At 53.5% G+C, this 230,686-nt stretch carries 178 protein-coding genes, 1 pseudogene and 3 riboswitches (2 of these 182 cut by a window edge); of the genes and pseudogenes, 87 read left to right on the top strand and 92 right to left on the bottom strand.

All coding sequences use genetic code 11. The annotated features are described in order from the left end of the window. Positions 1 to 1,585, bottom strand: partial view of a bacteriohemerythrin gene (locus tag ACR02O_RS13240; RefSeq protein WP_494521792.1) — the beginning only. Its footprint begins 2,954 nt before the window's first position; the window shows 1,585 of its 4,539 coding nt (coding positions 1-1,585); it begins with the start codon at positions 1,583 to 1,585; the stop codon falls past the left edge of the window. A 188-nt stretch (positions 1,586 to 1,773) separates the two neighbouring features. On the opposite strand from ACR02O_RS13240, the gene ACR02O_RS13235 reads away from it, so the two are divergent. Continuing rightward, a complete protein-coding gene (locus ACR02O_RS13235; protein WP_494521791.1) occupies positions 1,774 to 2,565 on the top strand; it encodes a LuxR C-terminal-related transcriptional regulator in 792 nt (263 codons plus the stop codon). A gap of 591 nt (positions 2,566 to 3,156) precedes the next feature. On the opposite strand, the gene ACR02O_RS13230 is transcribed toward ACR02O_RS13235, so the two are convergent. The 4 genes from ACR02O_RS13230 to metE all read right to left on the bottom strand — a co-directional run bounded on the left by ACR02O_RS13230 (position 3,157) and on the right by metE (position 9,469). After that, positions 3,157 to 4,599 carry a DUF6513 domain-containing protein gene (locus ACR02O_RS13230; RefSeq protein ID WP_494521790.1) on the bottom strand — a complete coding sequence of 481 codons (1,443 nt, stop codon included), beginning with the start codon at positions 4,597 to 4,599 and terminating at the stop codon, positions 3,157 to 3,159. Between the two features lie 82 nt (positions 4,600 to 4,681). Next, a complete protein-coding gene (locus tag ACR02O_RS13225) occupies positions 4,682 to 5,410 on the bottom strand; it encodes a methylenetetrahydrofolate reductase (protein WP_494521789.1) in 729 nt (242 codons plus the stop codon). Continuing rightward, on the bottom strand, positions 5,410 to 7,083 hold the full coding sequence (locus ACR02O_RS13220) for a formate--tetrahydrofolate ligase (protein ID WP_494521788.1): 1,674 nt from the start codon (positions 7,081 to 7,083) through the stop codon (positions 5,410 to 5,412). The genes ACR02O_RS13225 and ACR02O_RS13220 overlap by 1 nt, the downstream gene beginning before the upstream one ends. 94 nt (positions 7,084 to 7,177) lie before the next feature. Continuing rightward, positions 7,178 to 9,469: a 5-methyltetrahydropteroyltriglutamate--homocysteine S-methyltransferase gene (gene metE / locus ACR02O_RS13215; RefSeq protein ID WP_494521787.1), complete on the bottom strand. Its 2,292-nt coding sequence runs from the start codon at positions 9,467 to 9,469 to the stop codon at positions 7,178 to 7,180. A 107-nt stretch (positions 9,470 to 9,576) separates the two neighbouring features. Between metE and ACR02O_RS13210 the strand changes: the two genes are divergently transcribed. From ACR02O_RS13210 to ACR02O_RS13195, 4 genes are all read left to right on the top strand, one after another. Further along, entirely contained in the window at positions 9,577 to 10,461 is an 885-nt protein-coding gene (locus ACR02O_RS13210) for a LysR family transcriptional regulator (RefSeq protein WP_494521786.1), read from the top strand. A gap of 152 nt (positions 10,462 to 10,613) precedes the next feature. Continuing rightward, a riboswitch (cobalamin riboswitch) is annotated at positions 10,614 to 10,832 on the top strand. A 110-nt stretch (positions 10,833 to 10,942) separates the two neighbouring features. Next, the gene (locus tag ACR02O_RS13205; protein ID WP_494521785.1) at positions 10,943 to 13,735 is read left to right on the top strand and encodes a ribonucleoside-diphosphate reductase subunit alpha; all 2,793 of its coding nucleotides are present in this window, start codon (positions 10,943 to 10,945) and stop codon (positions 13,733 to 13,735) included. Continuing rightward, complete coding sequence (locus ACR02O_RS13200; protein ID WP_494521784.1) at positions 13,732 to 14,895, top strand: ribonucleotide-diphosphate reductase subunit beta; 1,164 nt, start codon at positions 13,732 to 13,734, stop codon at positions 14,893 to 14,895. Before ACR02O_RS13205 ends, ACR02O_RS13200 begins: the two co-directional genes overlap by 4 nt. Positions 14,896 to 14,939: 44 nt before the next feature. Then, entirely contained in the window at positions 14,940 to 15,233 is a 294-nt protein-coding gene (locus ACR02O_RS13195) for a cysteine-rich CWC family protein (RefSeq protein ID WP_494521783.1), read from the top strand. 138 nt (positions 15,234 to 15,371) lie between these two features. Here ACR02O_RS13195 and ACR02O_RS13190 read toward each other — a convergent pair whose 3' ends face one another. The 4 genes from ACR02O_RS13190 to ACR02O_RS13175 all read right to left on the bottom strand — a co-directional run bounded on the left by ACR02O_RS13190 (position 15,372) and on the right by ACR02O_RS13175 (position 17,369). Next, positions 15,372 to 15,944 carry a M15 family metallopeptidase gene (locus ACR02O_RS13190; RefSeq protein ID WP_494521782.1) on the bottom strand — a complete coding sequence of 191 codons (573 nt, stop codon included), beginning with the start codon at positions 15,942 to 15,944 and terminating at the stop codon, positions 15,372 to 15,374. Between the two features lie 3 nt (positions 15,945 to 15,947). Further along, positions 15,948 to 16,538, bottom strand: coding sequence for a nucleotidyltransferase family protein (locus ACR02O_RS13185; RefSeq protein ID WP_458137407.1), 591 nt, complete (start codon positions 16,536 to 16,538; stop codon positions 15,948 to 15,950). After that, positions 16,531 to 16,794 (bottom strand): XdhC family protein, encoded by a 264-nt coding sequence (locus ACR02O_RS13180; RefSeq protein WP_458137406.1) that lies wholly within the window; start codon positions 16,792 to 16,794, stop codon positions 16,531 to 16,533. The genes ACR02O_RS13185 and ACR02O_RS13180 overlap by 8 nt, the downstream gene beginning before the upstream one ends. 191 nt (positions 16,795 to 16,985) lie before the next feature. Then, complete coding sequence (locus ACR02O_RS13175) at positions 16,986 to 17,369, bottom strand: hypothetical protein (protein WP_101052259.1); 384 nt, start codon at positions 17,367 to 17,369, stop codon at positions 16,986 to 16,988. Between the two features lie 713 nt (positions 17,370 to 18,082). Next, positions 18,083 to 18,157, top strand: a riboswitch (cyclic di-GMP riboswitch). Positions 18,158 to 18,584: 427 nt separating this feature from the next. Here ACR02O_RS13175 and ACR02O_RS13170 point away from each other — a divergent pair. The 3 genes from ACR02O_RS13170 to ACR02O_RS13160 all read left to right on the top strand — a co-directional run bounded on the left by ACR02O_RS13170 (position 18,585) and on the right by ACR02O_RS13160 (position 22,760). After that, on the top strand, positions 18,585 to 19,334 hold the full coding sequence (locus ACR02O_RS13170; protein WP_171695518.1) for a hypothetical protein: 750 nt from the start codon (positions 18,585 to 18,587) through the stop codon (positions 19,332 to 19,334). A 197-nt stretch (positions 19,335 to 19,531) separates the two neighbouring features. Continuing rightward, positions 19,532 to 20,365: a hypothetical protein gene (locus tag ACR02O_RS13165; protein WP_494521781.1), complete on the top strand. Its 834-nt coding sequence runs from the start codon at positions 19,532 to 19,534 to the stop codon at positions 20,363 to 20,365. A 193-nt stretch (positions 20,366 to 20,558) separates the two neighbouring features. Further along, positions 20,559 to 22,760 (top strand): cytochrome-c peroxidase, encoded by a 2,202-nt coding sequence (locus ACR02O_RS13160; protein ID WP_494521780.1) that lies wholly within the window; start codon positions 20,559 to 20,561, stop codon positions 22,758 to 22,760. 254 nt (positions 22,761 to 23,014) lie between these two features. On the opposite strand, the gene ACR02O_RS13155 is transcribed toward ACR02O_RS13160, so the two are convergent. The 8 genes from ACR02O_RS13155 to ACR02O_RS13120 all read right to left on the bottom strand — a co-directional run bounded on the left by ACR02O_RS13155 (position 23,015) and on the right by ACR02O_RS13120 (position 32,124). After that, on the bottom strand, positions 23,015 to 24,136 hold the full coding sequence (locus tag ACR02O_RS13155) for an XdhC family protein (protein ID WP_494521779.1): 1,122 nt from the start codon (positions 24,134 to 24,136) through the stop codon (positions 23,015 to 23,017). A gap of 294 nt (positions 24,137 to 24,430) precedes the next feature. Next, complete coding sequence (locus ACR02O_RS13150; RefSeq protein ID WP_051669890.1) at positions 24,431 to 25,231, bottom strand: 2,3-dihydro-2,3-dihydroxybenzoate dehydrogenase; 801 nt, start codon at positions 25,229 to 25,231, stop codon at positions 24,431 to 24,433. Continuing rightward, on the bottom strand, positions 25,228 to 27,291 hold the full coding sequence (locus tag ACR02O_RS13145) for an MFS transporter (RefSeq protein ID WP_201799033.1): 2,064 nt from the start codon (positions 27,289 to 27,291) through the stop codon (positions 25,228 to 25,230). Before ACR02O_RS13145 ends, ACR02O_RS13150 begins: the two co-directional genes overlap by 4 nt. Then, a complete protein-coding gene (locus ACR02O_RS13140; protein WP_051669892.1) occupies positions 27,291 to 28,274 on the bottom strand; it encodes a FecCD family ABC transporter permease in 984 nt (327 codons plus the stop codon). The genes ACR02O_RS13145 and ACR02O_RS13140 overlap by 1 nt, the downstream gene beginning before the upstream one ends. Further along, positions 28,271 to 29,293, bottom strand: coding sequence for a FecCD family ABC transporter permease (locus tag ACR02O_RS13135; RefSeq protein ID WP_201799032.1), 1,023 nt, complete (start codon positions 29,291 to 29,293; stop codon positions 28,271 to 28,273). Before ACR02O_RS13135 ends, ACR02O_RS13140 begins: the two co-directional genes overlap by 4 nt. Then, positions 29,290 to 30,228 (bottom strand): ABC transporter substrate-binding protein, encoded by a 939-nt coding sequence (locus ACR02O_RS13130; protein WP_494521778.1) that lies wholly within the window; start codon positions 30,226 to 30,228, stop codon positions 29,290 to 29,292. The genes ACR02O_RS13135 and ACR02O_RS13130 overlap by 4 nt, the downstream gene beginning before the upstream one ends. Then, positions 30,225 to 31,025, bottom strand: a complete 801-nt coding sequence (locus ACR02O_RS13125; RefSeq protein ID WP_033156347.1) for a siderophore-interacting protein — start codon at positions 31,023 to 31,025, stop codon at positions 30,225 to 30,227. The genes ACR02O_RS13130 and ACR02O_RS13125 overlap by 4 nt, the downstream gene beginning before the upstream one ends. Positions 31,026 to 31,143: 118 nt before the next feature. Beyond that, positions 31,144 to 32,124, bottom strand: a complete 981-nt coding sequence (locus ACR02O_RS13120; RefSeq protein ID WP_165385951.1) for a helix-turn-helix domain-containing protein — start codon at positions 32,122 to 32,124, stop codon at positions 31,144 to 31,146. Between the two features lie 157 nt (positions 32,125 to 32,281). Between ACR02O_RS13120 and ACR02O_RS13115 the strand changes: the two genes are divergently transcribed. From ACR02O_RS13115 to ACR02O_RS13095, 5 genes are read left to right on the top strand one after another with little or no spacing between them, the layout of a single operon-like run. Then, complete coding sequence (locus tag ACR02O_RS13115; protein ID WP_494521777.1) at positions 32,282 to 34,255, top strand: TonB-dependent receptor domain-containing protein; 1,974 nt, start codon at positions 32,282 to 32,284, stop codon at positions 34,253 to 34,255. A 6-nt stretch (positions 34,256 to 34,261) separates the two neighbouring features. Next, the gene (locus ACR02O_RS13110; protein WP_205450304.1) at positions 34,262 to 35,485 is read left to right on the top strand and encodes an isochorismate synthase; all 1,224 of its coding nucleotides are present in this window, start codon (positions 34,262 to 34,264) and stop codon (positions 35,483 to 35,485) included. Beyond that, positions 35,482 to 37,119 carry a (2,3-dihydroxybenzoyl)adenylate synthase gene (locus tag ACR02O_RS13105; RefSeq protein ID WP_101053345.1) on the top strand — a complete coding sequence of 546 codons (1,638 nt, stop codon included), beginning with the start codon at positions 35,482 to 35,484 and terminating at the stop codon, positions 37,117 to 37,119. Before ACR02O_RS13110 ends, ACR02O_RS13105 begins: the two co-directional genes overlap by 4 nt. Continuing rightward, the gene (locus ACR02O_RS13100; protein ID WP_494521776.1) at positions 37,116 to 37,994 is read left to right on the top strand and encodes an isochorismatase family protein; all 879 of its coding nucleotides are present in this window, start codon (positions 37,116 to 37,118) and stop codon (positions 37,992 to 37,994) included. Before ACR02O_RS13105 ends, ACR02O_RS13100 begins: the two co-directional genes overlap by 4 nt. Beyond that, entirely contained in the window at positions 37,991 to 39,253 is a 1,263-nt protein-coding gene (locus tag ACR02O_RS13095; RefSeq protein ID WP_494521775.1) for a condensation domain-containing protein, read from the top strand. The genes ACR02O_RS13100 and ACR02O_RS13095 overlap by 4 nt, the downstream gene beginning before the upstream one ends. A gap of 48 nt (positions 39,254 to 39,301) precedes the next feature. On the opposite strand, the gene ACR02O_RS13090 is transcribed toward ACR02O_RS13095, so the two are convergent. The 3 genes from ACR02O_RS13090 to ACR02O_RS13080 are packed head-to-tail and all read right to left on the bottom strand — an operon-like array spanning position 39,302 to position 43,207. Then, the gene (locus ACR02O_RS13090; protein WP_494521774.1) at positions 39,302 to 40,441 is read right to left on the bottom strand and encodes an XdhC family protein; all 1,140 of its coding nucleotides are present in this window, start codon (positions 40,439 to 40,441) and stop codon (positions 39,302 to 39,304) included. A gap of 43 nt (positions 40,442 to 40,484) precedes the next feature. Beyond that, on the bottom strand, positions 40,485 to 42,737 hold the full coding sequence (locus ACR02O_RS13085) for a xanthine dehydrogenase family protein molybdopterin-binding subunit (protein WP_494521773.1): 2,253 nt from the start codon (positions 42,735 to 42,737) through the stop codon (positions 40,485 to 40,487). Then, a complete protein-coding gene (locus ACR02O_RS13080) occupies positions 42,734 to 43,207 on the bottom strand; it encodes a (2Fe-2S)-binding protein (protein WP_494521772.1) in 474 nt (157 codons plus the stop codon). The genes ACR02O_RS13085 and ACR02O_RS13080 overlap by 4 nt, the downstream gene beginning before the upstream one ends. Positions 43,208 to 43,693: 486 nt before the next feature. Between ACR02O_RS13080 and smbP the strand changes: the two genes are divergently transcribed. The 5 genes from smbP to ACR02O_RS13055 all read left to right on the top strand — a co-directional run bounded on the left by smbP (position 43,694) and on the right by ACR02O_RS13055 (position 48,501). Continuing rightward, positions 43,694 to 44,029 carry a small metal-binding protein SmbP gene (gene smbP / locus ACR02O_RS13075; protein WP_033156354.1) on the top strand — a complete coding sequence of 112 codons (336 nt, stop codon included), beginning with the start codon at positions 43,694 to 43,696 and terminating at the stop codon, positions 44,027 to 44,029. 135 nt (positions 44,030 to 44,164) lie between these two features. Continuing rightward, entirely contained in the window at positions 44,165 to 44,290 is a 126-nt protein-coding gene (locus ACR02O_RS13070) for a hypothetical protein (protein ID WP_494521771.1), read from the top strand. A 122-nt stretch (positions 44,291 to 44,412) separates the two neighbouring features. After that, the gene (locus ACR02O_RS13065) at positions 44,413 to 46,524 is read left to right on the top strand and encodes a protein-disulfide reductase DsbD family protein (RefSeq protein WP_494521770.1); all 2,112 of its coding nucleotides are present in this window, start codon (positions 44,413 to 44,415) and stop codon (positions 46,522 to 46,524) included. A 20-nt stretch (positions 46,525 to 46,544) separates the two neighbouring features. After that, positions 46,545 to 47,162: a redoxin domain-containing protein gene (locus ACR02O_RS13060; RefSeq protein WP_494521769.1), complete on the top strand. Its 618-nt coding sequence runs from the start codon at positions 46,545 to 46,547 to the stop codon at positions 47,160 to 47,162. A 79-nt stretch (positions 47,163 to 47,241) separates the two neighbouring features. Beyond that, on the top strand, positions 47,242 to 48,501 hold the full coding sequence (locus ACR02O_RS13055) for an alpha/beta fold hydrolase (protein WP_458137387.1): 1,260 nt from the start codon (positions 47,242 to 47,244) through the stop codon (positions 48,499 to 48,501). Between the two features lie 117 nt (positions 48,502 to 48,618). Here ACR02O_RS13055 and ACR02O_RS13050 read toward each other — a convergent pair whose 3' ends face one another. The 13 genes from ACR02O_RS13050 to ACR02O_RS12990 all read right to left on the bottom strand — a co-directional run bounded on the left by ACR02O_RS13050 (position 48,619) and on the right by ACR02O_RS12990 (position 61,017). After that, complete coding sequence (locus tag ACR02O_RS13050; RefSeq protein ID WP_494521768.1) at positions 48,619 to 49,419, bottom strand: phytanoyl-CoA dioxygenase family protein; 801 nt, start codon at positions 49,417 to 49,419, stop codon at positions 48,619 to 48,621. Positions 49,420 to 49,488: 69 nt separating this feature from the next. Next, a complete protein-coding gene (locus ACR02O_RS13045) occupies positions 49,489 to 50,064 on the bottom strand; it encodes a cytochrome c (protein WP_051669900.1) in 576 nt (191 codons plus the stop codon). A gap of 77 nt (positions 50,065 to 50,141) precedes the next feature. Beyond that, positions 50,142 to 50,618: a DUF6644 family protein gene (locus ACR02O_RS13040; RefSeq protein WP_101052252.1), complete on the bottom strand. Its 477-nt coding sequence runs from the start codon at positions 50,616 to 50,618 to the stop codon at positions 50,142 to 50,144. 4 nt (positions 50,619 to 50,622) lie between these two features. Continuing rightward, on the bottom strand, positions 50,623 to 51,120 hold the full coding sequence (locus tag ACR02O_RS13035) for a DUF6644 family protein (RefSeq protein WP_101052251.1): 498 nt from the start codon (positions 51,118 to 51,120) through the stop codon (positions 50,623 to 50,625). Positions 51,121 to 51,127: 7 nt separating this feature from the next. Beyond that, positions 51,128 to 52,168, bottom strand: coding sequence for a hypothetical protein (locus ACR02O_RS13030; protein WP_051669902.1), 1,041 nt, complete (start codon positions 52,166 to 52,168; stop codon positions 51,128 to 51,130). 24 nt (positions 52,169 to 52,192) lie between these two features. Further along, a complete protein-coding gene (locus tag ACR02O_RS13025) occupies positions 52,193 to 52,990 on the bottom strand; it encodes a hypothetical protein (RefSeq protein WP_033156363.1) in 798 nt (265 codons plus the stop codon). Between the two features lie 47 nt (positions 52,991 to 53,037). Next, positions 53,038 to 53,469, bottom strand: coding sequence for a DUF6152 family protein (locus ACR02O_RS13020; protein ID WP_494521767.1), 432 nt, complete (start codon positions 53,467 to 53,469; stop codon positions 53,038 to 53,040). 906 nt (positions 53,470 to 54,375) lie between these two features. Continuing rightward, complete coding sequence (locus ACR02O_RS13015; RefSeq protein ID WP_171695575.1) at positions 54,376 to 54,723, bottom strand: hypothetical protein; 348 nt, start codon at positions 54,721 to 54,723, stop codon at positions 54,376 to 54,378. Between the two features lie 19 nt (positions 54,724 to 54,742). Continuing rightward, positions 54,743 to 55,699 (bottom strand): hypothetical protein, encoded by a 957-nt coding sequence (locus ACR02O_RS13010; RefSeq protein WP_171695576.1) that lies wholly within the window; start codon positions 55,697 to 55,699, stop codon positions 54,743 to 54,745. A gap of 40 nt (positions 55,700 to 55,739) precedes the next feature. After that, the gene (locus ACR02O_RS13005) at positions 55,740 to 57,908 is read right to left on the bottom strand and encodes a hypothetical protein (protein WP_494521766.1); all 2,169 of its coding nucleotides are present in this window, start codon (positions 57,906 to 57,908) and stop codon (positions 55,740 to 55,742) included. A gap of 114 nt (positions 57,909 to 58,022) precedes the next feature. Continuing rightward, positions 58,023 to 58,901 (bottom strand): SUMF1/EgtB/PvdO family nonheme iron enzyme, encoded by an 879-nt coding sequence (locus ACR02O_RS13000; protein WP_494521765.1) that lies wholly within the window; start codon positions 58,899 to 58,901, stop codon positions 58,023 to 58,025. A gap of 49 nt (positions 58,902 to 58,950) precedes the next feature. Then, positions 58,951 to 59,799 carry a hypothetical protein gene (locus ACR02O_RS12995; protein ID WP_171695579.1) on the bottom strand — a complete coding sequence of 283 codons (849 nt, stop codon included), beginning with the start codon at positions 59,797 to 59,799 and terminating at the stop codon, positions 58,951 to 58,953. Positions 59,800 to 59,841: 42 nt separating this feature from the next. Beyond that, positions 59,842 to 61,017 (bottom strand): hypothetical protein, encoded by a 1,176-nt coding sequence (locus tag ACR02O_RS12990; protein WP_171695580.1) that lies wholly within the window; start codon positions 61,015 to 61,017, stop codon positions 59,842 to 59,844. Between the two features lie 201 nt (positions 61,018 to 61,218). Between ACR02O_RS12990 and ACR02O_RS12985 the strand changes: the two genes are divergently transcribed. Continuing rightward, entirely contained in the window at positions 61,219 to 62,949 is a 1,731-nt protein-coding gene (locus ACR02O_RS12985) for a lipase family protein (RefSeq protein ID WP_458137376.1), read from the top strand. 769 nt (positions 62,950 to 63,718) lie between these two features. On the opposite strand, the gene ACR02O_RS12980 is transcribed toward ACR02O_RS12985, so the two are convergent. After that, the gene (locus ACR02O_RS12980; RefSeq protein WP_494521764.1) at positions 63,719 to 65,335 is read right to left on the bottom strand and encodes a sulfatase-like hydrolase/transferase; all 1,617 of its coding nucleotides are present in this window, start codon (positions 65,333 to 65,335) and stop codon (positions 63,719 to 63,721) included. Between the two features lie 200 nt (positions 65,336 to 65,535). Between ACR02O_RS12980 and ACR02O_RS12975 the strand changes: the two genes are divergently transcribed. The 3 genes from ACR02O_RS12975 (at position 65,536) to ACR02O_RS12965 (ending at position 68,501) form a co-directional block, all read left to right on the top strand. Continuing rightward, entirely contained in the window at positions 65,536 to 66,642 is a 1,107-nt protein-coding gene (locus ACR02O_RS12975) for a CDP-alcohol phosphatidyltransferase family protein (RefSeq protein WP_458137374.1), read from the top strand. After that, a complete protein-coding gene (locus ACR02O_RS12970) occupies positions 66,642 to 67,625 on the top strand; it encodes a lysylphosphatidylglycerol synthase transmembrane domain-containing protein (protein ID WP_458137373.1) in 984 nt (327 codons plus the stop codon). Before ACR02O_RS12975 ends, ACR02O_RS12970 begins: the two co-directional genes overlap by 1 nt. A gap of 186 nt (positions 67,626 to 67,811) precedes the next feature. Continuing rightward, complete coding sequence (locus ACR02O_RS12965; RefSeq protein ID WP_033156368.1) at positions 67,812 to 68,501, top strand: hypothetical protein; 690 nt, start codon at positions 67,812 to 67,814, stop codon at positions 68,499 to 68,501. A 360-nt stretch (positions 68,502 to 68,861) separates the two neighbouring features. Here ACR02O_RS12965 and ACR02O_RS12960 read toward each other — a convergent pair whose 3' ends face one another. The 4 genes from ACR02O_RS12960 to ACR02O_RS12945 form a co-directional block, all read right to left on the bottom strand. Next, on the bottom strand, positions 68,862 to 69,245 hold the full coding sequence (locus tag ACR02O_RS12960) for a hypothetical protein (RefSeq protein ID WP_494521763.1): 384 nt from the start codon (positions 69,243 to 69,245) through the stop codon (positions 68,862 to 68,864). Between the two features lie 124 nt (positions 69,246 to 69,369). Beyond that, positions 69,370 to 70,467: an IS5 family transposase gene (locus tag ACR02O_RS12955; protein ID WP_415878136.1), complete on the bottom strand. Its 1,098-nt coding sequence runs from the start codon at positions 70,465 to 70,467 to the stop codon at positions 69,370 to 69,372. Positions 70,468 to 70,522: 55 nt separating this feature from the next. After that, positions 70,523 to 70,750, bottom strand: a complete 228-nt coding sequence (locus ACR02O_RS12950; RefSeq protein WP_494521762.1) for a hypothetical protein — start codon at positions 70,748 to 70,750, stop codon at positions 70,523 to 70,525. 161 nt (positions 70,751 to 70,911) lie between these two features. Continuing rightward, positions 70,912 to 71,436, bottom strand: coding sequence for an REP-associated tyrosine transposase (locus ACR02O_RS12945; protein WP_458139238.1), 525 nt, complete (start codon positions 71,434 to 71,436; stop codon positions 70,912 to 70,914). A 35-nt stretch (positions 71,437 to 71,471) separates the two neighbouring features. Between ACR02O_RS12945 and ACR02O_RS12940 the strand changes: the two genes are divergently transcribed. Next, the gene (locus tag ACR02O_RS12940; protein ID WP_129871393.1) at positions 71,472 to 72,221 is read left to right on the top strand and encodes an IS5 family transposase; all 750 of its coding nucleotides are present in this window, start codon (positions 71,472 to 71,474) and stop codon (positions 72,219 to 72,221) included. 347 nt (positions 72,222 to 72,568) lie between these two features. After that, positions 72,569 to 72,766, top strand: coding sequence for a DUF6316 family protein (locus ACR02O_RS12935; RefSeq protein WP_415880688.1), 198 nt, complete (start codon positions 72,569 to 72,571; stop codon positions 72,764 to 72,766). A 4-nt stretch (positions 72,767 to 72,770) separates the two neighbouring features. Here ACR02O_RS12935 and ACR02O_RS12930 read toward each other — a convergent pair whose 3' ends face one another. From ACR02O_RS12930 to ACR02O_RS12895, 8 genes are all read right to left on the bottom strand, one after another. After that, a complete protein-coding gene (locus ACR02O_RS12930) occupies positions 72,771 to 73,868 on the bottom strand; it encodes a glycosyltransferase family 4 protein (RefSeq protein WP_458137370.1) in 1,098 nt (365 codons plus the stop codon). A 13-nt stretch (positions 73,869 to 73,881) separates the two neighbouring features. Further along, the gene (locus ACR02O_RS12925) at positions 73,882 to 74,259 is read right to left on the bottom strand and encodes a 6-pyruvoyl trahydropterin synthase family protein (RefSeq protein WP_458137369.1); all 378 of its coding nucleotides are present in this window, start codon (positions 74,257 to 74,259) and stop codon (positions 73,882 to 73,884) included. Between the two features lie 173 nt (positions 74,260 to 74,432). Continuing rightward, complete coding sequence (locus ACR02O_RS12920; protein WP_494521761.1) at positions 74,433 to 75,473, bottom strand: zinc-dependent alcohol dehydrogenase; 1,041 nt, start codon at positions 75,471 to 75,473, stop codon at positions 74,433 to 74,435. Beyond that, positions 75,470 to 76,186 carry a RibD family protein gene (locus ACR02O_RS12915; RefSeq protein ID WP_494521760.1) on the bottom strand — a complete coding sequence of 239 codons (717 nt, stop codon included), beginning with the start codon at positions 76,184 to 76,186 and terminating at the stop codon, positions 75,470 to 75,472. The genes ACR02O_RS12920 and ACR02O_RS12915 overlap by 4 nt, the downstream gene beginning before the upstream one ends. Beyond that, positions 76,164 to 76,820, bottom strand: coding sequence for a GTP cyclohydrolase II (gene ribA / locus ACR02O_RS12910; protein ID WP_494521759.1), 657 nt, complete (start codon positions 76,818 to 76,820; stop codon positions 76,164 to 76,166). Before ribA ends, ACR02O_RS12915 begins: the two co-directional genes overlap by 23 nt. A 301-nt stretch (positions 76,821 to 77,121) precedes the next feature. Then, on the bottom strand, positions 77,122 to 77,307 hold the full coding sequence (locus ACR02O_RS12905; protein WP_494521758.1) for a hypothetical protein: 186 nt from the start codon (positions 77,305 to 77,307) through the stop codon (positions 77,122 to 77,124). Positions 77,308 to 77,430: 123 nt separating this feature from the next. Further along, positions 77,431 to 77,862 (bottom strand): IS200/IS605 family transposase, encoded by a 432-nt coding sequence (gene tnpA / locus ACR02O_RS12900; protein ID WP_494523469.1) that lies wholly within the window; start codon positions 77,860 to 77,862, stop codon positions 77,431 to 77,433. 107 nt (positions 77,863 to 77,969) lie between these two features. Further along, positions 77,970 to 79,049 (bottom strand): OmpP1/FadL family transporter, encoded by a 1,080-nt coding sequence (locus ACR02O_RS12895; protein ID WP_494521757.1) that lies wholly within the window; start codon positions 79,047 to 79,049, stop codon positions 77,970 to 77,972. A gap of 429 nt (positions 79,050 to 79,478) precedes the next feature. On the opposite strand from ACR02O_RS12895, the gene ACR02O_RS12890 reads away from it, so the two are divergent. From ACR02O_RS12890 to ACR02O_RS12865, 6 genes are all read left to right on the top strand, one after another. Then, complete coding sequence (locus ACR02O_RS12890) at positions 79,479 to 80,951, top strand: MBL fold metallo-hydrolase (protein WP_494521756.1); 1,473 nt, start codon at positions 79,479 to 79,481, stop codon at positions 80,949 to 80,951. A gap of 311 nt (positions 80,952 to 81,262) precedes the next feature. After that, positions 81,263 to 81,922 (top strand): TetR/AcrR family transcriptional regulator, encoded by a 660-nt coding sequence (locus ACR02O_RS12885; protein ID WP_494521755.1) that lies wholly within the window; start codon positions 81,263 to 81,265, stop codon positions 81,920 to 81,922. Continuing rightward, positions 81,919 to 83,190, top strand: a complete 1,272-nt coding sequence (locus ACR02O_RS12880) for an MdtA/MuxA family multidrug efflux RND transporter periplasmic adaptor subunit (RefSeq protein WP_494521754.1) — start codon at positions 81,919 to 81,921, stop codon at positions 83,188 to 83,190. The genes ACR02O_RS12885 and ACR02O_RS12880 overlap by 4 nt, the downstream gene beginning before the upstream one ends. Positions 83,191 to 83,193: 3 nt before the next feature. Next, positions 83,194 to 86,334, top strand: a complete 3,141-nt coding sequence (locus ACR02O_RS12875) for an MdtB/MuxB family multidrug efflux RND transporter permease subunit (protein WP_494521753.1) — start codon at positions 83,194 to 83,196, stop codon at positions 86,332 to 86,334. Beyond that, a complete protein-coding gene (locus ACR02O_RS12870; RefSeq protein ID WP_494521752.1) occupies positions 86,331 to 89,456 on the top strand; it encodes an efflux RND transporter permease subunit in 3,126 nt (1,041 codons plus the stop codon). The genes ACR02O_RS12875 and ACR02O_RS12870 overlap by 4 nt, the downstream gene beginning before the upstream one ends. Before the next feature lie 10 nt (positions 89,457 to 89,466). Then, entirely contained in the window at positions 89,467 to 90,948 is a 1,482-nt protein-coding gene (locus tag ACR02O_RS12865; RefSeq protein ID WP_494521751.1) for an efflux transporter outer membrane subunit, read from the top strand. A 181-nt stretch (positions 90,949 to 91,129) separates the two neighbouring features. Here the strand turns inward: ACR02O_RS12865 and ACR02O_RS12860 are convergent, their stop codons facing one another. The 12 genes from ACR02O_RS12860 to ACR02O_RS12805 form a co-directional block, all read right to left on the bottom strand. Then, the gene (locus tag ACR02O_RS12860) at positions 91,130 to 92,431 is read right to left on the bottom strand and encodes a porin (protein WP_494521750.1); all 1,302 of its coding nucleotides are present in this window, start codon (positions 92,429 to 92,431) and stop codon (positions 91,130 to 91,132) included. A gap of 120 nt (positions 92,432 to 92,551) precedes the next feature. Then, entirely contained in the window at positions 92,552 to 94,360 is a 1,809-nt protein-coding gene (gene atzF / locus ACR02O_RS12855) for an allophanate hydrolase (protein ID WP_494521749.1), read from the bottom strand. Next, complete coding sequence (gene uca, locus ACR02O_RS12850; RefSeq protein WP_494521748.1) at positions 94,357 to 97,965, bottom strand: urea carboxylase; 3,609 nt, start codon at positions 97,963 to 97,965, stop codon at positions 94,357 to 94,359. Before uca ends, atzF begins: the two co-directional genes overlap by 4 nt. A 69-nt stretch (positions 97,966 to 98,034) precedes the next feature. Beyond that, on the bottom strand, positions 98,035 to 98,673 hold the full coding sequence (locus ACR02O_RS12845; protein WP_033156386.1) for an urea amidolyase associated protein UAAP2: 639 nt from the start codon (positions 98,671 to 98,673) through the stop codon (positions 98,035 to 98,037). Positions 98,674 to 98,698: 25 nt separating this feature from the next. After that, a complete protein-coding gene (locus tag ACR02O_RS12840; protein ID WP_494521747.1) occupies positions 98,699 to 99,430 on the bottom strand; it encodes an urea amidolyase associated protein UAAP1 in 732 nt (243 codons plus the stop codon). 18 nt (positions 99,431 to 99,448) lie between these two features. Further along, on the bottom strand, positions 99,449 to 100,288 hold the full coding sequence (locus ACR02O_RS12835) for an ABC transporter ATP-binding protein (protein ID WP_494521746.1): 840 nt from the start codon (positions 100,286 to 100,288) through the stop codon (positions 99,449 to 99,451). 5 nt (positions 100,289 to 100,293) lie between these two features. Next, positions 100,294 to 101,103, bottom strand: a complete 810-nt coding sequence (locus ACR02O_RS12830) for an ABC transporter permease (protein ID WP_033156389.1) — start codon at positions 101,101 to 101,103, stop codon at positions 100,294 to 100,296. Positions 101,104 to 101,118: 15 nt separating this feature from the next. Continuing rightward, positions 101,119 to 102,114: an ABC transporter substrate-binding protein gene (locus ACR02O_RS12825; protein WP_033156390.1), complete on the bottom strand. Its 996-nt coding sequence runs from the start codon at positions 102,112 to 102,114 to the stop codon at positions 101,119 to 101,121. A gap of 62 nt (positions 102,115 to 102,176) precedes the next feature. Beyond that, positions 102,177 to 102,277: riboswitch (guanidine-I (ykkC/yxkD leader) on the bottom strand. A 306-nt stretch (positions 102,278 to 102,583) separates the two neighbouring features. After that, on the bottom strand, positions 102,584 to 106,855 hold the full coding sequence (locus ACR02O_RS12820) for a response regulator (RefSeq protein ID WP_458137355.1): 4,272 nt from the start codon (positions 106,853 to 106,855) through the stop codon (positions 102,584 to 102,586). Between the two features lies 1 nt (position 106,856). Then, the gene (locus tag ACR02O_RS12815) at positions 106,857 to 111,944 is read right to left on the bottom strand and encodes a PAS domain S-box protein (RefSeq protein WP_494521745.1); all 5,088 of its coding nucleotides are present in this window, start codon (positions 111,942 to 111,944) and stop codon (positions 106,857 to 106,859) included. Positions 111,945 to 112,059: 115 nt separating this feature from the next. Continuing rightward, positions 112,060 to 113,568: an alginate export family protein gene (locus tag ACR02O_RS12810; protein WP_494521744.1), complete on the bottom strand. Its 1,509-nt coding sequence runs from the start codon at positions 113,566 to 113,568 to the stop codon at positions 112,060 to 112,062. A gap of 134 nt (positions 113,569 to 113,702) precedes the next feature. Further along, a complete protein-coding gene (locus ACR02O_RS12805) occupies positions 113,703 to 113,888 on the bottom strand; it encodes a YezD family protein (RefSeq protein WP_494521743.1) in 186 nt (61 codons plus the stop codon). A 310-nt stretch (positions 113,889 to 114,198) separates the two neighbouring features. Between ACR02O_RS12805 and cysT the strand changes: the two genes are divergently transcribed. The 8 genes from cysT to ACR02O_RS12765 all read left to right on the top strand — a co-directional run bounded on the left by cysT (position 114,199) and on the right by ACR02O_RS12765 (position 122,900). Continuing rightward, on the top strand, positions 114,199 to 115,026 hold the full coding sequence (gene cysT, locus ACR02O_RS12800) for a sulfate ABC transporter permease subunit CysT (protein ID WP_101052230.1): 828 nt from the start codon (positions 114,199 to 114,201) through the stop codon (positions 115,024 to 115,026). Positions 115,027 to 115,034: 8 nt separating this feature from the next. After that, a complete protein-coding gene (cysW, locus tag ACR02O_RS12795) occupies positions 115,035 to 115,898 on the top strand; it encodes a sulfate ABC transporter permease subunit CysW (protein ID WP_033156393.1) in 864 nt (287 codons plus the stop codon). Positions 115,899 to 115,954: 56 nt separating this feature from the next. Beyond that, positions 115,955 to 116,998 carry a sulfate/molybdate ABC transporter ATP-binding protein gene (locus ACR02O_RS12790; RefSeq protein WP_033156394.1) on the top strand — a complete coding sequence of 348 codons (1,044 nt, stop codon included), beginning with the start codon at positions 115,955 to 115,957 and terminating at the stop codon, positions 116,996 to 116,998. 107 nt (positions 116,999 to 117,105) lie between these two features. Next, positions 117,106 to 118,008 carry a LysR substrate-binding domain-containing protein gene (locus ACR02O_RS12785; protein ID WP_171695617.1) on the top strand — a complete coding sequence of 301 codons (903 nt, stop codon included), beginning with the start codon at positions 117,106 to 117,108 and terminating at the stop codon, positions 118,006 to 118,008. A gap of 342 nt (positions 118,009 to 118,350) precedes the next feature. After that, entirely contained in the window at positions 118,351 to 119,328 is a 978-nt protein-coding gene (cysK, locus tag ACR02O_RS12780; RefSeq protein ID WP_458137353.1) for a cysteine synthase A, read from the top strand. Then, positions 119,325 to 120,254 carry a serine O-acetyltransferase EpsC gene (gene epsC, locus ACR02O_RS12775; RefSeq protein ID WP_458137352.1) on the top strand — a complete coding sequence of 310 codons (930 nt, stop codon included), beginning with the start codon at positions 119,325 to 119,327 and terminating at the stop codon, positions 120,252 to 120,254. The genes cysK and epsC overlap by 4 nt, the downstream gene beginning before the upstream one ends. Before the next feature lie 98 nt (positions 120,255 to 120,352). Next, positions 120,353 to 121,270 (top strand): family 2A encapsulin nanocompartment shell protein, encoded by a 918-nt coding sequence (locus ACR02O_RS12770; protein WP_020481377.1) that lies wholly within the window; start codon positions 120,353 to 120,355, stop codon positions 121,268 to 121,270. Beyond that, positions 121,257 to 122,900 carry a family 2A encapsulin nanocompartment cargo protein cysteine desulfurase gene (locus ACR02O_RS12765; RefSeq protein ID WP_494521742.1) on the top strand — a complete coding sequence of 548 codons (1,644 nt, stop codon included), beginning with the start codon at positions 121,257 to 121,259 and terminating at the stop codon, positions 122,898 to 122,900. The genes ACR02O_RS12770 and ACR02O_RS12765 overlap by 14 nt, the downstream gene beginning before the upstream one ends. A 199-nt stretch (positions 122,901 to 123,099) precedes the next feature. Here ACR02O_RS12765 and ACR02O_RS12760 read toward each other — a convergent pair whose 3' ends face one another. The 11 genes from ACR02O_RS12760 to ACR02O_RS12710 form a co-directional block, all read right to left on the bottom strand. Then, complete coding sequence (locus tag ACR02O_RS12760; protein WP_494521741.1) at positions 123,100 to 124,740, bottom strand: PepSY domain-containing protein; 1,641 nt, start codon at positions 124,738 to 124,740, stop codon at positions 123,100 to 123,102. 88 nt (positions 124,741 to 124,828) lie between these two features. After that, positions 124,829 to 125,419: a peroxiredoxin gene (locus tag ACR02O_RS12755; protein WP_458137349.1), complete on the bottom strand. Its 591-nt coding sequence runs from the start codon at positions 125,417 to 125,419 to the stop codon at positions 124,829 to 124,831. 52 nt (positions 125,420 to 125,471) lie between these two features. After that, positions 125,472 to 126,167: a c-type cytochrome gene (locus tag ACR02O_RS12750; protein WP_494521740.1), complete on the bottom strand. Its 696-nt coding sequence runs from the start codon at positions 126,165 to 126,167 to the stop codon at positions 125,472 to 125,474. Positions 126,168 to 126,196: 29 nt separating this feature from the next. After that, on the bottom strand, positions 126,197 to 126,787 hold the full coding sequence (locus tag ACR02O_RS12745) for a peroxiredoxin (protein ID WP_494521739.1): 591 nt from the start codon (positions 126,785 to 126,787) through the stop codon (positions 126,197 to 126,199). Between the two features lie 10 nt (positions 126,788 to 126,797). Continuing rightward, the gene (locus tag ACR02O_RS12740) at positions 126,798 to 127,184 is read right to left on the bottom strand and encodes a hypothetical protein (RefSeq protein WP_033156401.1); all 387 of its coding nucleotides are present in this window, start codon (positions 127,182 to 127,184) and stop codon (positions 126,798 to 126,800) included. 352 nt (positions 127,185 to 127,536) lie between these two features. Next, on the bottom strand, positions 127,537 to 129,000 hold the full coding sequence (locus tag ACR02O_RS12735) for a DUF1501 domain-containing protein (RefSeq protein WP_205450332.1): 1,464 nt from the start codon (positions 128,998 to 129,000) through the stop codon (positions 127,537 to 127,539). Between the two features lie 104 nt (positions 129,001 to 129,104). Next, the gene (locus ACR02O_RS12730) at positions 129,105 to 131,441 is read right to left on the bottom strand and encodes a DUF1549 and DUF1553 domain-containing protein (protein ID WP_494521738.1); all 2,337 of its coding nucleotides are present in this window, start codon (positions 131,439 to 131,441) and stop codon (positions 129,105 to 129,107) included. 65 nt (positions 131,442 to 131,506) lie between these two features. Next, a complete protein-coding gene (locus ACR02O_RS12725) occupies positions 131,507 to 132,013 on the bottom strand; it encodes a rhodanese-like domain-containing protein (RefSeq protein WP_494521737.1) in 507 nt (168 codons plus the stop codon). Positions 132,014 to 132,638: 625 nt separating this feature from the next. Beyond that, complete coding sequence (locus ACR02O_RS12720; protein WP_494521736.1) at positions 132,639 to 133,598, bottom strand: SMP-30/gluconolactonase/LRE family protein; 960 nt, start codon at positions 133,596 to 133,598, stop codon at positions 132,639 to 132,641. Positions 133,599 to 133,672: 74 nt separating this feature from the next. Next, positions 133,673 to 136,492 carry a TonB-dependent receptor gene (locus ACR02O_RS12715; RefSeq protein WP_494521735.1) on the bottom strand — a complete coding sequence of 940 codons (2,820 nt, stop codon included), beginning with the start codon at positions 136,490 to 136,492 and terminating at the stop codon, positions 133,673 to 133,675. 267 nt (positions 136,493 to 136,759) lie between these two features. Further along, positions 136,760 to 139,780: a TonB-dependent receptor gene (locus ACR02O_RS12710; protein WP_494523468.1), complete on the bottom strand. Its 3,021-nt coding sequence runs from the start codon at positions 139,778 to 139,780 to the stop codon at positions 136,760 to 136,762. Between the two features lie 719 nt (positions 139,781 to 140,499). Here ACR02O_RS12710 and ACR02O_RS12705 point away from each other — a divergent pair. Continuing rightward, positions 140,500 to 141,939: an aryl-sulfate sulfotransferase gene (locus tag ACR02O_RS12705; RefSeq protein ID WP_458137343.1), complete on the top strand. Its 1,440-nt coding sequence runs from the start codon at positions 140,500 to 140,502 to the stop codon at positions 141,937 to 141,939. Positions 141,940 to 142,115: 176 nt separating this feature from the next. Next, positions 142,116 to 142,583: a cupin domain-containing protein gene (locus ACR02O_RS12700; protein WP_445369441.1), complete on the top strand. Its 468-nt coding sequence runs from the start codon at positions 142,116 to 142,118 to the stop codon at positions 142,581 to 142,583. Between the two features lie 32 nt (positions 142,584 to 142,615). Here the strand turns inward: ACR02O_RS12700 and ACR02O_RS12695 are convergent, their stop codons facing one another. Beyond that, the gene (locus ACR02O_RS12695) at positions 142,616 to 143,692 is read right to left on the bottom strand and encodes a sigma-54 interaction domain-containing protein (RefSeq protein ID WP_171695630.1); all 1,077 of its coding nucleotides are present in this window, start codon (positions 143,690 to 143,692) and stop codon (positions 142,616 to 142,618) included. Between the two features lie 821 nt (positions 143,693 to 144,513). Here ACR02O_RS12695 and tatA point away from each other — a divergent pair. From tatA to ACR02O_RS12680, 3 genes are all read left to right on the top strand, one after another. Next, on the top strand, positions 144,514 to 144,741 hold the full coding sequence (gene tatA, locus ACR02O_RS12690; RefSeq protein ID WP_458137341.1) for a twin-arginine translocase TatA/TatE family subunit: 228 nt from the start codon (positions 144,514 to 144,516) through the stop codon (positions 144,739 to 144,741). A 298-nt stretch (positions 144,742 to 145,039) separates the two neighbouring features. Continuing rightward, positions 145,040 to 148,216, top strand: a complete 3,177-nt coding sequence (locus ACR02O_RS12685) for an efflux RND transporter permease subunit (RefSeq protein WP_458137340.1) — start codon at positions 145,040 to 145,042, stop codon at positions 148,214 to 148,216. 6 nt (positions 148,217 to 148,222) lie between these two features. Next, positions 148,223 to 149,440, top strand: a complete 1,218-nt coding sequence (locus ACR02O_RS12680) for an efflux RND transporter periplasmic adaptor subunit (protein ID WP_458137339.1) — start codon at positions 148,223 to 148,225, stop codon at positions 149,438 to 149,440. A gap of 51 nt (positions 149,441 to 149,491) precedes the next feature. Here ACR02O_RS12680 and ACR02O_RS12675 read toward each other — a convergent pair whose 3' ends face one another. Together ACR02O_RS12675 and ACR02O_RS12670 are read right to left on the bottom strand one after the other, a co-directional pair. Continuing rightward, positions 149,492 to 149,992: a GNAT family N-acetyltransferase gene (locus ACR02O_RS12675; RefSeq protein ID WP_458137338.1), complete on the bottom strand. Its 501-nt coding sequence runs from the start codon at positions 149,990 to 149,992 to the stop codon at positions 149,492 to 149,494. Next, positions 149,989 to 151,044, bottom strand: coding sequence for an NAD(P)H-dependent oxidoreductase (locus ACR02O_RS12670; RefSeq protein ID WP_494521734.1), 1,056 nt, complete (start codon positions 151,042 to 151,044; stop codon positions 149,989 to 149,991). The genes ACR02O_RS12675 and ACR02O_RS12670 overlap by 4 nt, the downstream gene beginning before the upstream one ends. 10 nt (positions 151,045 to 151,054) lie before the next feature. Between ACR02O_RS12670 and ACR02O_RS12665 the strand changes: the two genes are divergently transcribed. After that, positions 151,055 to 151,273 carry a hypothetical protein gene (locus ACR02O_RS12665; protein WP_494521733.1) on the top strand — a complete coding sequence of 73 codons (219 nt, stop codon included), beginning with the start codon at positions 151,055 to 151,057 and terminating at the stop codon, positions 151,271 to 151,273. Positions 151,274 to 151,375: 102 nt separating this feature from the next. Here the strand turns inward: ACR02O_RS12665 and ACR02O_RS12660 are convergent, their stop codons facing one another. Together ACR02O_RS12660 and ACR02O_RS12655 are read right to left on the bottom strand one after the other, a co-directional pair. Then, on the bottom strand, positions 151,376 to 152,299 hold the full coding sequence (locus ACR02O_RS12660) for an EamA family transporter (RefSeq protein ID WP_494521732.1): 924 nt from the start codon (positions 152,297 to 152,299) through the stop codon (positions 151,376 to 151,378). Between the two features lie 322 nt (positions 152,300 to 152,621). Next, the gene (locus ACR02O_RS12655) at positions 152,622 to 153,113 is read right to left on the bottom strand and encodes an Lrp/AsnC family transcriptional regulator (protein ID WP_494521731.1); all 492 of its coding nucleotides are present in this window, start codon (positions 153,111 to 153,113) and stop codon (positions 152,622 to 152,624) included. 142 nt (positions 153,114 to 153,255) lie between these two features. Between ACR02O_RS12655 and leuA the strand changes: the two genes are divergently transcribed. The 8 genes from leuA to ACR02O_RS12615 all read left to right on the top strand — a co-directional run bounded on the left by leuA (position 153,256) and on the right by ACR02O_RS12615 (position 168,902). Beyond that, a complete protein-coding gene (gene leuA / locus ACR02O_RS12650; protein ID WP_458137335.1) occupies positions 153,256 to 154,977 on the top strand; it encodes a 2-isopropylmalate synthase in 1,722 nt (573 codons plus the stop codon). A gap of 729 nt (positions 154,978 to 155,706) precedes the next feature. Further along, positions 155,707 to 155,967 (top strand): DUF2024 family protein, encoded by a 261-nt coding sequence (locus ACR02O_RS12645; protein WP_033156411.1) that lies wholly within the window; start codon positions 155,707 to 155,709, stop codon positions 155,965 to 155,967. 456 nt (positions 155,968 to 156,423) lie between these two features. Then, positions 156,424 to 158,391 (top strand): TonB-dependent receptor plug domain-containing protein, encoded by a 1,968-nt coding sequence (locus ACR02O_RS12640; RefSeq protein WP_458137334.1) that lies wholly within the window; start codon positions 156,424 to 156,426, stop codon positions 158,389 to 158,391. Positions 158,392 to 158,406: 15 nt separating this feature from the next. Further along, complete coding sequence (locus ACR02O_RS12635; protein WP_171695636.1) at positions 158,407 to 160,476, top strand: TonB-dependent receptor plug domain-containing protein; 2,070 nt, start codon at positions 158,407 to 158,409, stop codon at positions 160,474 to 160,476. Positions 160,477 to 160,518: 42 nt separating this feature from the next. Further along, the gene (locus tag ACR02O_RS12630) at positions 160,519 to 161,139 is read left to right on the top strand and encodes a YfiR family protein (RefSeq protein ID WP_445369009.1); all 621 of its coding nucleotides are present in this window, start codon (positions 160,519 to 160,521) and stop codon (positions 161,137 to 161,139) included. Positions 161,140 to 161,171: 32 nt separating this feature from the next. Then, positions 161,172 to 163,916 (top strand): response regulator, encoded by a 2,745-nt coding sequence (locus ACR02O_RS12625; RefSeq protein ID WP_494521730.1) that lies wholly within the window; start codon positions 161,172 to 161,174, stop codon positions 163,914 to 163,916. After that, positions 163,916 to 166,060 carry a two-component system response regulator gene (locus ACR02O_RS12620; protein ID WP_494521729.1) on the top strand — a complete coding sequence of 715 codons (2,145 nt, stop codon included), beginning with the start codon at positions 163,916 to 163,918 and terminating at the stop codon, positions 166,058 to 166,060. Before ACR02O_RS12625 ends, ACR02O_RS12620 begins: the two co-directional genes overlap by 1 nt. Position 166,061: 1 nt before the next feature. Then, positions 166,062 to 168,902 (top strand): EAL domain-containing protein, encoded by a 2,841-nt coding sequence (locus ACR02O_RS12615; RefSeq protein ID WP_494521728.1) that lies wholly within the window; start codon positions 166,062 to 166,064, stop codon positions 168,900 to 168,902. Here the strand turns inward: ACR02O_RS12615 and ACR02O_RS12610 are convergent. Further along, on the bottom strand, positions 168,899 to 169,729 hold the full coding sequence (locus tag ACR02O_RS12610) for a PHP domain-containing protein (protein ID WP_458137330.1): 831 nt from the start codon (positions 169,727 to 169,729) through the stop codon (positions 168,899 to 168,901). The genes ACR02O_RS12615 and ACR02O_RS12610 overlap by 4 nt on opposite strands. Next, the gene (locus ACR02O_RS12605; RefSeq protein WP_205450354.1) at positions 169,729 to 171,525 is read right to left on the bottom strand and encodes an ABC transporter ATP-binding protein; all 1,797 of its coding nucleotides are present in this window, start codon (positions 171,523 to 171,525) and stop codon (positions 169,729 to 169,731) included. Before ACR02O_RS12605 ends, ACR02O_RS12610 begins: the two co-directional genes overlap by 1 nt. A 103-nt stretch (positions 171,526 to 171,628) precedes the next feature. Between ACR02O_RS12605 and ACR02O_RS12600 the strand changes: the two genes are divergently transcribed. From ACR02O_RS12600 to galE, 5 genes are all read left to right on the top strand, one after another. Beyond that, complete coding sequence (locus ACR02O_RS12600; protein WP_494521727.1) at positions 171,629 to 173,545, top strand: transglycosylase SLT domain-containing protein; 1,917 nt, start codon at positions 171,629 to 171,631, stop codon at positions 173,543 to 173,545. 76 nt (positions 173,546 to 173,621) lie between these two features. After that, positions 173,622 to 174,137: a 3-hydroxyacyl-[acyl-carrier-protein] dehydratase FabA gene (fabA, locus tag ACR02O_RS12595; RefSeq protein WP_033156420.1), complete on the top strand. Its 516-nt coding sequence runs from the start codon at positions 173,622 to 173,624 to the stop codon at positions 174,135 to 174,137. 10 nt (positions 174,138 to 174,147) lie between these two features. Continuing rightward, positions 174,148 to 175,368, top strand: a complete 1,221-nt coding sequence (gene fabB / locus ACR02O_RS12590; RefSeq protein ID WP_171695641.1) for a beta-ketoacyl-ACP synthase I — start codon at positions 174,148 to 174,150, stop codon at positions 175,366 to 175,368. Between the two features lie 45 nt (positions 175,369 to 175,413). Next, positions 175,414 to 176,271: a tRNA 2-thiocytidine(32) synthetase TtcA gene (ttcA, locus tag ACR02O_RS12585; protein ID WP_458137328.1), complete on the top strand. Its 858-nt coding sequence runs from the start codon at positions 175,414 to 175,416 to the stop codon at positions 176,269 to 176,271. 14 nt (positions 176,272 to 176,285) lie between these two features. Continuing rightward, positions 176,286 to 177,332: a UDP-glucose 4-epimerase GalE gene (galE, locus tag ACR02O_RS12580; protein ID WP_458137327.1), complete on the top strand. Its 1,047-nt coding sequence runs from the start codon at positions 176,286 to 176,288 to the stop codon at positions 177,330 to 177,332. On the opposite strand, the gene ACR02O_RS12575 is transcribed toward galE, so the two are convergent. Beyond that, a complete protein-coding gene (locus ACR02O_RS12575) occupies positions 177,329 to 178,450 on the bottom strand; it encodes a DUF484 family protein (protein WP_494521726.1) in 1,122 nt (373 codons plus the stop codon). The genes galE and ACR02O_RS12575 overlap by 4 nt on opposite strands. Before the next feature lie 267 nt (positions 178,451 to 178,717). On the opposite strand from ACR02O_RS12575, the gene ACR02O_RS12570 reads away from it, so the two are divergent. The 5 genes and pseudogenes from ACR02O_RS12570 (at position 178,718) to ACR02O_RS12550 (ending at position 185,386) form a co-directional block, all read left to right on the top strand. Continuing rightward, positions 178,718 to 179,245, top strand: a complete 528-nt coding sequence (locus tag ACR02O_RS12570; protein WP_319960713.1) for an RNA polymerase sigma factor — start codon at positions 178,718 to 178,720, stop codon at positions 179,243 to 179,245. An 84-nt stretch (positions 179,246 to 179,329) separates the two neighbouring features. Then, positions 179,330 to 180,292: a FecR family protein gene (locus tag ACR02O_RS12565; protein WP_494521725.1), complete on the top strand. Its 963-nt coding sequence runs from the start codon at positions 179,330 to 179,332 to the stop codon at positions 180,290 to 180,292. Between the two features lie 187 nt (positions 180,293 to 180,479). Continuing rightward, complete coding sequence (locus ACR02O_RS12560) at positions 180,480 to 182,906, top strand: TonB-dependent siderophore receptor (RefSeq protein WP_494521724.1); 2,427 nt, start codon at positions 180,480 to 180,482, stop codon at positions 182,904 to 182,906. Positions 182,907 to 182,979: 73 nt separating this feature from the next. Then, a complete protein-coding gene (locus ACR02O_RS12555; RefSeq protein ID WP_494521723.1) occupies positions 182,980 to 184,179 on the top strand; it encodes a PepSY-associated TM helix domain-containing protein in 1,200 nt (399 codons plus the stop codon). A gap of 92 nt (positions 184,180 to 184,271) precedes the next feature. Then, positions 184,272 to 185,386 (top strand): annotated as a pseudogene (locus ACR02O_RS12550) (IS5 family transposase). Here the strand turns inward: ACR02O_RS12550 and ACR02O_RS12545 are convergent. Beyond that, positions 185,352 to 185,726 carry a hypothetical protein gene (locus ACR02O_RS12545; RefSeq protein ID WP_494521722.1) on the bottom strand — a complete coding sequence of 125 codons (375 nt, stop codon included), beginning with the start codon at positions 185,724 to 185,726 and terminating at the stop codon, positions 185,352 to 185,354. The pseudogene ACR02O_RS12550 and the gene ACR02O_RS12545 sit on opposite strands and share 35 nt — an antisense overlap. Positions 185,727 to 185,788: 62 nt before the next feature. Here ACR02O_RS12545 and ACR02O_RS12540 point away from each other — a divergent pair, with 62 nt between their 5' ends. The 5 genes from ACR02O_RS12540 to ACR02O_RS12520 all read left to right on the top strand — a co-directional run bounded on the left by ACR02O_RS12540 (position 185,789) and on the right by ACR02O_RS12520 (position 192,747). Then, complete coding sequence (locus tag ACR02O_RS12540) at positions 185,789 to 186,301, top strand: RNA polymerase sigma factor (protein ID WP_458137321.1); 513 nt, start codon at positions 185,789 to 185,791, stop codon at positions 186,299 to 186,301. A gap of 58 nt (positions 186,302 to 186,359) precedes the next feature. After that, entirely contained in the window at positions 186,360 to 187,337 is a 978-nt protein-coding gene (locus ACR02O_RS12535; RefSeq protein ID WP_494521721.1) for a FecR family protein, read from the top strand. A gap of 291 nt (positions 187,338 to 187,628) precedes the next feature. Further along, complete coding sequence (locus ACR02O_RS12530) at positions 187,629 to 190,022, top strand: TonB-dependent siderophore receptor (RefSeq protein WP_051669939.1); 2,394 nt, start codon at positions 187,629 to 187,631, stop codon at positions 190,020 to 190,022. A gap of 194 nt (positions 190,023 to 190,216) precedes the next feature. After that, the gene (locus tag ACR02O_RS12525) at positions 190,217 to 191,530 is read left to right on the top strand and encodes a PepSY-associated TM helix domain-containing protein (RefSeq protein WP_205800376.1); all 1,314 of its coding nucleotides are present in this window, start codon (positions 190,217 to 190,219) and stop codon (positions 191,528 to 191,530) included. 266 nt (positions 191,531 to 191,796) lie between these two features. Beyond that, positions 191,797 to 192,747 carry a YiaD family glycine zipper/OmpA-like lipoprotein gene (locus ACR02O_RS12520; protein WP_033156497.1) on the top strand — a complete coding sequence of 317 codons (951 nt, stop codon included), beginning with the start codon at positions 191,797 to 191,799 and terminating at the stop codon, positions 192,745 to 192,747. A gap of 115 nt (positions 192,748 to 192,862) precedes the next feature. Here ACR02O_RS12520 and ACR02O_RS12515 read toward each other — a convergent pair whose 3' ends face one another. From ACR02O_RS12515 to ACR02O_RS12500, 4 genes are all read right to left on the bottom strand, one after another. Then, positions 192,863 to 194,698, bottom strand: coding sequence for an Hsp70 family protein (locus tag ACR02O_RS12515; protein WP_494521720.1), 1,836 nt, complete (start codon positions 194,696 to 194,698; stop codon positions 192,863 to 192,865). After that, positions 194,695 to 195,345, bottom strand: a complete 651-nt coding sequence (locus ACR02O_RS12510; RefSeq protein ID WP_101053031.1) for a DUF2760 domain-containing protein — start codon at positions 195,343 to 195,345, stop codon at positions 194,695 to 194,697. Before ACR02O_RS12510 ends, ACR02O_RS12515 begins: the two co-directional genes overlap by 4 nt. A gap of 113 nt (positions 195,346 to 195,458) precedes the next feature. Continuing rightward, positions 195,459 to 195,845, bottom strand: coding sequence for a hypothetical protein (locus ACR02O_RS12505; RefSeq protein ID WP_033156500.1), 387 nt, complete (start codon positions 195,843 to 195,845; stop codon positions 195,459 to 195,461). 308 nt (positions 195,846 to 196,153) lie between these two features. Next, positions 196,154 to 196,552: a hypothetical protein gene (locus ACR02O_RS12500; protein WP_101053029.1), complete on the bottom strand. Its 399-nt coding sequence runs from the start codon at positions 196,550 to 196,552 to the stop codon at positions 196,154 to 196,156. A 255-nt stretch (positions 196,553 to 196,807) separates the two neighbouring features. Here ACR02O_RS12500 and ACR02O_RS12495 point away from each other — a divergent pair, with 255 nt between their 5' ends. From ACR02O_RS12495 to ACR02O_RS12435, 13 genes are all read left to right on the top strand, one after another. Continuing rightward, positions 196,808 to 197,743 (top strand): hypothetical protein, encoded by a 936-nt coding sequence (locus tag ACR02O_RS12495; protein ID WP_101053047.1) that lies wholly within the window; start codon positions 196,808 to 196,810, stop codon positions 197,741 to 197,743. Continuing rightward, the gene (locus tag ACR02O_RS12490; RefSeq protein ID WP_240618039.1) at positions 197,719 to 198,831 is read left to right on the top strand and encodes a flavin monoamine oxidase family protein; all 1,113 of its coding nucleotides are present in this window, start codon (positions 197,719 to 197,721) and stop codon (positions 198,829 to 198,831) included. Before ACR02O_RS12495 ends, ACR02O_RS12490 begins: the two co-directional genes overlap by 25 nt. A 15-nt stretch (positions 198,832 to 198,846) precedes the next feature. After that, complete coding sequence (locus ACR02O_RS12485) at positions 198,847 to 199,308, top strand: amine oxidase (protein WP_101053027.1); 462 nt, start codon at positions 198,847 to 198,849, stop codon at positions 199,306 to 199,308. 26 nt (positions 199,309 to 199,334) lie between these two features. Continuing rightward, the gene (locus ACR02O_RS12480; protein ID WP_101053025.1) at positions 199,335 to 199,955 is read left to right on the top strand and encodes a glutathione S-transferase family protein; all 621 of its coding nucleotides are present in this window, start codon (positions 199,335 to 199,337) and stop codon (positions 199,953 to 199,955) included. Positions 199,956 to 200,164: 209 nt separating this feature from the next. Continuing rightward, a complete protein-coding gene (locus ACR02O_RS12475; protein WP_101053023.1) occupies positions 200,165 to 200,968 on the top strand; it encodes a spermine/spermidine synthase domain-containing protein in 804 nt (267 codons plus the stop codon). After that, entirely contained in the window at positions 200,965 to 203,097 is a 2,133-nt protein-coding gene (locus ACR02O_RS12470; protein WP_494521719.1) for a YgiQ family radical SAM protein, read from the top strand. Before ACR02O_RS12475 ends, ACR02O_RS12470 begins: the two co-directional genes overlap by 4 nt. Positions 203,098 to 203,234: 137 nt before the next feature. Next, entirely contained in the window at positions 203,235 to 204,056 is an 822-nt protein-coding gene (locus ACR02O_RS12465) for an ABC transporter permease (RefSeq protein WP_458137309.1), read from the top strand. A 34-nt stretch (positions 204,057 to 204,090) separates the two neighbouring features. Then, entirely contained in the window at positions 204,091 to 205,356 is a 1,266-nt protein-coding gene (locus tag ACR02O_RS12460) for an ABC transporter ATP-binding protein (RefSeq protein ID WP_458137308.1), read from the top strand. A 177-nt stretch (positions 205,357 to 205,533) separates the two neighbouring features. After that, positions 205,534 to 206,580 (top strand): class I SAM-dependent methyltransferase, encoded by a 1,047-nt coding sequence (locus tag ACR02O_RS12455; RefSeq protein WP_458137307.1) that lies wholly within the window; start codon positions 205,534 to 205,536, stop codon positions 206,578 to 206,580. A gap of 359 nt (positions 206,581 to 206,939) precedes the next feature. Beyond that, positions 206,940 to 208,277, top strand: coding sequence for a glycosyltransferase family 4 protein (locus ACR02O_RS12450; RefSeq protein WP_494521718.1), 1,338 nt, complete (start codon positions 206,940 to 206,942; stop codon positions 208,275 to 208,277). A 41-nt stretch (positions 208,278 to 208,318) separates the two neighbouring features. Further along, positions 208,319 to 209,431, top strand: a complete 1,113-nt coding sequence (locus tag ACR02O_RS12445) for a glycosyltransferase family 4 protein (protein ID WP_458137305.1) — start codon at positions 208,319 to 208,321, stop codon at positions 209,429 to 209,431. Positions 209,432 to 209,433: 2 nt separating this feature from the next. After that, positions 209,434 to 210,405 carry a GDP-mannose 4,6-dehydratase gene (locus ACR02O_RS12440; protein ID WP_458137304.1) on the top strand — a complete coding sequence of 324 codons (972 nt, stop codon included), beginning with the start codon at positions 209,434 to 209,436 and terminating at the stop codon, positions 210,403 to 210,405. A 33-nt stretch (positions 210,406 to 210,438) separates the two neighbouring features. Continuing rightward, positions 210,439 to 211,530: a glycosyltransferase family 4 protein gene (locus ACR02O_RS12435; protein ID WP_494521717.1), complete on the top strand. Its 1,092-nt coding sequence runs from the start codon at positions 210,439 to 210,441 to the stop codon at positions 211,528 to 211,530. On the opposite strand, the gene ACR02O_RS12430 is transcribed toward ACR02O_RS12435, so the two are convergent. From ACR02O_RS12430 to pgaB, 9 genes are all read right to left on the bottom strand, one after another. Further along, positions 211,506 to 212,756 carry a glycosyltransferase gene (locus ACR02O_RS12430; RefSeq protein WP_458137302.1) on the bottom strand — a complete coding sequence of 417 codons (1,251 nt, stop codon included), beginning with the start codon at positions 212,754 to 212,756 and terminating at the stop codon, positions 211,506 to 211,508. The two genes, ACR02O_RS12435 and ACR02O_RS12430, sit on opposite strands and share 25 nt — an antisense overlap. 113 nt (positions 212,757 to 212,869) lie before the next feature. Next, the gene (locus ACR02O_RS12425) at positions 212,870 to 213,997 is read right to left on the bottom strand and encodes a sodium ion-translocating decarboxylase subunit beta (RefSeq protein ID WP_033156515.1); all 1,128 of its coding nucleotides are present in this window, start codon (positions 213,995 to 213,997) and stop codon (positions 212,870 to 212,872) included. Positions 213,998 to 214,139: 142 nt separating this feature from the next. Then, entirely contained in the window at positions 214,140 to 215,945 is a 1,806-nt protein-coding gene (gene oadA, locus ACR02O_RS12420) for a sodium-extruding oxaloacetate decarboxylase subunit alpha (protein ID WP_033156516.1), read from the bottom strand. 53 nt (positions 215,946 to 215,998) lie between these two features. Continuing rightward, positions 215,999 to 216,238 (bottom strand): OadG family protein, encoded by a 240-nt coding sequence (locus ACR02O_RS12415; protein WP_036274151.1) that lies wholly within the window; start codon positions 216,236 to 216,238, stop codon positions 215,999 to 216,001. Positions 216,239 to 216,426: 188 nt separating this feature from the next. Continuing rightward, entirely contained in the window at positions 216,427 to 216,900 is a 474-nt protein-coding gene (locus tag ACR02O_RS12410) for a peroxiredoxin (protein WP_494521716.1), read from the bottom strand. A gap of 4 nt (positions 216,901 to 216,904) precedes the next feature. Further along, the gene (locus ACR02O_RS12405) at positions 216,905 to 217,429 is read right to left on the bottom strand and encodes a glycine cleavage system transcriptional repressor (protein ID WP_033156519.1); all 525 of its coding nucleotides are present in this window, start codon (positions 217,427 to 217,429) and stop codon (positions 216,905 to 216,907) included. Between the two features lie 81 nt (positions 217,430 to 217,510). Next, on the bottom strand, positions 217,511 to 217,945 hold the full coding sequence (gene pgaD / locus ACR02O_RS12400; protein WP_171695670.1) for a poly-beta-1,6-N-acetyl-D-glucosamine biosynthesis protein PgaD: 435 nt from the start codon (positions 217,943 to 217,945) through the stop codon (positions 217,511 to 217,513). Then, on the bottom strand, positions 217,942 to 219,288 hold the full coding sequence (gene pgaC, locus ACR02O_RS12395; RefSeq protein WP_205450394.1) for a poly-beta-1,6-N-acetyl-D-glucosamine synthase: 1,347 nt from the start codon (positions 219,286 to 219,288) through the stop codon (positions 217,942 to 217,944). The genes pgaD and pgaC overlap by 4 nt, the downstream gene beginning before the upstream one ends. A gap of 7 nt (positions 219,289 to 219,295) precedes the next feature. Continuing rightward, positions 219,296 to 221,209 (bottom strand): poly-beta-1,6-N-acetyl-D-glucosamine N-deacetylase PgaB, encoded by a 1,914-nt coding sequence (pgaB, locus tag ACR02O_RS12390; RefSeq protein ID WP_494521715.1) that lies wholly within the window; start codon positions 221,207 to 221,209, stop codon positions 219,296 to 219,298. Positions 221,210 to 221,552: 343 nt separating this feature from the next. Between pgaB and ACR02O_RS12385 the strand changes: the two genes are divergently transcribed. From ACR02O_RS12385 to ACR02O_RS12355, 7 genes are all read left to right on the top strand, one after another. Further along, entirely contained in the window at positions 221,553 to 223,145 is a 1,593-nt protein-coding gene (locus tag ACR02O_RS12385) for a SulP family inorganic anion transporter (RefSeq protein WP_033156522.1), read from the top strand. A 127-nt stretch (positions 223,146 to 223,272) separates the two neighbouring features. Next, positions 223,273 to 224,556, top strand: a complete 1,284-nt coding sequence (locus ACR02O_RS12380; protein ID WP_033156523.1) for a DUF2130 domain-containing protein — start codon at positions 223,273 to 223,275, stop codon at positions 224,554 to 224,556. A gap of 229 nt (positions 224,557 to 224,785) precedes the next feature. Beyond that, on the top strand, positions 224,786 to 225,040 hold the full coding sequence (locus ACR02O_RS12375) for an AbrB/MazE/SpoVT family DNA-binding domain-containing protein (protein ID WP_033156524.1): 255 nt from the start codon (positions 224,786 to 224,788) through the stop codon (positions 225,038 to 225,040). Beyond that, positions 225,034 to 225,423: a type II toxin-antitoxin system PemK/MazF family toxin gene (locus ACR02O_RS12370; RefSeq protein WP_033156525.1), complete on the top strand. Its 390-nt coding sequence runs from the start codon at positions 225,034 to 225,036 to the stop codon at positions 225,421 to 225,423. The genes ACR02O_RS12375 and ACR02O_RS12370 overlap by 7 nt, the downstream gene beginning before the upstream one ends. Positions 225,424 to 225,628: 205 nt before the next feature. Beyond that, positions 225,629 to 227,254, top strand: coding sequence for a P-loop ATPase, Sll1717 family (locus tag ACR02O_RS12365; protein WP_101051971.1), 1,626 nt, complete (start codon positions 225,629 to 225,631; stop codon positions 227,252 to 227,254). Between the two features lie 108 nt (positions 227,255 to 227,362). Then, positions 227,363 to 227,896 (top strand): REP-associated tyrosine transposase, encoded by a 534-nt coding sequence (locus tag ACR02O_RS12360; RefSeq protein WP_033156527.1) that lies wholly within the window; start codon positions 227,363 to 227,365, stop codon positions 227,894 to 227,896. Between the two features lie 266 nt (positions 227,897 to 228,162). Then, positions 228,163 to 229,716: a phytoene desaturase family protein gene (locus tag ACR02O_RS12355; protein WP_494521714.1), complete on the top strand. Its 1,554-nt coding sequence runs from the start codon at positions 228,163 to 228,165 to the stop codon at positions 229,714 to 229,716. A 13-nt stretch (positions 229,717 to 229,729) separates the two neighbouring features. Here ACR02O_RS12355 and ACR02O_RS12350 read toward each other — a convergent pair whose 3' ends face one another. After that, a protein-coding gene (locus tag ACR02O_RS12350) for a cation:proton antiporter (RefSeq protein ID WP_033156529.1) crosses the window boundary here: on the bottom strand, positions 229,730 to 230,686 show its 3' portion. It continues 243 nt past the right edge of the window; 957 of the gene's 1,200 nt are visible here — the last part of the coding sequence; the start codon falls outside the window, past its right edge — the gene reads right to left on this strand; the stop codon is at positions 229,730 to 229,732.

Here is a 230,686-nt window from a genome sequence, read left to right as displayed (position 1 = left end):
CCTGATTGTGGCGATAAGCGGCATACATACGGCATTCTATAGCCGGGTAGGCACTGCCATCGGGACGTGAATGATGAATTAATTCATGGGTATGTTTGCCGATGATTTCGTTGGCATCGTCATAGCCTAAAATGCGCAAAAACGACTGATTGACAAACGTGCATTGCCCGTCGATGTCTACGCCATAAGCGCCTTCCGCCATCGAGTTAAGCAGCGTGCGTAATTCATCGTAAGATTCTTTTAAAGCGGTTTCGGCATGCTTACGCTCAGTTATATCATTCATCACCGCCAATACATGGACGTCTTTGGCATCCTGTGTGCACTGCGTCGTATAGATTTGGACTATCCGCTGTGTGCCATCTTTACGGGTGATAATCCATTCCTCACCACGAAGATGCTCACCGTAGCGCATCCGCTGCATGCGGGCCTTGGCCCGTTCTTGCACATCCGGGTCGATATAGATCGTTTGGTACCAACCCAAACGGTTGATCTCCTCGATATCGTATCCGGTCAGTATTTCCATACTCTTGTTCCATACCGTGAATCGGACGTAAGGCGCTTCGTCTATCGCATGAGAAACAGAAACACCATTGATCTCAGCATCAATGATCGATTGCGTAAACGCCAACTGATCCGATAGTTTTCGCTCCAGCTGTTTGCGTTCTGTAATGTCTTCTTTCACCGCCAAGTAGTTCGTGATTTGTCCGTCGGCTTGGTGGATCGGAGAAATTAGCGCCAGTTCGATAAACTCGCTGCCATCCTTACGCTTATTAACAAATTCCCCTTTCCAAGCTGCCCCTGAAGTTAATGTCGCCCAGAGATTTGCGTATGTTTGCTGCGGCGTTTTACCGGATTGCAATAATTTTGGATTTTGACCAATCACTTCGGAGCCGCTGTAGCCCGTTGCTCTAATGAATGCCTCATTAACAAATTCTATATTGCCGTTAGGATCGGTAATGACAATGGCGCTGGCGCTTTGCTCTACGGCTTGTAACAACATTCTCAAATGGGCTTCATCGCGTCTGTGCTCTACCAACTCCCGCATTAAATGCAAGGTGTTAGCTGACAGGCTTTCGTAGATGGACAAAATGATGTTGATCAGGACTTTTGTCGACCCACTCATTTGCTCACTGGCACTTAACTTGGCTTGTTCTAATGGCATGCCCGCTTGCATGGCTATGACGACCATAGCCAGATAACGGTCGTTTTCCAGGATATGGGATACCAACCAGCGTGTTAGAAATGACAAAATCTCATTAATAACAGCTTCTACCGACTTAGCGGAGCAGTCATCTCGCAAGCAAGTGACCGCCTCTATAAAGCCGGAGTGCGTTTCACAATGTTTAGATTCGAGCGTGTCGCCCGGAAAATAGTCGTGCCAAATTGATTCCTCGGTTTTGAAGTGGTAGACAGCGTAATCAGTCAACTCATCAAAGATCACATTCAATGCAGGAATGTCTGCCTGAAAAGCAATATGACTGGCCAGGGCATTTAACAATTTCACCAGTTTCTGATGTTGTTCATCGATCCTGGCGACGCCTGTATTAAAATTTTCATTCCACGGAAATATATCGATCGATTTCACTGGACACATACCGCCTGAACGTTTGCTCTTGTATTCTTTTAGCGTTGGCCAGTGCTGGCTGCCAAAATGATGAATGCTACTGCTCTAATTCTAATATCAGTTTCGAGCAATGTAATTTTAATCTCTTGTCCGACAGACAATGATTACATTTTTTTATATAGATTATAACGAGCCGAACACTTAAAAAGATGGGAAAGAAGACACAAATTAGCCATCAAGCCGCCGAAGGCGGATTAAGGGCGGCAAGAATTTTGGATGAACTGGACATCAATATCGCGGTTCTCGATCAAACCGGGGTCATCATTGCAACCAACCGGTCCTGGCGAAAGTTCGCTGTCGACAATTGCCCTGCTGATACCCCATTGCCTCATAACCTTGGAGAAGGCACCCATTACTTGGATATCTGCAAAAACGCACTGGGTCCGTCTTCAGAAGGTGCCTTGATTGCCTACCAAGGTATCCGAGCAGTGCTTGATGGTAAATCAAAATCCTTTTACCACGAATATCCGTGCCATAGTCCCGAGAAGAACCGTTGGTTTTCCATGAAGGCAAAGCCCATTCGCGGCATAAAACCCAGGGAGATCATGGTCATGCATGAGGATATTACCGATAGAATAGTTGCTGAGATTGAATCGCGATCAAGGCAACAGGCATTGTCCGGTGCGCTGATTCAACTTCAGACATTGGCCGGTGATATCAATAATTACCTTAGTGTGCCCCGATCGTCGCTACCCAGCTCTGATGCAATAAGTAGTTTCAATGACGCGATGCCAGACAAAGAACTGTTACGAATTCTGTCTGTACGAGAAATAGAAGTTTTGAATGGACTTATTCGTGGCGAACGAAACGGTAGTATCGCTCAGCGGCTCGGACTGAGTGTTAAAAGCGTATCCACTTACCGTTCTAGAATTCTGAAAAAGCTAAAACTCGATACTAATGCGGATTTAGTGGCGTTTTCTTCAAAGGTAGGTTTCTTGTAATCGATTCGATGCGATCAGAACGAGTGGGTACCGAAAAATTGAACAACTGATCAAGTCAAAGACTTGTTAATTTATTAGAATTCACAAAATCAGCAATGGGAATGGCTTGGATGTGTGCTCCAAGCTCTCATGTTTATGATGAAAAAATCAAGCCGCAAAGTCAGCTTCTTAGCACAAACCTGCCGTTCATAATCCCGGTTTTTTCTGCTTGAATGTCGCAAATTGGCCGCTTGGTTGAGTTCGCCAACGACTAGTTTATAGTTCGCCAGTGTTCAGAACCTAGCTATGGCCGACTGACCGGTTTGGAGAGTCTCGATAGGCGGGTTTGGGTCGGTTTAACTCAGCAAAACGACTTATTGGCCTAACATCTTGAAGTCACGCGCCCAATGATGCGCGCCACCGCAAGTGTCAATGTCAGAATACGACTGCACTACTTTAATATGGTGTATTGGTTAGAAATATCTTGAGGGGAGATTGCGAATGCGGCATTTCAACCCCTTTCTGCCGTTCATCCTCGGCAATAAGTTATGACTGATGTACTTCAATTAGCAGTCATTCCCTACATTTTGCCGTCAATGCTAAAGATTAGGATCAGGCTGATTTGGAGTTGTTACTCATTGAAGGAAAGGGACAAGGCGACGACCGCGAGGCTTTCAACGTAGTCCCTTGCGGAGTGTTGCAATTGGGATCGGCGGGCGCGTCTTCAGCAATCCGTCCATGGATGCCCCAGGTCAGCGGTTGATCCTGAGCGTAGCGCTTGCCGAGTTCCTGCGCTATTTGGGCTCTTGCCAATTCGACGCCCAGATAAAAAGCATGCCCGCCATCTTTCTCGACGCCCAAATGCGGATATAAGGCAAAGGGATCGTTGTCGGACCATAATCCGTCACGATTGAAGATATGAATTCCTTCGGCTGTAATCATGATGCGAAAACTGGGGTCACGGATAGCAGCCTGTAATTCCTGTATTTCCGCCAGCGACAACGGAAACGGTGCCAGTTCATGTAGTGCCATCAAGCCATCATCAATATGCTTCGGCAATCGGTTGCTTTCCCGTGCAGCCAGCATGATACGACGGGCCAGATCGGCTTCCTTGATGGCCTTGCAGGCATGCTTACTCACTTGCGTCGCCAGAATTTGGCTGACGTGCAGCTCAGAACAAATACCCAACAACATGGCGTTCATCCCGGCGGTATCGGCATGGGTCAGTTCGGTGAGATTACCCACACCCATCATGATTTCCACGTCCGGATGCCGCCGCCGTACTTCGTGGTAGCGGACTATGGAATCGGTGAAGCCAAAATGGATGGGGTCGAGAATGGGGTCGACGATGAACGGCCGCCCCTTGGCCTGCATTTTGGCGATAACGCGGTCGAGCGAATCCAGATCGGCGTGCGGTGTGGAAATCAGCACCGGGGTCGAAGCCACCTCATCGGCAATCCACAGCGTTTCTTCATTCAGGCTCAACAGAAAATCAGCACCCGCGCGTCCCGCCAACAATAAATCCTCAGGGTCAAGCGAATCCACGCTGACCAAAAAGCCTTCGCTCTTCAACGCCTTGATGGCGTCGGCCAAATGGGGAAATGGCGTCGCCGGCAAACACCCCAGATCAATGACATCCGCACCGTCACGCCGGTAATCTTCGGCGCGGCGAAGGATGGCCGGGACATCCATGTGAGGCGCTTCGACAACCTCACCAAAGATAAGCAGTTCATAACGGCTCAGGTCCGGACGTTTTCGCGCTTTGCCAAAGAATTCCGGCAAATCGTTCAGCTCCTCCGGTCCTCGTTCAACGGGTATGCCAAGTTCTTGAGATAAAGCGTCTAAATCACCTCGGCAGCGGCCGGGAACCAGAATCCGGTGGGCACCAAAGGTGTCGGTCAAACGGCGTTTAATCATATCGGCGGTCATTAATGCAGCCACCGTAATGCCCAGGACATGAACGGTGTATTCAAATTCCGGCGCCATGTCTTCAATAGTGCGCCGCAATTGCTTTTCGGCCAATTTGCCGGTAAGGAACAGAATATGTTCAGCCATCTGTTACGCATGCTCAAAGACGATACCACAGGCAATACTCAACCTGTTACAGATAGGGTGGTAGGACGCGGACTGGCCAAATTTATGCGTTCGAAGTATTTTTTAACTCCACCTTGATCGGCATGAAATACACATGCCAACCGTTCTCCGCCGCCGAGCCGATCAGCCGGTTGGCGAACTCGACATTCCAATCGTAATCTGGCCGGAAATGCTTGGGAAATTTGACATGATTCTTCACTTCCCAATAATTCTGCGAGGCCGGCGTCACCACAGGGCTGATACCGATATAGGTTTCCAGGCCGTCCATGTGTTCGGCAAACAGTTCCACCAGCCGATGATCGTAGAACGGTTGCGAAAAAAAACCGTTGGCGCCGGCATCAGCCTTGCGCTGGATATAATGGCATTCGTGTTGCAAGCCTTGTCGATGCGGATCAAACCCTGCATAGATGTTCAGTTTCGGAAAGCGCTGGCGTACCGCCCGGATAAGGTCTACCACGTCGGTATTGCAATAGCTGCGTTTCAAACCTTCCGGCGGGTCGCCAGTGACCAGCAACACGTCATCGAGTTCATATTGCTCGATGATGCGATACAACTCGCCGCTTTCGATTTTGAAATCAATGGCCCGGAAATGCGGAATAAACCGGTATTGGTGCCGATCGACATGCCTCGCCAGTTCCCAACTGCGCATATCGAAGCGCTGGATATCCGGTACGTTGATGATATTAATGCAGTCATTCAGACTCTGCACAAATGCATATTGTTTTTCAAAGGCGTCCAAGGTTCTGGGGACGATTTCAAACGAAATGTTCATTAAAACAACCCGCTGATCACGCCGTCGTCGCTGATGTCGATACGTTCGGCAGCCGGGATTTTGGGTAGACCTGGCATGGTCATCATGTCGCCGGCGATGGCGACGATGAAACCGGCACCGTTGGCGAGGCGCACTTCGCTGATTTCGACGGTGTGGCCGCTTGGAGCGCCCTTGTTGTTGGGATTGGTCGAAAACGACATCTGGGTTTTCGCCATGCAGATCGGGAAATGACCGTAGTTGGTCTGCAAGGCTTTAATCTCGCCAATGACCTTCGGGCTTGCGCTGACGCTGCCGGCACCGTATAGCTTGGTGGCGATGGTTTCGATCTTGTTCCACAGCGGCAGGTCATCGTCGTAAACGTAATTGAAGGCCGGCTCGCGGCTGTCGACGATGTTCAATATTTCGCGTGCCAGTTCTTCCGCACCCGCCCCGCCGTGCGCCCAGTGTTTGGCGACCACGCATTTCGTGCCCAAGGCCTCGCATTGAGTTTTGAGCCATTCGATTTCGGCGTCGGTGTCGAAGGTGAAATGATTAATGCTGACCACGCAAGGCAGGCCGTAGTGGCTTTGGATATTGTGTAAATGACGTTCCAGGTTGGCGAAGCCTTTTTCCAAAGCCGCCAGATTTTCCCGGTTCAATTCATCCTTGCCGACGCCGCCATGGAATTTCAGCGCCCGTACCGTAGCGACCAATACCACCGCCGACGGCTTCAGGCCGGACATCCGGCATTTGATGTCCAGAAACTTCTCGGCCCCCAGATCGGCACCGAAGCCGGCTTCGGTGACTGCGTAATCGGCCAGTTTCAAGGCGGTCTTGGTCGCGGTGACGGTGTTGCAGCCGTGGGCGATGTTGGCGAACGGGCCGCCGTGAATAATCGCCAGATTGTTTTCCAGGGTTTGGACCAGATTGGGTTTGATGGCATCTTTCAGCACCGCCGCCATCGCGCCGTGGGCATTTAAATCTTTGGCGTAAACCGGCGTGACCTTATCGGATTTGTAACCGATGACGATACGGCCCAGTCGTTCTTTTAAATCGGCGAGGCTGGTGGCCAGGCACAGAATCGCCATCACTTCCGAAGCCACGACGATATCGAAACCGTCCTCGCGCAAATAGCCGTTAGCCGCGCCGCCCATACCGACCAAGATCTTGCGCAGAGCCCGGTCGTTCATGTCGATGACGCGCTTCCATTGAATGCGGCGTGGATCGATGTCCAGTTTGTTGCCGTGGTTGATGTGGCTATCGATCAACGCCGATAACAAATTATGCGCAACGCCGATGGCATGAAAGTCACCGGTAAAATGCAGATTGATGTCTTCCATCGGCACCACTTGCGCATAACCGCCGCCGGCCGCACCGCCTTTCACGCCGAAGCAAGGGCCTAACGAGGGTTCGCGCAGGCAAATGATGGTTTTCTTACCGATACGGTTCAGCGCGTCGCCGAGGCCAACCGTAGTGGTGGTTTTGCCTTCGCCAGCTGGCGTCGGCGAAATTGCCGTGACCAGAATCAGCTTGCCATCAGGTTTATCGGCCAGACTGTTCACATATTCCAATGAAATTTTGGCTTTGTAATGGCCGTAAGGATCGAGATGTTCGGCGGGAATGCCAAATTTTTCGTCGGCCAAATCGATGATGAGGCGCATTTGGGCTTGTTGGGCGATTGCAATGTCTGACATGGAGGCTTTCCAAAGGAAAAAGTTAAATCTGATTTTAAATCGGTGTTTGTGAAACCCCGGCAGTCAGCCGGGGTGATTGATACCGGTATGAGCGTTAGCTTAATGAAGCACGCAAGGTTTTAGCGGCGGCCACCATGTTGGTCAACGCTGGTATCACCTCAGCCCACTGGCGGGTTTTCAGGCCGCAATCCGGATTGACCCACAGTTGTTCAGTCGGAACGCGCTCGGCGGCCTTGTGCATCAGAGCCACGATATGCTGTTCGCTCGAGATATTGGGCGAATGGATGTCGTACACGCCGGGGCCAATGCCGTTCGGGTAGTTGAAATGCTCGAAAGCATCCAGCAACTCCATATCGGAACGCGAGGTCTCGATGGTGATGGCGTCGGCATCCATATTGGCGATGGCGGCGATAATGTCGTTGAACTCGGAATAGCACATGTGGGTGTGAATCTGCGTCTCATCCGCCACGCCGTTAGCCGTGATGCGGAACGATGCCACCGCCCAATCCAGATACGCCTGCCATTGCGATTGGCGTAGCGGCAAGCCTTCGCGCAAGGCCGCTTCGTCGATTTGTATCACACCAATCCCGGCCTTCTCCAGATCCAGCACCTCCTCGCGGATAGCCAGCGCCAGTTGCTTGCAGGTGACCGAGCGCGGTTGATCGTCGCGAACGAACGACCAATTCAGGATGGTCACCGGCCCGGTCAGCATGCCTTTCATTGGCTTGTCGGTCAGCGATTGGGCGTAACTGATCCATTCGACGGTCATCGGCTGCGGACGGCTGATGTCGCCGAACAGGATGGGCGGTTTGACGCAGCGCGAGCCGTAAGACTGCACCCAGCCAGACTGGCTGAAGGCGTAGCCGTCAAGTTGCTCGCCGAAGTATTCCACCATGTCGTTACGCTCGGCTTCGCCATGCACGAACACGTCCAGGCCCAGCGCCTCCTGTTCGCGCACGCAACGGGCGATTTCGGCCCGCATGGCGGCTTTATAACCGGCTGCATCAAGTTTTCCGGACTTGAATTGGCTACGTGCCAGGCGAATTTCCGAAGTCTGTGGAAACGAACCGATGGTCGTTGTCGGAAACTTGGGTAGTTTTAACAACGCGGCCTGCTTGAGCGCGCGTTGCGCATAAGGGCTCTGGCGCTGGCCGAGTTTTGCGTCGATCTTGCCTAAAGCGGCCTTGACCGCTGGATTGTTGACCCGCGATGAGTTGCGGCGCGCCTCGATGGCGGCGCGATTGGCGTCCAGTTCGGCTTTGACCGCATCGCGCCCCCGGTTCAGAGCCGTGGCCAGCACTTGCAGTTCGCCGAGTTTCTGCTTGGCAAAGGCCAGCCAGGATTTGATTTCAGCGTCGAGTTTCTGCTCGCTGTCCAGATCGACCGGCACGTGCAGCAGGGAGCACGACGGCGCAAGCCACAGGCGTTCGCCCAGTTGTTGAGCGATCGGTTCAAGCCAATCCAGCACGGCGTTGAGATCGGTCTTCCAGATATTGCGGCCGTTGATCACGCCCAGCGACAACACCTTGTCCGCTGATAAACGAATAATCAGCGGCTCGATGTCGTCGCGGCCGTTGACGGCATCGACATGCAGGCCGGCCACCGGTAAATTGGCGGCGAGATTGCGGTTTTCCGCCAGTTGGCCGAAATAGGTCGCCAGCAACAATTTGACACGGCTATCTTGCAAGTATTGGTAGGCGGTGTTGAAAGCATTTTGCCACTCGGCATCCAGTTCGGTGACCAGAATCGGTTCGTCGATCTGCACCCAATCGACACCTTGCGCGGCGAGTGTTTCCAGCAATTCGGCGTATACCGGCAGCAACTTGGGCAACAGCGCGAGCTTGTTGGAATCGTCCTTGGCCTTGCCCAGCCACAAGTAGGTTACGGGTCCGATCAAAACCGGCTTGGCGGTGACGCCCTGGGTCTTAGCTTCCGTCAGTTGTTCCAGCAAGCGGGACGCATCAAGCTTGAATTCGGTGGCAGCGGTGAACTCGGGCACAATGTAGTGGTAGTTGGTATCGAACCATTTGGTCATTTCGCCGGCGGCTACGCCCCCGCAGCACCGATCATCGCTGGCAGATTGCGCTGAACGGCCACGAGCGACGCGAAAGTAATTGTCCAGGGCATCGCCGTGGAAATCTTGCACCCGTCCGGGCAAGTTGCCCAAGGTAAAGCTCATGTCCAGCACTTGGTCGTAAAAGGCAAAATCGCCGACCGGCACCCAATCCAGTCCGGATTGCAGTTGCCAATGGCTCTGGCGTAACTGTCGGCCAAGCGTTTTCAGATCGTCTCGCGAGGACTCGCCTTTCCAGTAAGATTCCAAAGCAAACTTCAGCTCGCGCTTGGCACCGATCCGGGGGAAACCTAAATTGTGAATTTTTGTCATAAATAAGTCCTTTCTATTGAATGTTTGACACATAAAACATTGTAAACAGACAATAGAATGAAGATAATCGATGATTATTCATTGATTCATGAGATATATTCATCAATATGGAATTGATCCACCTTCGTATCCTACTGGCGTTAAAACGCCAGCGCACGCTGAGCGCCGCCGCCGAAACTCTGAATCTGACCCAATCGGCATTGTCGCATCAAATCAAAAACCTGGAGCAACGCCTGGGCGTGACGCTGTGGTACAAACAGGGCCGCTCGCTGGTGTTGAGCCAGGCCGGGCGCTATTTATCCGAGGTGGCCGAGTCGGTGATCGCCACCGTCGATTCAGCGGAAAACCACTTGGCGCAACTGGCCAAAGGCAAAACCGGTAAATTGACCATCGGCATCGAATGCCACGCCTGTTACGAATGGTTCCGCAACATTCTGCAACCCTATCTGCGCGCCTGGCCGGATTTGACGATCGAAGTCACCTCGCGTTACCGCTTCGAATCGTTCGAAGCCATCCGCCAATACAAACTGGATGCAGTGCTGACCTCGGACCCGGTCGACAACGGCCTGCTGAGTTACCAGCCGCTGTTCGATTTTGAGTTGGTGTTGATCGTTGCCGATAACCACCCTTTGGCAAGTCGCACTGAGATCACGCCCGGAGATTTGCGCGGCGAAACCGTATTGACCTACCCCGTGGCCCGTGAACGACTGGACATGTTCCGCAAGGTGCTGCAACCGGCCGGCATCGAGCCCGCCGCACATCTCCAGGTCGAGGAAACCGACATCATGCTGCAATTGGCCGCCGCCGGCCGCGGCGTCTGCTTGCTGCCGGAATGGCTACTCGCCGACAAATCCGCCAAACTGGATTTGACCGGGCTGCGCTTTGCCGATCTGCCCATCGGCAAGACCATGTATCTGGCCTGCCGGCACGAGGACGCCGAGCTGGAATATTTACGCTGGTTGGTGGAGCATGCTGGCAGCGTGGTAGTGTGAGCGCAACTGGTGGTCGCACATAGCTATATCTGTTTGCTCAAGAAAGCAGCTTGTCTCGATAAAAACACACAAAACACAACATATAGTTGCCAATAATAAAATGAATCACTGTATATAGTTTATATAGCTTGACAGCCATCTTTTTGCCGCCTAAACTTTTTCACCAAGATGGTTCCCCCCCGAAGGGGATTAAAAGGGAATCCGGTCGGCAATTTTGCGTTTTTCGCATAATCGCCGGAAAACCGGAGCTGCCCCCGCAACTGTAATCGGCGAGTTGAGGTTCAATCCGTGCCACTGGACGCGAGTCCGGGAAGGCCGAACCGAAACGGCGACCCGAAAGCCAGGAGACCTGCCCTCGAAACCTTTATCAACCAGGAGCGGGGTGTCTCCGAGGACGATGGCAAGTATTGCGGTTAGGGTTTCGCTGCCGTTACGTCTGCCGTTGCGACTTCAACTCCCCGCTCCCCTTGTGGAGAAACACATGGATAGCGCCGCTCAACCCGCCAGTTTTTATCCCGACCCTGCCGAATCCGTTAAACACGCCCCCTCGTATCCAACGGATAGCGGCTTGGAAGTGATTCGCCGCAACCGTGCCGTGGTTGCGTTTAAGCCGGAAAAAATCGCCATCGCCATCACCAAAGCCTTCTTGGCCGTGGAAGGCCAGCACAGCGTCAATTCGGCGCGCACCCGCGAACAGGTGGCGCAACTGACTGCCAGCGTGGTCGAGGCCTTGACTCGGCGTTTGCCCGGCGGCGGCACGGTGCATATTGAAGATATTCAGGACCAGGTGGAACTGGCATTGATGCGTTCCGGCGCCCACGACGTGGCCCGCGCTTATGTGCTATATCGGGAAAAGCACGCGGCTCAGCGCGCGGCGCAACAACCCACCGAGCATGCCGTACCCGTTTTGCACGTAGACGACCAAGGCCAACGCCGGCCGCTGGACAGTGAGGCCTTCAGCGCGCTATGCCGCGAGGCTTGCGCAGATTTGATGGGCGTCGATGCCGAACGGGTGTGGGCCGAGACGCTGAACAATCTGTACGACGGCATGCCGCTGGCGGGGGTGCGCCAAGCCTTGGTGTTGGCGGCGCGCACCTTGATCGAAATCGAACCGGACTACGGTAAAGTCGCCGCGCGCTTGCTGTTGAGCCAGTTGCGTCTGGAAGCCACCGGCTCGGCCTTGACCCAAGCCGACATGGCCGAACGCTATGTCGACTGCTTTGCCGAGTTCATCGCCGCCGGCGTCGCTGCCGAACTGATTGATCCACGCCTGGCCGAATTCGACCTGGAACGACTGGGCCAGGCCCTACTGGCCGAGCGCGATCTGCAATTCGATTATCTGGGCCTGCAAACCCTGTACGACCGCTATTTCCTGCACATCGACGGCCGCCGCATCGAATTGCCGCAGTGCTTTTTCATGCGGGTGGCTATGGGTTTGGCCTTGAACGAAATCGACCGCGAAACGCGAGCCATCGAGTTTTACCGTCTACTATCGAGCTTCGACTTTATGTGTTCGACGCCAACCTTGTTCAACAGCGGCACCCGCCATCCGCAATTGTCGTCGTGCTACCTGACCACGGTCTCCGACGATCTGGACGGGATATACCAAAGCATCAAGGAAAACGCGCTGCTGCAAAAATATGCCGGCGGCCTGGGCAACGACTGGACGTCGGTGCGGGCGCTGGGCAGCAGGATCAAGGGTACCAATGGCCACAGCCAGGGGGTCATTCCATTTTTAAAGGTGGTCAACGACACAGCCGTCGCGGTCAACCAGGGCGGCAAGCGCAAGGGCGCGGTCTGCGCCTATCTGGAAAACTGGCATCTGGATTTTGAAGAATTTCTGGAACTGCGCAAGAACACCGGCGACGAGCGCCGCCGCTGCCACGACATGAACTCCGCCGCCTGGGTGTCGGATTTGTTCATGCAACGAGTGCGGGATAATGCCGAGTGGACCTTGTTTTCGCCGGTGGATACGCCAGACTTGCACGACTTATACGGCGCGGCCTTCGCCGAGGCTTACCACGCTTACGAAGCCAAGGCCGAACGCGGCGAGATCAAATTGTATAAGCGCATCGGTGCGGTGCAGCTTTGGCGCAAAATGCTGACCATGCTATTCGAAACCGGCCATCCGTGGATCACGTTCAAGGACGCCTGCAATCTGCGTTCGCCGCAACAGCATGCCGGGGTGATTCACAGTTCCAACCTGTGTACCGAAATCACGCTGAATACTTCGGTCGACGAAACGGCGGTTTGCAATCTGGGCTCGGTGAATCTGGCCGCACACTTGGTCGAGCATGACGGCGCATGGCAACTTGACGCCGGCAAATTGCAGCGCACTGTCGCCACCGCGATGCGGATGTTGGACAACGTCGTCGACATCAATTTTTACTCCACCGTCAAAGCGCGCAATGCCAATCTGCGCCATCGTCCGGTCGGGCTGGGCATGATGGGTTTCTCCGATTGCTTGTACCGACTGGGGCTCGCTTACGCCAGCCAGGACGCAGTGGAATTCGCCGATCATTCGACCGAACTGCTTTGTTACTACGCCTATCAGGCATCAGCCGATTTGGCCGAACAACGTGGCCGCTATAGCAGTTTTGCCGGCAGTCTGTGGCAGCAAGGCTTGCTGCCGCCGGATACGCTGGAGAGCTTAACCACTGCGCGCGGCGATCTGGGCGTGGTCACTGACGGGCGACTGGATTGGGATACGCTCCGCCAACGCATTGCTCAGGTGGGTATGCGCAACTCCAATTGCGTGGCGATTGCGCCGACCGCGACGATTGCCAACATCGTCGGCGTATCGGCGTCTATCGAACCGGTGTATCAAAACCTGTACGTCAAATCCAACCTGTCCGGCGAGTTTACCGTGGTCAATGCCGCTTTGGTGCGCGAATTGAAAGCGCTGGGATTATGGGATGCAGTGATGGTCGCCGACCTGAAATACTTCGACGGCTCGCTGACCGCCATCGAGCGGGTGCCGTACGAGATCAAGGCACGTTATGCCACCGCGTTTGAAATCGAACCGGAATGGCTGATCGAAGCCGCCGCCCGCCGGCAAAAATGGATAGATCAATCGCAATCGTTGAATCTATACGTCGCCGCCCCGACCGGCAGCAAGCTAGATCAGATGTACCGGCTGGCCTGGCAACGCGGCTTAAAGACTACGTATTATCTGCGCACCTTGGGTGCCACCGCGATGGAAAAAACCGGTGCCGACGAGACGGCGCCTAAGGCGTGTTCGATTGCCGATCCTAACTGTGAGGCCTGCCAATGAAGCCGACGCTGAAATTTGACGATTGGGATCAGCCGGCGCTGCCGGCTTCGAGCGGCAATCGGTTTGGGAATACGAATGAACCGCGAACGGTGGATCGATCCGGTCCGATTTCCGACACGAAAAATTCGATCAATACAGTTGGGACGAACTCGAGTTTGCCGCCCATCGATGCCGAGCAAAAACGAGTGGTCAACGGCCAGGCCGACATTAACCAATTGGCGCCGTTCAAATACCCCTGGGCCTGGTCGTTTTTCCTGAACGCCAATCGCAACCACTGGACACCGCTGGAAATCTCGATGGCGCAGGATGTGCACGATTACCAGCATAAACTGACGCCGGCCGAACGCCACGTGTTCGAGAATGTGCTGGCCTATCTGACCACCTCCGACATCTTGGCGATGCGCAACATCGGCCTGGCGGTAATGGAAAAAATGAGCGCGCCGGAATTGCAAATCTATCAGGCTCGCCAAGTCTACGAGGAAGCGCTGCACACCTGGACTTACCAGCATTGCATCGAAACCCTGGGGATAGACCAGCGCGAAATCTACAACCGCTACCGGGTGGTGCCGGAAATCCATGGCAAAATCGCGCTCGCCAATCGCCGTCTGCACGGCGTGTTGCAATCCGGGCGGCCGTTGACCGACCGCGACGCGCTGCACGAATTTGCCATGGCTTATTTGTTCTTCGCCGCCGTGTTCGAGGGCTGCTGGTTTTATAACGGCTTCAGCCCGGTGTTTGCGTTGCAGCGGGGCGGCTTGATGAAGGGCACTGCCGAGCAATTGCAATACATCATGCGCGATGAAGTGCTGCATTGCGCGTTTGGTATCCGCGTGGTGCGGCAATTATTGGAAGAAGAAAACCTAACCCTCGATCCGCAAGCACTAAAACAAATGTGGGACGAAGCCGAAGCCACCGAGACGGCTTACGCCGGCTACATTCTGCGCGAGCCAATCTTGGGCTACAACGCCGACTTGCACGTCGAGCAATTCCGCTACGTCGCCAATCGCCGCGCCCGCCAAGTCGGCATCACTGAACCCTTTCCAGGCGCCGAAAACGTATTGCCGTGGTTGGACGAACAGGCCAATCTGCGCAAGGAGAAAAACTTCTTCGAAACCCGAGTGACGGAATATCAGACCGGTGGAGCGTTGGTTTGGGAATAGAGGGCGAGAGCAGCCAAAAGCCGACAAAACGGAGGCAGTCAGTCATGGCGGCTACCCTGAATCCGCTATTTCAAGTAGCGAATAATGCGCTTTTGCTTGCTGTTTTCCACTGGAGAGCCCTCTTGTCCAGCAAACATCCCGATAGCAAACATGAAGCAAAACATTGTCCGCGTTGTCAGGATCAATTCATTTGTAAGGCTAATCGCATTCATCGCTGCGATTGCTCGAACGTTTGTTTGTCTTCTGAAACGATTGAGTATATTCAACAGCGTTACGATGAATGTCTTTGCCTGGCTTGCTTGAAAAAGTTGGAGTCCGACATAACGTCCCGGAAATAGCTTAGATTTGGCTGTTCCCGGAGCTTTATAACTTGCTGTGAAGGCGGAGACATGAGTCCAAGCGATGTATTTACAAAATGAATATTGGCATTAAAGTCAGCTTAGGTGCCAACACCGGCCGCACACAAACAACGCTTTTCATCTGTCTGAATGTCGCAAAGTGGCCGACAGCCGTCCCCGATAACACCAATGCCAAGGCTCGTAAACATAACCGAAGCGGTTATCGCGCGGGAATGACAGAAAAAATTGAAAGCGTTTTGCGTTGCTTGATAGCCACTGAAAAGCAGCCGTTTGTTCGAACCGCTCGCCCAGTTCCGGGCAATCGTCGCTGCCTATATCGATGGCACGCCCGGTGTGGTGTTCGCTGTAACCGGGCGGGGCCAAGACACGCAGAATCTCCTCGATAGTTTGCCCCATCCCGAGCTTGCGCCGAATAATGTCGGCTTGATAATCCGCACTGCGAAAGGCCGACACCATCAGCAGGGTAATGCCCTCCTCGGCGGCGGCCTGTTTCAATGTGTGCCAGGCAACGGCCGCTTCCGCCGTGAGATAATACGCCCTGCCCTGCGGCGTGGTGTCAGCGACGATCAATTCGGCGGGCTCGCGGCAAAATGCCAAACCCCTGGCTGCCGGCAGCTCGTCCGGAATACCCAGTTCGATAAATAGCTCATGAATACGCTGTAAGTAGGCGTCAAGCGGTTGGTCAATCATGAGCTACATCTCATTGAGTGCATGCAAGCGCTGGTAATCGCTCGTGGTGTCGACATCCAGTTCCGCTTCCAGCAACGGCACTTTTACCAGTGAGTCTTCGAAGCGTAGTAACAAGGGCTTAGCTCCCCGGTCGCCGGTCAAGCTGGCTAGCTGGTCAAAATAAGCAGCCGGAAGCACGGCCGGCACGCCAAACGATTCCGCATACTGACTGACGACGATGCGCTCCGGCGCGTTTTGCCAAGCGCTAAGCAAACTTTGCAGATGCGCGGCGTTGATCAAGGGTTGGTCGCACAGCATCAACAATACCGCGTTAGCCGTGTCCGGCACAGCCTGGATACCAGCCCGAATCGAACCGGCCATACCGTCCGCCCAATCCAGATTCAATACCACCTCACTACCGCTCAAATCGACCGCGGCTTTTATCGCCTCAGCATTTGCGCCCAATACCACCACCGTCCGCTCCGCCAACACGACTTGCGCATTGGCAAGCGCATGCGCCAGTAATGGACGCTCCTGCCAAATCAGTAATTGCTTGGGGCTGCCCATCCGGCTGGAGGCACCGGCCGCCAGTATGACGGCATGCACATTATCCATGGCTGCATGCATGTTTGAGCGCAACCGGCTCTATCCCCTGTTGCCAGCCGCTACGGCCGTTGAACTGGGCCTGAATGCCGGCCACGATGGACAAGGCAATCTCTTCCGGAGGTTGCGCGCCGATGTCCAAACCGAACGGGCGGAACACCCGTTCGACTATCAGTGCCGTGTTGTCGCCCAGACTTTGCAGTAACCGTTGTTTGCGATGCGCCGGACCCAGCAAACCGACCAACTCGCCGGTTTGGGTAATCAACATGCGCGCGCCGGTCTTTTGGTAGGTCGAGCCAAAGGTTTGTTGCCAAAAATTGGCGTGCGTTTTTTAGTGGATGATTCCTGCACTGACTATTCCTATAAAGAGATTGCCGCTCGAGCAGTTAAAAACTGACTAGGGTTTTGTCCGCGACTTATTGACGGCCTCCAAGCACAAAAGGCATAAGGTGTGGAAACTCAAGCCTTGGCTTTTTTATCCTTGCGGATGCCCCGAACCGCATACGTCCTGGCTTTATCTTTGGCGGTTTCCGCAAAGAAGGTCTTCCATGTCTCGCCGCCTCTATCGGCAATTGCCGTCGAAATATCCTTAAATAAACTGATACCTTCCAACACCATTGTCGGGGTAAAACCATAATCGTGGGTGAGATAGTAACTGATGCTCATCAGATAGGTTTTTTCTCTACTCATGAGCTTGATCAGACGCTGCTTTTGTTTATCGTAGACATAGTAAGAGGTCAGCGCCAGCAGGCTCAGGCCAAAAAATTTCGTCCACAACAAAATGTAGGCATCGTCTTCATAGAGCTTCTGACCCTTGTTCAAAATGGCATCGGTTTTATTCATATGTATCCTCGGTGAAAGTGTCGGGCATCTTAATTTAAGTTTGAAAATTTTGTGTTGGAAATATTGGATAGTGTCGTCATAACACAGCCGCCCAAAGCGCAATACCGCGTAACTACAAGGCTGCCAAGAACCAAGCGGTGTTTTTAGCTTAACCCGTAGCTATGCCATGCCATCGCCTTAAATGCAAAAAACGTCTTCTCCACCTGATGGCAAAGGCGATTAGAGGAATCAACCTTTTCTGGGACTGAGTGATTTTCGTCAGCAATTGGCAGATGACTAAAGCTCCGGCGAGGCTGGTCGTCGATTGCCGACGAAGTCATGATACGCATGAGAACGCTGGATTTTTATTTCGGAATTCGTTCCCAACCTTCGTTCCAGCACCCTGATTTTTAAGCACCCAGCTTGGTATATCACTACCCAAACTGATGACTTTTACCCTTACGGCGCAAACTCAAAGCTGCCGCCCAAAATCTCTTAAATAAAATAAGGGATATAACCCAAAATACGCGAAATAACACACCCTGCATAGCGTAATAGCCATCTAAAACCCCAAAAAACCGCCACACTTATTACTACTCCACCCTATCAAACAAAACAGCTTATCCCATTGTTTTATATGAACATAACCATAAAAAAACACTAGCAACCCACGCTCAAATATATTTTGGCAGATGTTTTGCTTTATAAATAGTGCTGCACCCTCCTGGGCGCAGCCACCAAGTCGCCACACTCGTCGCAAGGCGGGGCCGGAAAGCTGCGGATCTGATTCAGATAGTCGAGCTGCCTCTTATGAGCGGGTAAGAGAAGGGTCTAGCCGGTCGAGATTCATACACCGACAACTACCCATAGCGCTCGCTCACTGGTCAGGAATAGTTTGTTGTATCTCCTGATTAGCTAAACCCGTTGTTTAACTCACTACGCAAGCAAGCCCGGTATTTAAAACTCTTTTGGACTGTCTCTCTCGCAACCATAGCGTAGCGTGATCAATCCAGGAATATTGAAATACATAGCGGTTTTAAGGCTGTTCAAATTGCGCGGGAATCCATTGGCCCAGCACTTACCGTACGCAAAGGACCGGAAAGTAAGAGCCTGGCATCGCGGCATCCGGCGCATGTGCGTTAGGCAACGACTCGCAAAGGGAATTGCGAAACATTGAATGTCGCCGGTAAAACCTACCGGTAAAAATCTTCGTCTTACTATGAAAGGAATTGAAATATGTCTGTTAACACGAAACATGCGCCTGCCTTGAAAAAGGTGGCTGCAACACTTGCTATTTCACTTTTAGGCCTCGGCAATGTACAAGCCGAGACCGTAAACGGCACCATCTATAAAACCGTCGACCCGGTTCACGGCGCCGGCACCACAATCGATTTCTACTCGTTCTCCTTGTCGTCAGCTGCCAATGTGATAATCGATGTCCTGGCGAATGAAGGCTACGCAGCGGGCTGGGGCGCGCATCCCGGCGCGTATGTCGATATAAACGGCGACGGCGAACTAACACTGGCAGATAGCCAATTCCGCATTTTTCAGGACACAGTCTCACTGACTACCGAAATCGTCAGCGGCGACGACAGTCCAGCCTACACCATACCCGGCAATACCGGCGGATGGGCCGATGGCAGCTTGTTGAGCCGAGACTCCTACCTGGCGACTGCATTGGACGTGGGCAATTACATTATTGCTTTTGGCGATTACTCTCTGACCATCGAAGAAGCCGTACTGGGCTTCAACAAGGGCGACACCATCACCGGTGCGACCGGCGTCAACCCGATAACGGGCGCCACCGGTCAGGATCATTTCGACTATCAAATTACCCTGACCGCCACCGACTACGTCACCGGAGCCAGCCTGCCTTTGACCATCACCGGCGAGGGTGTTAGCGCAGTGCCGGTGCCAGGGGCCGTTTGGTTATTCGGTTCTGCACTAATGGGATTCGGTGTATTCGGCAAACGCCGCACCGCGTAAACCCCGGCAAACAAGAGCGAAAAGGTCAGCCGACATCAGCTGTCGACTCACCCCTCGCAATGCATGTCTAAACCCTTTGGAGATGTCTATCTTTTGGCTGCCAGGCCCGAAATACTCAGACAAATCCAAATTAAACAGCAACTTAAATCTACCACAATCGTAAGCAACGATGTGGTAGATATTGGAGACACTCAAAAATGAACATCGATTTACAAACTATTTTTAAAATCACCCTATCCTCCGCCGCGCTAACCCTTGCCGTTGCTCAACCTGCTGCGGCGGCTTGGTCAGGTGCCGATAACACTCTCGAGCTGGGCACCAGCATCTCAAACCCCAGTTTTAATTCCAGCAATTTGGGCTTCGCGGGCAATCCGTCTCTGTCCAATGATGGTTGGGGCATGCAAGGTGCATTTACCAACTTCTATTTGAGCTCATCAGCCCAATCCGTGACTGTCGACGCGCGTTCGTCCGCCGCAAACTTTCCGGCCTTTTCAATTTTCAGAACCAATGTGGCTTATTCGGGTGAAACGGTCGGCGTCGATACACCGGCTGAGCTAACCGGCCAAATTCACAAATTTAACTCGGTGGGCCAAGCCGGCGATCCAGGCATTATGTGGGCAACCGGCGCGGACGGCATTGTCGAAACCCTGGGCTACGTCAGCTCCTCAAGCAAAAACTACGTTAACTCTTTCGGCGGCGTCATCGACTCCGGCGCCCACGATGTCAGTATCGACAATCTGTATGAAACCGGCGTATCCGGCACTATAGGGGTCACCGGCAACCCTGCTTTTGCCAACACCAAAAGATTCGCGACCTTGACGCTGAACGACTTGCAAGCTGGCTGGTATGCCGTGTTCGTCGGCGGTGCAGACATCCTCGGAAGCAGTGCCGGCATCTCTTTGAACATTTCCGCGTCGGCCGCCCCTTCTACCTACACACCAGCGGCGGTGCCAGTACCCTCCGCTGTCTGGCTGTTCGGTACGGCACTGGCCGGCTTTATAGGCAGAGGCAAACGCAACGCTAAAGCGTAAGCCAACACCCAGCAGATAAGCCGATGTTCCTATAAAAAAAGGAAGCTTGGCGAGGGACTTCGCCAAAGGAATAAAGGATGGCCGATAAATTACGCTTTGTGATTTATCGGCCTTTTTTATAGTTTGAGCCCGCTGATGCGGGCGTTTTGGCCGTATTTGTTGCCAACCAACCATTTCTCAGTGGAGTTTCACCATGACATTGTTTCGTCATAGCCAATTAGCGATTGTTTTAGCCGGAGGTGTACTGCTCAGTTTCAGCGCCGCCGCGGTCGAATTGGCACTAGGGCCCATGCCGATAAGCCTGAAGCATTTGCCCGTTCCGCCTGTTCCCGGCCTACTGGACGGCCCGGACCCTATTGTCGTCAACAAGAATGCCGCGATTGCCTTGGGCAAAGCGCTGTTCTGGGATACTAACGTGGGTAGCGACGGCATGGCCTGTGCGTCCTGCCACTTTCACGCCGGCGCCGACGGCAGAGTAAAAAATCAGCTTGCTCCGGGCGGCCAATCCAGCCCCTTAAGCGATCAAACATTCAGCAATGCCATGACGGGTGGGTCTTTGGGACCCAATCATACCCTCAGCATTGGCGACTTTCCGTTACATCAAAGGGAAGATCCATTCCAAGAACATTCTGCGGTCCTCTACGACACCGACAATGTAGTCGGTTCGTCCGGTACTTTCGGTGGTGAATTCAGAGCCGTGGACCGCTACACAGCGCCTAACGACACCTGCAGCCGCAGCGTCGACAGCCTGTTTCATGCCGGCGCGGTCGGCACCCGCAAAGTCACGCCGCGCAATGCGCCCAGCGTGATCAATGCGGTGTTTAATCATCGCAATTTTTGGGATGGCCGTGCCAACAATGTGTTTAACGGCAGCAGTCCTTGGGGCGACCGAGATCCCGACGCCGGCGTCTGGGTAAAACAGAACGCCACGACGCTCATTAAGCAGCGCCTGCATTTAATCAATTCCTCGCTGGCGTCATTAGCAGTGGCTCCACCGCAAAACACCACCGAGATGGCCTGCCGCAACCGGACTTTGATGGAACTCGGTAGAAAGTTGCTGTTACGCCGCCCGTTGCAAAACCAAAAAGTACATCCCGAAGACAGTGTACTGGGACCTTACAGCCTCAATACCAAACCCGGCACGAACACTCTGTATAAGCTGCTGATCATGCAGGCATTCAATCCCAAATACTGGTCGTATAGCGGTAACCCGCCAATTCCGGCCCCCAAAGGGTTTGCGCCCTATAATCAAACCGAAGCCAACTTTGGCATGTTCTTTGGCCTGGCCATCCAACTCTATGAAAGCACATTGATTTCGGACGAATCGCCCTTCGACAACAGCGCCCGCGACACTGGCAATCAACCCATAGAACTCAGCGCTTCGGAATTGAACGGCTTAAAACAATTCCGAAAAAATCAGTGCGCGCTTTGCCATTTAGGACCCAACTTCAGCGCGGCGTCGATTAACGCCAATGCGGCCATTGCCAAAACTCATCCGGAAGCCTTCGGTGAACCGACTTTCTTCATCAGCGCATCCACCAATGTGGTCAATCGCATACCATTGCTTATCAAAAACGCTCCGGTTACCGCATTTTTCGATACCGGCTTTTCTTCCACAGGCGTCACCGAAGAAACGGCCGATATTGGCGCAGGCGGCGTCGACGACTTTGGCAACCCGCTATCGTTCAGCCGGCAATATTTACAGCATTTGGCGGGCAATAATGCCGCTGTACTGGATGAAGATGTCACTAAAGTGAGAGCGTGCGATTTTCAGGAAGCCCTTGCTCTAAATATCAAACTGCCTTATTCGCTGCCGAGCTTGTTTACCATCACCGACGGCATAAGACCCCAGCCACAAAGCACGGAGAACTGTTTCCTGCCCGCAAACAATGCCTTTTTGCCCACGACCGCTGCCGCCTTAGCGGAGTTGAACAAGCCCAATACCCGGAAAATGGTAGCGTCTGTCGACTCGACATTTAAAATCCCCTCGCTACGCAATATCGAGTTAACCGGACCATACATGCACAACGGCAGCATGGCCACCCTGGAACAAGCGATCGAATTTTATTCGCGAGGCGGAAATTTTGCCTACGACAGCAAACAAGTTACTCGGGTATTTCCGCAGCCCAATCTACAACTGGATGCGCAAAACCGCGCCGACCTGATCGCCTTCCTGAAAACCTTGACCGATGACAGAGTCCGCTACGAAAAAGCCCCCTTTGATCACCCCGAAATCAAAATACCCCACGGCCACGTTGGCGTGGAGCAGACAGTAAGCGGCGGTAATCCGCTGGGAGCCGTTCTGGGTAAAGATGAATTTCTGACCATTGACGCGGTTGGCGCCCAAGGCAATTCATCACCGATACAGCCTTTCGAAGCGTATTTGGCACCCTAACGCGGTTTAAATTTCAGCCCACAGTCACCGGCTAAAGCCGGTGACTTCCAATCCATGCAAGGCTAAAAAAGGTAATAACAGCGCCTTACCTAAGCCACACCGTTATGCATGGCAAGAAAACTAGCCAACACCGGCTTCTGAAAAGGGGGATTCTTAGAAAATAGCCCCTATTTATCGGCAAAAAGCCGCAATAAATCATTCCCGTAATTTGTACACGCTCAGCGCTGAGGCATTCTCAGTCGCCGGCATGCACATTATCCAGGGCTGCAAGCATGTTTGATCGCAACCGGCTCTTTCCCCAGTTGCAAGCCGCTACGGCCGTTAAGCAGGGCCTGAATGCCGGCCACGATGGACAAGGCAATCTCTTCCGGGGTTTGCGCGCCGATGTCCAAACCGACCGGGCCGAATACCCGTTCGGCTATCAGCGCGGCATCGTCGCCCAGGCTTTGCAGTAATCGTTGTTTGCGATGCGCCGGACCCAGCAGACCGATAAACGCCGCCCGACACTGGACGATGGCTTGCAAGTAGCGTTGGTCGTATTCGACGTTATGGGTCATCAGCATAATGGCATTGAAGCGATTTAAATCCAGTTGGGACGCGACCTGATCCGGTATCAGATGCAATAATTGATCGGCTAAAGGAAAACGCTCTGGTTTGATATGCGCGGGCCGGTGATCGACTAAGGTCACGCGCCACCCCAGGGATTTGGCGCAATTCACCAGCGGTATCGCGTCGGCACCGGCACCGAATATCAGCAACTGCCAAGGCGGTTGCACCGGATCGTAAAAGACTTTGATGTCCAGGCCGTCAAGCGGATGAGTTTCGATGCGCGGTTTTTGCTGCAAAGCCGTTTGCAGCGCCGCCGTGGCAAAGGGAAACGGCGCGCTAGGTAAAATTGGCTGCTCGCCGACGATGGCCGCAGGCAAAAACTGGCTGCGCCCTGCCGGGAAATCCGCATGCTCGGACTCGAACACCGTAACCAATACCCCATGCGCTTGAGCTTCGGCGGCTTCCAGCAACTGACTCAATGGACTGAAACCCTGCTCGGCTTTTAATAATTGCAGCAACACCCTAACCGCGCCGTTACAACCCAGGCCCAAACCCCAAATCGCGTCTTCCCCGGAACGCATATCGTAAAACAAGGTTTTGGCATGGCCGGTTTCGAACACCGATCCGGCCTGCTCCACCAAATCCCGTTCGAAACAACCGCCGCCCAGCAAACCGACCAACTCCCCGGTTTGGGTAATCAACATCCGCGCCCCGGCCTTTTGGTAAGTCGAGCCAAAGGTTTCGATGATGGTCGCCAGCACGCTGTCGGCGCCGTCGTGTTGCAATTGCCGGTAGGCTTCGAGCAGATGATTGATGTTATTGGCCATGATTTACTCGCTTGCAGGTGTGCCGGCGATTGTACTAGCCATATCAACTCCAGCTCAAATCGGTACGCAACAGCGGCAATTGCCTGACCCGCACACCGGTAGCGGCGAATATTGCATTGCACACCACCGGCGTCATTTTCTCGTTTTACATTTAGGTTAAACAGCTTCGCTCATATCGGACATTCGTAGCCATCAGCGTCGGGACCGCCATACCACTTTATGAGCAGACGAACCGCTCGAGTTCCAAACTTCTTACGGGCAATTCATCGTGGCCACACGCGGGCTATTTTGCCGTTAACCTAATGTCGCTCCACCGTCAACCACTAAATCCTGAAGGGTGATATGTCCGGCCCGATCCGACAACAGAAACGCCACGGCGTGAGCTATATCGTCCGGTTGGGCCAGTTTGCCGAGCGGAATGCCCAGCCGATGTTGCGCCAAGGAGCCCTTGATGACTTGCGCGGCGCTACCGGCACCGGCGCGCCAGAAGCGGCGCTGCATGTCGGTTTCGGTCGAGCCCGGCGACACCAGATTGCAACGAATGCCGTATTCCGCCAGTTCCAAGCCTAAACAGCGGGTGAATTGCGCCGCGGCGGCCTTGGATGCAGCGTAGGCCGCCATACCGGTCCGCGGCGTCGATGCTGCATTGGAACCAACCGTCACGATAGCCCCGCGCCGCCGCTCGCGCATCCGACGAGCTACCGCGCGGCTTAGCGCAAATACACCATGACAGTTTACGGCAAAGCTTTCCAGCCAGTCCTCGTCACTGGCATCCACTACATGACCGGGAAGCAGCACACCGGCGACATTCACCAGATAGTCGATTTCGCCGATTTTGGCCTCGACTCCAGCGACTGCGGATTCCAGGCCGGCACGATCGCGTAAATCCAGCGCCAGCGGATATAGCCCGGGCATTGACTGGCAAACTTCACGCAAAGCGTCGCTATCGATGTCTGCCGCAACCACGGTCAAGCCTTCGCCGGCCAACACGGCGGCTACCGCCTGGCCGATGCCTCGCGCGGCACCACTTACCAGTGCAACGCCGGGGCGCGAACCGAATCCGGCGCTAGGTGACGACTGTCTTGCCAGTTTCATGATTCGGCCGTGGCAACCGGCGTAAGACGATCCGCCGTCGTTGTCGATGCCCCCTGCGACGCGCCGAAACGGTGTAAGCCGGCCAGCAAGCACAAGCTCACGCAGGTGACACCTGCCGCCAGCCAGCCGACGCGATCAAAATGCTGCAATACGGCGCCATCCCCGCCAGTCATCCAGCCCGCGCACCCGGCTGCTAAACCGGATGCGGCCTCGGTGCTCGCGGTATTCACCGCCATGTAGCGGCCCCGCAACGGTGGCGGCACTCTGCCAATCAGCCAAACCGAGGCCGGAATAGACCGAGTGGAGGTTAAAGCCATAAACAACACAAACACCGCCGTCGTTTGCCATAATGGCCCTGGTTGTAACTGAGTCAACCACAGATGCGGAATGATGCTGGCGACCATCAATACAGCCAGAATCCCGGCGGCACCGAAACGATCCACCGCACGGCCAATACCGCGCGCCACTACGAAAGTCGCCAATCCGGCGCAAAGATAAATCCAGGACAAATCACGTAAATCAACACCCAATGTGCCGTTCAAGTGTGCGCCCAGATAAGGCACGATCAGAAAACCGGCAAAAACGATGCAAAAGCTCAACACCCAACCCAAGGCCAGTGCCGGCGAACGCAAACTCCCGCGCCCGGCGCCGACGCTAACGGGTGATCGGGGTAAGGCCCGGTACAATCTTAGCCACCACAATGCAGACAGTGCCGCAACCGCTAAAAAAGGAAGCCGCCAGCCGCCCAACGCCGCCAATCCCAGGCCCGAAGGCACACCGATCACGGCACACACGCCGAAGGCCGACATAATGGCACCGATGGCCTGGCCGCGGCGCTCGGGCTCGATGCGGTCGGCTATCATCGCCATCATGGTTGCGTTCATCAACCCTGCGCAAGCACCCGCCAACGCCCGCGCGACCAGCAATTCGCCGAATTGCCCCGCAAGACCACAAGCCAGCGTGGCGACCACAAATCCGGCGTACAAGGCCAACAAGGTGCGCTTGCGGTCGCCGCGATCAATCCATCGACCACCGAGCAGACTGGTCAGCGCCGAGGCCAGCGTATAGACACCAACCAGGGATCCGAAGCGCGCCGGACCCATGTCGAAATCGCGCATCAGCGCCGCGCCCAGCGGCATCAGCACCATATAATCAAGTAAAAGGGTGAATTGAAGTACCGCAAACAACAGCACTAAACGACGCTCCGCCACGCTAGCCGACACTTCGGCGAACGGACCGACCGAAGCCATGCTCACAGGCAAAGGCTGCGCTTGCGGCAACGGCAAATCGGCTTGTCTTACCGGCACGACGACAGGTGTACCGTCGGGTGCGGTCAGGATATGGCTATCGATGCCGTAAAGCTGCCGCAATAAAACCGGATTCAATACATCCACCGGGGAACCGCAGGCCGCTAGTCGGCCGTTATCCAGGGCCACCAACCAATCCGCATGGCGCGCGGCAACCAGGTCGTGCATCACCACGACCACGGTGCGACCGGCATCCGCCAACGCCCGCAACAAGGCGATCAATTCCAGCTGGTGCCCAGGATCAAGCATGCTGCCGGGTTCGTCCAGCAGCAGGACCGGCGTGGACTGGGTCAGCATCATCGCTATCCACGCGCGTTGCCGCTGCCCGCCGGAAAGCTTGTCCAACGGTTGTCCAGCCAATTCCGTCAGGTCGGTAAGACGCAAGGCCTCGCATCGGGCGGCCTCGTCTTCTGCTGACCAGCTCACCATCCAATGCCGATGGGGGTGGCGTGCCAGCGCCAGCAAATCGTTTACCCTCAGTCCGACCGGCGCTTGCGGAAACTGCGGTAAAAAACCCACGCTACGTGCCAAGTCGGCGGTCGAGAATAGTCGCAAATCGTCTTCGCCCAGCTGGATACATCCTGAATCGGCTTGATGCAGACGAGCCAGGCAACGCAGCAAGGTGCTCTTGCCGCAGCCGTTGGCGCCGACAATGGCAGTCACCCGTCCGGCCGGAATTTGCAGGCTGAGGTCGCGCAATACGGGTTCCGCACCATAGCCGGCGATTACTTGGTCAACCCGAAACGCCAACATTACCCGGCTCCGTAAGCTTTTGGCCGCATCAGCAACCACAATAAAAAAGGACCACCCAAAAAACCGGATACGACGCCGACGGGCACTTCGACCGGCGCGGCCGCTATGCGCCCGAGCAAGTCTGCACCCGTGACCAGTACCGCGCCGATACTGGCGGAACACCATACCGGTATGCCGCCGTCCGGCGACAATCGCTGTGCCAGGATCGGCGCGGCGAGCGCGACGAAACCAATCGGCCCGCCGACGCCCACCGCGACGCCCGCCAGCGCAGCGGCCAGCATCAGCACGGTAAAGCGCAGCTGACCTAAATTGACCCCCAAACCGCGAATACTGTCGTCGTGCAGACATAACAGCACCAAAGCGCGGGAGATGACCCAACAGGCAGTCAGCAAGATGCCGAGCAGCGCCGCAGCCACCTTGACCACAGGCCAGGCGCGCCCGGCTAAACTTCCGACACTAAACGCATACAGACCGGTGGCATGGAAGATGGACAATGTCGCCAAGGCAATGTCAAAGCCGGCGCGCAGTAAACTGGCAATGCCCAGCCCGACCACGAGGACCCGGTAACCGCGCGTACCCACGCCGCCAGCGGCCAGCAAGGTGAATACAGCGGTGATCAGCGCACCCGCCACCGCACACCACCACGGGCCCAACAAACCGGACGGGTTTAGCATCAAACTCAGGGCCAACGCCAGTAACGCACCATCGTTGATTCCCAAAACATCGGGACTGGCCAAGCGATTGCGCGTCAAGTTTTGCAATAGGGCGCCGGCGGCGCCGAGCCCGATGCCAACCACGAGTGCCGCACATAAACGCGGCAAGCGAAATTGCGTCACCAGCGTGGACAGCCAGTCGGACCCAGGGCCAAACAAGCCGGCATACACTTGCGATGCCGACAAGCGTGGCGTGCCGGCAACCAGCGCGGCATACGCCAGCACCAGCAATAGCGGTATGGGCGCTAGGCGGCGAGCAGCCTTGGTCATCGCTCACTTCCTGCCGGCATTAAAGCCAGTGTGGCGTCGCGATTTACCATCCAGATCAGTAAGGGCGCGCCGATGCCGGCCAATACGGCGCTAACTGGCGCTTCGAACGGGGCAAGCAACAAGCGCGAGCTTAAATCAGCCGACAGCATCAGCGCGGACCCCAGCAAAATAGAATAGGGAAGTTGGGAGGCGATCGTCACTCCGGCCAGCGTCCTGGCGCAATACGGAGCGATTAATCCCAAAAACGGAATAGGGCCAGCGAGTGCTACGCTGGTGCCGGTCAACAGTGCCACGACCGCAACCGCCCCCACCCTAGCCGGAGCGGGTCTCTGCCCAAGCGCGCGCGCCAGATCATCGCCCAAGGCCAGCGCCGATAACGGGCGCACCAGCGCCATGGCCGCAGTCAGACCGACGCCTATCAGCACCAAGCCGGGCCAAAGTAAGCCGGCATGCGGATGGGCTAAGGAACCCAGCAACCAAAACCGATAACGATCTAGATTGGCGGTGCTGACCAAGGCCAGCCACGCCGTCAGACTATGGCAGGTGGCGGTGAGCGCCAATCCGGCCAACACGAGCCGTAAAGGCGATGACTGGCCGCCGCCGGCACGCGCCAACAGCAAGACCAAAAGACTGCCCAAGCTTGCCCCACCCAGTGCCCAGCCGATCTGCGCACCAGGACTTTGCCCGGCAAACCAAGCGATACCGAGTGCCACCCCAAGTGCGGCGCCACTGTTGACACCCAACAACCCGGTTTCAGCGAGTGGATTGCGCGTGACGGTCTGCAACAAAACCCCGGCTGCGCCCAATGCCGCACCCAGGGCCAAGGCCTTAAGTAGGCGGGGCAGCCGCAATTCGCCCAGTACCAGATCGACATGGGCATCGCCGGACGCCCCTAGCAGCCAATGCAGACTGTCTTGCCAGCCGACACCACCTGCGCCAAAGCTTAACGACGCGAAGGCCAACAACAGCACGGAAAGTGGCAACAGAACACCTAAAAGAGCGGATTTAGGCGCCTTCACGATCCGCTCTCCACCCCGTCAAATGCCGATACCACATCTTCAAGGAGCGTTTTGGCAGCCAGCGGACCACCGATAACAGTCCATAAAGCCGCATCCACTTCGCGCACTCGATGCAGCCACGCTGCCCGCAATTCCGCAAAAGCCGGTTCGTCTCGCAAGGCGGCGACGCCGTGCGGATCGGGTGCAAAATTACCTATGAACAACCAATCGCCGTCGATGTCGGCCAACACTTCCCGGCTTAACGGCGCTCCATGTCCGGCACCGGGTTGACGTTGGGCAGGAGGCCGAGTCAAACCCAAATCTGTCAGAACCCGCCCGGCAAACGCATCGCCCAGCATATACATGGGTCCGTTAGGCGTAAGCCGAACAATGCTCACCGATTCACCCCAGTGCGCTTTCAGCTGCTCTCGCAGGCGGGCAGCCAGCGTACGATACTCTTCGAGTACTTGCGAGCCGGCCTGCTGCCGACCCACCGCATCCGCAATACGCCTCACGCTGTCTTGCCAGTGTTCACCAGGATAAAAGCTGACTACGGTCGGCGCAATCGCGCGTAGTTGCTCCAGGAATGCGGGATCGCTCTGACCGCCGGCCAAGATTAAATCCGGGCGTAGCGCGACGATGCGGTCCAAAGACGGCTGGGCGAAATCGCCTACGCTGTCTATCCCATTCACCCGTCCCCCCAAATAGCGCGGCGGGTGCTGGCTGCCGCGACCGTTGCTGGCACCGACGGGCCGCAGACCAAGCGCCAGCGCGGCGTCCAAATCCAACTCGCTCAATGCCACCACACGTTGCGCCGCTTGTGGCACGCTTACCGGTCGGCCGATGGCATCGATTAACTCACGAGCCCCCTGTTCCGGCACAGCAGGCGGCGGGCCATCGCATGCTGCTAATAGTAATATCAGCAAAATCCTTGCCCTGAACATAGGTCTTTTCATGTATTCCCATCCATGCAGCGGTGCCGCTCGTCGTGGTAATCCTCTTCACTCCACCCCCGACACCAATAGGGCACTGCGTACAGGGACGCGGGGGGCAAACCTCGTTCGCGCAGCAGGTAGTGGCGAATGGCGAGCACAGATGCACTCTCGCCGGCTATCGTCGCGAATACCCGTGCCTCCACCGGCCAACGGATTTGGCGGACGGCGCCCGTCAGTGGGCTCGGAGCGTGCGAATACAGCCACTGCAACTGCACGCCCGGCGGATGCTGCAACACCAGTTGATCCGCCGCGTCAGTCACTTCGATCAAGGCCGCTCCGCTTGCAGTGGCCGGTAGGGCTTCCAGTACCGCCGCGATAGCCGGCAGGGCGGTTAAATCGCCGGCCAACAAATGAAAATCGGCCGCGGCACTCGACAACGGGGGACCGCCCACGCTCGCAAGACCGATAATGTCGCCGATTGCGGCACGGATGGCCCAGCGCGAACCGGGACCGTCGTCGCCGTGCAGCACGAAATCGACATCGAGCAAATTCTCGGCAAAATCGACGCGGCGCAGGCTATAGGCACGCGCTACGGACCGGAAGCCGTCCGGCCACTGCGCGTCGCCGGTCGAGTTCGCGCCTGAAACAGGTAGCAGCAATTTGAGATGCGCGCCTGGCCCCGCATGCGCGATGTCTTGCAAGGCCTCGCCGTAAAAACGGATTCGGCGTAAACGCGGACCCAAACTGAGTGTTTCCAGTACAGTTAAGCGCTGAGGGATGCGGGTAGACCGGCTACGATGCGTACTAAGGGTCGTCATGCAAAAAATCGAGTGGTTAAGCTGACGTGGGATTATACGGTCGGCCACGGGCTAACTGGGACGCGGGGCCGTGGATTGAACGGCTGGCAAAACAGCATGCATTTTTTGCAAAGATAGCTTAACAACGAGCGCGCAAGCTGCCAGGGGGAGTGCCAAATTGGCGCCGGAAAGCCGTTGCGAAGTTGCCGGCGTTGGTGTAACCGGCCAAATGCGCCGCTTCGCTGACGCAGACACCGTCGCATTCCAATGCGTGGCGCGCATGATCCAGCAGCCGGCGACGCTGATACGCGAACACACTACTGCCGGTGTATTGGCGAAAGTAGCGCTGCAGGGTACTGGGACTCATGCCGATGTGCTCGGCCAAGGCCTGCATCGACCAGCCGTCGCCCTCTCCGCTATCGAGAAAGGCGCAAAATTCGGCCAATCGCCGCCGTTCGCGCGGCCTAAGCACGCACTCCGGCTCCCGGCGGCCGTCCGTCAGCGCCCCCAAGGACTCGGCGGCAATATCCAAGCAGCGACTTTCCAAGCATAGGCTCATCAGCGGCGTGCCGGAGGCGCACAATTCGAACACGCTAGCCGCCAAAGTCCGCAAGCGCGCAGACAATCGCCACTGTTGTGCCGCCAGATGGGTAGCGCGCAAGTGGTTCAGCCCCGGGTGTGCGGATAGTACGTGTTCGTGCTCGGCCAGCCAGCGGGTACCGAATGCCAAACTCACCACCTTCCGCCGGGCGCCGCGCCGCAACTGACGGGAAAAGCACTCGCGCCGACTTAAAGCGACGACCAGTCCGCGATGATCGCCGCCTGCGCCTAGCAGAAAACGTTGATCGCCGTAGCTTACATCCGCTTCGCCAGCCAGCGGCAACACGATCAACAACCCCGGCTGCAACATTCCCGTCACTTCCATATCGAGTTCGTCCCGCACATCTGACGCGTACAGCGACAAATCGGGCTGCAGCTGAAACTCCCGCAGCCGACCACTGACTATCGGGGAGCCACTGGGAGCCAAGGATACAGCCGCACCTCCAGGGGTGCTTAGACCCGGTCGCGACAGGGCCGAGCAATCGATCTTGGATGAGGTGATAGTTGATAGCCGATTCATAGGATTTTGCCCGAGTGATTCATAAATGATGTTCCAAGCCGTCATCTGCGCGGCCCGCAAAGGAATTCGGTTCCCCCGCAAACGCACGTATTTGCTTTGAGTCGGATAATAGCAGCCACTAATGTTAATGTAAATCATTCTTATTTGAAGACCAATCATGAAAACCAGCTCCCCTGTCGGTTCGAAACTTACCCTCCCCTTAACTTTCTTTTTACTCGCGGCAACCGAATACTCGGTGGCCGGCTCAAATGAAACGGACACGGATAAGACTGTCGTCATGGACACGATTAACGTGACCGGTAAAGCGGTCAAAACTGATACAGACACCGAAACGGTGGAAGACACACCCTCGACGTCGATCAAGGACGTATTCGAAAAAAATATCTCGGTCGGCGTCGGCGGCCCTACCGCGACATCTCAAAAGGTGTTTGTCAACGGCATCGAGGAAACCAATCTCAACGTACAGATCGACGGTGCCCGGCAGGTAAACAGTATATGGCATCACAACGCAAACCTACTGATCGACCCCGGCGTGCTAAAAGCGGTCAGCGTGGATGCCGGCGTAGCAGCGGCGGACGCCGGCCCCGGCGCGCTAGGTGGCTCTTTGCGCTACGAAACCAAAGACGTCGATGACATGTTGCAGCCCGGACGGGATTACGGTGCGTTTTTAAGCGGCGGCTTCGCCAGCAACCTAGACACCTTTACCAAATCCGGCGCTGCCTACGGGCGGTATCGCAATGTCGAAGCCATGGGCTATGCCTCGCACGCCGAAGGCGGCAACTACGACGCCGGCAATGGTGATCCAGTCCAGGGCACCGGCACCAACCTGTTGAGCGCTTTAGGAAAACTAGCCTACACCGCGGAGGGCGGACACCGTTTCGAGGCCTCGGCTCAGCATCTTTCAGACGACGAAATTCGACCGTTCCGCGCCAATTTCGCCGCAGTGCGTGGTCAGACCTTATTGTCGGAAAATATCTTCAACCGCAATACCGCGAACTTCAAGTACAGCACCCGGCAGCCGAGCAAGTTTTACGATCCGGAGGTTCGCTTTTACTATAACGATACGTCGCTTTCCCGACCGAATCCGAACGGCGGATTTCGTCCCGGCTATTTCGATTCCACCATCGAAAGCTTCGGGGCGACGGCGTTGAACCGCATTAAAACGCCGTTGGGCGAACTCAGCGCCGGCATGGATTTTTATCAGGATCGGGCGCTAACCGATAACTTTCGCGATGCTTCGATGACCGAAACAGCCCGAAATTTAGGCGGATTCGCGCAATTACGCGGTGAGCCCGCCGACTGGCTTAAATTTTCCGGCGGCGTCCGTCTTGATTCTCAAGAATTCGAATCGGTAGACCGGAAACTGTTCGACAATACCGGCGCCAGCCCCAACGTGTCTATCGGCATCACGCCCTTGCCAGACTTGACGCTGAACGGCAGTTATTCCTATGTCTTCGGCGGCATCCAACTGGCCGAAGCAGCACTCTTCCACACCATGCCGTATTCGGCTTATTCCGCCGATCTTGCGGCGCAACGCTCCACCAACGCCAAGGCCGGGCTCAGTTACCGCTTGGCAAGCGTCAAGTTTGAGGGCGAAGTGTTTTCGACCCGAATCCAAAATACGCCGGCATATCAAGAGGGCGACGACAGTTTCGTCCGGGTTAACGGCCCGGCAGTCAAAACCGAAGGCTTGAATCTAGGCGTAGGCTATCAACGCGCAAATGCCGATTTCGGCGCGCATTACACCAACACCGAAGTCAGCTACGATCATTCTCAACTCGGCACACTGGCGTTCTACTTAGGCTCGCCCGTCGGCGAAATCATCAAGCTGCACGCCGCCTATGCGTGGTCGGAACTAGGGATAAAAACCGGGGTAAGTTCGGAAATCGCCCTGAAGTACCGCTTCGCACAGGATTCGGGCAATCGCGATCTCAACGGCTATCACACCTACAACGTATTTGCCCAATGGCAGCCGAATTTTTACCGCGGCCTGACGCTGCGCGCCGAAGTCAACAATCTCACCGATGAAGACTATACGGATCGCTACACCGCCGGTACCGCAGTCGGATTCATTACGCCGCTGCAAAATCCCGGCCGTAGCGTACTAGTTTCAACCAGACTGGAGTTCTGAACCCCTATGTATACCGACACAAGTCAGTTGTTTTCCGTAAACGCCGCCACGACCGAGCGAATGGGCGACCAACAGCCCACGGCAATTGAGCTGCTGCATCGCTATGGCGCCGGCTCCAGTTTTTTCTTGGGCTCTCCCGAGCGTACCCTGCTTGGTAGCGGCATCCGGGCTAGGTTAACCCGCCATCCCGGAGAGCCGACAGCCGCCGCTCTGCAACGTTTGTTCGCCGATGTCAGGCAAAAAGACGATACGCCGGCTATTGCGGTGGGCGCGCTGCCGTTTGCTCCCGAAGCCGATCCGGTATTGTTTATTCCCCAGCAAATGGCAACGGCGGGCCGCCTCACGCGCCACGCAATAGCCAGGACGAAAGCGACCATACGCAGTTCTGTAACTCAAGAGCGGCCAACACCGGCGGTCTATGCCCAACAGGTGCAACAAGCGTTGGACTTGATACGGCAATCAGCCTTAAAAAAAGTCGTGCTGTCCCGAATGCTGGAAGTGGTGGGCGAGAGCGATGTCGATCAGGCCGGCGTGTTACGCAATCTGGCGGCGCGCAATGCAGCCGGTTACACCTTTGCCGTCGATTTGCCCACTGTATCGGGAGGTGTCCGCCGCTTGATAGGTGCCAGTCCTGAACTATTGTTGCGGCGCAAAGGCACACAGGTATTGGCCAATCCAATTGCCGGTACCGAACCGCGCAGCATCGACCCTGGCGAGGATCTGGCGCGATCCCGCCGCTTGTTGCACTCTGCCAAGGACCGCCACGAACACGCGCTAGTGGTGGCTGCCGTAGCGGACACCTTGCGGCCCTATTGCCGCACCCTAGAGGTGCCGCCGGTTCCGGAGTTGATTGCGACGCCCCGCGTCTGGCATCTTTCCACTCGGATCTGCGGACAATTAAGCCACTATGCCCCCAGCTCCTTTGACTTGGCCATAGCCTTGCACCCGACACCGGCCGTATGCGGCGAACCACGCGATCTGGCTCGCCAAGCCATTGAGCAATTGGAAGACTTTGATCGCGGCCTGTTCACCGGCCTGGTGGGCTGGTGCGACGCCAACGGCGACGGTGAATGGGCAGTGACGATACGTTGCGCGGAAATCGAAGCCAATCGCGCCAAGCTATTCGCCGGCGCCGGCATCGTCGCGGATTCCGAACCTTGGCGGGAAGTGGCCGAAACCTCGGCCAAATTTCGCACCTTGCTGGACGCACTGCAGGGGGATGGCGTATGACGGCATCCGATTTCACGCCGTGGCCGGACGAGTTGGTCAGGTCCTATCGCGAACAGGGTTGGTGGCAAAACCAAACCTTGGGCGCTTTGTTACGCGAATCGGCGCAGCGCTACGGTGAACGTATCGCATTGGTCTGCGGCGCGCGGCGCTGGTCGTACCGCGAGCTCGACGAACGGGCCGATCAGTTGGCGACCGGGTTTGCGCAATTGGGTTTGCGCACCGGCGAACGTGTAGTGGTGCAATTACCCAACATCGCCGAGTTTTTTGCGGTGTGTTTTGGCTGTTTTCGCCTCGGTCTGATCCCGGTGCTGGCGCTGCCTGGGCATCGTCGCGCCGAAATCGCCGCGTTCTGCCAGCTGGCCGAAGCCGCCGCCTACGTGATACCGGATCGCCACGACGGATACGATTACCGCTTGCTAGCGCGGGAAACACTGGCATTGGCACCGTGTTTGCGCCACGTGATCGTGGCCGGCGCGGCGGAGGAATTCGTACCTTTGCAAAGCCTTTATGTGAAGCCGTTGGCGCTGCCGGACCAGGACCCAGCAGCGGTAGCGCTGTTACAACTTTCCGGCGGCAGTACCGGAACGCCCAAGCTGATTCCGCGCACGCACGACGATTATCTTTACAGTGTCAGGACCAGTGTGGATATTTGCGGTTTCGACGCCGCTACCGTGTATCTGGCGGCCTTGCCAGTCGCACACAACTTTCCGTTAAGTTCGCCCGGCACGCTGGGCACCTTATATTCCGGTGGCCGCATCGTGTTGTTGACTCGACCAGAGCCGGACGCAGCTTTTATGCTGATCGCCGCCGAAGCGGTCAGCCATGTAGCATTGGTGCCGTCGCTGCTTTTGGCGTGGCTGGAGCGCGCTACAAGTCTGCGTCCTCCGCTTGGCAGTCTGCGCCTGGTCCAGGTGGGCGGCGCCAGTCTGGCAGCGGAAGTCGCCGCCCGCATTAAACCGGTGTTCGGTTGCGCACTGCAGCAGGTATTTGGCATGGCCGAGGGTTTGGTCACTTACACTCGGCTGGACGACGATCCCGATGTCATTCTGGAAACCCAGGGCCGGCCTATGTCGCCCGGCGACGAGATCCGCATAGTCGACGACGAGGACCGAGTGCTGGCCGACGGCGAGACCGGCCATCTGCTGACCCGCGGTCCCTATACCATTCGAGGCTATTGGCGCGCCGACGAGCATAACCGCAAGGCATTTACCGTGGACGGTTTTTATCGTACCGGCGATTTGGTCAGGCGCCGCGCCGATGGCAGTTTACAGGTGATGGGCCGGAGCAAAGATCAAATCAACCGTGCGGGCGAAAAGATTGCCGCCGCAGAAGTGGAGCAGCATTTGCTCAGCCATCCGCGCGTACGCAACGCGGCGCTGGTGGCTATACCGGACGCACGCCTGGGCGAACGCAGTTACGCCTTCGTCGAATTGGCCGAGCCGGACTCGGAGGAAGCGCCGGCGCGAATCGCTCTAGGGCTGAAATTGCACTTACGCGATCACTGCGGACTGGCCGCACATAAAATTCCCGACCGAATCGAATTCATTGACCGCTTACCGCTTACCGCGCCAGGCAAAATTGCGAAACCGCAGCTGCGGGCGCTGGCGCTTAACCTGACACGAACACCGACATGAGCATACCCCGCATCCCGCCATACGACCTTCCAGAACAACTACCCACCGGAAAAGCGAACTGGCGCTTGGACCCAAGCCGTGCCGTATTACTCGTGCACGACATGCAACAGTATTTTCTGAATTTTTTCGAACCATCCCAGCCGCCGATCCCGGCGCTGCTGCGCAATTGCACCGACCTGATCGCCGCCTGCCGCTCTGCCGGCATGCCGGTTATGTACACGGCGCAACGCGGCGGACAGGCGCCGACCGAGCGCGGGCTGCTCAACGATTTTTGGGGGCCCGGCTTAGCGAACGATCCGGCGCTGGAACGTATTGTCGATGCTGTTGCACCCAACCCGGAAGACACGGTGTTCCCGAAAGCGCGCTACAGCGCTTTCAAGCGCAGCGACCTGGAGACGCACCTGCGCGCGCTGGGGCGCGATCAGCTGGTGATTTGCGGCGTCTATGCCCATATTGGCTGTCTGATGACGGCTGCGGAAGCCTTCATGCTGGATATCCAAGCCTTTTTGGTTGGCGATGCGCTGGCCGATTTTTCACGCGAAGAGCACGAACAAGCCTTGCGCTATGCCGCCGGGCGTTGCGCATGCGTTCTCAGCAGCCGCGATGCAATGGTCGCTTTGGAATCGCTTAGTCCCAGCCTGGACGCATTACGTCGCGAAATTGCGGAAGCGATGGCAATCAACCCGGCTCTATTGGGCGATGACGACGATCTATTGCTGATGGGCTTGGATTCGCTGGCGCTGATGACATTGATGCAGCGTTGGCGCCAACGCGGATTCGCTGCCGAGTTCGCAGAGTTGGCGCCGTTGCCGACACTGAGAGCCTGGCACGCTTTGTGGCAGGAAGCCGCTGCCGCGAAGGCAGAAAGACCATGATACGCGATCAACCCGGCCTGCCCTTAACCCAAGCACAGACAGGTGTCCTGCTTGGCCAACAACTCGCCGGCGAAGCCAGCGTCTTTTACGCCGCCGAATACACCGAACTAGACGGCCCCCTCGATTACGAATTGTTTACACAAGCCCTACAGGCTACGTTGCGCGAAGCTGACGCGCTACAGGTCCGCATCGTCGAGATGGACGGGGCCTATCGGCAGCAGCGCGTGGAGCATAGCCCGCCGACTTTGGCGGTAGCGCCCGCCGAACAGCTTAGCCAGACGGCATTCATGGCCGAATTGTTCGGGCAACTACAACAAGCCTTCAATCCCGCCGCTGGCTATCTTTATGAGCATAAGCTCTATCGCCGGGGGGCTGAGCGCCACGTCTGGCTACATCGCGCGCACCACCTACTGCTGGACGGCTACGGCTTCCAGCTAATTGCACGGCGAGTTGCCGTTTACTACGAGGCGCGGCTATCCGGCAAGCCTTTGGCAGCGGCAGCTTTTGGCACCCTGGACGCCATTTTGGAAGTCGATCAGGCCTATCAGAATTCGTTTGATCGTGAGGACGACCGCCGATATTGGCTCGCCGAACTAGCCGGCTTGCAACCCAAATCCCTGTCACCCCATCCCACGCCCGGAATCGGCCGCGGCCGGCGATTCAGCGGGGCCTTGCCGGATGCGGTGTGCCTGAGCCTTAAGCGCCGTGCGCGGGAGCTGGAATTGAGTTGGCCGGAGTTATTGATTGCCGCTTTTGCCGGCTATTTGGCGCGATACGGTTACGGTCGCGACACGGTACTGGGCCTGACTACGATGCTGCGCGCGTCGGGGGCGGTTGCCCGCACTCCGTGCAGCGCCATGAACGTCATGCCCTTGCCACTCCGGCAGGTCGAAGAACTGGATCTAGCCAAGGCGGCTCGCCTCCTGCGCCGGGATTTAGCCCGACATAGACCGCATCAACGTTACCGTTTCGAGCATTTGGAATTCGATCTGGAAGATGCCGGTTATCCGCGCGGCCTGCTTGGCACCGAGATCAATGTCATGCCATTCGAGCCACCGTCTCGTTTCGGACCCTGCCGAGCCCTCACTCATACCTTGGCGGCAGGGCCGGTGGAAGATCTGGCTGCGGTGTTCATGGCCCGAGGCGATGCTATTGTCCTTGATCTGGATGGGCGCGAGGAAAATTACGACGAGCCAACGTTGCGCAAACATTGGCTCGGCATAACCGATTATCTGGCGCAAGCGTTGGAGTCGTCTTAGTCGTCAGGCCCCGCTCGCATAACCCAAATTTAACCATATACTCCGGCCTCACCGAATTGACTGGGCTTGGCTATGGCTGCATTCATGCTTGATAGCGACTACGTCATAGCCTAATTGCAAGCCGCTACGGCCGTTAAGCTGGGCCTGAATGCCCGCCACGATAGACAAGGCAATCTCTTCCGGGGTTTGCGCGCCTATATCCAGTCCTACAGGGCCGAATACCCGTTCGGCTATCAACGCGGCATCGTCGCCCAAGCTGTGCAACAGCCGCTGTTTGCGATGCGCCGGACCCAGCAAACCGATAAATGGCACCCGGCAATGGACGATGGCTTGCAGAAAGCGCTGATCGTATTCGACATTGTGGGTCATCAGCATGATGGCATTGAAGCGATTTAAATCCAACTGCGCCACCACCTGTTCCGGAGTCAGATGCAATAACTGATCGGCTAAAGGAAAACGCTCTGGCTTAATGTGAGCGGGCCGGTGATCGACCAAGGTCACGTGCCACCCCAGGGATTTGGCGCAATTCACCAGCGGTATCGCGTCGGCACCAGCGCCGAATATCAGCAACTGCCAAGGCGGTTGCACCGGGTCGTAAAAGGCTTTGATGTCCAGGCCGTCAAGCGGATGAGTTTCGATGCGCGGTTTTTGTTGCAAGGCCGTTTGCAGCGCCGCTGTGGCGAAGGGGAACGGCGCGCTGGATAATATCGGCTGTTCCCCGACAATGGCGGCCGACAAAAACTGGCTGCGCCCGGCCGGAAAATCCGCATGCGCGGACTCAAACACCGTGACCAAGACCCCATGCGCTTGCGCTTCGGCGGCTTCGACCAGCTGCTTCAACGGACTGAAATCTTGCTCGGCTTCTAATAACTGCAAGAAAACCCGAACAGCGCCATTGCAACCCAAGCCCAAACCCCAAATCGCATCTTCTCCGGAACGCATATCGTAAAACAGGGTTTTGGCATGGCCGGTTGCGAACACCGAAGCGGCCTGCTCCACCAAGTCCCGCTCAAAGCATCCACCGCCCAGCAAACCGATCAATTCTCCGGTCGTGGTGATCAGCATGCGTGCGCCGGCTTTTTGGTACGTCGAGCCAAAGGTTTCGATAATGGTCGCCAGCACGCTGTCCTGCTGGTCGCGTTGCAATTGCCGGTAAGCTTCTAGCAGGTGGTTGATGTTATTGGCCATGATTTACTCGCTTGCAGGTGTCTGGGCGATTGTACTAGCCATATCAACTCCAGCTCAAATCGGTACGCAACAGCGGCAATTGCCGGACCCGCACGCCGGTGGCGGCGAAGATCGCGTTACACACCGCCGGCGCCAACGGCGGCAGCGCCGGCTCACCCAGACCGGTGACCGGATAATCGGTTTTCAGAAAATGCACATCCACCCGGGTAGGCGCATCGGCGATGCGGATCATCGGATAATCGCCAAAATTGCTTTGTACGATCCGACCTTTTTCGATATTCAATTCCTGGAACATCAATGCGCCCAGTCCATCGATGACCGAGCCTTGCACCTGATTTTCCGCGCCGCTGAGATTGACGATCTGCGCGCCGATGTCGGTAGCCACCACTACTCTATCGACCTTAAGCTTGCCGTCTTTGGATACCGTGACTTCCGCGACCTGAGCGATGTAACCCAGATGGCTGAAATGAAAAGCAATGCCCTGCCCTTGGCCGCGCGGGAAAGTTTTTCTGCCCCAGTCGGCTTTTTCCGCGACGTGTTGCAATACATGCTTCATCCGATTCACATCGTACGGGATGCCTTGCTGGCCGGTACCGGGAAGAAAGCCCTTATCGCCCAAGATCTCCAAACGAAACTGCAAGGGATCGCGGCCGGCGGCATGCGCCAGTTCGTCGATAAAGCTATGAAACACCCAGGCCAGCACGTTGCTGCGCGGCGCCCGCCATGGCCCCATGGGAATATTGCACTCCAGCGGGGTTTGCTCCAGCAAGCAGTTTTCCACCCACCGACCGGGAAATTCGTCGCCGGACAGGTTGGCGCCGCTGCCCAATTCCAGGGTTTCCTTGCCGTCCTTGAGCACTTTATGCGCAAAGGTGACGAAATGGTTATGCCAGGCGATCAGCTTGCCTTTGTCGTCCAGGCCGCCTTTTAAAAAGTGAAAGCCGCCGGCACGGAATTGATCGTGTTGCAAATCGTCTTCGCGGGTCCAGGTTAGTTTGACCGGCACACCGATTTGCTTGGCGATTGCCGCCGATTCAATGATGTAATCGGGAATCAAACGCCGGCCGAAGCCGCCGCCGCTGCGGGTGATATGCAGCGTGATTTTCTCTTTAGGAATGCCCAAGGTTTCCGTGACGATCTTTTGCCCGGCTTCCGGGTTTTGCGTCGGCGCCCAAATCTCGATGCCGCCGTCCTTGAACCAGGCCGTGCAATTTTGCGGCTCGATGCTAGCGTGCGAAATAAACGGATAGCTGTAGGCCGCTTCCACGGTTTTGTCCGCGTCTTCCAATGCTTGCTTGGCGTTGCCGTCGTTACGCAGCACTTCGCTGCCGGCTTGTTCGGACAGTTCCTTGGCCTTGGCGCTAAAGCCGGCCCAGCTTTGCGCGGCGGCAGGGCCTTCGTCCCACACCACTTCCAGTCGCTTGCGGGCCGTGAACGCCGCCCAGGTGGAATCGGCGACTATCGCCACCCCCGGCAATAAGCCTTTCAAGCTGGTGCCGCCCTCAACGATAAACGCATGTTTTACGCCGGGCAGCGTCTTGATTTTATCCAGATTGGCGCTGACTACCTTGCCGCCGAAGGCCGGACATTTTTGATACGTCGCATATAACATTCCCGGCAATTGCACGTCGATGCCAAACAAAGGCTTGCCGGTGACGACGCTAGGGTTGTCTACGCCGCCGATCCGCGTACCCAGTAATTTATAGTCCTTGGGGTCTTTCAGTTTCACCGATTCCGGCGCGGGCACAGGGATCGACACCGCTTTTTCCACCAGCTGACCATAGCTAAGCTGTTTACCGCTGGCCGGATGATGCACGGCGCTATCTTTGGCAAGCAGTTCGGCGGCGGGCACCCGCAATATTTCCGCAGCCGCCAGAATCAGCATGGTTCTGGCCGTGGCGCCCAGTCTATGAAACTCCTGGTAATTGGTCGGCGTGGAGCGCGAACCGCCGGCGCTTTGGCTACCGTAAATCGGGTCCAGGTCGCCCTGCACAATCTGTACATCCAGCCAGTTCACTTCCAACTCCTCGGCGATCACCATCGGCAGCGAGGTCTTGATGCCCTGGCCGATCTCCGGCTGCTTGCTGATCAAGGTCACCTTGCCGGTGGGGGCAATATGAATAAAGGCGTTGGGTTTAAACACGCTGCTTTCAGAAATAGTGGCCGGCTTGGCAACCCGCTTGGCTGCACTATCGGCCACATTCAGATAAAAACCCAGCACCAAACCGCCGCCGGCCAGCGTGGACTTGCGCAAAAAGTCGCGGCGGCTGGCATTTTCCAATTCATATTCGTTCATATCGACTCCTTGACAGCCAGTTCAGCAGCGCGGTGTATGCCCGCGCGTATCCTTAAATAAGTCCCGCACCGGCACAGATTACCGGCCAATTCGGCATCGATCTCGGCGTCGGTCGGGCGGGGATTTTTTTTCAGCAGCGCGGCGGCGGTCATGATCTGCCCGGCCTGGCAATACCCGCATTGCGGCACATCCAGCTCTTGCCAGACTTTTTGCAAGGGGTGTTCGCCAGTCGGATGCAAACCTTCTATGGTGGTGACCCGGCTTTGGCCGATTTTTGAAATCGGAGTCAGACAAGCCCGAGTCGGCTGGCCGTCGATATGCACGGTACAGGCGCCACACTGGCCTATCCCGCAACCAAATTTGGTACCGACTAGATTGAGATGATCGCGCAGCACCCACAACAAGGGCGTGTCGGGATTAACATCCACGGTGTTTTGCGTACCGTTGACGTTGACTGTGTATTTGCTCATAAGTATCGATTAATTGATGGTTGTAATTATCTGGAGCGCACTCGTAGCACCCCATAGTTAAGCAAAATTCGCACCTATATAGGATTGGTATACACCTTACACACAAAGGCCATGTAAACACTTGAATCCCAAGCCATTTATTAGCAAATTCGAGTCTTGCGAAAAACACAAGCCACTTATCGCAATCAGGCTAACCCCCTCACCAGTCAGAAAATAGCTGATATATCAACACCAAGTCAGCAACTTTTGCTGACAGGCAAACACATAAACCACCTATAAATCAGCATTTTTTCTTTGCAAACAACAAGTTGAAAACTGGCATATAAATTGAGTGAGTAATTAGGCGATACAACAGATATTGGACTATCTAGTATTGTTAAAACCGCTAAATATCTAAGTTTATTCAGACTTAAAACCCTCAATAAACCATTAAGTATTATTAGGTTTTAAATAGTAAATTAACTAACCATTTCTCAGGGGGATATTATGAAAACGACTGTAGCGTTGATTACCAGCGCCTTATTAATTGCCAGCAGCGGCGTATTTGCCGAAGAACATGCTGCCGAATCGTTAAAACATGCCGAGCATGCGGTAACCCACGGCAAAGCCGGCCATGCGGATCAATTGGTGGAGCATGCGGAAAAAGCCCTGGCTCACGTCGATAAAGCGGAAAGCGCCGCCACCGGAGAAGCCAAAGCACACATCAGCGCAGGTAAAAAATCACTGGAAGAAACCATTGCGCATGGCAAACAAAACCATGCCGAAGTCGCCACCAAACATGCTGAAGAAGCCGTAGGCCACTTCAAGGCAGGTAATGTTTAAACTACCGTAACGCAATATATAACAGACAAAACGCAACTAATCGGCTATTGCGGATAAATACCGAAATAGCCGATTATAGATATTCAATATTTCAAAAATATTACTTACATTTGTTTGTAAAAATGACTACTTAAAATGGCAAAAATTACCAATTTGCGGGTTGGCGAAGGCAATAAAGCTGTCGACGGACTTCCAAGTGCTCATGAAGTGATTGCCGCGAAGAAAAACGCCAAACATCCTTTTGCGACCAATAATGTATAAGGCTGGTAATGACAGCAATCAGCGACTTTCTGGTGTTAGCAATACCCAGGCTCCGGCTATGCATAGCCAAGTTGCCAGCGAACTTTAACATGCCTGTATTTGAACCAAGATAGGAAGCAAGCGTGCTTAATATTTATCGCGTCATCCTCGGCATCATTCTGGTTTTAGGGATGCCATGCACACAAGCCAGCCCCGGACCGGAAGCGGCCACGGGTCAGGTAAGAGCCAGCCTGATTGCTTCGCATACTGCCGTGCATCCTGGCGATGAGATCTTGATTGGCGTGCACCAGCAGATTATTCCGCACTGGCACACTTATTGGAAAAACCCTGGCGACTCCGGCCTGCCAACCAAAATTCAATACCAACTGCCAGCCGGCTGGTCGGTGGGCGAGATCCAATGGCCTGCGCCCAGCAAAATTGTGCTGGGGCCGGTCGTCAATTACGGCTATCACGATGCGGTCACCCTACTCTCTCCGCTGCGGGTAGCCGAAGACGCGAAACCTGGTACAGAATGGCCCATCTCAGCGAAGGTGAAATGGTTAGTTTGCGAGGAGGCCTGCATTCCCCAGGAGGTGGAATTAGCAATCCAGTTGCCGGTGGTCGCCAAGGAAGTAGCGGTCGGCCCAACCCATCCTTTGATCACAGCCGCCCAAAATTCATTGCCTGCGGTATTACCCTGGCAAGCCAGCTTGCTTGAGGGTCCGGCCGGCACGCTCCGGTTACACCTGACTGGCGAAAAACTACCTGCGCCAGACCAGCACGCGCTGGCCTTCTACCCCGACCAATGGGGACCGATTTCCCATGCTGGCGAGCAAATAACAAGCTTAGCCGACGATGGCCTGGACATCCGCTTGCCATCCGGCGACCAGCCATTATCCCCCGAACAAACACTGACCGGCGTGCTGACTGTCGCTAGCGGCGACGCTTTGCGCGCTTATCAGATCAGCGCGGTGTGGCCTGGCACGGCAAATCCCATCCAGGCCGAGCCGGCCAGCGCGTTGGCCGAGCAAACCTTGCCAACCGCCCTGTTACTGGCCTTGGCCGGTGGTTTGATATTGAATCTCATGCCCTGCGTATTTCCGGTATTGTCGTTAAAAGCCTTGGCATTGATAGAACAAGCCGCTCACGATCCCGGTAAAACTCGCAAACACGGTTGGGCTTACCTGGCCGGGATATTGATTAGTTTCACCGCATTGGCCGCTGTGTTGGTCGCGCTGAAGGCCGGTGGCGCCGGCATCGGCTGGGGATTCCAATTTCAGTCACCGTGGTTCGTGACGATACTGGCCTACTTGATATTTGCAGTGGGCTTGAGCTTATCGGGAGTATTCAATATCGGCTCCGGCATCACCGGCTTGGGCCATAAGCTGGCCACTCGGGATGGTTATGCCGGCAGCTTTTTCACTGGCGTGTTGGCCGCAGTCGTGGCCACCCCCTGCACCGCGCCCTTCATGGGCGCAGCCATTGGCTTTGCCATCACCCAAGCACCGGCGGCGATGATCGCCGTGTTCCTGAGTTTAGGTACCGGATTGGCCCTACCCTACTGGCTGCTTTGTCAATGGCCGATACTCCAGCGCTGGCTACCCAAACCCGGGGCATGGATGGAAACCCTGAAACAAGGGCTAGCCTTTCCGATGTACGCTACCGCCGCTTGGCTGATTTGGGTGCTTGCCCGTCAAGCCGGCCCGGAAGCCGTTGCCGGTGCTCTGGGCGGCTGTGTGTTGGTTGCCCTCGCTGTCTGGTTATTGCAAATTAGCCGAAACGCCACCCAAATAAAGCGCCGCGTCATCCACACCAGCGCCGGCGTAACTTTACTGCTGGCCTTGCTGGCGGGCGAACTAGGCATCCAAACCTTGTCGCAAGCAAGCTATGCAACGGACAGCAACAATCAACACTGGCAAGCCTACAGCGCTGAAAAACTGGCCCAATTACGCAGTGCAGGCAAACCGGTATTCGTCAATTTCACCGCCGACTGGTGCATCACCTGTTTAGTCAATGAACGTATTGCCTTGAGTAGCGAAGCGGTTCGCGGCGCGTTTCTCAACGCCGAGGTGACTTACCTGAAAGGCGACTGGACCAACCGTGATGCGGGTATCGCCAAGGTATTGAGCCAATTTGGTCGCAGCGGCGTGCCCTTGTATTTGTATTTCGGACCGGGAGCGCAGGAGGCGACGGTATTACCGCAAATTCTGACCCCTGATCTCGTTATCGGCGCCATTCAAGGCGCTCGTCTTTAACCATCAGCAATGGAGTATTTATGATTTCTCAGCGTTTGTTCGGATTGATGACCCTTAGCTTAAATCTGTTAATGCCGGCCCTTGCCAAAGCAGAGCCGGTGGTCGGCCAGCCGGCACCGGCATTTTCGGCGGCGGCCGCAGAAGGCGGCACCTTGAGTTTGGCGGCGCTGCGCGGCAAAACCGTGATTCTGGAATGGACCAATGCCGACTGCCCGTTTGTGCAAAAACATTACCAATCCGGCAATATTCCCAATTTACAAAAACAGGCCCAAAACCAAAACATCGTCTGGTTGCAAGTCATTTCTTCCGCGCCCGGCAACCAAGGCTTTGTCGACGCGGCAACCGCAAAAAAACTCAATCAAGAGCGCAACGCCACACCCGCCAACACCTTGTTCGATGCGGATGGTGCCGTCGGCAAATTGTACGGCGCCACTAATACCCCACAATTGTTCATCATCGATCTCAAAGGGGTTCTGCTGTATAAGGGCGGCATAGACAGCATTGCCTCGGCAGACCAAGCCGACATCGCGACCGCTGAAAATTATATTTCTTCAGCACTAAAAGAACTGGCGGCAGGTAAACCCATCAGCAAAGCCGTGACCAAACCTTACGGCTGCACCGTCAAATATGCCGGTTAATGCCTGCAGTAGCTGAAATTACCTTTGATGAGTGGGACAGTGACGCAAAACCTTGTGTCTCTGTCCTAGTCATCGCCTTATGAGCAGATTACTGTTCGCCATGCTGATACTGCTATCAGCTTGCGCTCCCCAAGACTATTTCCGTACCAATATCAGTGTAAAACCTTGTCTAGCCAATGCCGGTGCGGATTGCAGCGCCGCCAATTTAGTCGTCAACCCGCAAGATGGTTACACCTTGGGTTTCGTGGAATTCGACGACGACGGCCGTTTCTACGATCAACGCCAAGCCGACGCATTGCTGAATAGCTTACAAGCCAGTCAACAGCCGCAATATGTGGTGCTGTATACCCACGGTTGGCACCATAACGCCAAGGACAGCGATAACAATGTCCGCCGTTTCAAGGAAAGTTTGCGCGACATCAAGCTGCGCAATCCGCACTATCGGGTGATTGGCGTGTACCTCGGCTGGCGCGGCGAAACCGTGGAAACGCCCTGGTTGTGCGCCTTGACCTTTTGGAGTCGGCGGTCGGTCAGCGAACGCCTGGGCCAAAAGCAATTTCCAGATTTTTTATTAAATGTCGAGGCCATCGTCAAACACGATGCCGATCCGGATAACCGTTTGCTCACAATAGGCCACAGTCTGGGCGCGTCGGTGATGTTAAACGCCTTGCAACCGGTCTGGTTGCAACGTTTGCACCAGGGACGCGGCGATCAAGCCCGCTTCGGCGATCTGGTGTTGCTGGTCAATCCGGCAGTAGAAGCCCGCCGCTTTGCCGATCTGCGCGCGGCAGTTCGGCGAATTGCGGCAACGAATCGCCTTGAGCATGCCAACCCGCTGGTAGTGGTTGCCAGTTCGGAAGCAGATACCATCACCAAAAACATGTTTACCTATAGCCGGGCCGTGCCGGCCTGGTTCGAGTCGCTATTGGACCCGGTTGCGCAGGTGAACATACCGGGCGCTTCGCAATGGGATTTGGCCGCCACCGCCGTCGGGCATTTTCGCGGTTTTATTACCCATCGTTTGGAGGCGACAGCTACCGCATCGACAAATCAAGCCTGTACAGTCAATGCCGCTAGCGGCATTAACGCATCGCCCACTGCCTTAACCCTGGACAGACCGACGGGGATTATGACCGATGCCGGAGTTTGGCGAGTCGCGGACGGCTTACAACTGCGTCCGATGGCAGAATTGCCGATGGCCGATCCGTTATGGGTGGTGCAGACCGATAAGTATGTGCTGCCGAATCATGGTTTCATGGCGCAAAAGCCTTTCTGGTGTTTTATCGAAGCTGCTTTGAGTCTTGCCGTTAGCCATGGACCGGCGTTGGCGCGAAACTGACTGGCGTAAAGGAAGTCAGCCAAAAATATCTCGTCAAGGATATACGTATTGCCCAACGCATATCGCCACGAACTCGAAAGCAAGAAGCCAAGTGGACTCTAGCAGACCGAATCTATTTCAACCAAAGCCCTCGGCGATTTGCCAAGCCCGTCGATACCAGTCGTGATTTGCCAATTGCGCCATCTCTGCCTGATCAGGCAAGACGGCTTTGTTTAGAAACGCTGCCGTAAACGGGTGGTAGTTGCCGACACAAATATCAAAGGCCAGTCGCGCCGAATTGCTTTGGTAATGGCCGCGATGCAACATTTGCGCATCGAACAATAACGCATCGCCCGGCTGCAAATCGATCAGCACGCTTCCCGGCAAATCTTCGTGTTTTCCATGACCATTCAATTCAAAGCGCACCTCGCGTTCCAGATGGTTGTCCCAGCGGCGATGGCTGCCGGGTATTAAGGCCATGCCGCGCTCGGGTAACAGCGGCACCCGCAGATGCAGTGCCAACAATTGGCCTTGCTCGCTTTGCTGTGCCTCGTCTGTGACCGTGCTGTATTGCAGGTCCCGGTGCCAGTAAGGCAATTGCTCGCGGTCCAACGGATTGAAAAACAATTGGCTATTATGAAAATACAGTTCGTCACCGAATAACCCCGTCAGCCAACCAGTAACCGCTGGCTGGGTGATCCAGGCAAACAAAGTCAGACGTTCCGCAGCCTGTTCCTTGAAATACCGGCTATCGGTCAGGCTGTGCATGTTCAACAGACGATTGGCGCGGATTAAATCGCCAATTTCCGCCGCCCATTGCCAGTGTATCCGTTCGACCATGGACTGTAATTCCGCCATGGCTTCCAGGCAAAATAACTGCCTGGCGATTAGATAGCCTTGAGTTTGGTAGGTATCGAGATCGGGTAAATTGTGGGTCATGCGCGGCAATAGCCCAGGTCAAAAGGCCTACAGTATGCAGCTTAGGCCGGCTATGTGCCAACGCCCCTACTATTTTGGTCTGGCATCGCCCGGATACCAAAATTGGCTATGACACTGCTCGCAGGCTTGTTCGACTTCGCCGCCGGCTTTTTCCAGTTCCTCGACGTTTTTGGCGTCTATCGCCACCAGTAAACCTTGTGCGGCGTTTTGCAGGTTTTGCGCGCGTTTTACAAATTCCAGACGATGCTCGGTGATCAAGGTTTTGATCGCAGCCGGCGTCAGTTCCGCACCGCCGCTAGAAGTGACGGCATTAGCAGCCGCGATGGGCCGGTCTTCAATGAACAACAGATTCGCCGCTTCAGTCACGGCCAGGGCGTGTTGCCTTAGCAGTCGCCAATCTTCGTCGGTTTGCGGCTGGCGTTCTTCGGTACCGGTGGCCGTGCTGACCGAGGATACCGAGTTCCAGATAAAATCGATATTCGGATCGATAATCGAGGTCATGATCTCTTGCAACGTCGCGACCGGTTTGAAGGGAATGGGCGGCGCAGCAGGTTCGGTAGTAGCAGGGTTGCAGGCCATCAATAGACTGGCAGATGCCACGCTGCCGGCAAGTATTTTTAAACGTGAATTAAATCGTTTGAACATGGGCAATCCCGTTGCGAATAAAGAAGACGTCGGCTCTATGCCGGGGCGTCCTTAAACTGAAAATGGATGAGTCGGCGTTAAGCAAAAAAGCCGATAAAACGCCCGGCGAACGCCACGCCCAGCCACAGGCTCAATGCCAGGCCGCCGGTGGCTTTTGCCAGCCAAGTATGGTGTGAGTCTGACCTAGCAACCCACCGGTAGAGCGTGAAATACACCAGCAAGGCAAGGCCCAGCAGAATGAATTTGGCCCAAAAGAAATCGTTGGGATAGTAGCTGGTGGCGGCCGGAATGAAGATCAGCAAGCCGGATACCACCAATAGCGTCAAACCGGTCCAGAACAACTTGCCGGTGCTGCGCTGGATTTGCGCCAACGGTACGCTGCTTAGGCCCAAACCCAGCAAATTCAGGCTGGTTAATATCACCGACGCCAGCAACAAAATCATGCCGGCGATATGGCCCAGTTCCAACAAGGCGCAGAACAGATGATCCAGGCTGCCGACGAAGCGGCCAAACCCGCTGGATTGCAAAGCTTTGAAGAGTTCGAGGACAGACATAAGGTTATTGGTAACTCAAGTAAGGGATCAAACGCCCGGCGATGACCACCAGGCTCCACAAAGTCAGCGACGTGAAGCCGGCAAAACGCACCGCTGCTGGTAAGGTAGACTCGTTGCCCCAGTGCCCGACCTCGCGGCCCCATTTCAACTCAAACCACAAGGCATTGATGCCGGCCAAGGCGATGAAACCCAGTTTGTAAAAAAATACCGGCAGCGTGATGATTTTTGCCGCCGTCGCCACGAACAGCAAAATCCCGGTCGCGAAGATAATTAAAAATCCGCCCAACAACCAGGGCCGAAGCGGATGCAAAACTTGCCCAACCGGCAACTGCGGTAGAAACAGGCCGAGCAGGCGCAGGTCGACAAAAAACAGTAATCCCAATGCCAAAGCCAGGCCGATCAAATGCAAGCCTTCGATCAAGGGAAACATATACACCGACTCGCGCAGCGCGGTACCGAACTCGGAGTCGTTAAGCAGTTGGGCAAATTCGACTAATGACATGATGAGCCTATTTTTTCGGTTCTTCAGCGGCGACCAGTCCGAAGCCGCCATTGTTCTCGGCGCAGACACGTTCGTATTGATCCAGGATAGGCTCTTTTAGGGCCACCTTGCCGGTGTAATTGGCTGGCTCAACCTCGAAGTGCCAGCCGTTAGGCTGATCTTTGGCGGTCCATTTCCGGGCTGGCACCGTCACGGTAAACGGCCGGGTATAGACGGTCGGGTCTGTTAGCACAGCTTCGTAGGTGTAACGGTCGCCGTCGTTGCTAAAGATGTAGCGCTCCTGGATATGGCCGTTTTCGCTAATAAACTCGCCGGAGCGGCCGAATAAGGCTTTGCCGTTTTGATTGGTGACGTCCACCACCAGCGTGTTGCCTTCCCAATGGCCGCGCGAGTCGCCGTTCCACAGTTTAATGTTGTCCGGCAAATGCGGTTTGCCGTCCAGGTGAATGATGCGGGTGCCCGAGTTGAATTGAAACAACACATAACCCGGATACTGGCTGATTTCGTAACCGTGCCAAAACAAGGATTTGGGAATGCCGCCTGGTGCGCAACGCGCCAAGGGTTCGATGTATTCCGGTTTGACCGGGTCGTGGAAATGCGCCTGAAAATCCTTGACCTTCTCCAGCGCCCAAGGCTGAAACGGCACCTGGCCGTCGGCGGGGTCGCTGACCCGGCTGGGTGCGCGTTCCTCGCGTGGACCTTTGGCTACTCGGTTGGGATTGGGGTCGTTTAGGATGCCGCCTTGCGGATCGGTAAAGTTGTTATGGTTGGCGATGGTATTGGACCAGTGGCCTTGCACGTCCGGTTGGCCGTCGGCGGTTTTCGGACCGGTCCATTTTCCGGAAACGATCTTGGGAAAGCTTCTTTCCTGTTCTATGCCGGGGCCGCCCAGTTTCAGCGGTTTGGTGGCCGGCTGAGCCGATTTCGCAGCCGGTGCGTCCGGTTTCTTTGTGTCGTCCGCAGCGTATAGGCTGGGCGCGGCGGTAAGCATCATACTGATGGCCAGCCCGGAAAATAGCGCCGAGCGACCTGGGTTAATTTGTGTCATAACGTCCTCGTCTGGTATCCGGCTTTAAGGTTTATTCGGCTTGGGCGGATAAGCGTCGTCGTAGTCCAGCGTAAAGCGGTAGTCCTCGATCAACTGAAAATCCTTCTCCCGGTGCCGGTGCAAAATCACCGATAGATTCCAGGGCTTGCTAAATACCTTGGGGTCTTCCACGGTGGCTTTATATTCGACGGTGTTGGGGTCGATAAACGCCCATTTTTCGACGACATGTAGCGCGTCGCTGTGATAATTGCCGGCCCGGTCGAACCAGGTTTTGTCGTTGAAATGCTTGACGTCGACCACCAGCGTATCGCCCTCCCAATGCGCGCGGGAGTCGCCCAGCCACCAATCGTAAGGGTCTTTCGGATGATCGGTTTCGTCGGTATGTATGGTCCGTACCGAATGACCGAACTGGTGTACCAAGGTCAGGTCTTGTTTGCGTTGGAAGATTTGAAACGGCTCCGGGTAATAAATGCCGCGCGGTACACCCAAGGTGTAGCCTTTAAGCGCCGGGTCCAGGGTGTCGCGAGCGGCGAAGTTTTTCTTCTTTTGCTCCAGTGCGGCGGGTAAATAAGGCAGGTAATGGCCTTCGACGATGCCGGCGCCGGGCGGGGCGTCCTTGCGGTTGCTGTGCGGTTCCAGGTCGTAATCGGCGGCGCTGGTAGTTTGCCAGATGCCGGAAAAATCGGGTTTGCCGTTGGCAAGCCGGGGGATTTTAGGGCCGGCCGCACCGGCGTCGCCGGTAGCCAGGAACAGCAAAATCAAGCCGCTGGCCAGCATCAGCGCAATCTGTAGCGATGACGGACCGTTATTGGGTGAACGCATTGAGGGTATATTCCGTAATATTTATATTCAAACAAATCCGATTCGGTTTATTGCGCCTGGCCGTTGGCTTGCGCCCCCGGAGCATCCTGAGCGCCGCCAGTTTTAACGCTACGGCCATCAGACAACACGGTGGTCACCGCGTAGCCAAAATCCTTGCCATTCTTCGCGCGATAACCCTGGATGGTGACTTCGCTGCCGACCGGCAGGCTGGCTTTGGTTATGCCCTTTTGTTTAAGGCTGAACGGCGCGCCGAATTCGAATCCCCAATTCTTGGCGCTGCCGTCGGTTTGCTTGACGTCCAGATACAGCCAGCTATGCGGATTGACCAGTTCCAGCTTGGTGACCACACCTTTTAACTCGATGGGTTGTTCGGCGTCGAATTCGGCGGAAAAGGCGTGGTGGGCATGGGCTGGCGGCGCGGTCAGGGAAAGTAGGCCGCCAACAAATATCACGCTTACCAGTTTGCCTTTCGTGTTCATTCGATATGTCCTCCGCTAAATCGCTAAAAAATCAAGCGTGGAAAATGGTTTGCTTTACTTTCCACGTCATTGCCTGCATTCAGCAAAAACTAGGCCCATAACCCATAACAACGCGATAATCAGGAGTATTTATTTAGCTAAGCCACTGTTTTAGCGTTAATTACTTTGCGAACAACGACCAAGTGACGATCAAAAACAGGAGGACGATTTATCGGTGAGGACAACTGCCGTGCTGTTAACGCAGCAGCGGAACAACATCCTTCGAGCAATTGTCCGGCGATATGCCCAAACCGCGTATGCGCACCGAAAATATACCCAGCGGCACCGCCGAAAGCTTTGGCTGTACCCCGCCGGGCTAGAGGGACATCCACAAAGTGCTCGGCGGTACGCTGCACGCTTCGTCGGCACCTCCACGGGATTGAGATGTGTCGACGCACCACTCGGCGGTAACCATGAGGCGATTTTGCGTGCCGCCAGGACACTCGGCAACCGGTCCGACTCAGGTACCTGTTTGACGGGTCAGTGCCGCCAACGCCGGCCCGCATGAATTCGACAGCAAACTACCGGATTGGCGTGCGAATGGATTAGCCCGACAATCCGAATGGTTTGGCTGGCGAGGATGTTTCCGAGTTGGCGTGCTGGGTTCTTAGAATCTGAATGAGCGGCATGTCCGCAACTGAGCTGGCGACATCGACTAGCCAGTTCAGATGCAATTCTGGTCATCGATTCCGATAGGATTCTACTGGTAAAAAAATGTCGGACTTTGAGAGTGGCGAACTGTCACAATCGACCCAAACCCGCCACTCAACCACAAACAAACTCTATGTCTGCTTAGCTGCAGATAGCTGCCAAACCCCTTACAGGTTTGGCAGACTTATATTGATGCCTATCTATCTTGCAGTTTTTCTAAACAAAAAACTTCGCCGCCAGTTTTAGAGCTTCCTCTATGCCGTTGGCTACCTTGGTGGCTATTTTCACGGAATGAACGATTTGCTCGATATTTTCTTTTACTTGCTTCAAGCGCACGATGGTGTTTTCAGCAAGCTGCTTCAACTCTAGGTATTCATCCGATCTACTTTTTATGTCCTCCTGATTCAGTTCGGTCAGAATGTGATAACAGGCGTCGGCTAGTGCGGTGATTTTATCGCCTGTAGCTTCATCTGCTGTCGACCAGTAGGCTTCGCGTAGTGCACCATGTAGATTGAAAATTGCGGTGTATAACGCTTGTTGTTCGTTTTCAGTATCGGTGGTCATCAGTGTCTCCTATCTGTTGTTATTTTTTCAAAGACTTATAACGGGCGCTCACTCGCTCGGCTTCGCTTTTCAGCAAACCAATCAAGCTATCCAATTCAGGTGCGTCATCATCGTAGGCTGTCAGCAATTTGCCGTGGGCAGCACGCAGGGTGCCCAGTGATTTATAAATACGTTCCAAGGTGTGATCGGCTTGTTCCTGGTCTTTGACTAAGTCTAACCAAGCTACCACTTCAGCGCGTTGTTCAACACTAGAAAAGCCGTTGGTTGTAGTTTTACCGGGCTTGGATTGACGGGAAATCCAAATGAAACGGTCTGCTAGGCGCTTATCGTAAGCTGCATATAATTGACTACGTAAACCACTCACCTCACGTTTGGCGCCAATATCTTTCTGCAATAAGGTCGTAATACGGGCAATTGAGGCATCGGCGTCACGGATGATCACTTTAGTTTCTTTAGTGCGTTTGTAGTCGATAAACAGTCTGGCAATTTCATTGATGCCGGTTGCCAATATACCGACATCGTTTTTGGTTAAGGGGCTACTTACCCCCAACAGATTTTGTAAGTCGGAGCTACTGGATAGACTGTTTAATGCGGCAGCAAACTTATCCACCTCGGCATCCAGATTTTGTTGCGGCGTGTCGCCCATAATTTCCGCCAGCAACCCGGCGTAATCGGCAAGGACACGCAGAACCGCCGCGCGAGCTTCGTATTGGTCATTGTCCAGAAATGGTTTTGAAACTGCCTTTGGGTCGACTTTGCCGCCCTGGCTGATAATGCCAACCGCCTCATCGGTAGCGGTTGCAATGTAAGCCTGATTAACCTGTTTAAACGCATCGGCGACATTTTCGGAAACATCGGTAGTAGCCGTCGCAAATGCTGAAATGCGTTGCGCGGTGTTGGGCGGGGTACAAGCCGCCAAGCACATAATCGCGGAAAATGCCCACACCGCAGATTTTGAAAAAGTTGGTTTTCGCATAGTCCTATCCTTTTAAAGTAGTTTGATCAAAACCCTGGCCTCAGTTAGCTTTAGCATCGTAGGAAATCTTGTGTTGAGTTTGCTTAGCCAACTCAGCATCGAAGGCCACTGGATCGTTGATTAATTTCATAGCCGCATTCATATGCCAGCGGCCCAATTCGCGGTAGGCGCCGTAACGTTTGGCATCGGAGTTGGCGGTCATGCCGGCGGTCGAATCCTGCGGGAATTTCCCCAAGCCATGATGCTCTTTATCGGTCGGATCGTAAGAATCGGCGATATAAGCCGCCACTTCGCATAAACCGGGGTTGTTTGTTTCATCACAAACGCCCTGCTTCACCAAGCCATCCTCGTTACATAATTCAGGTTCTCGGTTTTTGTCACACCTTTGTACTTTCACCTGTTTACGCTCTACATCGACATACTGTGTTTTGATTTCATCCAGATTAATGGCCGGTTTCAACAAAAACACTTTGGCGTCTATCTCACTATCCTGACTACTGTCGCAAGTATTGCCGGTGCCTTTACGAATACAGCCGACCAGCACTTTATGCTGCCAGTCATAAATCGAATAATGTCCGCTGGTTGCAGGTCCATTCACATTGCGTACCTTATCGCCTGGATTATTGGCTGACTCGCCAACCAAGTTCAAACAATGATTTTCCAGGCCTTCCAAGCCTGGGATGATTAATTTTCGCGCGTCGTTAGGGTCTATTAAGCCCGACTTATCAACCTTGGCACCATATAAATTTCTTATCCTTATTTCGTTATGCAACAAGCACACATCCTCAAGATCGCCTTTTTCATCTTCGGCGCTATCGGCAATAAAAATATTCTTCATGCCGGCTTCAATCAGGCTGAATGCGCCCAAGTTGTCATTATTGCCGCCATCCATCAAATGCATGTATGACGAACGGGTTTTATCCTCGGTTTGCCCACCCAAAATGCGTAAAGCACCATCGGTATAATACAAAGGAAACGGCAGTGTATTGTGCAGATAGCGCCAGCCTTCGGCGACATTTGGATTATCTATATCTTTCCCCCAATCCTGGCCGGCCAAGTGTAGAAAAATTGCCGAGAAAAATCTTAAACCCCACTTTTGCGAGAATACCGATTCATTGGCGTCGGCAAATGCAGCGGAGGCGGTAACGGCGTCCAACAAATCCAAGTCGAAGCGGGCATCGCTCCCGGAATCTTTCATCTGAAAATCGCCGTATAAGCCAGTTCTAACCCCATAGGGCGACATTTGCATGGTGTACTGAGTAAAATCGCGCTGTCCGGGCAAAGACCAACCCAAGAAGCTACGTTTCCTGCTGGCAGTAGCGTTGATAAACCAGGTTGGGTATTTAATGTCTTTGGCTGAATTCAGCGTGTTTTCTAATTGTTGAAACGTCAGTTGACGGGCTTCTTTAGCTCGATCATTTGCTTGGCAATGCAGGAAATAGCAAGGTTGTTTATCGTCGGCAACGTCGTTGATGTCATCAATATCTTCCTCAAGATTTACGAATATGCTGTTTGTCGGATACCAGGCATAACTGCTCCAAATCCCCTCTTGATAGGCATGCCGGGTGCGAGACAAATTCACCGGCCAGTCGAATACCGTGCGGGCAATAAAATTGGGCACAAAAATGGCGGCCGTTTCAGCAACCAGTTTCAAGCCGGTAGCAATCTCATTGTCATCCTCTTTACCGTCCATGCCTGGCTTGCAATCGCTTTGCAGAACATCTTGCCGGCAGCGAAGATACTGCTGGAATTTGAACTGCTCTTTTTGCTGTTGAGTGGCAAGGTTGCAAAAAGGCCTAGTTTGGTTGGCATAACCTGGCAATACTTGGCTGTAATGCTCCGGCATGCAATCGGCAAAATAGTCCGTGATTTGCGGATTGCCAGGGTCTTGATCATGCAACATCAACTTGCTGTACAAAAACAACGAGGCGTAGCTGCCGCCGGAGACGCTAGAGATGGCGTCGAATTGGCTCAGGCCTTTGCCGCCATTGCTTTGCACGGCAGCCGCCAACACCCCCATTGCGTAAGACGCCGCCTTGGTGCCGCCGCCGGAAAAGGCCAAGCCGATCTTTTGGGGGTTGCCTGCGGTTTGCTGAGGGCCTAACAACTTTTCGGCGGGAAATTCCGGCGGCGTGACGGATTGATTCGCGCAGGCGCTGAGCAGCAAGGCCACGGCAATGCTCAAGACGGACGGGGTGATGGGCTTCATGCAAAAAACCTCAAAAGTGTGGTACGCCCAGCGTTTGGCTTAAAGGGCGTGGGTAGTAAAAAAAATCCGGCGCTAACGCGCCGGACGGTAAAGGGAAAAGCATAAAGCGTAAAGTTAAGGGTCCTGGGCGAGACGGAAGCCGAGGTAGTGAAGGCGGTAGTTGGCGTAGTACCCGTCGCGGTACGACGAACGTTGGTAGCTCGGTCCGCTATCACGGGAACCGCCGCGTAACACACGCAGGGAACAGTCGCCGTCATAGCACGAACTGGTCCACTCACTAACATTACCACTCATGTCGAACAAGCCCCAGGCGTTGGGTTGCTTTTGCCCAACCGTGTGAGTGCTTCTACCCGAATTTTCATCATACCAAGCTACCGTGCCAATACTATCGGAGCCACAGTACTTGTGGCTGCTACCGGCCTGACAGGCGGCATACCATTCGTCCTCGGTCGGTAAGCGGTGGCGTTTACCGGTCTGTTGATTTAAGCGCTGGATGAATTGCTGGACATCGTCCCAACCGACTTGTTCCACCGGGCAGTTGTTGCCGCAGGTACTGAAGTAAGATGGATTGTTGCCCATGATTTTTTGCCATTGGCCTTGGGTGACTTCGTATTTGCCCATCAAGATGCCGTTGGGCAGTTTGACCATTTCAATGCCCCTATCGTCGGCTTTGCCCAGCTGTTTGAGCATGGCTTGAACTTGCTCGCTGTAAGGACCATTTGCACCGTATTGCGCCAGATAGGCTTCCAGTACCGGTTTGGCTTGCTCGAGTTTTTGTTGTTGAAACAGGCTAAGGCCGTACAGAAAACCGAACGATTGCGGCAACGGGCTGTGTTGGCTTTGCAGTTGTTCCAGATAGCGCTCGGCTTGGGCGTAGTTTTTAGCGGCCAGGGCTTGCGTGGCCTGGGTGGCGAGTTGTTCGGCGCTGCCGGCGTGGGCGTTACTGGCAAGCAGACTGCCGGCCAAGAGGAAGATAATCAGTCTGTTAGGCATAGTGATGCGCATCCATGTTGAAAATAAAACGGGGTAAAGATTAAAACCCTTAATCGCGCTTGCCACTGCCGGGGTTGGGCGGGGGCGGCTGGTTGGGGTCAATCGGGTTGGTTTGTTTGAGCGTGTCTTTACCGAACTCGCTGAGTTGTTTGGGTAAGCTAGGCTCAGGCGATGCTTGTAGGGTAGTGGCGCGGCAAACGGCAAGGTTGCCTTTTACTTCGCATTGGCAATCGGCATCAGCGGCGGGCAACTGGGCGCGGGCGGCGTTGCAGGCTTGATCAGCACTGTTGCCGGCGCTGGTGGCTGTTACGGTTTGCAGCGGGGCGTTTGAGGCAGCTGCGCCGTTGGTTTTGGCGGCAAATTCGCTGTCTTTAAAGGCCTTGGCCGGTTCCTTGGCGTTAGCCGGTAAGGCGGCGATAGCGATGCGGCATTGAAAGCCGACTGTGTCGGTCATGGGTTCGCATTGGCAATCCCCGCCATTGTTGGCAGCGACTTGGGCGCGGGTACAGGCACTGGCTTCGGTTTCGCCGTTGGCGGTGGCGTAAATTTGAGCGCCCTGTTGTTTATAGCTGCCGTATGGGTCTGGGAAAGGTACTTTGGAATTAACACTGCGGCCCCAGATTTTATATTGGCCAGTGCCTTCGCAAGTCCACCAGTTGTGTTTAGCCTGCAGGTTAAGCGCAATGCCAACGCCGCAGTTCCAATCGCCATTGCTCATTTGCAGGCAATAGCGGGCGTCCATCGGTGCATCGCAACGGTTGCTAAAGTTGATGCGAATTCCATTGGGTTTGGTACATTCCTTGCCCTGGATGATTTCGTCGACCACGAAGCAGGCATCGGGGTCGGCGGCGTAGAGCTTAGGCGTAAACAAATATAAGATTAAAATCAGATAGCGCATTGCGGTATTTCCCCGGGTGAATAGCCAAGTTTTATAAAACGCTTATTGCAGTTTTTTACAAATAGCGATCCCTTGGGTAATTTCAGCTTTCCAGGATTTGCCGTCTTTGCAGGCTATGGCTTGTTCATAACCTTCAAACTTGATTCGGTCAAAACGCCATCCGTCATCGCCATTGCATAGCTCATTGGCATAATGGTCACGCACCCTTTTTGCCCAACTGATGGCGCCAGATTTTTCAAATTCACAATCTTTCCATTGGCCGGCGACAGCGACTTCTTTGAAGATATACTCGGGCTTTTTGTTACTATTTTTTTGCCCTGCGAGATTGTCACTGCCGGCGTCAGCGGCGGCTTTAGTGCTGGCTTGGCCAGGCAAACCTTTGATGTTGGCCTGATAAGAAGCCGGGCTTTCACGACAAGCTTTGTCAATCTCGGTTGTTTGGGAGCCGACGGCGCTGAATTGGAAGTTGTTCCAGTATGCCGGGTCCGGTTTGATGATCGAATACTTAACCGCATCTCCGGGTTTGAGAATGTCGCAATTGGCATTCATTAACGAGCCATCGTAGTTTTTTTGTTTTATGCAGGCCTCTATCGTAAAACTGCATTGATTCTGCACGGCTGCCACCGGCGAGAAGCCGGGTTGGTTATCTATGCTGGGCACAGCGCATCCGCCGACATTGGTGATACAGCTATTTCCGGCAGCGACGGCTTTACGCCCAACCAGTTGGTCGGCAAATTGATTGAGTATCTCGTCTACCGTAGGGGCTTTTGCCGCCGGTTGAGCGATGGCCACTGCTTGGCCAACTTGAGTAACAGCGGTTTGGGATTGGGCTTGCAGTTGTTTGGCCTCCTGTTGTAACTCTGCTTGTCTGCGTTGATTTTCCAGTTCCATTTCCGCCAGCATTTGTTGGCGGTCGGCTTCGGATTTTTTGTACATGGCCTCGGCTTCGCTAATGGTGACTGTTGATTCGTTGACTTGACCGTTGGCCGGTAGCGGTACTTCAACGGTCGCTATGACATGACAGGATTCGCGACCGCGTCGATCGACAGTACAATCTTCTATGGTTTCCGTCATTTGGCGGACTTTACGTTTTGCCGCTTTGCCCGGCTTGATGGTTTTGTATACCGCACCATCAGGCGTTTCAGCCACAGCGGGTTGGATGAGTTGCGCTACTGCGGCCAAAATAAACAGTAAGCGACGGGCAGGCTTTGCGGGCATTTAAGTACTCCATGACGATTGCCGAAAAAAACCGGCGGGATACTAACATGAGGAATGCTGAATCTGCGAATAACTAAGGTGAGTTAAAGCATTGGAAGATCAATCTGTTTTGGAAGTCAGCCAATTTTGACTTCTTGCGGTTTTTTGCCGCCACTGATTAAAATCGTTATATCCCTGAAACGATTGATTACAAGGAAGACTATGCCAACCCCTATTGAACCTAAATCACTGACCCGCTATGCCTCCTCCAGAAAGCTGGTGGTGCTGCTGCATGCATTTACCAATACCGCCGATAGTATGAAATACGTCAGGGCCGTGGTTACTGAAAGTTATGGCATCAGTGTCGCGGATATTTTTATACCTGAGCTGCCGCTCGCGACATGGTCCTGTGCCAACCCGGTGGCGGTTTGCAATCAACTTCTTGAGCAAATCGATGTCTTGTGGGCCGAGCGCATCGAGAAATATCACAGCCCATACGAGAGCATCATGTTTGTCGGCCATAGCTTTGGGGCGTTGTTGTGCCGGAAATTGTATGTCTACGCCTGCGGGGAAACTGCTTTAGCCCCGTTTGAACCGGGCATTAGACTAAAAACACTACGTCCATGGGCCGGCAGCGTTGAGCGGATTATTCTGCTGGCCGGTATGAATCGCGGCTGGAGCATTTCGCATCATATGTCGCTGAGCAAGGCTTTCTATTTCAGTTTAGGGGTCGGCTTCGGTGGTGTATGGCAAGCCTTAACACGCAAAAAGCCGGCAATCATGCACATCCATCGTGGCGCACCGTTTATCACCAATCTGCGTATTCAGTGGCTGAGCATGCGATATAACGCGAAACACAAAGGTGTCGGCAACGCTTTGACGGTGCAGTTATTGGGCTCTATCGACGATATGGTTAGCCCGGAAGATAATATCGATTTGGTCAGCGGTAGTGATTTTGTTTATCTGGATGTGGCTAAAACAGGGCATGGCAACATCATAGATATGGATGAAAAACCGGATGCGCAAGACCGTAGGCGAAAATTCCGCGCGGCTCTGTTGAAGGATGAACAAACCTTAAAGCAGGAATATAACCAGTTGCCACGTGACGAAAGTTTGCTTGTTTCGCGTGACAAGGTCACCGACTTGATTTTTGTTATCCATGGCATCCGCGATCCTGGTTACTGGACACACAAAATCGCTCGTCGTGTTAAGCAGCTTGGCAAAGATCACCATAAAACATTCGAAACCGAGACCTCCAGCTATGGCTATTTCCCCATGCTGTCTTTTCTATTCCCGTGGCGGCGTCGTGAGAAAGTGGAATGGTTGATGGATCAATATACCGAGGGTTTGGCGCAATACCCCAACGCTGAGTTCTCTTATGTCGGCCATAGTCACGGAACATACTTACTAACCAAAGCATTGAAAGAATACCCGTGCTGCCGCTTCAAGCAGGTGGTGTTGGCCGGTAGCGTGGTAAGAACAGATTACGCATGGGAAGCCTTGCTAAAGCAGGGACGGGTAGGAAAGGTTTTGAACTACGTTGCCTCTGGCGACTGGGTGGTGGCTTGGTTTCCAAATGCCATGCAGATGTTGAATTGGCAAGATTTGGGTGGCGCAGGCCATAGGGGGTTTGAATCCGACCAAGTCAATCAAATCCGCTATGCCAAAGGTGCGCACAGTGCTGCCTTGCACGAGGATAATTGGGATGAAATTGCCAAGTTTGTGATTACCGGTAAAACAGATGGGCTACCCGCAACTATCAAGGAAGGTAAACAGTCGTTTTGGGTTAGCGCGGTCAGCAAAGTGGCCCCGCTGCTGTGGTTGGGCGTAATCTATTTGCTCTATCTGATTGGGCGCGAATTTTGGCCTGATTTGAGTGCAGAGCAATGGCGGAGTTTGGTGTTTAGCGGATTGTATGTGGCTGGTATTTTGTTGGTCTTGACTAAGGTTTGAAGATGGTTACAGCATTTATTAAGGACTTACAGTAAGGCAACTCCTATTGGTTAAGTCGAATCTGAAAATCTTGAACTTCAATCGGCAGTCTGCTGTTGCATCCTTAGCCGTCTTTTAAGTAATTGAGGATTTGAGTTTGCGATTGATCGGTTATGGCCGAACTTGCTCTATTAGAATGTTCGGCTTGAAATGTTTCTGTATTAGTGGCGCAAAATCCGGAGTTTTCCCTTCTCGTGGCACCCGATCTAGGTTTGGACGCTGGGACAGGCGGGAAGCTTAGGAAGGACGATGAAGCCAGTTTATAGGCGGCAAAGTGCGGTGGGTATAGCTTGCAAGAGCTTTAAGTGACATATGTTGGTGCTTTTTATTATCGAGTGCCAATCATCTAATCGGCTTGCGTATTATCCAGAATGAAGGTACACAATGCGATCAACAATTTATTCTCTAGCTGGCCTGTGCAGAAAATCCGAACCGTGTTTTTCGCCTGACCTTGCTAGCCTGAGGCAAAGGCGTCAACGTATATCCAACAATTGCTAGCACTACCCCACGGAGTATCTGGCATTGCGGTAAAGCCCTGAATCCTGGCGGGCCGAAGAAAGTATCTACAAGCAGTTGCCAAAATGGAGCTGCTGCCTTTTCTGCCGTACTGAATACCTCTTGGGGGGTAAAGCCTTGAGCGGAATAACGGGTCGGCACCAGCAGGCCTAGACCAAAAACTCTACCTCAGCGCAACAACGCCAAAACCTTGCACAAAACCAGGAACCAAAATTTATCGGGAAAACGCCGCGATAAACCGCTCCCGTAACTTATCCATGCCCAGCACGGGCGCATCGCTGGCCGGCAGCATGCCGTCCGTCCATTGCCACTCCTTTATTGCATCCATCACCTTGCTATCGCGACTAATCAGATGCACCAGCACATCGTGGCTATCCGATTCGCAGGTCACAAACGGTGCTGGTTGGTGGTCGCCCAGCACCAGCAGTACCAGGTTATCGTCACCATAGTTAATCGCGTAGGAGATGATATTCGCCAGCGCATATTCGATGGATTTTCGATATTGTTCGCGGATGCGCTCGGTGTTTTGCCAAACCACTTCCGGGGTGTCGCCGACGCGGGCTTGATTGAAGATGCTGCCGTCGCCGACCTGGTCCCACTGCACTAGCTCCGGCAACGGCGTCCACGGCGCATGCGACGAAATCAAGGCCAGCTCGGCCATCAACGGTTGGCGCGCGCCGGGTTTGCGCTCCAAGGCTTGCAGGGCCGACAGCGTGTATTGGTCAGGCATCGTGATCCAGTTGAAGGTTTGGCCTTGGTAGCCCAAGTCTTGCGCGGCATAGATGCGGTCGTAACCGAAGTATTCGCCTTGCGGCCAGGCCATGGTATGTGCCGGTTGTACCGCCACGGTGCGCCAGCCGGCCCGGTGGAACAGGCGATTCAAGGACGGGCGTTGGCTCATCACCAAGCGGTCGTAGCGGGTCTGGCTATTGATCCATAAACCGGACATCAGGGTGCCATGCGCCAGCCAGCTGATGCCGCCGTAAGTCGGCGAGGTCAGGTAAGCGCTCCGCGCCGACAAACCGTTTGCGGCCAGATCGGCGCTGCTTTGCTGTAATAGGGGACGGATATGTGCGGCGTAATCGGCTTTGTCGAGCACGGTCCGGCCATACGATTCGATGAACACCACCAGCACATCCTTGCCTTTCAATTTTTCGAACAATGCGCTGTCCGGCACGGCGGCATAAGGGTCGCTATCGACGACGTTGTTGAAACTTTCCTGATCGGCCATGCCGCTGCGGATGCTGGCAACGTGCTGGGCCATTAGGTCGTAAAACGGCTTCGCTGCTGGCGACCAACCAGCCAAGGCGCATGCGCTCCAAACCGTCAGGCCGGCGCATAAGGCCAGCCCAGTAATTTGCGCCGAACTTTGCAGCAGCGCTTGTACCCGGCGCAGCAAGGTGTTGGTCAGCCAAAAGATACTCAACAATAAGGCGATTAGCAAACCCGCAACGACGATGGCGCCAATTTGGCCAATGGTGCCTTGCAGTAGATTCATGCCGTCCGCCGGAAAGCGGGAATCGAGTACCGGGTTGAACGGCCGGTCGAAAACCTGGTATGCCGCGAGGTCGGCCATTTTAAAGATGATCCCCGTCGCCAGCAGTCCGGTGGCGCATAATCGAATCACTAAGCCGACCCGGCCCGGCACTAGCAGCGCCAGTCCAAGCAATAGCGCTTCTAACGGCAGGTAAGCAAAAGCCTCCAACGAGATCGAGCTTAAGCGATTGGGGATAAGCAACGCCGTCAATACATAAATCACCGCGAAACCATTCAAACCGGTTGAAAGATGAGCTGTCCGGTGAGAATGGAAAATCCTGTTATCGCCTAGCATCTATAGCCCCGCAAGCTGGTTAAATGTGGCCGGCAAAACCGTTGCCGATAAAGTGAATTTAAGTTTGCTGAGGCGGGCATGCTAAGTCGAATGTGCTGTTGTGTGTTTAAGGATGATACTGCTTGCAAGCAAAAACAAAGCCAAACTGGCACGGCATCTGCTTGAGCTTATCGGTCAATCCGACTCAGTAACAGACACACATGCAACGAACCGAGAATGCCAACTTAAATTTTCTGCAGCACGAATTGCGCGTAATCGCCCAATTGGGCTTGGGCGTGTTGCTGATCGGTTTTGGTGTATTCAGCGTTGCGGAAAATTGGCAGCTTGCCGGCCTCTGGCTGTTTCGGGCCAGTCTAATTTGGGCTTATGTCTGCCTATGCGTATGGCGGCGTTTACCGTTGAACCGCGCCAGTTTGGAAGCGCCACTTTACGGTAGCCTCGGCTGGGGCAATCGTTTAACTCTCATGCGTGGCGGATTTATTGCGCTGACCGGCGGCTTTTTGTTTATGCAGCAAGCGCTTGCCGCTTATCTTTGCTTGCCGGCGATGTTTTACACGCTGGCGGCTATCCTCGATAGGTTGGACGGCTTCGCGGCTCGCCGTAGCGGACAGGTTAGCCTGTTGGGTAATGAATTGGATATTACCTTCGATGCGCTGGGATTGGTGATCGCACCGCTATTGGCAATCGGTTTGGGCAAACTGCATGGCTCTTATCTGCTGTTGAGCGTGGCTTACTATGTTTATCGGTGGGGCTTGCAGCGCCGTAGCTTACTGGGGTTGCCCTTATACGACTTGCCGGAAAATCCTTTGCGTCGGACTTTGGCGGGCTTTCAAATGGCGTTTGTTGCCGTAGCGCTCTGGCCGCTGCTTGACCCCGAGTTGACCGCTATCGCCGGCATTGCCTTCATGTTGCCGGTACTGTTCGGATTTGCGGCGGACTGGTGGGTGGTGTGCGGTAGGTTAAAGCAGCAGGACTATCAGCGCTTGGCAAATTGGAGCGCGCAGTATTTTCAGCCAGGGCTGAGATTATTAGTACCGTTGCTGCTGGTTTTGCTGATACCGGATGCCATCGACACCAAGGACAAACTGCTGGTGCTAGGCGCTGCGCTGGTTGTGCTTGGCTTGGCCGGGCGCTTGGGAGCGTTGATCGTGATCGTCTCCTTGGGTTGGCATTATCCGTACGATAGCAATCCTATTGTGTCTTATGGTTTGATCTTCTCTGCCAGCTGGATTTTGCTGCTGGGTACCGGCCGTTATAGCCTTTGGAGATGGGGCGACGAGTGGATTCAACGCTATGACGGGGCCTGATGAACTGGTTTAAGGCGCTGCCGATTTTATTGTGGTTGCCGGCGTTGCTGCTAGCTGGCACGGTGTTTAGCCAATTGCCGCTTGGCGCTATTAACCGGAGCATAGCCACATTATCTATTAGCCAATGGCTAGCCTGGATAGCACTGAATCTTGCGATTATTTTTCTGGCTGCCCAGCGTTGGTGGGTACTGAGTGATTTGCTGAAATTACCGGTTGGTGTTGCTAAGTTATTGCTGATTCGCCAAGCCGGCCAAGCCGTCAGTTTCATCACGCCCGGCCCGCAATTCGGCGGCGAGCCTTTGCAGATTTTTTGGCTATACAAACGCTGCCATTTGCCGCTGCACGGGGCGCTGCTGAGTTTGGGCCTGGATAGGTTTTACGAGCTGTGGATCAACTTCAGTATCCTGATCTTGGCGGTGCTATTGCTGCTGGCTTCACCGGCCGGCGCTGTCGCCAACTGGCGGGAAATCCTGCTGAGTCTGACCGCTATCTTGCTGACCCTGTCCTTGCTTGGCTGGTTTATTTTAAAGCAGCCGGAACAGATATTGGCTGGGTTAAAGCGCCTGGCTCGGCGTTGGCAGCAGCATCCGCGCCTGCAAAACATCGAAACCCATTGGCAGCGCTTGGGTAGTGACTTAAAGGACGCTGTCACGGCAGGTAAGCCGGCTTTATGCAAAGCCTTTATATTTTCTCTATGCGGCTGGGCCGGTTTGCTATTGGAGTTATGGCTGCTGCTTGGCGTATTTGATTTTGCCCTGGATATGTCTGCATTTCTGGTGGTTTTGGTGGCGATGCGCCTGTCATTTTTGTTACCGCTGCCGGGCGGCGTTGGATCGTTGGAAGCGGCGCTATTCTGGGCGTTTCAATATTTGAGTTGGCCCGCCGAAGCTGCCATTGGCTTGATTGCGTTAATGCGTTTGCGCGACGCGATTATGCTCGTCAGCGGCTTGGGTTGCTTGCGCGTTTTACAGGCAAGACGGTAGCACAAGTGCTTGCCTGAAGGCAGGGTATCAGCAAACCCTGTCTGTATCGCAACAGTTGGCGCGCATTAACTCTGTTCAACAACGGAATTCCCTGGCGATTAAATACGGCACGATTAGTGCTGTTTTCCGAGCAGGAACCTTGCTCAAGGCATCCGTTTTGATAACCCATAACCAGAGAGAAAATGCATGAAAAAAACTAGCTTTGTTGCCGGCCTGCTCGTTCTGAGCGCCAACACTGCCTTCGCTCAACAAGCCCCCAGCGACGCCCCCAAACCGCCGCTAGGCTTTTTCGTTACCAGTGTTGGCTCCGGCAAAGGCGCGGACTTGGGTGGCCTGGCGGGCGCGGATGCGCATTGCCAAAAACTGGCGACTGACGTCGGTGCAGGCAACCGTACCTGGCGCGCCTATTTGAGCACCCAGGCCACGGCCGACCAACCCGCCGTCAACGCCCGCGACCGGATCGGCAACGGCCCCTGGGCCAACGCTAACGGCGCGATCGTTGCCAACGATGTTGCCCATCTGCATGGCGACACCGTGGAGTTAGGCCAATTGGGCAACAACGTGCATCGCACCACCAACCTCACCGAAAAAGGCGCGCAGATCAATGGCGTGGGCGCTACACCTAACCAGCACGACCTGATTACCGGCTCCAAGCCGGACGGCCGCGCCTACACCGATGCCGCCGACCACACCTGTAAAAACTACACCAGCAGCGGGGAAGGCAGCGTTCGCGTCGGCCACTCCGACCGCACCAATCGCGGTGCCACCGGCGGCAACGTCTCCTGGAACTCCACCCACGACAGCAAAGGCTGCAGCCAGGAAAACCTGGTCAGCACCGGCGGCGCGGGTTATTTTTATTGCTTTGCGGCGGATTGAGTTGGTTTGAGAGGGTGGGCACGATTAGCGTGTGCACCGTGTAGCTTATTGGATGGGCTGACGAAAGGAAGCCCATTGATTGCGAGTGATTGATGCGCTTCCCTCCGTTCAGCACATACTATGTAACTATGCGTAAATCCATCCACCTTGCCGTCGCTATCTTGAAATCCGGCAAACCTTTTGATCCAAATATTTCGATCATATAAGCGGTTTTAAGGCGTTATCTATGGCACTTCGATTATCGTTTTGTCGCAATTGGCATCGGTATACATGATGAATTTATGATAAAAATATTCGACGCCTTTGACTGGCAAATAACCAATTTGTATTTTTTCCGCACTCACGTCTTATCTCCTTGGGTTATAGCGTTACGTTTGCTATATACGAATAAACTTCAGTAATTTTATTGTCTTTGTTGAAGCGAATAATTATTTGTAAACCAGGCCTAAACAACAGAAACCATCGATCTTTCAACAATGGAATTTCGAGTTCAATTTCGTTTTCTTTCTGACCGTTAACTTTAAATCCGTAAGCAAGCATGATTTTAAACTGCTCAAACAAATTACATTTTGGATTGAGATACTTATCCGAAATATGATTTACTTTAATGAATGAGTCGTTTCTATTCTCCTGATTAAAAAATGCATCCACCTCCTTAATCATTGCCTCAAGTCCTGATGACGTACATTCAAGATTAGAATTAGCAGGCTGGTGAAAAACCCGCCGATATTTCCCCTTACCCACGATGTTCGTGATTTTTTCGAGTTGAAATCGGTCATGACATCGAGTTTCAAGCGTTTTGCCCCGGTTTCAAGGGCTTTTTATTCGCCTGAAGCCGTCTGTGGACGGTTTTCAGGCGAACTTCACCCTAGGCGGGTGCACTCCACGCCGGTTTCGGCGTGAACACCAATAGGTTGAGCATGCGCGTCAGGTTGTAGGCGGCAAAGCAAAACAAGGCCTGACCCGCGACTTTGGCTAAGCCGATGTGACGGGTTTTGCGCAGGCCGCCGACCGTTTTGACCCAGCCAAAGGCTTCTTCGACGATTTTGCGGCGCTTGAGACTTTGGGCGTAACCTTTGCCGCGCGCGGTGCGGCCGTCGACGGCACTGCCAATCTTTTTGCGGGCCACATGGGCTTTGATATCACGGGACTCGAGTCCGTTGACGAACGCCGGTTGGTCATAGCCTTTGTCGGCACCGACGCTGCCACCTTGGGGCACGCGGCGTTTGATCATTTTTTGCGCGGCTTCGATTTCGGCGGTGCCGGTGGCTTGAGTGGTTTCGACATCGACAATCAGGCCGTTGCGATTCTCGGACAAGGCATGGGTGATGTAACGCAGTTTGGCCTCGGTGTATTCGCCTTTCTTGTAAAGCCGGGCTTCGGGATCGGTTGTACTTTGATGGGTGGCGTTGCTGCGCTTTTCGCCACTGAAGTCGATCTCGGGATTGCGGCCGGCGGGTTTATCGGGACCACTACCATCTTTTTTGACGAAGCTTTTGTGCGAGGCCCAGGCTTCAATGAGGCTACCGTCGACACTGAAGTGTTCGTCGGACACCAGATTTTGCCATTCGGCTATGGCCAGTACCCGCTCAAAAAATTCGCGACTCAGGGCTTCGGACAGCAGGCGTTCGCGGTTGGCACTGAACACTGTGCGTTCCCACACGGCGTCGTCGATGCCCAGACCGACAAACCAGCGAAACAACAGGTTGTAGTCCAGTTGTTCCATCAACTGACGCTCACTGCGAACGGTGTACAGCACTTGCAACAGCAAGGCGCGCAGCAGTTTTTCAGGGGCAATCGAGGGACGGCCTGTGTGCGAGTAACGCTCGGCAAAGACGGCATCCATTGAGGCCAATACGCCATCAACCAGTAGCCGTAAACGACGCAACGGATGCTGTTTGGGAATACGGTCTTCCAGGCTAACATAGCTGAACCAGCTGTTTTGAATGGCATCGTGTCCGCGCATTGAAAGGCTCCAAATTTAGGTAGCCTATTTTAACAGTTAGCCGCTCATCTATGCCTTAGCTTACTTGGCTTTTCGAGTTTTTCACCAGCCTGTTAGGGCCTGCAAAACTAGACGGCGTAAAAAATAAATTTGTTAATGCAATTAAAGCCGTAAAGCGCAATAACCAACGGGCTTTGCGCCGTATTTCTATTTCTTTCGTATTATTCAAACCCATATCAATCTTCTTCATAACCTTTCCAATCCAAAAAATTCGTGTCCCAGAAACATGTTTTCGATTTTTCATGATGCTATTTTCATTGGGCAGAACACACACCTGCATCCATTGCAAATAGATGCTGTTACTTAACCGTACGGAAGGATTATCGCAAAATCTCAATATGATTCGTCAGGACCGTAGGATGGGTAGAGCAACGCGAAACCCATCAAATAAAACCATAACCACCGTTATCCCAAATTTAAATCATTTTCCAATCCCATCACTCCGCACCAATTGGCGGGAATAATCCCTCGTTTAACATACCGATGAAACGATGAATAAGGCCAATCCGCGACGGTTATGACATAACCATGTTTTACTGGATTGAAATGAATATAATCCACATGCTTGGCAAAGTCGTTATCGTCTTTTATTTGATGCTCCCAAAATCGTCTTTGCCAGATTCCTCTTTCATTTTTACGAATACGGCTATCGGAAATTTTCTCACCAATTTCGATATGCCTGGAAAATTCTGATTTGATTTGTCGCCAGCGCAAACTGAAATCATCGTCACCATCAGGTAATGTCCAAATGGCGTGCAGATGTTCCGGCAACACTACAATCGCTTCCATTGTAAATCGATGTTTTTGTTTAACCATACGGAAGGATTCTCGCAAAATCTCAATATGATCGGTCAGTAGTGTTTGGCTTCTATCAGCTAGGGGCTGTTGCCATTTTGTCATAATCCCTTTGAAAATCGATTGGCGAGCCATATTGATTGAGTTTTCAATCAAACGATAACTAGCGAATGCCACGCCAACTGCTTACAGATACCCACTGGGAAAAGCTAAAAACGATTATGTTGAGTTTCAGCATTTACGACAAACCCGGTCTTCGGCAAACGGTCGAAGGGATTTTTTATCGTTTGCGTGTTGGCTGCCCTTGGCGAGACTTGCCCGTCGCTTTTGGCAAGTGGAATGCCGTGTACAAGCGCTTCAATGCCTGGTCACTGCAAGAAAAGCTGAGGGGTATCTTTCAGGCGCTAGTGATTGAGCCTGATTTGGAATGGCTATTTATTGATGGCAGCATTATTAAAGCCCATCAACACAGTAGCGGCGGCGCCCATGAAAATCCAACAGCCATCGGGAAATCGGTCGCAGGCAACACGACCAAAATCCATATGGCGGTTGATGCCGGTGGACTTCCCATCCAGTTCTCGATTACGGGGGGCGAAGTACATGACTGCAAAGAAGCGCCGGAATTTGTGGCCAAGCTCCCCCAGGCGGGCTACATGATTGCAGACAAAGGGTATGACAGCGAGCCGTTACGGATTCAAATTCGAGACCAAGGCACAGTCCCCATCATCCCAAGAAAACAAAATTCAATAGTCGGGAATGAGGAAATGGACTGGTGTCTCTATAAATATCGCCACCTCGTTGAAAACGTATTTGCGCGACTGAAACATTTTAGAGCTATTGCCACCCGATATGACAAACTAAAACGCAATTTTGAAGGTGCTATCGCCCTGGCTTGTGCATTTATATGGTTACCGATGTGAAACGGCAACAGCCCCTAGATTTACCGTAAAAAAATAAGTGCCACCTTGGACACGATGGCGACGGTATTCAGTCATTTTTTTCAGCGTAAGTTTGAAGTTAGCGATGGGTTTCGCTTCGCTCTACCCATCCTACGAAGCCCATTGAGTTTAGCCCAAGCTTAGTCCTGTGAGCCATCCCGCTAAATTGTTTTCCATACACCCGATCAACAATATCAGTATCTCCAGCAACACTTTTTATCCAGCCCGGCGTAATAAAGCCAGGCTTGGCAAGGCTTATAAACATGGCATAAATAGTGATACGACATTATCGGCATCACGCCTGTTTAATCCTTGAGAGTGAGTGGTCTATGTTTCGCACCGAACGATTTTTGTCTGTAGTTAATCCTAGTACCGGGCTGCCCGCCTGGTATTTTTTGACTCGGGAAGGCCGTAAAGGGCCGTTTTCCTCTAAAACCAATGCTCAGGTGGCGCTGCACCACTACATCGATAGCTGTGCCCGACAGGGACTTGCTAGCCGGCGCACGCGGTTATTGGCGAATGGCTGAGTGTTTATCGACTTTGCCCGATTACTTGACCCGATAAAAACGCGCGGATGCCGGCGCAACTTGTCTCCCATTTGGGATGGTCGGCATAGAATTGCAGGGCGTTAGCGCCCAATCGAGCCAGCAGTTGTCGATCATGATGCAGGGTTTGTAACAAATTGCCTAAGGCGACATGACCTTCGGGTTCGATCAAATAGCCGTTTTCCCCATCGCGAATAATCTCCCAGGCCGCGCCCGCCGTGGCGCCGATCACCGGCAAGCCAACCTGCTGGGCTTCCACGTAGACAATGCCGTAGCTTTCGTAAGCGGATGGCATGACTAATAGATGATGTTGCCGGTACAAATCGGCCAACGCTTCACCTTGCATTGGGCCGAGCAAGGGCACGCTTTGCGTCAATCCGGCATCGCGAATCAGGGTTTTAATTTCCGCGACATAGCCCGGTTCCATGTCCAGCCGTCCGACCACGCTGAGCAGGTAGTCCGGTGCTGGCAGTTGGTTAAGGGCTTTGAGCAATACATGCAAACCCTTGCGGCGGATGACGTTGCCCACCAGCAATATTCTCAGCGGTCCTGGCTCCAGCGCGCGGTTTAACACGGCTGTGTGATCGATGTTTACGCCCGCAAAATTATCGCCGGCCGGCACAGCAATACAGTGCGGAGGTAATTCGCCGGCCAGTAGCTGTCGGATTTGGCTTAGCGTGGTCCGGCTGTTGGCGATGATGCCGTTCACCGCTTGTAAATAGCGGCTCTCGATAATTCTGTACAGCCAGCGGCTATACCAAGGTGCTTGGTCGATGCTGACCAGCAGATGCACCAGGGCGATTAGCGGGATGTGCAGTTGACTGCTAATGCGCCGATTTAAATTAAACACCGCCGGATGCACCATAGCGTCTTGAATCAGAATATCCGGCTTGGCTGCGGCGATTTTCTCCAGCAAATCGCCGGTAATATTTTCCGCCAACAGCCGCCAATAATTATGTGGCGGCAAGCTGATGATGCTGACCTGATCACCTTGGCTTTGCAGGTAAGATACCAACTTGCGGTTATACAAATAACCGCCGCTGACGCTATTCATGTCGCCAACGACCAGCAAGCCAATGTGCATGATGTTTGCCGGTTTAGAACGCCAAACGGTAAGCCGCCCAGCAGGTGGCGTTTTCCCAGAGTTTTACCCGTAGTCTACCGGTGCCCGGCGGATTGATAGCCGCCGCGATTTTTTCGCAGATGATGCGGCTGAAGTGCTCGATACTGGGGTTTAAACCAGCAAACTCCGGCTTGTCGTTGAGCATTTGATCGCGAAAGCCGGTGACGATTTCATCCAAAGCAGCTTCGATGGCAACAATATCTACCAGATAGCCGTGCTGATCCAGTTCCTCGCCGTCGATACGCACTTCGGCGATGTAATGGTGGGCGTGGGGTTGGTTTTCGCTACCCCAATCGCCGCCGATTAAGTAATGGTTGGCGATAAAGTCTCGGCTGACGGCTACGCTGTACATATTGCTTTTCCTTGGGTTTTGGTGGCTATTTTTGTTACTGGCGGCCAATGCCTTGTTCGTTCTCTGGTACTAACATGTCATTTAGGCGAAGGTTAGACTAGGGTTTTATCCCCCCTCACCCCAGCCCTCTCCCGCGAGGAGAGGGGGCTAAATTCATGTAAAGCTATGGTCTATTAATAAATAAAAATGGCTTGTAAGACTTGTTCCGGCGCTTGATCCAGCAGTTTATAAACGTCTGCGGCTTGGTCGATGGGAATGCGATGACTGATCAGTGCTTGCGGCTTCACCTGCCGAATCATCCGCCAAGCCTGTTGAAAACGCCGGGTTTTATCCCAGCGCCCCGTCAATTCCGGCGCAATGCTGCTGACTTGGCTGCTGATGAATTTGATTCGATTGCGATGGGCCACCCCACCCAGTTGCACAGCAGCGGATTTGTTACCGTACCAACTGCCGATCACGATACGCCCGGAATAGCTGCATAACTCGATAGCCAGATTCAATGCCTCGGGCGAACCACTGACTTCAAAGATCAAATCGCAGCCGGAATTTGGGGTTGCCGACAAATCGACCGGCAATCGCAAAGTGTCTTTCAATTTCGCTATGTGGCTTTCTGACTTTGGATCGAAAGCGTGATGCACCCCCAGCCACTCAGCGTAATTGCGGCGTTTGCCGATTTCATCAAAAACCAGCAATTGCGCCAACGGAAAACGTGACAGCACGCTGGATAGCAACAAGCCGACGATGCCCTGCCCTAAAACCACCACCCGCTCCCCCAGCGCCGGACCACCGTCCAGTGCCAGATTAACGGCTGTTTCCATGTTGGCTAAAAATACCGCCGCCTCGGCTTCGACATCATCCGGCAATACGATCAGTTGCTCTGCCGTGGCAATAAAATGGCTGGCGTGCGGCTGAAATGAAAACACGCGCTTATTTAACCAGGCCGCATCAACGCCAGCGCCGAGCTGTTCAACGCGGCCGACACAGGCATAACCATATTGCAAGGGATAAGTGTTTTGCTGCTGCAACGCTGTCAATGAAGCATCCAGCGTAATATCGGTGGGTAATTGTCCCCGATAAACCAGCATTTCCGTGCCGGCGCTTATCGCGGAACAAAGACTCTTCACCAATATTTGCCCAGGCTGCAACGGCGGCAAGCGCTGCTCGCGGATTTCCACCTCTCCGGGCTTGGTATACCAAAGCTGGCGGGCCTTCATGCTACCGCCATCTCCCGGTAATGCAGATTGCCCCACATGATCAAATCTCGTCCCAGCATCTGCGAATGTAATGGACGAATTTGCGGTAACTGGCTTTTACAGCCTAAGTCCAGATTGCCGACGCCCTTGTAACCGCCGACCAAAGTCGGCGCAATGGTCAATACCAAGGCATCCGCCAATTGTGCTTTTAAAAAGGCGGTGATGACTTGACTGCCACCTTCTACCATCAGCGTGCGGATGCCTTTTTCCCAAAGTCGTTGCAGCGCTGCCGACAAATCAACACGTCCATCGTCGTCACCGTCTAAAGTGATAATTTCGGCGTTGCCGCCGAATGTCCCGTCGGGTTTTAAACAGGTTAACAGCCAACATTCTTTGTCGGTGCGCTGGCAGAGGCGAGCGGTCGGCGGCGTACGTAAGCCGCTATCCAAGACGATGGGTTGCGGGTTGTGCCCATCCCATTCCCGTACCGTTAATTGCGGGTCATCGGTCAGCACCGTGCCGATACCGACCAGGATGCCGTCATGCAGACTACGGAGTTGGTGGGTTAAACGCCGCGACTCGGAACCGCTCAAGCCCAAGGTTTCACCGGCGCGCGTGGTAATGCTGCCGTCCCAACTTTGCGCATAACTTAGCGTGACAAACGGCCGCTGCGCTGATTCGGAAAACGCTTGTTGGGCGGTCAGCCAGCGCTCAATCTGCTGGTTCACAATCATGTGCGGCTCGCTCGCTTACCCTGATAGCGGCAGGTTTAACCTGCAATAGATGATCCATACGCCTAACTTTAGTCAGCAAATAGCCTTGATTGTCAGCATTAACCGCGGCTTCCAAAGGAATACGAGCTTTGACAAGCATGCCCTCGCTTTCCAAAGCTTGAATCTTTAACGGATTGTTGGTCATCAGCCGTATCGACTTGACACCCAGCTCTTCCAGAATACGGGCCGCCAACGAATAATCTCGCTCATCGGCGCCGTGTCCCAATAGCAGGTTGGCGTCCACCGTGTCGTAACCCTGGTCTTGCAGATTGTAAGCGCGCATTTTCTGCAACAGGCCAATGCCGCGGCCTTCCTGGCGTAGATAGACTAAAACACCGGCACCCTGGCTGGCGATCAATTGCAAGGAGCGGTCCAGTTGTTCACCGCAGTCGCAACGTCTGGAACCCAGCACGTCGCCGGTAAAACATTCGGAGTGGATGCGCACCAAGACATTGTCGGCATCGCTGACACTGCCCATCAGAAACGCCAGATGTTCTTTGTTATCCAGGGTGTTGCTGTAATAGCAGAGTTGAAAGTCGCCATACGCCGTGGGAATTCGGGTGCTGGCGAGTCGGGAAACGGTAGATTTGGACATGGTGTTCGATAAATGCTGAATTCCTTTCATAAATCAACTTACGTGCCAGCTTTCAAGTGCTTGTTTGACATAGTATTTAGCAAATTAGCCATCTCTACACTGCTGCTTCACGCGCAGCGGTTGTTGACCTACTGTTGTTTTAACAACTATCAGGCAGCACAAGCCATGCATTCTGGTAGTTGAGCCTTTATACCTATGAAAAGCCACTTGATCAGGAAATGTCATCGCCATGTTTTGTAACAATCGGTAAAAAAAAGAAGCGCCTTGACGGCGCTTGAGAGGGAGGAGAGCCCTGAATGGATTAAAACCGCCGCGTCCAACCAAATTGCAGCGAAAACTGGCTCATCGCCAAATCGATGGATTGGCCCGGACTCAATGGATTTGGGCCCGTGATGGTTTTCTGCGGCGAATACATGAACGCAAAACTGAGTTCGTCCTGTTTGCTAAGCGCGTGACTCAAGCCACCGGTCAAGTGCCATTCCTGCACCCCAGGCGCCAGAATAGTAAATATCCCCCGGCAAAGCCGGGGGCTTTATGTTGTGAACCGCTCAAAGCGGTAAATAGGGTCGCTAACGCGGCCCTTTGTCATTAGCCGCCGATAGGCGGCGACTCATTGCCACAGATTCATTTGTTCGATTCGTTGGTCTTCCTGTTCTTGATGCCGGATATAGTCCCGTATCATCGTTTCGTCTCGACCCACTGTTGAAACAAAATACCCTCGCGCCCAGAAATGTTGACCGACAAAGTTCTGCTTCTTTTCACCATAAACACGGGCCAAGTGAATAGCACTCTTCCCTTTGATGTAGCCAATCACCTGCGACACCGCATATTTCGGCGGAATCGATATCAACATATGCACATGATCCGGCATCAAATGCCCTTCCAATATTCGGCTTTCTTTTTGACTTGCTAGCCTTCGGAACACCTCGCCCAAATGCTTGCGCAACGCCCTATACAGCGTTCGGCGACGGCACTTCGGAATAAACACAACGTGATATTTGCACTCCCATTTCGAGTGGCTTAAGCTTTCGTTCTCGTCCAGCAGGTTCTCCTCTCGCGTTTGCTTGGCGGCTCACGCTCTCGAGTTTCCTGATGGACTCCTCTAAATGTCAAACTCCTGCTGTCTCCCCGGCAGAGCCGGGGGATTTCTCATTTTTGGTTAAACAGCACCTCGGATCCTTCAATGGGTTGCTGCCCATAACTTAGGCCGCCGCGCCAAATCCAATCCGGGCTTTGCTGCCACTGCACCCCGGCTTTATAGATGGTCATATCGTTCCAGCCAAAACCTCGGCCGTCGGCGTGCCCCAGCAAATTGCCCTGAAAGGTATTGCCGACCGATTTAATCTCGCTGTAGCGGATATGCTCGACATCAAAGTTGGTAGTCAGCGCCTTGGTAACGTCCCAGGACAAACCGACATTAAAGCTGTCCGGAATATCAAAGCCACCGCCCTGGGCAAATAAGCCGGAATAGCGTTCAAACTTGGACATATAGATGCGGCTTTTGTAAGACGCACCCAATCGCAAACCCGGCGTTAACTCGGCCAACCCACCTACCCGGAAGCCGGCACCAAACGAATAATCACGCCCTTGATCCGATAAATGATCGGGTTCACTGGAAAAACCGAACTGACCGAATGTACCCAAGCCTCTGGCCTTGAAAGTCTGCGCCGCAAAAATCGGCGAAATTCCCAATGCGTAGCGGCCTTTGGCGAATGAATGCGCATAGGTGCCCACAATAAACGCCTGCGCCATATCGATACCGGTGCGGCCGGCGCCGAACGTGCCGTTCGCGCCGCTAAACAAGCCATTACCGTTGACCAATGGTTTGTAATCGGTGTTCATACCGCCATTGCCGTACATGGCTAAACCAAGGGTTTGCTCGGCATCCAATTTGTAACTCCAACCTAGGGTAGGCACCGGAAAATACTCGCTGTCGCTTTCGACCGACCCGGTCGCCAACATGCCGCCGCCGTTTACGCGGTATTCACGATGCGGGCTGAATAGTTCAAATTCCAAATCCAGGCGATCACCCACATAGGCCAGGCCCGCCGGATTGATCGCCGAGACAATCGCATCCTGCGCAAAACCGGTACTGGCCCCGGCCAAGGCTTTACTCCGGGTGCCGTAGCTGTGGGCAAAATAGCCGTTGGTGGCATTCGCGGCGGGCACGCACACGGCCAACGCGGTAAAAGAACCCAACAAGGCCCATGATATTTTTGCTAACGACATAAAAGGTTTCCCTGGGTGACAAGCTTAGGGAAATTCTATCGAGCGCCAGACTCTCTTTAAAAACGATATATTTCGATGTCTATTTCAGATATTGGCATAAAGACAATATGCGTAAGACGCACTGCATGTTGTTTTTATATTCAGGGCCGACACAGCACACCGAGCTGATTCTGCATAAACACCTGAGCAGCAATTGTTGCTAGTTGAGCAGCATAACGCCCTTCGCAGCAACCGAAACCATCCCCTGGTTGCGCCGGGTTTGCGGCCTACCGTTAAACGGCACAGCTCTTGCTGAGCTCAGCTCCAATTGAAATCAATCAGCGCCAAAAACCCAGTAGCGACATTGGCCAACCGGCCGGCATTGGCGGCAAACAGGATCTTTTGACCCGCACCGAACCCTACACCTATTTCAAACCAACAGGAGTTAACATGCACAAATTGCTATACCGAACGGCCGGTTTAACCGCGCTTATTTTCACTGGCTGTAGTTCGCTGCAGCAAAACAGCATCCAATTAGCCAGCGATGCCGCGGGCGTCACGAACCTCAAATCCATCGAATTTAGCGGCACCGGCCGTTGGTACCAATTCGGTCAGGCGCCGAATCCCGACCTGCCCTGGCCGCCGTTTGCCGTCAAAAACTACACCGCCGACATCAATTACGAAACCGCCAGCGCTCGCGTGCAAATCAGCCGTTTGCAAGAGATTGAGCCGGGGCGGAATCGGCCGCAACCCACCGAGCAAAAGCTTGATCAATACGTCAGCGGCGCTTATGCCTGGAATATTGCCTCGGCCGCTGCCGGCGCGACCAATACTAACCCCACCATCACCACGCAACCCACCGCTAGCGAAGAACGCGCCGCCGAAATCTGGGCCACGCCACAAGGATTTTTAAGAGCGGCGCAACGCCATCAGGCCAAAATTGAAGACAAAGGCACCGACACCGAAGTCAGCTTTACTTTGGACGGCAAATACCGCTACCAGGGGACATTGAATGCCCGCCATCAATTAACCAAGGTCAAAACCTGGATTGACAACCCGGTACTTGGCGACACCTTGCTGGAAACCCAATACAGCGACTACAAGGAATTTGACGGCGGCTTGTTTCCCAGCCATATCGTGCGCCTGCAAGGCGGCTATCCGATATTGGATTTGCACGTCACCACGGTAAAAGCCAACCCGCCAGTAGACATTGCGGTACCTGCCGAAGCCGCCAAGAAACCGAACATTATCGTCGCAGCCAATAAACTTGCGGACGGCGTGTATTATTTGACCGGCGGTACTCACCATAGCGTGGCTATCGAACAGCTTAACCATATCGTGCTGGTAGAAGCACCGCAAAACGAAGAACGCTCCTTGGCACTAATCGAAAAACTCAAGGAGACCATCCCCAACAAGCCGATCAAATACGTTATCAATACGCACGCGCACTTTGACCACAGCGGCGGCTTGCGCACCTTCGTGGATGCCGGCGCCACTATCGTCACCCATCAGCCCAATCAGGCTTATTACGAGAAAGTCTGGGCTGCACCGCATAGCATTAACCCCGACAATCTGGAGAAATCCAAAAAAGCGCCAAACTTCCTCAGCTTTGCCGGCAAGCAAGTCATTTCTGACGGCAAACGCAATATTGAAATTCATGCCTTGGCTGAGAATAGCCACAACGACGCCTTCGTTGCGGTGTATTTGCCCAAGGAAAAGATATTGATCGAGGCCGACGCCTACACGCCGCAATCTGCAAACTCGCCGGCGCCCACATCTGTGAACCCTTATTCGTTGAATCTGTATGAAAATGTTCAACGGCTTAAATTGGATGTTGGACAGATTGCTGCCTTGCACGGTCCGCGTGTGGTGACCTTAGGCGATCTGCGTAAAGCCATCGGCATCACCAAAGCTTCGCGATAAGCAGATCAACAATTGAGGCACCGGCTGAATGCCGGCGCCTCAATCTCAGCGCAAACAGGCCTGACTTAGAAATCCCAATAAACTTTCGATGCTGGCGAGCGCTGAGCGGGCGCCTCAGCAAAAAGTGGGTTCTGCCCCGCCATCAACACCCCACAGCCAATCGCTGCTGAATTTCAAGCAATCCCCCGCCGCAATCGCGGCTAGACCCTTTAAAACGCCACCTTCCCAAAGTTGGCATGTAGCGTGCTTTGTTAAATGCGTATTTGAATTAGCAATTTCACATTTATCCTCTCATCGTTCCAGTACTGCGCATGACTGACCTAAAAACCAAGTCGGAGAAAACTCGCGAGCGATTGTTGAATGCCGCCGGCCGCATCTTTGCCGAGAAAGGCTATCAGGACGCGACCATCGCCGAGATTTGCGAGCAGGCCCAAGCCAATATTGCCTCGGTGAATTATCATTTTGGCGACAAGCAAACCCTATATCTGGAAGCTTGGCGGCATGCCTTCAACCAGGAATTGGGCCAGCATCCGCCCGACGGCGGCGTGCCTCGGCAGGCTCCGGTTGAGCAACGGCTGGCCGGCCGTATCAAATCGCTAATCCGCCGTCTGGCCGACGACGAATCTTATTCGTTTGCCATCATTCATAAGGAAATGGCGCAACCGACCCGCTTGCTGGCCGACATTCTGGAAAAAGAAATCAATCCGCAGCGTCAGCAAATGTTCGGCTTGCTGCGCGAATGCCTGGGCCAGGACGCCAGCGAACAACAATTGCAATATTGCCACGCCAGCATCATGGGTCAGTGCTTTCAATTGCTACGCCTGAAACAGATGCAACAAGCCCGGCCGCAACGCGCCCTGCCCAGCGACATGAGCGACATCGGCGCCTTTGCCGAACATGTGGTGGACTTTTCGCTGGCCGGCATCTGCGCCATCCGTTCGCAAACCTTACCTAAACGCATCCAAGCATGAACCCACAAATTTCCGATTTACCCTCGTCGAGTAAGCGCCGGCCCTGGCTATGGACCGGCGCGATATTATTGGTGAGCCTGGCCGGCGCCGGCGTCTATTTTCAGCACAGCGAAGCCGCCCCGGATACTAAAGCCGAGCGCGGTGGCGGCAAAGGCCTGCGCTTTTTTGAACAACCAGATGCTCCTGCGGTCGTCGCTACCCAGTCAGCCAGCAGCGGCGATTTTCCGGTTTATCTGAACGCGCTCGGCACCGTCACCGCGCTGCGCACCGTCACCGTCAAACCGCGCGTGGACGGCGAACTGGTAAAAGTGGCGTTCAGCGAAGGCCAAATGGTCAAGGCCGGCGATTTGCTGGCGGAAATCGACCCGCGGCCGTTTCAGGTGCAATTGCAGCAAGCCCAGGGCCAACTGACCCGCGACCAGGCCTTGCTGCAAAACGCCGAGTTGGACCGGAGCCGCTATCAAACCCTGCTGGAACAAGATTCGATTGCCGCCCAACAAACCGTCACCCAAGAATCGCAGGTCAAACAATATCGCGGCAATGTCGAGATGGATCATGCCCTGATCGATAGCGCCAAATTGCAACTCGGTTATGCCAAGCTAACCGCGCCAATTTCCGGCCGGGTCGGCTTGCGGCAAGTGGATCAAGGCAACATCGTCAGAACCGGCGATGCCAACGGTTTGGTCGTCATCACTCAGTTACAACCGATCAGCGTGGTGTTCACGCTCCCCGAGGACAAATTGCCGGAGGTGGTGAAACGCTATCGCAGCGGCCAGATCATTAAAATAGAAGCCTACGACAGAGGCGGCAAACTGAAATTGGCCGAAGGCAAACTTACCGCGCTGGACAATCAAATCGACCCAACCACCGGCACCATTAAGCTGAAGGCGCAATTCGACAATCTCGAGCAAACCCTGTTTGCCAATCAATTTGTTAACGTGCGCATGCATCTGGATACCTTGCACGGCGTCACGCAGATACCCAGCAGCGCCCTGCAGCACGATACTCAAGGCGCATTTGTCTACGTGGTCGATGCCGAGAATATCGCCCACCTGCGCCGCGTCGAACCCGGCCCCAGCGAGGGCGAAAAAGTGGCTATCGAACATAATCTGGCACCCGGAGAACAACTCATCCTCACCGGCATAGACCGGGTCAAGGACGGCGGCGTGGTGGATGTGGCCGAGAAAGACGGGCAAGCGGTTGCTGCCAAACCCGAGTTGCAGCCCAAACCCAATGACGAATCCGGCAAACGCCGGCGGCGCGGATAAGCTATGAGTCTTAGCGATCCGGGCAAGGCCGGCTTCAATCCTTCGCGTTTATTCATCCTGCGGCCGGTAGCCACCTCCTTGTTGATGGTGGCTTTATTGTTGGTGGGCATACTGGCTTATCGGCTATTGCCGGTTTCGGCACTGCCGCAGGTCGATTATCCGACCATCCAGGTCACCACCCTGTATCCCGGCGCCAGTCCGGAAGTGATGACTTCCATCGTTACCGCGCCGCTGGAGCGCCAGTTCGGGCAAATGCCCGGCTTGACGCAAATGAGCTCTACCAGCTCGGGCGGCGCGTCGGTGATTACCTTGCAGTTTAACTTGCATTTGGACCTGGACGTTGCCGAGCAAACCGTGCAAGCCGCGATCAACGCCGCCGCCAACTTTTTACCCGACGATTTGCCTCAAGCACCCATCTACAGCAAAGTGAATCCGGCCGATACCCCCATCATGACGCTGGCGGTCAGCGCCAAATCGTTGCCTTTATTTAAGGTAGAGGATTTGGTCGATACCCGGCTGGCGCAAAAAATCGCCCAATTGCCCGGCGTCGGCATGGTCAGCATCAGCGGCGGCCAAAGGCCGGCGGTGCGGATCCAGGCCAACCACAAAGCGCTGGCCGCTTACGGCATCAGCCTGGAAGACCTGCGCAGCGCGATTGCCGCCGCCAACGTCAATCAACCCAAAGGCTCGATCAACGGCCCAACCAGCGCCGCGACGATAGACAGCAACGATCAATTGCGCTCACCGGCCGAATACCGCGAGTTGGTGGTGGCTTACAAAAATGCCGCGCCGGTCAAACTGGCTGACGTCGCGGAGGTGGTCGATGGTGCCGAGAACGTGCGTCTGGCCGCCTGGGCCAACGACAATGCGGCCGTTATCGTCAACATCCAGCGCCAGCCCGGCGCCAATGTGATCGAGGTGGTGGATAGCATTCTGGAACTGCTGCCCAAACTGCAAGCCTCGCTGCCGCCCGGCATAGACGTCAAAGCGTTAACCGACCGCACCGTCACCATTCGCGCCTCGGTGCATGATGTGCAATTCGAGCTATTGCTGGCGGTAGCGCTGGTAGTGATGGTGATCTTCCTGTTCCTGCGCAATATCCCGGCAACCATCATCCCCGGCGTCGCGGTGCCGCTGTCTTTAGTAGGCACCTTTGCGGCGATGTATCTGGCCGATTTCAGCATCAACAATTTAACCCTGATGGCCTTAACCATCGCCACCGGCTTTGTGGTGGACGATGCCATCGTCGTCATCGAAAACATTTCCCGCTACATCGAGCGCGGCGAAGCGCCGTTGCAAGCCGCATTGAAAGGTTCGGCGCAGATCGGCTTTACCATTATCTCGCTGACTTTTTCGCTGGTCGCGGTATTGATCCCTCTGCTGTTCATGTCCGACGTGGTGGGCCGGCTGTTTCGGGAATTTGCGATTACGCTGGCGGTGGCGATCTTGATTTCGGCGCTGGTGTCCCTGACCCTGACGCCGATGATGTGCGCAAAGCTGCTGCGGCCCGGCATCGACAACCATAATGAAGACGAGATCGGCGACGACTGGTTCGGCCGTTTAATCAAGGCCTACGGCCGCAGCCTGAGTTGGGTAATGCAACGGCAAGCCGCGACCTTGCTGGTATTTTTCGTCACCGTGGCATTGACCGCTGCGATGTATATCCGGATACCGAAAGGCTTTTTCCCCAGCCAGGACACCGGCATCATTCAGGGTTTTTCCGAAGCGCCGCAAAACGTCTCGTTTCCAGCCATGGCCGAGCAACAGCAAAAACTGGCCAAACTGATACTGGCAGATCCGGCCGTGGAAAGCCTGTCGTCGTTTATTGGTGTCGATGGCATCAACGCCACGCCCAATAGCGGCCGGTTTTTAATCAACTTAAAGCCGCACGAGCAACGCCCATCGGCCAGCGAGATTATCGCCCGTTTAAAAGCCCGTCTCGCCGAATCGGCCGGCAGCGTGTTGTATCTGCAACCGGTGCAGGATTTGACGATGGAAAACCGGGTCAGCCGCACCCAATACCAATTTACCCTGGAAGGCGCCGACATCGACGATTTGAACCGCTGGACCTGCAAGCTGGTGGAGGCCTTGCAAGGCCGGCCGGAATTTGCCGATGTGGTCAGCGACGTGCAGGACCAGGGCCGCCAGGTGTTTGTGAAGATAGACCGCGCCACCGCCAGCCGGCTGGGTGTCAGCACTGCAGCGGTCGACAATGCTTTATACAGTGCCTACGGCCAACGTCTGGTCTCGACCATCTTCACTCAGGCCAATCAGTACCGGGTGGTATTGGAAGTCGATCCGGCCGAGCAGACCGGTCCGCAAGCCTTGAACGAATTACGCATACCTTCCACCAATGGCACGCAAGTGCCGTTGTCGGCCATCGCCGAGCTCTCGGAGCGGCCGACCACGCTGGCAATCAGCCATCTGGATCAATTCCCCGTAACAACAGTGTCTTTCAATCTGGCGCCCGGCTATGCGCTGGGCGATGCGGTCGCCGCCGTCGATGCCGCCAAAACCGAGATCGAATTGCCGCTGGCTATCCGCAGCGAATACCAGGGCGCCGCGCAAGCCTTCAAGGCCTCGCTGGGCAACACGCTGTGGCTGATTCTGGCCGCCATCGTCACGGTCTATATCGTGCTGGGCGTGCTCTATGAAAGTTACATTCACCCTATCACCATCTTGTCCACCCTGCCCTCAGCCGGCGTCGGCGCCTTGCTTGCTTTGCAAGTCTCCGGCGGCGACTTGGGCATCATCGGTATCATCGGCATCATTTTGTTGATCGGCATCGTCAAAAAGAACGCAATCATGATGATCGACTTTGCCTTGGAAGCCGAACGCAAGCAACATCTGCCGCCCGAACAGGCGATTTTTCAGGCTTGTTTGTTACGCTTTCGGCCGATTTTGATGACCACCTTGGCTGCGCTATTGGGTGCGCTACCGTTGATGTTGGGTAGCGGCGTCGGCTCCGAGTTGCGCCATCCGCTGGGTATCACGATGGTCGGCGGCTTACTGCTCAGCCAATTGTTGACGCTGTACACCACGCCGGTAATTTATCTGGCCATGGACAGGTTGGCGCGGCAGGTTAACGCCGGTCTGGGGCTGAATCAAGTGGAACAAGCGGCAGAGGACCCAAGCCAACCATGAACCTGTCCGAATTATTCATCCGCCGCCCGGTCGCCACTACCTTATTGACCATAGCCATTGCCTTATGCGGCGTGCTGGCGTTTTTAAATCTACCCATTTCCTCGCTGCCGCAAGTGGACTTTCCCACCGTATCGGTACAGGCGCAGATACCCGGTGCCAGCGCCGAGACGATGGCCGCGACGGTCGCCACGCCGCTGGAACGCGCGCTCGGCCGGATCGCCGGGGTTACGGAAATGACCTCCAGCAGTTCCCAAGGCTCTACGCAGATTACCTTGCAATTCGATTTAAACCGCGACATAGACGGCGCCTGCCGCGACGTGCAGGCCGCGATCAACGCCGCCGCCAGCATGCTGCCCAGCAATATGCCCAATCGGCCCAGCTACCGACGCGACAACCCGTCGGACTCGCCGATTCTGATTCTGGCACTGACCTCGGACAGTTTCACCCGCGGTCAGATGTACGATTCTGCCTCGACGATTTTGCTGCAAAAAATTTCTCAAATCCCCGGCATCGGCCAAGTGCAGATCGGTGGCGCCGCCTTGCCGGCGGTGCGTGTGGAGCTAAACCCCAACGCCCTGAGCAAATACGGCATTGGCTTGGAAGACGTACGCAACACCATCGCCCAAACCAATGTCACCCGGCCCAAAGGCGTACTGGAAAGCGCCAGCACCCGCTGGCAGATTCAAGCCAACGACCAGGCCCGCAAGGCCGAGGAATATCTGCCGTTGATCGTCGCGTATCGTAATGGCGCGCCGGTGACGATTGCCGACTTGGGCGAAGCAGTCGATTCCGTGGAGGATTTGCGCAATACCGGTGCCAAAAACGGCAAGCCCTCGGTGCTGTTGATCATCCGCAAACAACCCTTGGCCAACGTCATTCAGACCGTCGATCAAGTGCTGGCGGTGATGCCGGCTTTACGGGCCGCTTTGCCCAGCAATATTGAGCTCTCGGTGGTGGTGGATAGATCCTTGTCGATCCGGGCGTCTATCATAGAGGTCGAACACGGCCTGTTCGTCGCCGTGGTATTGGTCATTCTGGTGGTGCTGGTGTTCCTGCGCAATCCGCGCTCGGCGGCGGTGCCCATCGTCGCGGTGCCGGCCTCGCTGCTGGGCTCTTGTGCGGTGATGTATTTCTGCGGCTTCAGTATCAACAACCTAACCTTGATGGCCTTGACCATCTCCACCGGCTTTGTGGTGGACGATGCGATCGTGGTGGTGGAAAACACCAACCGGCATATCGAGGAAGGCGTCGCGCCGTTCCGCGCAGCGCTGTTGGCTGCCAAGGAAGTGGGTTTCACTGTGTTGGCGATGAGCGTGTCGCTGGTGGCAGTGTTCCTGCCGATTTTGTTGATGGGCGGCGTGCCTGGCCGGCTGTTTCGGGAATTCGCGGTGACCTTGTCGGCGGCGGTGCTGGTTTCGCTGGTGATCTCGTTGACCACCACCCCCATGCTGTGCGCCCGCTGGCTGGGTAAGGAATCGAAGGAGCATGGTGCCATCTATCACGGCATCGGCGCGGCGTTCGATTGGATACAAAATATTTACCGGGTCAGCCTGAGCTGGGCCTTGCGCCATGGCCGCATCATGCTGACTTTGTTACTGGCGACCATCACTTTAAACATTTATTTGTACGGCGCTATCGATAAAGGCTTCTTCCCGACCCAAGACGGTGGTCGCTTGTTGGGCGAGATTCAGACCGACCAAAACACCTCGTTCCAAACTCTGCAAAAGCAATTCGCGCAAATCTCCGAGATTTTGCAAAAAGATCCGGCGGTTGCCAATGTCGCCGGTTTTGCCGGCAGTTCGCAAAGCAGTAACAGCGCCCGGATTTTCATCACCTTGATTCCGCATGAACAACGCGACGGCGTGGAAGTGGTGATGGAACGCTTGCGCAAGGCGGCGGGCCGGGTTCCCGGCGCTAGTTTGCATATGTTTCCGGCCCAGGAGCTGCGGATCGGCGGACGTATGTCGTTTGGCATGCTGGATTACACTTTGCAGGCCGACGATCTGGATCTATTGCGGGAATGGACGCCCAAGGTACAAGCCGCCCTGGCCCGGCTGCCGGAATTGAGCGACGTCAGCACCAGCCAGCAGGACAAGGGCGAACAAATCGGCCTGACCGTCAACCGCGATCTGGCCGCGCGATACGGCGTCAGCCAAGCCTTGATCGACAACAGCCTGAACAGCGCTTTCGGGCAACGTCAGGTATCGGTGATTTATAACCCGTTGAATCAATACCGGGTGGTGATGGAACTGGCGCCGCAATACTGGCAATCACCGGATAGCCTGAAACAACTCTATATCAGCGCACCGGGCAGGGCCGGCTCCGACGGCACGCCGGCACAGCCCAAGCAAGTACCTCTGTCGGCGCTGGCCGGCTTTGCACCCAGCAACGCACCGTTGTCGGTGCATCACCAAGGCCAGTTTGCGGTGACCGAATTGTCGTTTAATTTAAAACCCGGCATATCGATGTCCACTGCCGATGTTGCAATAAATCAAGCGTTGCGCGACATCGGCCTGCCGGCCGCCATTACCGGCAGTTTTCAAGGTTCCGGCAAGGCGTTTCAAGAAGCCTTGCGCAGCCAGCCCTGGCTGGTTTTGGCAGCACTGATCAGCATTTACATCGTGCTGGGCGTACTCTACGAAAGCCTGATACATCCCTTGACGATTCTGTCCACCCTGCCTTCGGCCGGCGTCGGCGCCTTGCTGGCCTTAATGGCTTGCGAAAAGGAGTTCAGCATCATTGCCTTGATCGGGGTGATTTTGCTGATCGGCATCGTCAAGAAAAATGCGATCATGATGATAGACTTTGCGCTGCTGGCCGAGCGCGAGCGCGGCCTGGATTCGCGCGAAGCGATCTTTCAGGCTTGCATGCTGCGCTTCCGGCCCATCCTGATGACCACGCTAGCCGCGCTTTTCGGTGCTTTGCCGCTGGCCTTGGGCAGCGGTTACGGCGCGGAATTGCGCCAGCCCTTGGGGATTTCCATCGTGGGCGGCCTGATTTTCAGCCAGCTTTTGACTTTGTATACGACGCCGGTCGTTTATTTGTACCTCGACCGGTTCCGGCTGTGGCTGCACGGCCGTTTTTCCAACCGCGCCGCCAGCCCGGCGCCACATTCCATCTAAACCGATTGTCATGCGTTTAAGAATAAACCCACCTTTGCTTGCTTCCTTACTGACTTTGCCGTTGGCTGCCTGCACGGTAGGCCCGGATTATGTCCGTCCGCAAGCCAATGTATCCGAAGAGTTTAAAGAAGTGAAAGGCTGGAAACAGGCCCAACCGCGCGATACCGGTTTGCCCGGCAAATGGTGGGAGATTTTTAACGACCCCAAACTGAACGAACTGGAAGAACAGGTGGCCGCCGCCAACCAGTCCATCATCCAGGCCGAAGCGCAATACCGGCAAGCCCAGCATCTGGTGCAATCGGTGCAATCCTCCTTGCTGCCGGTGGCGACATTGACCGGCACCTTCAACCGCTTCCGCGCCGCCACCGGCCAGAACGTCGCGGTGGGTGGCGTGCGCAACCTGTTCGGCCAGGCGGTCGGCGTGGCCTGGGAACCGGATTTATGGGGCAGCGTACGCCGCCAAGTGGAAGCCAATACCAGCAATGCGCAGGCCAGCGCCGCGACCTTGCATGCCTTGATTCTGTCCAGCCAATCGGCGTTGGCGGACAGTTACTTTCAAATGAAAACCCTGGACGTCCAGAAAGCCTTGTTGGATGAAACGGTAACGGCTTTCGCGAAAACCCTGGAGATTACCAAAAACCGCTATGCCGTGGGCGTGGTGGCCAAGGCCGATGTGGTGCAAGCGGAAACGCAACTGGAAACCGTGCGCGCCCAATCTATCGACCTGGGCGTACAGCGCGCCAAGCTGGAACACGCTATCGCGGTGCTGATCGGCAAAACCCCTGCCGAGTTGTCACTGGCACCGGCTCCTTTAGCCGCGCAACCGCCGGGCATTCCGGTCAGCCTGCCGTCGGAACTACTGGAGCGCCGCCCGGATATCGCCGCCGCCGAACGTAAAATCGCCGCCGCTAATGCGCAGATCGGCGTCGCCAAAGCGGCTTACTATCCAACGCTGAATCTGGCCTCGACCAATGGCTTTCAGTCGCCGACCGCCGACACCTTGTTCACGATGGCCCGCCGCTATTGGTCCTTGGGACCGGCCGGCCTGGCTTTGACCTTGTTCGATGGCGGTGCCAAGAATGCCCAGTATAAGCAGGCGATAGACGCCTACGACGCCAGTGTCGCCGCCTATCGGCAAACGGTGCTGACCGGTTTTCAAGAGGTGGAAGATAATCTGGCCGCGCTGCGTATCCTGGATGAAGAAACCCAAGTGCAAGACAAAGCCGTCGCCGCTGCGAAACAGGCTTTGGCCCTGACCAACAATCAATATCAAGCCGGCACGGTCAGCTACATCAACGTGATAACGGCGCAAACCGCGGCGCTATCCAATCAACAAACCGCTGTGCAATTGCTCGGGCAGCGTTTGTCGGCGTCCGTGTTATTGGTCAAAGCGCTGGGCGGCGGCTGGAATGAAACCTTGGTTCCCACTGAAGATGAAGCTGATGGCGACCGCAAATGGACCGACTATTTGATTTTGCCGCTGGTGGATTAATTATCAACCCGGCCCTATTCAACACTAATACACCGTTATTCCAGAGTTGTCCGTCAAAGGACGAACGGTGATTAAGGGCCGGGTTAATCACGAGATTTATTGAATTACTTCCAACATTCGTCCGTAAACAACCGTCGTGGCATCGTTTGCTTTGCTGTTGTTTGAAAAACGGCAACAGCCCCTAAAAAGTAACCACCACGTCGGCACCAAAAATAAACTGGCTGTCCTTGTTCCGTTCGTCGTAAGCATCGACGCCTTCCGACCAGTCGTAACGCGCTTCCGGCCGCAGCATCAACCATTTCGCCGGTTTCCAGTTCACGCCGAGCGTCGCCGCATAATAATTGGCCGGGCCGGTCGCCAGCACCGCACAACTGGGGCACATTTGACCCACTCGAACGCCGTCGTCATCCCTAAACCATTCGCCGCGCAGGCCCACGCCCACCGTATCGGTGACGTCGTATTTCAATTGCGAATGGATACCGTACCATTCGGCGTCGGCGAAATTGTTCAGCGGATGTTGTTGTTCGATGCCGTGGTCGTGCTGCAGCACGTAATGCCAGCGCTCGGTAAAGTTATGTTGGAGAACCAGACTGTAAAACGTGCGGTTGTCGCGCTTATTGATACCGGTCTGGCGCTGAAATTCGCGCAAATTGTTGTTGCTGTTGACGTCGCCGGTAATCAGCGTCGCGGTAAACGAGGTTGCCGCATCGTCGCTGGTCCAGGTCGCACCGCCCAGAAAATTCCAGTTTTTCATGTTTTTATCGAACCCGTCCCAAGCGCCGTTGCCGTCCAGCACGCCGTTTAGTTTGGTGTGGCCGCCGGTCACCGCACCCAGTGTCACGCTCAGATTTTGATGGACCGGATAGGTGGTGGTCATGCCGAAATGGGTAAACGGCTCGCCGTATTGAAAGGTATAAGGATGGGTGTAGAAGAAATTATCCGGCGACAATCCGGTCTCGTAACCCATGATCGTGTAAAACCGGCCGATGCGCGTGGTCAGGCCCTTGCCTATCGGCGTAAAAATATCCAGGTACGCATTCGGGATCGCGAGTTTGTAAAAACGCTCGTCGGAACCGATCAAACGGTTATCCCAATGGCCGCCGCCGTAAGGGTTGATGGTATTGAAGCGGGCGTCGCTGCCGTACATCAAGGTCAGCTTGCCGCCGACGTCCCAATGGTCGCCAGCGGTATCCACATCACGAATCAATTCGCCGCCGAGTTGATGCAGATTGAATTCGTTGGCCCGATCTGCAAACACCACGGTACCGTTGTAGCCGTCGCCGGGGTCGTTGGCGTTATAAACGATACCGGCATCGGCCCAGCTGTGGACGCGCAAACCGGCGGCTTTCATCCAGGGCAAATCGTTGATCAACGATAAACCGTTCAATAAACCGGCGCGTTCCTCGGCCGGCAACGGCGACATCGCCAACAATAACGGTGCGGCATACAGCCATTCGCGGGTTCGGAAAGATGAGTGTGGCATGGTGTTCTCCTGTCGAAAAATGAATCGTCGAAGTTTTTCGGGCGCAAGCGCTCCCGCCAGCCGGAAAATCCGGCTTGAATGGTTGGGGTTAGGGAAATTTAAACGAGTAAAACCGTTGGTTTAGTCGGGGCGAGCAAGATAGGCGCGCCAGCCGCCGTAATCGGTAATGTCCAGCGCCTCGCGCACGGCGGCGGCTTCGCAAACAAAGCCCTGCACACTAGTGCCGTCTTGCAATTGCACGCTGCCGATACCCAAGGGTGGCGGGATTTCGGCGACGAATTCCCCGTAACGGCCAATCGGCAAAGCCCACACCTCAACTGCAATCGCCGCGCCGGTTTCGTCGCGCACCATGCCCGGCCGCTTGCCGTCCGGCAATGCGTAAAGCCGGTAGCTCGGCGCGGTGTGAGTCCGTTGCAGCAACACGCCGCCTCGGCCTGTCAAGAGACGGTTCAGCGGCAAGCCGGATAGATGCGCGCCGCACACCACGACCCGGACGAAACCGGACGAGTCTTCAGTGTCCGCATCGGGAAATTCGGCGCTTAAGGTGGTGGAGATGCCCAACTTATGCGGCACCGATTGCTCGCGCCGTTTCGCCAAGGCCAGCAAAGCCCGGTCGGCAAAGGCCGGCGCGCACAAGGTGATGCCGAACGGCAGGCCATTGCCGCGAAAACCGGCCGGCAGTGCAATGGCGCTGAGGTCGAGCAAATTCATGAAATTGGTGTAATAGCCCAAGCGGCTGTTCAATTCGAGCGGTTCGGCTTCAACGGCGGCAATCGGGTAGATGGTGCCGGTGGTCGGCGTCACCAATACATCGATCTGCCGCCAGAGCGCATCGCTTTGCCGCTTCAATTCCTGCAAGCGGTAAAACGCACGCCAGGCGTCGGCGGCCGACAAATTGGTGCCATTGGCAATGATGGCGCGCGTCACTGGAAATAAGGCTTCGGGCTGGTTTTGCAACAATTCGCCGGCCACCAAATAACGCTCGGCCAGCCACGGCCCGGCATAGAGCAAGCCGGCAGCGTCCAGCAAGGGCTGGATGTCCACTTCGACGGCGCTGCCGCCTTGTTCCACCAGTTGCTCAACGGCCGCGGCAAACAAGGCTTCCTCCGCATGGTCGCCAAAAAATTGCAGTTGCTCCGGTTTCGGCACACCGAAACGGAAACGGCCGGCAAAGCCCGGCGGCACCGGCAAAGCTTGATCCGGGCGGTTATAGGCGTCTTGCGCGTCGTAAACGTTGGCGACGCACATTACCCGTTCCGCGTCGGCAGCGGTCAACGCGAAGATCGATACGCAATCCAGGCTGCGGCAGGCCGGTACCACGCCGGACGTGCTTAATAAGCCCCGCGTCGGCTTGACGCCGACCAGGTTATTGAACGCGGCCGGCACCCGGCCGGAGCCGGCGGTGTCGGTACCCAACGCAAAGCTGGCCAGACCGGTCGCCACCGCGACCGCCGAACCCGAGCTGGAGCCGCCGGCGATGTAAGCCGGATCGAAGCTGTTGCGGCACACACCATAAGGCGAGCGGGTGCCAACCAAACCGGTCGCGAACTGGTCCAGATTGGTCTTGCCGACCGGAATCGCTCCGGCGGCGATCAATTGCCGCACCACGAAAGCCGATTGCTGCGGCTGGTAGGCGTAAGCCGGACAAGCTGCTGTGGTGGGTAGATCGGCCAAATCGATATTGTCCTTGATCGCAAAGGGGATGCCGTACAAGGGCAAGTCGTCCGGCGACTGGTCCGATAGCGCCGCGGCGTAAGCCTGCATCTGCGCCAGCGGCAAACGGCTGATCCAGACGCCGCGCGCCGGCGCGGATTCCAGGCGTTGCCAGAGCATGTCCACCAAGGTCGTCGGCGTCAGTGCGCCGTCCCGGTAAGCCTGGCTAAGGCTGGCGATGCTGAGTACTTCCGGCAATTCGCTCCAGGTCTTCATGCGTCCTCCCCGGCTTGCAGCACCAGCAAATCCTGGCCGGCACTGATTTGAGCGCCTTCATTGCAAAATACTTTCCAGACCGTGCCGTCTGCCGGTGCCGTTACCGGAAATTCCATTTTCATCGACTCGACCACCACCAAGGTATCGCCTTGCTTGACGCTAGCGCCGGCCTGGACCAAAACCTGCCAGACATTGCCGGCGATGTGGCTGGCTACGGCCCTGGCACCGGCCGGCAAATCCAGTTCGGTGTCGATAGCCGCCGCCGCGACGGCCTGGTCATCCGCGTAAACTTGCCCGGCTTGCGCCCAGCGTTCACGTTCGGCGTCGAAGGCCGCTTGCTGGCGCTGTTTGCAGGCGGCGATCTCATCGGCGTTTTGGCGCAGAAAGTCGTTGTATTGGCGCAGGCTGAAGGTTTCCTCGCGGATATCCAGTTTGGCCTTGCCGCTGATTACATCTTGCCGGTAGCGCAGCAATTCCTCGGCGGATACAGGATAGAAGCGAATCTGATCGAAAAAGCGCAGCAGCCAAGGCTTACCGTCGCGAAAATCGGCGGTTTGCCGGTAGCGGTTCCACATCGGCACGGTGCGGCCGACGAACTGGTAGCCGCCCGGACCTTCCATGCCGTAGACGCACATATAAGCGCCGCCGATACCGACCGCGTTCTCCGGGGTCCAGGTCCGGGCCGGATTGTATTTGGTCGTCACCAAGCGGTGGCGCGGATCGATGGGCGTCGCCACCGGCGCACCGAGGTAAACGTCGCCCAAGCCCATCACCAGATAACTGGCGTTGAACAGAATGTCCTTGACCTGCTCTATGCTGTCCAGGCCGTTGATGCGGCGGATGAACTCGATATTGCTTGGGCACCATGGCGCGTCCTTGCGCACCGACTGCATGTATTTTTCGATGGCTAGTTTCGTGGATGGGTCGTCCCAGGACAGCGGCAGATGGACGATACGGGTCGGTACTTCCATGTCCTCTATGGCCGGCAATTCGGCTTCGGCTTGCGCCAAGATCCGCATCAGTTCGTCCAGCGGCAGACGGCGGTCGTAATGCACTTGCAAGGAGCGGATGCCCGGCGTCAGATCGACGATGCCGGCGATGCTGCGTTGTTGCAGCCAGGTCATCAAGGCATGTACTCGAAAGCGCAGATTGATGTCCAGCATCAACGGCCCATATTCGACCAGCATATTGCGGTCGCCGGCTTGGCGATAGGTCACTGCAACCTGATCGGTATTGGCCGGCACCTGAGCAAGGATGCAGCTTTCCTCGACGCTTGCTGTTACCGGCAGTTCCGGTAACACGGCATGGGCCGGATCGGCTAAAGCTCGTTCGACTTGGGCATCCAGACTCGCGGCCTGTTCGCGGTTCAGGCGGATAAATCGCACAGTATTACCGGGCTTTAATTGGCCCAGTTTCCACAATTCCGCCGCGACCACGGTGGCCGGACAGACAAAGCCGCCCAGGCTGGGGCCGTCCGGGCCGAGGATGACCGGCATGTCGCCGGTGAAATCCACCGCGCCAATGGCATAGGCGTTGTCATGGATATTGGACGGATGCAGGCCGGCCTCGCCGCCGTCGCTGCGCGCCCAGCGCGGTTTCGGGCCGATCAGACGGATGCCGGTGCGGTTGGAGTTGTAATGCACCTCCCAGTCGGTCGCGAAAAATTCGTCTATGTCCTCGTCGGTAAAAAAGTCCGGCGCGCCGTGCGGGCCGTACAGCACGCCGATCTGCCAGTGCTCCGAATAAACCGGTAGCGCGGCCGAATTCGGCACAACTTCCTCGGTCATGGCAGCTTCCGTTACGACCGGCAACACGTCGCCGACCCGCAGCACCCGGCCGCCATGGCCGCCGAATTGGCCCAGCGTGAATGTGGCGCGGCTGCCCAGATATTCCGGCACGTCGAAGCCGCCTTGGATCGCCAGGTAAGCGCGGCAACCCTGGCCGGCGATAGTGCCCAGTTTCAACACGTCACCGGCGGATACTGTTATGGCTTGCCAGAATGCGACGGCCTGGCCGTTCAATTCGGCCGTCATCGTCGCGCCGGTCAACACGATGCGGGTAGCGAAATTGAAGCGCAGGCTGGGGCCGTTAATCGCCATTTCCAGCCCGGCCGCGTGTTCCGGGTTGCCCAAAATCCGGTTCGCCAAGCGAAAGGCCAGCATATCCATCGGCCCGGACGGCGGCACGCCGACGTCCCAATAACCCAGGCGGCCAGGATAATCCTGGATCATGCTTTGCGTGCCGGCTTCCAGCACGTCCAGGGTGCGCGGAAGGTAAGTCAGTCCGGCCAGATAAGCGGTAATCTGGCGACCGCTGCGGAACACCTCGTCGGCGACGATCTGCCGCAAATAGACCAGATTGGTTTCGATGCCGTATAGGCGAGTTTCGGCCAAGGCCGCATCCATTTGCGCCAGCGCCTGTTCGCGGTCGCCGGCGTGAACGATGACTTTGGCCAGCAAAGGGTCGTAATAAGGCGTGACTTCCAGGCCGTTCTCCAGCCAGTGGTCGACCCGGACGCCGACCGGAAAACGGCACTCGCTCAACAGGCCGGCCGAGGGCTGGAAGTTCTTGTTCGGGTCTTCGGCGTACACCCTGACCTGCATAGCCCAACCCTGCGGCGCGTGCCGATACTGATCCAGGAACGTGCTGTCGCCGGCCGCCAGCCACAGCATCCACTCGACCAGATCGGTGCCGGTGACTTGTTCGGTCACGCCGTGTTCGACTTGCAGCCGAGTGTTGACCTCCAGGAAATAAAATTCGCCGCTGTCCTGGTCGTAAACGAATTCGACGGTGCCGACGGAACGGTAATTTACCGCCTCGGCCAGCGCCAGGGCATGCCGATAGAGCGCCTCCCGCGTTGCTTCGCTGAGGCCGGGTGCCGGGGTTTCCTCGATCACTTTCTGGTTGCGGCGTTGTACCGAACAATCGCGCTCGCCCAAATGGATCACCCGCCCGGCGCCGTCGCCGAAAATCTGCACCTCGATATGGCGGGCGCGTTCGATGAACTTCTCCAGATACAGGCCGCTGTCTTTAAAATTGGCCGCGCTCAAGCGCTGCACGACGGTAAAGGCCTCTTGCAGTTCCGTGTCGTTGCGGCACAAGCGCATGCCGATACCGCCGCCGCCGGCGGTGCTTTTCAGCATCAACGGGTAGCCGATTGCGGCTGCCGACGCTACGGCCTGATCGATGTCCGCCAGCAAGCCTGTGCCCGGTAGTAACGGCACGCCGCAGGTTTTGGCGATTTCGCGGGCAGTGTGCTTCAAACCAAAGCGCCGCAATTGTTCCGGCGTCGGGCCGATGAAAACAATGCCGGCCGCAGCGCATTGCTCGGCGAACTCGGCGTTTTCGCTCAGAAAACCGTAGCCGGGATGGATGGCCTGGGCACCCGTTGCCACCGCTGCTTCAAGAATTCGCTCACTGCGCAAATAGCTGTCGGCCGCCGCCGCTCCGCCGACACATACCGCTTCGTCGGCTTCCTGGACGTGGCGGGCATGGGCGTCGGCTTCGGAATACACCGCGACACTGGCTATACCCAATTCCTTTAAAGTCCGGATGATGCGGCAGGCGATTTCGCCGCGATTGGCGATCAATACCTTGTTAAACATGAATCCTCGTTTGGCGGGCCGTCCCGCCTTGACATACCGGCGCCGGGCCGTCCCGGCGCGGATTAAGGGTCAATCCCAGATCAGCAGGCGCACCGGCGTCGGGTTGTAGGCGTTACACGGGTTGTTCAACTGCGGACAATTGGAAATCAGCGCGATCACGTCCATCTCCGCCCGCATTTCCACATACTTGCCTGGCGCGGAAATGCCGTCGGCAAAGGTCAGCTGACCGTCGGCCGTGACCGGCACGTTCATAAAAAAATTGATGTTGCTGGCGATGTCGCGCTTGGCCAGACCGCAGTCGGCGTGACCGATGGCCAATAGAAAACTGTCGCGGCAGCTGTGCATGTGCTTTTTGTCCAGGGCATAGCGCACCGTATTGCTTTCGGCGGCACAGGCACCACCCAAGGTGTCGTGGCGGCCGCAGGTGTCGGCGACGATGGTCAGCAGCACGTTACCCTCGCCGGACATCAATTTGGAGCCGGCGCTCAGGTACAGATTGCCCTGGTGGCGTATCGTGTCGCTGGCGCTATAGCGTTCTTCATGGTCGGCGGCACTGTAAAACAGCGTATCGACCGCCTGGTTGCCTTCCAAATCCAGGATGCGGAAGGTCTGGCCGTGCTTGATGGTATGCAGCCAGGGCTCGCCGGCCGGCAAGGTGTAATCGTAAATGGCGTTGCTCGGATCGAGCGTGCTCTCGACGATGGGCATGGTTTCGTCCTCGTTAGATCGGTGATTACAGAAAATAGCGTTCGGTATTGCTGAAGCCGCGGCCGTTTTCCGGGCGGAAATTGCGGCATTTGTCGTGTTGGTCCGGCAGAGCGCCGCGATAGGCCTCCAGCAACACCGGTTTGGGCTGATAGTGTGGATTGGGATCCAACGGATGCGGGCAACTGCTCAGCACCACCAGCGTGTTCATTTCGAAGCGCAATTCGACTTGGCTGCCTGGAGCGGAATGACCCACCTGAAATTGCAGATTGCCGTCCGCCTCGGCCGCTACCTTGCTGAAGAAATTGACGTTGGCGACCAAATCGCGCTTGCCCAGTCCCCATTTCTCCAGTTCGATCAACAAACTGTCGCGGCCGTTGCGGTACATCGCATTGCGGTGGCTTTGATAGCGGGCGTTACCGTATTTGGCCTGTACTTGCCCGGCATCGGACACGCCGCATACTGTGTCGTGCCAGCCCAGCGTGTCGCCGGTAATCGAACACAACACCCGGCCCATGTCCGAATAGCAGACAAAGCCTTCGCTCAGATGGAAGGTGTGCTGGGCCTTTAGGGTGTCGGCCATGTTGTAGCGTTCGCTGCGTTCGTCGTCATTGACGAACAAAGCCGACAAGTTGGCGCCGCCTTCGCTGTCGGTCAGGCGCAGCCGGTTGCCGCGCCGCATCCGAAACGAAGTGTGGGCGCCGCCCGGTAGGGTCTCGCTCCAAAGCAGGTCTGCAGGATTGATTGCCGCTAAAGTCATGTTGGTCTCCTAATAGGTTTATGGCGCCGGAACCTGACCCAGGCGCTCGAGCAGTTCATAGTCGGTCTGCATGCCGGACGTGTCGCGGATGCCGGCCAAAATTTGTTTTTTTAAGGCAATGAAGTCCGGGGTCTGCTTCATGTCCTGGTCGCGGTGGTCCGGCAACGGCACGGTGTGGACCGCGGCGATGCGTCCCGGCCGCGGCGCCATCAGCACCACCCGGTGCGCCAGATAAATCGCTTCTTCCACGTCGTGGGTAACGAACAGCACCGTGGTCTTTTCCAGGATGGAAACGTGCAGGATCAGATCGTGCATGACCTCGCGGGTCTGGGCGTCCAGCGCGCCGAACGGCTCGTCCATCAGCAGGATGCGCGGCCGCGCCATCAAGGCCCTGGCAATCGCTACCCGCTGCTGCATGCCGCCGGACAACTGATTCGGATAGGCGTCAGCGACGTGGCTCAGGCCCATCAAACGGATCAGGGCGTCGGCCCGGCCTTCGGCGGACTCGACATCGCTCAGCGTCGATACGTCTCGATGTACCTTCAATTGCCGGCAGAACTTGATGTTGTCGGTCACGCTCAACCACGGATACAGGCTGTAATGCTGGAACACCATGGCCCGGTCGATGCCGGGGCCGGCGATAGGCAAACCGTCGACGTTGACCGTGCCGCCGCTGGCCGGCTCCAAGCCGCCAACGATGCGCAGCAAGGTCGATTTACCGCAACCGGAGGCGCCGACCAGCGTGACGAATTCGCCGGGCGCAAGGTCGAGGTCGGCATCCTGCAAGGCGACGATGTCCGCGCCGTTGGCGGCAAAGCGTTTTTGCAATTGGCGGATTTGAATGATGGGATTCGTCATCGGCGCTATCTCCGGTACAGCCAAGGGAAGCTGCGGCGATGCGCCCAGCGGAAGCATTGGTCGGTAGCCAGGCCGAATAACCCAATCAGAATGATGCCGGCGAAGATTTTGTCGGTCTGTAAAAAGCGTTGCGCCTTCAGCACGGCAAAGCCCAGGCCGGAGTTGGCCGCCACCAGCTCGGCCACTACCAGATAAGTCCAGGCCCAGCCCATCGTCACCCGCAAGGTATCCAGAATGGCCGGTTTGGCCGACGGCATGATCACCCGCATCACGATTTCGTCGCGGTCGGCGCCCATGGTCTGCGCCGCTTCGATTTGCTCCATCGGCACCCGCCGCACGTCTTCGGCGATCATCAGCAGCATTTGAAAGAAGGTACCGATGAAGATAATCGCAATCTTGGCGCCCTCGTCGATGCCGACCCACAGCATTACCAAGGGGATGAAGGCCGCCGCCGGCATGTAGCGGATGAAGTCGGTCAACGGTTCGAACAGGGCCTTGACCGGCGCATAGGTGCCGACCAGCACGCCCAAGGGCAAGGCCAATACCGCCGACAATAAAAACCCGGCCACGACCCGGTAAACGCTGATCGCCACGTCGCCGAGCAGATCGCCGTCGCGCAGCCATGCCCAGGCGCTGTCCAGCACAAGCGGCGGGGTCGGCAAAAACACCGGGTCTATCGCGCCGCCGGCGGAGGCCCACCACCAAGCCAGCAGCGCCGACAGCAAACCGCTGATGGCAATCAGCCAATGCGTACGCCGTTCCAAACTGCCGCGTATCGCCCATAGCGGTCGCCGCGGATTTAAATTGCCAGTCATCGTCGTCACCCCGAGCTAGTGAGCGGCGAGCGCTTCGGCCACCAACGAGGCATCGACGCCGACCGCCAAATCCGGCACGCTGTCGATCAAGCGGTTGTCCTTCAAAAACGCGGCGATGGTCGGGCCGACCGCTGCCAACGACGCCGGTTCGCTGACCTGCCCCAAGGCTTTCAGGTTGTCTTCCAATGTGAAGAAACGGGTGCCGGGCAGAAACACTTTGTAGGCCTCCGGTTTCATGCCGACCACTTTGGCCATGACGGTGACGGCTTGATCCGGCTGCTCGCGGATAAAGCGTTGGGTATCCTGCCAAGCCTTGATCATGCCCACAAGCTCGGCGCGGTGGGTTTCGATGGCTTTAACCCTAGCCACCAGTAAATCCGGGATCAGGCCGGGCATGTCTTTGGAGGTGAATAAGGCCGTACCTTTACCGCTGGTCTGAATGTTGTTGACCCAGGGATTCCACACCACGGTCGCATCGACCCGGCCACTCAAGAATGCCGCCGCCGCGTCGCCGGCCGACAGGTTTACCGTTTTGATGTCGTCGAAACTCAGGCCGTTCTTGCTCAGCGCGGTGGCGAGCACGAAGTGGGAAATCGAATATTGTTCGAGGGCGACGGTTTTGCCTTTCAGGTCGGCGAAGCTTTTGATGGCGGGATTGACCATCAAGGCGTCGTTGCCGTCGGAATTGTCGTTGACCAGAATGGCTTTGACCGGTATGTTTTTGCTCAGCGGTGCCATGGTGTCGGACCAGGTCTGACAGTTGGCGTCCAACTGGCCGGCGGACAAGGCCGAGATCGAGTCGGTGTAATTGGCAAACCAAACCAGTTTGACCTTGGCGCCGTACTTTTTGAAGTAGCCCTTGTGTTCGGCGACGTACCAGGCCACCCAGCCAGGCCAATCGCTGACCCCAACCTTTACCTCAGCGGCAGCCGGTTTAGACAAGCAAAACAATGCCGCAGCAAGGACAAGCGCAATTAATCGGGACAGGCAGTGGGAGGAAGTAGATGTCATGAGTAGCTCCAGTCGGGTTGAAAAGCTACACGTAGAGGCGGACCGGTTTATAAAACCGTCTGACCTCCCGGGCTTTTATCCCGCCGTGTAGCTCCCCGAAAGAAGCCGGCAACTCTCGGTCGCTGACGCCCAAAATTGAGCCGGAACCCTAGTCACCATTTTGTTAAGGCGCTTTTATGATCGCGCCTCACGTGTTGTAGTTCTATACAGCAAGCTGTATGCCATACATAAATTTATATATAAATCAATAATATATAAAATATCACCGCCTGCAAAATCCAGCGTTTTGCGTTTTAGTGGTGCAAGCAAAAATAAAATCAGATCCAACTTGGTGCACAAAATTCTAATTAAGCTTGCTTATTGGCGTTTTGGCCGGTTTGCGAAAGGCCTTGTTTTAAACAACATCTTGCCCAGCAAAGATGTCGTATTTCCCTTTGCCGGATGACACAAAATCGCCGATTGCAAGCCTCTACAATGACCGGATGTTTTCAGAGGCGTAATAACGCGCGATGCCTTCCCGAACGTCGTTGCGTAATTCATCGTCGTCCCAAGGCTTTTTGTGGAATTTGTATATTTCGCCTTTGTTAACGGCCTCAGTGATAGTGTTTAAATCGGCATAGCCGGAAATAATCATTCGCACCGTTCGCGGGTGCATGATTTTAACGCGCGACAAAAACTCCGTACCGGTCATTTCCGGCATACGTTGATCGCAGATAATCACCATAACCGGATGATTGGCCAACAACTCCAGTGCTTCTTGGCCACTGCCGGCCGTCAAAATTTCATAATCGTCCCGCCACAAGCAGCGCTTCAGCGCCGACATGATATACGGTTCGTCGTCCACAATAAGAACCTGCGGTTTTTGTTCATCCGAAGGTAAACGCAGTAGGGTTCCGGCCTGCAATAACTGCCGAATCTCAGCGCCGGGCAACGGCCGACTGAAATAATAACCCTGTATCTGATCGCAGCGCAGCCTTCTCAGGTAACTGGTTTGCCCCTGGCTTTCCACTCCTTCTGCGATGACGGCTAGGCCCAAGCTGTGCGCCATGGCGATAGTGGCTTGCACAATCACCGCATCGTTCGAATCGGTGACCACATTGTCAATAAAGCTTTTGTCTATCTTGAGCTTGTCCACCGAGAATTGTTTGAGGTAGGAAAGCGACGAATAGCCGGTGCCGAAATCGTCAATCGACAGCTGAATGCTCAGGTCCTTCAGCTGTTTCAGCAGCGTCAGGGTCTCGCTTACATTCGTCATCAACAAACTTTCGGTGAGTTCTAATTCAATATAACGGGCCGGCAAATCGGTGTCAGCAAATAACTGCTTTAGCAAATCGACCAAGCCACCCGCCTGCATTTGTATGGCAGAGACGTTCACAGCAACGGTAAAGCCTTCAGGGATTAGCCCGGCATCTCGCCATTCCTTGGCTTGCGATACGGCGCGTTTGAGAATCCAATCCCCCAAAGGCACGATCAAGCCGGATTCTTCCGCCAAAGGGATAAATTTATTCGGCGGCATGAAACCTTGCACGGGATGATTCCAGCGTACCAAGGCTTCCAAACCAATGATTTTTCCGCTGGCAAGATCGACTTGAGGCTGGTAATAAAGCTCAAATTGTTCCCGCTCGATAGCGTGGCGCATGTCGTTGGTTAGTGCGATTCTGGCCAGTAACCGCTCATTCATGTCTTGCTTGAAGAAACGAAAACTGGACACCTTGTCGGCTTTGGCATGATTTAAAGCAATCCCGGCGCGCTGCACCAACTCGCTGGCTGTTTTCGCATCTGAGGGATAAAAACTGATACCGATCTTGGCTTCCAGATGAATTTCATGCTGGGCTAGCACCACCGATTCCGTCACAGCCGCCCGCAGGGCTTCAGCAAATTGTTCGGCTGCCGATGGGCTATCGATGTCCGAACAGGCAATATTAAAATTGTCCTTGGCCATCCGGGTGACGAGGCCTTCGCTGCCGGCGGCCTTGACCAAGCGGTTGGCAATGATTTTCAGCGTTTGATCGCCGATTTCGTAACCGTAGGTGTCATCAATCGTATGGAAATTTTCAATATCCAAACGCAATACGGCAATATCGTGCTGCTGATGCTCGGCTTGCGCGATGGCTGACGACAGCAAGTCTTCGAAGAAAAATTGATTCGGCAAACCGGTAACCGGATCGTAACGCGATAATTGCACGATGCGCTCCTGCATTTGCTGAGTTTCAGTCATATCGTTAATGATGGCCACAAATAATGGGGGCTGGTCATCGATTAATTCCAGATGAACTTCAACCGGGTACTCGCTACCGTCTTTACGCCGGTGTATCGTTGAGAAATCGCAACGGCTCTTGCTACCCGCCCGCAAAGGCGCGCACAGCTGTTCAAAGGCCTCCTCATTTAGCTCAGGGTTAATATCCAACGGCGTCATCCGCTCAAGCTCTTGTGTTGAATAACCCAGATTGTCCCGCCCACCCTGGTTCACATCAATAAACCGCAGGGTCTGGCTATCGAAAATATGGATTTCATTGGTGGATCGCGCCAACACCTGGCTGAAACGGGCGGCCTTTTTCTCGACGCGCTGGCGTTGGACAATGCGCCACAGGGCGTTCGAGATGAGCTGAACGGTTTCCACATCCAGCTCGGTATAGTCGGTCGCTTTGTTCGCCACACCGGTTAGCATGACCACTTTGCCATTCTCGATCACCGGCACGGAAATCAGCCGACGCAATTCAGGCTGCGCATCGGAAAAACCAGCAGCAGGAAGCCGGGGAAAGGCTTCTGTATTGGCGGTTACCACCAACTCTTTAGGGAGATGGACCGGGATATTATTGAAAACCGCCGGTTGGCGGTTTTTGACGGACTCACCCAAGATACCGGCTTGGCTGAGAAGAATACGGCTGTCCGCGACGGTTTTCCCACTTGGTTCCTGTCGCGCTCGAGACTCTGCCACCGGTTCCATACAGTCTTCGTCAGGATTGATAAAGTATACAAAGGCCAGTTGGCTGGCGGTCAGCTCTTCCGCCAGAAGCATGCCGCGCCGGATGAATTCCGCCTCGTTCAAGTCTTCCGACGCCTTTGGCAGTTCCAACAAAGCTTGCGCACGCCGGGCCTGTAAAATCAGCTTTTGTTCGTTCTCTATGCGCTGAGTGACATCAACGCCCACACCATCCCAAACCACGCTGCCATCGGCTTGCCGTTTTGGGCTGGACCGAAATGCAATCCAGCACTGGCGGCCGCCGGGCGGATTGAATAACACGCTGCCTTTATAGACTTTTAATTCCCTGAGGCATTCGGCTTCCTCTTCCCGGTATTGCTGAAGCGACTCGGGCGCCATTTGCGCAAAGAACGGATTGATGTCTTCGATCAGTTGCGCGGGCTTCAGCCCGTGCAGTTTCTCCACTCCGGCGCTGATGTATTGCAGAGCCGTCCGCCCATCCTGCCAGATTCGGTAACGATACACATAGCCGTCCGGCAGATTGTCGCCCATCACCCGCAATTGATGTTCCCGCTCCCGCAAAGCCAGCTCGGCTTCGACGCGGGCGGTGATGTTATTCAGCAAACCGTCGAAGGACTCCACTTCGCCCTGCTCGTTGCGGCTTAGCCGGGTAAATTCATCAATCCATATCCAATGGCCGTCGCCGTGCAATAAGCGGTATTCCTGATGATATTCGTCCGGACCATGGGCAATGTGTTGAGCGACTTCGGCTTCGACCCGAAACCGGTCTTCGGGCGGAAGCAAATCCAGATACTTCACTTTGCCCAAGCGCAAATCCTCCGGACGATAACCCCAATCCGCGATATTGGCACTGACGTAACTCACCGGCCAATCCTCGGCGTTGCGCCAGGTTATCGCGACCACCGGAGACCGGCAGACGATAGAATCCAAGTGTTGTAACTCGGCGGTGTGCAGCTCAATCAACTGCTCGAAATGATGGTTCAAGCGGCTAAGTTCCAAATGCGTGCGTATCCGCGCCCGCACTTCGTCGATGTCAAAGGGCTTGGTGATGTAGTCGGCGGCACCAATCGAGAAGCCGCGCACTTTGTCCACCGTTTTGTCCACCACGCTGACGAATAACACCGGAATCCGGGTGCCTACGGCTGTGGCCTTGATACGCCGGCACACTTCATACCCGTCCATTTCCGGCATCAGGATGTCCAGCAGCACCACGTCGGGCGGATGGGAGCCCAACACTATTTCCACCGCCTTGCGGCCGTTGTTGGCTACCAGGATGCGGTATTCCTCCTTCAGCGCCTCGGCCAATTCGTGGATATTCTCCGGCATATCGTCAACTAGCAGCAGTGCCGGCCGCTCCGCTCTGATCAACATCTGTTCGTTCAAGGAAATTAGCGGCTTGCGGCGATATTGGCGCAATTCCAGTTGCGTCAGTATCCGCTGTTTCAGTAGATCGGGATTGATCGGTTTGGTGATGTAATCGGCGGCACCCAATTTAAGGCCGGCGGCCTCGTCGGCCGATTCCGACAGGGCCGTGACGAAGATGACCGGAATATCGGCCGTCATAGGATCGGTCTTCAGCCGCCGCAACACTTCGTAACCGTCCATGCCCGGCATTTTGATGTCGAGCAATACTAGGTCCGGACCTGGGGCGCGCACCGCCAGTTCCAGGGCTTTTTCGCCGTTGGTCGCGGCGAGAATGGCGTAGTCTTCGCGCAGAATGCTCAATAAAGCATGCAGATTTTCGTTGACGTCATCGACGATCAAAATACTCGGTTTGCTGTTATTCGTCTGGGACATGTTAATCTCGCTGCTCTAATGATGGCCCAGCCAGCAGGCGTTGTTGCACCGCCACCAACATAGCGATGGCTTGATCTATGTTAAACGCATCGACCTCGGCGGCAATCGCCTCGAAATCGGCTTCGAACTCGCTTCCGGCCGTACCCTTGCGTAAATCGCCGATTAACGCTTCGGCTGCGCCTAAATCGCTTTCCAACACAGCCATTAAGCGGGTAATTTTAGCGCTTATGGCCTCGACCGATAGCGGTTGTGCCGGCAATGCGGCCGGCGTCGGCGGCGGGGTAAGACTATCGATGTCGGTCATCACTTGTTGCAATAAGTCGCGCAGCTGCTCAATGTGTTCCGCGGCAGGCCGTTGCTGTTGTTTAAGCCCGGCATCAATGCCGGCAATGCACTCGTAAAATGCATTGGCGCCGATATTGCCGGCTACGCCTTTCAAGGAATGACAATAATTTTCAGCGGCCGTGAGATTATCGGTTTGCAATATACGCTGTAATTCGTCTACTGCGTTGGCGTAATGTTCGCGAAACCGTCTGAGTTGTTTACGGTAAGCCGCTTCCTTTCCGCCGATGCGGCGAATACCCTCGCTGACTTGCAAACTTTGCAGGCCCAATAACTCGGGAGAACAAACCACCCGTGCCGGCGCTTCATTGACCGCATAGGTCTCGGCCTGCGTATCGCTAGAAGCGGCAGGCAGCCATTTTGCCAAACAGGAAAACAAGCTTTGCGGTTCCACCGGTTTAGTAATGTGGTCGTTCATGCCGGCCGCCCGGCTTTCTTCGGCATCGCGGGCCATTGCCAACGCGGTCATGGCGATAATCGGCAAACTGGCGAAGCGTTCTCCCCCCGCTTGCCCGGCCAAAGCGCGAATCCGCCGCGTGGCCTCCAGACCGTCCATCACCGGCATCTGGATGTCCATCAATATGCAATCGTACTGATACCGCTGCACCATCGCCAACGCTTCTTCCCCGTTCACCGCCTCATCCGCCGCGATATTCATACTGCGCAACAATTCGACAGCAAATTCGCGATTGATGGCGTTATCTTCTACCAATAAAACGTGGCGGCCAAGCAAATTCGGCGGCGCCTGAGCGGCGGCATACGGCGACTCCTGCCTGTCTAGGACGTCGCTGCGCCCCAATGCCGACAGCATGCTATCCAACAGTGACGACGGCGAAACCGGCTTGATCAGAAAACCGTCCACCCCGGCTTGGTGTGCCAGCAACATCACGTCTTCGCGGCCGTATGCGGTGACCATGATCACCTTAGGTTGCAGCACAATGGCCGCATCGGCATGAATCCGCCGGGTCGCTTCGTCGCCATTCATGCCGGGCATCCGCCAGTCCATCAACACCAGATCGAAGGGATGCTCGGAAGCGGTTTCCAGCAAACGAATCGCAGTGGCGCCATCCCCGGCCACGCTGACGTCCAATTGAAAAAATCGCAACATTTCCGCGAGTATTTCTCGGGAAATGTCGTTGTCGTCCACCACCAGCACCCGGAGGCCTTTCAGTAACGATCCGGTCTGATCCAGCAATTCCCGACGACGGGCCTCGGCCTGTTGGGCAATGTGCAGTTGCACCGTGCAACAAATCGTCGTGCCCTGGCCGGGTTGCGAATCTTCCAGCCAGATCCTGCCGCCCATCAGTTCCACCAGATGCTTACTGATCGCCAACCCCAAGCCGGTGCCGCCAAACTTCCGCGTAGTGGACTGATCGGCCTGGGTAAACTTCTGAAATAAACGTCCTTGCAACTCACAATCCATGCCGATGCCGGTATCGCGAACCGAAATCTGCAAAATGACCGCATCAGCCTTTTTGCTGAGCATCCGGAACGCCAATTCCACTTCCCCGCGTTCGGTAAATTTGATGGCATTGCCGCACAGGTTGAGCAGCACCTGTTTTAAGCGTAGCGGATCGCCTCTTAAGGTGGCGGGGATATTCACATCGTAGCGAATTAAAAACTCCACGCCTTTTTGCTCAGCCTGTAGGCCGATAGCATCGGTGAGTTGCTCCAGCACTCTGTCCAGCGCAAACTCGGTAGACTCAAATTCCAGCTTACCGGCTTCGATTTTGGAAAAGTCCAGAATATCGTTGATGATACCCAACAGCGAGTGCGCCGCGCTCTGCGCCTTGGTCAAATGGTTATGCAAGGTTGAGGGTAAATCCTGCTTCAGCGCCAGATACAACATACCCAAAATCGCATTCATCGGCGTGCGGATTTCGTGGCTCATATTGGCCAGAAACTGGCTCTTCGCCAGCGTAGCGGCTTCCGCAGCCTGCCGGGCTTGTTCCAGTTCTACGGTGCGCGCCGCCACCAGCTCTTCCAGATGGTGGCGATAAGAATCCAATTCGCTCTCCACCCGTTTTTTCTCGGTAATATCCTCCTTAATAGCCAGATAGTGAGTGACGGCACCGTCCGCTTGCCGTACCGGCGTGATCTGTGCCCATTCGACGTATTCGCTGCCGTCCTTACGGCGGTTAATCAATTCGCCGGACCAGCTTTTACCTTGGGTCAGGGTATGCCACATCTCGTCGTAAGTGGCCTGACCGGTGTGCCCGGATTGCAGGATCCGCGGATTTTGGCGGATGGCTTCCTCACGGCTATAGCCGGTAACCGCCGTAAAGTGCTGATTGACGTACTCGATTTCCGCTTGCAGATTGGTGATGACGATGCTGTTGGGGCTTTGCTCCACCGCAAGCCACAGTTTCCGCAGTTCCGCTTCCGCCTGTTTCAGTTCGGTAATGTCGGTAATCACCGCCACCCGACAGTCACGCTCGGAAAAATGGATGTCGTGCGAGCGAACGATGATGTCGATTACCCGGCCGTCTTTAAGAAGATGCTGCCACTCGCCGATATAGGCAAAACCGCGCAGACTGGCCGCCAAACTTGCAATGGCTTGTCGTTGTTGTGCCGGGAACAGATCGGTGAGTTTGAGTGCGACGATTTCCGCTTGGCTGTAGCCATATAACTGGATAAACGCATCATTCACCGCGACCATGGCCAGCGTGCCGCGCTCGTAGACCAACATCGGCGCCGGATTGTGATCAAACAGGTGGCGGAATTGTTGCTCGATCTGCTTACGTTCGGTGATGTCCGACCAAATCAGGGACAAATAATTACGGCCTCTGATTTCAATCACTTTGATGCTGACATGGACATTCAACAATGTACCGTTCTTGTGACGGCGCAAGGTATCGAATTGCGCACCGCCGGCTTGCATGAAATCGTCTGCAATTTGGCGAACCTGGGCAGCGTCGAATTCGCCCTGAATATCCGGCAGGCGCAAGCCAGCGAATTCCTCGCGGCTATACCCCAAGTGTTGGCAGGCGGCGTCATTGAATTCGATGAACTCGAAAGTTTCAGCGTCAATTAGCGTAATCGCATCGGTGGCCTGCGAGACGATGGCGCTGAAAATCCGCTCGCGATTTCTGGCTTTTTCCTCGATGATCCGGCGTTTTATAAAGCTACTCACCCGTTCCGCCACGGCATCGAGCAAGAGTCGTTCTTCGCCTAAAAACTGATCGTCCGGATGCTCGGGCTGCGGTTGCAGATTAGCGACCGAGATACTGCCGGACGCTATACCATCGATTTGAATGGGTACGGTCAGTAAGCTGCTGGAATTTTTGAAATCGCCGCTGAAATAGCTTTGGCCGTCCCATTCCATGCGGGCAGCGGTTGCTTCGGGACAAAGCCAACCGGCAGGTAACAAGTCAACAACGCGCTGTAGCACCTCCGGCAAAGGCTTTTCTAAATCCTCGGTGGCGCGAAAAACCGCGTGCAGACATTTTTGTTCCTTGATGCGCTCGTTTAAGGCGATCTGCGTTGCATGCAGTTGGCTAATGTCTCGGGCCATGCCCAGCACGCCGATCAATTTGCCGTCGCAGGAATTAACCGGGGTTTTAATGGTTTCGTAGAGTGCTTTATGCTTGCCGTCGGCATAGCTTATCCAGTCCTGATTGCGGATAGGCTCGCCGGCGGCCATGGCTTTAGCATCCTGTTCGCGGTATTTATCGGCTTGTTCGCGGCTGACAAAATCGTAATCGGTCTTGCCGACGATAAGCTGTTCAGGCTTGCCGTACAGGGGTTCGAAGCTCGGGTTACACAGCAGGTAAACGCCGTCGGGATCTTTCAGCCATATTTTGTCGGGCATGGCCTTTAACAGGGTGCGTAGCAAGTCTTCTTTTTCGGCCAAGGTTTCCAAGGCCCTTTGCCGCTCGGAAAAATAGCAGGCCAACGCCATACCCACTACCGATAGCACCACCATGAAAAACCAATAGTTGATTTCGTGATTATCGCCCAAGCTGGGATCGGTCAGGCCGGAACGTCGCCAAACCAAGCCGAACATGGCCTGTATGGCGGTAACGACCAAAATCAGCGTGGTAGCGCGGCTGCCAAGCCGAACAGCCGCCCAACTGACAAATAGAAATATCCAGTAACTTTTCGCGTAAGCGCCGAGGCTGTCGTGAAACCAGTCGAGAAACACCAACTGCCCCACCAAAAAGTTCAGCGCAATAATCATCATGGCTTCGCTGAACGCTTTAGCCCCCTGCAGCTTGCAGGCACTGCTAGTCCAGACCAAAATCAGCGGCGTAACCAATATCACGCCCAGCGTATCGCCCATCCACCAATGTAGCAGCGAGGAAAGCACAGCCTCCTCGCCGATAAATCCGCCAGCAAACAAAGTCAACGTGCCGATTGCCGCAGTCAACGAACAAGCGACAACGCCGCCTACACTTATCAGCACCAGATAATCGCGCAGCGTTTTCAGAGAACGGTCGAAGCCGCGGATGCGCTGCAGCAACCAAGCGCCGGACCAGGCGCCGAAGGTACTACCGATTGATATGCTGGTCGCGCTCAATAACGCTTTGCCTTGCCACAGATTAAGCGCCAAGGCCCCGATGAATATTGCCCAAACATAGTGGCGGCCGCCCAGCAAAATGGCCGCCAATGCCAGCCCGCTGGCAATAAAAAACACACTGGCACTGCCATTGGGCGCGAAATACAACAAAGCCAGTCTGGCCGTTACGATATAAAGCCCGGCAGCAGCTATCCATCTCAGCCATGCAGGCGCCATTGCTTCACGCATAAACCCTCCTCGTGCTGAGAGTATAGCGACTGCCTGGGGGATTTCTAATTTAAATAGCCCGGCTGCTTATTGGCCGGGTTCTTAAACGTTGTCGCACCCGCGCCGGCGGGAGTGTTTATTTGTACGTAGGCTTACCATCGCCAAAGGCGTTTAAAGACACTTCGAAGTAGAAGAAATTGCTCGGCTCGCTGGTATAAGAGCCCTGCCCGCCTTGCGACACGCCTACGGCTCTGGCTTCGGTGAAGTCGCCAGGGGTAAATCGTGCATAGCTCATGCTCCAATCCACATAGGCATTCAGTTTGTGACGCAGGCGAATATCAAACTCGTGTCCCAGGAAAGTCCCGCTACGGCCCGTGGTATCGCGCAAGCCGGCCCGGTTCCAGCCTCCGGCCGCACTTTCCTCCCAGTAAGCGTTGTAGCCGGTATCGATACGCACGTCTTTGTAAGGTGAAAACTCCAGTCTGGCCTTCGGCGCGATGATATTGTCCCAGGAGAAATAATCATTCCGCGACCAGGGTTGGTTAAAGCCGTAAAAGGCATCGAAGCGTTGGTTGATATTGTCGCCGGCGTTTTTATCGCCCGTGCCGTAGCCGTAATAGAGACTGGCGCGGGGTTTCCAATCGTGGTCGAAGCTGTAACCTAATTCCAAAGAGTAGGCTAAGGCGTCGTGCTGGCGTAAGGTCTCCCGCGTCCCGGACAAGGAACCGAAGCGCCCGAATTGCTTGTTGATGTCGGCATCGAAATCGAAGCCGCCGCCGAAAAAGCCGTAAGCTCTAAGACCCGGCGCATAAATATCCATACTGGCCTTGCGATTGGCTGCCACCCGGTTGGCGGGATCACCGTCGGTTTTGCGACCCAGGAAATAAGGCTGGATGGTGACAAACTCGGACCATTGTTTCAGGCTGAGTACGGCACCGTAGATCCAGGTATCTTCATCCGGTTGGTCGAATTCGTATTTGTAGCGCTCCACCGGTTGCAAGGCAAAAGTATCCAAATCCCAGTCATTCTGTTTCTTGCCGAAGTGCACCCGGTAACCTTCGAAGTTGTTGGTGGTGTTACGGAACTCGTTGTTACCAATCAAACGCCTATCCAGCAATTCCAAGTGCATACGGCCGGCACGAATACTGAGGGGCCGGTTATGGCCTAAGGCATTGGCGAAATACAACTCACCATAGCCCTGGATCATCTCAAACTCGTTCACATCGGCATCGGTTTTCGGGTACAAACCGTTATAACTGCGCGCATCCTCCATTTCGACCGCAAAGCGCAAGGGATCGAGGATTTCTTTGATGCCGACGTAGGCGCGGGTCCTCAGCAGCCACAGGTTATCGGCATCGGGCCGCCACTCTGAGGTGCCTGAGCGTTGCGGCCTGAAGTCGTTTTCGCGGTATTCGTAGCGGGTCCGAAAATCCAGCCCGACATCCAGCCATTTCACATCGCGAAATTGCTCGAACTGGGTTTTACTCAAATTGCGCACGTACAAAGGCGGATCGGTTGGCGCAGGTTCGACGCGATAGCCTTTGGTCGGGACATAATAATCTTCGGCGTTGACCAGGACCGGCCAAGCCAGCAACAAGCCAAGTGCACCTGCTGCCCGTACTGTATAAATTAAAGGTCGTTTCATGTGGGTAACTGTGGGTTTAGAGTAGTTAATGACCGGTACACAAAAAGATTCTGCTCATCTCGCCGTCCTTTGGCTGAGTGGCAACAAGCGAACAACTATTTAGCGGCGTTAGCCTTAGTCTAGTTGGAATCCGCTTATGCAGAGTCTTTTTGCTGGCCCAGCCGAAAACGTTCGCGCTTGTCGATCTGGACGATGCGGCCGTCGTGAATCACGACTTCAACCGAGCCAAAACGAATATCCTGCACAATCGTCGCAATTTGCAATGCAATCTCCTTGTTATCGCCTTGCTTCAATGCATGGCCGTTAAGTTCAATCGCCATATAGCCTCCTGAGGTATGGTGGGTTATCGTGGTTTGATGAATCCTTGTCTTGGCAGCATTAGCGCCAATGACCGTGGGACAAATGGTAAGAAAACCACAAAGCGATTGAAAACGATATAAACAGAAATATATATCTGTTAATTGGATATATGACATGGCGAATATTTACCCTCCCATCCTGGCCGCAATAGCCAAAATTCGCCCGCTTGTTATCTAAATAAGAGATTATCAATTCAATTTATATCATTTCCGTTGGCATTTAAGTTTCTCTATCCTGTCAGCACCTACTGACTGTTTCCAGAGAAACACCATGACCCAAAGCAATATCATGCCGGGATTTCGACCGGCACTGGCCTACACCTTGTTCTACCTCGGACTGGTAGTACTGATCCCCTTGAGCACCCTGGTATTTAAGAGTTTGCAACTGGGTTGGGGCGAGTATCTGGACATCATTAGCAATAACCGGGTGGTATCGTCGTTCCGGGTCAGCTTCGGCACGTCGCTGATTGCCGCCTTGGTGGCGGGCGTGTTCGGTTTTGTCATCGCCTGGGTATTGGTGCGCTATCCCTTTCCCGGCAAGCGCTTTTTGGACGCTTTAATTGATCTACCGTTTGCCTTACCAACGGCAGTGGCCGGCGTGATCCTGGCGACCATCTTTCAGCCCAGCGGCATGCTGGGTAAATGGTTGATGAGTTCATTGGGTGTGCAAGTGGCTTACAAGCCGCTGGGGATTGTGGTCGCATTGATTTTTATCGGCATTCCTTTTGTGGTACGGACCATCGAGCCCGTGTTACAGGAATTTGATACCACAATGGAAGAAGCCGCATCCAGTCTGGGCGCTACTCGCTTGCAAGTGTTTGCGCAGGTGATCTTTCCCAACATTTTTCCGGCGCTGTTGACCGGCGTATCGCTGGCGTTTGCCCGCGGGGTTGGCGAGTACGGTTCGGTGATCTTTATCGCCGGCAATCTGCCTTATGTCTCGGAAATTGTCCCGCTGTTGATCATCACCAAACTGGAGCAGTACCAATATGCCGGGGCGACGGCGATTGCACTGACGATGCTGCTAGTGTCGTTTTTGTTGCTACTGATCGTTAATTTATTGCAGCTCTGGGCGCGCCGCCGCTCCGGGCAAATTTAGGAGACATCATGCACGCCAATGTTCATGTGATTAGCGACGCCACCGGCCAAGCACACTTCAAAGCGCTACACGACCCGTTTTGGGTGCGCTGGGGCCTGGTCGGCATCGCGGTAGGTTTTATTGTGTTGTTTCTCTGCGTCCCGCTGGGTTTGGTGTTGTATCAGGCCTTCTCCAAAGGTTGGCAAGCCTATTGGACAGCGCTGGCGCAACCGGATGCCATCGCCGCGATGCAACTGACCTTGCTGGTGGCATTGATCACCGTGCCGCTGAATACCGTATTCGGCGTCGCCGCCGCCTGGGCCATCACCCGTTTTGAGTTTTGGGGCAAAAGCTTATTGACCACCTTGATCGATTTGCCATTCTCGGTATCGCCGGTTATTTCGGGCCTGATTTTTGTTCTGATGTTCGGCGCTCAAGGCTGGTTCGGACATTGGTTTTCCGAGCATGACATTAAAGTGATATTCGCGGTACCCGGCATCGTGCTCGCAACCATCTTTATCACCTTTCCTTTTGTGGCGCGCGAACTGATTCCGCTGATGCAGGAAATGGGCAACGAGGAGGAAGAAGCGGCGCTATCGCTGGGTGCCAGCGGCTGGCAGACATTTTTTAAAGTGACTTTACCCAATATCAAATGGGCTTTGCTGTACGGCGTGTTGCTGTGCAACGCCCGGGCGATGGGCGAATTCGGCGCGGTGTCCGTGGTATCCGGACATATTCGCGGCGTGACCAATACCCTGCCCTTGCATGTGGAAGTCAGTTACAACGATTACGACGTGATCGGCGCTTTTTCCAGCGCCTCGATATTAGCCTGTCTGGCCATCGTTACGCTGGTTTTGAAAAGCGTTTTGGAATGGAAGCAGGCCAGAGCCTAAAGACGAAAATACGCCGACATTCTGAGGCGTTTAACATCCGGTATTGAGATAAAAACATGAGTATTCTGCTAAACAACATCAGCAAAAACTTCGGCAAATTTGCCGCCTTGTACGACGTCAACCTGGAAATTCCGGAAGGCGAGCTGGTAGCTCTGCTGGGCCCCTCCGGTTGCGGCAAGACCACCCTGCTCAGAATCATCGCCGGCCTGGAAACCCCGGATTTCGGCCGGGTACTGCTCAGCGGCGAAGACAAGACCGAGCAACATGTCAGCCGGCGCGGGATTGGTTTTGTGTTTCAACATTACGCCTTGTTCCGGCATATGACGGTGTTCGACAACATCGCCTTCGGTTTGCGGGTCAAGCCGCGCAAGGAACGGCCTACCGAAGCCTTTATCAGCAAAAAAGTGCACTCTTTGTTGGAGTTGGTACAACTGGATTGGCTGGCCGACCGCTTCCCGGATCAATTATCAGGCGGCCAAAGGCAGCGGATAGCTTTAGCTAGAGCCCTGGCCGTAGAACCCAGCGTATTGTTGCTGGACGAACCGTTCGGCGCGTTGGACGCCAGCGTGCGCAAAGATCTGCGGCAATGGCTGCGCAATCTGCATCAGGAATTGCATGTCACCAGTATTTTTGTGACCCACGATCAGGAAGAAGCCATGGAAGTCGCCAGCCAAGTCGTCGTATTGAATCAAGGCCGCATCGAGCAACAAGGCGCCCCGGCCGATATTTACGATCATCCGGCCAATGCCTTTGTTTCCAAATTCATCGGCCAAACCAACGTCTTCGATCTATCGGAAACCGAAAGCAACTGGCTGCAACGCGCAGGGATTCTGGCGGAAAAACCGCAAGGCATCTTCGCACACGTCCGCCCGCATCATATCGACATCGTCAAAGCCGAAGAAGCCTCCGGTTCGCCGGTAACTTTGAAAGACTGGCAACATCTGGGCGCGACGATACGCATCGAACTGTTCAATCCGCAACATAACGGTTCCGGTGCGACGCTGTTTGCGGAGATGCCCAACGAACGCTTCAAACAACTGAATTTAAACAAGGGCGACCGCGTGGCGGTGCATATCAAACAAGCGCATTGGTTTAATTGACAGCACCCCTCATAGTTCGGGCTATGCCAAACATAGCCCGGTACCGGCATTTGTACCCGGTTCGCGATTGTTGCCCATCGCTCAAATCACCCCATGGAAAGACCGATATGAATCTAAATCAGCTTGAATTATTGCGCGTCCTGAAGGACACCCAGTTCAACCAATCCAAAGCCGCGGAAATCATGCATGTGGTGCAGTCGGCCGCCAGCCGACAGTTACAATTATTGGAGGAGGAATTGGGCTCGCCGCTCTACGAACGCCACGGCAAAAAACTGCTGGGCCTGACACCGCTGGGCGAGCAGGTGATGGAACAGGTAGACAGGATCAATCAAGCCAAAAAGAACATCCTGTCGATAGCCGACGACTTTCGCGAAAATCGCAACGGCGCCTTGCATATCGCCACCACCCATACTCAAGCCAAGTACTTGCTACCGGAACCGGTGCAAAAATTCCGGGAGAAATATCCGGGCATCACCATTTACATGGTGCAATCGTCACCACAAGAATTAATAGAGCAGCTCCATCAGCATCGGGCCGATATTGCCATCTGCACCGAAAAGCTGGACGAGGACGAGAAGCTGGTCGTCAAATCCTGCTATGAATGGCAACACATCGCCGTGGTGCCGCGCCATCACCCCTTGGCGCAAGGCGATGTGACGCTGGGCCGGCTGGCCGCATTTCCGATTTTGACTTACTCGCAAGGCTATACCGGCCGTTCGACCATCGAAAAAGCCTTTAAGAACGCGGGTAAGGAACTGGACATCACCCTGTCCGCCGCCGATTCCGACATCATCAAAACCTATGTCAGATTGGGTTTGGGCGTGGGGATTATCGCCGGTACGTCTTACGAAGCGCGCAACGACAATGATTTGGTCGCCAGGGATTTATCGCACCTGATCCCACGCTCGATGACGAAAATCGCCTATTTGAAGCAATTATATCTACCCACTTATTTGCAATATTTCATTAACGAGCTGCTTGCCAAAGCCGCCAAGGAGCATGAATATTAAAATCCGGCACGAATTTCGGTTTTGATTTCGATATTTATCATAAGAGCCGCCGTAAAAATTTCGACTTTGCGATCCTTCACGCAAAAACAAAGACTTACAAACCGCCCAACCACCGCCGCAAGCTCCTTGCACCGAGGTAAATCATATTTTTAGATTTATATATCTCAAATAGGCATTACAGATAACCGAACCAATCGAACCTGTATTGACAGCCTTCGTTTAAACCAAGTACTTTAAAAAAAATCGCTGACCGGACCACCGGAAGCCAGTACGCCTGAACTCATTAAGCAGGCTGCTGGCTTTTTTTTGGCCCGCAGAAAACCGACAGGGAGTAATACCGTCATGACGCATTGGTATCCAGATAACTCGCAATCAATAGGCAAAACCCCATTAGTCCGGCTAAACCGCATTACCGACGGCGCGCCGGTGACTTTGCTGGCTAAAATCGAAGGCCGCAATCCGGCTTATTCCGTGAAATGCCGCATCGGCGCGGCGATGATTAACGACGCCCAGCAACGAGGCCTGCTGACCGCCGGCAAAGAACTGATAGAACCGACCAGCGGTAATACCGGCATCGCCCTGGCTTTCGTCGCTGCCGCGCGCGGCATACCACTGACCTTAACGATGCCGGAAACCATGAGTCTGGAGCGGCGCAAGTTGTTGGTGGCTTATGGTGCCAAACTGGTCCTCACCGAAGGCGCCAAGGGTATGAAAGGTGCGATAGCCAAAGCCGAAGAAATTGCCGCGTCCGATCCGGACCGCTATGTACTGCTACAACAGTTTAAAAACCCCGCCAACCCCAGCATCCACGAACTCACGACTGGCCCGGAAATCTGGACCGACAGCGACGGTGCCATCGACATTTTAGTCTCCGGCGTCGGCACCGGCGGCACGATTACCGGGGTTTCGCGCTATATCAAATTCAAACAACGCAAACCTATCGTTTCCATTGCGGTGGAACCCGAGGCCAGCCCGGTACTGAGCCAATTCCGAGCCGGCGAACCGTTACAGCCGGCGCCCCATAAGATCCAGGGCATAGGTGCCGGATTTGTGCCTGAAGTATTGGATTTGTCTCTGGTTGACGAGATTGCCCTGGTCAGTAACGAGGACGCCATAAGCTATGCCCGCCGATTGGCACGCGAGGAAGGGATTCTGGCGGGGATCTCCTGTGGCGCAGCCGTGGCTGCAGCGGTGCGGGTGGCAAAGCGTCCGGAACACGAAGGCAAAACCATCGTCGTCATCTTGCCGGATTCCGGCGAACGCTACTTGAGCTCGGCCTTGTTCGAAGGCCTGTTCGATCCGCAAGGTGTAGCGCTATGACCTTAAGCGAACACGGCCAACGCTGGGAAATCGATGCTCTGGTCGCAGAACTGCGCGAACTGCGTCTGCAATCCCTGGAAAACCGCCACCGCCGCGAACATCCGCCCAAATTGCCTTCCCGTAAGATTTTGAGCCAGATAGTCGACAACTTGGGCGCGGCGCTGTTCCCAAACCGGCTGGGTGTGCCCGACCTGACCGATGAAGGCATCGATTATTTCGTCGGCCACACGCTGGATAGCCTGTTGCGGCAATTGCAACGGCAAATCGGCCTGGAATTGCAATTTGTCGCCGAACAGCAAGGCCTATCCCTGGATACTCGCAGCCAAGCGACAGACATCACCCGGCAGTTTGCCGCCCAGTTGCCTGCTGTGCGGCAATTGATCGACACCGACATTCAAGCCGCTTACGAAGGCGACCCCGCCGCGCGTTGCGCCGACGAGGTGTTGGTGTGTTATCCCGGCATTACCGCTGTGATTCATCACCGCTTGGCGCATGTGCTCTACGAATTAGGTTTGCCGCTGGTAGCGCGCGTCATTAGCGAGGTTGCACATTCCGCCACTGGGATCGACATCCATCCTGGTGCGCAAATCGGCGAAAGCTTTTTTATCGATCACGGCACCGGCGTGGTAATCGGCGAAACCGCGGTCATTGGCCGCCGGGTGCGTTTATATCAAGCAGTCACGCTGGGCGCCAAACGCTTTGACAAGGACGACAACGGCATTCTGGTCAAGGGTAACGCCCGCCACCCCATCGTCGAAGACGACGTGGTGATTTATGCCGGTGCCACGATCCTGGGACGTATCACCATTGGCCGCGACTCGACGATAGGCGGCAACGTCTGGCTCACCCACAGCGTGCCGCCGGACAGCCTGGTCAGTCAAGGGCAGAATCGCACGGAAGTATTTGCCGGCGGCGGCGGGATTTAATCTCAACGGCCAATCGGCGCTTTTTCAAACCAACATTGATTAATCCATCACGAAAAACACTTTAACCAACCACCACCCACTAAGAAAGGAAAATCACCATGTCAGACATTCATCAAGCCCATACCGCGTTAGGCGACGTCGCTGCGCGCACCTTATCCAACGCCACCAAAACCGTGCCCATGATGGGTACGATCACGCCTCGCTGGCTGGTGCATTTAATGCACTGGGTACCAGTCGAAGCGGGTATTTACCGGGTCAACAAAGTGAAAAGCGAAACCAGCATCGCCGTCGACTGTTCCAGCCTGGATGAAAAAGTGCTGCCGCAAACCTATGTGGATTACGAAGAATGGGGCCGCGAATATCGCTTGAACGCCGTCAACACCGTACTGGACGTTCACACCCGCGTGGCTGATTTGTACAGCAGCCCTTACAACCAAATCCACGAGCAGCTGCGTTTGACCATCGAAACCGTCAAAGAGCGTCAAGAAAGCGAGCTGATCAACAACGCCGAATACGGCTTGTTAAACAACGTCGCGCCTGCGCAAAAAGTGCAAACCCGCAAAGGTTCGCCAACCCCTGACGACCTGGACGAGTTGATTGCCAGAGTTTGGAAAGAACCCGCCTTCTTCCTGGCCCACCCACGCGCCATCGCCGCTTTCGGCCGCGAAGCCACTCGCCGCGGCACACCGCCACCCACCATTTCCATGTTTGGTTCGCAATTCTTGACCTGGCGCGGCCTGCCCTTGATTCCGACCGACAAGCTAAAAATCACCAACGGCAAAACCAATATTCTGTTGTTACGCACCGGCGAAAGCCGTCAAGGCGTAGTCGGCTTGTATCAACCTAATCTGACCGACGAACTGAGCATGGGCCTGTCCGTGCGCTTCATGGGCATCAACCACAAGGCTATCGCGTCCTACCTAGTATCCCTGTATTGCTCGCTGGCCGTGTTGACCGAAGATGCCATCGGCGTATTGGAGAATGTCGAAATAGGCAACTACTATGACTACCAATAACATAGACCTAGCTGGCCTGGCGCAGCAAGCGCTGAGCGGCGGCACTGTGCCCGCGGGTTTACCGGACACCGCAGAACTGACGCGCTTGGCCAATCAGTTTTTCCGGGAAGTGCCTAATGGTGGCGAAGCCATCGATACCGCGCCGGTCTCGGCGGCAACTGCCGTACCGTTTAATAACGTCAGTTCCGGTTTCGACTCCCGGCCTGGTATCGACGACTCGGCTATTTCCGCCTTGGTGCAGCGCAGTTTTGCCTTGCCCGGCACAGCGGATTTACAAACCGCCCTTGCCAAACCGTTTGGTAAAAGTCAGCCCACCACGCCCAGCGCTTCATCGTTTTATTTTTTAAACGACGTATCGGCATTGGCTCGCGCGGCGCAAAGTCCGGGTTTAGGATCTGCGCATCCGCCGTTTGACGTGCATGCAGTGCGGCGAGACTTTCCGATTCTGCAAGAGCGGGTAAACGGTTACCCGCTGGCCTGGCTGGATAACGCCGCCACCACGCAAAAGCCGCAGGTGGTGATTGATCGGATTTCCGAGTTTTATCAGCACGAAAATTCGAACATCCACCGGGCCGCACATGAATTGGCGGCACGGGCCACCGACGCTTACGAAAGCGCACGGCAAATCGTCGCGCGTTTTATCAATGCCTCGTCCGCCGATGAAGTGGTCTTCGTGCGTGGCGCCACCGAAGCCATCAATCTGGTTGCCAAAAGTTGGGGTAAGCAAAACATTGGCGTGGGCGACGAAATCGTCATCAGCTGGCTGGAACATCACGCCAACATCGTGCCCTGGCAGCAACTATGCGCGGAAACCGGCGCGGTACTCAGAGTGATCCCTGTGGACGATAACGGCCAAATCATTTTGTCCGAGTATCAAAAACTGCTGAATGCCAAAACCAAGCTGGTGTCGTTTACCCAGGTCTCTAATGCCTTGGGCACCGTCACGCCGGCGCAAGAAATGATCGAACTGGCTCATAGGGCCGGCGCTAAAGTATTGCTGGACGGCGCGCAATCGGTGTCGCATTTAAAGGTTGATGTACAGTCCTTGGATTGCGATTGGCTGGCATTCTCCGGACATAAGATCTTCGGTCCGACCGGTATCGGCGTGCTTTACGGCAAGGCGGAAGTGCTGGAAGCTACCCAGCCTTGGCAAGGCGGCGGGAATATGATCGAAGACGTCACCTTCGAGAAAACCGTCTACCAACCGGCACCCGCTAAATTCGAAGCCGGCACCGGCAATATTGCTGATGCGGTGGGCTTGGGTGCGGCGCTGGAATACCTGAACAAGATCGGTATCGAAAATATAGCTCGCTACGAGCATGAATTGCTGGTTTATGCAATGCATGCCTTGCAAGCCATACCGGGTCTGCGTTTGATCGGTACCGCGCCGGAAAAGACCAGCGTGGCATCGTTCGTGTTGGATGGTCATAGCACTCAGGATGTGGGTAAAGCCTTGAATGAGGCCGGCATCGCCGTGCGCTCCGGCCACCATTGCGCCCAACCCATCTTGCGCCGCTTTGGCTTGGAAAGTACCGTGAGACCGTCGTTGGCGTTTTATAACACTTACGAGGAAATCGATAGGTTATCGGCAACCCTGAAACGGTTGCAGTGCACTTCTCGGCGGTTTTAGCCTTACATTTTGAGGTCAAGGCGGCATACAGTCTTGACCTCAAATGCTCGCGCTGGACATAGATGCGAACCTATTTTTAAAAGCATTTTTAACGTGAGGAAGTAGGAATAAAAGCCGCTAAAAACTATCTTGGTTCTCGGCTTATAACTGAGCTTATCGGTAACGCCAATTATCCTGGCGTTACCGAACATTTATTGTCTTAACTACGAGTTTCCGTAGCCAGTTCCAGCGCCGACTGCGGTCCAGCCACTTTGCGTTTTTTCGGCTTAAAGGTTTTGACCAACCGTTTCCAACCGACCACCAGCGAACTGGCGCCCAATACCAAACCGAAACCCACCCAAGTCAACATCCAGGCATCCCAGATCGGCCGGTGATACAGCCAACCGAAATCCCAATGATGCAATCCCGAATACAGCCAACGAAACACCCGGCGACTGCGATCCAGTTTGGCCAGCAAGCTACCGTCTTGCGGATCCAGATAAAACCGGGTGCCAGCTTCATCGGCCAGCTGTACCGCCACCACCGGCAAGGGCTTTTCCACCAAGCTTTGATGATGCCGCGGGTAATAATAGCTGTCGTAGTCTTCCAAGAGTTCCTGACTGACGATGGGCGTATCTTGCGACACACGCTGAATCGCCTCGGTTACCGAGATTTTATTGAATTGCTGAACCGCCCCATCCACCGCTTGCGGCAATCGCTGACCATCGCGGCCATAAGCCAATAACACCGCTTCGCCGCCCAAGCGGCGCCAACCCAACTCGACGATGTCCTTACCCTCGGCCGTATTTAGCGGGCCAGGCTGCCAATTGCGCATCGCCTCGGGTAACACCTTGCCCAAATAACGGTTCAGCTCTTGCCGGGACGGATTGGCTTCGGAAAATAATTTGCCGGGATTGGTATCGATAAATCCGCTCAGCACCCAGGACAACGCCACGGTGCCGCCGATCAAACCGCTCCAGAAATGCCATTTAAACCAAAACTCGCGGTAAGGTTGCGTGCGGCCTTGCGAGTAAGTGGGCTTGCCGTTAAATCCCGGCCGCCAGCGCAACCAACCGATAATTAAACCGGTGATGCACGCGATGGTCGCGCCCAAGCCCGACCACAATTGCACATCGTGGCGATATTGCCCCAAACCAATAGCTTCCAGAGGTTTGAACAAATGCAGCCAATTGCCGGCATAGTAAAACGCCCTATCGACGCGGGTCGAGGCATGCAGCACTTCTCCGGTACGCGCCGAAATCAACAACTCGTCGCCGTCGTCGCTAGCTACCCGATGAAACGGCCGCAAAGCCTCCTGATTGCGCAGAATAATCGGCGCTTCCAATGTTTCCACTACTTGCAAATTATGGTTAATACCATCGCGTTTGAACCAGTCGTCGGCGATGCGTAACGCCTGCTCCACCGAAGTTTCGCGCAAGCTGCCGTCCAGTGCGGACAGCGCAAAGCGCGCGCCTTGGGTATCTTCCACCAACCAAAACGGCTCGTCGTTACGTCTTACCAAGCGGGCATCGGCTATACCGGCAGTCTGCTCGGCGCTATTACCAGTCTCGGCTTTTGCCTGCGCGCCGTGTTCACCCATGTTTGCGGGCTTGGATTGATGTTGCGCGGCAAACAGCTTGCGCCGCTCGGCACTGCGGTCCCAGGCTTCGCCCAGACTCAACCAGCCGGCTTCCGGCGCCAGGCTTTCCGCGTGTGCCAATTGCTGGCTGCGGCTTTGCGTGGTCGGCGTCGAATAGATAATCGCGATGCCGGTGAAAAACCAGAAAAACATGAACAAAGCCAACACCACCCCCAGCCAGCGGTGGGTTTCATATAACAACCAATTCAAAGACTTCTTCATTGCCGCCCTCTTAAACGCCCTTTGTTGATGACACTATCCGTTGAAAACTACTTTGCACTTCGCCCCCGCTACACACTTCCTTAAACCCTTATTGACCCGCCTGCGCGGACTTGCCCAAACCTTGCACAATCTCCAAGGCCTTTTCGACATTTTCGGCGGGTTGCAAGTCGCCGACGCTAGCGACGATCTTGCCGTCCGACGCCACCACAAACGTAGTCCGGGCGATAGCACCGTGATTGACTTGTACACCGCGGCTGTCCAAGCGCCCGGTTTTCGATTCATCCATACTCAAGCCGTAAGCATTGGCGATCTTGCCGTCCGCATCCGAGGCCACCGGAAATTTGCTGGCGCAGTACTCAGGATCGGCCGAGAATTCGTTCAACCGCTCGATACTGTCCAAGGACACGCCCACAATCGTCGCGCCGGCTGCGGCGAATTTGTCGTGATTGATCGCGAAGGTTCTTGCCTGAATATTGCAGCCGCGTCCGTAAGCGGTCGGATAGAAATACACCACCACGGGGCCCTTGCCGCGCGCTTCCTTCAAGGAATAGGCAAACGGCTTGCCGGCAAAAGAGGCTTGGGTATTGAAATCCGGCGCGACATCGCCTTCTTGCAAGTCGGCCAGTGCCGAGAACGCGACTAACAGCAATAGTGCGCTACTCAGAAAAAAACGTTTCATATCAACTCCGTAAAAAGGATGGGAATAAGCTTCCGGCGGGACACTCATCTGCTTATAACCCCGATAGGTATTCGACCAAGGCATTCAATTCGTCGTCGTTTAATGACTTGGCGACTTTGTTCATTACCGCTTCCGGGCTGTTTTTGCGTTCGCCCAGCTTCCAATTGGTCAATTGACTGCGTAGATAAACCCGGCGCTGCCCACCTATCACTGGGTAAATGACGTTATCCACCACCTTGCCTTTACCGTTTTCGCCGTGGCAACTGGCGCACGCGGGTAAATCCCGTGCTGCATCGCCGTTTACAAACAAATTTTTAGCGAGCGGGTTGTCGGCAATTCGGTCGCCGCGCATAACTTGTTGGCTGGCAAAATACGCGGCGATGTCGGCCATGTCTTCTTGAGTCAAATCGGCGGCCATCACATTCATGATTTCATGGCTGCGGGCGCCGGATTTAAAATCTCTGAGTTGTTTAACCAAATAACCGGCGTATTGACCGGCGTGGCTGGGAATTCTGACATCGCCGCTGTTGCCGTCCTCGCCATGACATTCCTGGCAACGTTCGTCAGCCGACTTTTGTTTACCCACGACCGGGTTGCCGTTGCCGATGCGTTGCAAAGAAAGTTCATCGCCCTGCTCTGCAAATACGGTTTTCGCCGAGGCCAATAAGGCAAAGGTACTAACGGCCAGCCACGGACTGCGGCGGCGCCAATGATGCCTTGCTCTGCGGCGTTTGGTTTCGGGGGCCACAGCGCATAGCCAACGGCAAAACCCCATGCCTAGTTCGCCTTCGGTCGGTCAGCGGCGAGCTTTTCCACGATTTCCAGCGCTTTGGCGACATTTTCTTCCGGCTTCAAGCCGCCCAAGGTCGCGGCGATTTTGCCGTTCGGCGTGATCACGAAGGTGGTGCGCTCCGCAAAGCCGCGGTTGATTTCCACGCCCCGGCTATCGGTTTTACCCGGCGCGGCGGCTTTCACGGCAATATCGTAATTACCGGAGATTTTGCCGTCGGCATCGGATGCCACCGGAAATTTGCTGGCGCAGTAATTGGGGTCGGCGGAAAAGTCGTTCAAGCGTTCGATGCTGTCCAGCGAGACACCGACGATGCTGGCGCCGGCGGCGGCAAATTTTTCGTGATTGACCGCAAAACTATGCGCCTGCAAATTACAACCGCCGGTATAAGCGGACGGATAGAAGTAAACGACGACCGGGCCTTTTTTCAAAGCATCTTCCAGCGTGTAATTAAAAGCCTTGCCGGCCAGGGAGGCTTGCGCTTGAAAATCCGGGGCCGGATGGCCTTCTGGGAGCGCGGCCATCACCGGCAAAGCAAATACGGCAGGCAGCAGGCTTTTCAAAAATAAGTTTTTCATAATGCTTCAATTAGAGGGGTTTGTATTTGTCGTGGCAGGCGCCGCGGCATTGTTTGGAAAAGTCGTTGGCGGCCACAGCAGCCGTATCGAAATCGCCAGCCGTCAGTGCATTCTGAATATTCGCCGCCTTGTCCTGATATTCCTTGGCGTTATGCGTTGCGTCGTCAGCGTTGCCACGCTTGGCAAAAAATCCTTCGACCAGTTTGAATTCGTCCTGTAATTGCTTGGCTTGGGTTACCGCGGTGTTGGCGTCCTTGGCGGCAATATTGTTTTGCACTTCCTGAATTTTGGTTTCCACATCATTCATTAACTCTTCGAAATCAAATTCGCTTTCGGCAATCACCGCGCTGCTGCTGAGAACCAACCCAATTCCGAAAAGATAAATCGTCTTTCGCATATCGTTAACCCTGTCGCGGCATTACCCGCCTTATTAAATAATGTTCTCGGAACATCTCTAAAATTCCCTCTTCGCCAAACAGGACTCAAACGACCCACTGTCACCCAAGGCCCCCACAAAGGCCCGGCTGCGCGTATTACCGGGAGATAACCGGCCTGCCGTCCATTGGCCCCAGCCTCCTTGCCGGGATAAACGCTCACCTGACAGCGTCGTCCTAACGCCCTGTTTGATAAAGAAGGAATTTCAGAGATGTCCACATTGGTTCAAATTCGCCTTGTCCCGGCCAATAGCCGGCTCAGCGAATCGCTTACCCGAAAGCGCCAAGCCTTCGGGTAAGCTGTTAAGCCCAACCTTAAGCAATCAATTCCTTGATCACTTTGCCGTACACCACGGTTGGACGTTCCGAACGGCCTTGATACTTGTAAATCAGCTTCAAGTGATCCAGACCCAACTGGTTCAACACGGTAGCATGCAAGTCGTAGGTATCCACTTCGGTACCTTTGATAGCTTGTACGCCCAGCTCGTCGGTGCCGCCATGGGTGTAACCGGCTTTGACGCCGCCGCCCGCCATCCATTGGGTATAGCCCCAAGGATTGTGGTCGCGACCGTCGCCGGATTCGCTCCATGGGGTGCGGCCGAACTCGGAGGTCCACACCACCAGGGTGTCATCCAGCAAACCTTTGGCTTTCAAATCTTTCAACAAACCGGCGATTGGTTTGTCGATAATTTTTGAATGCTTGCTGTGGTTGTCTTCGATGTTTTGGTGCGCGTCCCAATCGCGGCTGTCGCCTTTGATGTCGGTCGGGCCGGATACGACTTGCACGAAACGCACGCCGCGTTCGGTCAAGCGTCTGGCACGCAACAACAACTCGCCGTAGGGGCGGGTGATTTCGTCGTTCAAGCCATACAGCGCTTTGGTTGCATCGGATTCCTTACTAAAGTCAACCGCTTCCGGTGCGGTTTCCTGCATGCGGTAAGCCAGCTCGTAAGATTCGGTGCGGGCTTGCAGTTCGCTATCGGTGGGATAGTTGGATGCATGTTGTTGATTAATCTGCTTCAACAAGTCCAGCGCATGGCGTTTTTCCGCGTTAGCCAGATATTCCGGGTTGTTCAAATGCAGAATCGGCGAATTGCCGGGACGGAACGGCGTACCTTGATAAACCGCGGGTAAAAAGCCGGATTCCCAGTTGGTCACACCGCCGCGTGGTTCCCGTTTGTCGTTATACAACACCACGTAAGCAGGCAGATTGGGGTTCGCCGAACCGAGAGCATATTGCACCCAAGCGCCCAGTGTTGGCCGGCCGGGGTTCAAGCCGCCGGTGTTCAACTTCATGATGGAAATATCGTGGGTTGCACCAACGGTCACGCTGGATTTAATAAACGCCAAGTCGTCGGCATGTTCCGCCAGATTGGGCAGCCAATCGGAAAACCAAGCACCGCTTTGACCGTGCTGTTTCCAGTCACGTTTGGTGGCTATCAATTTGGTGATACCGCCTTGAGTACTGGTTTTGATGCCTTGCAAAAACGACGCTGGAATACCGGTACCGGCTTGTTTGACCAGCTGCGGCTTGTAATCGTACAAGTCCAGCGTACTGGGGGCACCGGACATGTGCAGCCAGATGACGGTTTTGGCTTTAGGCGCAAAATGCGGCGCTTTCGGCGCTAAAGGATTGGCGCCGGCCAAGGCTTGCAGGGCAGGATCGTCCGCCAGGGCAGTGGCAATGACGCCACCACCGGGCAGGAAACCGCTGACAGCCAAGCCGCCCAAGCCATAGCCGGTTTTTATTAAAAAATCGCGACGTGATTTGTTGTTCATTATCTAAACCTCTTGAATAGTATTTTGTGTCGGCAACTGCTTCGGGTCGGGTAAGGCGCCCGCCGATTTGGCAGACGCCCACTTAAACCGAGTCGTATGTATCGTTAAAACCGGTAGATGAACTCGTTGGAGTTGGCTACCACGTGGACCAAATCCACGAATGCAGCGGCTCTAACAGGGTCACCCAGCGGCTTGTCCTTAACGCCGGCCGGTACGTTCACTTCAAACTTGCCATCCGCCGCCTTAGCGCGAATGATGGCTTCCTGTTCATTCAAGAAGGCCTGCAACGACTCTTTCTCATCATCCTTCGGTTGCCGCGCAAACAAGATTTGATACAGTCTGCTGATGCGATCTTCTTCATCTTCACCGGCTTCATTGATCACCCGGCCAGCCAAGGATTTAGACCAGTCGAATATCAGCTCGCTGTTGTACAGAGTCAGGGCTTGCAACGGCGTAGTGGTGACCTCGCGTTTGCTGTGCGCTTCCTGCGGCGACGCCATGTTGAAAGAGTCCAGGATCGGATACGGGATACTGCGCCGGGTAAAGATGTACAAACTGCGGCGGTTCTGATCGTGAACATCCTTGGAGGTTTTCCAAGCTGGATCGCCTTGGAAGTTGCCGCTGGCGGTGTTGATCGCTTTGGGCAACGGCGGGTACACGCTAGGTCCACCTACTTTCTCTTCCAACTTGCCAGCCGCAGCTAACAAGGAATCCCTGACCTGCTCCGCTTCCAAACGTTGGCGCGGAAACACTGCCAGCAACTGGTTTTCGCCGTCGGCTTTGGCAACATCTTCGCGGTAATCCGACGATTGGCGATAAACGCTGGATAGAAGGATCTCGCGGTGCAGTTTTTTCACGCTCCAGCCGTCATTGACGAATTTGGAGGCCAGGTAATCCAACAACTCGGGGTGCGTCGGTTTTTGACCGGCTTTACCGAAATCGCTGACGGTGGTCACGATACCTTTACCGAAATACTGGTCCCAAATCCGGTTGGTATACACCCGAGCGGTCAGAGGATTGGTCGGGCTGGTAATCCATTTCGCCAAAGCTGACCGGCGACCGGATGAAAACGGCAACGGTTTGATGTCCGGTTTTTCGTCGGTAATCGCTTCCGGAAACGCTGGTTGCACTTCTTCCAACGGTTTTTCGTGATCGCCTACCGCAAACACATAGCTAGGCGGCGCATCCGGATGACCCAGTTCGGTCATCGCCGAAATGGTGTTGGAGGACGTGGTGGGTTTCAGATCGTTGAATTTTTTAAGTTCTTTATCCAGTTTTTCCAGCTCGGCCCATTGCTCGGCGATTTTTGGATCGCGGGTTTTGGCATCGGTACTTTCGCCTTTTTCCCGGAAATACGATTCCAAACTAGCTTCGTCTGTCACATTAGCCAAACGATGGTTAACCCAACGGTCGCGAGCATTCCATTGCTCTTTAGGTTTGAAGATCGCTTCCCGCGAGTCGGTCAAATAACGTTCCTTGTGATATTTAAGTGCCTCTTCCCTATGCGTATCGATAATGGCTTTTTTCTTGGCGCGAATCTCTTTAGTCGCCTCTTCCCATTTGGCGTACTGTTGTTCGTAGGCTTTTTCCACTTCGCCTTTCTTCGCAGGGATATTGTCTACCGGCGCGATGTTGGCAAAGAACGACTGTAGCGAGAAATAATCTTTCTGGCTGATCTTGTCGAACTTGTGGTTATGGCAACGCGCGCATTCCACAGTTTGACCCAACACCACCTTACCCACGGTATCGGTAATATCCGTGGTGATTTGGTATTTGCGTTGTACCAAGTCGCGGGAGTTGCTGTTGTCCGGGAATTGCGCCATGAAGCCGGTGGCCACCAAGGCTTGTTCGTCGCCCGGCCACAATTCGTCGCCGGCCAATTGCTCCTGAATAAATCTGCTGTAAGGTTTGTCCTGATTAAATGAATTGATCACGTAATCGCGGTAACGCCACATGTTCAAGCGGTCGTTATCGTTTTGAAAACCGGTACTGTCGGCATAACGCGCCAAATCCAGCCATTTACGGCCTTGGCGCTCGCCGTATTTCGGCGAAGCCAACAAACGGTCCGCCAATTTTTCGTAGGCGTCAGGCGATTTATCATTAACAAATGCATCGACTTCTTCCGGGGTGGGAATGACACCCCACACATCCAGCGTAGCCCGGCGGATGAACGACGCGCGGTCGGTATCCTGTGAAGGCTTGATGCCTTTGGCTTCCAAAGGTGCCAGCACAAAAGCATCGATAGGGGTTCTGACCCAATCTTTCTGCTGCACGTCAGGCACGGCAGGCGCTTTGACCGGTTGATACGACCAGAGTTTGGATTTGGACTGTCCGGCTGGAGCAGCGGCTTCGGTAGCCGGTTTTTCTTCGGCGGCCTGAGCAGCGTCGGAGAGCGCAAGTGCCAGCCCCCAGACCACCGCGCAATATAGTTTTATTTTCATTGAATTCCTCCAAAATGACAGCTTGATGGAACGAAGCCGGGGCTCAACCCAACCTCATTCGGAAATTAACCTTTATGCTTATGGCCTTTGCTGTGCTCTTGCTCTTTGGCATGCTCTTCGGGCTTAGGCTCAGGCGGGACAATTTTGGTAATCTTGCCGCCCTCTTCTTCATAGTTTTGCGAACCTATCGCACCTACCACCTTGAAACCCTTTTCAGCCAGCAAATCGGCAGACTTACCGGCACGGCCGGCGTGATTGGACACGGTGACGATGGAGCGTTCTTTAGGGATAAACGGCAAAGCCTTATCCAGTTCATCGATTTGTACGTTCAAATAGACGGGAAAGGTACCGATCTTGCTGATCTCATCGGGACGGCGCACATCGATAAACAATACTTGCTCGGGCTTGGCGAGTAAGGCATCGATTTCCGCGCGATTCAATTTTGGGGTTTTATAGGTATAAGGCCGCGCGGCCGGCGCCTCGGTTTTTTTACCGGCGTCCGCGTCAGCGGCAAACGCTACCGGAGCCGCCAAGATCAGAGCCAAAAGAGCCGCTGTGGTCGTGTTTTTCATTGCTATGTCTTCCTGTTATTAGTTGCTAACTGCACGGTTTATCGCGCTTGAATAAGGTTCCTCATTAGGTAAAAAGCAACTAGCATGCCACTCGAAAAATATCCGCCATAAAAAACCATCACTAGCTTGTTACCTATTGATTTAAAACGTGATTTTTATTTTTCAGCACTCTCGACAACACTTGATAAATCCCTCAATATCCAAGCACACCCCAAGCAACTGGTGGAAATTCAGCAGGGTCGCAACATGCCCTGTTGCTGGGCTAGCACCACACCAACCGTTTCTTGATCCGGGCGGATTTATCCCTGGTGGACCGTTCGGGCTGAGCTCGTCGCAGCCTGAAGTGCTCGGCGCTTCGACAATACCTTCAAGGGCAGAACGGCGAGCTGTATTTGAGGTTGAGCTTAATTAAGTTGCTTGGGTCTTTAGAAAGGAGGCGTGCAGATCGGGAACGCTGTAACCTCCCAATCTGCACCGCTTGGAGCCCGGCAGAAACGCCGGACAAAAAAAACGGGCTAAGGAACAATCCTTGCCCGTTAGAGGTTCTCACCACGAGAGCTTGATGAAATGCTTGGGGCCCTTAAGCTCCGTGTTAAGGGCCGTTTGAGATATTCCGTCAAATCGGCTATTTCGGCCGACTGCTAATACCGGCAGTCAACAACGGAATTTTGTAAGCCGCACCGCGACCGACGACATACAGGGTTTTCTTGTCCACACCCGCAAAGGCCAGGTTCTGTGGCTTTTTGGGTAGTGGAATCACGCCTAGAATCTCACCTTTAGCGCTGATGATTTCTACACCGGCGTTGGAAGCGACATACAACCGACCTTCATCATCCAGCGCAATGCCGTCGGCACCGCTGGACCACGTGCCGTCTTCGCCTTTTTTCCAACCCTCCAGTTTGGCGAAATTGCGCCGATTCTGAATCGAGCCGTCGGCAGCAATGTCGTAAGCCAGAATGTGTTCGCCTTGGGTATTGGCGACGTACAAGACTTTTTCGTCCTTGCTTAATTGAATACCGTTGGGACGCTCGATGTCGGTCGCCAATTGTTTAAGCTCGCCGCCCGGCGAAATATAAAACACGCCGGGATGCGACGGCGGCGGATTGGGATTGTCCTTGCTCGGCCGCGTACCGCTATCGGTAAAGTAGATACCGCCGTTGCTGGCGCGCACCAAATCGTTAGGACGTTGAAATGCGGTGCCTTGATAGTTTTCGGCCAAGGTATTTTTCTTGTTGGCCGGGTAAACCACACCGACCTTGGTTTTGACGGTTTGTACCGCGACGATTTCGCCGTCGGGCGTCAAAGCCAGGCCGTTGGCGCCGTTGGAGTTTTCCAGAAACGTTGAGACTTTATCGTCCGTGCCAATCCGTATGATTTTGTTGGCTTGGGTTTCGGTGAACAATAAACTGCCGTCACTATAACCAATAGGCCCCTCGGTCCCGTTAAAGCCGTCTTTGATCAGCTCGGCTACCACACCGCCGGCGGCGACGCCGGGAATAGCTGGGGTAACCGGGTCGTCGGCGCTGGCCGCCGCCGCATAAATCAACGCGCTAAATCCCAGTAAATAGAAGTGTTTAGATAACATCAGTATTTCCTTTGCAAATGTTTCGATAAATCAGTTTGCCGGACGGCATTCTGGCCGCCCGGCGCGTGTAACAATTAGAACTTGGCTCTAAAGTGCACCCCGTAGTAACGCGCATCGCCGAATGAAGCACTCGCCGCGCCGGTACCGGAAAAGTTACTGGCATTGGTAAAGTAGATGGTGTCAAAGATGTTTCTACCGACCAAGTCCAGGTTGTACTTGCCATTTTTAGTACCCAATCCAATCCCGCCATCGGTGACGTGATAGGCGTCCTGCTTGCCATAGCGCGACAAACTGGCGTTGTAGTTGGCCGCCGATTTAAAGCTGTCGATCAAATACGCATGCCACTGCAAACCGTAGTCGTTACCGTAACCAAAGGTTAAAGGCGCCCGGTAATCTATCCCGTAGTTGGCAGTAAACGCCGGCGCGTTCGGGATGGTTTTGCCGGTTTGATCGCAATATCCGCTGTTATTCGCTTCCGGCGGGCACGGCGCGTTGGCAAAGTCGGTGTAAATGGCTTTGTTATACGAACCGTTCAGGAACACATTCAACCCTTGGGTAATATCCCAATTGGTTTCCAATTCGATACCGCGTAATTGAATACCGCCAATATTGCCCAGTTGCGTCAAGAATTGACCGGCCCGCAATGGATCGGGCGCCACCAACTGCGATTGATAACTTTGAATATCGGTTTGGTACAAGTTGACGTTGAACACCAGCTTGCGATCCAGCAAAGTGCTCTTGAACCCAAATTCGTAGTCCATCACATCTTCCGGTTTGACGTTTTCCGTAGCCCCAGTGTTAAAGTTGAACTGCGCCGCCCCGGATTTTTGACCGCCGGCCACCGAACCGTAGACCATCAAATCTTTATTCACTTTGTAACTCGGGTTAATCAACCAGTTTTGCGAATTCTGATCGAAACCTTGCCGCGGCGCGTCCCATTCCGGCCCCAATCGATTGCTGCGGATAGCCTTGGCCGCTGCAATCTGCGCGGCGTTAGAGCCTAAGGAGGCACCCAAAGCATCTAAATCCACACCGCCCAAATTCCGGCTATAACCAGTGTTCTCCCGACGTTCAAAGGTATTGCGCAAGCCTAAGGTCAAGGTCGCATCATCGGTGACATGCCAGTTGATCTGACCGTAGCCGGCATAGCTATCGGTGGCAGGCACCACGTTTTGCGTCAACATGGTATCGCGCATGGACGCCGCCAATAATTGCCGGGACGCCGGAGTGGCGTTCAACAGGCTGTACTGGCTATTGCTGGCATGAAAGGCGCCGGCATCGACCCCGAAAAGGCGCTGATTAAAGGTATTGGCGATAGCACGCATCGCAAACACCCCGAACTGGTAATCGACGGGCCCTGGGTCTTTAGACGCCAGTCTCAGCTCCTGCGACCATTGCTCATTTTTAACAGTCCAACCGGAAATCCGTTCAACGTCAGCGGTGCTGGACTCGCCATCATGATTGGGTTCAAACAACGCATCCCGGTAAGCGGAAATCGAGGTCAACCGATGTCCTGCCACATCCCAGTTAATTTCCGCCGACACCCCGGAACCGTCGCCGCGCGATTGGCGCCTTTCGTTGTTCGCCATCGCTCTAGGATCACCAATTACGGTCACCGGTTGGCCATTGGTTCGCAGTGTATTGAACCAATCCCTGGCCAACCGCGAACTGAAGGTCGTGGTTCGCAGGGTGCCATCGTCAAAGCGCGTAGGATCGGCGATGAGGGGTTGCACGCTCATGGTTTGAGTCGAGGCAGTTTTATCGACAATCACCCGCGCGCTCAAATCTTCGCTCGGCGTAAACAGAAACTGCAAACGCCCGCCCAACGCATTGGTTTCGCCTAAATCCCCCTCACTGCGATGCACATCCAAATTTTTCACAAAGCCGTCGCGCTTATCGATAAACCCGGAAGCGCGATACGCCAACAAACCAGGCAAAATGGTACCGGTAGCGCCGAATTTGCCTTGCAGGGTATCCCTATCCCCCGCGAAGCCATCCACGTAATAACTGTTCTTGAATGAAGGCGCTTTGGTGGTAATGTTCAGCAAACCCAGGTTGCTGTTTTTACCTTGCAGCGTACCTTGCGGACCACGCAACACTTCCACTTGATCCAAATCGGCAAAGTTGGCCCACGCCGCCCCCGCCCACGCCCGCCAGACGTTATCCACCATCACGCCAACACTGGGCTCCATGGATTCGTTACCGCTGTTTTTGCCCAAACCCCGCAAAGCAATACTGGTTTGCCGGGCATTGGCCGAGGTCACACCCAAGTTAGGCGCACGCCGGGAAAAATCTTGTACCGACACCACGTTATCCCGCTCCAGCGTTTCCCGATTGATTACCGCCACCGGAATCGGCACTTCCTGCAACTTCTCTTCCTTACGTCGAGACGTTACGACCACTTCCGACAGGTTTTGCGGCTCGTCGGCTTTCTCTTCCGGCTCCGGCTCAGCGGCGGCTACGACATTGTCCGGCTCCTGACTGGTTTGCGCAGCCGGATCGGTAATACCTGGCGCCGGCGCGGCCGCCACACTTCTTTTAAGTAAATCCTGCTCACGCCGTTTTGAGGCTTCCAATTCCCGGCTCAAGCGTTCAACCTGCGCTTGTAAATCGTTCACTTTGGTATCGGCAACCGCTTTATTGCCGGCCTTTTTCGCGCTTTTTTTCACCGGCGCCGTTTGGGCGGTCGCATCGCTAGCAATCAGCATTGAACCACCCGCTATAGCCATTGCCACACATACCGACAAACCGCGCCGATTGCTAATGTGCAGCGGCACTTTCACCGATTCAATGCTGTCTGCCGACAGACTCCCAATTAAATTTTCCTTCACGATCTCACCTATGCGAATGTTACAAAAACCAATTCGAGCCAACGCCAAGACGGCGTCCGCCATTCGAACTTTCTGTAACGCTCTACGCAACGACCATGCCACAGGATGATAAACATCCGCCTAGCCATCCATTAATGAGATTTAAACAATTGAATTTAATAACTAACTTTAAGACCCAATTTATCTATCTTGCTAACATCATGAGAACGCCGCCAGCTGAAAAACTGTTGAAAGGTCATCAGCCTTTGCTGACTAACTGCCCGCCAATCAACAGTTTCATTTCCAGGTTACGAGCTGGTGTCAAGCGCGTTTTTTTGTCAACCTACCATCTTAAATTTTCCCGCTTAGCTGAATACCGAACCAACGCGGATAAGGATCCGGCCCGTAGGAGTTCCAGCCAATTTCGTGATTTCTATCGTTGAAGATGTTTTTACCGATCAAGCTTAAATCCCAGTGCTTATCGCGGGTGCCGACACCGATCGCCGCGTCCGTTCTGGCTCTATCGCCAACCCAGCCATAGGCCGACAAGTTATCGGTGTTATTGAACTCGGTTTGGTAGTTGGTATTGAAGCTGGTGTGCGCGATGTATTTGCTCTCGAAAATCGGCTTGGAATATTCGGCGCCGACGTTGAAATTCCATTTAGACGCGCCTGGCAAATACTGGCCGGTCATATCGACGTAATCCCCGGTCAAATAACCCAGCTCATCGGGCTTAGGTGCATTTTTGTAATCCAGATATTCGGCAACGTTATAGGCCCCGTTGAAACGGATCGACAAATCGGGAATGGTGTTGATCACGCTATCCAATTCCACGCCGTGCACCCGTACTCGGCCGACGTTACCCTGCGATGCGGTATAAGCCGTCAAACCGGAACCGCCTGGCTCCATATTGACTTGGGTTTGGAACTCGTCGACCACCTGTACGGCTTGCTGGTAGTTTTTAATATCCATGACGAAGGCATCGACATTGAGCACTATCGACTTGTCCAGCCAGAATGATTTCAAACCCAGTTCTAATGCGTGGGTTTCTTCAGGCTTAACCGTAAAGGGACGGCCATTGACCGGAGCGACCGAACCGGACTTTTCACCGTATTGCCAGGACAGATACGTGGTCAGGTCGTCGTTAATTTTATAGCTGGGCGACAACTGCGCGGTATACAAAACGTCTTGATAATCGTCTTCGACGGTTTGGTTCAAACGACCGATCTGCGAAGCCCGCAGGGTTTTGGCGTTGGCTACCATGGTTTTCTGCGCGGCAGTCAATGCGGCGTAACTGGAGCCGCCAAAATACCGGGCTGCTAAGGAATCGGCCCGCGCGGTTTGCTCGGCACTGTTCACCACAGCGTCTCCGGCCACAACAGCGGTTTGCGCTGCATTGAGCTTACCGAAGTTTGCAGTAGAGCCGTAGAACGTGTTGGTCACTGTTTTATTGGTCCCATCGGGATTTTTGTCGATCACCCCGTCGCCATCCTGATCGACGGTAAACGACTGCGCGGTATCGGAGTTAAAGCCGCCAGTCGCCACGTCCCTTACCGTTACAGGGTTAAACGCCCCTCCAACACCGTTTCGGCCAATAATCTTAAAGTTACGCGACTTACGGTCTTCATGCGTGGCGCGTACCCCGGCGGTGAGGGTGAATTTATCGGTAAAGTGCAAATCCGACTCGCCGTATAGGGCACCGGATTGGGTGCGGATCTCGGTAGATTCGAAGGTGCGGGCATCCTGCAACAGGTCTTTCAAGATAGCTTCGCCGGCGCCGCGATTGGTGCCGGCGTTTCGATATAAAGCATTGTATTGACCATTGGTGGCAAACCAGGCCCCGGCGTCGGCGCCCCAGCCGGCTTTCGAGTCCACATTATCCTTGGTCCATAAACCGATCACGCCGGCCTTGTAATCCAAAAAGCCGCCCGGTTTGTTGACGATTTTAAATTCCTGCGTCCATTGATTGTATTTAACCCCGCCGCCGCCATCGACGCTGATGTCAAACGGCGTACCTTCGTCGTTGTGCGCATCGAAGCGATATTCGCGCACCCCGGTTCTTGAGCTCAACACATGATTGCCGACTTCCCAGTCTATCAAGGCTGCCGCGCCCTGGTTATTGACGGTTTGGCCTTTGTTTTGATCGAACCAGACGGTGCCGCGTTGTTCGCCACCAACATAATCGTTATAGGTAAACCCTCTGTTGGCAAAATACTGACCGGCCGCCGCTCTTGAGCCGACGGCGCTGATGGCCCCGGGACTAGTGGTATCGGTTATCGCAAATTGGTTGCTATGGCTGAAATAGCCATTGAGTTTGGAGTAGGCGGACGTACCGTTTCTATCCGTTAGACTGCCGTCGGCAAATCTAAACGGCTGATCGTGGAAGAATGTCAAACCGTTTTGTAACTGCGGCTGTTTGGGTTCGAAATCGGCGATAAAGCGCGCCGTTAAGTTTGAGGTCGGCGTAAACAGCAACTGCGCGCGGCCGCTCAAGCGATCGCGGTTATATAGTGTGTAGTTTCTGTCGTATTCGTTTTCATAAAAACCCCGCGCCTTGTCGACGATGAATGATCCACGCCATGCGAGGAAATTATCGATCACCGTCCCGCCCAAAGCACCTTGCAATATCAACGACTCCCGTTGCCCATAAGCGGCGGACAATTCCGCTGTCGGCGCGAATGTCGGCAATTTGGAGGTGACGTTCACTTTACCCGAGCTTGCGGCCAAGCCGCCCTCGGTACCGCGTGGCCCGCGCGTGACCTCCACCGCTTCCACGTCGTAAAAACTGAAGTTAGCCAACTGCGTCAAGGCATACGGTACGCCGTCCACCGTCACGCCGACGCTGGGGTCCTGAGTTTCCGTGAAACTTCGTTTCCCCAAACCGCGCACCGATAGCGAGGCGCCGCGGGTATTGTTTTGATTAAATTGCACGTTGGACGCGCGGCGGGTGATGTCGCCCAAGTCTCTGGACAGTTCCCGGTTTAGCTCGGTACCGGATACCACCGACACCGATTGCGCGACTTCGTGTAGTTTTGCCAACTTGGGTTTGGCCTTTACTACCACTTCGCCCAAATCCGCTTTTTGGTCATCGTCGTTCCGGGCTAACTCGGTTGCCTGCGCTTCGTTCGGCGCGGCCAGTGTTTCCGTGGGTGCGCCGGCAGTAGCGACTCCGCCAGGTGCGGTGCCCGTTGCACCTTTCTTGATAAACTCCAATTCACGCTGTTTGGCGGCGGCTAGCTGCTGACGTAAAGCCTGATTTTCCGCTTCCAAATCGCTGACCGCTTTGCTGTTGACGGTTTTGGTTTTGCTGTTTTTTTTCGGTGCGGCTTCCACATTGACTGCAGACGCCATGGACACACCGGCGATAGCCATTGCCACGCAGGTCGATAACCTACGTCGCGAACTGATTATTTGAGGAACCCCATCCTGTCGAGTAGCGCTTATTGAAAAAGCACTTGTTAATTTATCGCTCACTATGCCACCTAAACGAATGTTAAAAAAAATCGATAAAAACTAACGTTAATACTGTGCCGTCTAAAACCATATCCGGCTTTAACATCGATTTTGCAATAGGCATGCCAGCAATATTAAATGCGCATTGACGGGAAATAATCCCCGAAAATATATTTATAAAATACTGTTTTATATGAACAATTAAATTAATTACTCGTGATCAACCGGAAAAATTAACAGCCAATTCACGCGCTGTTTTTATCAAACACTGCTGAAACTCAAACAACTACTGCTGACAACATGAACGGCCTTTGCTGTTAGGCTGAACGAGCATTGCTGCAGATCTGAGTGACGTCTGCTGAATTGGAAATACTTTTTGCTGATGGCCTGCACTTGGCTCAACAAGTTTGGCCAAATCCATCGCCCCCATCTGCCGTTTACCCTAAGGCTTACTGGAAAAATACCGCGCGTGAGCACTGGCGTGCTAATGACAAAGCCTTGAAATACCGGCCCTTTTAGAGTTTATGACTGTTTGCGGCGAGATTTTTGGTGACCGATACGGATAGAACAAAATATTGGCTTGATCATTGCTTAACACCAAAAGCAATAGCAAACACCCATTTATAAAGGAATAAAAAATGACACAAATCAGACCCTCCGCAAGCGCGCAGGGAGGCAAAAAAACCCGGGCATCGCGTAAATCCCAGACTTGGCAACAAGCCACATTGATAGCCTTAGGCACGGCCCTCAGCGTCTCGGCATTATCGGGACCGAGTGTTTTTCCCACTGGCACCACGCGCTACGATCCCAGCAAAGCCTATAACTCTTTTGTTTTGTTCAGCGGCGGCGACAACATCGCACATTTGATCGATTTAAACGGAAATTCCGTTCACGAATGGCCGGATGCCGCCAGCCACAGCACCTTAATCAATCCCGCCATCAACGGCGGTAAATTGGGACATGTGTTTGTGACGCAGGAAACCACCGAAGGCAAAGGCACAGACCTGGTACCCGGCCAAGTTAGCAAGAAAATCACCAAAACCATTGCCGAGCTGGATTGGGACGGCAAAACCGTCTGGCGTTTTGGCGACAAAGCCCCCGGCGGCGCGGCGCAACAACATCATGACTGGGCCAGACTGCCCAACGGCAATACGGTGGTGTTAGCTAACCTGGTGCATCCGGTTAAGGGGTTTAAGCAAGCGCAGGTACTGGACGATGTGATTTATGAAGTCAATCCGGCAGGCGAAGTGGTCTGGAAATGGATTGCCTCGGAACATCTGAATGAATTTGGCTTTACGCCCGCGGAACTTAAATTGGTCCGCAACGCCGAGATCGCCGACTATCTGCATGTCAACAACCTGAAAGTAGTCGGCCCGAACCACTGGTACGCAGCCGGCGATCAGCGCTTTCATCCGGATAATTTGTTGATCGACGCGCGCAACACCAATTTCATCATCATTATTGACAGAAAGACCGGCAAAGTGGTCTGGAACCTGGGGCCGCACTACCCAGCCGCGTCCATTGAAGAACAACAAGCCCGCAAGGTGCCGCGCCCGGTCGATCAAATCAGTGCCCAGCACGATGCGCATATCATTCCGGAAGGCTTACCCGGCGCCGGGAATTTATTAGTGTTCGACAATCAAGGCATCGCCGGTTATCCGCCGGCTCCCGTGCCGCGTACCGGTGGTTCGCGCGTATTGGAGATAGATCCGATCAAGAAAGAAATTGTCTGGCAGTACACAGGCGAGAGCTCGGGCGGCCCCAGTTGGTCGTTTCGTAGCACCCATATCAGCGCTGCCCGCCGCTTGCCTAACGGGAATACTTTTATAGACGAGGGCCAGAGTGGACGCTTATTTCAAGAGACAACCGACGGCGACATAGTCTGGGAATATATCAATCCGTATTTTCGTACCGGTAAGGATGCTTTGACCGGCCGGGCCACCGCCAACAACTCGGTATATCGCGGCCAACCGGTACCTTACGATTGGGTACCGGCCGGCACACCGCATAGTGAAAATCCGGTCACTGCGCCTGATTTGAGCAAATTTCGGCTACCGGTAGCCAGTAACAAACCTTAAAACAACTTGGTAAAAACCCAGGTACGCGGTATGCAATTTTAAAACCATGGGTTTCGGGGTATCCGGTCGTGATGTTTGGTAGACGGGTTACTACCATTAAGTTTAACGGAACGGACACTCCACAACCGGATACCCCGAAACCCATGGCGCTAACAACCTATAATTTGGAGACTAAGATGTTAGGTAAACCTATTCGACCAACGTTATCGCTACCGATCTTGACGGTCGCGCTATGCTGCGCGTATAGCTCGGCGGCAGCGTTGGAACTCGACCCCAAAGCCATCAACATCAAACTGCCCGAGCAGATTAATTGGGTGGCAAACCCCAGCGGCTCGGAGAGCGCGGTATTAGTAGGCGATCCCAACAAGCCCGGCCTGTATGTGGTGCTGAACAAGTGGAAGGCTCATCACAATAGCAAGCCGCATTCGCACCCGAACGACCGCTTCATAACCGTGATTTCAGGAACTTGGTGGGTAGGCACCGGCACGGATTATGATCCGGCGCATTTGCAAGCGGTGCCGGCGGGTAGCTTCGTTACCCACTACGGCAACGAAATCCATTATGACGGTGCCAAAGACGAAGACACGATTCTGCAGATTGTCGGCATCGGCCCGGCGACGTCTACCCCGGCCCCTGCAAAATAGCAGGCAGCTCGCCATCGGCGAGCTTGCTGAGATTACTCTTCGCTTTCTTCGTAGGCGACGGCCAATTTTCTTTGACCATTGGCCAACATGCCATACAGCCCTAGTTTGTGCCGCAGGACATTGCGGCTAATATCCAGCAAGCGCGCAGTTTGCACCTGGTTTTCTTCGCAAAACTCGAACGCCGTACGAATCACGGTTTCTTCGATAATATCGAATAACTTAGGCGGCGCTTGTTCGCACAAACGTAGTAGCGAACTCTCCAGCGACGAAGTGGAAACTGTCGGTCCGGTCTGCGAAGCTCGCACACCGGATAACTTAAAGTCCTCCGGACGCAAGCGATTGCCGGGGCAGACCAACAATGCTCTATGCACGGCATTTTCCAGCTCACGAATATTGCCGGGCCAATCGTAATTTAACAAGGCCAACTCGGTGGATGGCGATAATTTAATTTCGCCGTAGCCCAGGCGGTCGCCGTAGACCTTCAGAAAGTGCCTGGCCAAAGGCAAAATGTCGCCCGGCCGTTCCCGCAACGGTGCCAAGTGAATCGCAGCCACATTAAAACGGTAATACAGATCGGCGCGAAAATGCGACGCCGCCACCGCTTCTTCCAAATTAACATTGGTAGCGGCGATGACTCTGACATCCACCGGCGACGGCGTGCGCGAGCCCACCTTGACCACTTCCCTTTCCTGTAGAACCCGCAATAATTTCGCTTGCAAGCCCAGCGGTAAATCACCGACTTCGTCGAGAAACAAACTGCCTTTATTGGCGGTTTCGAACCAACCTTCTTTGGTATTTAAAGCGCCGGTGAAAGCACCTTTTTCGTGGCCGAATAATTCGCTTTCGATCAGGTTTTCACTGAGTGCCGCGCAATTCAGAGCCCCGAACGGTCCTTTGGCGCGCTTACTCAGTGCATGCACATGCCTGGCGACCAATTCCTTGCCGGTGCCGGTCTCGCCGATGATCAACACTGTCGCATCGCTAGGCGCGATTCGCTCGATGTGCTCCAACAGTTTTCGTGAAACCGGATCCTCGAACACCATCGCCGTGGCCCGCACCGTGTGCGACAGCTGTCGTAATTGCAATTCGTCAAATGCCAATAATGTCATACGGTTTCCCCTTTACTGCGAGCAACGATGCCGCCACTCAAAAATTGTTCCATGAAAACTCTTTTCCTGAGATGTCAAAAATAGTGATTCGTCAGCGGCAGCGCAAATTAACTGCCGATACGCCAACGCCAAACAAAAATCAGCCTTACCCGTGCCCAAAGTCAGCCCACACACCGGCGCCAGCGCCGACCACAGACCAAAAAAAAGCCAGCAGTCCTTTGGGGACACACTGGCTTCCGGCGATCCGGTCAGCAGAAGTGGATGTTATGGAGACAAAATGCTCGGAAAATAACAGCGAGATACCAGGCTCTAAGCATGGTTCATGCCACTTCGTGTTTTCAGCACATCATAAAGGATTACAGGTTTTTGTGAAACCCAAATGTTGCCACAGCAACATAATCTGCTGATTTAGTGTTGATATTTCACCATATTTTCATAGGCCTGCATTTTACTGGCCGGGCATGGCGTTTTTTCGCGCCAATCCAATTAGCTCGGGCTTTTTCAACAAGCCCGGTCAGCCGAAATCACTGCTTAAACATGCCCACTATGTTGCGGCCTGTTCGTATACCAGCAGCATTTGCTGGCGTCATGCTTGTAAATCAGCATTTTTTTGGTTGCTTGCCGTTGCCCCGCCTGCTTCTATGATCGGTAACTAAAACCAGTGTTGTTGATATGCCTGGAACACAGCGGCACTTAGGCTTATTCCAGTGCTCACTCGGCAGATTGGCCCTTATCTTGCTGAAGACCGCCTTGAAAAGACTAAGTCAAACTCATTAAGCGACTTAATCTAACATCCGCAACTTTCAACTTTGGAGCAAAACATGGGCTTGAGCATTCCCCACCTATTAGTAGTTTTAGCGATTGTGGTCTTGGTGTTCGGCACCAAGCGCTTGAAGAATGTCGGCGCCGATTTGGGCGATGCTATCAAGGGATTTCGTACAGCGGTAAAAGAAAGTGAAGAAACCGAAGAGGCCAAAGCGATCACCCAACTCTATCAGGAAGAATTATCCGACGAGTTGATAGGTAAAGCTGAGCGCACCAAGGCTTGATACGCCGGGTTGCTGTTCTCAGGCTAAACGTGCTTAGACCAGCGCCCTGCTGCCAGAGCAGCAGCTTTTGATCCCCGCCTGTTTGCATACCAACAGCTTGGAACATTTTCCGGAAAAAATTATGTTGCTGGTTCTCACCTAAGCCCAAGCGCCTGCAGGACACTATGCTTGTAAAAACCGATGGAGATTGCTTGGTATAGCACTTGCTTGGGACAAGCACTAAATTGCCTTTGCCGGATAAACGCTAGCTTTAAAACCGGCCAGACCTCGCTAACCAATCGGATCTCCCGAAAAATCCATGTGGATCGTTAATATTGCTTTACGCCGCCCCTATACCTTTATCGTGGCGGCGCTGTTGATTCTATTGTCTACACCCTATGTGTTACGGAAAATGCCCACCGACATTTTCCCGACCATCGATATTCCGGTGGTAGCGATGCTTTGGCAATACAACGGCATGACCGCCAAAGAAATTGCCGACCGCCTGACCACCAGCGTCGAACGCTCTATGGCACTGATCGACGGCATCGAACACAGCGAATCCTTGTCTTACGGCGGGGCGGCTGTGGTTAAAGTATTTTTCCATCCGGGCACCGACATCCGCACTGCCATCGCCCAGGTGATGTCCAGCAGCAACTCGGTTTACCGCTCGTTACCCACCAACGTGGCACCGCCGCAAGTCATTCAATATTCGGCGGCCGATCTGCCGTTGGTGCAGTTGGGCATTTCCAGTAGCGTCGTCCCGGAAACCGATGTCAACGATCTGGTGAATAATATCGCCAGAACCGCATTGCAATCCAAACCCGGCGTGGCGATGACGAATCCGTTCGGCGCGAAAAGCCGGCAAATTACGCTGGATGTCGACGCCCCGGCCCTGTTGGCGCGCGGCCTGTCGCCTGCCGATTTAAACGATACCCTGGCCGCGCAAAACCTGATCCTGCCCACCGGCACGGTAAAAATCGGCAGTAACGAATACGACGTCAGCCTGAACGGCGCAGTGGCGGCGATACCCCGGCTCGCCGACCTGCCGGTCCGCACCGTGAACGGTGTGACAACGCTCGTTCGCGACGTGGCAACGGTGCGCGACGGCGCGGCCCCAGTGACCACCATCGCCCGGCAAAACGGCGAACGCGGCATCCTGACCTCCATTTTTAAGGTTGGTCGTACCTCGACGCTGGAAGTGGTTGAGCACGTCCGGCAAACCATTCCGAAAATGCTCGACCTGATGCCGGATGGCATCAATATGCGGCTAATGTTCGACCAATCCCTATTCGTGAAAGCGGCAATCGGCAATGTGTTGCACGAAGCGCTGATCGCCGCCGGCTTGACTGCGGCGATGATCCTGCTGTTTCTGGGCAATTGGCGCACCACCTGCATCATCGCGGTATCGATACCGCTGTCCATCATGGTTTCGTTGATCGCATTATATTTAGTCGGCGAGACTATCAATCTGATGACGATGGGCGGCCTGGCCTTGGCGGTGGGGATTCTGGTGGACGATGCCACCGTGGAAATCGAAAACATCGAGCGGCAAATGCTGCTGGGCAAGAACCCGCATCAAGCCATCTTGGACGGCGCGGCGGAAATCGCGATGCCGGCGCTGGTCTCGACGTTGTGCATCTGCATCGTGTTCGTACCGATGTTTTTCCTGTCCGGCGTGGCGCGCAGCCTATTCGTACCGATGGCGGAAGCGGTGGTATTCGCAATGCTGGCTTCCTACATTCTCTCGCGTACCTTGGTGCCGACGCTGGTGATGTATGTGATGTCCGGCCATCACGGCCATACCGATGCGCCGCCGACCAACGCGCTGGCGAGAGGCTTTCAACGCCTGCATCACGCCTTCGAGCGCGGCTTCGAACAGTTTCGCGGCCATTATTTGATCCTGGCCAGCCATTTGCTGAAACACCGTTTGCGCTATAGCTCGGCAATTCTAGGCTTTTGCCTGGCATCGCTGGGTTTGGTGCCGCTATTGGGAGAAGATTTGTTTCCGGCCGTGGACGCCGGGCAGATTCGCCTGCATGTCCGGGCGCCTTCCGGCACCCGCATCGAGGAAATGCCGCAACACATCGATGCGGTGGAAAAAGTCATTCGCGGCATTATTCCCGCCGAAGAAATCGCCGATCTGCTCGACATCATCGGCGGCCCCTACAGCACTCGCAACACCTTATTCGGCAATTCCGGCACCGTGGAAACCGCCGATACCGAAATCATGATTTCACTGCGTCCCGGCGATCATGCGCCCAGTGCCGACTATATCAAACGCCTCCGCGCAGAACTGCCAGGACAATTTCCCGGCCTGGAATTTTTCTTCCAGCCCGCGGATCAGGTCAGCCAGACCTTGAATTTCGGCGTGCCGGCGCCTATCGACATCCAATTCATCGGCGGTAAACCGGACGAGGTGATGCCGCAGGTCATCGCCTTGCAAAATCGATTGCGGCAAATTCCCGGCATCGTCGATGCACATATTTACCAGCGTATGAATCGGCCGGCATTGGATTTGGAAATGAATCGCCAACAATTGCAGCAACTGGGCTTATCGGCCCGCGATCTGGCGCAAAACCTGTTATTGACTCTGAGCGGCAGCATGCAAACCGCGCCGTCGTTCTGGCTGAATCCGGCTAACGGCAACTCGGTGAATATCGGCGTGATGGGTAATCCGCTGGACTTGGATAATCTGGATGCCTTGATGCGCACGCCGGTAGGCGGTGGTAACGGCCAGCCGCAATTGCTGGGCAATTTAGTCAAACTGAAACGCACCGTGTTACCCGTCGCAGTGACGCATTACAACGCCAATAACGTGTTCGATATTTACGCCAGCGTCGAAGGCCGCGATTTGGGTTCGGTGAGCAGAGAAATCGAAACGCTGGTTGCCGACAGCCGCAGCCATTTGCCGCGCGGCGTCGATTTGAGCGTGCGCGGCCAGATCGAAACTCTGAAAAGTTCGTTTACCGGTTTGGGAGCCGGCTTGGCCGTAGCAATTGTGATGCTGTACCTGTTGCTGGTAGTCAATTTTCAATCCTGGTTGGACCCGCTGATTATCGTCAGCGCCCTGCCCGCCGCACTGGCAGGCATCGCCTGGACCTTGTTTTTGACCGGCACCACCTTGAGCATTCCGGCCTTGACCGGCAGCATCATGGCCATGGGCGTGGTTACCGCCAATAGCATTTTATTGGTGTCGTTTGCCCGCACCCGTCTGGCAGAAGGTGTACCGCCGGTGACGGCAGCGTTGGAAGCGGCGGCTACCCGGCTGAGACCGGTGCTGATGACCGCGTTTGCGATGATCGTCGGCATGTTGCCGATGGCCATAGGCTGGGGCGAAGGCGCCGAACAAAACGCGCCGTTGGGCCGCGCGGTGATCGGCGGCCTGGCCTTTGCCACCGTGTCCACTTTACTGTTCGTGCCGCTAGTGTTTGCCGGCACCCACCGCTGGCTGGCGCACCGCCTTTCGCATCGTACAAGCTTTGTAACTCCCTAAAATCATATGAATAGCATCCCTTCTTCTACCTTTGCGCGACCGTCCACCGACCATACGCACCGCACCCTGCTGGTAGTAAAACGGCTGGGTCTGGGGCTATTGTTATTGCTCCTGCTGGCCGGCGCCTGGCGCCTGGCACAGAATCTCCAGCAAGCGGAAACCTTGCAGGCGCAAACGGCGGCCAGCCAACAGCGCAGCGTCATCGCCGCGCATTCAAGGCGCGGCGAGGCGACCCGCAAGTTGGTATTGCCCGCCAGTTTGCGTGGCAACACCGAAACCCAACTGTATGCGCGCAGCAACGGCTACTTGAGCGCCTGGCACAAAACCATAGGCGATCAGGTCAAGAAAGGCGACTTGTTGGCGGTTATCGACGTGCCCGAGCTGGAACAGGAACTGGCGCAAGCGCGCGCCGCGCTGGCGCAAGTCAAAGCCAGGCTGGAGCTGACCCGCACCACCCTGCAACGCTGGACGCAATTGAACGGCAGCGACAGCGGCACGCAACAGGAGTTCGACGAAAAACGCAGCGCTTTCCTGCAAGCCGAAGCCGATTTCTCTGCCGCGCAAGCCAATGTCAAACGCCTGGAAAATATCGAAGGCTATCGGCGCATCGTCGCACCCTTTTCCGGCGTGATTACCCGGCGGGCGGTCGATGTCGGCAGCTTGATCGTGGCCGGCAGCCAGGAGTTATTCGCGTTAACCCAAACCGACCCTTTACGACTAACGGTCTGGGTACCGCAAGTCTATGCCGACGACATCAAGGCCGGCCAGGAAGTCTCAGTAAGACTCCTCGATTCGCAAAGTAAACCGGTGAGCGCCCATGTGGATCATGTAGCCGGCGCGCTGGACCCGGTCAATCGTTCCCGGCAGGTAGATATCGCCCTGCCCAACAAAGACGGAAAGTTACTGCCCGGTTCCTACGTGGAGATCTCGATCAACGTCGCCGGTAAATCCAGCCCCTTGGTGGTGCCGGCTAATGTGTTGGTGATCGATCAAGCCGGTCCGCATGTGGTAGTGGTCGATGCGGAACATCGTGTGGCGTTTCGTCCGGTAAAACTGGGCCGCGATTTTGGCCGCGAACTGGAAATTTTGGAAGGCATCTCCGCCAGCGATACCTTGGTCGCCAGCCCCTCGGATCTGTTAGTGGAAGGCGAAACCGTGGGTGTAGTGGAAGCCCAAGCAAAACCGGCGGAGAAAGCCAAGGACAAAACCCCCGGCAAATCGTGAAATATTTCAGCAATCCGGGGCAGGACGGGCCATCCGGCAGGGAAATGGCTATCATCGCCACGATGGGGAGTTTAACGCTGAGCTTGGCAATTGCATGGGCACAAATGCCACGCCTTTGTCCTCAATCTTAGGCCCCAGCGGCTGAAATCCCAGCCGAGCATAAAACGGCACGGAGGATAGCGCGGCATTCACCGTGAAGGTCTCCGACGGGCATGCGGCCAACGATAAGGTGATGGCGCGCAACGCCAATGCCGTGCCGATACCTTGGTATTGGCAGTCAGGCGCCACAAACAGATGAAAAAGATGCCGGGCATCGCGAACTGCAACCACACCGGCCAGCTTACCGTTTAGCAAACCCACCAGATAAAGGAAATTTGCATTAGCGATGTAGCTAGCAATCGCTTGCGGGCTGATGCTCGAATAAAACAACTCGGCACCGTCGCCAGTAGGGGAAATCGTACAACGGTTGGCAACGCTGCCAATCAGTTGGCTGACGCACTCGGCATCGGTCGCTAAGGCGGTACGGATGATCAACGGCGAGTTTGTCGTCATGGCTCAGTAACGGCAAGGTCCGGCAAGTTGTGATAAACCTGCTCGACGGTTTGGTGTTCGGTTAGTGCTTTAATGACCGCCGGCAAGGGTTCTGCATCGATACCGGGCAAGTCGTGTTCCAAGGGATTCACAATCGAAAACGCCAATTTCTCCAGCGGCGGGCAAAAGTCCGCGTTCACACCGGGCTTGTTGCCGCGCGCATCGATCCGGTACCAGCCGTATTGTTGCAAGTAAACCGCGTTCAAACCGTGCAAGCAATAAGGCGGCTGATCGCCGTCTAGCGTCAAGCGCTGGTAACACAGTCCGGCCGGAATGCCGTTGGCGCGCAACAGCGCCGCCAGCAAATGGCTTTTGGCGTAACAATAGCCGGTGCCGTGGATCAACACCTCGGAGGCCTTGCAGGTCACGGGGTTCAGCCGGTAGTCCCAGCTATGCTTGATCTGGTCGCGGACGAATTCGAAACAGCGTTTGGCGATGGCTTCCTCATCGGCGCAGCCCTCAGCCAATTTTGCGGCTTGGCCGACGATGGCCGGATGTTGGCTATCGATATAAACACTGCTGCCCAGGAAGGGTTTCATTTCCGGCAATAGCGTTATCGTGCGTTGGATTTTGGTTAACACGCCGGTCAGTAATGAAACGATTTCCGGCATCGCCAACAGCTCCGCTTCGCCGATGTGGGTGCTCGGCAACGGCAAGGTGATCGATGCGGCTTCGATCAGTATGGCCGACATGGTGGCCAAGGTTTCCCGGAGCGCTGCATCGGCGTGATGGGCACGCCGCGAAGCGTTCAATACCGCGACCGGCTTGTCGACAAAGCCTTCAAACGCCACCAACCAATCCAGCGTGTTTTTGATGGTGCCGGTAACACCGTGCGCATATTCCGGGCTGGCGATCAGCAAGGCGTCCGCTGCGGCCACTTCGTTGCGTAATTGCAGGGCAACGGCCGGCGGCGCGTGTTCCAAATCCGGATTGTATAAAGGCAAGTCGCCAAGCCCGGAAAACAAATAGACTTCGATAGAGGAAGGCGCCAAATGCCTCACAGTGCGCAGCACGGCGGAATTGATGGATACAGCCCGTAAGCTGCCGGATAAAGCCAGTATTTTCATGGCAAAGCGAGGTGTGGAATGTCAGGGAAAAGTAATGGCAAGCAATAATAGACCGCTTGGCACGCTTGATAATGACGTTGATTTTCGCATGCCATACAAAGAGGCGGGGCCATTTCTAAAAATCATCGACCTGCTTGGATTACTTGCAAGCTTAGCCAAATCCAAACCGTCATAAAGCAAAACCCAAGCGTGCCCGGAATACTATTGGTTTATCGGAAAACAGCCTCAATGCATTTCGGCGTTTGCTTCCGCTCCAGGACTTAAAAAGTGAGATCCGTCATTTGCTCGCGCGTCGCGCCGCTGCCGGCTTGGCCCTTGAGCCGCGCGCACTATTCATGAATACGATAGCCCCAATGATGATCACCGACGCACTCAGGACGCGCGGCGTGAGCGGTTCGTTCGCGAACCAGTTGCCTAAAAACACCGCCACCAGCGGATTGACGTAGGCGTAGGTGGCTACCAACGGGATCGGCGCGTTTTGCAGCAACCAGGCGTAGGAGGCGAAACCGATGATCATTGAGCCAAACACGATCAGATACGCCAAGGCCAGCCAGGAGTTAACCGATACCTGAGCCAGGTTGAAAACACCCCATTGTTCGCTTAGCGCACTGACCAGCAACAAGGCAAAGCCGCCGGTCAGCATTTCCGCGCCGGTTGTCATCAGTGCCGTCTTCGGCAAATCCGCAGTTTTGCTGTAGATTGAACCTAAGGCCCAAAGCAAACTGGCGAGCAATAGCGCCGCCACACCGGGCAGATTTACCGGGATACCGTCTGAAAACGCCGTCGGACCGACCAGCAAGTAAATCCCCATGAAGCCAATGACCAATCCGACCAGTACACGCAGCGTCGGTCTGGTGCCGTTAGGTCTGAGTGCGTCGGCCATTACCAGAAACATCGGCACCGCGCCGATGATCAGCGCGGCGACGCCGGATGGGACGGTTTGTTCGGCCCAACAAACCAAGCCGTTGCCGCCGAGCAATAACAATATGCCGACAATGGCCGCCGAACGCCACTGCCGCAAGGTTGGCAAGGCATCGCCGACCAGACGCCGCCAAACCAGCAAAATGAAGCCGGACACCACAAAACGCAATCCACCGGACAAAAATGGCGGCAATGTTTCGACTACAAAACGGATCATCAAATAAGTTGATCCCCACACCAGATAAACGGCCAACAACGCGGCCCAGACCTTAGCTTTCATTCTTAAAACGACTGGCTTTTACCATTCGCCCTGGAGTTGTCGAGGGACGCGCCAAATCAGGCTTCGACAGGCGCAGCTCGAACGGTGTACCCATATTAAATACGGCCGGATTCATAATTTCGGCTGCTACTTGCGCCCCTGCTACACACAGGCGTAACGGCCGGGGCGAATACTTTTTGTTGCCGCTGATTGAGGTTGGTACCATGCGAAAGCCTAACGGTAGGAAAATGCTTGAAAGTTATCGAAGTGTAGACGGCTGGTCCGCTGTCAGTCGCCGTGTTTAGGCGCAGTTTATACGAAGCGGCCTACCCGTTCTGAATAGTCAAAGCCCTTCCCCAACCAAAAACGCCGTCTTATCCACTACCCGCCGCAACACAAAGCTGGTATGTACCCCGCTGACACCGGCAATGCCGGTGATGCGTTTCAGCAGCAACTCCTGGTAGGCATCTAAGTCCTTGACCACCACCTTGAGCTGGTAGTCGGCGGTTTGGCCGGTGATCAGCAGGCATTCCAGGACTTCCGGAATGCCGGCGACCGCCGCTTCGAAGGTGCTGAAACGTTCCGGCGTGTGTTGGTCCATCGAGATGTGAATCAAGGCCATCAACGTCAATCCCAAGGCTTTGGCATCCAACAAAGCCCGGTAACCAACGATCAGGCCGCCCTCCTCCAGCGCTCTAACCCGCCGCAAACACGGTGACGGCGACAGTCCGATGCGGTCGGCCAATTCCTGGTTGCTGATGCGGCCGTCGGTTTGCAGGATGTTCAAGATTTGCCGGTCGTATCGATCCAGTTCCATAAAATGCCCGCTATTCATTTAAAAAAACAATAAAATAAAATATTATCGATATTTACAGCAATATTCTATCAACATTCAGCCTTTTACATCGCATAAACGCAATCGGCTGGCGGACGATTTGGTCTACCCTATCGGCTACCATTTTGAGGAGTTAAAAGCCATGTTGACAGACCCTTCCCACAAATACCGCCCTTTCCCGCCACCGGCATTGGCTGACCGCCAATGGCCCAATCGCACGATCAGCCAAGCGCCGATCTGGATGAGCACCGACTTGCGCGACGGCAACCAAGCCTTGTTCGAGCCGATGGACGCCGAACGCAAGCTGCGTCTGTTTCGCACCTTGTGCGGCATCGGTTTCAAGGAAATCGAAGTGGCGTTTCCGTCGGCCTCGCAAACCGATTTCGATTTCGTGCGCCGTTTGATAGACGAGGCGTTGATACCCGACGACGTCACCATCGAAGTGCTCAGCCACGCCCGTGAGCCGTTGCTCCGCAGAACCGTCGAAGCCTTGCATGGCGCGCGCTCGGCCATCGTCCATATCGTCAACGCCACCTCCCAGCCTTTTCGCGAACTGGTGTTGGGCATGAGCCGAGCCGAGGTGTTGGCGATGGCCATTGATGCGGTGCGATTGGTCAAGCAATTAACCGCCGACCAGCCGCAAACCCAGTGGCGCCTGCAATACAGCCTGGAAACCTTCACCGCCACCGAGCCGGATTTCGCCGTCGAGGTGTGCGACGCGGTCAGCGCCGCCTGGGGCGCGACGCCGGATAACAAGATCATCCTCAATTTGCCGTCGTCAGTGGAAACGGCGACACCGAACGTCTACGCCGACCAGATCGAATTGATGCATCGGCATATCACCCGCCGCGACAGCGTCATCCTAAGCGTGCATCCGCACAACGACCGAGGCACTGCAGTCGCTGCGGCCGAATTGGCGTTGACGGCCGGCGCCGAGCGCGTCGAGGGTTGCTTGTTCGGCAACGGCGAACGCACCGGCAACGTGGACTTGGTGACGCTGGCCTTGAATCTGTACACCCAGGGCGTGGCGCCGGGTCTGAATTTTTCAGACATCCAGAAGGTGGTGGGCGATTTCGAGGCGTGCACCGGCTTGAGCGTGCCGCCGCGCCAACCCTATGCCGGCGAGTTGGTGTTCACCGCGTTTTCCGGCTCACACCAGGACGCCATCAAGAAAGGCTTTGCCGCCCGGCAACCCGATAGCGTCTGGAACGTGCCGTACCTGCCGTTCGATCCAGCCGACGTCGGCCGCGGTTACGACGCGGTGATCCGCATCAACAGCCAGTCCGGCAAGGGCGGCATCGCCCATTTGCTGGAAAGCCATTTCGGCGTGGTGCTGCCGCGCCGTTTGCAGATCGAGTTTTCGCGGGTGGTTCAACAGCACGCCGACCGCCACGGCGGCGAAATCGGCGCGGAAGCGTTGTGGCAATTGTTCGCGCAGACTTATCTCGATGTGGCAAAGCCGCTGCGTTACCGGTGCCATCAATTGTTCGAGCACGCCCAAGGCCAAAGCATACAGCTGCACATCGAATGGGACGGACAACCGCGCACCTTAACCGGCGTCGGTAACGGCCCGATAGCCGCCGCCGTCCAGGCTTTAAATTGCCTTGACGGCTCAGTGTCGGTGCGCAGCTACGAGGAACGCTCAATAGGCAGCGGCGGCGATGCCCAGGCCTGCGCCTTCGTCGAACTGGCGACAGCGAACGGAACCACGGCGTATGGCGTCGGCATGGACGCCAATATCGTCAGCGCATCGATCAAGGCGTTGATCAGCGCCTGCAATCGCTTGGCCGACGATATGGGCTTATGCAATTTAACAAAATTGAACACGTCCCCAGCGCCGATACCCGCAAACTCCGCATCCTAATCTGTCGTTCCAGGTCGTCAAAGCCAATTTCCTCGCGTTAGCTGCTAATCGGCGTACCCGATTACTAAACGGCCGGTTTCGAAGCGCGGCGCACTATGACGCTCCGCCCCGTAAAATATCGGAGATTTATGACGAGCCGGAATGAATTAATTTGGGCGGACAGGGATTGGGGACTGTTTTAAAAACCCAACATCGTTAGCTGTCGAACAGCTGCTTAACGTCAATTAGTCGGTTTCAAGTCGCGCTGCCTTTGCCATTAGCAGGCTGCGCGCAATACGCTGCGGTTTCAGTTCAAGTAAAACCGCTAGTCATTCGACGACCATTCGCGCCGCATGTATAGGTACATCCAGTTCCGTAATTATTGGCGATATTGAGGCATATCATCAGCGAACATGGACAGTTACTGCATTCGCGATGGTATGAATACATGGCTGAAATCGGGATAATGAAAAACCTTTTTATATCGATTCGATATTGTTATAGAATTTTAGTGAATCCGTTGAAGCGTTTTCACCCCAAGGGGAACGTTTTTGCGGATCTCTGCCGATGACGGATGTAAATCCGTCATCTCGGCATCTTTCTCATGACGCTGTCAAAGAATTCCGAACACCAAACCTTTAGGGAATGCCTGACCAACGCCGAACCGAAAAACCGCATTGGACGTTTTTTATCTGGCCATTTTGTTAATGGCATCGAGCAATTTTTACTTTATTCATCCGGGAGTTTTTGATGGAAATCCACGTTTACGATACCTATGTAAAAGCACACGACAACCACGTCATGCACTTTGATGTATTTACTGCCAGCAAAGACAGTGAGCAAGCCATTCAGTATGCCAAACAGTGGCTATCTTCAATCGGGGAAAGCGATGCGGTGGTCTCCAGCAAGGAATGTCGGTTTTGCCATACTCAACAAGCACCGGCTAATGTGATTGACACGATCAATCGCCAAGGTTACTTCATATACAAAATGGAAGGTTGTCCGGCTTGATAGCAATATTGCTGTCATGCCAAGGAATTCCAGGCCTTGCCTTGCAAGGCCTTAACGTAAGTAGGAGGAAACACCTGTTTTCCGAAAAGCATTAGTAACGACCTCACCGGCATCCTCGTCAACAGCGACACGGCTACCAACATCGAAATTACACGCGCCGAAAGGGTGATCTGACCTCAGCTAATAGGGTTGTCGTTGCCATGCGACCCCGGGAGAACGATGGCGTTCACCCAAACAAAACCAATCAGACTATCTCAAAACGATACGTCGGCCTTTTCCAGCATCTCCAACCAATCCCTGCCTAAAAACACCAGAATTAAAATCTAACTAGCTTGAACGACAATAATCTATTGTAAAATAATCGTTTTTATATATCGCGTTAATCGACAGTTTGTGCGCACTAAGCCGAGTCTTATCATTATCCATGTCCCCGCTCCCCACTAGACAAGACTTTCAATGCGCGCGCTGATCGTCCTAGGTATGCTGTTGATGCCTTTGGCTACCGCGCAAGCGGCCGGCAAGGCATCGGAAGATTTAACTGAACTGTCCATTGAGCAATTGCTGAATGTGGAAATCATCCGCGCTTCCAGGCTGGGTCAAAAAGCCAGTCAAGCCCCCAGCTCGGTTTCGATTTTAACGGCAAACGACATACGCACTTTCGGCTGGCGCACGCTGGCGGACGCGCTGAACAGCATGCGCGGTTTGTTCACCAGCAATGATCGCAACTATAGCTTTGTCGGCGTGCGCGGCTTTATTCAGTCCGGCGACTACAATTCCCGAGTGCTGTTCATGATCGACGGCCAGCGCATGAACGAAAACATCTTCGACTCCGGCAATATCGGCCAGGAATTCATGCTGGACATGGACTTGGTGGAACGTATCGAATTTATTCCCGGTTCCGGCTCCACCATTTACGGCGCCAATGCGTTTTTGGGCTTGATCAACGTGGTCACCAAAAAAGGCAAAGCCTTGAACGGGGCGCAAATAGCCGGTGAAGTAGGTAGTTTTGACACCTACAAAGGCCGCGTCAGTGTCGGCAAGCAATTCGATAATGGCGCCGATGTGCTGGTGTCGGCATCGCATTTCGATACCCAGGGCGTGGAAGATTTATATTTCCCGGCTTTCGACGACCCAAGTACCAACAACGGTATCGCGCATAACATGGATACCGAACGCGCGGACCGATTGTTCGGGCGCATGCAATTCGAAGAATTCACCCTCAGCGGCGGTTTTGTTGATCGTTACAAGCGGGTGCCGACCGCGGCTTTCGGTGCCGTTTTCAACGATCCCACCTCGCATACTTACGACAGACAATTTTTCACCAATCTGAAATATGAAAAAGCCTTGAACGCGAAGACCTCGTTCATGGCTAAGGGTTTTTATCAGGGCTACGATTACATGGCCGAGGACCCGTTTAATGACTTCGGTAATTACGTTTATCACGACCAAACCAGCGGCCGCTGGTGGGGCGGCGAAGCGCAACTCACGACTAGCGTATTCGACGGACATAGACTACTTTTCGGCTTGGAATATCAATACGACCAAACCCAGCGCCAATTCGGCTATGTTACCGACCCTTATCAGATTTATCAGGATAGCGACCTCAGCGGCCACCGCGTCGAACTCTACGCTCAAGACGACATCCAGTTACTGGACAATCTGGTTTTCAGCGCCGGCCTGCGCCTAGATCAGACCCACATGCTCAAGCGCCTGCAACTCAATCCGCGTCTGGGCTTAATATGGAACCCTTTGGAGAATACCACCTTCAAGCTGCTGTACAGCTCGACATTTCGCGCCCCGCATGCCTGGAACCTGGATTACAACAACTACTATTACGGCGTCAGCCCCGAGCTTAGAGAAGAGCAAATCAGAAGCTACGAAGCGATTGCCGAATGGCATTCCAATGCCGGGCTGAAACTGCTGGTTTCCTTGTTTTACAACGACATCACCGAGTTACTGAAAGCCAACCCCGATACGGCGCTGCTGGACAATGTTGGAAAATACCACGCCTACGGTGCGGAATGGGAAGCGGAAAAACGCTGGGACAGCGGCAGAATGTTCAAGGCATCTTACACCTACAGCTTGTTTACCAACGAAGCCAGACAAGGAGTGTGGGCTTACGGTTCGCCGCAAAATATTTTCAAATTACACTATGCTGAGCCTTTGTTCGACGATTTTGTCCGGCTCGGCATCGAAAATATTTACATCGGCGACCGCAAGACATTTCAGAGCGGCAAAGCCGATGCCTACAATCTGGTCAATCTGAATCTGAGCACGGATCGCTTGATGCGTGGCCTGGATGTATCCTTCGGGGTTTATAACCTGTTCGACAGCCATTATGAAATGCTGATCAACAGCGACCGCTTCGACCTGTTACAGATGAACGGCAGGGAATTTCGTTTGAAACTACAGTTGACGTTTTAAAAAAGGGCCGATCATATGAAAAAGGCGTTTCATCGACGGAAATCTTGGGCTATCGGCCTGGGAGCGCTTTTGTGTTTGGGACAAACCTCCTCACACGCCGCCAATCAAGAGCCTGAACGTGACAATTTACCGGATTTGACCGGCCTCAGCGTCGAGCAATTGATGAATCTCGATGTGACCTCGGTTATGAAGGTGCCCACAGACATTAAACACGTTCCCGCCGCCCTGTTTGTATTGAGCAACGAAGAAATCCGCCGAACCGGGGCTACAACCATCCCGGAAGCCTTGCGGGTGGTGCCGGGCATGCACGTGGCTAAAGTGGACGGCAACAAATGGGCCGTATCGATGCGCGGCTTCAGCAGCCAGTTTGTCAATAAATTGTTGGTGTTAGTGGACGGCCGTAGCGTCTATAACCCGCTGTTTTCTGGAGTATGGTGGGATCAACAAGATGTGATGATGGAAGACATCGAACGCATTGAGGTCATCCGCGGCCCCGGCGCCAGCTTGTGGGGCGCCAATGCGGTCAACGGCGTCATCAACATCATCACTAAATCAGCCAAAGACACGCAAGGCGGTTTGCTATCCAGTCATGTCGGCAGCCAACGCTACGGCGGCGGTCTGCGCTATGGCGCCGATTTGGGCGGCGACGCCTATCTAAAAGTGTACGGCCGCCACACTAACTACGGCGACTCAAAAACCCTAGGCAGCAGCGCTAAGGCCGGCGATGAAGGCGAGATGAGCAAAATCGGTTTTCGTTACGACAAAGCCATCGACTTTACCAACAAACTCAGTTTGCAAGGCGATGCATTCCTCGGCGAGAGCAATGGCGCACTGCAACACTTCCCATCATTAACATCCCAACAGACGCCGGTGCTGGCGCCGCCCTTTTCTCGGGAATTACCGACGGACCAATTGTTCTCCGGCCATTACATCCAAGCACGCTGGGAACAACATCAAAGCTCGGACTCGAATACCGTACTGCGCATGTATTGGGACAGGCACAGCCGGAAATCGCCTTACTTGAATTCGGAATATCAAATCGACAATATCGATGTCGATTTTCAGCATAACTACAAGCTGAACGATAGCCACATGTTGGTGTGGGGCAGCGGCGTGCGTTTCAATCTGAATAATTTTGAGGACAGCGCGCAAATCTCCATGAGCGCCAGCAATCGTACCGACCGTATCTACAGCCTGTTCGGACAGGACGATATTACCTTGGTGCCTGATCGTTGGCATTTGACCTTGGGCAGCAAGCTGGAGCACAACCCGGTCACGCAATTCGAAGTGCAACCCAACGCACGCTTGCTGTGGACGCCCGACGACCAACATTCGTTTTGGGGCTCGGTATCCCGCTCGGTGCGCACGCCCAATTGGGTCGAGCAAAATATTTCCTACGGCTTGCAGACCCAGCCATACACGATACGCGGCAATACCGTGCCCGTGCTGCGCAACCTAACCGGCAACCCCGACTTGACCGCCGAAAAAATGCTCGGCTTCGAACTGGGCTGGCGCGGCCAACTCAGTCGCCAACTCAGTACTGATGTAGCCTTGTATCATTACAGTTACGACGATTACGCCAGCTTGACCCCCAATACCCAACGCTTCGCCGGCTATATGTTGCAGACGCTGGATTACAACAACTACGGGCATGTACAAGTCTACGGCGGGGAAATCAGTGTCGATTGGCAAGCGACTGAAAATTGGAAATTGCGGGCCACTTATAGCCACGAAGAAGAACGCTTCCGCCTGTCTCCGCTGGCACCTGCCAACACCACGCTGATCTCCGGAGATAGCTACCCGGCCCATAAAGCCATGCTCTGGTCTATGTACCAATTCTCCCCGCAACTCAAGCTGGATCTGAACTGGCGTTATTCGGATGCAACCGGCCTTAACGGCGCGCAATCCAGAGCCTATCAAGACCTGGATGCACGTTTGGGATGGGACTTGGGCGCGGGCGTGGAACTGGCGTTGGTGGGCCGGAATTTGCTGAACAGCAGTCATTTCGAATACGGCTCGGATATGTTTTCCACCGCCACAGCCGTGCAACGCGAGGTATACGGCACCTTGCGCTGGGACTTCTAAGCGGCCCGACACTATGCATACAGCGAAGAACCGGTGTCGAACATGAGTCGAATCTTGCGCCATCGCTATGCAAGATTGTGCCGAAATCGCAGTTGCGATGCGTCGTGCCTGTGCGCCCCGGAAAAACCAAGATTCGCAGCCATCACGCTAGTCAGCAAAATGCTGTTGCTGCCTTTGCTGTTTAGCGGCCATCTATGCCACGCCGAAGCGGCCAGCGAAGCAGCGGTAAAAGTGGCATTTTTATACAATTTCTTTAAGTTTATCGAATGGCCGGAGTCGGCAACCACACCGAATCGTTATACCTTGTGCCTGAGCAGTCATACCGATTTCGGCGACCATTTATTGATGTTGGAAGGCAAAACGGTGAACGGCAAGCCCTTGGATATCGCCCGCAATATATCACCCAAAGATATAAAATCCTGCCATCTGATCTTTATCGATACCGCCGATAATCCGGGCGATTACGCCCGCGAATTAAAAGGCTCGCCGGTAGTCAGCGTCAGCGACAAAGCCGGGTTTATCAACCAGGGCGGCACCATAGGTTTGATCCAGGACGGCAACCGGCTCAGCTTCGAAATTAACTTGGAAACCGCCAACGCCGGCAACACGCGCATCAGCGCCCAACTGCTGAAACTGGCTAAAAACATTTTGGCCGGTAAATAAGCCCGCATGCAGATGACATCTCGACGCCACCCATGATTCGCGACAAACTGGCCAATCTGCCGATGACCTACAAGCTGCAACGCTTGCAAGCCATCACTTTGGCATTGGCTCTGCTGTTTACCTTGTTAATTACCAGCATGACGCATATCTGGCAGGAGCGGCGCGAACTGTCAATGGAGGTGCGTTCGCTCGGCAAAATGATCGGCTTTAATGCCAACGCTGCACTGCTGTTTGGCGACACCAAAACCGGCACCGAGATTCTGGCCACCTTACGCGGTAAATCCGAAGTCATCTCCGCGCAACTCTACAAAAATGACGGCGAAATTTTCGCCCATTACCCGGCCAAGGCTGCACCGGACAGTTTCCCCGCCACCTTGAGCGATGCGGAACAACAACAACGCAACCAGGGTTTGCGAATATTGAGCCAAGTCATATTAAACCCCTTACCCGACGATAACGGCGACGTGATCGGCACCTTACGCTTGCAGCTCGACTTAAAGCCCATGTGGCGGATGGTGATTATCAGTTTGGGCCAAATTTTTTTGGTGATGGTGGTGTCGTTTATTCTGGCGGTATTTTTCGGACGACGCCTCGCGGAATCCATTGCCGCACCGCTGATCCGTTTGTCTTCACTGGCCAAACAGGTATCCAGGGATAACAACTACATGGTACGAGCCAAAGGTGAAGGCGAAGATGAAATCGGCCAACTGGTAAGAAGCTTCAACCAGATGATAGAGCGGGTACAACAACGCGATGCCGAACTGGAAAATCAGCGCGGCAACCTGGAAAAACAAGTCGATCTGCGCACCGCCGACCTGCGGCAGGCCGTCGTCGATGCCCAAGCCGCCAATATCGCCAAGTCGCAATTCCTGGCAACCATGAGCCACGAAATCCGCACCCCCATGAACGGCGTGCTGGGCATGACCGAATTGCTGTTGGGCACCGACCTGGACACCACGCAACGCCAATACGCCGAAACCGTGTTCAGCTCCGCCGATTCTTTGCTGACCGTGATTAACGATATTCTGGACTTTTCCAAAATCGAAGCGGGCAAGCTTGAATTGGAAGAAATCGATTTTAATTTGATCAATCTTACCGACCAACTCGCTGCCTTGTTCTTCGAACGCGCCAGCAGCAAAAACATTGAACTGGTGTGCACCGTCGATAAGCGGGTGCCGCGCGACGTCAGAGGCGATCCTTATCGCTTACGGCAAATACTCACCAACTTGTTATCCAACGCCATCAAATTTACCGAAGCCGGCTCGGTGAAAATGCAAGTAAATGTGGCCGAATCGGATCGCTGCCCATCCGCTGATGGCATGTGCCTGGAGTTTTGTATTAGCGACACCGGCATCGGCATCGGCCCGGACACTCAAGCCAGGCTATTCAAATCTTTTAGTCAAGCCGACGGCTCCACCACCCGTAAATACGGCGGCACCGGTCTGGGATTGGCCATCAGCAAGGAACTAAGCGAATTGATGGGCGGCAATATCCAAGTGCAAAGCCGTGCGAACAGCGGCTCGGTATTTACCCTGCATATCCCGCTCCGCCAAGCTAGCCAAGCCCTGCCTGCAAGCTTGCCGGGCAACGATCTGCAAGGCAAGCAGGTCTTATTGGTGGAAGATAACGCCACCAATGCAAAAATCCTGGAAAATCATTTGACTGTTTTTGGCATGTTTACCCGCGTCGCCAAAAATGGCGCTCACGCCTTGGAAATTCTCGATCAGTCGGCACACTTGGGCCTGTTCTTCGATATTGCCGTGCTGGACATGAAAATGCTGGGCATGAACGGCGTCGAATTAACCCAACGGATTCGTATAGACCGGCGATTTGCCAATATCCGTATCGTCATTATTACGTCCAGCAACGATGAGGACGTATTAGCCAAAATTCGCGGCAGCGCCTGCGATCTGTACCTTCACAAGCCCCTGCACAGACGCACCCTGCACGATGCGCTGCTCGGGCTGATGTCGCAAAAACCGCAATCGTTCAGTGCGCCGGCATCTGCTGCCGGCGCCATTCGAATCCTGTTGGCCGAAGACAATCCGGTCAACCAGAAAGTTTGCAGCGCTATGTTGCGCCAGTTGGGCTACACCCTGTCGCTGGCGAATAACGGCCGGGAAGTGCTCGATATTATCGACCGTGAGCCGGTCGATCTCATCCTGATGGATTGCATGATGCCGGTCATGGACGGTTACACTGCAACCCAATATATCCGCAATCGGGAAAGCAGCCGCAATTTGCCTCGAATCCCCATTATCGCCCTCACCGCCAACGCCATGGAAGGTGATCGCGAACGCTGTTTGCAGGCCGGCATGGATGATTATCTCAGTAAACCGTTTTTACAAAAAACCTTGCAAGACAAAATTCAGGCGTTGGCAGCCCCGCTGCCCACAACCGCCCTCAATACAGCCGCACCCGAGATCAAATCGATTGCCGCCACCCTAGACCCGGCCGCGCTGAATACCTTGCGGGAAATTGGCGGCAGCGCGCTGGTCGACGACGTCTTGGCTTTGTTTAGGACAAATGCCGAGCAACATATCGCCACACTCCGCTCCGGCCTGTTGGAACGCAATACGGAAACAGTGCGGCATGCCGCGCATAGTCTAAAATCGGCCGCGGCCAACATCGGCGCACTAAACCTGTCGGAACTGGCCCGTGCGCTTGAACATGCAGCGCGACACAACACTTTGCAATTCGATAGCCGGGTTGCCGAAAGCCTGCAAACAGAATATAAAGAAATTCTCCAGCGGCTTTCGCAACTCAAACCCTCATAATGGAACGATTACCTGCCCGCAGCTTGATTTTAGCGATAGACGACGACGATATGGTGCGTCTGATGTTGCAAGAAATTCTGCAAAGAGAAGCGTTTGATGTCATTTGCGCGGCTAGCGGCAAGCAAGGCTTGGCATTGGCAGCCAGCGAACGGCCCAATCTGGTATTGCTGGATGTCATGTTGCCGGACCTCAACGGCTTCGACTGCCTGCAAGCCATCAAAAACATGCCCGGCAACAGCCTGCTGCCCGTCGTGATGCTGACCGGCATGGACGACCTGGAATCGGTCAATCGCGCCTTTCAATTGGGCGCGACCGACTTTATCTCCAAACCGCTCAATTGGCCGACCTTACCGCACCGCTTACGTTACTTGCTGCGCTCGGTCGCCACGTTAGAAGAACTGGCCCGAAGCGAAGCGGCACTGCGCCAAGCGCAAAAAATTGCGCAACTGGGCAGTTGGTACTGGTCTATTGCCGACGACAACATGCAATGGTCGGAAGAAGTCTTTAATATCCTCGGCACGAATCGCTCATCGTTCGAACATAAATGCCGCGACTTATACAAATCCATGCAGCCATCGGAAGTCGGCAAACTGCAACAAGCCATTGATCTTTGCGTCAAAAACCGACGCAGTTTTCGCCTGGAATTATCGATTACTCGTCGCGATGGCGCCAACCAAGTGATTCATATTCAAGGCAAACCCGTGATCGCCGATGGGCAGGTAAGCCATATTCACGGTACGCTGCAAGATATTACCGAACGCCGGCACATAGAAGAACGGGTAAGGCTTTTATCTTACTACGACCCGCTAACCGGCCTGCCCAACCGGACGCTGTTCAAGGAAGTTCTGGCGCAAGCAATGGCCTATTGCACGCGCTACGGTACGGTCATTTCCACTTTATTTATCAGTATTGATCGTTTCAAACGCATCAACGAAACCCTGGGCCCCAAAATCGGCGACCAGGTGTTGAAATTGTTCGCCGAACGCTTGCTGGCCGAAGTGCGGGATTGCGACTACATTTCCATCAACGCCGATTACGATTTGGCGGACATGACGGTCTCCCGGCTGGGCGGTAACGAATTTACCGTGTTGCTGAATCGTATCGAGGACACGCGCGATAGCGTCAAAGTGGCTAAGCGGATTTTTCAGGCGATGCAGCACGCTTTTACGGTGGAGAACACCGAACTGTTTCTGGGTATCAATATCGGTATCGCCGTCTATCCGGGCGACGGCCAGGATGAAGACAGCTTCATCAAAAACGGCGAGTTTGCGATGAACCATGCCAGCGAACACGGCCATAACAATTATCAGTTTTTCAGTAAATCGCTAAATGTTGCCGCGTTTCATAAACTGGCGATGGAAAACAGCCTGCGCCGCGCCATAGAACGCCATGAATTGCAGCTTTACTATCAAGCCAAAATTAATATCCGCCGCCAGCAAGTCGTCGGCTGCGAGGCCTTGATTCGCTGGCAGCACCCGGAACTGGGTTTGATCGGCCCGTCGCAATTTATTCCCATTGCCGAAGATTCCGGCTTGATTGCCCAAATCAGCGATTGGGTGCTGGAAAATGCCAGCCGGCAAACTTTGGACTGGCAACAATCGGGACTGAGCCAAGGGCTGATCATGGCGGTGAACGTATCGGCGACTCAATTCCGACAATACGGCTTCGGCAATCACGTCCGCGACGTATTGACCGGCATCGGCCTGGAACCTCGCTACCTCAAGCTGGAACTGACCGAAACTATTTTGCTGGACCATATCGACGACGCCTTAATCACGTTGCGGGAATTGCAAGCCCTGGGCGTCAAAATCAGTATCGACGATTTCGGCACCGGTTATTCATCCTTGTCTTATTTGAAAAAACTGCCTATCTCGGAATTGAAAGTCGATCATTGCTTTGTCCGCGATCTTCCGCACAATGAAGACGACATGGCGATTACCGCGGCAATATTGGCCTTGGCCGACGCGCTGTCGCTGGAAGTGGTCGCGGAGGGCGTGGAGAATGAAGATCAAGCCAACTTCCTGCTGGATAGCGGTTGCGAGGTAGTGCAAGGCTTTTTGTACAACAAGCCCATGCCCGCCAATGAATTTGCCGCATTTGTCCGTGCATTCAATGCGCAACGCTTGTTAGCCGACAAAGTCTGACATGTCCGCCAAGCCGCGCATCCTGTTAGTCGACGACGATCCGATGGTCCGTCTGCTGGTCAGGCAAATCTTGCAAGCCGACGGCTACGAACTGATCGAAACCGACAACGGCCGAACCGGATTGGAACAATTTATCGCCGCCGAGCCGGATTTGGTGCTGCTGGACGTGATGATGCCGGAGATGGATGGCTTCAGTTGTTTACAAGGCATGCGTGCCGCCAGCGACAAATCGGTACCGATTGTCATGATGACGGCTATCGAGGATACTCAAGCGGTGGAAGACGCCTTTCGGCTGGGGGCTACCGACTTTATCGGCAAACCCATCCAATGGCCGCTGTTGCCGCATCGAATCAGCTATGTGCTGCGCTCGCACCGCACTACTCAACGTCTTATAGAGCAACAAACGCTACTCAAGCAAAGCGAGCAACGCTTTCGGGATTTGGTGGAAAGTATCGGTAACGAATACTTCCTGTATTCTCACAATACCGAACGTATTTTTACTTATCTAGGTCCTTCGGTGGAGCATATCCTCGGCTACAAACCCGACGAACTACATTGCGACTGCTTCGATATAACGACCAACAACCCGATCAATCGGCTTGCCAGAACCTACACCGAACAATGCCTGGCGGGCATCAAACCACCGAACTACGAAGTGGAAGTACGCAGCAAGGATGGCAGTCTGCGTGTGCTCAGCCTCAATGAGTCGCCCATGTTCGACGACCACGGCCGAGTGGTTGCGGTGAACGGCCTGGCGCACGACATCACCGAAATGCGCAGCACGCAGCAAGCCCTTGCCGATAGCGAGGAACGCTTGCGGCTATCCATGCAGGCAGCCAAACAAGGTTTTTATGACATCAATCCGCAAACCGGGGCCATGATCATCAACGCCGAATATGCCAGCATGCTCGGCTACAACCCAGCCGATTTCGACGCCAATATCGACAGCTGGATCATGCGCTTGCATCCCGATGACCGGCAGCGCGTTTCCGACGCTTACCGGCAGTACATCGCCGGGGAACTGGCAGAATATCGCCTGGAATATCGGCAGCGTTGCGCCGACGATAGCTGGAAATGGATATTATCGATAGGCAGTATCGTCGAACGCGATGCCAATCATCAGCCAGTGCGCATGCTGGGCACCCACACCGACATCACCGACAGTAAAACGGCAGCCGAACGCCTGAATTTGCTGGCCAAAGTGTTCGAAAACAGCGGCGAGGCCATTTTCCTGTGCGATCCGGATACCCGCATCGTTTCCAGCAATCAGGCCTACACGACGATTACCGGTTACAGAGCCGAAGAAGTGCTACAGCAAACGCCCTCCATTCTCGATGCGCGTCATCTTGACCTCAACCACTATCAACGTATCTGGCAGGCCTTGCGCGAAAACGGCTACTGGCAAGGCGAAATTTGGGATACCCGCAAGAACGGCGAGACCTATCCCGCATGGCTGGGTATTTCCGCGATGTATAACACCCATGGCGCCATCAGCCATTACATCGGCATTTTTTCGGACATTACCGAGCGCAAGGCCGCCGAAGCCCAAATCGAATATCTGGCACGTCACGATCCACTCACCAATTTGCCCAATCGCACCTTGTTGCGCGACCGCTTCGACCAGGCCATGGCCCATGCCGTGCGTAACAACACGCTGGTCGGCTTACTGTTTCTGGACCTGGATCATTTTAAAAATATTAACGACACAATGGGGCACGACGTCGGCGACCGCTTACTGCAAGGCATCGCGGAGCGTCTGGTGCAATGCGTGCGCGAGGTGGATACGGTTTGCCGGCAAGGCGGCGATGAATTCATCATTATCCTCACCGACATTCCCGACATCGACGCAATCACGCAAATTGTGCTGAAAATTCTCGATCAACTGACACAACCCTTTGTCATCGAAGGCGTCACGCTTTGCACCTCCTTCAGCATAGGCGTCAGTTTGTATCCCAATGACGGCCTGAATTTTCACGGTTTACTCAACAAAGCCGACACGGCAATGTATTCGGCGAAAAACGAAGGCCGCAATACCTTCCGCTTCTTTTCCAACGATATGAACCTGGCGTCTATCGAGCGGATGAATATCGAGAACGGTCTGCGCATGGCTTTGAAGCGCAAAGAACTTCGCTTGCATTATCAGCCGCAATATTCCATACACAACAACACGGTGATCGGTGCGGAAGCCTTGCTGCGCTGGCAACCGGAAAACAGCCCGATGATCCCGCCGGCCAAGTTCATTCCTATCGCCGAAGACAACGGCATGATCGTACCGATAGGCGACTGGGTGTTACGCGAAGCCTGTAAGCAAAACAAGCTTTGGCACGACACCGGTATGAAACTGCTGGTTACCGTCAACATCTCGGCCCTACAGTTCAAGCGCGGCAACTTACTGGAGTCGGTACAAAGCGCATTGGCGGAATCCGGGCTGGAACCGCATTATTTAGAGCTGGAGTTAACCGAATCGGTCCTGATGTTCGACACCAATGCCGTCATCAATACGATTGCCCAGTTGCGCGCCTTGGGCGTCAGCTTTGCCATCGACGATTTCGGCACCGGTTATTCCTCACTGAGTTATTTGAAGCGCTTTGCGGTGAACAAACTAAAAATCGACCAATCGTTTATCCGGGATTTAACCTCAGGCAAAGCCGAAGACACCGCTATCGTCAAAGCCATCCTGCAATTGGGCGATACGCTGGGCCTACTGACCTTGGCCGAAGGCGTGGAAACCAAGGAGCAAGCCGAGCAACTGCATCAACTCGGCTGCCGCAAAGCGCAGGGGTTTTATTGGAATCAACCCTTGCCCGCCGACGAATTCGCCCGGTTGTTTACGCCTGGTTAAAATAACTGCCAAACCGGCGCCGCGCCGTCCGGCAAGGCCGCCAGACGCCCCAGCTCCAGCCATGGGTTGCCCGGCGCATGAAAATCCGAGCCCATCGACGCATGCAATTGATGTTTGCTGGCATGCAAATAACTTAAGCGAATATCGTCGATGCTAGCCCGGCCCGTCACCACTTCGATGCCCTGCCCGCCTGCCGCCTTGAATGCTACCAAAGCTTTGTTGATCCATTTGGTGCTGAGTTTGTAACGCAAGGGATGGGCCAAAACCGCCACACCACCCGCCGCCCGAATCCAGCCGACACAATCGGCCAGACCGGCCCAAACCGTCGGCACATAAGCCGGCTTACCCTTGCTCAAATAGCGGTCAAAGGCGTCCTGCTGGGTTTCGACCACACCTTGATTAACCAAAAAATCGGCAAAATGCAGGCGGGTGATTTCGCCGTTACCGGCGATTTGTCTTAACGTGGGATAGGCATCGGCTATGCCCTTCTTCGCCAGTTTTTCGGCAATTTTTTGCGCGCGTTGGTCGCGAATTAATTGTTGCTTGGCAATACCGTCGAGTAAGCCCGGATGCTGTGGATCGATATTTAAACCGACGATGTGCAGACAATGGCTTTCAAAACTGGCCGACAGTTCGATGCCGGGAATCAAGCGGATGCCGGCTTGCGCGGCGGCTTCGGTCGCTTCTTGTAAGCCGGCAGTTGTATCGTGGTCGGTCAAAGCCAGCGCGGTGACGCCGTGCTGCTGGGCGCGCAGCACCAGTTCGGTGGGCGACAACGCGCCGTCGGACGCGGTGGAATGACTGTGTAAATCGTATAATTCCGACACTATTGATAATCACCGTAAAGTTTGGCGTACAAGCCGTTTTGTTGAATCAGGGAATCGTGTTTGCCTTGTTCGCAAATCTGGCCTTGTTCAAAGACATAAACGTGGTCGGCCTGTTTCACCGCACTGAGCCTATGCGCAATGATGATGGTAGTACGGCCTTCCAGAAAGGTGCTCAAGGCTTGGTGCAGTTTATACTCGGTTTCGCTGTCCAGCGCCGATGTGGCTTCGTCGAGAATCACCACTGCCGGCTGGCTGACTATCATCCTGGCAATGGCCAGCCGTTGCCGTTGGCCGCCGGATAAGCGCATACCCTGCCTGCCCACCACGGTGTCCAAACCCTGCGGCTGTTCTTCAACGGTCGACTTCATTTGCGCAATCTCCAAAGCTCGCCACAATTCAGCATCGGCAATCTCCCGGCCCAAGGTCAGATTGGCGCGTATCGTATCGTTTAGCAAAGCGGGATGCTGTAAAACGGTCGCGACATGTTCGCGCACCACATCCAAGCCTATCCGGTTCAGCGGCACGCCGTCGAAATAAATCATGCCGCTGCCCGGCGGATATAAACCGATCAAAGTTTGCGCCAGCGTCGACTTGCCACCGCCGCTGGCGCCGACCAGGGCGATTTTCTCGCCGGCCGGTATGGTCAGATTAATACCGTTCAGTACCGGTTCGTCCTTGTAACTAAAATGCAGATTCTTGACGCTGACCGACACGGTTTTACGCCCGATAAACGGGTTTTGCAAATGCGGATAATACGGTTCGCGCTGCAACAGGGTCAGCTGATTGACGCGGGCCAACGCGGCTTTGGCGGCATAAAAAGACTGCTGAATGCTTAATATCTCCTGCACCGGCGCCATCATGAACCACAGATAACCGAATACCGCCAGCATTTCGCCTATGGTCAGATTGGAATACAGCACCATCAGCATCGCGGTGGCGCGGAAAATATCGAAGCCAAATAGAAAGGTCAAAAAGCTCAAACGCACCGTCGCATCGCTTTTCCAGGCATAGATGGTCGAGTGGTTTTTAACCGCCAGTGCGCTGCCGATCAACTGCCGGCAATAGTGCTCCTCGCGGTTGCTGGCGCGGATTTGATGAATCGCCTCCAGCGTTTCGCTCAAAGCTTGCTGGAATATGGCGTAGGCTTTGTTTTCGTTAGCCTTCAGTTCCTTCACCCTGGAACCAACGGCCCTCGCCAGGTAAATTACCAGCGGGTTCAAAAAGATAATGAATAAACCTAATTGCCAGTGCATCCACAGCAGAATCAAAGCGGTACCGAACACGGTCAGAACTGCCACCAATAATTTACTGATCGTGGTGCCGATAAAATTATCCAGCGTATCGAGGTCGGTCACCATGTGCGAACTGACCGTACCGCTGCCCAGGCTTTCATACTCGGACATCGAGATATGTTGCAAATGTTTCACCAAACTTTCGCGAATGCGAAAAATCACATCCTTGGCAATATTGGAAAACTGCCGAGTCTGCATAATGTTTAGCACCAAGGCAAACAAGCGCAACAGCAAGCTCAGCAGCAAAATAATGGCAATGTAAATGGCAGGTTGCTGCCACTCGCCGGGCAGCCATGGATTGAGGCTATTCAGCACCACGCCCGGATGGTTAAGCAGGACTTCGTCCACCAATAATGGCATCAATAAGGGTACCGGTACGCTGGCAACTGTTGCCAAGATGGCGACCAAATGCCCGTTGATCAGTTGTTTTTTATGCTGCTTAGCGATGCTGTAAATATACTGCCAGGAATATTCGGCTTGCGCCGCGCGCTGTGAGGTTTTCAAGGTAATGAAACAAATTCGATGAAGTTTAACGATTATAATGGTCCGACCCACTTTGCAAAAACTTCTTGCATAGGGTTTAGTCTCGGCTGTCGTGGAAATTGATATGCATGTTATCCCGTGTTTTTTAGTGCTTGCCGCTCTGACCGGCGTTTTACCGAACAGTGCCCAGGCGGATGAAATCTCTTTGGCCAGCCAACGTCAGCTATTTTTGCGCGCCGAGCAAGCACTTGACCAGAATCGCGATGCCGAATATTTCGCGCTGGCTTCAAACCTAAAAGGCTACCCGCTATATCCTTATCTGCAATACCAATGGTTAAAAAATCATTTGGACGCCGACGCCGACATCAAACAGTTTTTAAACGAGCACGCCGCCAGCCGTTACGCGGCCGGGCTGCGGCAAAAGTGGTTGCTGGCTTTGGGTAAAAAGCAGCAGTGGCTAGTGCTGTTGAATAATTATCAAGGCAGTGACGATCCCGAGCTGCAATGCTACGCTGGCCTAGCTCAATTGCAAACCGGCCAAGCCTTGGAAGCCTTCAATCAAGCCCGCGCTTTATGGTTAAGCGGTAAATCGCAACCGGATAATTGCGATGTCCTGTTCGAAGCTTATAAATCATCGCCGCATTTTAATAAGGAACTGATCAACCAACGATTTCACGCCGCCCTCAAGCGCGACAATCAAAGCCTGGCCAGCTACTTGACCCGATTTTTCAGCGACGCGGAACTCAAGCAGGCCAATACCTGGTTAAAACTGCACCGACAGCCGGAAACCGTTATTGCTGATACAGGCTGGCGCGAGAACCCTGAGCAAGCCGGAGAACTGTTTGCCCACGCGATTGACCGCTGGCTGGAAACCAACGTCGAAACGGCCATGACGACTTGGGACAGCCATAAATCGCAAATCGCCATTACGCCGGCAACCGCCGCTTTTATCGAAAAACGCATCGCTATCGCCTTGGCCTTAAAACACGACAGCCGCGCTTACGCCCGCTTGTCGCAACTGGAAAACAGCGACGAATCGGCCCGGGAATGGCGAGTCAGAGCCGCGTTGAATATGCAGAACTGGCAAGACGTCGCTGTGGCGATTACCGGCCTTAACGACGACGAAAAATCTCAGGAAAAATGGCAGTACTGGCAAGCTCGCGGCTTGGCGGAAACCGGCCAGAGCGCAGCAGCCAATGCCTTGTTCCAACAATTGGCAAAAAATCGCAGTTTCTACGGTTTTCTGGCCGCCGGCAGATTAAGGCAAGCCATTGAACTGGTGGACAGACCTTTGACGGTATCAAGCAGCGACCTCGAGACTTTACAAAATCGACCGGATTTCCAGGTATTTTCCGAACTACTCGCTATCGACAGAAAACCGGAAGCCAAACGCCAATGGTGGTACGCAATAGCCAAACTTGACAGTCGCCAGCTACCCGTCGCTGCAAAACTGGCCCAACAAGCCAATTGTCCGGCTTTGGCGATTGCCACTATAGCCAAGGCTAATCAATGGGACGACGTCAATTTGCGCTTTCCGCTGATCTATATCCAGCCCATCCAAAGTCACGCTGCAGCACAACAATTGGATCCGGGTTTGATTTTGGGATTGATCCGCCAGGAAAGTGCGTTCGATGAATTGGCCGACTCGCCGGCTGGCGCTAAAGGTTTGATGCAGATTATGCCTAACACCGGCCGGCAAATTGCCGCCGAATTGCGCGATAGTTGGGATAGCGATTACAGCCTGTTTAAGCCGGAACTCAACGTCAAATACGGCGCGTTTTATTTCAAAAAACTATTGCGCCAATTCAATGGCCACGTCGCACTAGCCACGGCCGCCTATAACGCCGGCGCCAATAAAGTGAAGCGCTGGCTACCGGAAAACCGAGCTTTGCCGGCCGACATCTGGATTGAAAACATCCCTTACAAGGAGACTCGGGGGTATGTTGCATCGGTGTTAATGTATAGCTTGATCTACCAACAACGGCTGCAACGCGACAGCTTAAAGATCGACGATCTAATGCGCGAGGTCATGCCCGGCTAAAAATTGAGCTGATTTTTTAAGCCGATTATTAGATAATGCCGCAGTTTTTGAACCCACCAACCAGGTAAAAATCAAGATGGAGAAGCAGCACAGTTTCACGCGCGAAGAATTATTAATGTCCGGCCGAGGTGAATTATACGGTCCGACCAACGCGCAGCTACCGCTTCCCAATATGCTGATGATGGACCGCATCGTCCATATTTCCGATGAAGGCGGCAAATACGGCAAAGGCGAAATCATCGCCGAGCTGGATATTACCCCCGAATTATGGTTTTTTGATTGCCACTTTCAAGGCGACCCGGTCATGCCAGGCTGTCTGGGTTTGGACGCGATGTGGCAATTGGTCGGCTTTTATTTATGCTGGCTGGGCGGCCCCGGCAAAGGCCGCGCGCTGGGTTGCGGCGAAGTTAAATTCACCGGCCAAGTACTGCCGACAGCCAAAAAAGTGACTTATAAAATCGACTTGAAGCGTGTAATTCTACGCAAATTGGTCATGGGCATCGCCGATGCGACGATGGAAGTCGATGGCAAACAAATCTACGAGGCGACCGATTTACGAGTCGGTTTATTCACTTCCACCCAAGATTTCTAAGGAAACCATCATGAAGCGCGTCGTTGTAACAGGTTTAGGGATAGTTTCCAGCATCGGCAACAACCGGGACGAAGTGGTTGATTCTTTACGCGCCGGCCGTTCCGGTATCGTTCACGCACCGGTCTATGCCGAAATGGGCTTTCGCAGCCATGTACACGGCCCGGTTAATATTGATCTGGATGAAGCGATAGACCGTAAAGTTAAACGCTTTATGGGCGACGGTGCCGCATACAACTACCTGGCTATGGAGCAGGCTATTGCCGACTCCGGCCTGGAAGAGTCGCAAGTGTCCAATATCCGCACCGGCTTAGTGATGGGCTCAGGCGGGCCGTCAACGTCCAATCTGGTCGATTCCGCCGACATTCTGCGCTCGAAAGGCGTGAAAAAAGTCGGTCCGTACATGGTGACGCGCGCCATGTCCAGCACCAATACAGCCTGCCTAGCCACACCCTTTAAAATCAAAGGTGTCAATTACTCCATCAGCTCCGCTTGCGCCACTAGCGCCCACTGCATCGGCCACGCCATGGAATTGATTCAATTAGGCAAACAAGACGTTGTGTTCGCCGGCGGCGGTGAAGAACTGCACTGGACTATGTCGGTGATGTTCGACGCGATGGGCGCCTTGTCCTCAAAATATAACGACACGCCAGAAACGGCCTCTCGTCCCTACGACGAAACCCGCGACGGCTTCGTCATTTCCGGCGGCGGCGGCGTGTTAGTCATCGAAGAATTGGAACACGCCAAAGCCCGCGGCGCCAAAATCTACGCCGAACTGGTCGGCTACGGCGCCACATCTGACGGCTACGACATGGTACAACCCTCCGGCGAAGGCGCAGTGCGCTGCATGCAACAAGCCTTGGCTACCGTTAATGAAAAAATTGACTATATCAACGCGCACGGTACCAGCACCCCGGTAGGCGATACCCGCGAACTAGAAGCGATGCGCGAAGTGTTTGGTGTTGACGGCGTACCGGCAGTCAGCTCAACCAAATCTTTAACCGGACATGCCTTGGGTGCGGCCGGCGTCAACGAAGCCATTTATTCCTTGCTGATGATGCAGGAAAACTTCTTGAGCGCATCCGCCAATATCAACCAACTCGATCCAGGTGCGGCCGGCATTCCTATCGTTAGAGAATATCGGGATAACGTCACGCTGAACACCATTATGTCCAACAGCTTCGGCTTCGGCGGCACCAACGCCACGCTGATTTTCCAACGCTATAACGGCTAAATTTAGCGCGGCTAAACGTCCCTTTAGCCGCCTTTTCCAACATCCATGTCCGATCCAGAACACAAATCCCGCACCCAGTTTAACAAGCTGCAAAAACGCCTGAGACGCTGCGTTGGCGAAGCCATCGCCGACTTCAACATGATAGAACCTGACGATAAGTTGATGGTCTGTCTGTCAGGCGGCAAAGATTCTTACACCATGTTGGACATTCTGCTGAACCTGCAGAAAACCGCGCCAATCAATTTTGAGATTATTGCCGTCAATCTGGATCAGAAGCAGCCAGGCTTTCCGGAACATGTGCTGCCGGAATATCTACAATCGATAGGCGTGCCTTACCACATTATCGAGCACGACACTTACAGCATCGTCAAACGCATCATCCCGGAAGGCCAAACCACTTGCAGCCTATGTTCTCGGCTACGTCGCGGCACGCTGTACGGATTTGCCAAGGAACATAAGATCACCAAGATCGCCCTGGGCCATCACCGCGACGACATTATCGAGACTTTCTTCCTGAACATGTTTTACGCCGGCAAACTAAAAGCCATGCCGCCGAAGCTGCTGAGTGACGATAAGCAAAACATCGTCATACGTCCGTTAGCATATTGCCGGGAAAAAGACATCAACCGCTTCGCGGCTTTCAAACAGTTTCCGATCATTCCCTGCAATCTGTGCGGTTCGCAAGAAAACCTGCAACGCAAGGCCATGAAACAAATGCTCAACGCTTGGGATAAACAATTCCCCGGCCGCATCGAGACGATTTTCGCCAGTTTGCAAAATATCGCGCCGTCGCAAATGGCCGATACCAGCTTGTTCGATTTTGCCGGCCTGCGCCGCGACCCCGAATCCACTATTCCGCGCGTCGTATCCGATGAAGCCGGACTGGACATCCTAGAACGCTAATAGGGAATGCAACGATGAAACACACCATCTTAGTGACGGGCGGCGCCGGCTATATCGGCAGCCATACCTGCGTAGAACTGCTGAATAACGGTTTCGAGGTCATCGTTGTCGACAACCTAAGTAACAGCAAAATCGAATCGCTGAAACGTATCGAAACCATTACCGGACAAAAGCCCGGTTTCTATCAAGCCGACATTACCGACCAAGCCGCGCTACGGGAGATTTTTAAAGCGCATAAAATCGATGCGGTGGTTCATTTCGCCGGCCTGAAAGCCGTCGGCGAATCCTGCCAGCAACCCCTGAGCTATTACCACAACAACATCTACGGCACCCAAGTGTTGCTGGAAACGATGGACGAGTTTGCAGTGAAAAGATTGGTATTCAGCTCGTCGGCGACCGTTTACGGCGACCCGCATAGCGTACCGATTCTGGAAAGCTTCCCGCTGCAAGCCGCCAACCCTTATGGCCGCACCAAACTGTTTATCGAGGAAATTCTGCGCGATGTCAGCAATGCCGACAGCCTGAACAGCAACAGCCAGCCCTGGCAATTTGCGATACTGCGTTATTTCAATCCCATCGGTGCGCACAGCAGCGGTTTGATCGGTGAAGATCCCAACGGCATACCCAATAATCTGATGCCGTTTTTATCGCAAGTCGCCATCGGCAAATTGCCGGTCCTGTCGGTGTTCGGCGACGACTACCCTACCAAGGACGGCACCGGCGTGCGCGATTACATTCATGTGGTCGATCTGGCGCAAGGCCATATCAAAGCCTTGCAATACCTGATTGGTAAATCGGCCGATACCGCTATTTGCGATGCGATTAATTTAGGAACCGGCAACGGCTACAGCGTATTGGAAATGATCAATACCTTCATTGAAGTGACGGGCCAAGCGGTACCTTACAAAATCGCACCACGCAGAGCCGGTGATGTCGCGGCCTGCTACGCTGATCCGAGCTTGGCTGAAGCAAAAATAGGCTGGAAAGCGGAACGGGATTTAAAACAAATGATAACCGACACCTGGCGCTGGCAGAAAAACAATCCCAGCGGTTACCACTAAGCAGGCTCGGTAACCAACACCAAACCGCCATTCTCAATACGGTTTCTGCCTTTACGTTTGGCTTCGTACAAGGCAGCATCGGCGGTTTGCACCAATTGCAACGCAATCTCGGCAACCGACTTTTTCTGCGAACGGCTGGGTTGGTAAGTCGCCACACCAATCGAAATAGTCACCGGAATGGCTTGGTCGCCATACTCCACCTGCAAATTAGCGATACTCAAACGAATCCGCTCGGCAATTTCCGAGGCCGTACTTTCATCGGATTGCGACAGCAAGGCCACAAACTCTTCGCCACCATAACGCGCCAGCACATCGTTATTGCGCAACAATTTTTTGATGATACCAGCCACCACAGCCAGTACATGATCCCCGGCCTGATGCCCAAAACCGTCGTTGATGCGCTTGAAAAAATCGATATCCAAAAACAGGCAGGACAAGGGTTCGCGATTGCGTTGGCTGCGATCCAACTCTTCCTCTATGCGCTGCTCCAAAAAACGCCGATTGTTCACGCCGGTCAAGGGATCGACCAAACTGGTGCGCCGCATGGTTTCGACGTTTAAATTGTTTTCCAGGCAAATGCTGATGACCGAGGCGATGTGCTCGACAAAATCGGTCGCCATGCCTTGCATGAAACGCTCATTATGATAACTGCCCAAATTCAACGAACCCAAATACCGATTCCGGCGAATCAGCGGCGCAATCACCACCGACGCCGGTTTTTGTTGACTGGATTCGGAAAAAAACTTCTCGCAAATCGTGGTTTGATAGCTACCCAGAAACGGCTGATCGGACAGACCAAAACCATGCCGCAATTGCCATTCGCTACTGGCTAAAAACAGCCCTTCCCTGTCCCGAAAATTATAATTATCCACTTCCAGATAACCGGCAATTTCGTTTTTCGGATCGATCAAACACAAACTGATCACGTCCAAATCGAATAGCGCCTTGGCTTCACCAAGAATGAACTCTATCATTTCCGCCAACGAACTAAGGCCCAGCAAACGCATTTCAAAGCTTTGCAATCGTTTCAAGGTCAGGCTGTTGTGTTGGACGCGGTTGAGCATACCGTCCAAATGACTTTCCAACACCCGCAAATCTGTTGTTATATCCTGTTCCAAGCTCGGCCCCACCCGCTTAATCGAGGTGATAAGACTAGCAGTTTTCGCAGAAAAAGTGTGTAGTTGTGGGCACTTCCAGCACACATCTCCCGTCCACTCTGATTGCAAATAAATCAGGCATTTCACCTATTAAAACGGCATATGCCATACCCTGCCGCCGGGTGCCATGTGATTTTGTCTTTCAAAATCAACACACTTGTTTATTGGTTCAAATATTGCTGTAAATCGGCTCTATCGGGTTCCAAGCACGCCAAACACGTCTTCGCCATGAACAGCCTCACCTTCAACATCGACGATTTATTTTTGAGCCATCGCGATTCGTTGATTCACACTATTTTCGGCATCGTCGGCTGCCCGCAAACCGCGGAAGACTTGGCGCATGAAGCTTACATAAAAATGCTGCACGCCCTGGAAATCCAAGACATCAGTTACCCGCGGCCGTTTCTATACCAAATCGCAAAAAACCTGGCACTGGATCATCTGCGTAAAGAACGTATTCGCCAACGCGCCGACGACTCAAAAACGGCCGATACGGACGAAGATATATCGCTGCTGGACAATTTGCCGGACGATACCCCGACGCCCGAACAGCAAGCGTCCGATCAACAAGAACTGGCATTGATGCTGGCAGCGCTTGAGCAATTACCCGAACGGCGCAGGCAAATTCTGGTGTTGCACAAATTTCACCATTGGAATTACGAGCGGATCGCCGCCTATTACGACATATCGCGTAGCGCGGTAGAGAAGAATGTACAGGCAGCTCTGACTCATTTATTAGCCAGCCGGCAAGACTAGCCGTAACCTTAGGCCATTCTGATTTTCCTGAACACAGCACCAATACTGATAAAATTCGCCCCATTGCCTAACCCGTCAACCGCCATGCCTTTACGTTTTGATCAGGAAGTTCCATCGCAGGGTAATGTCCAAGATCAAGCACTTGCCTGGTTTGCCCGCTTACAAGACCATAAAAGCGGTGCGGCCGATCAAGCCAAGTTTGCCTGCTGGTTAGCCGCCGACCCCACGCATCAAACCGCTTACGACAAAGTGGTGCAACTCTGGCAATCGCCAGCATTGAACGCCGCCCTAAGCCAATACGCCAGCATCCCACTTCGGCCGCCCGCACAGCGTAAATCGACCATTCGGCGCTGGGCTGCTGCCGCCAGCATTACCTTAATCAGCGGCTGGTTCCTGGCTTCAACAGATTGGTTGCAACGCTGGCAAGCAGACATTACCACCGCCACCGGCGAACAGCGCCGAGTAATACTGGCAGACGGTTCCGCGCTGGTGCTTAATACCGATAGCGCAGTAAAACTGGATTACGCCGGCCAACAGCGCGGCGTAACCTTATTAAGCGGCGAAGCGTATTTTGAGGTGCAAGCCGACAAACACCGGCCGTTTATTGTGACGACAGCACAGGGAACCGTGCGGGTGGTTGGCACCCGTTTCAGCGTCAAAACCGGCGATACTACCCAAGTGAATGTCGAAAGCGGCCTAGTGATTTGTAGCGCCGAACAAGGCCAAAACCGGCAATTAAGCGTCGGCCAACATACCGAGATCGATACCCACAGCGTTGCGGAAATCAGCAACATAGATGCCGGTAAGACCTTTGCCTGGCTAAAAGGCCGCCTGATCTTTCAAGATCAAACCTTGGCAGACGTGATAACCGAACTGGATCGCTACCATCCCGGCACCATCGCCATCGCCGACGCCAAGTTGGCAAACACCCGGATCACCGGCAATTACAAACTGGAAGATACCAATAGCCTGCTGCGAACCTTGGCGAACATAACCGGCGCCAAAATCGTGAATATGTCAGCTTACCTGACGATATTGAAAAGCTAAATAAAACCCCGACCATCCGGTATTGATTGGGACAACATTCGCCTGATTCCACAATCTCCGGCCAATGCCTTAATCGCCAATCAAAAAATAATTTTCTCGCCAACTGTGTATTCCATTTTCTGAAACGTCTCGGTAGCCATGTGCGTTGCAACGCCTTAACCGACAACCACCCAGACAAGGATTACATATGAAGCCCCCACACCTGACCCCGCCTTGTGCATTACGCAAACTCAGCATTGCCATAGCCCTGAGTTTGCCCGGCCTGATAAGCATCCCCACACAAGCCGGTGAGACCGTCACCAGCCAACCAGGCAGTCAACGCTTTAATATCCCAGCCCAACCGCTGGCCGATGCCATTAACGCCTTTATCAGTAGCAGCGACTGGCAAGTAGGCTATCCCGCGGACCTGGCCAAGAATTGCCTATCCAACAACCTTAACGGCAACTACACCCCGCAGCAAGCCCTCCACATATTGCTGCAAGGCACCGGCCTCAACTACCGCATGACCGGCGAGAATAAAGCTACTCTGGAAAAGGTGGCCGTTAGTGAACCGCAATCGGCAACGACTATGCCAGCGGTCACGGTGACTGGTAAGGGGTTTTATGATTCAACGGATCCGTATAACTCGGATTACCGTTTGCCCAACGCCACTACAGGCACCAAGACAGATACGCCGATTATGGAGACGCCGTTCTCGGTGCAGGTAGTGACCAAGCAAGTGCTGCAAGACCAACAAGTGACACGTATCGACAAAGCGGTACAAAACGTTAGCGGGGTAACACTTGGAGCAATTAATCAAGGCGCGACAGATGGTTACCAAATCAGAGGTTTCCAAAATAATATTACTTACCGGGACGGAGTTTTAATTCCTACCATTGTCGGCGGTAGCGCCGGAACTAAGCGAGACACAACCAATATAGAGCGAGTGGAAATTCTCAAAGGGCCGGGATCTATATTGTTTGGTCGAGCAGAGCCGGGGGGGATTGTAAATATCGTAACTAAACAGCCGCTCACAACTCCGTACTATGCCCTACAGCAACAGTTTGGGTCATATGATTTCTACCGAACCACCTTGGATGCGACTGCACCAATCACAAAGGACGACACGCTGCTCTATAGACTTAATATGTCCTATGAAAACGCAGGCTCTTTCAGAGATTTTATTGAAGGGGAGCGGGTTTTTGTCGCCCCAGTTCTCAAGTGGAATATTAGTCCGAGAACCCAAGCGACTCTTGAGCTTGAATATCAACACTACAACGATCAGCCTGATCCGGGTATCACTCGAATAGGTAATCGTCCTGCGAATGTTCCATTAGATACGGCGCTACACGAGCCATTAAACAATAAGAATGTCGGCGATAGAGTTCTGGTTGGATTTAATTGGTCACATGAGTTCAATGATAGCTGGAAATTAACTCATCGGTTTACATCCGAATTCATGGAAAAAGAAAGCAAAACTTTAAACTTTGGCGCAGCCAATGCTAATGGTTTGCTTACTCGCAATTTCAACAATGCAACACCTGCATCGCAACGCTATTTTACTTCGCTTAATTTGATAGGAAACATTTCAACCGGTGCACTTAAGCATAAATTATTGTGGGGCTACGATTATTTTGTTATCGATGACCAGATAACGAATAGATATGGTGGATCGGTTTCGGGATTTAATATTTTCAACCCGGTCTATTTAACAGCATCCCCTGCTTTAACGAAACGCGATGATCAAGGATATACCCAGTCCTGGCACGGGTTGTATTTTCAAGACCAAATTGAGCTTCCCTACCATTTCCACGCACTTGGTGGACTTCGTTACGACAATGCCGAAGGGACAAACAATATTCTTGGACGTGTCACCGAATCAGTTGATCATATTAGTCCTCGTGGTGGTTTATTATGGCAGCCAGTCAATTGGCTTTCACTTTATGGAAGCTACACCGAAAATTTTGGTGGCACCAATAGTTTATTTAATACGGATGGAACTTCACTCCCACCAGAAAGCGCTCAACAATGGGAAACAGGTTTTAAAACCGAATTTTGGGATGGGAGATTAAGAACAACAGTATCTTATTTCGAATTAACTAAACAGAATCTTTTTACTGCAATTCCAGGAGATCCAAATGGAAATGGCCGTGCGATTGGCGAAGCTATAAGCAAGGGGATAGAGTTTGATTCTACGGGAGAAGTCATTCCCGGGTGGAATATTATCGCAACTTACGCTTACACACCCTTTGCAAAAATAACTAAAGATGTTGATCCGGCAGGGGGAATTGGTAACCAGGGAAATAGATTGTTTTTAGCCCCAAAACATTCTGGAAGCTTTTGGAGTACTTACGAATTTCAAACCAGTGCTTTGCGAGGACTTAAGTTCGGTGCGGGAGCCATTGCGCAGGGTCAAAAAGAAGGCAACGCAGGAAATACTTATGAGTTGCCTGGCTTTGTTACAGCAAACCTAATGGCAAGCTACCAAATGAAAGTTGGGAGTACAAAAGTAACGACCCAATTCAATGTTGATAACTTGCTGGATAAAAACTACTACGCAGGCACTAATAGTGGAAGTTTTATCACCATCGGAACACCCCGAACTTTTATGGGATCGGTTCGAGTAGAGTTTTAAACAACCAATATCCCATACAATCGAGCCTTAAATAGAAGGAAAATTTTCAAGCTTAATCTGTGAATTTAGTTAAATGGCTGCAATGGAACTGACACGAAAAAATCGCCGCAAATTCTGGCTAAAAGTACATTTGTATCTTGGTATAGTTGCAGGGGCGATCTTCGTAATTATTGGCTTAACTGGGAGTTTGTTAGCATTTGAACTTCCATTAGACGAGTGGCTAAATTCTAACCTTATGATAGTTTCCGTTGAAACCGGGCATGAAAGTTACCAGCCAATCGATAAGATTGTAGCATCCGGTATTGGTGCCTTGCCGATCATTGGCAAAGCGATCAGCCTTGATTTCCCACGACGCGACGGACTTGCGTTTGCTCTGTGGTTTGAACAGCCATCACCCGATGCGAGCTATCTGGAAAGACATCAAATTTTTATCAATCCCTATACAGCAGAAGTAACTGGGCAGCGGTTATTAATCGATTATGAACGGATATGGCGCGATCCGTTTAAGGATTTTATTTTGCGCTTGCATTATTCATTGGGTCTGGCGAAAGCAGGGATGAATATCGTGGGTTTTATAGGCTTGGGTTTATTGTTTTCTGTTTTGACAGGCTTAATTTTGTGGTGGCCAACCCCCGGTAAATTTAGAAACTCACTGACAATCAAGAAAAACGCGAGCGTTGAACGATTAACTTTCGATTTGCATAAGACTTTTGGTTTTTATAGCGCAATTGTTCTTCTATTTTTGATTTTATCGGGTGTGTATTTAATTTTTCCGGAATACGGTCGCGGCTTAATAAGTGTATTTTCTCCGGTTTCTCCAGCGTGGCCCAACATTAAGAGTGTTTTGCAAGAGCATAATCAAGTACCAATCAGTTTTTCTCGAGTTTTAGAGATCACCGACATGCGCTACCCTGATGGGGAATATCGGCGAATTGATTTTCCGCAAGATAAGCAAGGTGTGTATCTGGTAAGTAAGCGAGAATTTGACGAACCCAATCAAAAGCATTCGTTTCGACGCCTTTGGATCGATCAATACAGCGGAGAAATTATTCATATTCAGGATAGAACCACACGCAGTGCCGGAGATGCTTTTGTTGATTGGCTCTATCCGTTACACAGTGGCGAAGCACTTGGCTTGCTTGGACAGCTTATTATTTTAATTTCTGGATTTGTGCCATTAGTGCTTTATTTAACTGGTTTTATTCGTTGGCTGCAAAAACGCCGGGCAAAATCAGCCGCCGCCGTTATTCAGGCCAAGAAAAATCCCGACTAGCAGGCTGGTGAAAAACTCGAAAAGCCAAGTAAGCTAAGGCATAGATGAGCGGCTAACTGTTAAAATAGGCTACCTAAATTTGGAGCCTTTCAATGCGCGGACACGATGCCATTCAAAACAGCTGGTTCAGCTATGTTAGCCTGGAAGACCGTATTCCCAAACAGCATCCGTTGCGTCGTTTACGGCTACTGGTTGATGGCGTATTGGCCTCAATGGATGCCGTCTTTGCCGAGCGTTACTCGCACACAGGCCGTCCCTCGATTGCCCCTGAAAAACTGCTGCGCGCCTTGCTGTTGCAAGTGCTGTACACCGTTCGCAGTGAGCGTCAGTTGATGGAACAACTGGACTACAACCTGTTGTTTCGCTGGTTTGTCGGTCTGGGCATCGACGACGCCGTGTGGGAACGCACAGTGTTCAGTGCCAACCGCGAACGCCTGCTGTCCGAAGCCCTGAGTCGCGAATTTTTTGAGCGGGTACTGGCCATAGCCGAATGGCAAAATCTGGTGTCCGACGAACACTTCAGCGTCGACGGTAGCCTCATTGAAGCCTGGGCCTCGCACAAAAGCTTCGTCATTTATGCCCTTTGGGTAAGAAAGACGGCAGAGGCCCGGACAAACCCGCCGGCCGCAATCCCGAGGTCGACTTCAGCGGCGAAAAGCGCAGCAACGCCACCCACCACAGTACGACCGATCCCGAAGCCCGGCTTTACAAGAAAGGCGAATACACCGAGGCCAAACTGCGTTACATCACCCATGCCTTGTCCGAGAATCGCAACGGCCTGATTGTCGATGTCGAAACCACTCAAGCCACCGGCACCGCCGAAATCGAAGCCGCGCAAAACATGATCAAACGCCGCGTGCCCCAAGGCGGCAGCGTCGGTGCCGACAAAGGCTATGACCAAGCGGCGTTCGTCAACGGACTCGAGTCCCGTGATATCAAAGCCCATGTGGCCCGCAAAAAGATTGGCAGTGCCGTCGACGGCCGCACCGCGCGCGGCAAAGGTTACGCCCAAAGTCTCAAGCGCCGCAAAATCGTCGAAGAAGCCTTTGGCTGGGTCAAAACGGTCGGCGGCCTGCGCAAAACCCGTCACATCGGCTTAGCCAAAGTCGCGGGTCAGGCCTTGTTTTGCTTTGCCGCCTACAACCTGACGCGCATGCTCAACCTATTGGTGTTCACGCCGAAACCGGCGTGGAGTGCACCCGCCTAGGGTGAAGTTCGCCTGAAAACCGTCCACAGACGGCTTCAGGCGAATAAAAAGCCCTTGAAACCGGGGCAAAACGCTTGAAACTCGATGTCATGACCGATTTCAACTCGAAAAAATCACGAACATCGTGGGTAAGGGGAAATATCGGCGGGTTTTTCACCAGCCTGCTAAGTCCGCTGCTAAACGACCGATACTCGCGCACCGACAGCGGTATTCCCATCGTCTTGCCGCCGCCCTGTAATGTCAGCGATTTCCCGATGGCAGCCAAAGCCATATAACATAGTTTAATTAAATCAACTGTTCGCCACCCTTCATCAAACCGCTTAAACCATTGAATAATCATAGCAGCCGAAAATTAGGCACGATTTCGGCTTGCCATTGCGCACCATTGAACTTCACGCCGACATGCCCAATCGCCATATTCGCCTATTGGACTTTCTATTCCAAAGACACAACAAGGAACTGCTGGTGTTCGCCGAACAACGGGCCGGCCGCCAACATGCCGAGGATCTGGTTCAGGATGCTTATCTCAGGCTCTTGCAGCACGGCAACACCGACGCCATCGACAACCATCGCGCCTATCTGTATCGCATCACCGCCAACCTGAGCGGCGACCTGCGCAGACGCGAGCAAATCGTCCCTTTCGTCAACGACGAAGAATCGGAAACAGACGCTGTAGCCTGCCCGATGCCGCAACCCGATGCCGTCGCCGAAAGCCGGGAACGCCTGCGAATTTGCCTGCAAGCGCTGGACAGCCTGCCGGAAATAGTTCGCACCGTGTTTCTGTTACACCGCGTCGACGGTCTGACCTATCCCGAAATCGCCAAGGCTTTTGCGATCCCGCCGCGCACCGTCGAGCGCTATTGCATCAAGGCGTTGGCCCACTGTAGCAAATCCGTCAGGCAGGACATAGAGTAATACCGCCAAATTCTCCGCCGGCCAGCGTAGCCGGTTGTGGATGCGATACACTAACACCATGAACCGAATCACCCCGCCAATTCCATCGTCGTTGCACGAACAAGCCAGTCATTGGGTGGTCAGACTGCGCGCGCCCGATTGTTCGGCTAGCGAACGCCGGGCGTTTCAGGATTGGCTGGCGTTAAGCCCTCGCCATCGCCAGAGCTATCAAAACGCCGAAGCGATTTGGCGAGATTTTAGTAGCATCGACGCACAACCCGACCCGCGGCTGATGGCGGCCAGGAACGGTTTACGCCGCGCGCAAATCGAGCGCCGCCGGGCACGCCGCAACCTACGGCTGTCGATAGCCGCCTCGTTACTGATTGCGGCAATAGGCATGCCGCTAGCCTGGGACTGGATAAACACCGACTGTTACTCGACACTAAAAGGCCAACGGCAACACATCGCGCTCCGCGATGGCTCGACGATAGAACTCAACAGCAACAGCCAGGTGCGAGTCCGCTACGGCTGGCGCGGCCGCGAAGCGGTGTTGGATCGTGGCGAAGCCTTATTCAGCGTGGCGCACGATGAAACCAAACCCTTCGACGTCGTCGCCGGCCACGGCAAGATCCACGACATCGGCACCCGCTTCAACGTGTGCATGCTGAATGACACCGCCACGGTCAGCGTCCTGGAAGGCGAAGTCGCCGTTGCCACTGAGCGGCGGCCCGACCCGCAAACTCTGTTGGCGGGCCAGCAAATTAAATACGATGCTCACGGCCTGGCGTCCGCGCCGACCCGTTTCGACGCCACTACTGTCGCCGCTTGGCGGGAAGGCATGCTGGTATTTAAAAAGACGGCGCTGGCCGAGGTTCTGGCACAACTAAGCCGCTATCACGACATCGAACTCCGCGTCGCCGACCCGCAATTGCAAAACCTTAAAGTCAGCGGCGACTTTCCCACCAACGACTTAAACCTTGCCCTCAATGCCATCAGCGCCGCGCTGCCGATCAAGGCGGTTCGAAAAAACGAGCGACTGATCGAATTCGAACGCTAAGCAAGCGAGGGCCGGTTCAGCAACAGGTCGAAATACGCATAAGACGCTCGGCGGGCTCAGGTCGGAAGCCGGTTCGTCACACCCCCTTGGCTTCCCCGGCACTAACGCTGGCCATGGCAACATTCCCGCATACCGCCGGCGGTTTACGTCTTACGGAAATAAGTGAATTTACGCTGCGCGCGAAATCGTTACCGAAAAATATTTTTAACCACTCGAAAAAAAAGTGGCGCCTTCGCCCTTGAAAACCGCTCTTACTGGGTAGTGAAATCATCACACACCACGGGAGGGCAAATGTATTCACTTTCGAGAACGCTAGTCGGCGGCCTGCTGACCGGCACCGCGCTGGTTGCCACGGCTCAGGAACAAAGCTATCAGTTGAACATTCCCGCGCAAGCCCTGTCCGGCGCGCTGGAAACGCTCAAACAGCAGACCGGCTTGCATCTGTTCTACGCGGAGCAAACCCTAGCCGGTAAAACCAGTACCGCGCTGCAAGGCACTTACAGCGCCAAGCAGGCGGTAGCGATTCTGGTCGGCGGCGCCAGCTTGAGTTACACCTTCACCGCTGATAATGCCGTATCGATTAAGCCGCTAGAAGTGAACAGTTTGCCGGCGGTCACCGTCTCCGGACAACGCAGTTACGATCTCACCGACCCCTATAACAAGGACTACTCAGTACCCAATACCCGTTTCGCCACCAAAACCGATACGCCAATCATGGAAACCCCGCTCAACGTCCAGGTTATTCCGAAGGCGGTATTGGATGATCGCCAAGCCATCAAACTCGATCAAGCGGTGAAATACGTCAGCGGCGTGACCACCGGCCAGGGCGCTGGCGGTTTGGGCGACCAAGTGACAATTCGCGGATTTTTCAATTTCAACTATTTCCGCAACGGTTTCCGGATAGATACCTTTGGTGGCGCGGACGGCACGCGAGCCATGGCCAATGTGCAAAGCATTGAGGTCCTGAAAGGGCCGGCCGCGATGTTATATGGGCGTGTCGAGCCAGGCGGTATGGTTAACGTCGTGACCAAAAAGCCTCTGGATACGGCGTATTACGCGCTGCAACAACAATTCGGTTCTTACGATTTATACCGTACCAGCATCGATGCGACCGGGCCGTTGACTGAAAATCGCGATCTGTTGTACCGGATGAATGTGTCCTATGAAAACAGCGGCTCGTTTCGCGAGCTGGTGGACTACGAAAAAGTATTCGTCGCCCCGGTGCTGCAATGGAACATCAGCCCGCGAACCACGGCATTGTTGGAGATGGAATACCGCCACGAAAACAATGATTACGACCTGCATTCCAGACCCCTAATGATAGACGGCACCCGTGCCGACGGTAGCTGGATCAACCCACGCTTGGTGGAAATTCCGCGCGAACGGAATTTGATGGAAGCTAACCCGAATCCGGTCGAAAATAAATTCGTCGGCTTTAATCTGAAACACCAATTTAACGACAACTGGGAGATCAGCGAGCAACTAGGCATCAACTTATTGGATCGAACCAGAACCGCCCTGTTACCCACTACCTTACAAGCCGACCAGCGCACGCTGAACCGGCGTTTAGTGACCAGCGATTTTTACAGCAACGAAAGTTATTTTACGACCACCAACCTGACCGGCCATTTCAACACCTGGGGCTTGCAACACACGCTGCTGATTGGCGGTGATTATTATCTGCAAGACGAAAACACCGTCGGCTACAGCAGTACCGTTGCCAGCACCATCGACATCTACAATCCCATCCATACCGGTAATCCGCCTATCAACTTAACAACACGAGCCGCCAATTCGTTTCATACCGTTACCGACCTATACGGCATCTATCTGCAGGATCAAATCAAACTACCTTATAACGTTCATGTCATGGGCGGCTTTCGTTACCAAAATGTCGAGCAATTCAATGTGTTGTCTCAACAGGTCGGACAAAGAGCCGATGCGGTGACACCTCAGGTGGGTGTGCTGTGGCAACCGGAAAAATGGCTGAGCCTTTACGGTAATTATGTGGAGAATTTCGGCACAACCAATGGCATGGGACAAGGCAATACCTTTTTACCGCCGCAGACCGCGCAACAGTGGGAAGTGGGATTTAAAACCGCATTTTTCGACGACAGATTAACCAGCACTATCGCCTACTATGACTTAACCAAACAAAACATTCCCACCACCGATTTAACCAATATAAATTTTAGCGTAGCCACCGGCGAGGCCCGTAGCCGGGGCGTCGAAGTGGATATCAAAGGGGAAATTCTGCCTGGATGGAATGCCATTGCCACTTATGCTTACACCAACACCGAAGTGTTGAAGGAAAACAATCCGAATAATATCCCGGTCGGCAGCCGATTGAGAGGCATTCCGGATCATACCGCCACTTTTTGGACCACATACGACTTTCAGCAGGCAGACTTGCGTGGTTTAAAAATCGGTGCTGGCCTGGAACTGGCAAGCGACAGGAAGGCGACCTTCGATTTTCATGATTTCAACTTCGATGGCTATGGCGTCGTGGATCTGCTGGCTAGCTATACCCGCAAAGTGGCAAAAACCAACGTTACTTTACAGCTGAATGTTACCAATTTACTGGATAAGGAATATGTCCACGACGGTTTTGCGTTAGTGTCCGGCACGCGCGCGACCTGGGGTACGCCCCGTTCGTTCTTGGGGTCGGTCAAGGTTGAATTTTGACCGGGTAAGTCGCAAAAAGCGGTAGTCCTTCCCGTTCTTTGCGACCGAACCGCCTCCTGACCATAAAGTTGCGCGAGCGGTGTCAAGTATCGTCATCTCGGCAGTTACAGCCAAGATGACGTTATTGCTGAAACCGCTTTTTAATCAGAAAACCGTCTTGTGTTCCTTAGCCGAAGTCATTTTTAAAAATCGTTATGAAACCAGCTTTTGAGAATTTAACGTCCTGCAGTGCAAAGCCTCCCGCACCCAATGCCAGTGCTAGCCGGTTAACGAAGCTTAAATCCCGTCGTAAAAGGTGGCTGGCTGTTCACCTTTATTTAGGTTTGAGTGCCGGATTGCTGTTGGCGGTCGTCGGTCTGACCGGCGGCATACTGGTGTTTTATCTGGAAATGCAGGAAATACTGAACCCTGAGTTGTCCGTCGTTTCCTTACCCGCCGCAGAACAACGACACTTGCGGTCGTTAGACGACATCGTCGCCGCAGCGGAAAACGCCAAACCGCCAGATAGTCTGTTTTTTAAGGTGTACTACCCACGAAACGCCGAAGTGGCTTACAAATTTTTGTATTTTGTCAGGGACGACAGTAAAACGAACAGTGGCGACGGCTACTATATCTTCGTCGACCCTTATACCGCGCAAGTCAAGGGTTTACAGCTTTGGCATCCGAAAGATCGATATTGGGGCCGGCCTTTGGTCAGTTTCATCATGCAGTTACATTGGTGTTTGCTGCTGGGCAAGACTGGCGCCACTATCGTCTCGATTCTCGGCGCCTTTTCCATTTTATCGGTATTGACTGGCTTAATCGTCTGGTGGCCGTTGACCGGTAAATTTAGGCAGGCGCTGACCTTCAAGCGCCGTTCGGGATCAGTCAGATTCAACTTCGATCTGCATAAAATAGTCGGTTTCTATTCCGGCATCGTGTTAATACCGGTATTGTTTTCCGGTATTTATATGACGCAGCCGGAGCGAATAGACGTACTAGTCAAGCCGTTCTCGACTATCACCCGCCCGAATGCGTACAACGGCATTCCGGAAACGATTGATAGCGCCCCACCCAAAGCGGGGCAACAGACGATTAGCTTAGCGCAAGTGGAAACAATAGTGCAGCAAAGCTACCCTGCCGGCCGGCTGTGGATGCTGAATGGCCCCAAGGACAGAACCGACGTGTTCAGGGTCATGAAGCGCGATGTCGACGAATTAAGCCGCTTCGTCGGCTATAGGGATATTGCCGTCGATCAATACAGCGGCGAAATTCTGAAAGTCTACGATTCCGGCACCAGCTCCAACGCCGATGTCTTTTACGATTGGCAATGGCCTTTGCATAGTGGCCATGCCTTCGGTTGGCCGGGGCGGATTCTGGTGTTGCTGGCGGGTTTGGCTTGCCCGGTGTTATATATCACCGGCATCGTGCGTTGGCTGCAAAAACGGCGAGCGAAACAGCCTCTAAAGTCACTTAGCCAAAAACAACTGCCACAGGCCGCTGAATCAATTTATTGCCCCCGCCCTTAAATCCCGTTCGCGCTTGGTCTGTCGAAGGGCACGCTCGTTTGGGCTGCGATGCGCTTAGCCCGCGGCATATCCGGGATAAATAGGGCCGGGTTAATAAGCCATTCAGGAAACCATTCCCCCGCCTGCCGATCCATTTTAAGTGCGAGTTAAGCCTTTAAGGTTTTAATCGCCACGCGGTCCGGGACCGGCTTCTATTGGCAATACCCATAGAATTTATACGCCGCCCGACTCAACGTATTTATGAACAGCATCCAGGATGAAAAATAATGACTAAAAAATTACTTGCTATCGCCATCGGTACCAGCTTGTTGACAGCCTGTACCACTAACCCCTATACCGGCCAGTCCAGCATGAGCAACCTAGGCAAGGGCGCCGGTGTCGGCGCGGCAGTGGGAGCAGGCGCCGGTACTTTATTCGGCGGAAACGACTGGAAAAACGCCGGTCTGGGCGCATTAGCCGGTGCCGCGGTTGGCGCCGGGGTCGGTTATTACATGGACAAACAACAAGAAGAGATGCAGCAGTCGCTGCAAGGCACCGGGATTGAAGTCCAGCGCACCGCGCAAAACCAGCTGACCTTGAACATGCCCAGCACCAGTGATGTGACGTTTGCGTTCGGCAAGGCCGACTTGACGCCGGAAGCCCAGCACGCACTCGACCCCATCGCCAGAGTGTTGACCAATTACCCGGAGTCGACGATTTCCGTCACCGGCCACACCGATGACGTGGGTTCCGATGCCGACAATCAACGTTTATCTGAAGCACGGGCTACCAGCGTGGCCAACTTCTTGGCGCAACGCGGTGTGAACCGGATGCGTATCTCCCAGCAGGGCATGGGCGAAAGTTCGCCGAAAGTACCGAACAGTAGCGATGCCAATCGGGCAATCAATCGCCGGGTGGAACTGGCGATCAACGCCAATCAAAACGCCGGTGCTGCGCAACAACCGCAGCAAGGCTACCCGCAACAGCAAACCCAGCCTTATCAGCAACAAGGCGGTTATCCGCAGCAGAACTACCCGCAGCAAGGTTATCCGCAGCAAAACCAACCGTATCAGCAGGGTTACCCGCAACAGCAAAGTTACCCTCAGCAGAATCAGCAATACCAAGGTTACCCACAGCAACAGGGGTATCCACAGCAAACTTATCCGCAACAGAGTTACCCACAACAGAACCAGCAATACCAGCAGCAGTATCCACAGCCTTATTACCAACAACAATAAAGCTTTAGATACAAGCCAGCCATCATAAAAAACCCGCTTCTTTCCGGGAAAAAAGCGGGTTTCAGTTAAGCCCTTGGAAATTCGGCTCTGGTTTAGCCGCTAGCTATTGTTAATATCAAGCGTCGCCAGCCCTGACATCAAACTCAATTTTCCAGCGCTGTTGATCGCGTTTGGAAACCGCTTTTAACTCTAAAGTCCCTACTTCGGTTACTGCCACAGACAAATGCACGGGGACGATGTCGCCGGCATGGCGGCCTTCTTCCGGTAAGGTGATTTCGATTTCGTCCAGTTCTTCCAATTCGTCGTCCTGCCAATATTCCAGCCTTACCCCTACCGCATCGTCGCGGCGGGTTTTTGAGCCAAAAAAGCGGAAGCGTACCGGTTCGCCGATGATCAAACCGAATTCGTCATTAGGCAATTCCTGTTCGCTGCCCTCTTCCATTCCAAACGGCGCGATGCACAAGGCTTCGATCTCCGCCGGCAATCCGGGAACCGCCGGCATGGCGCTCTCAATACCGACGTAATAAGCCGCCGCCGTGCCGCCTTTAATTCTGACGCCCTTGCCTTTGCGGACAAATCCGTAATAGGCAGCGCCACGCGCGACCGCCAAATCCAAGTCGGCGCCTTGCAACAGTCTGGCCGGCGCCGCTTGTTCGGTTTGCAGCCAGCTATTTAATATTTGCATCAAGCGCTCGGCCATCACGCCGGCTTTTAACACCCCGCCGTTGAACAATACCGCGGTCGGATGCAAGAAACTGGCGTGTTCGGGCAAGACATGATCGGCTAGCTCGCCGGTCGCTTCTTTTTGCCGCGACAAAAATGCAGCCAGATGGCGAGTAATGCCGGCATCCTGCGCATAAGGCAAACCCGCGGTACGCAAACCACTGCGCGGTCTGACCACCGGTCTTTCTTCGATCGGTACCCACGGTAAAAAGCCTTCGACCAAGACGCGGTTCAGTTCGTCGCGAGTCAGTTCGGTGCGCAAGGTGCCGCCGATCAGGGATGAGCCTCGGCTCGCCACGACCAAAGGCATGCTGCCCAATTCGGGCTGGTTGAATAGTTTTTCTTTGGCTTCCCGACAGGCGTGGGTCAAAGCTTGTAGTTGCCAGGATTCCAGGCGCTTGCCACCGTCTTGTTCCAGTTTGGCTTTAACGGTATAGGCCAAGGCCAAGTCCATGTTATCGCCGCCCAGCAAGATATGGTCACCCACCGCCACCCGGGTCAATTGCAGGTTGCCATCCTGTTCGGTGACCGCAATCAAGGATAAGTCGGTAGTGCCGCCGCCGATGTCGGCGACCAAAATCACGTCGCCGATTTGCACATGATTGCGCCAATCGCCTTCGCTGTTTTCGATCCAGCTGTACAAAGCAGCTTGCGGCTCTTCCAACAACACGGCCTGCCCTAGTCCCACCGCGCGGGCCGCTTCGACCGTCAATTCACGCGCGGCCGGGTCAAACGAGGCCGGCACGGTGATAGTGACATCTTGATCTTGTAAATTGTGCTCCGGGAATCGATGATTCCAGGCATCGCGCAAATGTTGCAGATAGGCCTTGCTGGCGGCAAACGGGGAAATCCGCTCCACATCCTCCGGCGCCTCGACCGGCAAAATCGCTTGTTTGCAATCGACACCGGCATGGCACAACCAGCTCTTGGCGCTGGACACTAATCTGATGGGGGTTTTGCTGCCCAGATTACGGGCGATTTCGCCGACCAGATATTCCGGTTTAGCTGTCCACGGCAACGCAGTCGCGCCCTCGGCAATCTCGGCCGAATGAGCCAAATAGGTGAAGGACGGCAATTGCGCCTTGTCTTCTATCGTGCCGGGGCCGGTCAACTGCGGTATCGCCAACACACCCAGGACCACTTGGTCGTCGCCGGCTTCCAAATCGACATAAGACAATACGCAATGCGTGGTACCTAAATCGATACCGACCGAATAACGCGCGGTCATAATTCCACCTCGGCCGGCGCGACGATTTTGGCGTTATGGCCTTCGGTCAATTTCGGCAAACGCAGATCCGTGACTTGCCAACCTTTATGCACCAAAGTACCGGTAAACGGCGCCTCGCCGACGATATTGCCGGTCAAACGAAATGACGTGGCATCGAAGCCTTTGTTTAGAGTCACCCGGTTACCTTCGGGATCTTTGCTGACAGGGGCCAGGGTGAAATGCTCGCTGACCGCTTTGCTGCAACCTTGATGCACCACCCGCGCCGCCGCGCCGATTTCGGCATCGGAAAAAGCACTGACATCTTCTTTGATAAAGTCGATAAAGCGGGCTTCTTTTTGCAGCAAACTCAATAGTTGCAAGGCGGCATCCGGAGTCGCTTCCTTTAATACCACGGGCTCAGGCGCCGGGGCCTGGACGATTTTTTCCACTTCGACGATCTTCTCGACGATTTTGACTTCCGGTTGCGGCGCAGGGCTGGGAGCGACTACCGCCGGAGCTGCGGATTTGCAGCGGCGCATGCCCAGCAATACCGAGACTAAAACCACAATCAGAATCAAAGCCAACAGTGCTGCGGTACCGGCCAAACACACGTGCCACAAATCGAAGGTGGTCGGGCGCAAGGATAAATCGATGGTGTAGGTATTCATGAAAAACGAGTGATGGTTGTTAATTGAAACAAGGGCTGTAGCATCTAATCTTCAAGCATGCCGCAACAGATAACGCTAAATTTTTACGCCAATGCCATTGCGGACAGTGGGAGTCAGTTACCAGGCATGCCGGCTTTCTTCGCGGCTTCCGCGTACATTAATTGCTGCAGCAAATTGCGCGTTACCTGGATACGCATTTTCTTCAAATGCCGGTCAGCCACCACGCCCGGCACTTCGGCGTCGGTATAAACTTTGCGCATTTCGGCCAAGGTCGGCTCACAAGACTTAATAATCACATCGGTGGCGTTGCGGCTTTCCATCTTGGCAAACTCGGGTTTTTGCATAGTATCCACTACACATTTTTTATAGGTGTACTGAGCTTGCTGAATTTTCTGGATGGTCTCATCTTTCAGAGTGGTTTCGTTCCATTCTTCCTTGGCTTCCTCGGCACAGGCCAAACCTGCGACCATCATCAATGCAACTACTAAACGGTATGTCATGTTTTGCTCTCCAATGGGGGCGTGATAATGGCTGGCGATTTTACGCGATGCTAGCTGAAATGAACAATCAGTCGGCAGCAGCAGGCGGTCAGAACAGGCCTAGCCTGATCAGCCAGCTCACTGCGGCCAGCTGTAAACTCACCCAGGCTCAGGACAAACTCGCCTTTCAACGCCAAAGCACTAAGATACCAGGCAGTGAGCTAAAAGCCACGCCAAGGCGGCAGGAACGCGCTGCTCATATAAGGGCTGGCGCGGGTCTCTTGGAAATGACCGTATCGAAAAATCCACCCAAATTGGTGCTCTAAAGCTTAGTGATCGCAAACATGCCGAGACGAACCGGCCTGATTTTGGCCTTGAGTGGTATCAGGCAATAAAGGCAGGGCTTCGGTTATTCCGTCGCCGCATTGTTTCATTTGCTGCATAGCTTTATTGGCCGATACGTCCTTACCAAACTCCATCGCTCTGGCCATCGCTTCATCGCGTTTTCCCGCCGCGCATAAGCGCTCCACCTCGGCAGTCATTTGTTTGGCCTGCGCTTGAAAGGCTTGCATGTCGGTCTTATCGATGTGCTTCACGCAGTCTTGCATGGCTTTCATTTTCTGCATCACTTGCTGCATTTGCGCTTTATCCATATTTTTAAACGCATCGTTTTCAGCGGCAGCGGCGATGGGGAGTAGTAACAGCAGGGTTATCAATAAATTTCGCATGACTTTCCTCAAAATAATGAACATACCTGGGAACTGTAGAAGTGTTCTACCTGGATAGCAAGCGCGGACGATAACGCCGACTTAATGGTGTTGTCGTGACAAGATCGCCGATTTTGTCGCACCCACGACATCGTTTGCTAAGCTGCCTCAGAGCAATAATCCCTATCAATCTACAACCTACACACGCATGCGGCGATTTGCTAAATTGGCATCATTCTTGATTGCTTGATGACTTTCGTCATCAGCAACCCAACGATGGAACACATTTTCCCTCTGCCCCGCCCGATGCCTGCGCCGCCCAAACCCAAGCATCCAGTGCTGCAAGCAGGCCATCGCTACAGCATCGACACCCAAAAATTAGCGGACAACCCACTCGGTGATGTGGAGCATGATCTGCAAAACGGCTTACTCGGCGATTATCCGCTAAGCATCGAACGGGCTGCGGTAGTGCCCGTGGATACGAAACGAACACCCATACACGCATTCGTTTGGAACAGCGATTTACTGAGCCCGCCGCTCAAAAGCTGCTTAGCCCTTACCACAGCTCACCCGCAGCAACCCAAGCAGAATCGTTTGACCTTGCTTGACGCCCGCATGGCCGCGCCGACCGTAAGCTTGGCGGACGATATGCCAACCCTAAGTATCTCACCTCATTTTGAACTGGCATGGGACACCGCCGGTTTTTGCAGCCAACTGGGCGTCTTGCAGTTGCTGGAGTCTACTCGAACAGCACACTTCGCCGACGGCAAAACGATGACTTTATTGGATACCGAAAGTGAAGAAGGCGACCCGGTTTTGTATCTATCTGTGAAAGACAGGCCTGTGCCGGTCATACCGCTTGGCGGGTTTCAACAGCAAGGCCGGCAGCAAAAACTGCTGTTCAGGCAGGCCGTGACGCAAGCCATTCCGTCCGAAATTGCCGGTAATACTGTCGCGTCGATGAGCGTTTTGGAAAAATACACCGTGTACTTCATGCAAAACGCCGGACCGGATAGGCCGGATCTTTATATTTGGGTGCCCGTACATTTACCTATCGTTTGGGGATGGAGCATCCGGGTACAACAACGCTATGACGGCGTTTGGGATATTTTTCGCAAGAAATTGATCATGCCCAGCGCGTCGACCGAAGCGCCGAAATTACCCCTATGGCAGAGTAACTCCTTGCTATGCCAAACGATGCAGATGGCGTGATGACCATGCTGGACGTGGCGATTGTTGGCGCCGGACTGTCCGGTTTGTCCTTGGCAGAAAAACTGCTGACATACAAACCTAACATTGGCGTATTTGAAGCCCGCGAACGCTGCGGCGGCAGGATTCTATCCGCAGCTGACCCTACCCTGGGTTTTACCGCAGACTTGGGCCCCACTTGGCTGTGGCCTACCGAGCAACCGCGTATTTCGGCATTAGTAAAGCGCTTGGGATTGACGCTATTCCCGCAATGGGACTGCGGCCAAAGCTTATATCATGTGCAAGCACACTCCCGTCCGGTGACTTACATCGATACTCAGACTCACGCTGAAGCCAGACGGATTGCCGGCGGTTGCCAGCAATTAATTGACCGTTTATTGCAACGGATACCGGGACGGGTGTTGCGCCTTGGATACAATTTGCTATCACTTAGCGATCACGGTAGTTATGTCGATTTAACATTCGCATGCGATAGCACCGTCAGTACCATACAGGCTCGCCAAGTTGTGCTGGCTGCTCCGCCGCGATTACTGGCTAACAGCATTACCTTTCAACCGGCTCTAGCACCCGGTTTGCTATCACTAATGCAAGACACGCCCACCTGGATGGCCGGGCACGCCAAGGCGGTTCTGGTTTACGAACAAGCTTTCTGGCGCCAACAAGGCTATTCCGGCAACGCCATTTCATCCTACCCCGGCGCGGTTTTGGCCGAAGTCTATGACGCCTGCTCCGACGATGCTGGAACATCTGCCCTGTTTGGTTTCTTTGGTTTGCCAGCCCAGATTCGCGAACAGTATCAAGACAGTCTGCCGGCCCTGATCGTGCGGCAAATGGTCGGCTTACTCGGTCCTGCCGCCGCCAATCCACTAAGTGTGGTGATTCAGGATTGGAGCCGGGAACCATTTACCGCGACTTCTGTAGATCGCATACCGGTGTTCGAACATCCCGCCTACGGCCATCGCGCGCTGCAATTGGACCATTGGCAAGACAAACTGTATTTCTGCGGAACGGAAACAGCCAGTAGGTCCGGCGGCTATTTGGAAGGCGCATTGGCAGCCAGCGACCGGGTTTTTAGCGCATTAACACTCTAACTAAAGGACTTTGACATGAACAATCCAACGCTTAACGCGAACAGCATCGGCGAATTTAGTCGATTCATAATCGAGCAGAAAGCGAATATGAAGAAGCAGTACGATCAATTATTGGCCCATGACCTATCACACCAACAATGGGATGGTTGTTTTCAGCGCAATATCTTGATCGTCTTGGAAAAAACCTATCAAGACGCCCTGGCTCAATTAAAGGCCTTGCCGTTTGATCACACGGGCAGCACCGTCAATCAGGGCTTGGCGGATCTTACCAAATCAGTATTGGCGGTATTTGATGGCTTTATCGACGAGTTTTTGTTGATGGTAGTGGATAAACATCGCACTTCCTGCGCCTTATCCAATTTCCCAGACGAGCATAAACCCGATCAGGTTTACCTGAGCGCGGTGCGTAGCGATATCGCCTTACTGTGGCGGAATTTTGCGCTGGACATTAATGCTTACTTTCTGGAATGCCGTTAAGCAAAACTTTTCCGATAGGATAATTTATGAAACTCTACATGACACCCGGCTCCTGCACGACCGGTATCCATATTTTACTGGAAGAGCTGGATCTGATTTTTGAAGCGCATCTGGTCAATTTAATGGCCGGCGATCAACATCAAGCCGATTATCTGGCAATCAACCCCAAAGCCAGCATTCCTACCCTGGTCCGTAACGACGGTACTGCCCTGACGGAATTCCAAGCTATCGCCTACTGGCTGGCGCGCAGCTACCCCAAAGCAAAACTATTGCCAGGCGACGCGGATGGCGACGCGAAAGCTATCGAGTTGATGGACTATGCGGTCGGCACGCTGCATGGTCAAGGCTTTGCCCGCATTTTTACCACGGAGAAATTCGCGCCCAATCCCGCCGATCACGACGCGGTTAAGGCCCAAGGCTTGGATATAGTCAATAAAGCTTTTGCAATCTTGAACGAGTTGCTACCAGCCGAAGGCTATGCATTGAACGCATTCAGCATCGCCGATGCCGCTTTGTTTTACGTGGAATTTTGGGCGGATAAGATCGGCATTACGCTGCCGGAAAAATGCTTGAAACACTATCGTTTGATGCTGTCGCGGCCGGTTGTTAAACGGGTACTGAGGGAGGAAGGTTATCGCGGGGAGTGACTTTTATCGCCGCACTATCTGTTGTTGCCTTCTCCTGTCCGGAGATTCGCGATGTGAAGCCATTCACACTCATATCCATCAATCACCCGAGTTAAGCCAATATCCCTTCACATTTACAAGGTGACTAAATCGTCATCCACACACTATTCACAAGACAAGCGCTGGATTTTCAAGGAAAATAGCGTCCTCTTTACCATTCGCTACAGCGCATGTACAAATATGAAGGCCTGGTGGTACACCAAAGCCACGACGACGAAGGCATCATAGAAATCGTTGATAAGGAAGGGGTGAGGGCCTTGCACTTTGGCTCGCATGCCCGGCAAAGCAGCATGCTGCTGATGGAACCCGACCGGCTACATTCGTTGTATGCCAGAGCAATGATGGCCGGCCTGCTGTTCCACGACACTCCCAACGAAATCCTGATGATCGGTTTGGGCGGTGGCACTATCGCCAAATTCATGCTGCGCCAATTTGCCGATTGCCGGCTCAAGGTGGTGGAATTTCGTAGCAGTGTGTTAAAAGTCGCACGCAGCCATTTTGGCCTGCCATTCGATCCGCGCCTGAAAATCAAGATTGGCTGCGGCGCGCAACATGTACGCCAAGCCAGCCAGGTCCAGAGCGAACAGCACGACTTGATCGTCATAGACGCTTACGACCACGACGGCATGGCCCCGGAAGTGAGTAGCGAAACTTTCTTCGACAACTGCCGAACCTTACTGACCAAGAACGGTCTGCTGGTGATCAATTTGTGGGGCACCGATAAGGACATGTTCCAGCAAGTGGCCTGGAATCTGGGCCGTGTGTTTGAAAGGCGCATGCTGTTTTTGCCGGTACGCAATCGCGGTAATGTCATCGGCTTTGCCTTCGGTGAAGCCATGGCAAAGCCAGGCATCAAACAATTGATCGACAAGGCCAAGCGGCTGGAACAGATGTATCAACTGGAATTCCCCATCTATTTGCTGGATTTAAAACGCCACAACCCCAACGTCTTCAACCGGATTATAAAATCGTGATACACAACGCTCCCAACATCTTCGGCTACAAAAAATACTGGGCGCACCGCTTCGGTCCGGCGCCGGAATTACCGATGAGCCGCGCAGAAATGGAAGCGCTGGGCTGGGACGCCTGCGACGTCATCTTGGTGACCGGCGATGCCTATGTCGATCATCCCAGCTTTGGCATGGCGGTGATCGGACGAGTGTTGGAAGCGCAGGGCTTCCGGGTCGGCATCATCTCGCAACCGGATTGGCATAGTGCCGAGGATTTTAGACGACTGGGCCAACCCAAACTGTTTTTTGGGGTGACCGGCGGCAATATGGATTCGATGGTCAATCGCTATACTTCGGATAAGAAAATCCGCTCCAACGACGCTTATACCGCCGATGGGGCGGCCGGCAAACGCCCGGACCGAGCAGTGAATGTTTACGCCCATCGTTGCCGCGAAGCCTTTAAAAACGTACCTATCGTCATCGGCGGCATTGAGGCCAGCCTACGCCGCATTGCTCACTACGATTATTGGTCCGATAAAGTGCGGAAATCCATTTTGTTGGATTCAAAGGCCGATTTACTGGTGTACGGCAACGCCGAGCGGCAAGTGGTGGAAATCGCCCAACGCTTGGCAAAAGGCGAAACCATCGCCGATTTGAAAGGCATCCGTGGCACCGTGCATTTTGTCAAACAAGTCCCGCAGGGCTGGATGGAGAAAGACTCGACCGACATCGACAAGCCGGGGGCGGTGATTTCCCACGTGAATCCCTATCAAGAACAACCGGCGTGCGACGATCAGGGACGATCGGAGTGCGGCGACGGGTCGGGAACCCGTGCCAAGGAGGATAAACCGGCACGGGCTAAAAACGAGCAGGTGATCCAATTCAAACCCATCGCCAACAAGCAGCGCACGCAAACCGTGATCCGCCTACCGGACTACGAAGCCGTAAAAGACGATCCGATTTTATACGCACACGCCTCCCGAGTGATGCACGGCGAAACCAACCCCGGCAACGCCCGCGCCTTGATTCAGCGCCATGGCAACCGCGAAGTGTGGATCAATCCGCCGCCTTTGCCGCTGACCACACCGGAAATGGACGGCGTGTTCGACCTGCCCTACTCGCGGCTGCCGCATACCGCTTACGGCAAGGCCAATATCCCCGCGTTTGAAATGATTCAGCATTCTGTGTTGATCATGCGTGGCTGCTTTGGCGGCTGTAGCTTTTGTTCGATTACCGAACACGAAGGTCGCATCATTCAAAACCGTTCGGAAGATTCCATCATTCGTGAGATTGAAGCCATCCGCGATACCTCGCCGAATTTTACCGGCCATATCTCGGACTTGGGTGGCCCCACTGCCAACATGTGGCGTCTGGCGTGCAAAGACCCGAAGATTGAAGAATCGTGCCGCAAACCCTCCTGCGTCTATCCGGGGATTTGCCAGAACCTGAATACCGATCAAACACCGCTGATCAAACTCTACCGGCGCGCTCGCGCCTTGCCGGGCATCAAAAAAATCTTCATCGCATCGGGATTGCGTTACGACATCGCGGTTGAGACACCAGCTTACGTGAAAGAGTTGGTGACCCACCACGTCGGCGGTTACCTGAAAATTGCCCCGGAGCACACCGAGCAAGGCCCGCTGTCGAAGATGATGAAACCCGGCATGGGCACTTACGACCGCTTCAAAGCGATGTTTGATAAGTACTCCAAAGAAGCCGGTAAAGAACAATATCTGATCCCGTACTTCATAGCGGCCCATCCGGGTACCGAAGATAAAGACATGCTGAATCTAGCTCTATGGCTAAAACGCAACGGCTTCCGAGCCGACCAAGTCCAGGCCTTTTTGCCGTCGCCGATGTCAATTGCTACGGCGATGTATCATTCGGGGAAAGATACCTTGCACAAAGTCGCCCGAAACAGCCCGGACATAGCAATTCCGAAGAGCATTAAACAGCGGCGCTTACATAAGGCATTTTTGCGTTACCACGACCCGAAAAACTGGCCGTTACTGCGGGAGGCTTTGAAACATATGGGCCGCGCGGATTTGATTGGTAATGGTAAGCAGCATTTGGTGCCGAGTTTTCAACCAAAAATCGATGATAGATCCTTTCCTAACAAGTCGAAAACAAAACAGTTTAAAACCAAACGTTAATTGAATTTCTACAACATGCGACTATGCTAGACGACTTGCGCAATCGAACTAGCAATGAATAAGCCGGCTGTTTTGCGATTGTAAAACCGCTGGTGACGAACTCCGCCATTAAAGTCAAACGTATAAATATCACTCAGATGCAACAAACCATCATTACTCCGGAAAAAACCATGCTTCACCTGTCGAAGGAGCTTTGGGAGTATCGGGATTTGTTTTTCATCCTTGCGTGGCGGGATTTTAAAGTCAGGTATAAACAAACGGTTATCGGTGCCGCATGGGCCGTAATTAGGCCGTTGCTGACCATGCTTATCTTCACGCTGGTTTTCGGAAAAATCGCCCACTTGCCCAGTGATGCAAATGCGCCCTACCCAATCATGGTGTTTACGGCCATGTTACCTTGGTATTTCTTCGCAAACTCACTCAGCGAAAGCGCCAATGCCGTCGTCGATAATTCAGCCATGATCAGCAAAGTTTATTTCCCCAGAATTATTATTCCTACTACGCCTTTGTTTGTTAATTTGATCGACTTTGTTATTTCATTTGTATTGTTGATGGGCATGATGATTTGGTATCGATTTATACCTTCGATCAATATTCTGTTATTGCCGTTATTTTTATTACAGGCAACCATTACGGCAATAGGCTTGGGCTATTTAATATCGGCTCTCAACGTTAAATATCGTGATTTCCGTTATGTAGTACCTTTTATTGTGCAAATGGGATTGTATGTTTCGCCGGTTGGCTTCAGCAGCCAGATTATTCCTGAACAATGGCGACTGATTTACTCACTTAACCCCATGGTGGGCGTCATTGATGGATTCCGCTGGGGAATAATAGGCGAAGAATCCACGCTGTTTTTACAAGGCTTCAGTTTGTCTGTTGCCGTTTCATTTTTATTGCTAGGCGTTGGCATTCGTTATTTTTTGAATACAGAAAGACAATTTGCCGACAGCCTATAATTCGCCAATCGCATTAATACAATAAAAACACATAATGACGTATGCAATAAAAGTCGAAAATCTTGGCAAAAAATACACAATTAAGCATGAAAACCAGACTCGCTACAGCACACTACGCGATCAATTGAGTGGCAGTGCTCGCTCAATGGTTCATCGTTTGCTCCATCCTTTTCAAGCAGCTCAGAATAACCGCGAAACCGAACAATTCTGGGCGCTAAAAGATATTAATTTTGAAATTCAGCCAGGTGATCGGGTAGGCATTATCGGCCGCAATGGCGCCGGTAAATCAACCTTACTCAAAATATTGAGCCGGATAACCGCACCGACAACCGGCAAAGTAACGATTAATGGCCGCGTAGCAAGTTTATTGGAAGTGGGCACGGGTTTTCATCCTGAACTGAGCGGGCGAGAAAATATATTTCTTAATGGCGCAGTATTAGGCATGCGAAAACATGAAATTCAAGAAAAATTCGATGAAATCGTCGATTTTGCCGAAGTTGAAAAGTTTCTGGATACACCGGTTAAGCATTATTCGAGCGGTATGTATGTGCGATTGGCATTTGCAGTGGCGGCGCACCTAGAACCTGAAATATTGATTGTAGACGAAGTGTTATCAGTAGGCGACTCACAGTTTCAAAAAAAATGTCTTAGAAAAATGCAAGACTTTAATAGCAAAAATATAACAGTTATTTTTGTAAGCCACAATATGGCAGCCATTAGCGAATTATGTTCCAAAGGAGTTTTAATAAAAGGTGGCAAATTAATAGCAGCTTGCAATATTAATGAATGCATAGAAAGATACTATAAAGATTACAATGAAAAAACAAACTTCATAGAGTTGAGCGCCAATCCCGCATTAAGAGATCGCAATATTGTATTTAGTAATGCCAGAATTATGAATTCAGATGACAATCTTGCGTACGCGATAAACTATAATGAAGAGTTTTCAATTGTTTTAGAATATGAAATTTTAGAGCCTATAGCTGGTTTACGAATAGGTCTAATGTTGCAAAGAAACGATGGCACGCTCATGTGTGGATCAAATGATCCTGATGCGTGGAACAACAACATTAAGACACCGGGTCAATATAAGACAATATGTCAATTTCCATCACACATTCTGAATGCAGGTACATATTCAGTTCTTTTAGGGGCCGATTTACCTCCACACGACAAGTTGTTGATCAATACAGGTTATTGCATGACTTTCCAAGTTGTTGATATTGATGGGCATGGTGCTAGACACGAAAAACTACCAGGCATTATACGCCCGAATCTTCGTTGGATAACTTTATCATGACAGATAAATTAACATTGAAACTTCCGTTTGGAGAAGAGTTAGTTTAAGCAGCAAAAAATTATCTATTAAGAGCTAAATTCCTGTTGTTAGTATTCTGGCGAGAATAAATTATACTATCAATATAACTGATAACTTTACACAGCGCCGTAATCAGCACAAATAACTAACACATATAAAATGAAAAAAATATTTAAAATTCCAAATTTTTTATTTCGAGAGCTTTTAAGTCTCACGGATTCAAAAAATAGACCTAATATTAATAGCCTGTGGTCAGCAACTAAAGATATTGAAATAATGAGATTAAATACAAAAAACTTCGGGTATCAAATCGCAAGAGAATTACAGCCTAAACTTCAACAAATAGATGTATCTGGCGAACCACAAAATCATGGACTTGTTAGCAAGGCGACAACACAGATCGATGTCGAGAGCCCCTGGTTCGTCTATTGGTGTAATCAAATAAAAGCCGCGCCCATTTATCATAGGAAATTATGGGAATTTGCATTTTTGTTACAAATACTGCACGAACGCAATCTGTTGATCGAGAATATCCGAGGGTTAGGCTTTGGGTGCGGACAAGAACCTTTAGCTTCATTTTTCGCTTCGAAAGGAATGGAAGTTATCGTTTCCGATCTTTCAATTGAGCAGGTAATTGGCAAAGGCTGGGCTGAAACAGGACAACACACCACAGCAAAAGAACAAGCTTACTACCCAGATATTGTTGACAAAGAAACGTTCGATAAAAATGTTGGACATAGGTATATCGACATGAATGAAATCCCTTTGATCAATGAAGAATTTGATTTTTGTTGGTCCGTTTGTGCAATGGAACATTTAGGATCGATTGAGAAAGGGCTCGCATTTGTCGAAAATTCACTCTCCGTCTTGAAGCCTGGAGGAATTGCAATTCATACAACAGAGTATAATTACCTTTCAGAGGAAAAAACTATTGACAATTGGCCAACGGTTCTATTTAGGAAAAAAGATTTTCTTAAACTTTCACAACGTCTAATCAGATCAGGTCATGTTATGTTGGGGCCCGACTTTAATATTGGAGATCGTGTATTAGATAAGTTTATTGATGTCCCTCCTTATACTGTTGGAGAAGGATGGTTGTCGAAAGAACAATGGAGCGACTCTAAACAATCAGCTCATTTAAAATTGGCTATTGATGGATTCGCGTCTACTTGTTTTGGATTAGTCATTATTAAAAGCACAGATTAATGATGACTATTTTGCAGCCTTTCTTGGGTCAATATTCTTGATCATCTGTTTTGAAGCCTTATAATTATCCAATTTTATACAGCTCAATCCAAGTTATATCATCCAAAGAAATATCCCTGGCTTGGTTTGCAAACGAAAACTCATTAACTCGACAACCATCCAAGCAAAATCAGGCTATTCCGACACTGCCAGCTTTGGCGTTTTATTAAGACGCCAGTTATTCAGTAACGGTAGCTCTCTGGCACGAACTTCAGTGCTCAATAATAATTACCCAGACTATAATATATAACTGAATCCACCACACATTTTACCCTCTAAATCCAATAAAGAATTTTTGGAAACCGAACTAAGGATAAACAATGAGCATTTATATTGACTGTACTGATTTTGTTCGTGGAGAAGGCAATACAGGCATTCGCAGAACTGAACGCAATGTAATTGCTAACATGATTTCAATTTGCGCCGATAGAAATATTTCATGTCAATTAACCTATTATGACCCATTTTATGGTTTCATTGTTGTTGATGACTTCAACAAAGGAATTGGATATTTTCATTCAATTAGCATTGCTTCGCGCCAAATTTTACGCCTAAAGAATATATTTAAAAAAATACTATATTTTATATCGCCAGGCCTAATTGATAGAATATGGGGTAAATATACTCGTTTTATTTTGCTACCCATGTTATTACCCATATGCATACCAATAATTTTAACAGCAAATCTAGTAACTTATTTAGCGCCCAAAAATATATGGAAGCCATCTAGCAAGGACATACTATTTATTCCTGGCTCATCTTGGTGGTCAGCGTTCTACCATAAGGCTGTTGCAGAGACAAAAAACAACCATGCTAAGATAGTTACCATCATATACGATCTGATCCCAATTACTCATTGTGATTTTGTAACAAAAATACACGAAAAAAACTTTTCATCAAAAATAGACTTCGCGCTCGAATCGTCAGACTTGATATTAAGCATATCTCATGACACAGCAAAAGTTATTGAAGAATATATATCAGACCGTCCCAGTATTCAAAAAAAAGACATTGTCGCATTCAAATTGGGAGCGGATCTTGATTTAATCAGCGATTCTTTAAGAGTACGAGAACATCTTCATAAGTTATTTGAAAACAACACTGTATACATATCTGTCGGCACTATTGAACCACGAAAAAATTATAACTTTTTGCTGGATGTTTTTGAATGCATTTGGCAAACACATCCTAACATTAAGCTATGTATCATCGGAAAATATGGGTGGGAATCAGATGCCACTATTGCAAGAATAAAATCGCATCCCATGTTTGGATCATCTTTGATATGGTTTCAAGACCTTTCCGATAATGAACTATCCTTTTGCTATAAAAATGCCCAAGCATTAATCTTTCCATCCATGACTGAAGGTTTCGGCTTGCCACTAGTTGAAGCGCTATCATTTAATTGCCCGGTACTTGCAAGCGATATTCCGGTGTTTCATGAAATTGGCGGCAGTCATTGCTCCTATTTTTCCCTTGCAAATAAGGAAGAACTCGTATCATTAATCCATAAGTCCTTAACGATTAGCAGAATCGCTAGCTGTGAGAATACCGTGAACTTCTCATGGCCAACTTGGAAAGAATGCACTGCCGAAATACTGAACATTATCCAAACAAACATCAATGGGTCCAACTTAGCCAAACAGGAAAACGGATAAAATACTGCTATTTCTTAAAAAAATAATTTTCCTTTAAATAAATGAACATCCTGTTCGACCACCAAATATTTTGCATACAAAGATATGGCGGTATATCACGTTACTTTTGTGAGTTGGCAAATAATTTGGGCAAACTTGATCAAACTTCTGTCGAAATATTCGCTCCTCTCTATACGAATGAATATTTTGACGAAGGCGGCCCAATTCGTCCTCGCGGCATGCGATTACCAAGAGCACTGCCACAAATACTATCACGAAGAATTTCCACATTCACCAATGTGGGCGCGCTCAATTTGTTAAAACACAAGTTTCATCCCGACATTTTTCATGAAACCTATTATTCCCTATTCGACTGTTGTCCACGGAGAGCGCAACGGGTCATTACCGTATGCGATATGATTCATGAAAAATATCCAAATGATTTTTCCATTTTGGATAGAACCCGTGAAATCAAGGCACGTTCACTGCGTCGTGCAGATCACATCATTTGCATTTCTGAAAATACTAAAAAAGATTTGCTCGAATTGACCGATATACCTAATGAGAAAATCTCTGTGATATATCTTGGGCACTCCTTTTCTACCGATACCTCATACCCCAAGCGGAATAGGAAAAATATACCTCATTTATTATATGTAGGTAAACGCAACGGCTACAAAAACTTTGCAAACTTACTTAAGGCTTATTCGGAATCTAAATTGCTAAAGAACGAATTTCCCATCGTTTGTTTTGGCGGCGGAAACTTTACTCCGGCTGAATTGAAACTTTTTAAAACTTTAAATATTAACCCTGACAATGTCATTTATGCATCCGGTGGTGACAATGAGTTAGCTGCCTGGTATCGTTCAGCAGCGGTTTTTATTTATCCATCCTTGTACGAGGGCTTTGGAATTCCGCCCCTGGAAGCAATGTCTGCTGACTGCCCCGTGGTCTGTTCCAATACCAGTTCGCTACCGGAAGTAGTGGGAAGCGCTGCCGAGCTATTTAATCCGGAGGATACTACCGAAATGCGCCTGGTAATTGAACGGGTGGTTTCATCGCCGGATTACTCGGCGCAACTGGTAGCGAAAGGAAAACAACGCGTCAAACTATTTTCCTGGGACAAATGTGCCAGAGAAACGCTTAATACCTATCATCAACTATTAAATAATTAACCATGAAACGTGCATTGATTTGTGGAATTAACGGCCAAGACGGTGCTTATTTAGCCCGCTATTTATTAACAAAAGATTATACGGTGATTGGTACTTCTCGCGACGCGATGGTAAGTTCATTTAAAAATCTTCATGCCGTGGGTATTAAGGAACAAGTTGAAACGGTATCAATGGCGCTTAACGATTTTCGTAGCGTTTATTCGACAATATTACGACATAAGCCTGATGAAATTTACAATCTGGCAGGTCAAACTTCAGTGGGTTTATCGTTTGAACAACCCGTTGAAACCATGGAAAGCATCGTCACTGGTACGTTGAATTTATTGGAATCGCTTCGATTTATCGATTTCCCCACCCGTTTCTATAATGCCGGCTCAAGCGAATGCTTTGGTAATACCGGAGAAACAGCCGCCATTGAATCTACGCCTTTTTATCCTCGAAGTCCTTACGCTGTCGCTAAGTCTGCGGCACATGGTTTAGTAGCCAATTATCGCGAAGCATACGGATTATTCGCCTGCACCGGGATTCTGTTTAACCACGAATCACCCTTAAGGCCCGAGCGATTCGTCACACAAAAAATAGTGCGCGGTGCTGCGCGAATAGCTGCTGGAAATACGGAAAAATTAAGCCTTGGCGACTTGGACATCGAAAGGGATTGGGGCTGGGCGCCGGAATACGTGGAAGCGATGTGGTTAATGATGGAAGCGGAGAAACCCGACGATTATATTATTGCTACGGGTAAAACAGTACCACTGTCATACTTTGTCGAAAGCGTATTTAATTACTTCGGACTGCATTGGGCAGACCATGTTATACAAGATAAAAGACTCTCAAGACCATTAGACATAAGAACCAGTAAAGGCAATGCCACTAGAGCCGAAAACGAATTGGGCTGGAAATCTCAAAGTGATATTGATGATGTTGTGAAATTAATGTGCAAAGAAGCTGAATTAAAAATGACCATAGGATTATAAACTTAGGTAGTTGCTCGATTATAGACTGGCTTTATGCGCCTGCTGTTTCTATGCAAACGCCGCCCGCAAGGGAGAGATTTGCTAACTCGACCCTATGGGCGTTTTTTCTATTTATCTTATTATCTAGCGCAACGCGGTCACGAAGTCACATTATTGTTACTGGATTATCAGGCTGGCGACCCCATCCATCTTTACGCCCATGGCATGGAATGGTTTTCTGTGAGTATTTATCCGCTGAAACGCTCAAGCGGCCCTTTAGCCTTTCTTAGACAAGCGGAAGAAATAGTTAAAACTCAGGCACCTGATTGGATAATCGGATGTTCGGATACTTGGTACGGTATTCTCACGACTTATTTAGGGGGGCGATATGGCGTAAAAACGCTAATTGACGCTTATGATAATTATGAAAGTTATATTCCCTGGTTAAAACCTTTACATTGGCTTTGGCGTCGCTCTCTGCGGCGATGCTCTGCAATAAGCGCCGCCGGACCACAATTGGCTAAATTGATGGTGCGTACTCGGGCGGATAATAATTCTACGGTTATCCCTATGGCAGCCGATCCTATATTCCAACCGCTGGATGGTAGTAATATACGAAACCGCTTTAACTTGCCAAAAGAAGTGCCGCTCATTGGTTATTGCGGGTCTCTTTATAAAAATCGAGGTGTGGAGTCATTATTTCAAGCAATGGCTTATTTATTGAACCGGCTTCCTGAAGCCAAGCTTGTGATTTCCGGGCGCCGGGAACAAGGAATAAAAATACCTGAAGGCATACGGAATGCGGTCATTGAGATCGATTATCTAGCGGATGAGGATATGCCTCTGCTGATCAATGCGATGGACGTATTAGTGGTCATCAACCGTCGTTCAGCATTCGGCGAATATAGTTATCCCGTTAAGCTGTATGAAGCCATGCAATGCCGCAAACCGGTCATTGCTTCGGACTCGGCTGGCGCACGCTGGATTTTGCAGGATTATCCAGAATGCTTGGCAGATAGCAGCAATCCGAAGGATTTAGCGGAACGGATTCATCGGGCTCTGTCCTGGAAAACGAAAGAATACAATCAGATTCACGACTGGATGTTTTCGGCGACGGTACTTCAAGACTTACTTGAAAGCCTTTGAATTTGTTCCAATCGCCTATATAGGTTTGTGAATTTAAGTGCTACCTTTCGCCATTCATAAGATTCGGCGGCTCTCTGCCCCGCGACGCACAATGATACCCTCAACTCCTTATCCGCAACGAGTTGTTCGACGGCATCCCTGATTTCTGCCGGTGCGTTGGAATTAACCAGCAAGCCCGTCTTCCCGTGTTCGATAACTTCCACGATGCCGCCGGTTCGGGTGCTAATGACCGCAGTACCGCTAGCCATCGCCTCAAGTAAAATTACCCCCTGCCCTTCGGTGTCACCTTGAGCGTCGACGATGGACGGCGCGATAAAAATATCGGCAGCAGCGTAATAACCCGGTAATTGGCTATTGGGTAAACCGCCGTAAAATATCACCTGATCGTTAATACCGTATTCAAACGCTAGCGCTTCTAGACGCTTGCGCTCGGTGCCGTCGCCTACTATCCATAGCTCGGTCCGACCGCGCAATGGCATTGGCAATCCGGCCACTGCCGCTAATAAATCGGCAACGCCTTTTTTTTCAACCAGCCGGCCCACGAAGAGTAAAACCAGTTTTTCAGGTTCGCTGCTTCTTTGCAATTTAGCATTGCCGGCTGCAAACCGCCGATAATCGATACCCATCGCTATGATATGGGGTTTTGGCAAATCCGGACCGACGGCATCGGCTGTTGCCTGGGTGTTGCTGGTCCAAACGTTGCAATTTTTGATGGTCCAACGTTTGATCCAAGCTAACACGCCACCTCGCAACGCGAATGCGTCGCCGCCATGCGCGGTGACCACTACCGGGACCCTGAACAACTTGCCGAGCAATACCGCTATGGTGCCTTGTGGAAAAATCCAGTGAGCGTGAATCAACGTCGGTTTGTCTATGATTAATCGCCTGATAGCTGCAAGCAACATCGCCAGCATAAAGAACGGCACTTGTAGGATTAGCCTAGGCTTGGCGCGAAGGTTCGGCAAAATTCCCGAGCCATAGGCTAACTGCTGTAGCCGCCTGGGAAAAAAATATCGGAAGTGGCTACTGATGGGATTGCCTTGCCTAAAAGCGGGTTCAACGTCACAGTGGTCCGGCGCGAGAACGTGAAGATTGATCTGTTGGTTTGCCAACGCTTGTGCAAAATAACCTAGGAACACAGAAGCGCTGTCGTGCGGATACCTGGGGTAGCTAGATGTTAACCAAAGCACTTTTATCAGATCAGCCTCGGCCTTATTTGCTTCCATGCCTGTCACGCCAATATCGTCCGTTGAAACTGATTAAATCCCTCGACCGTTCCGGAATGAAGGTAACAAGTTGAATCCATCGAATCGGCGGAATCAATTTGCTCAGCGTTTCGTTAACGCACCAGACTCAACAAAACCCCCGCCGCTACCGCCGAGCCAATGACGCCGGCGACATTCGGCCCCATGGCGTGCATTAACAAAAAGTTGTGAGGATTACTTTCCAAACCAATTTTATTAGCCACCCGCGCTGCCATCGGTACGGCAGAAACACCGGCAGCGCCGATCAGCGGATTAATCGGCGTACTGCTGAAACGGTTCATGACTTTGGCCATCAGCACGCCGCTGGCGGTACCGATGGAAAAAGCGACTGCGCCCAAGCCTAAAATACCCAGCGTTTCCATTTTCAAAAACGCCTCGGCACTCAGCTTGGAGCCGACCGACAAACCCAGGAATATAGTGACTATATTGATCAATTCGTTTTGCGCGGTTTTGCTCAGTCTTTCGACCACGCCGCTGGCATTCATCAAGTTACCCAGACAAAACATACCGACCAGCGGCGCCGCCGAAGGCAGCAACATGGCGGTCAACACCAGCAACATCAAAGGAAATACGATTTTCTCGGCCTTGCTAACTACTCTAAGCTGTTGCATTTCTATCCGCCGCTCTTGCTCGCTGGTCAGCGCGCGCATGATGGGCGGTTGAATCAAGGGTACTAATGCCATGTAAGAATACGCGGCCACCGCAATCGCTCCCAACAATTCCGGAGCCAATTTGGACGCCACATAAATCGCAGTGGGGCCGTCTGCACCACCGATGATGGCAATCGCCGCCGCCTGCTTAAGCGTAAAATCCATACCTGGAACGGCATTCAACGCCAACGCGCCGAATAGAGTCGCGAATATCCCGAATTGGGCGGCAGCCCCTAAAAACAAAGTTTTAGGGTTAGCCAACATCGGGCCGAAATCGGTCATCGCCCCGACGCCCATAAAAATCAATAGCGGAAAGATGCCTGCCTTGATACCACCATATAGGTAATAAAGGATGCCGCCTTCGTCTATCATGCCGGCCACCGGAATGTTGCTCAGCACCGCGCCAAATCCTATCGGCAATAGCAGCAAAGGTTCAAAGCCTTTTTTGATAGCCAGATACAACAGCAAAAACCCCACCGCCATCATAATGACTTGCGGCCCGGTAACGTTATAGATACCCGTGCTTTCCCACAACAGTCTAAGATTTTCCATGGATTATGTATTCAATCGGTTGTTTGATCAGAATCACCGCCATCGCACCCGCCAGTAGCGTGGCGCGAATCGCTGATCAGCGAATTACTTAGATCCCGGGCCTAAGCTAACGGCCCGAGACCACGTTAAACGATAAGAAATATTACAAGGTGACCAATACATCGCCGACCGCCACGGAATCCCCCTGACGAACGTTTACCGCGCTGACGATACCGGCTACTTTGGCGCGGATCTCAGTTTCCATTTTCATCGCTTCCATAATCAAAACGACATCGCCTTCGGAGAGATGAGAGCCTACATTGACATTGACTTTAAGCACCACGCCAGCCAGCGGCGATTCCACAACACCACTGCCGCTGACGATAGGCGCAGTGGCTGCCAACATGGGGCCGCTGTCCAAAACGGACTGTACTGTAACCGGTTTAACGACTAAGTCGGCACCGCCGGATGCCACCGCTACGTGATAGTTTTTGCCGTCGACGTTAACAGTGTAGGTCTCTGCGACCACGGCTTTCTGGGTAACGGCGGGCACTGACGCTGTCGCGCTCTCTGCTCCCGGTTTAGGTTCAAAAGCCTCCGGGTTACCGCGGTTTTGAATGAATTTCCAGCCGACTTGCGCAAACAAACCATCAATAAGCGCATCTTCTTCAACACTGTCGGCCAGTTTCACGCCTTCCGCCGCGGCTTTGGCTTTTACATCTGCCACCAGTTTGTCCATCTCGGCTTCCAGCAAATCCGCCGGTCGGCATGTGATCGGTTCGGCGCCGTTCAGCACGCGCGCCTGCAATTCTTTATCGACTGGGGCTGGCGTTGCGCCGTATTCGCCTTTCAATACACCGGCGGTTTCCTTGCTGATCGTTTTGTAGCGCTCGCCGGCTAGCACATTCAACACGGCCTGAGTACCGACAATTTGCGAAGTGGGCGTGACCAGCGGGATGTAACCGAGGTCTTTACGCACTAACGGAATTTCCTGCAACACCGCGTCAAAACGATCCGCAGCGCCCTGCTCCCGCAATTGGCTTTCCATATTGGTTAACATACCGCCCGGCACTTGCGATACTAAAATCCGGCCATCCACGCCTTTCAGGCTGCCTTCGAATTGCGCATATTTTTTGCGTACTTCTCGAAAATAGGCGGCGATCTTTTCCAGCTTGGCTAGATCCAGACCGGTTTCGCGCTTTTGGCCGGCCATGGCCGCCACTATGGTTTCGGTGGGGCTGTGACCGTAGGTCATGCTCAACGACGAGATGGCGGTATCGACATTGTCGACGCCGGCCTCAACAGCCTTGATGTATGTACCGACACTTAAACCGGTGGTAGCGTGGCATTGCATATGGATTGGAATCGCCACGGCTTTTTTTAGTTTGCTGATCAGCTCGTAAGCATCGTAAGGCGTTAACAAACCGGCCATGTCCTTGATACAGATAGAGTGCGCACCCATGTCCTCGATTTGCTTGCCCTGCTCAACCCATTTCTTGATGGTATGCACTGGACTGGTGGTGTAGGAAATAGTGCCTTGGGCATGGGCATCGGTATGTAGCACGGCTTTGATGGCGCGGTCGATATTGCGCATATCGTTCATCGCATCGAAAATCCGAAATACGTCTATACCGTTGACCACGCAACGCTCGACAAATTTATCGACCACATCGTCGGCATAATGCCGGTAGCCCAAAATATTTTGCCCGCGGAACAGCATTTGCTGCGGGGTATTGGGCATGGCTTTTTTCAACAGCCGTAAACGCTCCCAAGGATCTTCGCCCAAATAGCGAATGCACGCATCAAAGGTGGCGCCTCCCCAGGACTCGATAGACCAGTAACCGATTTGATCAAGCTGCTCGCAAATTGGCAACATGTCTTCGATACGTAGCCGGGTCGCCAGAATTGACTGATGGGCGTCACGTAATACCACCTCAGTAATTCCCAGGGGCTTATTTACCTTTTCCACTCTTTTCTCCTAATGACGTTTTTGGGCCGAGCACTACTACCTTGTGGGTATGATTATCCGTGTTTATGTTTTTTGCGGTACTGATGAACAGCTGCGGTAATAGCAGCGATGACGGCTTTATCGTTGCCTGCCACGACAGGTTGATCCGAAAACTTGGCAGGCATTTCCGGAAAATAGCGGCGCACCAGTTGGGACATCACATTGATAGCCACGATCAACATGGCCAAAAATGCGTAAACCATACCCATGCCTATTAACATCAGCTCAATCCCTGAGGACAGCATTTCGTTCATGTGTTTCGTCCAAATGATTAAAAACTGTGTTCATTATCGCCAAAACCGCCGGATTAAACAATCCTGAGCGGGGCGCAGGGTTTAATTGCCCTAGCCAGCGTAAGACAAAACAAGATTATTAGACTGTCGTCTTAAGTAGTCTGACGCTAACTGAATAGCCTCATCAATGAGAATGGACTGGCACCGATTTATCCAGCGGCCGATTGCAAATAATCCAACACTTCGGCAATGTGGGTTTTGACCTGCACCTTGCGCCACTCCTTGACCAACACACCTGCTTCGTCGATCAGGAAAGTGCTACGCTCTATGCCACGCACTTGCTTGCCGTACATGTTTTTCATTTTGATGACATCGAATAAATTGCAAAGGCTCTCGTCCTGATCGGATAACAAATCAAACGGAAACTCTTGTTTACATTTAAATCCCTCGTGCATTTTCACGCTATCACGGGATACACCGAGGATAACGGCATTTAATTGATTGAACTGTTCGATATTATCCCTAAAGCCTTGACCTTCCTGGGTACAGCCGGGGGTGTTGTCCTTGGGATAGAAATATAAAACGACTTTTTTGCCGCGATAGTCGCTGAGCTTGACGGTTTTTTCGCCGGTGGCGGCAATTTCAAAATCGGGAACGGTAGAGCCGAGAGTAGCTAAGGTCATCAGATCACCTTTTAATGGGTTCGAGAATAGCGTCAATATTCAAGCTGTCGCAAAAATCCAGAAATTCTTCACGCAACGATAAAATGCGCACTTCGGGCGGTACCAGCAATACATATTTGGTGGAGAACACCGGCGTGTTAAAAAACGCCGCTTGATGGCGGCTGGCAGTCACTTCTTCGATAGAAATGCCCCTGTCCAATAAAAACGATGTCACCGCGAACAGCACGTCGTTTTTATCCATGGAAATGGTTTCCAATGTGTAAGGCACCCCCTCCAATACTGGCGGGATTTCATCCGGCCGTAAAAAACTCATCTGAATTTCGAATCGAACTTTTATCGCTTCCAGCATACCTTCCAGCTTGGCGATATGATTCCAATTGCCGGCTATCAGCAGATAAGCCGCAGTGATTTGGGTCAGGTTGGACGTGCGCAGTTCCACGACACTGCATTGACAGGCACTCAGGGCCGAGAGGATTTCCGCGATAAAACCGTTGGACTTGCCGCCCAACACTGTGATTGCAAGTTGCATAATGTAAGTCCTTGAATACGCCTAGCGCAGTGTAACATCAACGCCGCGAAAAGCAGAACCGCAACCCAGCAATCCGGACTACTACGAATCTATCTCGGTAATCACCGCGTGATTATCGAAGTGCACGGTTACTTTTTTGCCGGCCCGAGCCTTCAATACCAAGGCTTCATCGACTTTAAACGCCACCGCCAACTGTTGATCAGTGACAGGCGCGGTCCGCTTAGGAGCGACGCTGGCATGCAACCAGGACAAATACAAAGTCCAAAACAACCAAATGCCGGCAATGATCACCACGATCTCGCCGTACAACTGCAACAATTCCAACAGCGTTTTATAACCCCCGAACCAGCGGATCTCGTCGGACAGGCTTTTCAAACCCATCAACCAGGCGCCGAGCGTAAACAGGGGCCACAAAAAGTACAACCAAAGCACCCAACTCAATACCGACATAAACGCCGAACCGCATTTTTGCGAGAAACTTTGTAGATGCGGTTGGTTGATGATGATGTCTTTCATTTCTGCCTCAAGCCTCTATCCAAGGTTACCCACACCGCCCGCTGGCCGCGCTTTTTGCGTAAAGCCTTGATGCAGCCGTTAATCGTGGTACCGACATTGATTAGCCAATAGACAATCGGATACCAAATCATCCAGTAATAATGCTGCGCGGAGCCGCCGCTCTTACGCTCGTAACTGGAATCGATAGTCAAACTGACGGCAAACTGAATCAAACAGGTGACGCATAACAACATACTGGTCCAATGTGGCGACAAATCCTCCAAAGCTTCCTGAGGCTCGCTACTAAGCCACTCGATCGGCACCAGCGCCAGCATCGCCACCACCAGAAACGCCCAGGTCAAACTGATGCAGCATTCCAGATACAGCGGCCACATACCACGGGAACGCCAGCTAAACAGCGGCCGGAAATAACGCAGCAAGACCTCAACTCCACCTTGCGCCCAGCGGCTGCGCTGCTTCCACAAGCCGTTTAGCGTTTCCGGCATCAACACCCAACACAAGGCATTCGGCTCGAAACGAATCGCCCAGCCGGCCAGCTGTAGCTTCCAGCTAATGTCGATGTCTTCGGTCACCATGTCAGGACTCCAATAGCCCACATCGTGCAAGGCAGTTTTCCGGAAACCGGCAATCACTCCGGAAATGGTAAATACATGCCCATAAGAACGCTGCGCACGCTTGATCATGCCGACGATAGCGGAAAACTCCCCAACCTGAATTTTACCCAGCAAAGTGGAACGGTTGCGGATACGCGGATTACCGGTCACCGCGCCGACATGCGGATCTTCCAGAAAATGCCGAACGATCCAGGCCGTCGCATTCGGCGCCAGCAAGGCATCGCCGTCAATGCCGATCAAAATTTCGCTATTGGCTAATAATGCCGCGGTGCGCAAACCCACCGCTTTGCCTTGATTGCTGGCTAAATTGACCACCCGAATTTGTGGGTGCTGGTCGGCCAGCTCGTGCAAAATTTCCAGCGTGTTGTCTTTGCTGCCGTCGTTGATCGCAATAATTTCGTAGTTGGGATATTCCTGATGCAGCAGATATTCGATGGTCTCCCGGACATTCTCGCCCTCGTTATAGCAAGGGATCAGAATCGACACGGACGGATATTCGGGTAACTGCGGCAGATCAGACAACACATTGCCGCGATTCCGCTCCCAACGCACGTAATAAATCATGCCGCCCAACATCCAGACATAGGCCATCAGCAACGGATAATAAAACACAAAGCGCGACAGCCATTCGTTGAACTGCCACCACGGCACTTCCTGCAAATATTCCAGGGTGATCAACCACCAGTCGATAAACTGCTGCACCCAGGCTTGGTCTAGCAAGTTTTCCATGTATCGTTTAATCCTTTCTCGAAACCGGGAAGAATTTTTTCAGCTCGGCCAACTTCGGCTGATCGTTAAACACATTATCCGGGTAATAACCGATATGCTTGGCGCCGTGTTTTTTCAATAACTCGAATTGCTCGGTAAACACCGGCATCGCAATATCCTGCTTGGTTTTCCAATTGACCGCCTGCAATTCGAACACCATCTTGTCCAGACCGTCCGGATATTGCGCGGTCTTTTCCACCAACTCTATCAACCACTGCTTGGGATTTTCCGCCTCTTCCATGAAAGGCATCGCTTCCACCGCCACGTAGTCGTAATGCTTTAAAAACGCCGGGAAAGACTGCGCATACCATTCTTCGCTATAAGGCTTTAGCAGCGGCAAAGAGTAAAAATTGCGGGCGGTTTTGATATAGGGCCGATAGAACCGGACTTTGTCGGTCAAATAATCGGTAAACTGACCGATCAACTCGGTTTTGTGCTGCGCCCAACGCAAGCGTAACTCGCTGGATGCGTGGATCTTGTCGAACTCGGCCGGCATGCCCCAGACGTTACGACTGAAGTCCATCGCCAACGGCGAGACGTCTTCAAAATCCGACAAAATCCCGTCGTCGTGAAACAGAATGCCGTTAAAGTCGCAATGCTTCGCCAGGTCTTCATATATCTCGCCGACAAACTGCCGCGCTTCCGGGTTAAACGGCGACAATCGCGTGTAGATATGTCGGGATAGTTGCGGCTCGCCGTCGCGCCACTCTTTCACGTACCATTTCAACGGTACATCGGCTTTATAAGCCATGATCGGCATCCAGGCATACACTCTCACGCCTGCCCGCGTGCGCAACTGCAAGGTCACATGATTAAACATATCCCGACGCACCGGCAGATGCCGATTAGGGAAATACAGCTTGTCGGCATTACCGTCGCCGTCCGGGTCGGAATAGGCTTGCAGATAAACGGTATTGGCGCCGCTGGCTTTAATTCTCTCCACCACCAAGGCCAAATTCTTCTCGGTCTGCTCTTCGTCATCGTCGTAGATGTAATCCATATCCACGTGCGCGACCCGCAATTCCTGCCCCACGCGCTGATTTTTGACGATCTCGCCAAACTGTTTAGCGTTGACGTCGTCGGTGATCATCATCCGCTTCATCACATACGCATCGGCCAGGGTATTGGCGCCGTCGTTCAGGCCCATGGTCAAACGCATGCCGGCCAATTTCGTTGCTTCCAGCGCGATGGCGTTATATTCGCCGTAAGGCCACACCATCACCCGCGGCCGCTTGCCCAATATCTGAAACAAACGCTCGGAGCTTTTATCCACTTCCTGGAAAATCCGTTTGCGATAGTCTTCGTCTTTCTCGTATTCGTCGTACTCGTTGCTGTACAAACGCGAAGTCACCGCGCTTTGCTGATTGCCTTGCGGATTGGCGACGATGCCGTGATGTAAATCATAGGTGTGCGACGCAATCTCGACCAGACCGCTTTCCGCCACTTCGCGAATCTGCGCCGGCGTCATCAACGGTTTAACACCGGGCACATTCTGCTGTTCCAGCCAAGATCCGACAACTGCCAAGGTGGCAGGATACTTGTACTTTTTCAGCAAAGGCATGGCCCGTGTATAAAAACTCAGGTAACCGTCGTCAAAGGTCAACATCACGGCTTTAGTCGGTAAAACCTTGTCGCCCTTCATGCAATCCAGCAAATCCTGGACGCTGATCACGTGATAGTTGTTCTGCTTTAACCAGGCAAAATGATCGGCCAAATGGTCTTTGTTGACCGCGATCCGATCAAATGGCGGCACCCGCTCTTCTTCTTCGAGAATGTCGTGATAATTTAATACCAGAAAGCTGGAGTTACCCGAATCGGCGGCCAGCAAGGGCCCTGACAACAAACAGAAAAAGACAAAAATTACACGAGCAACAATGTGCATATTTATTAATTTAAGCGGGAAAAGAAACTGGAAACAGCTAGTTCTCAGTGTTAAAAAAAGACCAGAATTGGCCGGCGCATTTTACCCGAATCATCAGGCTAGGCCCGTTTTATTTGTCCGTGCGACGTACTGTCGCAGGCCTAGGCAAACGTTAAAACCAACCTGCCACTGCGGCCTTCAATACCCGCTTAGCCATACCCGTAACAAAAAGCCGGAACGGGCATCCGCCCACAAACTTCATAACGTTCGGAAAAAACTGGTTATGATTGAATAAAAACCTCATCCAATTCATTGCCCGTTTAACTGCGTGCGTATCGGGCCATGCGACCTACCCGGAGAATTCATGCAAAAACCCTCGCTAGCAAATTATTGGCGGCAAGACCTTACCGCCGGCTTTTTGGTATTCCTGATCGCCTTGCCCTTGTGCCTGGGTATCGCCGTCGCCTCCGGCTTTCCACCGATGGCCGGCATCATTTCCGCCATCGTCGGTGGCTTGCTGGTATCGCGCATCGGCGGCGCGCAACTCACTATTACCGGCCCGGCGGCCGGCTTGATCGTAGTGATTCTGACCTCGGTGCAAACCCTCGGCGACGGCGATGCAATGGCCGGCTACCGCTACACCTTGGCGGCAATCGTCATTGCCGGCGCCTTGCAAACCGTGCTGGGTTACTTCAAAGCCGGCCGCTTGGCGGCATTTTTTCCGGCTTCGGTGGTACACGGCATGCTGGCGGCGATTGGCATTATCATCATCAGCAAACAATTGCCGGTGATGGCCGGCGTGCAAAGCCAAGGTGCCAGCATCCTGTCCGGCATCGCCGCCTTGCCGCACAGCCTGATTTACTTCATGCCGCAAATCGGCCTGATTGCACTGGCCGGCATGGTGGTGTTGATCGGCTGGCCGCAGATTCACCAGCCTTTGCTGCGCAAGATTCCGGCGCCGATTATCGTCATCGCCTCCGGCATCCTGCTCGGCCATCTATTCCAGCTCGACCAATTGCAGCCGGGCGAAGCATTCATCGTTCCTAAAGATGTTTTGTTTGCATCGCATTTTCTGGTGACTTTCCCGGACAGTCTGTTGGCCAGTTTTTACCTGCCGGATTTTGGCAAACTGAGTGCCTTGGCGTTTTGGGAAAGCGTGATTTCAATCTGCCTGGTGGGCAGCCTGGAAAGCTTGCTCAGCGCTGCAGCTGTTGACAAGCTCGACCCGGAAAAACGCTACTCTGACTTGAACAAGGAATTACGTGCGGTCGGTATCGGCAACGTTGTTTCCGGCATGATCGGCGGTTTACCGATGATTGCGGAAATCGTCCGCAGCTCAGCCAACATAGACGCCGGCGGCCGCAGCAGCTGGGCTAATTTTTTTCACGGCGGCTTCGTCTTGCTGTTTGTGTTGCTGTTTCCAGACTTGATCTCGACCATACCGTTGGCTTCGCTGGCCGCGCTACTGGTTTATACCGGCTATCGCTTGGCTTCGCCGCAAGCCTTTGCCAAAAGCATGGATCTGGGCAAGGAACAACTGGCTTTGTTCGTGATTACCATTCTCGCGATTCTGGCCACCAATCTGTTAGTCGGCGTGCTGATCGGCATCGCCGCCAAATTGTTGCTGCACATCGGCCGCGGCGTGCCCTTGGGTAATTTGCTGTCTATATCTTTTAAACTGCAAGCCAACGGACCAAACAGCTGGATTGTTAAAGTCAGCGGTGCGGCTTTGTTCTCCAACTTTCTGGCCTTAAAAAGCCAGGTAGCCAGCCTGGCCGACGGCCAAACCGTGATCTTCGATTTAAGCGCCACCGACTTGATCGACCACACCGTGATGGAGTTTATCGCCCATTACCGGGAAGACTATATCGCTCGCGGCGGACGCTGCGAAATTCATGGGCTGGCCGACCTGAAATCCTTGGGCGACCATGCTTTAGCCGCTAGACAGCGTAGATAAATATCGGCTTGCGCCCATCCATCAAACCCAGTAAATCCTGACCCGGCACGGATGCCGGGGTCAAAATGCCAAGTGTGTCCGGCGCCAATGCCTGCGTATTCCGAATCTCTATATAAAGCCCCTAAACATGACCGAAGCCACCATCACCTGCCCCAATTGCAGCACGCAAGTACCGTTGACCGAATCGCTGGCCGCGCCGCTAATTGCTGCCACCCGTAAACAGTTTGAGCAACAGCTACAACAAAAAGACCAAGCGATTGCCTTGCGCGAACAGGGTATCAAAGATCAGGAAAAACAACTGGCCGAAGCCAAGCGCGGCCTGGACGATCAAGTCGCAGAGCAAGTTGCCAAGCAACTGCAAGCCGAGCGCCAGCGGGTGATCGAGGAAGAAACCCGTAAAGCCAAACAAGCCGCTGCCGCCGAACTGGAACGCAAGAACCGCGAATTAGCCGACTTGCACGAAGTGTTGAAAGTTCGCGACGCCAAACTGGCCGAAGCCCAGCAAGCCCAAGCCGAGTTGATTAAAAAGCAGCGCGAACTGGACGACGCCAAACGCGAGCTGGAACTGACCATCGAAAAGCGCGTGCAAACCAATCTGGCTGAAGTGCGCAGCCAAGCTAAACGCGAAGCCGAGGAAGGCCTGAAACTGCGGGTGATGGAAAAGGACCAAACCATCGCCTCGATGCAGCAAAAAATCGAGGAACTGAAACAAAAAGCCGAACAAGGCTCGCAGCAACTGCAAGGCGAAGTGCAGGAACTGGAATTGGAAAACCTGCTGCGCGCCAAGTTTCCGTTCGACAATATCGAACCGGTTGCCAAGGGCGAATTCGGCGGCGACGTGTTGCAACGGGTCAACGGCCCGAACGGCACCCCGGCCGGCAACATTTTGTGGGAATCCAAGCGCACCAAAAACTGGAGCGACGGCTGGCTGGTGAAGCTGCGCGAAGACCAGCGCGCCGCCAAAGCCGAATTGGCGGTCATCGTCAGCCATGCCTTGCCCAAGGACGTGGAAACCTTCGACGTCATCGACGGCGTTTGGGTCACTAGCCCCCGCGCCGCCCTGCCGGTCGCCACTATCCTGCGCCACACCCTGCTGGAAATCGGTTTGGCCCGCCTCGCCGCCGAAGGCCAGCACGGCAAAACTGCTTTGGTCTACGAATATTTAACCGGCCCGCGCTTTCGGCAACGGGTCGAAGCCATCGTCGAAGCCTTCTCCACCATGCAGGAAGACTTGGACAAAGAGCGCAAAGCCATCCTGAAACAATGGGCCAAACGCGAAGCGCAAATTGAGCGGGTGATGAACGCCACAGTCGGCATGTACGGCGACTTGCAAGGGATTGCCGGCAAATCGTTACAAGAAATCGAAGGCTTGGAGATGCGGGCGTTAGAGATGGATGGGGAATTGGAGTGACCTATCGACCAGCCGGTCGATCTGGTTTCGTCTGGTTCCCAAGCTCCCGCTTGGGAACTCAGGCCTTGGAAGCTCCAGCTTCCAATCTGACTGGGGATAGGAAGCTAGAGCTTCCGAGATCACATTCCCAAGCTGGAGCTTGGGAACTAGAGGACTAGATATATTCACAAAATTGACCCGAATATAAAACCATGTTTATACTCACGTTTAAACATTCCAGAGAAACATCATGACCGAAGCCATACTCGACATCAAACAATGGGGTAATAACCTGGGCGTGCGCCTACCGGCGGCTATTGCCAAAGCAGCCCATTTGCACAACCATCAACGAGTACGGGTATCCGTTGAAGATGACAAGGTGATTATCACCCCGTTAGCCGACGAAGCTTTAACGTTGGAACAACGTTTGGCCCGTTTCGATCCCGAGCGGCACAGCGGCGAAGCCATGGCAACCGCGGAAGCAATCGGTGCCGAACGTTGGTAAGCCACAAGCAAACAGCGGCCTGGGTGCCGGAAAGGCAAGACATCATCTGGATCGATTGCAATCCGCAAGTCGGCCAGGAAATGCGCGACATCCATCCGTTTTTAGTTCTTTCACCAAGCATTTTCAACGAAAAAACCTCGCTGGTGATCGGCCTGCCAATGACAACTGCCGCCTATAACGCTGACAATCCATTTGCGGTCGCTGTCGGCAAAGCCGGCGGCCGCAAAGCCGAACAAACCAGCTATGTGCTCTGCCACCAACCCAAATCCTTTGACTGGCGCTTGCGCAAAGCCAAACCGCATCCGCTCAAGGTCTTGCCGGGCGATTTGTTCACTCAGGTTTGCGAGCAACTGAATCAGATTATTCAAGTCGGCCCCGGCTGATCTACCGATGTGCCGGATTGAGCGGTGATCTGGCTCTGGTGGCTCTGGTTCCCAAGCTCCAGCTTGGGAACCCCGGTCTTGGAAGCTCCGGCTTCCAGTCTGGCTGTAGATAGGAAGCTAGAGCTTCCAAGATAGCATTCCCAAGCTGGAGCTTGGGAACTAGCGAAAACCTAGCATAAAAAACACTAAATTAGGAAGAAAACGAATGGATAACTTTGTTTTTCGTAAACACGACAATGTTGGTGCAGCAGCTGCAGAACATGACTCTCAGTTTCTTGACGACTGTTTTGTAGATACTGGAGACATTAAGTTTCTATTTGACAGAAAAAACCCGAAAAGAATTATAGTTGGCAGAACTGGAGCAGGAAAAACTGCGCTATTGTATCACTTAGCACATTCAAATAACAATGTAATTGAATTATCACCCCATGATTTATCACTTAATTTCATTGCAACCAATAAAGTATTGGCGTTCTTCGAAGAAGCAGGTGTTAATTTATCTCCATTCTACGTTCTCCTATGGAAACACTTACTTGTTGTAGAACTTATAAAAGCAAAATTTAAAATTAAGGACGAAGCGTCCTATAAAACTTTTATGAGAACAATCAGTTCAATTATAAGGAAAAAAGATAGAAATAAAGAATTAGCGATTGACTACTTTGAAACTTGGGGCAATAAATTTTGGTTAACCACTGAACAACGGATTCATGAATTAACTAGTCGAGTTGAACAGAGCCTGACTGCTGGTGTTAATGGAAAATTCTCTAATATCACCTTTAACGCCGAAGGAGCTAAAAAATTATCCGTTGAACAACGTGCCGAAGTCAAAGAACATGGGCTGGATGCCGTTTCAAAAGTACAAATACGTGAACTTGAGAATATGCTTACAGTTTTAGAGGATAACATCTTTGATGATGAAAAAAGGCCTTACTACGTAACAATAGACATGCTAGACGAAGATTGGGCCGATGACCGGATCAAGTTCAAACTGATTAGATCCTTAATTGATGTTGTCAATCGATTTAAACAATTATCAAATGTCAAAGTAGTTTTAGCAATTCGACACGACCTTCTATATAAAGTACTTCACCTAGAGACAATAGCAGGATTTCAAGAAGAAAAATACAAAGCACTTTACCTAAACTTAAAATGGGAAAAATCAGAGCTTGAAAAAATAGTACAATATAGAATCAATAAATTAATTAAGCATCATTACACAAAAGGCGACGTATCATTCAAAGATGTTTTCCCTGCTCATGTAGATACAAAAGATACTTTTGATTATATGCTAGAACGAACATTTTTCCGTCCAAGAGATATTATTGTATTTGTGAATGAGTGTTTAGAGTTATGTACTGGAAAACCAAGAATTACTGCAACCATAATTAAAGAAGCTGAAAATAACTATTCAGCCGAAAGATTACAATCGTTGTCAAATGAATGGAGCATAATATTGCCAGACCTAATGCATACATCTCGGCTTCTTTATGGATTAAAAGACCATTTTGAAGTTCGTATAATCACCCAAGATTTTTTAGCGGGAAAGTTTGAAGAAATTGTTTTTTCTCTAAATGAACAAAGCACGGACCCAATCACAAAATCCCTTTATAGCTTATACTCGGCTAAAAGCGCTAATTTTGACTCTGTACGAAACTATATTTTGCGGGAATTTTACGCAATAGGCCTTATAGGTATAAAGACAGGACCAACTGACTCCACGAGCTGGACTCGCACAAACAATCTTACAAGACTTGAAGCCGGCCAAATACGTCCAACATCAACTGTATTTATTCACCCAATGTTCTTTCGCGCTTTGGGCGTAAGATTGTAGCCGGTGTCGGAGGAGCTCGATGCGGTAAACAATGTGCACCGCATCAATCGCATTGGTGCTGTTTAATATTTACCAAACTTCAACCTCCATCCCCACTCACCATAGCCCATGACACGCAGCCGCTACCGAGTCCTGCAAAACCCTAGTCCGCACTTCCTGACTGTGACGATAAACCATTGGCTGCCTCTGTTTACCCGTCCAGCGACGGTGAATATCGTCCTGGATTCCTGGCGGTTTTTGCAGCGTGATAGCGGGTTTCAGTTGTACGGTTACGTGATCCTGGAAAACCACTTGCACCTGATCGCCGCTTCGCCGGATTTGAGCCGGGATATGCAGCGCTTTAAGGCTTATACCGCCAAGCAAATCATTGGTCATTTGCAGCAAAGCGGTGAGGCGCGGGTACTGGAATTGTTGGCGTTGTTGAAGCGGCCGCATAAGATCGAGAGCGAGTACCAGGTTTGGGAGGAAGGTAGCCATCCGCAGCTGATCGAATCCGAGGCAGCGATGCGGCAGAAGCTGGATTATATTCACCTTAATCCGGTCAAGCGCGGTTATGTGGATTTACCTGAGCATTGGCGCTATTCCAGTGCGCGTAATTATGCGGGAATGGCGGGCTTGATCGAGGTGGTTAAAGACTGGTGAGGATTTGGGAAGCTGGAGCTTCCGATGGCTGGGTTCCCAACCTGGAGCTTGGGAACCAGAGGCCTAAGGATCGGATTACATTCAGCAGTTTAAAGCAACAAAACTACAGTATTCTAGCCATGAGTAGCACTCTCTGGAGACCAGCCAGTGTCAGTGGTCGAGAGCTTCTGCGCGATGGCGCAACGGCTGAGGTAAAGCCAAGCACTTGTTTTCCACTTGGTTTATTCCTAAGCTAGCCGGCTATTTATCTCCATAGAAGACAGCCAATGCGCGGCATACACACGGAATCGAAAAAAGAAGTTTACGACGTCGTCGTCATTGGCGCGGGGATTGGCGGGCTGAGTACCGGCGCATTACTCGCGAAATCGGGCAAGTCGGTGTTGTTGGTGGAAAGGCACGACAGGCCGGGCGGTTATGCCCATGGCTTCAAACGCCGCCACTTTCATTTCGATGCCGGCGTACACCTGGTCAGTGGTTGCAGCCCGGAAGGATACGGCAACGGCAGCACCATGAATAAGATTTGCCTGGCGGTGGGCATAGATCCGGAGGAACTGTTTATCCCCGTACCATCATACGCCCGAGCGGTTTTTCCGGATTTCGAAATCCCCTTGCGAGCCGGCGAAGCAGCGTTCGTAGCCGGCTTAACCGAAAATTTTCCGGCAGAAAAGGAAGGTCTGCTGGCGCTGATCCGGCTTTGCAAAACACTGGCGGAAGAAGCCATGCTGGCCGAGGAAGTGTTGTCCCAAAGTAAGGCAACGCGGGTTTCGCCCATGCAAATGCTGGGCAATTTATTCCGCTACCGGCGCACCACGCTGGCGGAGGCACTGGACGAGTTTTTGGTGGATGCCCGCCTGAAAAGCGCTTGCGCGATGCTCTGGCCTTACTTGGGTTTACCGCCATCGCAACTGTCTTTCCTGTATTGGGCTTCGATGATGGCCGGATACACCTACGAAGGCGGCTATTACTGCCGGGGCAGTTTCCAGAATTACGCCGATCAACTGGCCGCCGCTATCGAAAACCAAGGCGGCGAAGTTTTGCTGAATGCTAGCGTGCGGCGGATTTGTGTCGAAGCCGGTAAAGCTTGCGGCATTGTTTTGGAAAACGGCCAGGTAATCCGGGCCGAAACGGTGGTTTCCAATATCGACATTCGCCAAACCGCCGAATTGTTGATCGGCCCGGAGCACTTGCCAAGCGGGTATGGCGAGGGCCTGGCAAAGCTTTCGCCGTCCTTGTCGATCTTCGCCTACTACATCGCCACCGACCTGCCTCTGTCCGAGCAAGATCATGCCCATGAAGGGTTTTTCTTTGAATCGTTCGACCACGAAGCCAGTTATGCCTGCAGCCAATCCGGTCAGAGCAATTGGTTTTCGGCCACCCTGCCCTCCTTCGCCGATCCATCGCTCGCACCGCCCGGACAAAGCATCATGATGCTGACCACCTTGTGTCCATTTGACGTGGGGCAATCCTGGCGCATGGCCAAAAGCGGCTTTCAGCAGCGTTTGCTGGAAAAAGCCGAACGGCATTTTCCCGGCCTGAACGACCATTTGTTGGTCGTGGAGTCCGGCTCCCCGCGCACCCTGGAGCGCTACACCCTAAACCGCCAAGGCGCAGCCTATGGTTTTGCGCCCACCCCGGAGCAGATCGGCCCGAATCGCCCCAGCGTAGTCGGCGCCCTGCCCGGCTTGTTCCACACCGGCCATTGGACTCGGCCAGGCGGCGGGGTAGCTGGCGTCAGCGTGTCCGCCTTACTCGCCGCGCAGGCGGTACTGGGTATCGCTACGCAAGCGGATTTTTGGAAAACCTTAGGGCTGGACAACTAAGGACCTTAGACACTTATTTTGCACGGGAAAGAAGCGCCTGCATCCGCGCCAGTTTCGGCGATACCACCGGTACCGTCAGCATGGTACTGAGCACGGCCATCAACAACAAGGCAGTGAAAGTCTCGCTGCTTATTATTTGTTTATCCAGCAACACGTTGGCAAAGATAATCATGATCAAGGCTTTGGTTTGCAGCAGCCAACCTATTACAGACGCCTCGCCGCGCTGCCATTTCAGGATTTTTCCAGCGACATGAATGCCCAGCAATTTGCCGAACACCGACACCAATAGCAATAGGCCGGCGACCACCAACACCGCCGCCCCGCCCATGGCCCAATTGGTTTTCAAGCCGGTGCTCAGGAAAAACACTGGCATCACCGTCAGTAATAGATGGTGGCGTAACAAGTCCATCTGGGCTTGATTGAACCAATGGCCATCCAAGATAGCACCGGCCAAAAATGCCCCCACCATAAAATGCAAGCCGGCCCAGTCCGCGGCAAAGCCCGTCGCCGCCAGAGCGATGATGCCGACATACCAGCGGTCAAGCTCCGGCAGCCAGGCCATTAGTTTGCGAATCCCGTAGGCACTGATCGCAAAACCTAACAAAAACGCACCCTGCCGGCCTACCCGGTCCCAATCCAACAGAATCAAGGCCAGCACCGCCCAAATCGCTATATCGTCCATGCTGGCGTAACGCAAGATGCGTTGACCGATAGGTTGCCGCAGCACTGCCAATTTTTCCATCAGCAAAATCAGTATCGGCAACGCCGTCACTGCGCACGACATACCGATACCGACCACAAATTGCCAAGACATGGCCTTGGCACCCATCCAGCCCGGAAATAGCAGCATCCCCAAAGCGGCAACACACCCCAAGCCCAAGGGTACACCCAAGGCCAAGCCAGCCGTAATACTGGTTTCCAGCCGGTGTTGCCAGGCTTGGCGCAAATCCAACTCAATGCCGGCGACCCA

Source organism: Methylomonas sp. PHL2-19, from assembly GCF_059331595.1.
The sequence above is the reverse complement of the archived record's forward strand: the minus strand, read 5'-3'. Positions and strand labels throughout refer to the sequence as shown.

What these genes read in the sequence shown, in the direction of transcription:
- ACR02O_RS12805 (WP_494521743.1), bottom strand. Translation starts at nt 113,888, where the DNA reads ATGGCGATTGAACTTAACGGCCATGCATTGAAGCAAGGCGATAACAAG.
- ACR02O_RS12920 (WP_494521761.1), bottom strand. Translation starts at nt 75,473, where the DNA reads ATGAAGGCCCGCCAGCTTTGGTATACCAAGCCCGGAGAGGTGGAAATC.
- ACR02O_RS12995 (WP_171695579.1), bottom strand. Translation starts at nt 59,799, where the DNA reads ATGCGCTATCTGATTTTAATCTTATATTTGTTTACGCCTAAGCTCTAC.
- ACR02O_RS12535 (WP_494521721.1), top strand. Translation starts at nt 186,360, where the DNA reads ATGAACCGAATCACCCCGCCAATTCCATCGTCGTTGCACGAACAAGCC.
- leuA (WP_458137335.1), top strand. Translation starts at nt 153,256, where the DNA reads ATGTTGACAGACCCTTCCCACAAATACCGCCCTTTCCCGCCACCGGCA.
- ACR02O_RS12725 (WP_494521737.1), bottom strand. Translation starts at nt 132,013, where the DNA reads ATGAAAAACACGACCACAGCGGCTCTTTTGGCTCTGATCTTGGCGGCT.
- ACR02O_RS13025 (WP_033156363.1), bottom strand. Translation starts at nt 52,990, where the DNA reads ATGCGTTCACCCAATAACGGTCCGTCATCGCTACAGATTGCGCTGATG.
- ACR02O_RS12755 (WP_458137349.1), bottom strand. Translation starts at nt 125,419, where the DNA reads ATGAAACGTTTTTTTCTGAGTAGCGCACTATTGCTGTTAGTCGCGTTC.
- ACR02O_RS12405 (WP_033156519.1), bottom strand. Translation starts at nt 217,429, where the DNA reads ATGCAACTTGCAATCACAGTGTTGGGCGGCAAGTCCAACGGTTTTATC.
- ACR02O_RS12460 (WP_458137308.1), top strand. Translation starts at nt 204,091, where the DNA reads ATGACGTATGCAATAAAAGTCGAAAATCTTGGCAAAAAATACACAATT.
- ACR02O_RS12925 (WP_458137369.1), bottom strand. Translation starts at nt 74,259, where the DNA reads ATGTACAGCGTAGCCGTCAGCCGAGACTTTATCGCCAACCATTACTTA.
- ACR02O_RS12835 (WP_494521746.1), bottom strand. Translation starts at nt 100,288, where the DNA reads ATGACGAATCCCATCATTCAAATCCGCCAATTGCAAAAACGCTTTGCC.
- ACR02O_RS12565 (WP_494521725.1), top strand. Translation starts at nt 179,330, where the DNA reads ATGCCTTTACGTTTTGATCAGGAAGTTCCATCGCAGGGTAATGTCCAA.
- pgaC (WP_205450394.1), bottom strand. Translation starts at nt 219,288, where the DNA reads ATGGAAAACTTGCTAGACCAAGCCTGGGTGCAGCAGTTTATCGACTGG.
- ACR02O_RS13080 (WP_494521772.1), bottom strand. Translation starts at nt 43,207, where the DNA reads ATGAGCAAATACACAGTCAACGTCAACGGTACGCAAAACACCGTGGAT.
- smbP (WP_033156354.1), top strand. Translation starts at nt 43,694, where the DNA reads ATGAAAACGACTGTAGCGTTGATTACCAGCGCCTTATTAATTGCCAGC.
- ACR02O_RS13180 (WP_458137406.1), bottom strand. Translation starts at nt 16,794, where the DNA reads ATGTTGATTACCCAAACCGGCGAGTTGGTCGGTTTGCTGGGTCCGGCG.
- ACR02O_RS13045 (WP_051669900.1), bottom strand. Translation starts at nt 50,064, where the DNA reads ATGTTCAAACGATTTAATTCACGTTTAAAAATACTTGCCGGCAGCGTG.
- ACR02O_RS12955 (WP_415878136.1), bottom strand. Translation starts at nt 70,467, where the DNA reads ATGCGCGGACACGATGCCATTCAAAACAGCTGGTTCAGCTATGTTAGC.
- ttcA (WP_458137328.1), top strand. Translation starts at nt 175,414, where the DNA reads ATGTCCGATCCAGAACACAAATCCCGCACCCAGTTTAACAAGCTGCAA.
- ACR02O_RS12985 (WP_458137376.1), top strand. Translation starts at nt 61,219, where the DNA reads ATGCCAACCCCTATTGAACCTAAATCACTGACCCGCTATGCCTCCTCC.
- ACR02O_RS13090 (WP_494521774.1), bottom strand. Translation starts at nt 40,441, where the DNA reads ATGGCCAATAACATCAACCACCTGCTAGAAGCTTACCGGCAATTGCAA.
- ACR02O_RS12820 (WP_458137355.1), bottom strand. Translation starts at nt 106,855, where the DNA reads ATGTCCCAGACGAATAACAGCAAACCGAGTATTTTGATCGTCGATGAC.
- ACR02O_RS13230 (WP_494521790.1), bottom strand. Translation starts at nt 4,599, where the DNA reads ATGGCTGAACATATTCTGTTCCTTACCGGCAAATTGGCCGAAAAGCAA.
- ACR02O_RS12505 (WP_033156500.1), bottom strand. Translation starts at nt 195,845, where the DNA reads ATGACATACCGTTTAGTAGTTGCATTGATGATGGTCGCAGGTTTGGCC.
- ACR02O_RS12440 (WP_458137304.1), top strand. Translation starts at nt 209,434, where the DNA reads ATGAAACGTGCATTGATTTGTGGAATTAACGGCCAAGACGGTGCTTAT.
- ACR02O_RS13125 (WP_033156347.1), bottom strand. Translation starts at nt 31,025, where the DNA reads ATGACGACCCTTAGTACGCATCGTAGCCGGTCTACCCGCATCCCTCAG.
- ACR02O_RS12655 (WP_494521731.1), bottom strand. Translation starts at nt 153,113, where the DNA reads ATGAATAGCGGGCATTTTATGGAACTGGATCGATACGACCGGCAAATC.
- ACR02O_RS12710 (WP_494523468.1), bottom strand. Translation starts at nt 139,780, where the DNA reads ATGGCTATCGCCGGTGTGTCCATGGCGTCTGCAGTCAATGTGGAAGCC.
- ACR02O_RS12500 (WP_101053029.1), bottom strand. Translation starts at nt 196,552, where the DNA reads ATGCGAAATTTATTGATAACCCTGCTGTTACTACTCCCCATCGCCGCT.
- ACR02O_RS12615 (WP_494521728.1), top strand. Translation starts at nt 166,062, where the DNA reads ATGTCCGCCAAGCCGCGCATCCTGTTAGTCGACGACGATCCGATGGTC.
- ACR02O_RS13170 (WP_171695518.1), top strand. Translation starts at nt 18,585, where the DNA reads ATGTCTGTTAACACGAAACATGCGCCTGCCTTGAAAAAGGTGGCTGCA.
- ACR02O_RS12570 (WP_319960713.1), top strand. Translation starts at nt 178,718, where the DNA reads ATGAACAGCCTCACCTTCAACATCGACGATTTATTTTTGAGCCATCGC.
- uca (WP_494521748.1), bottom strand. Translation starts at nt 97,965, where the DNA reads ATGTTTAACAAGGTATTGATCGCCAATCGCGGCGAAATCGCCTGCCGC.
- ACR02O_RS12930 (WP_458137370.1), bottom strand. Translation starts at nt 73,868, where the DNA reads ATGCACATTGGCTTGCTGGTCGTTGGCGACATGAATAGCGTCAGCGGC.
- ACR02O_RS13040 (WP_101052252.1), bottom strand. Translation starts at nt 50,618, where the DNA reads ATGTCTGTCCTCGAACTCTTCAAAGCTTTGCAATCCAGCGGGTTTGGC.
- ACR02O_RS12545 (WP_494521722.1), bottom strand. Translation starts at nt 185,726, where the DNA reads ATGATTATTCAATGGTTTAAGCGGTTTGATGAAGGGTGGCGAACAGTT.
- ACR02O_RS13005 (WP_494521766.1), bottom strand. Translation starts at nt 57,908, where the DNA reads ATGAAGCCCATCACCCCGTCCGTCTTGAGCATTGCCGTGGCCTTGCTG.
- ACR02O_RS12730 (WP_494521738.1), bottom strand. Translation starts at nt 131,441, where the DNA reads ATGAAAATAAAACTATATTGCGCGGTGGTCTGGGGGCTGGCACTTGCG.
- ACR02O_RS12490 (WP_240618039.1), top strand. Translation starts at nt 197,719, where the DNA reads ATGCCAAACGATGCAGATGGCGTGATGACCATGCTGGACGTGGCGATT.
- ACR02O_RS12685 (WP_458137340.1), top strand. Translation starts at nt 145,040, where the DNA reads ATGTGGATCGTTAATATTGCTTTACGCCGCCCCTATACCTTTATCGTG.
- ACR02O_RS12745 (WP_494521739.1), bottom strand. Translation starts at nt 126,787, where the DNA reads ATGAAAAACTTATTTTTGAAAAGCCTGCTGCCTGCCGTATTTGCTTTG.
- ACR02O_RS12880 (WP_494521754.1), top strand. Translation starts at nt 81,919, where the DNA reads ATGAACCCACAAATTTCCGATTTACCCTCGTCGAGTAAGCGCCGGCCC.
- tatA (WP_458137341.1), top strand. Translation starts at nt 144,514, where the DNA reads ATGGGCTTGAGCATTCCCCACCTATTAGTAGTTTTAGCGATTGTGGTC.
- ACR02O_RS12965 (WP_033156368.1), top strand. Translation starts at nt 67,812, where the DNA reads ATGAAAAAAACTAGCTTTGTTGCCGGCCTGCTCGTTCTGAGCGCCAAC.
- ACR02O_RS13105 (WP_101053345.1), top strand. Translation starts at nt 35,482, where the DNA reads ATGACGGCATCCGATTTCACGCCGTGGCCGGACGAGTTGGTCAGGTCC.
- ACR02O_RS12935 (WP_415880688.1), top strand. Translation starts at nt 72,569, where the DNA reads ATGTTTCGCACCGAACGATTTTTGTCTGTAGTTAATCCTAGTACCGGG.
- ACR02O_RS13165 (WP_494521781.1), top strand. Translation starts at nt 19,532, where the DNA reads ATGAACATCGATTTACAAACTATTTTTAAAATCACCCTATCCTCCGCC.
- ACR02O_RS13150 (WP_051669890.1), bottom strand. Translation starts at nt 25,231, where the DNA reads ATGAAACTGGCAAGACAGTCGTCACCTAGCGCCGGATTCGGTTCGCGC.
- ACR02O_RS12555 (WP_494521723.1), top strand. Translation starts at nt 182,980, where the DNA reads ATGGCTGCAATGGAACTGACACGAAAAAATCGCCGCAAATTCTGGCTA.
- fabB (WP_171695641.1), top strand. Translation starts at nt 174,148, where the DNA reads ATGAAGCGCGTCGTTGTAACAGGTTTAGGGATAGTTTCCAGCATCGGC.
- ACR02O_RS13210 (WP_494521786.1), top strand. Translation starts at nt 9,577, where the DNA reads ATGGAATTGATCCACCTTCGTATCCTACTGGCGTTAAAACGCCAGCGC.
- ACR02O_RS13100 (WP_494521776.1), top strand. Translation starts at nt 37,116, where the DNA reads ATGAGCATACCCCGCATCCCGCCATACGACCTTCCAGAACAACTACCC.
- ACR02O_RS12785 (WP_171695617.1), top strand. Translation starts at nt 117,106, where the DNA reads ATGAATCTAAATCAGCTTGAATTATTGCGCGTCCTGAAGGACACCCAG.
- ACR02O_RS13175 (WP_101052259.1), bottom strand. Translation starts at nt 17,369, where the DNA reads ATGAATAAAACCGATGCCATTTTGAACAAGGGTCAGAAGCTCTATGAA.
- ACR02O_RS12360 (WP_033156527.1), top strand. Translation starts at nt 227,363, where the DNA reads ATGACACGCAGCCGCTACCGAGTCCTGCAAAACCCTAGTCCGCACTTC.
- ACR02O_RS12510 (WP_101053031.1), bottom strand. Translation starts at nt 195,345, where the DNA reads ATGAATACCTACACCATCGATTTATCCTTGCGCCCGACCACCTTCGAT.
- ACR02O_RS12465 (WP_458137309.1), top strand. Translation starts at nt 203,235, where the DNA reads ATGCAACAAACCATCATTACTCCGGAAAAAACCATGCTTCACCTGTCG.
- ACR02O_RS12375 (WP_033156524.1), top strand. Translation starts at nt 224,786, where the DNA reads ATGACCGAAGCCATACTCGACATCAAACAATGGGGTAATAACCTGGGC.
- ACR02O_RS12620 (WP_494521729.1), top strand. Translation starts at nt 163,916, where the DNA reads ATGGAACGATTACCTGCCCGCAGCTTGATTTTAGCGATAGACGACGAC.
- ACR02O_RS12715 (WP_494521735.1), bottom strand. Translation starts at nt 136,492, where the DNA reads ATGGCGGACGCCGTCTTGGCGTTGGCTCGAATTGGTTTTTGTAACATT.
- ACR02O_RS12425 (WP_033156515.1), bottom strand. Translation starts at nt 213,997, where the DNA reads ATGGAAAATCTTAGACTGTTGTGGGAAAGCACGGGTATCTATAACGTT.
- cysT (WP_101052230.1), top strand. Translation starts at nt 114,199, where the DNA reads ATGACCCAAAGCAATATCATGCCGGGATTTCGACCGGCACTGGCCTAC.
- ACR02O_RS12495 (WP_101053047.1), top strand. Translation starts at nt 196,808, where the DNA reads ATGGAACACATTTTCCCTCTGCCCCGCCCGATGCCTGCGCCGCCCAAA.
- ACR02O_RS12705 (WP_458137343.1), top strand. Translation starts at nt 140,500, where the DNA reads ATGACACAAATCAGACCCTCCGCAAGCGCGCAGGGAGGCAAAAAAACC.
- ACR02O_RS12950 (WP_494521762.1), bottom strand. Translation starts at nt 70,750, where the DNA reads ATGAAAAATCGAAAACATGTTTCTGGGACACGAATTTTTTGGATTGGA.
- ACR02O_RS12760 (WP_494521741.1), bottom strand. Translation starts at nt 124,740, where the DNA reads ATGAAGAAGTCTTTGAATTGGTTGTTATATGAAACCCACCGCTGGCTG.
- ACR02O_RS12365 (WP_101051971.1), top strand. Translation starts at nt 225,629, where the DNA reads ATGGATAACTTTGTTTTTCGTAAACACGACAATGTTGGTGCAGCAGCT.
- ACR02O_RS13200 (WP_494521784.1), top strand. Translation starts at nt 13,732, where the DNA reads ATGAAGCCGACGCTGAAATTTGACGATTGGGATCAGCCGGCGCTGCCG.
- ACR02O_RS12975 (WP_458137374.1), top strand. Translation starts at nt 65,536, where the DNA reads ATGCAACGAACCGAGAATGCCAACTTAAATTTTCTGCAGCACGAATTG.
- ACR02O_RS12600 (WP_494521727.1), top strand. Translation starts at nt 171,629, where the DNA reads ATGCATGTTATCCCGTGTTTTTTAGTGCTTGCCGCTCTGACCGGCGTT.
- ACR02O_RS12675 (WP_458137338.1), bottom strand. Translation starts at nt 149,992, where the DNA reads ATGACGACAAACTCGCCGTTGATCATCCGTACCGCCTTAGCGACCGAT.
- ACR02O_RS12635 (WP_171695636.1), top strand. Translation starts at nt 158,407, where the DNA reads ATGAAAAAGGCGTTTCATCGACGGAAATCTTGGGCTATCGGCCTGGGA.
- ACR02O_RS12445 (WP_458137305.1), top strand. Translation starts at nt 208,319, where the DNA reads ATGAACATCCTGTTCGACCACCAAATATTTTGCATACAAAGATATGGC.
- ACR02O_RS12525 (WP_205800376.1), top strand. Translation starts at nt 190,217, where the DNA reads ATGAAACCAGCTTTTGAGAATTTAACGTCCTGCAGTGCAAAGCCTCCC.
- ACR02O_RS12735 (WP_205450332.1), bottom strand. Translation starts at nt 129,000, where the DNA reads ATGAACAACAAATCACGTCGCGATTTTTTAATAAAAACCGGCTATGGC.
- ACR02O_RS12890 (WP_494521756.1), top strand. Translation starts at nt 79,479, where the DNA reads ATGCACAAATTGCTATACCGAACGGCCGGTTTAACCGCGCTTATTTTC.
- ACR02O_RS12870 (WP_494521752.1), top strand. Translation starts at nt 86,331, where the DNA reads ATGAACCTGTCCGAATTATTCATCCGCCGCCCGGTCGCCACTACCTTA.
- ACR02O_RS12480 (WP_101053025.1), top strand. Translation starts at nt 199,335, where the DNA reads ATGAAACTCTACATGACACCCGGCTCCTGCACGACCGGTATCCATATT.
- ACR02O_RS12840 (WP_494521747.1), bottom strand. Translation starts at nt 99,430, where the DNA reads ATGACTTTAGCGGCAATCAATCCTGCAGACCTGCTTTGGAGCGAGACC.
- ACR02O_RS13185 (WP_458137407.1), bottom strand. Translation starts at nt 16,538, where the DNA reads ATGGATAATGTGCATGCCGTCATACTGGCGGCCGGTGCCTCCAGCCGG.
- fabA (WP_033156420.1), top strand. Translation starts at nt 173,622, where the DNA reads ATGGAGAAGCAGCACAGTTTCACGCGCGAAGAATTATTAATGTCCGGC.
- ACR02O_RS12765 (WP_494521742.1), top strand. Translation starts at nt 121,257, where the DNA reads ATGACTACCAATAACATAGACCTAGCTGGCCTGGCGCAGCAAGCGCTG.
- ACR02O_RS13030 (WP_051669902.1), bottom strand. Translation starts at nt 52,168, where the DNA reads ATGACACAAATTAACCCAGGTCGCTCGGCGCTATTTTCCGGGCTGGCC.
- ACR02O_RS13235 (WP_494521791.1), top strand. Translation starts at nt 1,774, where the DNA reads ATGGGAAAGAAGACACAAATTAGCCATCAAGCCGCCGAAGGCGGATTA.
- ACR02O_RS12790 (WP_033156394.1), top strand. Translation starts at nt 115,955, where the DNA reads ATGAGTATTCTGCTAAACAACATCAGCAAAAACTTCGGCAAATTTGCC.
- ACR02O_RS12865 (WP_494521751.1), top strand. Translation starts at nt 89,467, where the DNA reads ATGCGTTTAAGAATAAACCCACCTTTGCTTGCTTCCTTACTGACTTTG.
- ACR02O_RS12970 (WP_458137373.1), top strand. Translation starts at nt 66,642, where the DNA reads ATGAACTGGTTTAAGGCGCTGCCGATTTTATTGTGGTTGCCGGCGTTG.
- ACR02O_RS13120 (WP_165385951.1), bottom strand. Translation starts at nt 32,124, where the DNA reads ATGAATCGGCTATCAACTATCACCTCATCCAAGATCGATTGCTCGGCC.
- ACR02O_RS12990 (WP_171695580.1), bottom strand. Translation starts at nt 61,017, where the DNA reads ATGCCCGCAAAGCCTGCCCGTCGCTTACTGTTTATTTTGGCCGCAGTA.
- ACR02O_RS13155 (WP_494521779.1), bottom strand. Translation starts at nt 24,136, where the DNA reads ATGGCCAATAACATCAATCATCTGCTCGAAGCCTACCGGCAATTGCAA.
- ACR02O_RS12830 (WP_033156389.1), bottom strand. Translation starts at nt 101,103, where the DNA reads ATGACTGGCAATTTAAATCCGCGGCGACCGCTATGGGCGATACGCGGC.
- ACR02O_RS12660 (WP_494521732.1), bottom strand. Translation starts at nt 152,299, where the DNA reads ATGAAAGCTAAGGTCTGGGCCGCGTTGTTGGCCGTTTATCTGGTGTGG.
- ACR02O_RS12940 (WP_129871393.1), top strand. Translation starts at nt 71,472, where the DNA reads ATGCCACGCCAACTGCTTACAGATACCCACTGGGAAAAGCTAAAAACG.
- ACR02O_RS12895 (WP_494521757.1), bottom strand. Translation starts at nt 79,049, where the DNA reads ATGTCGTTAGCAAAAATATCATGGGCCTTGTTGGGTTCTTTTACCGCG.
- galE (WP_458137327.1), top strand. Translation starts at nt 176,286, where the DNA reads ATGAAACACACCATCTTAGTGACGGGCGGCGCCGGCTATATCGGCAGC.
- ACR02O_RS13055 (WP_458137387.1), top strand. Translation starts at nt 47,242, where the DNA reads ATGAGCAGATTACTGTTCGCCATGCTGATACTGCTATCAGCTTGCGCT.
- ACR02O_RS12475 (WP_101053023.1), top strand. Translation starts at nt 200,165, where the DNA reads ATGTACAAATATGAAGGCCTGGTGGTACACCAAAGCCACGACGACGAA.
- ACR02O_RS12520 (WP_033156497.1), top strand. Translation starts at nt 191,797, where the DNA reads ATGACTAAAAAATTACTTGCTATCGCCATCGGTACCAGCTTGTTGACA.
- ACR02O_RS12885 (WP_494521755.1), top strand. Translation starts at nt 81,263, where the DNA reads ATGACTGACCTAAAAACCAAGTCGGAGAAAACTCGCGAGCGATTGTTG.
- ribA (WP_494521759.1), bottom strand. Translation starts at nt 76,820, where the DNA reads ATGTCCAAATCTACCGTTTCCCGACTCGCCAGCACCCGAATTCCCACG.
- ACR02O_RS13145 (WP_201799033.1), bottom strand. Translation starts at nt 27,291, where the DNA reads ATGTTGGCGTTTCGGGTTGACCAAGTAATCGCCGGCTATGGTGCGGAA.
- ACR02O_RS12355 (WP_494521714.1), top strand. Translation starts at nt 228,163, where the DNA reads ATGCGCGGCATACACACGGAATCGAAAAAAGAAGTTTACGACGTCGTC.
- ACR02O_RS13190 (WP_494521782.1), bottom strand. Translation starts at nt 15,944, where the DNA reads ATGATTGACCAACCGCTTGACGCCTACTTACAGCGTATTCATGAGCTA.
- ACR02O_RS12380 (WP_033156523.1), top strand. Translation starts at nt 223,273, where the DNA reads ATGACCGAAGCCACCATCACCTGCCCCAATTGCAGCACGCAAGTACCG.
- ACR02O_RS13035 (WP_101052251.1), bottom strand. Translation starts at nt 51,120, where the DNA reads ATGTCATTAGTCGAATTTGCCCAACTGCTTAACGACTCCGAGTTCGGT.
- ACR02O_RS13195 (WP_494521783.1), top strand. Translation starts at nt 14,940, where the DNA reads ATGGCGGCTACCCTGAATCCGCTATTTCAAGTAGCGAATAATGCGCTT.
- ACR02O_RS13130 (WP_494521778.1), bottom strand. Translation starts at nt 30,228, where the DNA reads ATGAAAAGACCTATGTTCAGGGCAAGGATTTTGCTGATATTACTATTA.
- ACR02O_RS12695 (WP_171695630.1), bottom strand. Translation starts at nt 143,692, where the DNA reads ATGACATTATTGGCATTTGACGAATTGCAATTACGACAGCTGTCGCAC.
- pgaD (WP_171695670.1), bottom strand. Translation starts at nt 217,945, where the DNA reads ATGAAAGACATCATCATCAACCAACCGCATCTACAAAGTTTCTCGCAA.
- cysK (WP_458137353.1), top strand. Translation starts at nt 118,351, where the DNA reads ATGACGCATTGGTATCCAGATAACTCGCAATCAATAGGCAAAACCCCA.
- ACR02O_RS12410 (WP_494521716.1), bottom strand. Translation starts at nt 216,900, where the DNA reads ATGACCTTAGCTACTCTCGGCTCTACCGTTCCCGATTTTGAAATTGCC.
- ACR02O_RS12875 (WP_494521753.1), top strand. Translation starts at nt 83,194, where the DNA reads ATGAGTCTTAGCGATCCGGGCAAGGCCGGCTTCAATCCTTCGCGTTTA.
- ACR02O_RS13160 (WP_494521780.1), top strand. Translation starts at nt 20,559, where the DNA reads ATGACATTGTTTCGTCATAGCCAATTAGCGATTGTTTTAGCCGGAGGT.
- ACR02O_RS12385 (WP_033156522.1), top strand. Translation starts at nt 221,553, where the DNA reads ATGCAAAAACCCTCGCTAGCAAATTATTGGCGGCAAGACCTTACCGCC.
- ACR02O_RS12700 (WP_445369441.1), top strand. Translation starts at nt 142,116, where the DNA reads ATGTTAGGTAAACCTATTCGACCAACGTTATCGCTACCGATCTTGACG.
- ACR02O_RS12810 (WP_494521744.1), bottom strand. Translation starts at nt 113,568, where the DNA reads ATGAAACGACCTTTAATTTATACAGTACGGGCAGCAGGTGCACTTGGC.
- ACR02O_RS12740 (WP_033156401.1), bottom strand. Translation starts at nt 127,184, where the DNA reads ATGCGAAAGACGATTTATCTTTTCGGAATTGGGTTGGTTCTCAGCAGC.
- pgaB (WP_494521715.1), bottom strand. Translation starts at nt 221,209, where the DNA reads ATGCACATTGTTGCTCGTGTAATTTTTGTCTTTTTCTGTTTGTTGTCA.
- ACR02O_RS13015 (WP_171695575.1), bottom strand. Translation starts at nt 54,723, where the DNA reads ATGACCACCGATACTGAAAACGAACAACAAGCGTTATACACCGCAATT.
- ACR02O_RS12845 (WP_033156386.1), bottom strand. Translation starts at nt 98,673, where the DNA reads ATGCCCATCGTCGAGAGCACGCTCGATCCGAGCAACGCCATTTACGAT.
- ACR02O_RS12430 (WP_458137302.1), bottom strand. Translation starts at nt 212,756, where the DNA reads ATGGAAGCAAATAAGGCCGAGGCTGATCTGATAAAAGTGCTTTGGTTA.
- ACR02O_RS12665 (WP_494521733.1), top strand. Translation starts at nt 151,055, where the DNA reads ATGGATACAGCCCGTAAGCTGCCGGATAAAGCCAGTATTTTCATGGCA.
- ACR02O_RS12450 (WP_494521718.1), top strand. Translation starts at nt 206,940, where the DNA reads ATGAGCATTTATATTGACTGTACTGATTTTGTTCGTGGAGAAGGCAAT.
- ACR02O_RS13085 (WP_494521773.1), bottom strand. Translation starts at nt 42,737, where the DNA reads ATGAACGAATATGAATTGGAAAATGCCAGCCGCCGCGACTTTTTGCGC.
- ACR02O_RS13070 (WP_494521771.1), top strand. Translation starts at nt 44,165, where the DNA reads ATGGCAAAAATTACCAATTTGCGGGTTGGCGAAGGCAATAAAGCTGTC.
- ACR02O_RS12825 (WP_033156390.1), bottom strand. Translation starts at nt 102,114, where the DNA reads ATGACATCTACTTCCTCCCACTGCCTGTCCCGATTAATTGCGCTTGTC.
- ACR02O_RS12560 (WP_494521724.1), top strand. Translation starts at nt 180,480, where the DNA reads ATGAAGCCCCCACACCTGACCCCGCCTTGTGCATTACGCAAACTCAGC.
- ACR02O_RS12815 (WP_494521745.1), bottom strand. Translation starts at nt 111,944, where the DNA reads ATGCGTGAAGCAATGGCGCCTGCATGGCTGAGATGGATAGCTGCTGCC.
- ACR02O_RS13205 (WP_494521785.1), top strand. Translation starts at nt 10,943, where the DNA reads ATGGATAGCGCCGCTCAACCCGCCAGTTTTTATCCCGACCCTGCCGAA.
- ACR02O_RS13110 (WP_205450304.1), top strand. Translation starts at nt 34,262, where the DNA reads ATGTATACCGACACAAGTCAGTTGTTTTCCGTAAACGCCGCCACGACC.
- ACR02O_RS12625 (WP_494521730.1), top strand. Translation starts at nt 161,172, where the DNA reads ATGATTCGCGACAAACTGGCCAATCTGCCGATGACCTACAAGCTGCAA.
- ACR02O_RS13020 (WP_494521767.1), bottom strand. Translation starts at nt 53,469, where the DNA reads ATGAACACGAAAGGCAAACTGGTAAGCGTGATATTTGTTGGCGGCCTA.
- ACR02O_RS12915 (WP_494521760.1), bottom strand. Translation starts at nt 76,186, where the DNA reads ATGATTGTGAACCAGCAGATTGAGCGCTGGCTGACCGCCCAACAAGCG.
- ACR02O_RS12680 (WP_458137339.1), top strand. Translation starts at nt 148,223, where the DNA reads ATGAATAGCATCCCTTCTTCTACCTTTGCGCGACCGTCCACCGACCAT.
- ACR02O_RS12860 (WP_494521750.1), bottom strand. Translation starts at nt 92,431, where the DNA reads ATGCCACACTCATCTTTCCGAACCCGCGAATGGCTGTATGCCGCACCG.
- ACR02O_RS13010 (WP_171695576.1), bottom strand. Translation starts at nt 55,699, where the DNA reads ATGCGAAAACCAACTTTTTCAAAATCTGCGGTGTGGGCATTTTCCGCG.
- ACR02O_RS12980 (WP_494521764.1), bottom strand. Translation starts at nt 65,335, where the DNA reads ATGCTAGGCGATAACAGGATTTTCCATTCTCACCGGACAGCTCATCTT.
- ACR02O_RS13095 (WP_494521775.1), top strand. Translation starts at nt 37,991, where the DNA reads ATGATACGCGATCAACCCGGCCTGCCCTTAACCCAAGCACAGACAGGT.
- ACR02O_RS12770 (WP_020481377.1), top strand. Translation starts at nt 120,353, where the DNA reads ATGTCAGACATTCATCAAGCCCATACCGCGTTAGGCGACGTCGCTGCG.
- ACR02O_RS13115 (WP_494521777.1), top strand. Translation starts at nt 32,282, where the DNA reads ATGAAAACCAGCTCCCCTGTCGGTTCGAAACTTACCCTCCCCTTAACT.
- ACR02O_RS12415 (WP_036274151.1), bottom strand. Translation starts at nt 216,238, where the DNA reads ATGAACGAAATGCTGTCCTCAGGGATTGAGCTGATGTTAATAGGCATG.
- ACR02O_RS13220 (WP_494521788.1), bottom strand. Translation starts at nt 7,083, where the DNA reads ATGTCAGACATTGCAATCGCCCAACAAGCCCAAATGCGCCTCATCATC.
- ACR02O_RS12455 (WP_458137307.1), top strand. Translation starts at nt 205,534, where the DNA reads ATGAAAAAAATATTTAAAATTCCAAATTTTTTATTTCGAGAGCTTTTA.
- cysW (WP_033156393.1), top strand. Translation starts at nt 115,035, where the DNA reads ATGCACGCCAATGTTCATGTGATTAGCGACGCCACCGGCCAAGCACAC.
- ACR02O_RS12720 (WP_494521736.1), bottom strand. Translation starts at nt 133,598, where the DNA reads ATGTTATCTAAACACTTCTATTTACTGGGATTTAGCGCGTTGATTTAT.
- ACR02O_RS13050 (WP_494521768.1), bottom strand. Translation starts at nt 49,419, where the DNA reads ATGACCCACAATTTACCCGATCTCGATACCTACCAAACTCAAGGCTAT.
- metE (WP_494521787.1), bottom strand. Translation starts at nt 9,469, where the DNA reads ATGACAAAAATTCACAATTTAGGTTTCCCCCGGATCGGTGCCAAGCGC.
- ACR02O_RS12640 (WP_458137334.1), top strand. Translation starts at nt 156,424, where the DNA reads ATGCGCGCGCTGATCGTCCTAGGTATGCTGTTGATGCCTTTGGCTACC.
- ACR02O_RS12945 (WP_458139238.1), bottom strand. Translation starts at nt 71,436, where the DNA reads ATGGCTCGCCAATCGATTTTCAAAGGGATTATGACAAAATGGCAACAG.
- ACR02O_RS13000 (WP_494521765.1), bottom strand. Translation starts at nt 58,901, where the DNA reads ATGCCTAACAGACTGATTATCTTCCTCTTGGCCGGCAGTCTGCTTGCC.
- ACR02O_RS12485 (WP_101053027.1), top strand. Translation starts at nt 198,847, where the DNA reads ATGAACAATCCAACGCTTAACGCGAACAGCATCGGCGAATTTAGTCGA.
- ACR02O_RS12645 (WP_033156411.1), top strand. Translation starts at nt 155,707, where the DNA reads ATGGAAATCCACGTTTACGATACCTATGTAAAAGCACACGACAACCAC.
- ACR02O_RS12515 (WP_494521720.1), bottom strand. Translation starts at nt 194,698, where the DNA reads ATGACCGCGCGTTATTCGGTCGGTATCGATTTAGGTACCACGCATTGC.
- ACR02O_RS12530 (WP_051669939.1), top strand. Translation starts at nt 187,629, where the DNA reads ATGTATTCACTTTCGAGAACGCTAGTCGGCGGCCTGCTGACCGGCACC.
- ACR02O_RS13060 (WP_494521769.1), top strand. Translation starts at nt 46,545, where the DNA reads ATGATTTCTCAGCGTTTGTTCGGATTGATGACCCTTAGCTTAAATCTG.
- ACR02O_RS13225 (WP_494521789.1), bottom strand. Translation starts at nt 5,410, where the DNA reads ATGAACATTTCGTTTGAAATCGTCCCCAGAACCTTGGACGCCTTTGAA.
- atzF (WP_494521749.1), bottom strand. Translation starts at nt 94,360, where the DNA reads ATGAAGACCTGGAGCGAATTGCCGGAAGTACTCAGCATCGCCAGCCTT.
- ACR02O_RS12630 (WP_445369009.1), top strand. Translation starts at nt 160,519, where the DNA reads ATGAGTCGAATCTTGCGCCATCGCTATGCAAGATTGTGCCGAAATCGC.
- ACR02O_RS12540 (WP_458137321.1), top strand. Translation starts at nt 185,789, where the DNA reads ATGCCCAATCGCCATATTCGCCTATTGGACTTTCTATTCCAAAGACAC.
- ACR02O_RS12435 (WP_494521717.1), top strand. Translation starts at nt 210,439, where the DNA reads ATGCGCCTGCTGTTTCTATGCAAACGCCGCCCGCAAGGGAGAGATTTG.
- ACR02O_RS13140 (WP_051669892.1), bottom strand. Translation starts at nt 28,274, where the DNA reads ATGACCAAGGCTGCTCGCCGCCTAGCGCCCATACCGCTATTGCTGGTG.
- epsC (WP_458137352.1), top strand. Translation starts at nt 119,325, where the DNA reads ATGACCTTAAGCGAACACGGCCAACGCTGGGAAATCGATGCTCTGGTC.